We start from the raw sequence: 228,682 nt of genomic DNA on the forward strand, positions 1-228,682 counted from the left end.
TGCCATGGGCGCGCCCTTGACGCCGTTGCCGTCGCTGTCGGCCGCGCCGATCTCGACCATGTCCGGGGACGGCGAGCGGTCCACGACCGGCAGGACGTTCCCGGCGTCGTCGGTCACCCGGATGTTGGAGGTGCCCGCGTACAGGACGAGCCGCAGGAACGCGTCCGTGCTCGGCGGCGCGGCCACCGTCAGATCGATATCCCCGGCAGCCCCGTACATGTCGATGCTCTGACTGTGGCTGACCGTCACCGACGGCACGACCGGGGCATCGGCACCGTCCGCACGCGCGGACGCGACGGGCACCAGGCCGATCAGCGGAGCCAGAACCGCGGCGGCCAGCGCAACGCGACGAGAACGGCGAAGGCGAATACGCAACGTACGTCCTTTCAGTGCCGATGCCGGTCGGGAGACCGTGGTGGGTGCGGGACGCCAGGGAGCCGAATCGCCCTCGGCGAGACGGTTGTGGATCGAGCCGGGGCCGAGACCGCCCGTGGACCGAGGACGTCTCCTTGTTCCCTGCACCGAGATCGGACCGCACCGTCGAATTCGACGCCGTCGCGCCGTGCCCCGCCGCACCGTAGAAGCAGAAGACGCGGAACCCGCGCCAATGCCCGCGTCAAAGGAGTCCCCCCACGAAACGCCCCGCCCACACATGCGTGCGAAGAAGATCACACCTTACACGGGCCCGGAACCCCGTTGCTGGAGTCATGCAGGAGCAACGGGGGGGCCGGGCCGGGGGCGCGGTGGGTCAGGCGGGGGTCAGGTCGAATTCTTCCCAGGGGCCCACTGCTGTGCGGTTGGCGATCAAGGGGGAAGCGCCGGCGGATTCGGCGGTGACGAGGTGTTGGTTGTTGTAGGCGCGGAGGCTGACGCTGCCGTCGGGGTTGTGGAGGAGGTAGAAGGTCTCCCAGGGGCCGGGGCCGCCGCGGTTGGCGATCAGGGGGGAATCGCCCTTGTTCTCGGCGGTGACCCATTGGTTGTCGGAGTGGGCCTTGAGATTCACGGTGCCGTTGTTGTTGGCGACCATGGTGAAGGTCTCGTTCGTGCCGACGGAGGTGGCGTCGGCGATGAGTGAGGTGGTGCTGTTGGGGGCGTCGACGTATTTGCCGTTGGCGTGCGCCTTGAGGCTGATGACCGAGGTGGTGGGGGGCGGGAAGGTGGTGGTGTTGTCGGCGTATCCGGCCGCGGTGATGTTGGCCTGGACGGCGTTCTCGGTCGCGTCGGACGGGAAGCCGCGGGTGACGGCGCCCTCGAAGAACTCCCCCGTGCCCATGGGGCTGTTGTCGCCGCCGGTGCCCAACTCGATGGAGGGCTGCACCTTCATCGGGTTGTAGCCGTTGGGGAGGGCGCCGGAATACGACTGGGTGAGCCCGCCCGACTGCCCGTTGCCGTATTTCAGGGTGAAGTTCGTCGTGCCGTTGTTCTTCTCCCAGGCGCTGACGAACGAGCCGGTCTCACTGGGGATGGTGGGCGGGTTGGGGCCCGCGGCGCTGAAGTACATGCCGTTCTCGAGGTCGCCGCCGACCCAGGGGCCAGGGCCGGTGCAGCCACCGGTCCAGCAGGCGGAGCCGTAATAGATCGCGTTCATGGTCGCGTTGCCGTCGTCGGAGTCGTCCGTCTCGGCCGAGCCGAAGTCGAAGCAGCAACTGCTGCTGACGAGATTCGACGACGTGAGCATGTAGATGCCCTCGGGCTGCGAGCCGGTGGGGACGTTCTTGGCGGCGTTGTTGCGGTAGCCCGTACCGATGTTGTTGAACAGCACGCCGTACGCGTGCCGGCCGCCGATGGTGACCGGCAGGGCCATCGCGTCGGCGCCGATGTCCGAGCCGTTCGGGCCGGGACCGGAGAGGCTGCCCGAGCAGCCGGGGCAGGAACTCCCGGGCGAGATCGGCAGGTTGTTGGCGTTCGGCGTCTGGTCGTACAGCTCGGTGATGGTGCAGGTCGTGCCCGCGCAGAAGGAGTCCTGCGGCGCCGCGTCGACGGGGCCGCCGGCGGACGCGAGGCCGATGTTCCGTGCGCCGTGGTCCGAGTCGCGCTGGATCTGGTACAGCGGGCCGTTGTACGAGGCGAACATCGCGCGGGTGGTGCTGTACGCCGCGGCGCACGGCGTACCGCCCGACGCGTAAATGTCGCACGGCCCCGGTGCGGCCGCCGCGGCGCGCGTCGCCGTCGTGCCGAGGACCGGCACCGCGATCGCCACCGCCAGCAGGAACGCCAGCAGCAGCCGCGTTCTGCGGCGGAGCGGGGATCGGAGTAAGGACAGGGATGTGGCCAGCACAAATGCCTCCCGGAAAGTGTGATGGTGCCCTTCCGCCCGTGGCATGAGCCGGATCGCGGCTGCGCTTGTCGCCGGGCGCGGTCTGAGATCGCCGGTTGTGCTCAGCACGCACCGAATCGGCGGCGTCCCGTGTGGCGCAGCACACATGTTCAGCCGACACTAGGCACAAGTCAAGGGAGCGAGCGCACAACACCGCACAGTTCTGGGGAAGTTCAGGACAAAGCCGAGATGGATCATCGACTCTTATGCGCAATCCGAGCACAAGGGGCGGCGTCCACGGCGGCGGCGGTGAACGGACGACCCGCGCGTGTGGCGTACAGAGGCGCCGGCGCGCCGGTCGGTAGGGTCGCGGTGCCGCCGTACGGAATGGGCGGGAAAAGGGTGTTCGTCCGCCCAGCCCCCTTGTGTGTTCCGCGGCACCGTCACGAGGAGCGCCGCCATCGCCGAGTCAGCTGAACCAGCCGAATCCGCCGGTTCAGTCGCAGCCGCCGGGTCCGACCGGTCCGCCGGACCCGGCCGGCCACGTACGCAGCAAGCCGTCCTGCGGGACACGCTGCTACGGCCGGGCTACCTCACCACACTGCTGCTCTGCGGCCTGATCGGCATCCCCGTCTCACTGCTCGCGTTCTGGTTCCTGGCCGCCCTGCACGAGATCGAGCACATCGTGTGGGTCACCTGGCCGCACGCACTCGGGCACAGCGCGCCGCCGTGGTGGTGGCCGCTGCCGATGGCGGTGGTGCCCGCGGTGGGCGGGGCGCTGGCGGTGCGGTATCTGCCCGGGCGCGGCGGCCACGTACCGGCCGCCGGACTGCACCCCGGCGGGGCGTCGGTGGCCGCGCTGCCCAGCGTCGTCCTGGCCGCGGTCTGCTGCCTGCCGTGGGGCGTGGTGCTCGGCCCCGAGGCACCACTGATCGCCCTCGGCGGCGGGCTGGCGCTGCTCTTCCGCGATCTGCTGCGGGCGCCGGGCGGGCGTACGGGCACCTCGCCGGCGGGCAGCTCACCGGCGGGCACTTCGCCGGCTGGCACGACATCGACGGTCACGGCATCGGCGGGCACCGCGCTGGTAGGCGCCGCCGGTTCGGCCGCCGCCGTCTCGGCGATCTTCGGCAATCCGCTGGTCGGCGCGATCCTGCTGATGGAGGTCGCCGGGGCGGGCGGCCCGCGGCTGTTCGCGGTGATGCTGCCCGTCCTGCTGGCCAGCGGGGTCGGCTCGGTCGTCTTCACGGGCTTCGGCCGCTGGACCGGGCTCCAGGTCGGCGGGCTGAAGCTGGGGCTGCCCGCGCCGCCGCGGCTGGACACCGGCGATGTGGTCTGGTCGGTGCTGACGGCCGTCGTCATCGGCGCGGCCGTGCACGGACTGCTGGTGCTCGGGCGGCGGGTCGCCGTACCGGCAGCGGCCCGGCCGCTGCCGGTGATCGCGGCGTGCGCGGCCGGCATGGCGCTGTGCGTCGCGCTGTACGCGGCGACGACCGGCCGCTCGCCCGCCGAGGCGGCGCTGTCCGGGCAGGCCGCGCTCGCCGGACTCGCGCGGGACCCGCACTCCTGGCCCGTCGGCGCGCTGATCGCGGTGCTGGCCTTCAAGGGCGCCGCGTACGCCCTGTGCCTGGGCAGTCTGCGCGGCGGCCCGATCTTCCCCGCACTCTTCCTGGGCGGCGCCGCCGGCGTCCTGCTCGCGCCGCTGCCCGGTTACGGGGTGGTGCCCGCGATGGCCGCGGGCATGGCGGCCGCGGCCACCGCGGCCCTGCGCCTGCCAGTCAGTTCGGTCGTCCTGGTCGCGCTCTTGGTGGGCCGTACGGACGCGCTGCCCGTGATCATCCTCGCCGCGGTCGTCTCCTTCACCGTCACCACCCTCGCGCCGCAGGGCCCGGACGTGGCGCCGGAACGGTAGGGGGCGCCGGAACGGTAGGGGTGCTGCGGCAGGGGGTCGTCCCGCGGGAGAGGGCGGGAACGGGGGCGAAGACGCCGCGGGTTCCATCAGGGCGGGGAGCAGGTCGGGTCCGTACCGCTGGTGCGCGTGGACGGGGAGGGCGAACCGCCCTACGGGAACGGTCGGTTCGCACGCGGGACGCGGATCTGAACCGCGGAAGCGGGGCGCACGGCCGGCGCTCGCCGGATTGCTCTACGCGCTCTACGCGCCTCCGCAGCCGGTCCTCGGGACGGTCAGAACGGTCAGAGGGGAAGAACGGGCCGCGTGGAAAAGTCCTCGCAGAGCCCTTCGCCTTCCGGGCCGTACACGAATTCGGCCATGCCCGGATTCCGGTTGGCCGTGGCCAGGGGCAGCCAGCCGAGCAGATTCCCGTAGCCGCCGCACACGGACTCGCCGCCGTCTCCGCCGTGAACGCCGGTGGCGTCGCTCGTGACTTCCGCGCGGTAGGTGTCGTAGGCGATGCGCAGGCCGAAGGCGTTCGGACGGTGCTGGGGTCCGGCGATGTCGTCGTAGGGAATGCGGTCGAGGGGGCAGTCGGCGCCCCACCGGAAGAGGGTGTCCGCGCCGGCGCCGCAGGCGTGCTCCCACTCGTCGGACGTCGGCATCCGCAGGCCGCGCGCGGCGAGCACGCCGGGCATGTCGGCCGGGGGTTCGGTCAGGTCCTCGTCCTCGACGGCCATGAGCACGGCGGGCAGGGTGACCGTCCGCCGTGGGCTGAGGAATTGGGCGAGGTGGGACCGCAGGTCGGGGCCGTGACCGAAGCCCTGGTCGAGGCTTGCCGCGTAGTCGGCGGTCTGGGCCGCGGTGGGCTGCCAGCGCTCCGGGTCGAACCCGAGCGTGAGGGTGCCGCCGGGTATGAGGGCGAAAAGCTGCGGCTCGGGCCCGTCGGGTCCCGGCCCGGCCGGCTCCCGCTCGATCCGGACGCGGTGCAGCGGCGCGCCCAAGTGCTCGACGGTGTCGACGCCGACGACGCGGCCCTGCGCCAGGGCCGCCGCCTCCTGGGCGACACGGCGGGCGGCCGGCAGGTCGAAGGACCGCCATTGGGCGAGGGTGAGATCGGCGAGAGTCACGTACCGCAGTGTTCCACCGGGGTACGACACCGTCCCGGTCAGCCCTCGTCCGCCGCCGAGCGGCGGCGTCGGTGGCGGAGGATCGCGCGGGTGATCAGGGCCGCGGCCAGGAGGGCGGCCGCGAGGAGGAAGTAGAGGGAGTAGCGGTTGATCTGGGTGTAGATGGTGGTGATGTGGTTGCCGGCCGTGTAGCCGACGGCGGTCCACAGGCCGACCCAGAGGGCGGCGCCCAGGGCGTTGAAGGCGAGGAAGCGGCGCCAGTGCATGCGGGTGACGCCGGCGATGATGCCGTTGGCCTGGCGCAGGCCCTCGATGAAGCGGGCGATCGTGACGACCTTGCCGCCGTGCCGGGTGAAGAAGCCCTCGGCCTTGTCGAAGCGTTCCGGGGTGAGAAAGACGTACTTGCCGTAGCGCAGGACGAGGGGGCGGCCGCCGGTGCGGCCGATCAGATAGCCGATGTTGTCGCCGATCAGGGCGGCGAGGAAGCCGATCACGGCGACGGCGACGATGTTGAGCTGCCCGGCGCCCGCGTACAGCGCCGCGGCGATCAGGATCGTCTCGCCGGGGGCCGGGACCCCGAAGTCCTCGACGAGGACGAGGCCGCCCACGGCCCAATAGCCCCAGTGGTTCAGCACCGGCGCGAGGCCGCCCAGCACGCCCGGCAGGGGTGATGCGCTCATCCGGCGGCCCCTTTCGTACGTCCGACCGCTCCCCCCGTTGTACAACGCGTCTTTCCGCCGCGCGTTCCCGGTGGGGCCACGGTGCGGCGGGTCTACGGCGGGGCTACGGCGCCGCCCGCCGCGAAGGCGCCGGGCCGAGGCGGGCGAAGGAGCGGGTGAGGCCGCGCTTGAGGAGGCGGGACAGCGGGCGCTCGACGAAGCGGTGGACGAGGTAGCTGAGGGCGAGCATGAGGGCGATGACGGCGGCGACCAGCAGCCGCGGGTCGGCCGCGTCGCGGAAGTAGTGGATGATGTCGGTCCCCACCGCGTAGTGCAGCAGGTAGAAGGGGTACGTGAGGGAGCCGGCGGTCGCCAGCCACTTCCACTGGAGGCGGTCGGTGAGGCCGACCGCGACGCCGACCATGAAGAGCAGGAAGACGGTGTAGAGCAGCAGCGCGCCGCGCCAGCTCGACACGTGCTCCACGGTGTCGATGCGCTTGGCGAGTTCGCTCTGCGCCATCAGCCAGGACATCCCGAGGATGCCCCACAGCAGCATGTCCTGCCCGAAGCGGTGCATCAGGTACAGGGCGAGGCCGGCGATGAAGTACCAGGCGGCGTCCGGGTCGGCGAGCAGCGTCAGGGCGGGCAGCCCGGCCACGGGCGCGAGGGCGGCGGCCACGCCCCACGCGCAGCAGAAGACGACGACCTTGCGGTAGGTGAGGCCGCCCGCCACGACCAGCAGGAAGACCAGGTAGAAGCGCAGCTCCGACCAGAGCGTCCAGTAGACGCCGTCGACGTCCGCGATGTGCGAACCCTGTTGCAGCATCGAGAGGTTGAAGAGCATGTCGCGCCCGGAGACCGGCGGCTTGAACACCGCGGGCCACAGCGTCAGCACGGCGCCGGTGAACAGCACACCGAACCAGTACGCCGGATACAGCCGGATCACCCGCGAGACGAAGAAGTCCCGCGGCCCGCGCCCCCAGCACGACATGCAGATCACGAAGCCGCTGATGACGAAGAAGATCTCGACGCCGATCCAGCCGTACGACGTCACCCGGAACACATTCGGGAAGATGTCGGAGGACGGGCGGCCCCAGATGAGGTTGTGCGGCTGGTTCACCCGCCAGGTGCCGACGTAGTGGTGGAGCGCCACCAGCAGCGCCGCGCACAGCCGCAGCGCGTCGATCACGTACAGCCGCGGCCGGGCGGCACCCGGAGCGGGGGCCGCGCCCTGTACGGGGACGGGTACGGGTGCCGCGGCGGATTCGGGTTCCGGCAGAGGAGCGGGTTCCTGCGCCGTCGCCGATTGCGTCATGTGCTGTGTCCGCCAGTTCCGTTCCGTGGGCCGGGGCCGCCGCCTGCGCCTTCCGGGCACGCGGCCGTTCCTCAACGTAGGCGGGCCGCGCGGCGCGAAACCAGACCGGAAGGTTGAGAATCGGAACGGTTCAGCAGGATGTCATCCGACGCTCGGCAGCCCGCAAGGAAACGACCGCGAGAAGTTCACCCCCGCCGCATCAGGGCCGTGTGCCCGGCGCCCGGAAGCGGCGCGCGCGGTCAGGCGGCGGTGAGGGCGCGCAGCCGGGCCAGCGCCGTATGGATCACGTCCCGCAGATCGGCGTCGGCGCCGTCACCCGCGGCGAGCCACCGCTCGTACGCGACGCGGTGGACGGCGACGCCCGTCTCGGCGGCGATGTCCGCCTCCAGGGCGTCGGTGCCGCGCTGCCGCAGCGCGTCGGCCAACGCGGCCGACAGCGCCGCGAATTTGGCCAGCTCGCGCTCGCGCAGCTCGGTGTCGGCCATGATCACGGCCTGCCGCCGCCGCGCGAACTCCCGGTCGTCGCCGAGGAGTTCGGCCACCACGTCCAGGGCGGCGGCGACCGCGTCCAGCGCGCCCGTCCCCGGCGGTACGGCGGCGAGCGCGGCGAGCGCCCGCTCCTGGAGTTCGGCGGCGCCGTCGAAGAGCACCTCGCGCTTGTCGGCGTAGTGCCGGAAGAAGGTGCGGGCGGTGACGCCGGCGCGCGCGGCGATGTCGGCGACCATCGTCTGCTCGAAACCGCGTTCCACGAAGAGCGCGAGCGCGGCCTCGCGCAGTCGGCCGCCGGCGCCGGGCTCCCACCGTCCCATGGGCACGAGTATAGGTGATGTCATCAGGTGACATCACCGTGCTAGTCTGATGTCACCTGATGACATCACTGGGAGGTTTCCCATGCCCACGACGACACCGGCCACCGCCAAGCGCGTCCAGTACCACCGCTACGGCGGCCCCGACGTGCTGCGCTTCGAGGACTTCGAGCCCCCGGCGCCCGGTCCAGGCGAGGTCCTGGTCCGGGTGCGCGCGGCGGGCGCCAACCCCATGGACCGCAAGATCCGCGAGGGCGAGATGAAGATGATCACCGGCCGGGATTTCCCGATGGGCGTCGGCTACGACTTCGCGGGCGTCGTCGCCGCCGTCGGCCCGGGCGTCACCCGGCTCGCGGCCGGCGACGAGGTGCTCGGCGGCGCGCCGCTCAAGCGGGGCGGCGCCTTCGCCGAGCTGGTGCTCGCCGAGGAGACCGGCGTTGTGCGCAAGCCCGCGGGGCTGTCCTTCGAGGACGCCGCCGTCCTGCCGACCGTCGGACTGACCGCGTACCAGGCGCTGTTCACCAAGGCCCGGCTCGGGCCGGGGCAGGCCGTCTTCGTGCACGGCTGCCTCGGCGGGGTCGGCCGCGCCGCGCTCCAGCTCGCCGCCGCGCACGGGATCTCCCTGGCGGGCAGCTGCCGCCCCACCGCCGCCGACGAGGCGCGCGCGCTGGGCGCCGATCCCGTCGTCGGCTTCACCTTCGACCCGGCGCCGCTGCGCGGCCGGTTCGACCTCGTCCTCGACACCGCGGGCACCCTGCCGTACAAGGCCGCCCGTACGCTCCTCAGGCCCGGCGGCCGGATCGTCGACATCAACCCGACCCCCGCCAAACTCGCGCGCGGCGCGCTGCCCGGCCCGTATCAGGTGCTGATCGCCAAGGCCGTCACCGAGGACCTCGACGCGGTCGCGCGGGCCGCGGGCGAGGGGGCCCTGCGGCTGCCGATCGGCGGCCGGGTGGCGCTGCCCGAGGCGGTCGCGGCGCTCACCGCGCGCGAGCGCGACACCGCGCCGGGCAGCGGCAAGTTCGTGGTGACGGTGGAGTAGGGCCGCTCCCCCGCGGCCGCGCCGGGCGGCGTCTGTCACGGCTGTCACGGCGGCCCCCGGACGCCGGGCCGGACGCGGGCCCGGACGCCGGGCCGGACGCGGATCCGGAAACGGGTCCGCACGCGGATACGGAAGCCGGACCGAACGCGGATACGGATACGGAAGCCGGTCCGGACGCGGCCCCGGAAGCCGCGCCCGAACCCGCGCCGGAATCAAGACCGCGTCAAGGTGCGCGCCCCCGGTGCCAGGAAGCCGTCAAGGCGGTGGGCCGCGGGACGCGGCGCGCGGTTGCCTGGGGACCGTACGGGTCGGCCGTACGGAAGCCGGAGACGTAAGAGACGTACGACGTGACGCACGATGCCGCGGCGCCGCCGCCCGGCCGCCCCGGGCGGCTGAAGGTCTTCCTCGGGGCAGCCCCCGGCGTGGGCAAGACCTACCGGATGCTGGACGAGGCGCGGCGTAGGCTCGACCGCGGCACGGACGTGGTCGTCGCCTTCGTGGAGTGCCACCGGCGCCCGCACACCCTGGCGATGCTCGAAGGGCTGGAGACCGTACCGCCGGTCCACCGCCCTTACCGCGGCGGCGACTTCGCCGAACTGGACCTCGACGCGGTGCTCGCGCGGCGGCCCGAGGTCGCGCTGGTGGACGAGCTGGCGCACACCAATGTGCCCGGCGGGCGCCACGCCAAGCGCTGGCAGGACGTGGAGGCGCTGCTGGCCGCCGGGATCGACGTGATCACGGCGGTGAACATCCAGCACCTGGAGTCCGTCAAGGACGTGGTCGAGAAGATCACCGAGGTGCCGCAGCGCGAGACCGTACCGGACGAAATGGTGCGCAGGGCGCAGCAGATCGAGCTGGTGGACCTGCCCGCGGAGGCGCTGCGCCGCCGGATGGCGCACGGCAACATCTACGCGCCGGAGAAGGTCGACGCGGCGCTGTCGAACTACTTCAGGGTCGGCAATCTCACCGCGCTGCGCGAGCTGGCCCTGCTGTGGGTGGCGGGCCGGGTGGACGAGGCGCTGCGGCACTACCGCAGCGAACACGGCATCGGCGGCGTGTGGGAGACCAGGGAGCGCGTCGTCGTGGCGCTGACCGGCGGCCCCGAGGGCGCCACGCTGATCCGGCGGGCGGCCAGGATCGCGGCCCGTTCTGCGGGCGCCGACGTGGCGGGCGGGGATCTCGCGGGCGGCGACCTGATGGCGGTGCACGTGGCCCGCAGCGACGGGCTCGCCACCGGCGCGTCGCCCGCCGCGCTCGCCGAGCAGCGGCAGTTGGTGGAGAGCCTGGGCGGCAGCTACCACTCGGTGGTCGGCGACGATGTGCCGGCCGCGCTGCTGGACTTCGCCCGCGCGGTGAGCGCGACGCAGCTCGTGCTCGGCAGCAGCAGGCGCGGCCGGATCGAGCGGCTGCTGACCGGGCGCGGCATCGGCGAGACGACGGTCGGCAGGTCCGCCGACATCGATGTGCACATGGTCGCGCACGAACGGGCCGGGCGCGGGCGGCTGTTGCCGTCGCGGCGCCGCACGCTCACCCCCGCGCGGCTGGTCGCGGGCCCGGTCGCCGGACTCGTGCTGCCCGTCGTCCTCACCGCGGTGCTCACGGGCCACCGCGGCAGCCTCAACCTCACCAGCGAGGCGCTGCTGTTCCTGCTGGCGGTGGTGGGTGTGGCGTGCGTGGGCGGTGTGGTCTCGGCGGTCGTCGCGTCGCTGACGGCGTCGCTGCTGCTGAACTACTACTTCATCCCGCCTATCGGGAAGTTCACCATCGCCGAGCCCAACAACATCCTGGCGCTGGCGGTGTTCGCGGTCGTCGCCGGTACGGTCGCGGCCGTCGTGGACCGTTCGCTGCGGCTGTCGCGGCGCGCCGCGCGGGCCACCGCCGAGGCGGAGACGCTGTCGTCGCTGGCGGGCAGCATCGTCCGGGGCGGCGACGCGCTGCCGTCGCTGCTGGAACGGGCCCGCGAGACCTTCGGCATGGACAGCGCGGAACTCATGACGGAGGCCGAGTCGTCGACTCCCCTCGACGGCCCGGGAGTCGAGGTCGCGGCCGGGGACGGCGCGGTCCTCGTCCTGCGCGGCCGTACGCTGTCGGCCGCCGACCAGCGGGTGCTGACCGCCTTCGCCGCGCATGTCTCGGCGGCCGTGGAGCGGGCCAGGCTCGCCGAGGCCGCCGCCGAGGTGGAGCCGGTGAAGGCTGCGGACCGGATGCGTACGGCGCTGCTGGCCGCCGTCAGCCACGACCTGCGCACCCCGCTGGCCGCGAGCCGGGCCGCGGTCGGCTCGCTGCGCAGCCACGAGGTGCGCTTCTCCGCCGAGGACCGGGACGAACTCCTCGCCACCGCCGAGGAGTCGCTGCTGCGGCTGAACCGGCTGGTCGACAATCTGCTGGACATGAGCCGCCTCCAGGCCGGCGCGCTCTCCCTGCGTCTGCGGGCCACCGCGCTGGAGGAAGTGCTGCCCGCGGCCCTGGAGTCGCTGCCCGCCGGCGCCCCGGCCGTCGAGGTCCGCGACCTGGAACAGGCGCCCGCCGTACGGGCCGACCCGCCGCTGCTGGAACGGGTATTGGCCAATCTGATCGCCAACGCCGTACGGCACTCGCCGCCCGGCAGCCCCGTCGTCCTCACCGCGAGCGCGCACGGCGACCGGGTCGAGATCCGGGTCGTGGACCGCGGCCCCGGGCTGCCGGCGAGCGAACGGGAGCGCGCCTTCGAGCCGTTCCAGCGGATGGGCGACACCGACAACAGCACCGGGCTCGGCCTCGGCCTGGCCCTGGCGCGCGGGCTCACCGAGGCGATGGACGGCGGGCTGACACCCGAGGACACCCCGGGCGGCGGGCTCACGATGACCGTGTCGCTGCCCGCGGCCCGGCTCGGCGACGACGCCCGACTCCCCCTGCGGAAAGGCGAGTTGTGAGGCACATCCTCGTCGTGGACGACGACCCGCCGATGCTGCGCGCCCTCGGTACGGGGCTGCGCGCGCACGACTTCGACGTGACCGGAGCGGCGGACGCGGGCACCGCGCTCGATCTGGCGGCCCGCCGCCCGCCCGAGGCGGTGCTGCTCGACCTGGGCCTGCCCGACCTCGACGGCCTCGACGTCCTGCGCGCGCTGCGCGCCTGGAGCAGCGTGCCGGTGCTCGTCGTCTCCGGCCGTACGGGGGTGTCCGCGCATGTCGCGGCGCTCGACGCGGGCGCGGACGACTACATCACCAAGCCCTTCGCGGTCGACGAACTGGCCGCCCGGCTGCGGGCGGTGCTCCGCCGCCCCGCCCAACTGCGGCCGCGCGAACAGGTGGAGCTGGGCGCGTACACGGTCGACCTCGCCCGCTGTACGGTGCTGCCGCGTACGGACCCGGCGGCGGGTGACGGTGCCGGTGCCACTTCCACGCCGAGTGAAGGCGTCCATCTGACGCCCACCGAATGGCGATTGCTGACGGTGCTGCTGCGCAATCCCGAGCGGGTGGTCACCGGGCGCGACCTGCTCACCGAGGTGTGGGGGCCCGAGCACGTCACGCACACGAACTACCTGCGGATCTATCTGGCGGGGCTGCGCCGCAAGCTGGAGCCGGAGCCGTCCGCGCCGCGCCATCTGATCACCGAGCCGGGGCTCGGCTACCGCTTCCAGCCCTGAGGGAGGCGGGAGGGCTCAGCCCAGCCCGGACGCGTGCAGGATCTCCGCGGCGCGGGCGTCGACGCGGGCGGCCGCGGCGGCGGCCACCCGGCGCCCGGTCAGCAGGGTGCCGCGCTCGCGGGAGCGGCGGATGCCGCTCTCCACGGCCTGCCACAGCACCGGGTCGGCCTCCAGCACCGCCATGGGCAGCCGGAGGCGGTGCCCGCGGACGTCACGCAGCTCCAGGACGGCCGCGACCAGGCCGTACCGCTGGACGCAGACCAGCGCGTCGACCCGGACCCGGCGGGCGCCGAGCGGGCCGCGCACGGTCAGCCACCGCTCGTCCGCGGTGACCCGCGGCGGCCACAGCATCACCAGCACCAGGACCGCGCCGCCCGTCCACAGCCCGGCCCGCACCACCGTCAGCGTGCCCGCGCACCCGTCGAGCGTCACCATCAGCCCGAGGAACAGCGCCGCGCAGCCGCCCGCCAGCCGCCGGCCGGCCCGCGCCTCGCGCGCCGTCGCCGTCACCCTCGCTCTTGCTCCTGCTTTTGTTCTTGCTCTCGCGCGCCGCACCGCCCGGCCGGTCCTGCCGGTGATCCCCGTGTACCCGAGCGTGATCCGTGGCTCCATGGGGCCGACGCTAGGAGCGCCGGGAGCCGCCGCACCGGTCACTGACGGTTTGCGTACGCGGTGATGCCGAACCCTGACGGATTCTTGGCACCGGGGAGAAGGTGGCGCCCTCGCGGGCGGGCGTCAGGCTTCGGTCGATTCCGTGCTGCCGGTCGTGCTGTCGGTCGTGCTGTCGGTCGTGTCCAGGTGTTCCGCGAGGCGGAAGAGGGCGGGGACGGCGGCCAGGACGATGTCGCGGTCGGGGGCGGCGAGGGCCGCCAGGGCCGCGTCGAGGCGGTGCTCGTGGGCGCGGGACCAGGCGGTGAGCTGTTCGCGTCCCGCGGGGGTGAGGGCGACGACCGAGCGGCGGCGGTTGGCGGCGTCGACGTCACGGGTGACCAGGCCCGCCTCGATCATCTGGCCGATCAGACCGCTGACGGTGCTGGTCGCCAGGCGCTGGCGGGCGGCGAGGTCGGTGACGCGGGCGGGCGACGCCTCCGCGAGGACCTGGAGGAGTTCGACCTGCGCCATGGGGAGCGTCTCCCACGGGTAGTCGGTGCGGATCGACGAGCGCAGCGCCCGGCGCAGCCGGGTGACCGCCTCGGTGAGCTGATGCGCGTCCGCCACGCCGGCGGTCCGGGCGGCGGTGCCGGACGGTACGGGGCGGGGCTGCTGCGGCATGGCGCAAGGGTAGAGCACCGCGCGCCGCCCACCGCCGGCCTTCCACGGTCCGGACGGCCCGCGAGGCGCCGGGGTGACGCGGCCGCGGGTCAGCTCGTACGGCCGGGCCGGCCGCCGCGGTTCCGGCCGTACGACCAGGGCCGCCGTCATCGGGAATCGCGCGCCCTTACGTGTGCCGCGCCGACGACCGGTTGCCCGCACCGGGGTTGAGCCGTAGCGACGCGAGGGCGCCGACCGCCGCGAGCAGCAGGACCAGGACCGCCCAGCGCGGGCCGGGGAAGGGGCCGTGGGCGGGGGCGAGGTGGAGGGCGAGGGCGACCAGGGCCACGCCGAGGGCGGTGCCCATGCCGCGCGCCATGTTCACCAGGCCGCCGCCGGTCCCCGCCGACCTGGCCGGGATCGCGCCCATGACCAGGGCGTTGTTGGCCGGGGTGAAGGTGCCCAGGCCCATGCCGAGGGCGGCGAGCAGCACGGTCAGCCAGCCGACGGTCAGCGGCAGCACGAGCGTCGCGGAGAGCGCGGCGACGCAGACAAGAGCGCCGACCGTACAGCGGCCCCGGTTGCCGAGGCGCGCGGGCAGCATCCGGTCGGCGCCGGTCGCGGCCACCGCGAAGCCCGCGGGCAGCGCGGTGAGCACCGCGCCCGCGGTGACCTCGGAAGAGCCGGACGCGGTCAGCACGATCGGTACGAGGGTGAGCGGCCCGAACAGCACGAGGTAGCCGCACAGCGCGCCGGCCAGGCCGGAGGAGACGGCGCGGACGCGCAGCAGCGCCGGGTCGAGCAGCGGCACCGCGACCCGCGCCTGCCGCCGTACGAAGGCCCACCCGGTCACGGCCGCGGCGGCGAACAGGGCCGCGACGCCCCAGCCGGGCACCGGCAGGCCCGAGGCCGCGGACACCCCGAGCAGCAGCGCCGTGGTGGCCACGGCCAGCAGGGCGACGCCCGCCCGGTCGAAGCCGTCGACCCGCTGCCGCTCCCGGGTGCGCGGCAGCAGATAGTGGCCCGCGACCAGCGCGACCGCGCCGATCGGCACATTGATGCCGAACACCCAGCGCCAGCCCAGCGTGGACACCAGCAGCCCGCCGACCGTCGGACCCAGCGCGAGCCCCAGCGCCTGGGCGGCCGCCTGCACCCCGAGCGCCGCCCGCATCCGCTCGCGCGGCGCGCTGCCGGTCACCAGCGCCACACTGTTGGCCTGCATCATCGCGGCGCCCACCGCCTGCACGACGCGTACGGCCACCAGGACGCCGAGCGTCGGCGCCAGTCCGCACGCGGCGGAGGCGACGGTGAACACCACGAACCCGTACAGGTAGAACAGCTTGCGGCCATAACCGTCGGACAGCCGCCCCACCGGCACCAGCAGCGCCACCAGGGCCAGCAGATACGCCAGCGACACCCACTCCACGGCGGCCAGCGACGCGTGGAATTCGGTGCGCAGACTGCCGTACGTCAGCGTCACGATGCTGGCGTCGAGCTGCCCCATGAAGGCCCCGAAGCACACGGTGCCCACGGCCAGCCACCACGCCCCGGGCCGCTCCCGGATCCACTCCGGCCGCGCCCGCTCCCGCCCCAGCGCCCCGCGCCACCCGGCGACCGCTTCCGCGCCCCCGCCGGCCCCCACCCGCGCCGGCGGCGCACCCGTCGACCGCTGCGATCCCATACCGCCCACGGTACATCGGTCACCGAACAGTTCGGTAACCGATGAATGAAGAACGGCCGCGGCCGTTCCCGAGCGGATCCCCGGGGTCCTGCGTGACGCATGGTGCCGACACGGCCACCTTGCGCGGTCGCGGGCGGACCCGGGAAGCGGCGGGATGCGTGAACCGGGGTGGTGGACAACCGAATTGGGCCGGCCGGGTGCTCGGGGGGCGGCGCCGGCGGTCGCCCTCGGCCTGGCGGTGCGTACGGTCTCCCGGCGGCGCGCCGGCTGAGCCGGCACCCGCGGGAAGACCGGAACCCCCGGCCGTGCGCGAGGCGCGCGGCCGGGGGTTCGTGTGTGCGCGGGAAGGCCGCTCAGAAGCCGGAGTTCCCCGCGCCCCGGTTGATCGTGTAGCCGCCGGGGTTGTTGAGGGCGGCCGAGGAGGTGCCGCTGACGGAGGTGTTGCTGACCGTCATGCTGCCGGTGACGTTGTTGATGTCGAAGCCGAAGGTGCCGGCGCCGCTGATGGTGTCGTGGTCGAGGGTCAGATTGCTGATCTGGTGGGCGTAGCTGAGCAGCACCGCCTGGTAGGAGCTGTCCTTGATGGTGTTGCCGGTGACATTGACCGGCTGGGTGATGTCGCCCTTGGCGTCGGCGAAGATCCACAGGGCGCCGATGTCGGAGTTCCAGTTCCAGTTGTGCGACCCGGCGCGGGTCAGCAGATTGTCGCGGATCGTGGTCGGGCCGGTGAAGTTGGAGCCGAAGGCGGTGCTGACGTTGATGCCGGAGCCGAAGGCGACGGTGTCGCTGACCGCGTTGTTCTCCACGACGTTGTCACCGCCGCCGTAGACGCCGATGCCGCCCGCCTGGATCGGGGACTGCGCGGTGTTGTGCGAGACGGTGCAGTGCGTGACGTTGCCGTCCTCGGTGTCCAGGGCGATGTTGTCGTCGCCGGTGTTGCGGACGTTGGACTGCTCGACGCGGCTGCCGGAGGAGTTGCCGTGCAGGTGGATGCCGTCGGCGTAGATGTCGCGGGCGCGTACCCCGGCGACGTCGAGGCCGACGCCGGGCACCGCCCACAGGCCGACCTTGGCGTGCTCCATCCACACGTTGAGGACGAGCGAGCCGGAGGTGAAGGCGCCTTCGATGGCGGGCGCGCCCTGGTCGTTGTTGCGGAAGGTGTGGTCGCCGAAGACCGACAGGTCGGCGATCTGGTTGCGGCCGCCCGTGGTGTAGAGGCCGCCGGCGCCGTTCTCGGCGGTGGACTGGATCGTGGTGTACCAGGGCCCGGCGCCGCGCAGCGACACATTGGCGAGGCTGACGCGGCCGGAGATGCTGTACGTGCCGGCCGGCAGCCACAGGCCCTGGCCGGTGCCGGACAGCTGGCTGAGCGCGCTGTTCAGGGCCGATGTGACGTCGCCGCCACCGGGGTTGACGCCGTACGTGGCCGCCGAGACGTAACCGGCGGGCATCGCGTAGGCCGCGTCGACGAGTTCGGTGTCGACGGTGTCGATCGTGAAGGTGCCGCCCGCGGTGCTGTCCTTCTGGAACTTCAGGACCGTGCCGGCCTGCCAGGTGGTCGGACTCTTGTAGCGGACGTCGTCGTAGAAGTGGTGGCCGGTGCCGTCACCGGGGTTGTTGGTGTCGTAGTAGCCGGCGCCGTACAGCCACGCGTACTTGTTGGTGAGGGTGAGGTCGGTGACCTTGCTGCCGCCGGCGTACAGCGCGAGCGGGGCGGTGGTCGGCGAGCCGTCGCCGGTGTCGGGGATGGAGTAGCGCACGACCACCGAATTGGCCGGCTTGGTGAGGGTGATCTGCACGTACTTGCCGGTGCCGGTGAGCTGGACGGCGCTGCGCCCGGTGGCCTCGGCGCTCAGCGACGGGTAGGCGCGGCTGACCGGCAGCACACTGCCGTTGGTGGACGCGTCGGCGGCGCGGTATTCGGTGTACGGCAGGGTCGCGCCCTGGGTGGCGAGCGCGGTGCCGCCGTCGACGGTGACGCCGTCGATCGCGACATTGCCGGTGTCGCCGGAGTCGTGCTGGAGGCCGATCAGATTGAGGCCGGAGCGCAGCGCGACGGTCTTGGACACCGTCAGCCAGCCGTTGCCCGCGGGCAGGCTCAGCTGCGAGTTCTTGATGCCGTTGAGGTAGAGCGAGAGGGTCTGCGCGGAGCCGGAGGAGTTGGCGTACGCGACGGAGACGGCGTGGCTGCCGGCCGACGGCAGGAAGGTGTCGATCTGCGTCTGGGCGCCCTGCGCGGTGAAGCCGGTGAGGTAACCGGCGCCCGCGTAGCCGGAGAGGGAGGTGGCGACGGTGGGGCCGCCGGTCGCGAAGGCGGTCGCCGCGTCGTACGTCTGGCCGTCGCCGTTGTCCGGCGGGGTGGTGGGCGGCGTGGTCGGCGGGGTCGTCGGCGGGGTCGTGGTGACGCTGCCGACGGTGATGCTGTCGAGGTTGGCGTTGCCGTTGTCGGTGCTGTCGAAGCGGTACGCGATGGTGTTGGCGCCGGACTTCAGGGTGAGGTTCTCGGTGGCGGTGCCCCAGGTGTCCCACGTGGCGGTCGCGGGCAGCGAGGTCTGGACGGCCTTGGCGCCGTTGACGTAGACGGACAGGGTGCGGGCCGTGCCGGTGCCGTTGGCGTAGCGCAGGGCGACGGGCGCGCTGCCGGCGCTCGCGGCGGACACGGTGAAGGTGGTGGCGGCGCTGCCCTTGTTGCCGTCGGTGTAGCCGCCGACGAAACCGCCGCCGGTGTACCCGGTGTGGTCGGTGGCGACGACGGCGCCGCCGGACAGGGCCGCGGACTCCGCCTCGTACTGGCCGTCGGCCGGGGCCGGGGCGCCGGCCAGGGTGATGTTGTCGAGGTTGACGTTGCCGCTGTCGGAGCTGTCGAAGCGGTACGCGACGGTGTCGTGGCCCGACGCCAGGGTCAGGGAGGTGGCGACGGTGCCCCAGGTGTTCCAGTCGGCGGTCGCGGGCAGTGAGAGCTGCCCGACCTTGCCGCCGTTGACGTAGACCGACAGGGTCTGCGGGGCGGTGGTGCCGTTGGCGTAGCGCAGGGTGGAGACATAGCCGCCGGCGTTGGCGGCGGTCACCGAGAAGGTGGTGGCGGCGCCGCCTTTGTTGCCGTCGGTGTAGCCGCCGACGAAACCGCCGCCGCTGTAGCCGGTGTGGTCGGTGGCGGTCGCCGCGCCGCCGGACAGGGCGGCGGACTCGGCTTCGTAGACGGTGCCGGCGCCGGCCGCGGAGGCGCGCAGCGCGGTCCAGCTGACGAGGGCGGCCAGCAGGGCGAGCAGCGCGACCAGCGCGGCGGGCGCCGATCTGGGCAGACGTGTGCCCCGGGAGGTTTCGGGCATGGGTGGGCTCCGCAGCAGAAGTGGGGGTGCTTGAGTGAGCGGCACCGTAGCCCCGGGTTAACCCCTGTGCAATGGATCGGGGCGATTCCGCGAAAGGGCGGCGGCCGGGCGCGGAATCGCGCCGCTGTCCCCGACAAGTGCGGTGACCTGCGCCGATGGTGTCCCGGGCGGGAATACGCGGCGGCGGCCGGTGAATGCGGTGAAGCTTTTCCGTCGGTTTCTTGCTCGGAATTCCGCGGGCGGGACGGGCGGCCGCCCGGCTACTTTCCGGCGGGTGCGGGCGCCGTGGACAGCCGCACCACCAATTCCGGCTCGTGCAGCAGCTCCTTGGGCGTGGGATTGGTGCCGCTGATCTGGTTGGCGAGCAGGGTGACCGCGGCCCGCGACATCGACTCGATGGGCTGGCGGAGCGTGGTGAGCGGCGGGTCGGTGTAGTTCATGAAGGCGGAGTCGTCGTAGCCGACGACGGAGAAGTCCTCCGGGACGGACAGCCCTTGCCTGCGGGCGGCGCGGACGGCGCCGAGGGCGAGGATGTCGCTGCCGCAGATCAGGGCGGTGATGCCGGTCTCCAGGAGTTCGCCGGCCACCGCCTGGCCGCCCTCGAAGGAGAACAGGGCGTGCCCGACCGGATGGCCGCCCTTCCCCGCGCTGCCGCGTTCGGCGAGCTTGGCGAAGGCGGCGGCCTTGCGCCGGGAGGGGGTGTGGTCGGCGGGGCCGACCATCAGGCCGATCCGGGTGTGCCCGAGCGAGGACAGGTGCGCGTACGCCTGCTGCACCGCCGCCGCGTCGTCCGTGGACACCTGCGGGAAGCCGGTGTGGTCGATGGCCGCGTTGAGCAGCACCACGGGCATCCCGCGCTCCTTGAGGGACGCGCTCTCCTCCGCGCTGAGGCCGCCGCAGAAGATGACGCCGGACACCTGCTGGTCCAGCAGCATCGTCACGTACTCCGCCTCGGTGAGGCCGCCCGCCGACCGGGTGCACAGCACGGGGGTGAAGCCGAGCTGGACCAGCGCGCCGCCCGCGACCTCGGCGAGCGCCGGGAAGATCGGGTTCTGGAGTTCGGGCAGGACGACGCCGACGAGCCGGGCCCGGACGCCCTTGAGGTGGGTGGGGCGTTCGTAGCCGAGGACGTCGAGGGCGGTGAGCACCGCCTGGCGGGTGCTGTCGGAGACACCGGGCTTGCCGTTGAGCACCCGGCTCACCGTCGCCTCGCTGACCCCGACTTTCTGGGCCACCTGTACGAGTTTGCGTACCATGAGCGCACTATATCCGCGGTCGGCTGTTGATTTTATGCGCCGGTCTTGCGTCTCTTGCGCTACCCCGCAGCACAGCGGTGAGCTTTTTGCGTAAGCGTGCTTTCGTATTGCGTGCCTGATGCGGTGGACGTAACTTGTGCGTCACCTCGGGGGACGGCCGCCCCCTCCCACACCCTCATGACCAGGGACGACTCATGACCGGTTTCCCGGCGGGCAGCAGAGCCCGCATCGCCCTCGCCGTCACCGCGGCGGCGGGGCTGACCCTCGTAGTGAGCGGCTGCGGCGGCTCCTCCGGCTCGTCGAAATCCGCCGACGGCACCGTCACCATCACGGTGAACGACATGCCCGCCAAGACCGACCCGGTCAACCGGAAGATCTTCCTGGACGACGTGGCGGCCTTCGAGAAGCTCAACCCGAAGATCAAGGTCACGCCGCACGAGGGCCAGATGGACCCGCAGACCTTCTCCACCAAGCTGGCCGGCGGCCAGCTGGAGAACGCCTTCTACGTCTACTACACCGACCCGGCCGGCCTGATCGCCAAGCACCAGGCCGCCGACATCACCCCGTACCTGTCGAAGTTCCCGGCCGTGAACCAGGTCAAGCCGGAGCTGCGCAAGGTCTTCCAGGACGACAAGGGCCACACCTACGGGCTGCCCGAGGGCAACTACTCGATGGGCCTGGTCTACAACCGCGCCCTGTTCAAGCAGGCCGGGCTCGACCCGGACCGGCCGCCGACGACCTGGGACGAGGTCCGCGCCGACGCCAAGAAGATCGCCGCGCTCGGCAAGGGCTACGTCGGCTACGGCGACTACAGCAAGTCCAACACCGGCGGCTGGCACTTCACCGCCGAGATGTACTCGCGCGGCGGCGACGTCGCCAAGCAGCAGTCGGACGGCACCTGGAAGGCCGACTTCGACAACGCCACGGGCCGCGCCGTCCTCCAGCAGCTGCACGACATGCGGTGGACCGACGGCTCCATGGGCCAGCGCCAGCTGCTGGAGTGGGCCGACCTCCTCCAGATGATGGGCGCCGGCAAGCTCGGCATGTACCTCGCCACCTCCGACAACATCCCGACCATCGCCGCCCAGTACAAGGGCGACCCCAAGGACTACGGGCTCGGCCCGATCCCCGGCGGCAAGGGCACGCTGGCCGGCGGCGGCGGCTTCATGTTCAACCCGAAGGACACCCCGGAGCAGATCAAGGCCGCGATGGCCTGGATCACCTTCAAGTACGAGAACCCGGACCGGATCGAGCTGGGCGCGCAGCGCGCCGCCCAGGCCAAGCAGCCGGTCGGCCTGCCGGAGCCGAACATCTGGACCGGCGCCGCCGCGCAGGCCAAGACCGCCGCCGACACCAAGTACGCCAATGTGCCGGTCGCCAACTACGCGCCGTTCCAGAAGACCATCGCCGGTATCCCGCTGGTGCTGGAGCCGCCGAAGGCCCAGCAGATCTACGCGGTGCTCGACACCGTGATGGCCAAGGTGCTCACCGACAAGAACGCCGACGCCGGCTCCCTGCTGTCGAACGCCTCCAAGCAGGTCGACTCCCTGCTCGCGGCCCAGTAAGCCCGAAGGCCGCGAGACCGGAACCCGACCCCTGGATGCCCGCGGGCCCGCCGAGCCCTGACGACCGGCGCGGCCCGCGGGCGCCGACGAAGGAGAACCCCCATGGCCACCTCCCTGGCCCCCCACCGCCCCGGCTCCCCGGCCGCCCCGCCCCGCGGCGGCCGTACCGGGACCGCTGACGCGCGGCGGGCCCGGCTGCGCCGGCGGATCGCCGACAACGCCCTGGCGTACGCCTTCATGGCGGCCGGCATCCTCTGCTTCGCGGTGTTCTCGTGGTACCCGCTGGTGCGGGGCGTGATCCTGAGCTTCCAGCAGGACAACCTCATCAACGATCCGCAGTGGGTCGGACTGACCAACTACCGCCATCTGTTCGCCGATCCGCTGTTCTGGACGGCCTGGAAGAACACCGCCGAATTCACCGGCCTCGCGCTCGTCCTCGGCTACGCGGTGCCGTTCGTGATCGCGGTGCTGCTCAACGAACTGCGGCACTTCAAGGGCTTCTTCCGGATCGCGGTCTACCTGCCGGTGATGCTGCCGCCGATCGTCAGCGTGATGCTCTGGCAGTTCTTCTACGACCCGGGCGACGGCCTGTTCAACACCGCGCTGCGCGGCGCGCACCTGCCCACCTCGCAGTGGATCCAGTCGCCGCACACCGCGATGATCTCGCTGGTGCTGGTCTCCACCTGGGCCAACATGGGCGGCGCGACCCTGATGTACCTGGCCGCGCTCCAGTCCATCCCCGGCGAGCTGTTCGAGGCCGCCGAGCTGGACGGCGCCGGGATCTGGGCGCGGCTGCGGTATGTGACGCTGCCTCAGATGCGGTTCATCATGCTCGTCCTGCTGCTGCTCCAGATCATCGCCACGATGCAGGTCTTCATCGAGCCCTTCCAGCTCACCGGCTTCACCGATCCGTCGACCATCACCGTGATGACGCTGATCTACCGCTACGCCTTCGCCGTCAACAACGACTTCGGGCTCGCCGCGTCGATGAGCGTGCTGCTCTTCGTCGTGCTCGGCGTCTTCGCCGCGCTGTACCTGCGGCTGACACGGGAACAGGACTGAGCCATGACCGCACCTTCCTCCGCGTCCGCCCCGGCCGCGACCTCCACCGCGACCCGCAGCCTGATCTCCGACCAGGAGCTGGCCAGGCCGCGCTACCGCGCCGTCTACTTCACGGTGCTGACCGTCACCGTCGTGCTGTTCACCGCCGCCTTCCTCTTCCCCCTGTACTGGATGGCGAGTTCGGCCCTGGAGACGCCGCGCGAATTCGCCGCCCAGACCCCGACGCTGCTGCCGAAGTCCGTCCACCTGACCGCGTACAAGGACGCGTGGAGCCAGATGGACATCGCGCACTTCTTCCTCAACACCGTCTGGTACGCGGCCGGCGGCTGGCTGATCCAGATCTCGGTGGACGTGTGCGCGGCCTACGCGCTGTCCAAGCTGCGGCCCGCCTTCGGCAAGGCGATCTTCGCCGGGATGCTCGCCAGCCTGATGCTGCCGGCCGCCGCGCTGCTGGTGCCCGCCTATCTGACCGTCTCCGACCTGCCGCTGGTCCACCTCAATCTGCTCAACACGCCCTGGGCGCTGTGGCTGCCGGGCGCCGCCAACGCCTTCAACATCTATGTGCTGCGCCGCTTCTTCGACCAGATCCCCGGTGAACTCCTCGACGCCGCCGCGATCGACGGGGCCTCCCGGCTCCAGACGCTGCTGCGGGTGGTGCTGCCGCTGTCGCGGCCGGTGCTCGCGGTGATCTCGATCTTCGCGGTGGTCGGGATGTGGAAGGACTTCCTCTGGCCGCTGCTGGTGCTCCAGGACCCGGACAAGCAGACGCTGTCGGTCGCGCTGCACCGGCTGTCGACGTCCACCACCCAGGTGCCGCCGACCGAGATGATCGCCGGTCTGTCGATCGCGGCGGTGCCGATGATCGTGCTCTTCCTCTTCTTCCAACGGCACATCCTCGGCGGTCTGTCGGCGGGAGCACTCAAGGGGTGAGACCGGTGCGGTGAGCCGCGGCCCGCTCTCCCCGGTGCGCCGCGGTCACGGCACCCCCTGCCCTACTCCCGCCCGCTTCATCCGCTTCATCCGGATATTCCCGCACCCCCTCGCTCAAAGGAGCCCGCCCCCGTGGCCGTTCAGCCGTCCGCCGAGACCGCCGAGACCTACCGGACCGAAGCCGTCCCGTCCGCCGACCGGTGGTGGCGCGACGCCGTCATCTACCAGGTCTACCCGCGTTCCTTCGCCGACGGCGACGGCGACGGCATCGGCGACCTGACCGGTGTCCGCGACCGTCTGCCGTATCTGGCCGAACTCGGCGTGGACGCGCTGTGGTTCAGCCCCTGGTACGCCTCGCCGCAGGCCGACGCGGGCTACGACGTCGCCGACTACCGGCGGATCGACCCCGCCTTCGGCACCCTGGAGCAGGCCGAGGCGCTGATCGCCGAGGCGCACGCGCTCGGCCTGAAGATCATCGTGGACGTGGTGCCCAACCACGTCTCGGACCGGCACGCCTGGTTCCAGGAGGCCGTCGCGGCCGGTCCCGGCGCCGAGGCCCGCGGCCTGTTCTGGTTCCGGCCCGGCCGCGGCGAGGACGGCGAACTGCCGCCCAACGACTGGCAGTCGGTCTTCGGCGGCCCCGCCTGGACCAGGACCGCCAACCCCGACGGCACCCCCGGCGAGTGGTACCTGCACCTGTTCGCACCCGAGCAGCCCGACCTCAACTGGAACAACAGCAAGGTCCGCGAGGAGCACGAGAGCGTGCTGCGCTTCTGGTTCGACCGCGGCGCCGACGGGGTGCGGATCGACTCCGCGACGATGCCCGCCAAGGACCCGGAGCTGCCCGACTTCGACCCGGCCGCGCCGCCGGTGCCGCACCCGTACATCGACCGTGACGACGTGCACGGCATCTACCGCGCCTGGCGGGCGCTGGCCGAGGGCTACGAGCGGCCGCGCGCGCTGATCGGCGAGGTGTGGCTGGCCGACCCGGTGCGCTTCGCGCACTATCTGCGGCCCGACGAGATGCACAGCGCCTTCAACTTCGACTACCTCAACTGCCCCTGGGACGCGGCCGATCTGCGCCGCGTCATCGACGCGACGCTCGCCGCGCACGCCTCGGTCGGCGCGCCCGCCAGCTGGGTGCTGTCCAACCACGACGTGACCCGGCACGTCACCCGCTACGGCCGCGCCGACACCTCCTTCGGGCTCGCGCTGCGCCAGCACCAGGTGCCCACCGACCTGGCGCTCGGCACCCGCAGGGCGCGCGCCGCGCTGCTGCTCGACCTCGCGCTGCCCGGCGGCTGCTACCTCTACCAGGGCGAGGAGCTGGGCCTGTGGGAGGTCGAGGACATCCCGGACGCGCTGCGCCAGGACCCGATATTCCACCGCACCGGCGGCCTGGACATCGGCCGCGACGGCTGCCGCGTCCCGCTGCCCTGGTCGGGCTCGCGCCCGCCGTTCGGCTTCAGCCCCGAGGGCGCCGCGGCCGAGCCGTGGCTGCCGCAGCCTGCCGCCTGGGCCGCGTACACCGCGCAGGCGCAGGACGGGGTGCCCGGCTCGATGCTCACCTTCTACCGCACCGCGCTCGGGCTGCGCCGCGCAGAACCGGGCCTGCGCGGCGACGCGTTCGGCTGGCTGGACGGCCACCCGGCCGGTGTCCTGGCCTTCGCGCGCGGCGACGGCTTCGCGTGCCTGGCGAACCTCTCCGGTACGGCGGTGCCGCTGCCGGCCGGCGCGGAGGTCGTGCTCGCCAGCGACCCCGGCTTCGACCCGGCGGCGGGCCGGGTGCCCGACGACACGACCGTATGGCTGCGCACGCGCTGAGTCGCGGGCACCGTACATCCCTCACGGCTATGGAAGAGAAGGCAGCGTCATGACGCGGAGACTGGCGGAAGTCGCCAAGCGGGTCGGGGTCAGCGAGGCGACGGTGAGCCGGGTGCTCAACGGCAAGCCCGGTGTCTCCGACGGCACCCGGCAGGCCGTGCTCACGGCCCTCGACGTCCTCGGCTACGAACGCCCCACCCAACTGCGGGGCGTCCGGGCCCGATTGGTCGGCCTGGTGCTGCCCGAACTCCAGAATCCGATCTTCCCCGCGCTCGCCGAGGTGGCCGGCGGCGCGCTCGTGCAGCTCGGCTTCACACCCGTGCTGTGCACGCGCACCGCCGGCGGCCTCACCGAGGCGGAGTACGTGACGATGCTGCTGGACCAGCAGGTCTCCGGCGTCATCTTCTGCGGCGGGCTGAGCGCCGACGAGTACGGGGCGCTGCTCCAGCGCGGTGTGCCGGTGGTGCTGCTGAACGCGGCCGTCGACTACGCCGCGATCCAGGCGGAGCAGCGCCAGCCGGACCGGGCGCCGGCGCGGAGCGCGGACCGGCCGCCGTCGCTGCTGGAGCGCGGCGGGCAGCGGCCCGCCGAGCGGGCGTACGAGAGGGATCACGGCCGGCAGGACAGACACGACAGGCACGACCGGCTCGACCGCAAGGCCGTCCGTACGATCGGCTTCCCGCAGGTGTCCACGGACGACGTGGCCGCCGTGCAGCAGGCGTACGCGCATCTCGCCTCGCTCGGCCACACCCGGATCGGCCTGATGGTCGGCCCCGCCGACCACACCCCCTCGCGGCGCAAGGCCGCCGCCTTCACCGCGCTCGCCGCCCGTACCTCCGGCGGCAACCACCCGGTCGGGCACGCCCTGTTCTCCTTCGAGGGCGGCCAGGCCGTCGCCACCGAACTGCTCGCGACCGGCATCACCGCCCTGATCTGCGGCAGCGACATCCTCGCCCTCGGCGCCATCCGTGCCGCCCGGCGCCAGGGCCTGTCCGTCCCCGCCGACCTGTCCGTGGTCGGCTACGACGACTCCGCGTTCATGAACTACACCGACCCGCCGCTCACCACGCTCCGCCAGCCCATCGAAGCGATGTCCCGGGCGGCCGTCACGCTGCTCGCCAACCAGATCAACGGCACCAATCCCACCCCGAAGGAGCTGCTGCACGAGCCGGAGCTGGTGGTGCGGCACTCGACCGCGCCCGCGCACCAGGGCGGGCGGCACGCGCAGCCGGGTCTGCGGGCGGTGGGCACGGACTGACCGGCGTCCGGGGGCGGCCCCGACGGTCCGACGGCGGTACGTGCGGGCGCCATTGACACCCCGCGTGCCCCGTCAGCATCATGACAACGTCATACGTGATCGGGCATGTCGCTGAAGCCTTCCCGGCGCGCATCATCGCGCAGACGTGTCCGCTGCACGGGCCGCACCCCCCACCGGACCGTCAGGAGAAGCCGCCGTGCCCAACGTCGACCGCCGCAGGTTCCTTCAGCTCGCCGGAGCCGGCGCCGCCGCGTCCGTGCTCACCGGCGGCATCGCCAAGGCCGCCGCGATCCCGGCCGCCGCCGGGACCGGCACCCTCAAGGACGTCGAGCACATCGTCGTCCTGATGCAGGAGAACCGCTCCTTCGACCACTACTTCGGCACCCTGCGCGGGGTGCGCGGCTTCGGCGACCCGCGCCCGGCGGCGCTGCCCAGCGGCAAGTCCGTCTTCCACCAGGCGGATTCGAGCGGCCACGAGACGCTGCCCTTCCGGCCGGCCGCCGACAATCTGGGACTCCAGTTCATCCAGGACCTCGACCACAGCTGGTCCGGTACGCACGCGGCCTTCGACGGCGGCAACTACGACCGCTGGATCCCGGCGAAGACGACGACCTCGATGGCGTATCTGACCCGGCAGGACATCCCGTACCACTACGCGCTCGCCGACGCCTTCACGATCTGCGACGCCTACCACTGCTCGATGCTGTCCTCCACCGACCCCAACCGCTACTACATGTACACCGGTTGGTCGGGCAACGACGGCAAGGGCGGCGGGCCCGTGCTCGGCAACGAGGAGGCCGGCTACGGCTGGACGACGCTGCCGGAGATCCTCCAGCAGGCGGGCGTGTCCTGGAAGGTCTACCAGGACGTCGGCATCGGCCTGGACTCCGCCGGTTCCTGGGGCTGGACCAGCGACCCCTTCATCGGCAACTACGGCGACAATTCGCTGCTGTACTTCAAGCAGTACCAGAACGCGACGGCCGGTAATCCGCTGTACGACCGGGCCCGCACCGGCACCAACGCCCATGGCGGCGAAGGCTACTTCGACCGGCTCCGCTCCGACGTGCTGGGCGGCAGGCTGCCGCAGGTGTCCTGGATCGCGGCGCCCGAGGCCTTCTGCGAGCACCCGAACTGGCCCGCCAATTACGGTGCTTGGTACGTCTCGCAGGTGCTGGACGCGCTCACCGCGGACCCCGACGTGTGGAGCCGCACCGCGCTGTTCCTCACCTACGACGAGAACGACGGCTTCTTCGACCATGTCGTGCCGCCCTTCCCGCCGGCCTCGGCCGCGCGCGGCCTGTCCACCGCCGACGTCACCCGCGACCTCTACACCGGCAATGTGTCCGGCTACGCGGCCGGTCCTTACGGGCTCGGGCCGCGGGTGCCGATGCTGGTGCTCTCGCCCTGGTCCACCGGCGGCTGGGTCTGCTCGCAGACCTTCGACCACACCTCGATCGTGCAGTTCATCGAGAAGCGGTTCGGTGTGCACGACCCGAATGTGACGCCCTGGCGGCGGGCCGTCTGCGGCGACCTGACCTCGGCCTTCGACTTCACCCGCTCCGACGCGAGCGCGCCGTCGCTGCCGGGCACGGGCGCGTACCAGCCGCCGAACCACACCAACCCGGGCAGCTACGTCCCGTCCCCGCCCGCGACCGGCTCCCTCCCCAAGCAGGAGCGCGGCCTGCGCGGCGCCCGGCCGCTGCCGTACGACCTCGCCGTCGACACCGCACCGGTCAACGGCCGGATGCGGTTCACCTTCAGCAGCTTCGGCACGGCGGGCGCCGCCTTCCTCGTCACCGCCACGCACCGCTCGGACGGCCCCTGGCCGTACACCGTCGAGGCCGGCAAATCCCTCGCCGACACCTGGGCGATGCCCGCCGCCGCCTCCCGCTACGACTTCTCGGTCCACGGCCCCAACGGCTTCCTGCGCCGCATGGCCGGCACCGCGGGCACGGTCGGCCCGGAGGTCGTCGCCCGCCACACCCCCGCGACGGCCCAGGTCACCCTCACCTTCACCAACCCGACCTCGGCCGCCTTCACCTTCACGGCCACCGACGCGTACGCCCCGAACGACCACTACACCTACACGGTGCAGCCGGGCGCGTCCCGTACCGTGCCCGCCTGGGGTGTCCCGGCGGGCAACCACTGGTACGACATCACGGTCACCTCCCCCACCGACGCCAGTTACGTCCGCCGCCTGGCCGCGCATGTGGAGAACGGCGCGGCGAGCACCAACGACCCGGCGACGGCGACAAACTGACGGTCCATCGGTGCGGTCGGTCGGGCGGGCGGGCGGTCAGTTGTTGATCGTCTGCACTTCCTGCACCGTCACCGGGCGGGGGTCGTCGACCTGGCCGTTGGGCAGCTGGTGGGGGCCGCCGTCCGAGCCGGTCCAGGAGATCTTCCAGGTGACGGAGGCGTCGAAGGGGAAGGGCGGGATGTTCTGGGTGGAGCGGCGGTAGGTGACACCGCACGGCGGGTCCGCTTTGGGGTCGCCGTTGTAGGCGGCGCCGACCGTGCCGTCGGGGGCGATCGCGCAGTCGCCCGACGACGGGAAGAGGGTGGCGTCGCGGGTGCCGGCGTCGATGTGGACGCCGGACGGCTCCGCCGTGGTCTCGGCCCAGATCTCCCGGCCGCCGCCGAGGTCGACGGAGGCGCGCACCTTCACCGGGGTGTACGCCTCCCTGAGCGTCACCCAGGTGGGGATGTTGACGGTCTGCCGCCCCGCCGGATTGGTGACGACCTGCACACCGGGCACACGGGTGTGGGCGAAGGCCAGCTTGGAGAGCATCTCCGCGGTGATCACGTGGTCGGCGGTCGGCGGCGGCAGTTGGCCGTTGGGCACCCAGGTGGGCCTGTTGTTGTTGCAGGACATCTGCGCCATCGGATCGGCGTCCGGATTCTCGGTCACCACCCACCACATGCCCTTGCCGGCCTCGGCGGTGTTGAAGTCCTTGTAGCCCTTGTCGCCGGGGTAGTCCAGGCCGTTCTGGTAATGGTCGAGGTCCTGGCCCATGGCGGTGCGGAACGACCCGTGCACCTGCGGCAGTTCGTCGTTGAAATTCTTCGTGTACTCGGCCTTGAACTGTTCCGGGGTGTACTTCGGCCCGAACCAGCACGGCGGCGGCGTCCAGTTGGCGTCGACCGAGACCAGCGGCTTGCCGCCGCCCTTGGGCGCGCCGGTCGGGTAGGTGATCCGGTAGCCCTGGGCGGCGGCGCTCAGATTGCCGCCGGGGTCGGTTGACCCCTTGCCGTCGCCGTCGGCCTTCGGCTTCCCCGTGTCGTCGAAGGCGTAGCCGGTGCCCGCCGTGAGCAGCACGACGAGCACGGCGAGGGGCAGTGCCCCGCGCAGTGTTCTTCCCCCGGTCACTGCTTGCATTCCAGCGCCCTCTCCTTCACGGTGATCGCCTGCGCCCGCCACAGCTGCGTGCCGGGCCTGAACAGGCTGAGAACCAGTTGGTACGAGACGTAGTTGCGGTCGTCGGCCCCGGTGACATGCGCCTTCCCGGTGGCGACCTCCTTGCTGTACAGCTTCGACTGGTCCTCGCAGAAGGTCACCTGCGCCGCCGAGTTCTTGGCGAGGAGTTTGACGACCGGCCGGTAGAAGTGGTCGGTTCCGGTGAGGGTCTTCTTCGCGTCGATGTGCAGCTGCACGTACTGCTTGGCGTAGGTGTACGCGGCACCCTGCGCGTAGGTGTTGAGCGTGGCGTCCTTGACGTTCTGCCTGACCACGCCGTGCACCATCGACTGCATGAAGTCGGCCGACGCGGTCAGCACCCCGGCCTGCGCGGCGTCCGCGGGCAGCGTCCAGTCGAAGTCGAGCCTGAGGTCGGCGGGGAGCGCGAGCGCCGGGTCGACGGTGAGCGGCGCCCCGGCCGCGCTCGGCGCCGCCGAGGTCGCGGTCGGCGCCGCGGAGGTGGTGGCCGTCGCGACCGGGGAGATCGTGCTGTCCCCGTCACCGCCCGAGCCGCCGCCGCAGGCGGACAGCGTCAGGGCGGCGGTCGCCACGAGGGCGGCGACGGGCAGTGCTGAGCGGGCTCGCATGGTCGAAGTCTCCCGATCGGTCGTACGTGGGCACCGTCGGGCGTCGGCGGGCGGCGCGCGCCGGCCCGTCCGTATGACCCCCGTGTTTTCCGGCGTCCACGGTAGCGGACCGGGGCGGCGGGCTACTCGAAGAATTTCAGGCCCCACCCGGTGTCGCTGGTCGCGCCGGGGACGTTGGCGCGGGTGTAGGTGGTGTTGCCCCACCAGCAGAAGGAGCCGGTGAACCAGTAGCGGTTGGCCCAGGAGTAGGCGGTGCCCTTGGGGACGGCGGTGAACATCAGCGGGAAGGTGGGGCCGGCCGGTGGGCTCGTGGCGATGTCGCCGTTGAGTAGGACGAAGCTGTGGCTGCCGGGGCCGTTGACGTAGAGGGTGGGGTCCCAGCCGGACATCATCGTGGCGGCGTGCGAGCCGAACAGGCAGCCGTTGGACTTGTACCAGTCCCACACGTACGTGGGGTCGCCGCCGGCCCGCAGCCGCAGATCGGCCATGCAGTACTGGTCGCTCCAGCTGCCGTTGGCCGAATAGACGATGTGCAGCTGCCCGTTGGGATCCTTGATCGCGGCCGGCGCCTCGTTGATGTACGGATTGCCGACCACACGCTCCCAGCTCTCACGCGGCTGGGAAATGATGAAGCGGGCACCGGTCGGCGTGGTGGGACTGCTCATCCGGGCGAGATAGAGATTCTGCTCGACATTGGTGTCACCCGCCCAGCCGGACCACACGAACCAGCGCTGCCCGTTGAAAGTGAAGAGATTACCGTCGATGGCCCACTTGTCGTCCGGCAGCGCCAGCTTGACGGCGGCACCGTAACCACTGTCGGCGCTGGCCGAACTGATCACATACATACGGTGGGCCGCACCGGTACCGGCCGTGAAGTAGATGTAGTAACGGCCGCCGTCGACCACGATCTCCGGCGCCCACACCTCCCCCCGCCCCGCCGTGTCCGACCAGACCTTGCGGGCGGTCGCGGAGCCGAGCGCGGCGGTGGAGGACGCCTCCCGTACGGCGATGCCGCCGCCGGAGGACTCCGCCGAGATGTACGTGCCGCCGACCCGGATGACGCTGGGGTCGGCATTGTGCACGGTGGTCTGGGAGGCGTCGGCGGTCACGGGGCAGAGCACCGAGGCGGCGGCGGCCAGCGCGGCGCAGAAGGTGACGGCCAGGGTGGTGCGGAGTCGGCGCAGCGGCGTCATGGTCCCGTCCCGTTGGTCCGGCGAACGTTCAGGAATGCGGTGCCGGTTCAGCATCCCGACCCGGTGATGGACATGTCAATAATGCGTCGGCGGTGCCGTCGTGTCGTCGAGGAAGCCGCCCGACTGGTGCTGCCAGAGCTTGGCGTAGGCCCCGTCGGCGGCCAACAGCTCCTGGTGGCTGCCCTGTTCGAGGACCCGGCCGCGGTCCAGGACGACGAGCCGGTCCATCGTCGCCACCGTGCTCAGCCGGTGCGCGACGACCAGCGCGGTACGGCCCGCCATCAGGCTCCACAGCGCTTCCTGGACCAGGACTTCGGACTCCGAGTCCAGCGCGCTGGTCGCCTCGTCGAGCAGCAGGACCGGCGCGTCGCGCAGCACCGCGCGGGCCAGCGCGACCCGCTGCCGCTGCCCGCCGGAGAGTTTGACGCCCCGCTCGCCGACCATCGTGTCGAAGCCGTCGGGCAGCGTGTCGGCGAATTCGGTGACGTGCGCGACCTCGGCGGCCCTGCGGATCTCGGCGGGGGTGGCGTCCGGCCGGGCGAAGGCGATGTTCTCGCGCAGCGTGCGGTGGAACATCGCCGGGTCCTGCGGCACGTACGCGATCAGGGCGCGCAGATCGGCCTGCCGCAGCCGGCTGATGTCCTGGCCGCCGATCGTGATGCGGCCCGCGTCCACGTCCGTCATCCGCAGCAGCAGCCGGGTCAGCGTGGTCTTGCCGCCGCCGGACCGGCCGACGAAACCGACCTTCGCGCCGCTGGGCACCGCCAGGTCGAGCCCCTGGAAGAGGGGTTCCGTGCCGCCGCCGTGGGTGAAGGTGACCCGGTCGAAGCGGACGCCGGAGCCGCGCTGCGCGAGGGGTTCCGGCCGTTCCGGATCGAGCACGGTCGGCGGTTCCAGCAGCAGTTCGGTGAACTGCGCGGCCTCCGTCATCGAGCTCTCCAGCCGCCGGTAGATCTGGTTGAACTCGAACATGATCCGCGTCGCGTTCGAGTAGTACGTGAAGGCGACCACGACCTCCTCCACGCCGTGCCGGCCGCCGCCGAGCGCGATCGCGAGCAGCAGGCCGAGTCCGTTGGTGAGCACCGACATCGGCGCGACCAAGGTGTCGATCCGCAGATTGCCGTAGTCCCACGAGCGCAGCGTCCGGCGCCGCGACTCGGCGACGCGGGACCGGTGTTCGGCCGCTTCGCGGTCCTCGGCGGCGAAGGCCCGTACGGTGTCGATGTTCATCAGGCTGTCCGCGACGTGCCCCGCCACCCGGGCGATGGCCTCCTCCCGCTCGCCGACGAGGCGCTGGCGGCGCCGGATCAGCGGGGCCACGCCGAGGCCGGTCAGCGCGATCATCGCCAACAGGCCGACGACCAGCAGCGGTTCGTACCGCCACAGCACCACCGAGCCGAACGCCAACGGGACGAGGCTGCCGATCACCGAGAAGGTCAGGGTGTCGATGAACTCCTCGAAGCGGGAGGCGAAGCTCAGCACGCGTTTGGTCAGCGACCCGGCGAAATTGTCGTGGAAGAAGGCAGCGTCCTTGGCGAACAGCTCGTCCAGGCCCACCACATAGAGGTGCTCGATGCCGAGCGCGTCCACCCGGTTGAGGCAGTGCAGCCCGATCCGCCACAGCGCCTCGGACAGCAGCAGCACCCCGGCGAAGACCAGGATGTACGGCAGCGCGCCGCCGACGGTCACGGCCGTCCGGCCGGCGGAGGAGTCGTCGGAGATCCGCCCGACGAGTTTGGCGACGGCCAGCGGTGCCACATAGCCGATGCCGGTGCTGCCGAGCGCAGGCAGCAGCATCGCCGGCAGCGTCAGCCGGCGTAATCGGGCCAACTCCCGTGCGTAGTAGCGCAGTGCGAGCAGCACCGGACCACGGCCCGGACGCTCGGTGTCGGTGTGCGGCTTGCGGGAGATCGGCGGCGCTTGCGTTTTTTGCTGCGTCTGCTGATTTTGCTGCGTCTGTGACGTGCCCATTTCGTACCGTCCCTCACATCACGGACCGGCGGGGGAACCGGAAGTGTCCCGTGGGTGCGGGGGCGGCGTCCAAGCGTTTTCGCCGCGCGGGCGCTGGGGGTACTCGGCCCGGACCGGCCGGACGACGCCTTCCGCAGGGGAATCCCGTCCGTCGTCCTCGGCACCGCTCATGGTCCGTGCCCGGGGGCCGGCCCTGGGGCGGGCCCCGGGCCGGAGGCCATGTCCTCGCGGCGCGCGAGGACCGCGCCCAGGAGGAGGCCGGCGGCGATGGCCGTCACGATCGTGACCATCTTCGTGAGGTCCTGGAAGCCGCGGACGGGGTAGCCGCCGGCGAGCGCGGTGAGGCCGCGCATGCCGAGGGAGCCGACGGTGAGGGTGAAGAAGCCGGGCAGCAGCAGGACGATCCGGGGCGGGCGGTCCGGGTGGGCGGCCAGCCATGTGGTGGCCAGGCCCAGCGCGACGGCGGCGACGAAGGTGCCGCCGACCTCCCCGATCAGCTTGGTGACACCGCTCTGCACACCGACCGTGGCGTACACCAGGAGCAGCAGCGGCCACAGCAGCCGCATCGGGACGGCGAAGGCGAGCACGGTGCCGGCCGTGAAGACGATCCAGGCCAGGAAGAGCGCCCAGCGCGGCAGGTCGCCGTCGGCGGCGACGTCGAAGAGGGCGTGCCGGGAGCGGCCGGTGATCACCAGGCCGAGCATCACGCCGAGGTAGAGCTGGACGAGCAGGAAGACCGCGTAGACCAGCCGGATCGCACCCGTGGTGAGGAAACCGGCCGCCAACTCGGCGGTCGCGGCGCTCAGATAGTCGCCGGGCACGAAGAAGAACAGCGCGGGCAGCATCAGCAGTACGGGACCGCCGTGCGCGGGTGTGCGCGCGAAGACCTCCAGGGTGACCAGCGAGACGACGGTCGCGGCCACCACCGGCAGCACCGTGGCCAGCCGCGGCGCCCGCTCGGCGGCGACGGCCAGCGTCGCGGTGATCGCGCCGAGCACCGCGCTGGTCCACACCTCGTACCAGGTGGGCTGCATCAGCGGCGCGAAGCCGACCGCGAAGAGGGTGATGCCGATCAGCCGCAGCCACCACGCGTACGGCGGCCTGGCCGAGGTGATCGCGGCCAGTTCGCGGCCGGCCGCCGCCGCGCCGACCGAGCCCGCCGAGACCCGCCCGAGCAGCGGCTTGAGCGCGACGACCTGGTCCATCCTGAAGACCTCGGGGAAGCCGCGGACGGCCACCGTCGTGGTCCGCCCGTGCGAGCCGACCGTCACGGTGGCGCCGTCCGGCACCACCACCAGGTCGGCGGTGGCGCCCAGGCCCCGCGCCGCCGACCGTACCGACGTCTCGATCTGCTCCGCGCCCTCCCCGCTGGTGCGCAGCAGCAGCCCGGTCAGCTCCTTGAGGAAGCCGACCTCTTCCTCGTGGGCTTCCTCCTGGTGGGGGCCAGTTGCCCCGGTTCTCCCGGTGTCCGCCGCGGTCACATCGGCCTCCCGCCACGGAGCTTCCGCTCGGTGCGACAGCTCGGTACCCCCAGGCTTGGTCACCCCCACCGGGTCCGCATGCCGCGTCGGCCGTCGGAGTGACGGCCGTGGGCCCGCACGTGCGGGAGCGTCGAACAGGAAAACTGCACAGGTAAACTGGACAATCCCGGCTGACGAATCTACCGTGGGCCGTATGAGCGGGATCAAAGAGCCCTCGGCGTCGGCCGTACGGGCGTCGGGCGAGGTCAGGGCCGTGATCGGGCGGCTGCGGCGGCGGATCAGGGCCGCCTCGGGCGCGGCGGACATGAGCCTGACGCAGGACTCGGTGCTGGCCAGGCTGCTGGACAACGACGGGCTGACGACCAGCGATCTGGCCGTCATGGAGGAGATGCGGCACCAGTCGATGGCGGCGACGGTCGCCGCGCTGGCCGACCGCGGGCTGGTCGAGCGGCGCCGCGACCCCGGCGACGGGCGGCGGCTGCTGATCGCGCTGACCGCCGAGGGGCGCGGGCGGGCCGCCGAGGGCCGGCAGGCGCGCGGCGAATGGCTGGCGGCCGAGCTGGACCGCAAGTGCACGGAGGAGGAGCGGCAGACGGTGATCGAGGCGATGGCGGTGCTGGGGCGACTGATCCGTGACTGAGCGGACGGCCCTGGTGCGCAAGGACAAGGACAAGGACGGCGGGCCCGCCGGGTTCGACCGGCGGCTCGTGCCGCCGATGATGCTCGGCTCGGTCCTCAACCCGATCAATTCGACGATCATCGCGGTCGCGCTCGTCCCGATCGGCCGGGCCTTCGGGGCGCCGCCGTCGCAGACCGCGTGGCTGGTGTCGGCGCTGTATCTGGCGACCGCGCTCGGCCAGCCGGTCGTCGGCCGGCTGATCGACATCTTCGGGCCGCGCCGGCTGTTCCTGCTCAGCACCGGCCTGGTCGGCGTCGCCGGGGTGGTCGGCACCCTCGCGCCGAACCTGGGCGTGCTGGTCGCGGCCCGCGTGCTGCTCGGCTTCGGCACCTGCGCCGGCTACCCGGCCGCGATGGCACTGCTGCGCAGCGAGGCCGCGCGCACCGGCAAGGACAGCCCGGCGGGCGTGCTGACCGCGCTGGCCGTCGCCAACCAGACCATCGCCGTGGTCGGCCCGCTGCTGGGCGGCCTGGTGATCGGCCTCGGCGGCTGGCGCTTCACCTTCGCGCTCAACATCCCGCTGGCCGCGGCGGCCGTCGCCCTCGGCGCGCTGCGGCTGCCGAAGCAGGGCGGGCTCGACACGGCGGCCGAGGCAGGGATCGGGTCCGGACCGGAAACCGGGTCCGCATCGGAGTCCGGGTCCGCGCCGGAGTCCGGGTCCGGGTCCGCGTCGAAGTCCGGGTCCCGGGCCGGCCGGCAACTGGCCCGGCAGATCGACCTGCCCGGCATGGCGCTCTTCGCCGCCATGCTCTTCTCCCTCCTCCTCTTCCTGATGAATCTGCACGCGAGCACCTGGTACCTGCCGGTGATCACGCTCGCCGCGGGCGCGGCCTTCGCCGTACGGGAACTGCGCGCGGCCACCCCCTTCATCGACCTGCGCGTCCTCGGCGGCAACGCGCCACTGCTGGCCACGTACGGCCGCTCGCTGGTCGCGTACGTCGTGTCGTACGCCTTCCTGTACGGCTTCACGCAGTGGACGGAGGAGGGCTACGGGCTCTCGCCGTTCCACGCGGGCCTGGTGCAGATACCGATGTTCCTGGTCGGGATCGGCGTCTCGGTCACCGTCGGACGGCGCGACGGCGTCCTCGGCAAGCTGCTGCTCGGCGCCGTCGGCCAGATCGCCGCGTGCGCGCTGATGCTCACGCTCGGCGCGGGCAGCCCGCTGTGGGCCCTCGTCCTGCTCGCCGTCGTCTTCGGCGTCCCGCAGGGCTCCAACAGCCTGGCCCTGCAGAATTCCGTCTACTTCCAGTCCGACCCGGAACGCACCGGCTCCTCCGCCGGCCTGCTGCGGACCTTCGCCTACGTCGGCTCGATGATCGCCTCGTCCGCGACCGCCGCGTCCTTCGGCGACCACGCGAGCACCGCCGGAATGCACCGCCTCGCCTGGATCATGCTCGCCGCGGGCGTGCTCTACCTCCTGATCACCGTCCTCGACCGCAGCCTCCCCCGCCTCGCGCACCGCGGCCGTACGCCGTAGGGCGCCACCGGCGTACCGACGACCTGTGCGGCGGCTCGTACGTCTCCGGCGCCCCAGCCGTCCCGGGGGCGGTCATCGGACACCGGCCCGGCCGGAAACGGACCAAGTACCGGGGTGTTGTGAACCGGTGGTTCATCCGTGGTGAACCGGGAATTCACCGCGGGCGGCCAGGTTCGGGTCCATGACTTCACGCTCCCTCTCCCGCGCGCGCAAGCGCACGCGACTCGTCATCGCGATCACCGCCACGCTCGCCGTGGCCGGCGCGGGCACGGCCGCCGCGCACTCCGCCGGATGGCTGTCGGCGCCCACCCACGACTTCGGCGCCACCGCCGACACGTATTCCGGCCACGGCAAGGTGACCGGCAATGTGCTGCGCAACGACCACGGCGCCACCGCGGTCGTCCGGCACACCGACCCGTCCCACGGCACCGCGACGGTGACCGCGGACGGCTCCTTCACGTACACCCCGACGGCCGGCTTCAAGGGCACGGACACCTTCACGTACACCACGACCGACGCCGTCCAGCTCTTCCAGGACGCGCGCTCCAACGGGCAGCCGCTGCCGCCGCTGGGCACCGTGCGGGGCCCGAACGGGACGAAGACCGAGCTGTCCGGCGAGGGTTACGGCTCCTCGCTCGCGCCGGTCCCCGGGAAGTCCGGCTGGTTCTACGGGCTGACCGACCGCGGCCCGAACGCCGACGCCCCCGACGGCAACAAGTCCGAGATGAAGCTCGACTTCACCCCGCAGATCGGTGAATTCCGGCTGGTGAACGGCAAGGCCGAGCTGGTGAAGGCCATCACCCTCAAGGCGCCGAAGCGGCTCGGCGGCACCGCGTACAACGGTCTGCCGCCGCACGACACCAAAGAGGTCATCGACGACGTCAACGCCACCAACGCCAACGGCGGCACCCCTGTGCCGCTGCCGCGCTCGGCGTACGGCTACGACTCCGAGGGCCTGGTCGCGCTGCGCGACGGCACCTTCTGGGTGTCCGACGAATACGGCCCGTACGTCACGCACTTCGACGCCAGCGGCTACGAGCTGGGCCGGCTGACCCCGTACAAGGACAGCCCGGACAACGCCTCGCACACGATCCTCGGCCATCTACCCGCCGAACTGGCCAACCGCCTGACGAACAAGGGCATGGAGGGCCTGACCGTTACCCCCGACGGCAGCACACTGGTCGGCATCATGCAGTCCGCGCTCCAGCAGCCCGACCTCGGCAGCACCAAGGCGTCCAAGGTCGCCCCGGCCCGCATCGTCACGATCGACCTGCGGACGTACAGGACCAAGCAGTATCTGTACCTGCTGGACGACCCCGCCACCACCGGTGACGCCAACAGCGAGATCACCGCGCTGTCCGGCACGAAATTCCTGGTCGACGAGCGGGACGGCAACTTCGCGCCCTTCGCGAAGAAGACGCTCTACGCCGTGGACATCAACGGCGCCACCGACGTCAGCGGCCTCACGCTCGACGGCAAGTCGCCCGAGGCGTACGTCGGCACCGCCGGCACCAACGCGACGCTCGCCGCCCTGACGAAGGCCGGCGTCAACGTCGCCCAGAAGCAGGCGCAGGTGGACGTCGGCGCGCTGGTCAGCCAACTCGACCCGACCGGCACCTTCTTCGGCCACGACAAGGTCGAGGGCGTCGCGACGGCGGACGGCGGACGCACCCTGTACCTGTCCAACGACGACGACTTCGGCATCGACTCCATCGCCGTCGACCCGGACGGCACGTGGACGGTCCACCAGAAGACCCTCCCGGCGACCGGCGCGACCGACAACGGCGAGATCCTCAAGGTCGACACGGCGAAGCTGCCCGCGGTCCTGAAGACCGTGACGGTGACGGTCCGCGTGCGCTGATCCCCCGCTGTACGCAACCGCCGCCGCCCGTCCACAGCTTGTGGACGGACGGCGGCGCGTCGGCGTACGGAACGCGCCGGCTGGAGGGCCAGGGCCTGCCGTCGACGGTCCACGCGCTGGACCGGGTCGGCGTATTTTCCGGCTCTTTTCCCGACCGGCCCGAACCGGGCGCCGCGCTGCCCGCACCGGGCAGCCGGAAAGGGCCGCGGCGCCCGTGTCGTGCGGCGGGTGCGACAGGAACGGGCAGGCGTCGGGCGGGCCGCGGGCAGGAGCGGTCAGGGAGGGGGACGGGGGCGCCGACCGGCGGAAACGCGGACCGTGGAGAGGTGTTGACGCGCCGTAGGGTGCCGTTGCGACAATGCGGCGCACGGGGAGACCGAGACGAAAGTCGCCGCGTGGTCAGCGCGTGGCGACGGGCAACGGCGCCCAGGGGGTTCCGTGATGGACGACGGCCGCCTGCGGGTGGAAACGCTCGGACCGCTGCGCGCGTACGCGGCGGACCGCGAGATCGCGCTCGGACCGCCGAAGCAGCGCGCGGTCTTCGCGATGCTGGCGCTGCGCGACGGCCGCGAGGTGTCGCGCGACCGGCTGGTGGACGGCATCTGGGGCGAGGCGGCGCCGACGACGGCGGTCGGCAGCCTGCACACGTATGTGTCCGGGCTGCGCCGGGCCCTGGCCGGTCTCGGCGAGCCGCTGGTCAGCTCGGGCACCGGCTACGCGCTGCGGCTTCCCCCGGGCGGCCTCGACGTCGCGGAGGCCGAACGGCTCGCGGCGCGGGCCCGGACGGACGCCGCGGCGGGTGACCGGGAGGCGGCGCTCGCCGCCTTCGACGCGGCGCTGGCACTGTGGCGGCCCGGCCCGGACGGCACCGCGGGCACGGTGCTCGGCGGGCTGCCGGGCGCCTTCGCCGCGGAACACCGTACGTGGGCGGCCGGTCTGCGGCTGCGGCTGGTCCGTGAGCACGCCGAACTGCTGCTGGACGCCGGCCGGCCGGCCGCCGCGGCGGACCGGCTGCGGGCGCACGCGGCGGCCCACCCGTACGACGAGGGGCTGCGGGCGCTGCTGATCACCGCGCTGAGCCGCAGCGGCAGGACCGCCGACGCGCTCACGCAGTACCACGACCTGCGCACCCGCCTCGCGGACGACCTCGGCCTCGACCCGTCGGCCGAACTGCGGGCGCTGTTCGCGTCCTTGCTGTCCGCCGGAGCGGAGCACCCCCGAGAAGCCGAGCAGCGCCGGGAAGCCGATCGCCCCCGAGAGGCCGGTCACCCCCGGGACGCGGCACCGGAATCCGCGCCCGCCGCGGCCCCGGCCGCCCCCGTACGCCCCGCCCAACTCCCGCGCGGCGTCCCCGACTTCGTCGGCCGCGAGGACGCGGTCCGGCAGGTGCTGGAGACGGCACGCGCGGCCGGCAGCGGCACAGACGGCGGCACGGGTGGCGAGGCGGACGACGGCTCACCGCGCATCGTGATGGCCGTCGGCGTCGGCGGCGTCGGCAAGACCGCGCTCGCCGTGCGCTGCGCGCACCTGCTCGCACCGGCCTACCCGGACGGCCAGGTGTACGTGAATCTGCGCGGCTTCGACCCCAAGCGCCCGGCCCGCTCCCCCGCCGACGCCCTGCACCATTTACTGACCTCCGCGCACCCGGGCGCGGTCCCGGCCGACCACGAGCAGCGGGTCGCGCTGTGGCGCAGCATCGTCCGCGACAAGCGCATGCTGATCGTGCTGGACAACGCCGAATCCGCCGACCAGGTCGAGGACCTGCTGCCGGGCGACGGCCCGTCCTTCGTGATCGTGACCAGCCGCAACCGGCTCAGCGGCCTCGCGGTGCGCTACGGCGCGCGGCGCGTGACGCTGTCCCCGCTGACGGCCGACGAGTCGCTGACGATGCTGCGCGCCGCGATCGGCGACACCCGGGTGGGCGCCGAACTCCCCGCCGCCCGGCGGATCGCCGAGCTGTGCGACCGGCTGCCGTTGGCACTGCGCATCGCCTCGGAGCAGGTCACAGCGGGCTCGCAGGCCCGGATCGCCGATCTGGCCGCCGAGTTGGAGGACGTCCGCTACCGGCTGGACGCCCTCCAGATCCCCGACGACGAGCTGTACTCCGTACGCGGCGTGCTGTCCTGGTCCTACGCCCGGCTCGACGACCGCACCGCGCACGCCTTCCGCACGCTCGGGCTGTTCCCCGGCGTCAACATCCGGGCGGAGGCGGCCATCGCGCTGCTGGACGTGCCCCCGCAGGCGGCAACGGCCGCGCTGCGCAATCTCGCCGCGCAGCACCTGATGGAGGCCACCGGCACCGGCTACTGGATGCACGACCTGACCCGGATCTACGCCGAGGAGGTCGCCCGGGACGGCGAACCGCCGCAGGTGCGCAAGGCCGCGCTGCGCCGGGTGCTGCACTGGTACGTCCGCACCCTCACCCAGGACTACAAGTCCACCAAGGTCAAACTCCCCTTCACCCTGGAGGAGCCCGCGCCGCACGCGCCGCTGCGCTTCGCCGACCAGAAGGAGCTGGTGGCCTGGTGCGTCCAGGAGTGGGACAACCTCGCGCCGCTGCTGCGCACCGCGCAGCGCGTCGGCTGCCACGACGAGGCGTGGCAGCTGGCGTATCTGCTCTTCGACTACTTCTACGCGGCCGGGCAGACCCGCGACTGGGTGGAGGTGCTGCGGCTGGGGATGCGCAGCGCCGAGATGACCGGCGACCGGCAGGCGCAGGCCGTGCTCCTCAACCACCTGGGCGTGGCGTATTCGCGGCTCGGCGACAATGACGCGGCGGTACGCGAACTGCGGCGCGGGCTGCGGCTGTTGGAGGATCTCGGCGACGATGTGCTGCGCACCAGCCTGCTCGGCAATCTGGCGTCGGTGCTCCGCGAGGCCAAGGACTACCGGGCCGCGCTGCCGTACGCCGGCCAGGCACTGGACCTCGCCCGGCGCAGCGGCCTGGACTACTACGAGGCCGGCGTCCTGGACGTGCTGTGCGAACTCCACGCGGAGCTGGGCGAGTTCGAGGACGCGCTCTGGTACGGGACGTACGGCCTGACCGCCGCCAGGCGCTGCGGGAATGTGCTGCTCGAGGCGAACATCCTGCTCAATCTGGGCGGCGCCGAGCACGGCCTCGCGCACGCCGAGAAGGCGTCGCGGTACTTCCAGGACGCCCTGGCGCTGTGCGAGTCGGGCGGCGACCACTACCACGAGGCGCTGACGCTGTTCGGCCTGGCGAAGGTCGCGCGCGCCGGGTCCGACGTCCCGGCCGCGCGCGGGCTGGCGACCCGGGCGCTGCGGCGGCTGAAGGCGCTGGGCGCCGAGGAGACCGCCGACGTCACGCTGTTCCTGCGGTCGCTGGACGAGGACGGTGCCGACGGTACGCGGCACCAGGCGGTACGGGAGCGGCCGGTACGGGGGCGAGCGCTGCCGGAGCAGGCCGTACCGGCGCGGGTGACGGCAGGCCCGCGCCGTAGCGGGCCGTATCGTCCCGCCGACCCCGTTGCCAGATGAGCACCGCCTCGACGCGGCTGCCAGCGCCGAGGGTCCGGAAGATCCGGTTGATGTGGTTCTTGACCGTCTTCTCGCTGACGTGCAGCCGCGCGGCGATCTCCGCGTTGCGCGCGCCCCGGGAGACCAGCGCCATCACCTCGTGCTGCCGCCGGGACAGCCCGGGTACGTCCCCGACGGGCTGTTCCGCGACGGCCGTCGAGGACGGACCGTGCGGCGGGACGACCGGGGCCGACGGCGGCGGCACCGTCGGAGCCGACCCGTCCACCGCGACGGCGCTGAGCCGGTATTCGGCGCACAGCCGGCGCGGCAGCGGCGCCGCCGCGTCCTCGGGCGACGGCCCGGCCACCGGCCCGTCGCCGGGCCCGACGACCACCTCGACGTACGGCAGCCGGACGAATTCGACGGCCAGGTTCTTCCGCGCGAACACCTGCCGGATCTGCGCCAGGATGTCCGGGCTCACGATGGCGATCCGCACCCGGGCGGTCTCGGCCGTCCCGGCCGTCCCGGCCGTCTCCATGGGGCCGGCCGCGGCGAGCGGTGCGAAGGCGGTGGTGGCGACTGTCATACGTCCAGCGTGGCCGTGCCCTCTTCAGGAATTCTTCGCGTCCGGTCCAGACCCGGGACCGGCCGCGGCGGCCGTCTGAAGCGGCTCCTGCTCGGCGAGTTGGGCCAGCACCTCCTCCTCGGTCGGCACGTCGACCCGGTTCGACCAGCGCAGCGTCGTGACGATCATGTCGAAGAGCAGCATCACCGCCTGCACGGGCTCGGCGTCGACATCGCCGTCGGTGAGCACGGTGAAGGTCAGCAGCCCCCAGGTGCCGGGCGCGTCCGGGTTGGAGACGTAGTACGACACCCGCCAGGACGGCGCCTTGCGCTCGATGCGGCCGCTGCTCACGACGGACGCGACCCGTACGGCGGGGGCGCCGCCGATCTCCAGATAGCTGCCGTCGTCGCCCGCGTCGGCGAGGATCGAGGCGAGCAGCCGCTCCGCGTCCTCGGCCTCGTCGTCGCCCTCGATCACCGTCACCAGCATCGATCCGGGCAGCCGCACCCCGCTGAACTCCTGGAGCGGCAGCAGCACCGAGCGGGCGTTCTGCCGCGCGGCCTCCTCAGTCGCGGCCGTCAGCTCCTTGTGCAGCATCCGGCGCCAGGGGCCCGCCGAGTCGCGCGGCAGCGAATCCGGCACGTGGTGCCTGATCACCTCGTCGACCACTTTGCGGCGCAGCGTCGCCGTACCGGGGGCGGTGGGGATCTGCACCCAGCCGTCGGGCACGACCAGTTCGAAGTCGATCACCGTTCGCTCCCCTCGTGCGACGGCAGCAGACCGAGCCGGGCCGGGCCCGAACCCGCCTGCGGGGCACAGTCGTTGGCGATCTGCTGCATCAACTGCTCCACTCCCGCGCCGATCAGCGCCATCAGCCCCATGTCGAGCACGATCGTGGTCAGCAGCACGTCGGAGCTGACGCTCGGGGCGCCGTCGGCCGGCGGCACGTCGAGCCGCATCGCCGCGTCGGCCCGGCCGAAGGCGGCGCCCTCGGGGGTGCGGCCGAGCGCGAAGACCTGCACACCGTCGCCGATCGGCGTGGTGACGTAGTCGACGGTCGGCGGCCGGGTGTCGCTGTCCCGTCCCGCCGCACCGACCACGTCCATCAGATAGTTGGGGTCCTCGCCGCGGGGCCGCCGGAATTCCACCACGACCGGGACCGGCGCCCAGCGGGGCCGGCCCTCGACGAAGGCCGCGCCCCACGCCAGCCGTGCCCACGCGGGCAGTTGGCCGGCGCGCCGCATCAGCCACTCGGCGGCGCCCCGCCCCACCATGTCGGCGGTGAAGGGGAACGCGACGCCCGCCTCGGCGGGCCAGGACTGCCGGGCGGCGGCCAGGCCCTCGGCGGTCCAGTCCGCGAAGAGGTCCACCATGTGCGCGGTCCAGGCCGCGTGGTCGGGGTCGTCGGGGCCGATCTTCGGCACCCACTCCCAGTGCCAGGGCAGTTCCCGCGTCCCGTCGGCCGTCCCAGCACCTGCGGCGGACGATCCGGTCACGGGCCCGGGCCCGGATTCAGTGGCGGACTCGCTCATCAGGCCGTCACCCCCGGCGGGTTGACCGCGGGGATCCAGCCCATCAGGCGCCCGCCGGTGTAGATCAGGCCGCCCATGCCGAAGGCGCCGTTGAGGCCGCCCCACACGTACCAGAGCGGCGAGATCTTCCCGCCGACCGCCGCCATGATCGCGGACAGGTCGCGGAAGCCGCTGAGGCCGCCGATGACGCCCGCCCAGTCCTTGACGAAGTTCAGCGGGTCGGTGAAGAGCTTCCCCCACATCGCGCCCGCGCCCTTGAACTGCATGCCGGCCGACTCCCAGAAGCCGATCTCCGGGGTGATCGCGCCGAATTTGCCCAGCAGCCAGTTGGTGGCGGGGTTGTTGAACCAGTCGGACATGTTGGTCCAGCCGGTCGCCGGGTTGACGGGGATGACGAAGTCGCCGGGGACGGTGTTGACGCCGGAGACGACGCTCGGCCCGGTGCGTACGCCGCCGGCCGCCGGTCCCATCGGCTGGAGTTCGATGGGGGCGCCAGGACCCCAGTGCAGCTGCGGCGGGTTGGTGGTCACCGGGCGCGGGCGGCCCGCCAGATTGCCCAGTGTCTTGGCCGCGTTGGCCAGGCCCTTGGCGGCCAGCGACGCGATGGCGCCGAGGCCGGCCAGGCCCAGGCCCACCGCGCCCAGGATGACGTCGACGACGCTGCCCTTGCCGTCCGCGTACAGCACGATGTTGGCGACAAGGGTGATCGCCCCCGCGACGACCCCCGCGATGATCAGCGCGTTCACCCCCGGGATCAGGATCGCGAGGACGCCGAGGATCATGCCGATGATGGCGAAGATCTGGCTGATCTTGGCCATGACGGCGTCCAGCTTGTCCTTCCAGGAGTCGGTCAGGCCGTCGTCGTACTTCTTGCAGTTGACGGCGTCGCCGAAGCGCTTGCCCGCCACATTCAGGGCGTTCAGGGCGTTGTTCAGCCGGTTCTTGGCCGCCGTGAGCTTGCCGTCGGCGGCGTCGGTGGCCTTGGTCTTGTCGGTGCCCTTCTGCTGCTCCTCGGGGGTGACCGTGCCGTCGTCCTTCTTCTGCGGGTCCGGCATGGCCTTCGCCTTGGTCTGGTCGTTCCTGGCCTCCTCGGCGTCGTCGCGCGCCGCCGCGGTCTCGGTCAGGCCCTGTTCCAGGTCCGGCTGGTACTTCTTGATCTCCTCGGCGACGTCGTGGTAGCGCACGGCGGCCTTGGTGAGGCTGTCCTTGACGGTGCCCGCCTCGGACTTGAGGCCCTCGACGTACTGGCCCGCCAGGCTGTCGCTGTTGGTGTCGACGATCCGCTGGAGCTTGGTGATCGCGTCGTCGATGGTGTCGGCGATGTGCTGGTAGCGGGTCTGCGCGCCGCTGACCACGTCGAGGTCGGCGTGGACGGGGTCCGAGTCCAGGTCCAGCGGCGACCAGTCGAGATGTCTGACGGACATGCGTGCTTCCTCCTCCTCGAACTCCTCGGACGTCCCGGTGCTCAGGCGTCCTTGAACGTGTCCAGCAGCTGCTGGTCCGCCTGCGCCCACGCCTCGTCGACCTTGGACACCTTGTCCCGCAGGCTCTTCATGCTCTTGACCATGTCGTCGCGGTGGACGGTCCAGTTGTCGGCGAAGTCGCCCATCGAGAGGTTGGCGTTGAGCTGGCCCCACAGGCCCTTGTCGTCGTTCTGGAAGTCCAGCGCGCCCTCGAACTGGCCGATCAGCTCGCCGAGGTCGTTCGCCAGGGCCTGGAGGTCCTGCACCACGAGGTCTGCCATCACCGCTCCGGGGTGTCGGGGGCGGGCGCGGGCCCGCCGGTCTGGTCACCGGCCGGTGCCGGTGAGGGGATCTGGGCGGGCAGCACACTGCCGCTGCCCAGGTGGACCAGGGCCGCGCCGGGCACGACGCGGGAGGCGAGCTGCGAGCGGGACAGCCGTACGCCCACCAGGTCGCCGTCGTTGAGGGTGGGCGGCGACAGCAGGGCGCCGCGCCGGTTGCGCTTGACCTCCGACTGCCAGCCGGAGAAGCCCATCGCGACGGAGGCGACGTCGCCGCCGAGGATCACCCCGCGCTTCGCGCCGGCCGCCTTCTTCACGAACGCCTTCAGCCAGTCCCGGCAGGGCAGGTCGCGCCAGGTCTCGGCGTCGTCCACGACCAGGACGACCGGGCCCTCGCCGGGGTCGAGCAGATCGGCGAACTCCCTTTCCGCGGGCGCGTCCGCGGTGATGACACCGCGCACGCCCGTCCGGCCCGCGAACGCCCGCAGCGGGGAGTTGAGCGGGGCGCCGATCACGACCTCGGTGCCGCCGCGCAGCAGCGACTCCGTCATCACGCTCAGCGCCGTACTGCGGCCCGAGCGCGAGGGGCCCGCGACCAGGAACGTCGGCTGATCCCCCATCAGATCGGCGCCGACCGGCTCCAGATCGTCGCCCGCGACGCCCAGCAGCGCCCACATCGGGCCGGGTTCGGCCTCCAGCATGTCCCACGCCTGCGCGAAGGACAGCTGCGTGGGCAGTACCGCGATCCGGTTGGGGCGGGCCGACTTGGGGACGTCGGCCTCGCGTGCGGTGAGCCGGGCGCCGAGCGCGTGGACGGCGGCGGCCTGCGCGGGGCCCGCCGGGTCGTCGGCGATCAGGCCGACCTGTGTCTCGACGGCGCTGCCCGCGCGGTAGCCGCGGCCGGGCGGCAGATTCTCCGGGATCTTGCGGGAGTTGAGGCCCGCGAGGCCCGCGTCGCTGCGGTCGGAAAGGCGCAGCACGAGCTTGTCGTCGCACAGCGAACTCATCCGGCCGCTGAGCAGCATGTTGTCGCCCGCGACCACCAGGTGCACACCGGCGCTGGCGCCCTCGCGGTGCAGGGTCTGCACCAGATTGGTGAGCGCGCCGCCGTCGTATTCGCTGAGGGTGCCCATGAAGCCCTCCCAGCGGTCGAGCAGCAGCACGATGTGCGGGAGGCGTTCGCCGGTCGGGCGGGCCGCGCGCTGTTCGGTGATGTCGGCGAACCCGCCCTCGCCGAGCAGGCGTTGCCGGGACTGCACCTCGGCGTGCAGCCGCTTGAGCAGCCGGGCGGCCCGGTCGGTCTCGGTGCGCTGCACCACCGCGCCGCAGTGCGGCAGCCGGGTCAGCGGCAGCAGTGCGCCGTTGCCGCAGTCGAGCCCGTACAGGTGCAGGTCCGCGACGGTGGACTGGCTGGCCGCGGCGGCGGCGAAGGTGCGCAGCGCCATGGACCGGCCCGAGCGCGGGGCGCCGATGATGTGCAGATGGCCGAAGGTCGCCAGGTCCACGGTGACCGTCTCCTGGCGCTGCCGCATCGGCAGGTCCTGGATGGCCCAGGAGAAGGACGGGTCCTTGCCCGAGCCGCGTTCGGGGTCGGCGGACAGGTCGACCACCGCGGACAGCGGCAGCGGCGGCAGCCAGGGGCGGCGCTGCGCGGGGACGCCCACCATGTCGTTGGCCTGGCCGATCGCGGAGACCAGCACGGTCAGGTCGGTGATCTCGTCGGTCTCGGCGACGGTGTGCGGGCGCTGCGGCGCGGGCAGCCCGAGGTCCAGCCAGGACACCGGCCGCAGGAAGGGCACGGCGGTCGCCGCGCCCCGGTCGGCGACCGGCCGCCTGCCGCCCACCCGCCCGGTCTGGAACGGGATCAGCGAGGAGTGCCCGAGGCGGGCGTAGGCGCGGCCCGGGGTGGCGGCGGTGATGCCGGCGGCCTCGCGCGCGTCGATGACGTCGGTCGACTCGCCCGCGTCGGTGACGCGCAGCGCCACCCGCAGATTGGTGTTGGCGCGGATCTCCGCCGACACCACACCGGACGGGCGCTGCGTGGCCAGGATCAGGTGGATGCCCAGCGAGCGGCCGCGCTGGGCGATGTTCACCAACCCGGTGACGAAGTCGGGCAGTTCACGGGCCATGGAGGCGAATTCGTCGATGACGATGAGCAGCCGCGGGATCGGGGTGAGGCCGGGGCGGCGGGCCGCGTAGTCGAGGTAGTCCTCCAGGTCCTTGGCGCCGGCCGCCGCCAACAGGTGCTCGCGGTGGGTGAGTTCGGCGCTCAGCGAGGTCAGGGCGCGCTCGACGAGATGCGGGTCGAGGTCGGTGACCAGGCCGACGGTGTGCGGCAGGTCGACGCAGTCCTTGAACGCGGCGCCGCCCTTGTAGTCGACCAGTACGAACGTCATGGCGTCCGGGCGGTTCGCGACGGCGAGCGAGGCGACCAGCGTCTGGAGGAATTCCGACTTGCCGGAACCGGTGGTGCCCGCCACCAGGCCGTGCGGGCCGTGGTTGACCAGGTCGAGGGCGAAGGGGCCGTTCAGCGAGTAGCCGACGACCGCCTTCGTACCGCGGCCGGACGAGCGCCAGCGGGCCGCGATCGCGGCGGGCGACGGGTCCTCCAGGCCCAGGATCTCCAGCAGCCGGGCGGATCCGGGCAGCGCCGCGTCGCCCTGGCTCTCGCTGACGTCGCGCAGCGGCGCGAGCCGGCGTCCGGCCGCCGCGTACCAGCTGTCGGGGACCTCGTCGGCGACGATGCCGTCGATCCGCGCGGCGCGCTGCCGCCGTACCGACGCCGGGCGTCCGGCGCCGCCGACCACGACGGTCGCGCACTCCTCGGGCAGGGTGCGCTCGTCGGCGTCCACGCAGATGCTGTAGACGCCGACCGCCGGGCCCTCCTGGAGGATCGCCACCACACCGGGCAGCGCGCGCAGCCGCCGCGCCCCGTCCATCAGCACCACGACGTCGGGGTCGGCGAAGGCCGCGCCGGCGCCCGCGTTGAGCCGGGCCTGCTGGCGTACGTGGATGAGTTCGGTGAGTTCCGCGACGCGGCGGCCGAGGGTCTCGGCGTCGGCGCCCATCAGGGACAGGGCCTGCTGGCCGAGCATCGGCCGGGAATGCGGCAGCCACGCCGCCCACTCCCACAGCGCCTCACCCGCCGGGTCGGTCAGCACGTACAGCTGTACGTCACGCGGGCTCTGGAGGACGGCGAGCTGGCCGGTGAGCCAGCGCGCCATGTGCCGGGGCCAGCCGTCGGGGCCGACGACGCCGACGACACCGGCCTCCGCGACGGAGAAGGCCGCGGGCACGTCGGGGGCGGCGCGCAGGTCGCGAGCCCGGCGCTGGCCGTCGCCCTGTTCGACGGCGATCGCGGTCGGCAGGTCGGCGATGCCGACCCTGACCAGCAGATGGTCGGGGTCGGTCCTGCGGCGCTCCCACAGCCGGGCGCGCGGCCCGGTGGCGATCACCAGCAGCTCGGCGGGGTCGGGGCTCGCCGACCTGCGGTCGAGGCGTTCCTGGTCGAGCGCGGCGGCGATGTCCGCCTCGGTCGCCGCCAACTGGGCGTTGTACTCGGCGACTTGGCGGCGGTGACTGATCCGGCCCTGGCGCCGCCCGCTGTACCAGCTGCCGAGCATCATCACCGGTGACATCGCCGCGAACATCAGGAACATCACATTGTGGAAGAGCATCGCGATGACGGCGCCGAGCACGGCGGGCAGCGCCGCCGTCAGCCACGGCATCGCGTTCAGCGCGGGCGGCCGGGGCTGGGCCGGCAGCCGGAAAGCGGTGTGCTGCACCGGGGGCAGCAGGCGCGGCGGCCGGTTGTAGTCCAGATACTCGCCGTCCGGCGAGGGTTCCACGACGGCGTCCGGGCGCAGCAGCGGGTGCGCCTCCAAGAAGGTGTCGCCGAGGAGGAGTTGGGCCGTCTCCGGCCACGGCACGTCGTGGTCGGGCAGCGCGGCGCGGTCCAGCCGCGCGGAGTGCCCGACGGCCCGCAGCCGTACGGCCGCGCCGAGCGAGATCCGTACGACGGCGGCCGTCGACGGCTGTTCGCCGCCCACGTCCACCTGGCAGTCGGGGCCCGAGCCGACGCGGTACTCGCCCGCGCCGAGGTACCAGACCCGTCCGGCGCCCGTGCCCGCCACCGCCCGGACGGTCACCAGGCCCTCGGGCGCGGCCTCGGCGGGCCCCGGCGCGTCCAGCCACAGCACGGTGCCGTCGTGGATGCCGCTGCCGGCCAGCGGCAGCGACAGGTCGAGCGGCCGGTCGGCCAGGTAGACGGCGGGGGCTCCGACACCGGGGCCGCCGTTCGGGATCACGGCCGCCGGGGGCCGGTCGCCGTCGAGGCTGTCCAGCAGATTCTTGACGACGTCGCGCAGCGGTGTGGTGGGATCGGCGTCCACCGCGACGTCGGCCGACCAGTCGGGGTGCCGGGCAATGGTGATCATCATGGGCATGTGCCCACCCCCTCCTGGGTCGGCCGCACGCGCGGCGGCTCGGCTGCTGCGGGTGCCGCTACTTCTGGTTGAGCGAACCGGCGAGCTGGGTGTCCATGTCCTGCATCGCGTCCACGGCCTTGTCGAGCCAGGACGAGAGCTGGTCCAGCGTCTCCATGGCCTGGTTCGCCGACGTGACGAACTCGGTGTGCACCTCGTCGAAGCGGCCCGACGCCTGGTCCGTGACGAACCCGGAACCGGTGAGGGTGTCGACGATGTTCTTGCACTCGGTGAGCTTCTGGTCGATGTCGGCCTTGTTGTTGCGCATCTTGCTCGCGCTGTCCGACATCTCCTGGTACGTGATGTTCAGATTCGTCATGGTGCGTCCCTTCTGACGTTGCCGGGCCTGCCGGTACGCGGCGGCACGCTTGGCACGGACGCCGCCGATGCTAGGAACGCCGCCGAGCGCCGGTCCAGGGCCCGCGCCCGCACTTGGGCCCAGGGGCCCAACGGGCCGCCGCCTGCGGGGAGTCGGCGTTGACACCCCCGGGCGCGGGCGACGACGGTGCTCAGCGGGCCGACGCGTGCGGGCCGGCGACGGTGCTCAGCGGGCCGACACGCGCGGGCCGACACGCGGGCCGCGCGGCCCGGCTTCCGTACGTGCCGGCCCTGACGGCTCTGACGGCCACGACGGCCGTGCCGACGGTGACGACGCGTCGGTGCAGACGATGCGAGCGAAGGAGTTCCTGGTGACCCCGCCGACCCGAACCGCCGATCGTCCTGCCCGCCGCGCCAACTGGGCCGCGCGGCTGCGCCGTTCGCGGCGGACCGGGCCGGGCCCGGCCGCCGACCGGCGCGCCGACCACGGTCTGTGGACGGTCGACCGGGTGATCCGCGTCCTGGCCACCGCGTGCGACCGGGAGAACCGGCCGGTGCCGGTGGCCCATGTGGTGGTCGTCGGCGCCGAGTCGGTCCGCTTCCATCTGCGCACCCCCGACCAGCGCCCGCCGGCCGGATGGACCGCCGACCAGGACGGGCGCGTCTGGCAGGCGCCGTTGCGCCGGCTGCAGAGCGCGGGCGTCGCCGAGTCGCTGGCCGACCCGTACCCGCGTCTTGTGCCGCTCGGCCGCACCAGCGAGGGCTTCGTGCTGCTCAACCTCGGGCAGGCGGGCGGCCTGATCGGCCTGGAGGGCGACGCGCGCACGGCCAGGGCGCTGGCCCAGGACTGGGCGCACGAACTGGCCACGAGCCCGTGGTCGCGGGACGTACGGGTGGTGAAGGTCGGCTTCAAGTCCGCGGCGGAGGCGGGTGGTTCGGCGGGACCGGAGGCCACGTCCGAGAGTGCTCCCGAGGAACCGGCGGACGCCGCCGCCGAGTTGGACGAAGGGCCCGGCGGGGTGCTGGTGCTGGCCGCGCCGCCCGGCGGGCGGGACCGCGAGCGCTACCAGCGGCTGGCCGACGAGGCGGGCGGCCGCTGGGCGGTCGTCGTCGTGGGCCGCACCGACCAGCCGCGCTGGCGGTTCACCGTCGACGCCGCCGGATACGTGGACACCGGTCTGCTGGACGAGCGGGTGGCGCACCACCCGGACGCGCCCGTGGAGCCGCCGCCCGTGCCCGTCGAGGCCGCCGCCGCGCCGGACGCCACCGTGGGCGGCCGCACCGCCCGTACGGGCCGCGCCGTCACCCGGCGCCGGGCCGTCATCGCGGGCATCGTCGCCGTGGTGTGCCTCGGGGGCGCGGGCATGGGCATCGCGCTCGGCACCTCCGGCTCGTCCTCCGAGCCGGTCGCGCACGCCGCCGGCACCACGGCGGCGGAGACGCCGTCGGCGGGCGGGACCGCCGACTCGCCCTCGGCGCAGGCCCCTTCGGCGACGGCACCGACCACGGCGGCGGGTGCGTCCGTACCGCCGTCCGCGGGGAACGGGCCCGGGAACGGCACCGGAACCGGGACGGCGGGCGGCTCGGGCAAGACGCCGGGCGCCCCCTTCAAGAACCCCGCCTCGGGCAAGTGCCTGAGCGCGACGGCGGGTACGGACGGTACGCCGCTGGTGCTCGCCGCCTGCGACGGCAGTGATGTGCAGCGCTGGCACATCGCCCCGGACGGCACGATCCAGGTCAAGGGCCTGTGCATGGACGCCGCGTGGGGCGCCACGACGCCCGGCACGGTCGTCCAGGTCGCCAACTGCAGCGGCAATGTCGCGCAGAAGTTCGCGATGCGCGGCGACACCGTCTACTCCAAGAACGCCTCCCTGTGCGTGAGCGTGCTGGGCGGCGGCACCGGGATCCGCCTGGAGCCGTGCGGCTCCGGCGGACCCCAGACCTTCAAGCGGCGCTGAGTTCCTTCGCCTCGGGGCTCAGCCCACCGCCTTCCAGTGCGTGTACGGCGTGACCATCTGATAGCTGCGGGTCGGGCAGTAGAACGCGCCCGCGCCCGAGTCGTAGTGCGTGTCGGAGTTGGCCGAAGTGGCCGCCGACCAGGTGCCGTTGACCCGTACGGAGATGCCGGACGACTCGAAGGTCAGGCCCGCCATGTCGGTGCAGGACGACGCCTGGCCGTTGGACCCGACGGTCGAGTACAGCTCCTCGATGTCCCAGCCGTCGGTGCGGCCCGACTGATTGGTGCCGGACTGCGTGAACAGCGTGTCCCAGCGGCCGGTGGAGTAGTTCCACAGCGCCGCGGACCACGTGTTGTTCGCCGCGTTCGTCCTGATCACCCGGCCGGTGTAGGCGCCACTGCCGCCGGTGTACGTGGTCAGGAAATTGCTGTCGATCGGTACGGACGCGGCGAAGTTGACGCTGCGGCACCAGTCCCAGGCGGAGACGGAGCGCACCGACCGCGTGTACACCGTCACCAGCTCCACGCAGGAGCCGCCCGGCGGGTACATCGTCGGCGTGTAGATCGTCGTGCCGCTGTCGTGCACGGTCAGCGTCGTGGACACCGACTGTGTCGCGCACGAACCGTCCGCTCCGGACAGCGACTTGAAGGACGTGCCCTGCGCCGGATGGATGTCCAGCAGCGGCTTGACCGCCGTGGCCCGCACACCGAGCGGCCCCTTGCCGGCGATGCCGCTTCCGCTTCCGCCGTACTGCGCCCGGTGCTGCGCGGTGAGCCCGCCCAGCTCCTCCCGCACCTGCGCCGCGGGCAGCGCCCCGCTCACCGTCCGCCCGGACACCGCGGCCGAGTTGCAGGCCGCGGCCGCCGGCGCGGCCACCCCGTCCTCCCCCGCCCCCGCCGCGGCGGCCGTCCCCAGCCCCGCACCACCCAGCACCAGCGCCGCACTCGCGGCGAACACAGCCGCCGTTGACCTCAGACTTCGCACGCTCATCCGATCCTCTCGGGGCTCATGGGACGCCTGTGACACCAGGCGCATCGTGTCCATGACAATCCATGAGTGTGCGAATGGGAAGACTTCCGCCTGAAGTTGACGCCTTCCCGACCCTCCGAAGGGGAGGGCCGGGAAGTCGCCCGGCTCAGGCGGGTGCCTGTTCGGGGGTCGGTGCGGTGGGGGTGGGGGTCGGCGCCGGGGTGTGGCGGAGGGCGGTCAGGGCGACCGTGACCGCGGCGAGGAGGAGGGCGGCGCCGAGGGTGAGGCCGAGGGCGTAGCCGGAGTTGAGGGAGTGGAGGGTGACGGGGTGGCCCGTACGGCGCTGGGCCGCGGTGCCCAGGGCCGCGAGGCCGAGGGAGGCGCCGATCTGGCGGGAGCTGTTCAGCAGGCCCGAGGCGGTGCCGGTCTCGTGGGGCGCGACGCCGGCCGTCGCGATGGAGACGACCGGGCCGAGGCAGAGCCCGAAGCCGACGCTGGCGACGATCGACGGCCCGAGGATGTCGGCGGCGAAACTGCCGTCCGCGCTGATCATCCCGAACCACGCGAAGCCGACCGTACCGAGCAGCCCGCCCGCGACGAGCAGGATGCGCGGCGGCACGCGGTAGCCGAGCTTCACCGCCAGGACGGACCCGGCGATCAGCCCGAAGGTGAAGGGCAGGAACATCACCCCGGTCATCGCCGGACCGTGCCCGAGGATCTCCTGGAGGTAGAGCGAGGCGAAGTAGAAGGACGGCGTCATCGCCATGCCGACCAGCAGGTTGAAGGCGTTGGCGCCGCTGACCGAGCGGTTCGCGAACAGCCCGAGCCGGATCAGCGGATCACGCGCCGTCGTGCGTTCCACCGCCACGAAGGCCGCCAGCAGGACGACGGCCGCCGCGAGCGTGCCGAGCGTGGCCGCCGAGGTCCACCCGTGCCGGTCGGTACGGACCACGCCGAAGACCAGCAGCGTCATCCCGGCGGTGGCCAGTACGGCGCCGAGCACATCGGGCCGGGAGCCGCGCGCGGCGGGCGGCGCCGCGCGCACCCCGCGCCAGGCCAGCGCCATCGCGCCGAGCGCCATCGGCACGTTCACCAGCATCACCCAGCGCCAACTGGCGTACTGCGTCAGCACACCCCCGATGACGACGCCGAAGGCGCCGCCCGCCGCGTTCGTCGCGCTCCACACACCGAAGGCCCGCACCCGCTCCCGCCCCGAGGGGAAGGTCGCGGTGAGCAGCGACAGCGCGGCCGGCGCGAGCGCGGCGGCGCCGATGCCCTGGACGGTGCGGGCCGCGACGAGCTGGCCGGGCGCCTGGGCGAGGCCGCCGGCCAGTGAGGCCAGCCCGAACAGGCCGAGGCCGAGCAGCAGCATCCGCTTGCGGCCGTAGCGGTCGGCCGCCTTGCCGCCGAGCAGCAGCAGACCGCCGAAGGTGAGCGCGTACGCGTGGATCACCCAGGTCAGGCCGACCGCGTCGAAGCCGAGGCCGGTCGCGATCTGCGGCAGTCCGACGTTCACGACCGAGATGTCCAGCGACACCATGAACTGGACGACGGCGACCACGGCGAGCGTGAGGCCGGGCCGTACGCCGGCCGCTTCCGCCTTCCCGTCCGGCGGCGTGCGCGGAGTGCCGCCCCGCGCCCTCGGAACACCCGCGTCATTCGTTGTGCCGGTCATCGCCGACCCCCATTTCTCGACTTCCCGCTGACTTTAGGAACGTGTTCCGAAAGTAGCATCGGAAGCGGCTGCCGTAAATCGGACGAGGTCAGCGGGGGTTTTGGCGCGCGGCCCGGGACCTGCGGGCGCGGCCCCGCCCGGCTTGGCGGCATGATGGAGTCCATGTCCTCCTCCGCCGCGCCCACCGGCCGCACCGGCCGCCCGCCCGTGACCTCCCGCGCGGAGATCCTCACGGCGGCCCGGCGCCTCATCGACCGCGACGGCTGGGACAAGCTCACGATCCGCCGCCTCGCGTCCGAGCTGGGCGTCGGCGCGACGACGCTCTACCACCACATTCGCGACAAGGAGGATCTGCTGGTCCAGCTGCTGGAGTACCACGTCGGCCGGCTCGACCGTCCGCCGCTGCCGGACGGGCCGCGCGACCGCATCGTCGTCGCCGCCGCCGCGATGCACGACGCGCTCGCGTCCTGGCCGTGGGCGGCCGAGGTGCTGACCACGGACGGCTTCGTCGGCCTGCTCGACGAGTCCGCGCTGTGGATGGTCGAGGGCATCCTGGCCGGCGCCGACGAGCACGGCTGCACGCCCGAGCAGTCCGTACGCCTCTTCCGCAGCATCTGGTACTACACCGTCGGCGAGATCCTGGTCCGCGCGCACACCGCGCGCCGCGTCGAGGAGGGCCGACTCCCCGAATTCCGCACGGTGTTCGACGCGGACCGCGTCCCCCACCTGGCCGCCCTCGGCGCACGCTGGCGCACGCTGGCCGTACGGGACACGTATCCGGTCGGCCTCCAGGCGTTCGTGGACGGCCTGTTGGCCCAGGCCGACGCCGAACGCGCCTGACGGCGGGGCGAGCGGGGCCGGTTCAGGCCGCGTTCTCCGGGCGGGTGAGCAGCGCCAGGTAGCGGTCGATGCCCGAGACCCGTCCGGGCAGCGGCGCGGTCAGGTCCCACCAGCGCGCCGCCGCGATCTCGTCGTAGGACCGGACGGCGGGGAAGGCGCGCCGCCACGCGGCGGGACCGGTGAACAGAGCGCCGTACTCGGCCCGTCGCCCGGGTCCGAGCAGGAATCCCGCCCACCCGACGAACCGCAGCGGCCTGCCGGGCACCTGCCCGGTCTCCTCCGCGAGTTCGCGGACCGCCGCCTGGCGCGGACTCTCCCCCGGCTCCAACTGCGCCCCGGGCAGCTCCCATTGGTCCCGCTCGCGGTCACGGACGACGACGACCTCACCGCCGTGCCACAGCGCGGTCAGCGCCATGGGCATCGGCGCGCCGTCGGGGAGCACGTGCTCGACGCCGAAGGTGAACGACACGAGCCGGTTGCCGTGCTCGTCGACGGCGAGGGGTACGGCGGGCACGGACGACGAGGGCGAGGGCGAGGGCGAGGGCGGCGGCGACGATGACGGCGAGGGCGAAACGGCCATGGGGCAGTCTGCCCCGGCGCACAGCGCGGTGCACGCCGTCCCGCCCCATCCGATGAACGGCCACCGACAAGGTCTAGACATTTAACGGTCTCCGCCCCCGCCGGGACCGGCTGCTCGCGTACATTCATGGCTGTACGGACGCCCCAACTCGCAACGCCCTGTTCAGAGTTGACCAACTGACCAGACGCAGAGGAGAGGTAAGTGCGCATCCCCCCACGTACGGGCCGGACCGGCCGACACATACAGACCGGCCGACGGATACGGATCGGCCGACGGGCAGGTATCGGCCGACGGATACGGCACTGGATCGGCGGCGGCATCGCGGGCGCGGCGGCACTGCTGCTGTTCGTCAGCGGCAGCGCGTCGGCCGCGATCCCGATCGGCCAGCCGATGACCGGCGAAGCGACCTACTACAACGATGTCGGCTACGGAGCGTGCGGGACGCAGATCGACGCGTCCACGCAGTATCTGGTCGCGGTGTCGTACCAGTGGTGGACGTCGGCCAATCCCAACAACGACCCGCTGTGCCAGGGCATTTCGGTCCAGGTCACCTACAACGGCCACACCATCACCGTCCCGGTGGCCGACAAGTGCCCGACGTGCGACGCGACGCACATCGACCTCAGCCAGCCCGCGTTCACCGAATACGCGCCGACCGGCACCGGGGTGATCACCGGTATCACCTGGCAGTTCGTCTCCTCCGGCGGCACTCCCCCGCCGCCCCCGCCGCTCGGCGCGCCCACCGGCGTGCACGTCACGGCGACCACCGGCAGCTCCGTCTCGCTGTCCTGGACGGGCGTGAGCGGCGCGTCCTCGTACGTCGTCCGGCGCGGCGCCACCCAGGTCGGCACCACCTCGGGCACCGGCTTCACCGACACCGGTCTCACGGCGGGCACCACGTACAGCTACACCGTCGCCGCGGTCACCTCCTCCGGCGCCCTCGGCACCGCGTCACCGGCGGTCACCGCCACGACCGCGGGTGACGGCGGCGGGCCCGCCAACGGCTGCCCGACCGCCTGGAGTTCGTCCACCTCATACGTGCCCGGCGACGTCGTCTCGTACAACGGCCACAAGTACACCTCGACGTACTACTCGACCAGCGCCGTACCGAGCGACCCGTCGTCCTGGGCGGTGTGGACCGACAACGGCCCCTGCTGACACGGGAGTTCACCGCCGCTGCCCCGCCCTCGCCCCTCAGTCCTCCGCGATCTCCGGAGTCTCCCGGGGGGCGAGGCGGGGCAGCAGCGCGAGCAGGGAACGGCGTTCGGCCGGGTCGAGGCCGGCGAGGAAGCCGTCCTCCATGGCGCGGATCGCGGCGCGGACCCGGGCGTGGAGCGCGCGCCCGGCGTCGGTGAGCGAGACCGTGTACGAGCGGCGGTCGGCCGCGCCCGGGCGGCGTACGACGAGGCCGCGCCGCTGCAAGTCGTCCAGCAGCTTGATCAGCCGCGTCTTGTCGTGCCGGATCTCGCGGGCGAGCGTCAGCTGATTGGGCGCGGCGCCCAGGGCGAGCCGGGACAGGACGACGTACTCCCACATCGTCAGCCCGTTCTCGGCCAGCAGCGGCGCCTCGGCGTCCACGAGCCGTCGGGTGACGCGGGCGAACATCGCCCCCAGGTCCTCGCGCCCCGTCCCGTCGTCCCGCCCCGCCCCGTCGTCCCGCCCCGTTCCGTCCTCGCGATCGGCTTCCGACATGCGCCGCAGTGTATCCGTGCGTCCGTGGCGATCAGCCCCGGCGGATGATCCGTTGACAGACGATACGCACATGCTTACCGTCTACATATGCATACTATCGCTGTCTTCGGGGCCACCGGACGCGTCGGCGCCGCCACCGTCCGCCGTCTCGGCCGGGCAGGCGCGTCCGTCCGGGCCGTCGTCCGCACCGATCCGGCGGGCGTCCGGATCGAGGGCGCGGCCTCGGTCGTACGGGCCGACCTGCTCGATCCCGCATCCATCGCGGCGGCCGTCGCGGGATGCGACAAGGCGCAGGTGATCTGCCCGCTGCCGCCGCGCGCGGACGACCCGGCCGCGCGGATGGCGGCCGTCACCGACGCGCTGGTGGCGGGCCTGCACGCCGCCCCGGCCGTCGAGATCCTGGCCGTCTCCGACTACGGCGCCGAACTCCCGTCCGGCACCGGCATCACCGGCCCCTTCCACCGACTGGAGGCCCGCCTTGGCGAACTGCCGAATCCGCTGACCTTCGTCCGCTCCGCCGAGCACATGCACAACTGGGCCCGGCAGGTGCCGGAAGCCGTCCGCACCGGCCGCCTCGCGAGCATGCACCAGCCGCTGACCAAGCGCTTCCCGACCGTGCACGCCCCCGATGTCGGCGTCCTCACCGCCGACCTGCTGCTGGCGCCCGCCGCCGACTCCCCGCGCGTCGTCCACGTCGAGGGCCCGGACCGCCCCACCGCCCTGGACGTCGCCGCCGCCCTCACCGCGATCACCGGCACGGACATCGCACCCTTCGAACCCCCGCGCCCCGCCTGGGAATCCGCCCTCACCACGGCCGGCGCCACCCTCGCCATGGCCGGCCTGATCACCGAACTCTTCGACGCCCACAACGCCGGCCGCATCGGCACCCCGCCGGGCGCCGACGTCCGCTACGGCACCACGTCCTTGGCGGACGGCCTCGCCGCGGCCCTGTCCCGTGAGCGCCTGTCCCGTTAGCCCTCCGGGAGAAGCGTCCGGATGTCACCGGTGAACGCGGCGGTGTCGGTGAGGCCGAAGGCGACGCGCTGGAGCAGGAATCCGTGCAGCAGGCCCATCACCACGCGGGCGCCGCGTTCGGGGTCCACGGCGGGCGCCACCGTACCCGCCGCCTGGCCGCGGCGGAGCGCGTCGGCGATGCTGCCGCGTACGGACTCGAAGCCGTCGAGCGCGTGGGCCTGCGCGGTGTCGTTGCGCAGCAGCTCCGACCAGGTCTGCACGGCGCAGCGCAGGAGTTCCTCGACCGGTACGTCGTGTCCCGCGGCGTCGGTGACGGTCTCCGCGCTGAGGGCCTGGAGTGACGCGGTGACGAGGTCGGCGACCGAGGGCGCCGCGCTGGCGGCGGCCAGTTCCTGGATCGGCGCGAAGACCAGCCGGAACGCGTCCCCGGCGATGGCGAGGATGATCTCGTCCTTGCCCGCGAAGTAGCGGTAGGGCGCCCCGGCCGAGACGCCGGCCTCGGCGGCGATGTCGGGCATCGAGGTCTGGTGGAAGCCGTCGCGCGAGAAGCAGCGGCGCGCCGCCGCCACGATCTCGGCGCGCTTGGCCTCGCGGCGCTCGGGGGTGAGGCGTGGCACGGCCGTCCCTCCTCCAACGTGAATGACTGTTCACCTTGACCGGTGTGACGCACGAGCCTACCGTAAAAGTGAATGCTCATTCACGGAAGCGAGGGCTTCGTCATGCCCGCACACCTGCGCATCGCCACCTACGCCTACGAGCACACCGCGGCGCTGCTCGACGGCCGCGTCCCGATCGACGGGGTCGACGCCACCTTCGAGACGGCACCGCTGGTCTCGGACATCTTCCGGCGCACTGTCGAACGGCGCTACGACGTCGCCGAATACGGCCTGACCTACTTCCTGCGCACCTTCGACCTCGACGACTCGCCGTTCCTCGCGCTGCCGGTCTTCCCGAACCGCAACTTCCGCCACTCGGCCGTCTTCGTGAACACGGCGGCGGGGATCGAGCAGCCGCGGGACCTCGCGGGAAGGACCATCGGGGAGTTCGCGATGTTCGGGCACGACCCCGGTGTGTGGATGAAGGGGATCTTCTCCGACGAGTACGGTCTGACCCCTGATCAGTCCCGCTGGGTCGTCGGCGGCACCGACCACCCCATCCCGGCTTTCGACTGGATTCCGCAGCCCGTGCCGGCGGGCGTGGACGTACGGCACGCCGCCGACGACCAGACGCTCGGCGCGATGCTGGAAGCCGGCGAGATCGACGCGCTCATCTCCGTCGACGTCCCCCAGGCCCTGCTCGCCGGCTCCACCAAAATCGCCCGGCTCTTCCCCGACTACGAGACCGTCGAGCGCGCCTACTACCGGCGCACCGGGATCTTCCCCGCCATGCACATCATCGCCGTCCCCCGCGAACTGGCCACCCGCGCCGACCTGATGCTCGCCCTCTACCGCGCCTTCGACCAGGCCAAGCAACTCGCCCAGGACACCTACCGGCGCGGCGCCCTCAAGCAGCACATGGGCGTGATCACCCCCTGGTTCAGCCGCCACTTCGAGGAGAATCTGGAACTCCTGGGCGACGACTGGTGGCCCTACGGCCTCGCCGCGAACCGCACCGTCCTCGACACCTTCCTCCGCTACCACTACGAACAGGGCCTCTCGCGGCGCCTGTTGACCAGCGAGGACATCATCGTCCCGGCCCTCCTGGACACCTGAGCCCGCGCGAACGCCAGGACCCCGACCGCGTCACGCGATCGGGGCCCCGGGTTGCTCCCTGCTCCCTAGGCGGCGAAGCCGCCGGCCTTCACGTCGGCCACGAAGGCGGACCAGGCGTCAGCCGTGAAGACCAGCGCCGGACCCTGCGGGTCCTTGCTGTCGCGCACGGGCACCACCGACGTGTGCCCGTCCGCGACCTCGATGCAACTGCCGTTATCCCCACCGCTGTAGCTGCTCTTGCGCCACGTGGTGAGCACGGACGCGTCGGGGAGGTGGTGCCGAGTCGTCATGGTGCGCGGTACTCCTTTACGCGGTCGCGAATACGCCGGCCTTCACGTCGGCCACGAAGGCGGACCAGGCGTCAGCCGTGAAGACCAGCGCCGGACCCTGCGGGTCCTTGCTGTCGCGCACGGGCACCACCGACGTGTGCCCGTCCGCGACCTCGATGCAACTGTCGTTGTTCGTCCCGCTGTAGCTGCTCTTGCGCCACGTGGTGAGCGCCGAGGCATCAGGGAGGTGCGTCATGGTGCGTCGTACTCCTTAGCCACCTGCTCGATCATGTCCAAGGACGGACCCGGCGGGAGCCCCAGTGCCCTGGCCATATCGAACGCTTCCTTGAACCCCTGAACCTTAGCCGGGTCGTCCACGAAGCTGCCCGTATATAGGGCCTCGACGTAGGCGGCCTCCGGCTCCTCGGTGAACCGCATCAGGGACACCATGCTGCCCATGGCGGGATGGGCGCCCGCGGCGAACGGGACGACCTGCACCATGAGCCGCCCCGACCTGCCCAGTTGTGCGATGTGCCGCAGTTGGACAGCCATCACGCGGCGGCTGCCGACCACTGTGCGGAGCACCGCCTCACCCAGCACGACCCACACCACGGGCCCGTCCGGCTTGCTGAGGATTCGTGAGCGCACGAGCCTGTTGACAACGTGCTTGTCAACCTCGTCGGCCTCGAAGTTCGGAGCCGCCTTCTCCAGGGCCGCGCGGGCGTAGTCCTCGACCTGGAGGATGCCGGGAACGAACACGGCCGCGAATTCGGAGATCGCGACAGCCCGGGTCTCGGCGTCGGCAGCCGCGCTGAAGTAGTCGACGTAGCGATGGACGATGAGCGTCGGCAGGAACCGCTCGAAGAAGCCGTCGGTGCCCAACGCCTGGTCAAGACGCTTGGCGTCATCGAGTCGTGGACGCCTGCGACCTGCTTCGACGTGCGCGATCATCGACGGCGACAGCACCACCCGTCTGCCCAGTTCTGCCTGCGACAGGCCGGCCGTCTCGCGGCGGCGCTTCAGCTCGTTGCCGTAGACCCTCCGCGGGTCGGTCTGCTCATCGCCCAGCACCGGCGAGTCGGTCATGGTGCGCAACCCCACTTCTTGACGGGACCGCTGGAGATTCGGCACCCCTTCCGAGGCTAGCCGTATCCCCGTCACTGTGTGAGCGATCGAGCACAGACAGTGCGCGAACTCGGCGTCGAGGGACCTCATATGGGAACGACCGCACCCCCCACGGAAGTGGCCACGCAGTGGCCCTGCACCCCGCTCTCCGCCCGGCGCACCCGCCGCCAGCTCGCGGCGCTGCTCGACGACTGGGAGCTCGGCGCCCTCGCCGACAGCGCCCTCCTCGTCCTGTCGGAACTGATCGCCAACGCGGTGCGGCACGCACGCACCACCGAGGGCATGGCCCGCGACATCGGCACCGTCTTCGTCCGCGACGGCGACGGCGTCCGCATCGAGGTCCACGACACCCGCGCCGACCGCCGCCCGACCCTCACCGACCCCCGCCCCCTCGACGAATCCGGCCGCGGCCTCCACCTCGTCGACGCCCTCACCGAGGGCAAGTGGGGCGTCAACTCCCGTACGGGCCCAGGCAAGGCCGTCTGGGCACACGTCACGCCGGACGCAGCCGGATGAGATAGCCCACCACGGCACCTGCCGCCCCGTCCTGACGTTCCCTCACCGCAGCGCACAGGTCCGGCCCGCGCGCGGACGGGCGCGTTTAACCGTTCGGCACGCGGCCGGGCCGCTGCCTACGCTCATTCCATGGACGGGGAACGGGAGTTGCTGAATGTCGTTGATGTCGAGGCGACGTGCTGGGAGGGGCAGGCGCCGGCCGGGGAGGTGAGCGAGATCGTCGAGATCGGGCTGACCGTGGTGGATCTGGGGGCGCGGGAGCGGGTGGGGCGGCATCGGGTGGTGGTGCGGCCGGCGCGGTCGCGGGTGGGCGGGTTCTGTACGGAGCTGACGGGGCTGACGCAGGCCGAGGTGGACGGCGGGGTGCCGTTCGCCGAGGCGTGCCGGATGCTGGCCCGGGACCACGCGGCCGGGGCGCGGGCGTGGGCGAGTTGGGGCGACTACGACCGGCACCAGTTCACCCGCCAGTGCCGGGCCGCGGCCGTCCCGTACCCCTTCGGCGCCGTCCACACCAACGCGAAAGCCGTCTTCACCGAGGCGTACGGACTGCGCAAACGCCCCGGCATGGCCGAGGCGTTGCGCGTCGCCGGCCTCCCTCTGGAGGGCCGCCACCACCGCGGCGAGGACGACGCCTGGAACATCGCGGCGCTGGTCCTCGCCGTGGCGGCCCGAGATGGGTGGCCCGGGTAACCGGCCTACGAAGCCGGTCAGTTGGCCTCGCCGTAGCGGCGGACGATCGCCGTGCGGAGGGTGCGGGGGGAGGCGCCGAGGGCGGTCAGGACGGAGCGGGCCGGGTCGCTGGTGACGGTGATCAGGGCCAGGGCGAGGTGGTCGAGGCCGATGCGGGGGGCGTGCTGGGACTGTGCCTCGCGCAGGGTGTCGGCGAGGCTCTCCTTGGCGCGCGGCGTGAAGGGGATGTGGCCGACGGGACGGGCGGCGAAGGCCGCTTCGTAGCGGCCGGTGACGCCCGCGGGCAGGGCGGGCACCCGGGCGGCGGTGCGGTCCGTACGGCGGCGGCGCCAGTGCGGGAGGCGTACGGAGCCGCGGCGCCGCCTCGGCCCGACCGGGTGCGCGCCCAAGTGGGCGGCGCGGTCGGCCCGTACGAGGGCGTCCGGCCCGAACGACTCCTCCAGGCGGGCGCGTACGGCGTCGAGGTCGATGCCGATCGACGCGAGCGCGTCACGGTTGCGGGTGCCGAACACGTCGGAGCCCGCGCCGAGTCCGACCTGCCGGACGATCTCCCGCTCGACGCCTTCCGGCGTCACGCCGTGCTCGCGCAGGACGGCCGCGGCCGGCTGGTCGGCGGCGACGAGCGCGAGCAGCAGGTGCTCGCAGCCGATGGAGGTGTGCCCGAGCCGGCGGGCGTGCTCCTGGGCGTGCACGACGACCGTGCGGGTCTCCGGCGTGAACCGTTCGAACATCATCGCCTCCCCATCATCCGGCCGTACTTGCGGTGCACGGTCTGCTTCGTCACGCCCAGCCGCTCGGCGATGTCCTGCCAGGACCAGCCCAGCTTCCTGGCGTTCTCGACCTGGAGGATCTCCAGGCGCTCGGTGAGTTCCCGCAGGGCGGCCACCGCACGGAGCCCGACGTCCGGGTCGTTGCTGGCGGCACCCTCGGCGATCGCGAGTGTGCTTTCCATGGGCGTCAGCATATGCTGACGATCCGCGCCGCGTCAACATATGCTGACGGCTACAGGGTGCGGCCGCACGCTCACCAGGGCACGACGCCGTTCTCGTCCTGGAAGGTCCCCGTCGGCCCGTCGGGGCCGAGCGTCGCCAGCCGTACGACGACCCGGGCGCTCTCCTCGGCCGGCCGGCCGATCCCGAAGGCGGCCGTCAGGTCGGTCGCCGTCGTACCGGGCTCGACCGCGTTGAACCTGATGCCCGGCTCGGACTTGGCGTACTGCACCGTGAGCATCGTGGCGGCGGCCTTGGACGCGGAGTAGAGCGCCAACGGCAGGCCGTACTCCGGGCGTTCCGGATTGGTCACCGCCCAGAAGGACCCGGCGCTGCTGGAGACGGTGACCACGACCGGGTTCGCGGAGCGGCGCAGCAGCGGGAGGGCCGCTTCGGTGACGCGTACGACGCCGACCGCGTTGGTGTCGAAGGCCCGCAGCGCCGTGGGGCCGTCGACGGCGCCGTCAGCGAGGATGCCCGCGTTGTTCACCAGGACGTCGAGCCGGCCCTCGGCCGCGTCGATCTCCGCCAGTGCGGCGGCCACCGAGGCGTCGTCGGTCACGTCGAGCCGCACGAAGCGCGCGCCGAGCGCCGCCGCGGCCTTCTCGCCTCGCTCGGCGTCGCGCGCCCCGACGTAGACGACGTGGCCCAGGGCCAGCAGCTGCCTGGCCGTCTCGTGGCCGATGCCCTTGTTGGCCCCGGTGATCAGTGTGATGGTCATGCCCGTCCGTCCTCACGCGTGATGCCGCTCTCGACTTCTGCAACGGTCGCTACAGAATTCGAACCGTAGCACTTCCGCAGCGATCGCTACAGAAGAGGTAGGGTGCGGGCGTGGAGACGAAGGGGAAGCAGCAGACGAGGCAGACCAAGGAGAGCGGCGCCAAGGGCCGCCCCCGGGGCTTCGACGCCGACGAGGCGCTCGAGCGCGCCATGCTGGTCTTCTGGCGGCACGGCTACGAGGGCGCGAGCACCGCCGCCCTGACGCGTGCGATGGGCATCTCCACGACCAGCATGTACGCGGCCTTCGGCAACAAGGAGGAACTGTTCCGCAAGGTCCTGGACCGCTACACCGAGGGCCCGAGCGCGTACATGGCCCGGGCCATGGCCGAGCCGACCGCCCTCGCCGTCGCCACCGCGATCCTCACCGGCACCGTCCGCACCACCACGCGCCCCGCCCACCCCCACGGCTGCCTGGGCGTCCAGGGCGCCCTGAGCGCCGGCGACGCCGCACAAGAGGTCCGCGACCTCCTCGCCGCCTGGCGGGACAACGGCTACACCAGCGTCCGCGAACGCTTCGAACGCGCCGTCGCGGACGGCGATCTCCCCGCCACCACCGACCCGGCCCTGCTGGCCCGCTACGTCACCACCATCGGCTACGGCATCGCCGTCCAGGCCGCCGGCGGCGTCCCCCGCGCCGACCTCCAAGAACTGGCCGACGCCGCCCTCCTCAATTGGCCGCCGTTCTGACGGGCCCGTCCACGGCGCCCGCGTCACCGCCGGGACCCGTGTCACCGCCGGGGTTCACGTCACCGCCGGGACCCGCGTCAGCGCCGAGGAGGAGCCGGCGCCGCGCCCGGTCCACCTTGATGACGACGACCGTCAGTTCGTCGCCGGGCTCGGCGCCGTCGAAGAGCCAGGCAGCGCCGTCCTCCTGACGGTGCATCAGTCCCTCGACCCCTTCGGCGACCTCCACGAAGACGCCGAACGGGACCACCTTGGTCACCCGGCCCCGCAGCCGCCGGCCGACGCGGCACGCCTCGGCGAAGGCCGCGAAGGGGTCGGGTCGCAGCGCCTTCAGGGACAGCCGGGCCTCACCGTTCCAGGTGTCGAACTGGAGGAATTCGCACGCCACGCGCTGCCCGACGCGTACGACGTCCGACGCCGACTCGAAGCGCCGCCAGGACAGTTCGGGGTGGGCGATGAACCCGACGCCGGGGAAGACCGGATGGGCGGGGCCGTCGTCGAGCGCGACGAAGACGCCGAAGGTCTCGATCGACGCGATCGTGCCGGACAGGATCTCGCCCGGGCGCCGCGCACCGAGGAACGCCCACAACTCCCGGTGCTCCGTGGCGGTCATCGCCAACCGGACCCGGCCGTGGTCGGCCTCCACAGCGACCACCTCGCCGGTGACGCGCTGCCCCACCTCCACGGCGGCAGCCGAACTCCCCAGCCAGGACACGTCCGTGGCGAACACCGTCCCCAACGGCCGCGCGGGAAAACCGTCCAGGAGCACCGCCAGGTCGCGCCGCCGCGATATCCCGGCAACGCTCCCGCCGAGGACGTCCCCCACCCGGATACCGGTGAGGAAGTCCCGCACCTCCTGGGAGTCGGCCGCCTCGTTCATGGGCGTGAGCCTCTCACGGCGCGAAGCGGGCCGCGTCCGAGGCGTCGTCGGTGAGGAAGGCGGTCAGGGCGCGGGCCTCGGCCAGGACGGCGGCGCGTTCCGGGCGGGAGAAGGGGCGCAGGGGGGTGATGAGACAGGTGGAACCGGTCAGGGTCCAAGTGGCCGAGACCTGGCCGTCGGTGAGGACGACGCGGGCGCCGGAGACGGAGAGGGGGCGGTGGGCGGGGGCGACGATACGGGCGCGGTCGTCGTAGCCGAGCAGGGCGTTGTCGAAGGCGGGCAGGAAACGGACCGGGGCCGGGGTGTCCGGGTCCGGGCGCGGGGCGTCCGGGAGGTCGAGGAGTTCGCGGCCGCGCTCGTCACGGAAGGCGACGAGTTCGGGGCGTACGGCACGGACGGCGGCGGGCAGCCCCGCGAGACCGCACCAGGCGCGCAGGTCGGCGGTGGCGGCGGGCCCGTACGCGGCGAGGTAGCGGCGGACGAGGGTTCGGCCCACCGCATCGTCGTCCCCGACCGGGAGCGGGTCGATGTCGCGGCCGAGCCAGTCGGCCAGCAGCGCGTTGCGGACACCGCCCTTCGTACGCCACAGGCCGCGCGGCGGCACCTGCGCCATCGGGAGCAGGGCGGCGACGAGGAGCTCGCCGAGGGCGCGGGCCGGCGGGCCCGGCCACCGGTCGGCGAGCGCCGCGGTGAGCTGCGCCATGCTGCGCGGCTCCCCGTCGGCCATGACGGCGCGCCCCGCTGCCGCGAGCGCGGCCAGGTCGAGCCCGGCCAACTCGCGGCGGTAGGTGCCGAGTACGCGCTGCCGCAGCATCGCGTCGTGCCGGGACCGCCAGGCCAGGGCGTCCGCGGCCGTGACGAGGTGGACCGTACGCCGCATCAGATGCGTACGGACCACCTGACGGCCGGTCAGCAAGCCGTCCAGATCAGCCGGTTGGAAGCCGTGCAGCCGCGACCACAGCCCGGTGAACGGCTCCTGCGGCTCCTGCGCCTGGAGCCCGCCGAGGTGCGCGACGGCCTCCAGGGCGGGCACATCGCCCCGGTCGAGCAGGAGTTGACGGGCGAGCGTCGCGCGGTTCAGCGCGCGCAGGCTCAGCACGGGCCCGGGACGCCCAGGACGGGACGACTTTGTCACGCGACGACGTCCAGCACCCACACCACGCCGAAGCGGTCGGCGAGCATCCCGTAGAGCGCCGCCCAGGGCGCGGGCCCGAGCGGCCGGACGACGGTCGCGCCGTCCGCCAGCCGCTCCCAGAGCCCGGTGATCTCCGCCGCGTCGGCGCCGCGCAGCGAGACGAAGAAGGCGTTCTCGCCGGGCTGCCACGGCAGTGCGGACGGCACGTCGTAGGCCATGACGTGGAAGCCGTCGGCACCCGCGACCTCGCCCCACATCACCCAGTCCGCCTCGGCCTCGGCCCCGGGCCGTACGGCGCCGGCGTCCTTGTACGTGACGGCGGTGAGCCGGCCGCCGGTGACCGAGCGGTAGAAGTCCAGGGCCGCGCGGGCGTCGCCGCGGAAGTTCAGGTGGGTGGTGGTCGTGACGGACATGTGCGGGTGCTCCTTGCCTGCGGGGCTGGGCTTTCCGGCGGTACGTCCGCCACGCTCGCACCCGTACAGGACAGGACGTGTCCGCTACCCGCGGCAGAATCGGCCGTATGCAGAAGACGTCCGCCCGCCTGCTCACCCTCCTCTCCCTGCTCCAGGCGCGCCGCGACTGGCCGGGCGCGGAGCTGGCGGCCCGCCTCGGCGTCAGCGACCGCACGGTCCGCCGCGACGTGGACCGGCTGCGCGAGCTGGGCTATCCGATCGCCGCCGTGAAGGGCCCGGACGGCGGCTACCGGCTCGGCGCCGGCGCCCGGCTGCCGCCGCTGCTCTTCGACGACGACCAGGCCGTCGCCCTCGCGATCGCCCTGCGGATGGCCGCGGCCACGGGCGCCGGCATCGAGGAGGCGGCGGCACGGGCGCTGGCGACCGTACGGCAGGTGCTGCCCGCGCGGCTGCGGCACCGCGTCGACACCCTCGCCGTCACCGCGCTGCCGCGCCCGGGCGCGCGGGCCGACAGCGAAGTGCTCACCGCCCTGAGCGCGGCCGTCCACGCGGCGGAGGTGCTGCGGTTCGACTACGTCCGTCCGGGAGAGGCGGCGCCCAAGGCGGCCGGAGCCACGGCGCCGCGCCCCGCCGACGCCCACCTCCGTACGGACGAGGCCGCACCCGGAGCGGGAGACGACACCGTCCCGCGCCATGTCCGTACGCCCGAGGTGCGGGACGACACGCCCCCGCGCCGCGCCCACGCCCGTACGGACGAGGCCGCACGCACGGCCGGCGAAGCCACGGCGCCGCGCCGGGTCGAGCCCTACCACCTGGTCGCGCGCGGCGGGCGCTGGTATCTGCTGGCCTGGGACCTGGACCGGGCCGACTGGCGCACCTTCCGGGCCGACCGGATCCGCGACCCCCGCACGCCCACGGGCCCGCGCTTCACCCCGCGTCCCGTGCCCGGCGGCGACGCGGCGGCCTTCGTCGCCGCCCGCTTCCGAGGCGCCGCGAACACCGGGGACACGGCGGACTGGCCGTGCCGCGGCGAGGTCGTGCTGCACCTCCCGGCCGCGACCGTCACCGCGTACGCCCCCGACGACACGACCGTCGAACCCGTCGCCACCGACCGCTGCCGCGTCACCGCCGCCTCCTGGTCGTGGCCCGCGCTGGCCGCGTCCTTCGCCCGCTACGACGCGCCGCTCGACGTCGTCGGCCCGCCGGCGCTCGCGGACGCCTTCGCGGCCCTCGCGCGCCGCTTCACCGAAGCGGCGGCCGGGAGGGCCGGGAGGGAAAACCCGGGGAGCGGCCCGGCCCCGCCCCCGTAACGTGTCGGCATGGCCGCCGACCAGCCGTACGCCGCCGTCCGCCTCCCCGAAGGGTCCTGGTGGGACTGGGACGTCCTGGCCTGGAACGGCGGGGAGCCGCGCCTCGCGGCCGGGTACGACCTGAGCCACCACCACGAGCTGGAGCTGACCTTCGCCTCGCCGCTCTACGTGAGCTGCCCGGCCGCCTTCCACGACACCGAATTCCACGCGCCCACACCCGAGGAGTCACGCAGGGTCACCGAACTGCTCGGTGAACGGCCGCCCGTACTCGCCGCCTTCGAGGCGGACGCGGGCGGCACGCGGCCGGCGCGCTGCCTGATCGCGGCGGAACGCCTCGATGTCGTCGCCGAGTTGGTGCCGCGCCACTGGCGCGAGGACGCGGCGCCCGGCCAGCGTTTCGCCCCCTGGGTGCGGCGGCCGGCCCGCTGAGGCGGGCGCGGGGACGGCGCGCACGGCTCCAACGGCCCCGCCCGCGGGCCCGTATCGCCGCCTCCCGGTGTGTGGTGCGGCACGTTTCCGTCCCCTGACGAAGCGTCAGAAGAGTGTGCGGAAGACAGCCATCCCTCGCAGGTCAGAGGACCCAGGAGAGGGTTCCGGAACACCCCGGAAACATGAGCATGCCGAAAACGCCCGGGAGGCGGGGCCGGCGGCGCGCCCGTACGATTGGTCGGCTTGTCGGCTTTGGGCGGTGCGGGCGGGGCCTCGGAAGGGGGCCGCGACGCGCGGCCCGGAGCCGGGTGCCGGGCCCCGTACGGGGGACGAGGGACGAGGAGCGCATGAATCTGAGGGTGCAGAGCGACCCGCTGCGGGACGTGGACGTGGACCTGCTGATGGGCGGACTCGACACGGCCGGTCCGGCGACGGACAGTGACGGCCTCGTCGTGCTCGACGCGGCGGTGACCGAGGCCACGGCCGACGCCGTCATGAGCGACACCATGGTGAAGGACGCCGCCCCGCGCGCCCACTTCCCCGGCCGCGCCGCCGCCCCGCCCCGCACCCTCCTCGACGTCCTCGACGCCACCGTCCTCGCGCACCCGCACGAACCCGCGCTGGACGACGGCCGCACCGCGCTGACGTACCGCGCGCTGGCCGCCGAGGTCGAGACGCTGCGCCGCTCGCTGGCCGCGGCCGGCATCGGGCCCGGCGACCGCGTCGGCGTCCGCGTGCCGTCCGGCACCAACGACCTCTACGTGAGCATCCTCGCGGTGCTGGCGGCGGGCGCCGCGTACGTACCGGTGGACGCCGAGGACCCCGACGAGCGCGCGGAGCTGGTGTTCGGGGAGGCGGAGGTCGCGGCCGTGCTGGGCGCGGACCGGACGATCACCGCGGCCCGGGCCGGTACGGCGGCGGCGAACCGGCGCCCCGCACCCGACGACGACGCCTGGATCATCTTCACCTCCGGCTCCACCGGCCGCCCCAAGGGCGTGGCCGTGACGCACCGCAACGCGGCGGCGTTCGTGGACGCCGAGGCCGCGCTGTTCCTCCAGGAGGAGCCGATCGGGCCGGGCGACCGCGTGATGGCGAGCCTGTCGGTGGCCTTCGACGCGTCCTGCGAGGAGATGTGGCTGGCGTGGCGCGGCGGCGCCTGCCTGGTGCCGGTGCCGCGCTCGCAGGTGCGCGGCGGCAGCGACCTGGGCCCGTGGCTGGCCGAGCAGGAGATCACCGTGGTCTCCACGGTGCCGACGCTCGCCGCGCTGTGGCCCGCCGACGCCCTCAACGAGGTGCGGCTGCTGATCTTCGGCGGCGAGGCGTGCCCGCCCGAGCTGGTGGAACGCCTGGTCACTGAGGGCCGCGAGGTCTGGAACACCTACGGCCCGACCGAGGCCACCGTCGTCGCCTGCGCCGCGCCGCTGACCGGCGACGGTCCCGTACGGATCGGGCTGCCGCTGGACGGCTGGGAGCTGGCCGTCGTGGACGAGGCGGGCGAGCCCGTCCCGATGGGCGGCAGCGGCGAGCTGATCATCGGCGGCGCGGGCCTGGCCCGCTACCTGGACGCCGAGAAGGACGCGGAGAAGTACGCGCCGCTGGAATCCCTGGGCTGGCGCCGCGCCTACCGCAGCGGCGACCTCGTCCGGGCCGAGCCCGAGGGCCTGCTCTTCCTCGGCCGCGCCGACGAACAGATCAAGCTCGGCGGGCGCCGTATCGAACTCGGCGAGGTCGACGCGGCGCTCCAGGCCCTCCCCGGCGTCGCGGGCGCCGCGGCCGCCGTCCGTACGACGCGCCGCGGCAATCAGCTCCTGGTCGGCTACGTCGTCCTGGCGGACGGCACCCAGGGCGCCCAGGGCGCCGAAGACGCCGAGGCCACGGAAGTCGTTCCGGGCACGACCGACGCGCAGGCCAGCGCGGCAGCCGGACACCCGGACACCGTGCCCGACGCGGGCAGCGCCGCGCCGGGCGCGACCGACCCGCGGCCCGCCCGGGACCCCGAGCAGCCGCCCGCCACCGACATCGCCCCCGCCCCCGCCTGGGACCGGGCCGCCGCCGTCGCGGCGCTGACCGCGAAACTGCCCGCCGCGCTCGTACCGCTCCTCGCCGTCGTCGAGACGCTGCCGACCCGGACGTCGGGCAAGGTGGACAGGGCCGCCCTGCCGTGGCCGCTGCCGGAGTCGGCGGCGCCCGTGCCCGAGGAGGGCGCGGAGCCCATGAGCGGCACCGAGGCGTGGGTCGCCGAGCAGTGGACCGAGGTGCTGGGCGTGCCCGTCACCGGGCCGCGCGACGACTTCTTCGCGATCGGCGGCGGCAGCCTGGCCGCCGCGCAGCTCACGACGCTGCTGCGCACCCGTTTCCCGTCCGTCGCGGTCGTCGACATCTACCAGGCGCCCACCGTCCGCAAGCTGGCCCGGACGCTCGACCGTACGGTCCGCACCGAGCGGGCCGCGCGCGCGATCGCGCCGGTGCCGGTACGCGCCCAGGCCGTCCAGTTGCTCGCGCTGCTGCCGCTGTACGCGCTGGTCGGCCTGCGCTGGACGACGGGCCTGCTGGCGCTCGGCAATCTGCTGGCCCGCACCGGGCACTACCCGTGGGCGCCGACCGCGTCCTGGTGGCTGGTCGGCGGACTCGCCCTCGTCCTGTTCACCCCGCCGGGACGCCTCGCGCTGGCCGCGGGCGGGGCGCGGCTGCTGCTGCGCGGCGTGCGTCCGGGCAGCCATCCGCGCGGCGGCCATGTCCACCTGCGGCTGTGGGCGGCCGAACGGCTCTCGGAGGTCACCGGCGCGACCGGCCTGTCCGGCACATGGCTGATCCGGTACGGGCGCGCGCTCGGCGCCCGGATCGGCCCGGACGTGGACCTGCACTCGCTGCCGCCGGTCACCGGCCTGCTCAAGCTCGGCCGGGGCTGCGCCGTCGAGGCCGAGGTCGACCTGTGCGGCTACTGGCTCGACGGCGACCGGCTGGAGATCGGCCAGGTCAAGGTCGGCTCGGGCGCCGTCGTCGGCACCCGCAGCACCCTGCTCCCGGGCGCCCGGATCGGCAAGCGCGCCCAGATCGTCGCCGGGTCCAGCGTCACCGGGCAGGTGCCGACCGGGCAGCGCTGGGCGGGCGCGCCCGCCGTGAAGACCGGCCGCGCCGAGCGCCGCTGGCCCAAGCAGCGGCCCGCCCGCCGGGCCCGCTGGGCGGCGGCGTACGGCGCGAGCGGCCTCGGTGTCACGCTGCTGCCGGCGGTCGCCGCGCTCGCGGCGCTGGCCGTGGCGTACGCGCTGATCCCGGCCGGCGGCGGCCTCGGCGCCGCCCTGCGCGGCGCGCTGATCGCGCTGGTGCCCGCCACCCTCTCCTTCGGTCTGGCCTACGCGGCGCTGCTGCTGGCCGCCGTCCGGCTGCTCAGCCTCGGCCTGCGGCCCGGCTGGCACCCGCTGCACAGCAGGACCGGCTGGCAGTCCTGGACGGTCATCCAACTCATGGACGCCGCCCGCGACAAGCTCTTCCCGCTGTACGCGGGGCTGATCACCCCGGTGTGGCTGCGCGCGCTCGGCATGAAGGTCGGGGCCGGGGCCGAGGTGTCCACGGTGCTGGCCATGCCCAGCCTCACCACCGTCGGCGACGGCGCCTTCCTCGCCGACGACGTGCTCGTCGCCCCGTACCAGCTCGGCGGCGGCTGGCTGCGGATCGGCGCCGCCGAGATCGGCGAGCGCGCCTTCCTCGGCAATTCGGGGATGACGGCGCCCGGGCGCGCCGTCCCGGACCGCGGCCTGGTCGGGGTGCTGTCGGCGACGCCGAAGAAGGCCAAGGAGGGCCGCTCCTACCTGGGCATGCCGCCGGTCCGGCTGCCGCGTACGGCCGACGCCGCCGACCAGAGCCTGACGTACGAGCCGCCCGCCCGGCTGGTGTGGGCGCGCGGCCTGGTCGAGGTCTGCCGGCTGGTGCCGGTGCTCGCCTCGGCGGCGCTCGCGGTGCTGGTGCTCGCGGTGCTGGCGTGGCTGACCGAGTCCTCGGGCCCGCTCGCGACGACCCTGCTGGCCGGTCCTGTGCTGCTCGCCGCGGGCGGCGGCGCGGCGCTGGTCTCGATCGCGGCGAAGTGGCTGCTCGTCGGGCGCTTCCGCGCGGTCGAACGGCCGCTGTGGAGCGGCTTCGTCTGGCGCAACGAACTGGCCGACACCTTCGTGGAGGTGCTCGCCGTGCCGTGGCTGGTCGGCGCGGTGCCGGGCACGGCCGTGATGAACGCGTGGCTGCGCGGCCTCGGCGCCCGCATCGGGCGCGGGGTGTGGTGCGAGAGCTACTGGCTGCCCGAGGCCGACCTCGTCACGCTCGCGGACGGCGCGACCGTCAACCGGGGCTGCGTCCTCCAGACGCACCTCTTCCACGACCGCATCATGCGGATGGACACGGTGACGCTGGGCGCGGGCGCGACGCTCGGGCCGGGCGGCATCGTCCTGCCGGGCAGCACCGTCGGCGCCCGCAGCACCCTCGGTCCGGCCTCGCTCGTCATGGCCGCCGAGTCCATCCCCGCCGACACGCGCTGGCTCGGCAACCCGGCCGAGGCGTGGGCGGACCCGAGGCCGGCGAGCCCCGGGAACCCGGCGGACCCGGCGGCCCCGGCGTCATGACGCGCGTCTCGGGTGCCTCCGGCGGGGAAGGGGTACGGAATCCGGCGGACGGTACGGGCCCGGGCCCGGCGGGCGGGCCGGGTGCGCGTACGGTGGGCGGCTCCGGAGCCCGGGTGACCAGCGGTTCCGGAGCCGGTACGGTGCAGCGCGACGGCCGCGAGGAGGCCGCGGGGCGGACCGCGGGACAGGCCGCCGGACCGGTCGCGGGACAGGTGGCCGGCGGGAGCGAAGGGAGCGGGGACGGTTTGGGGCACAAGCGAGCGGCGGCGCCGGCGGCGGACCCGTACTTCCCGGCGCACGGCGACGTCCGTTACGGCGTCCACCGTTACGAACTGGCCCTGGACTACCGCCCGTCGGCGAACCGGCTGCGCGGCACGGCACGGCTGAGCGCGGTCGCGGGTCCGGCCCCGCTGCGCGAATTCGCCCTGGACCTGGCCGACTTCAGGCTCCAGCGGGTGGTGGTCGACGGCCGCCCCGCGCATTACGCGCACCGCGCGGGCAAGCTGCGGGTGCGGCCCGCGAAAACGGTGGAGGCGGGCGCGGCCTTCACCGTCGAGGTGCACTACACGGGCAATCCGCGGCCGGTGAAGAGCCAGTGGGGCGGCCTCGGTTGGGAGGAGCTGACCGACGGGGCGCTGGTGGCGAGCCAGCCGGTCGGGGCGCCGTCCTGGTTCCCCTGCAACGACCGCCCGGCGGACAAGGCGTCGTACCAGGTCTCGGTGACGACGCCCTCCCCGTACACCGTGGTCGTCGGCGGCAAGCTGCTGTCCCGGACGACCCGCGCGAGCAGCACCACCTGGGTGTACGAGCAGGCCGCGCCGACCTCCACGTATCTCGTCACCGTCTCGATCGGCCGCTACGAGGCGGTGCGGCTGGCGGGCGGCGGCTCGGCGTTCGCACCGCGCCGCCCGGTGCCGCAGACCGGCTGGGTGCCGGCCCGGCTGCGAGACGACTTCGCCGTCGACTTCGGGCGGCAGACGCGGATGATGGACTTCTTCGAGGACGTCTTCGGGCCCTACCCCTTCGGTGAATACGCCGTCGTCGTCGCCGACGAGGAACTGGACGTGCCCGTCGAGGCGCAGGGCATGGCGACCTTCGGCGCCAACCACCTCGGGGGCCGCCGCCATTCGGAACGGCTGGTCGCGCACGAGCTGGCCCACCAGTGGTTCGGCAACAGCCTCTCCATCGCCGACTGGCGGCACATCTGGCTCAACGAGGGCTTCGCCAAATACGCCGAGTGGCTGTGGTCGGAGCACACCGGCGGCCCGCTCGCCGCCGCGCACGCCGCCACCGCGCACTCCCTGCTCTCCCGGCTCCCGCAGAATCTCGTCCTCGGCGACCCCGGCCGCCGCCTGATGTTCGACGACCGCCTCTACCAGCGCGGCGGCCTCGCCGTCCACGCCCTGCGCCGCGCCCTCGGCGACGGCCCCTTCTTCCGCATGCTCAAGTCCTGGACCGCCGTCCACCGCAACGGCGTCGTCACCACCGCCGCCCTCGCCGCCCACGCCGCCCGCTTCACCCCCCGCCCCCTCGCCCCGGTCTTCGACACCTGGGTCCACAGCGCGGCCCTCCCACCCCTGGACGCCGCCGACGGCGCGTAGCCGTACGCCGTCGCCCCCGGAAACAGCGGCTTGTGTCCCGGAACGGACCCGTCTGTCACAGGCGTGGAACAGCGGGCGTGTGAGGGACAACCCGGGGCCCGGATCGCCGGTCAAGCCTGGTGAGAAGCGCGGACCGCTTCTCGGCAGCGGGCGCGGGTGACCACCGCGCCGGGGACGTGACACAGGGGGAACCGCATCATGGGGGAAGAGTTGACGCGCGGCGGCACGCGGAACGGGGCGCGACGGCGGTCGGCGGGCAGGAGGGCGGCGGCCGGGGCGCTGGGGGTGCTGCTGGCCGCCGGGGGGTTCGGCCTCGCGCCGGCGGCGCTCGCGGACAGCGGTCCGGGTCCGCTCGCCGTGACGCTGTCGGCGCCCGCGCCCGCGGAGATCGGGCTGGCGGGGCAGCCGGTGGAGTACGCAGACACCGTGACCAACACCGGCACCACGACCACCGACGAACTGACGCTGCGCTTCACGCTGGACGGCGGCGTCGGACTGCCGTCGAACGCCGCGAGCCTGGAGTACCGCGCGGACGACGGCAGTTGGCGGCCGGTGCCGCTGGAGTACGGGCACGGCGTCTTCGCCGGGACGCTGCCCGGCGGCTTCACGCTGGAGCCGGGCGCCTCCCGTACGGTGCGCCTGCGGATCGGCCTGCCGATGGGCACGCCGCACAACGGTGACAGCAACGGCGGTACGCAGGCGCTGAAGGTGCGCACGGCCGTCGGCCGGTCGGCGGGCGGGGTGGCCGCCGCGACGGACGACCACACGATCGCGGTGGACGGCCTGTCCGCCTCGCTGTCGGGCGTGCCCTCCTCGGTGACCGCGGGCGGCCCCGGCGTCACCTTCGAGGCCAGGGCGGCCAATCCGACGGCCTCGGCGTACACCAATGTCTCGCACGTCCTGGTCACCGCCGCCGGCGCCGTCGTGGAGACGCGCCACGCGGGCGCCGGCTGGACGCGGCTCACGCCGGGCAGTGAGGCGGACGAGCCGGGAGTGTCCGTCTTCACGCTGGACGGCAAGGACGCCTCGATGGGCGCGCACACCACCGCGGTCACCGACGTACGGCTGTCCTACCCGAAGAGCGCGGGCGGCACGAAGACCACGGTCGGCGACTGCGTCCTGGTGAACGCGGCCCCCGGCCGGCCGCTCAGCGGGACGACCTCCTGCGGCCCGCAGTCGACGATCACCGTCAAGGCCGCGGTCACCGGGGGCGGTTCGACCTCCCCGACGGCCACGCCGACCACGACCGCGACCAGCACTGTCACGACCGGTTCCGGCACCACCACCGGCACCACCTCGGGCGCCGCCCCCACCGCGCCCCCTTCCGCCGACACCGGTCAGCTCGCCAGCACCGGGAGCAGCGGCGCCTCGAAGCTCGCCGCGGGAGCCGGCGTGCTCTTCCTGGCGGGTGCCGCGGCCGTCGGCGCCGCCGCCCTGCGCCGCCGCGCCACGCGCTGACGCACCCTCAGCCCCCGTTGGCCGCACGTGAGTTGGCGGCCGACGGGGGCCTGCGTATGTCCGCGGACGACCTTCCGCTGCCCTGCTACGGCCCGGAGGGGCTGACGCGGTGCGCGCCGTGAGCCGTCGCGGGACCCCGTTCCGCCGCGCCCGTCACGGCCGCACCCGTCACGGCCGCGTGCGCCAGTGCCGCAAGTGACCTGCGGTCGTGGCCCGCGGGGTCGAGCGCCGGGTGCGCGGTGATCCGTACGGTCAGGCCGCGGGCGGCGGCGACCCGGTGGAAGGACGCCAGGAAGGTGCCCTCGCCGACGAAGGCGGGCAGCGGGGTGGGCACGCCCCGGCGGGCGTAGGAGAGGGTGACCGGGCGGACGGGGGCGCCCGCGTCCAGCGCCGCCTGGAAGGTGGCCCGGCGGAAGGGCCCGCCCGGCACCGAGCACCAGGTGGTGCCCTCGGGGAAGACGATCACCGACTCCCCCGATCGCAGCAGATCCGCCAATTCCCGTACGGTGCCGGGCAGTTGACGGACGCTGTCGCGGTCGATGAAGCGGGTGCCCGCGCGCCGTACGAGCCCGCCAACCACCGGCCAGTGGCCGACCTCCCGCTTGGCGAGCAGCGTCACCGGCTCGACGGCGAGCAGCGCGAGGGCGTCCAGCCAGGAGATGTGATTGGCGACGACGAGGGTGCCGACGCCTTGGGCGCCCCCGGGCACGGTGAGCGTCGGCGCACCGGCCCGGACGACGCCGACGCCGAGGTCGGCGACCAACCGCGCGGCGGTGCGCCGGAGTTCGGCGCCGTCCGCGAGACGGCGGCCGGCCGCCGCCGCACCGGCCAGCGTCGCGGCGAAGGCCGCGTACCGCCGTACGGCCGCGACCCGGCCGACCCCCGCACCCGTACCGGCTCCCGTACCCGTACCCGTACCGGCGACGCACTCGTCCGAGCAGGGCGAATACGCCGCCCAGGGGCCGCCGTTCACCCCTCCTCGCCCAGGTAGTAGCGCCGGTAGCGGTCGTTCATCCGCTCCAGGTCGAGCAGGACGAAGAAGTCGGCGTCGCCGAAGTCCCGGTCGTGCGCGGGCGCCCCGCACATCCAGGCGCCGACCCGCAGATAGCCGCGCAGCAGCGGCGGCAGCGAGGCGGGCGCGGCCCGGCCGGTCAACTCCCGTGCGGGCACCCAGGGTTCGCGGGGCCGGACGGTGAGCGCCGGCGGGCAGGCGTACGTGGTGGCGCCGAGCAGCATGGCGTTCGCCGCGTTCTGGCCACCGTCGTCCAGCGGGACGGAGGCGCAACCCGCGAGGTAGCGGTGCCCGGACAGCAGGACGTAGCGGGCGAGTCCGGACCACATGAGATTGATGACGGTGCCGTCGCGGTGGTCGGGGTGCACGCACGCCCGGCCGGTCTCCACCAGATTCCCGCGCAGCCCGTCCAGCGCCGTCAGGTCGAACTCCCCGTCCGAGTACAGCCGTCGCGACCGCCCGGGCGGCAGCAGCCGGTACGTGCCCACCACCTCGCCGGTCGTCCGCTCGGTGACGATCAGGTGGTCGACGTACGCGTCGAACTCGTCGATGTCGTGCCCCGCGAGCGGCGTGTGCAGCACGGCGCCCTTCTCCTCGGCGAAGACGCGGTGGCGCAGCCGCTGGGCGGCCCTGACCTCCTCGGGCGTCGAGGCGATGGAGGTGACGTACGAACGAACAGAAAGTGGCGTGGTCATGTCAATCTCATTTCCCTGTGCCGGGGACGGCATGGCCGGACGGGCCCGCCCGGACCCGCGCCCATTGATGCCCGCCACCGGTGCCGGCCCGCCGACCTCCCGATGTCCACCCGATGAACCCCACAAGGTCCCTCGCCGCCCCAACCCCCACCCTTCCCGCACGTCACGCGGGCCGCAGCGGGAACGGGCGGGACGCCGAGGGGAGGCGTAGCACCTGGTGGCACCTCGTGCCGCAGGCCCGTAGCATGGGCACCATGAGTGCACAGCCGGAGATCACCCAGCGCGATCTGCGCAACCGCTCCAAAGAGATCATGGACGCGGTCCAGAACGGCCAGTCCTTCACCGTCACCCGCGACGGACACCGGATCGGAGAGCTGGTCCCCCTGCGGGGCCGCCGACGCTTCGTCCCCCGCTCCGAATTCGCGGCCCTTTCCCGCAGCGCGTCGGGGGTCTCCCTCGACGCCTTCCGCGCCGACCAGGACGTCACGGCCGAGCAGGAGACGGGCGATCCGTATGCCCGCTGACAACGCGTACGCGCAGGGCCTGCTCGACACCAACATCGTGATCCTGCGCCGCTGGATCGAGCCCGCGGAGTTGCCCGCGGAAGTCGCGATCAGCGCCGTCACCCTGGCCGAACTGTCCGCGGGGCCGCATGAAGTGCGCCGCAACGAGGAGCAGGACGACTACGACGAGCACGCCGAGCGGGCGCGCCGACTGGACATCCTGCAGCGCGCCGAGAACGAGTTCGACCCCCTCCCCTTCGACGCCGAAGCCGCTCGCGCGTACGGCCGGGTCTGCGCCGCCGTCGTCGGCGTGGGCCGCAAACCGCGCCGCCGCGTCGCGGACCTGATGATCGCCGCCATCGCCGTCTCCGCCGAGCTCCCGCTCTTCACCACCAATCCCGACGATTACCACGGCCTCGACGGTCTCCTCACTGTCGTTCCGGTCACCCGCCCGGTCGTCCTCCACGACCGGTAGGCGGGCCGCGGCGCGGTGACGCGGGTGTGGGCCGACGGGCCGCTCGGTCGCAGATGCCAGGAAATCCGGCGCTTTCCCTCGCTTCTGAGGTTCCGTCGGGCGCCCGGCGGGCATCACTTGAGGGCACGCGCCAAGGGCCGGGCCAGGGCAGGGGGCAGCCGATGAGTGACCTCGCATCCCGTACCGCACACCTCAGCACCGCAGACCTCGCGACCGCGCGCCCCGCGGCCGAGGACCGTGCGGCCGCGGGCCTCGTCCTGCACGGCGAGCTGCGCCGGCCCATGACGCTGAGCGTCGCGCGGCTGCGCGAGGGCTGGGAGCAGCGCCGCGCCTGGGTCGTCTTCGACTGCGCCACGAGCGGTCCGCGCCGCCACACCTTCGAGGGGCCACTGCTGCGGCAGGTGGTGCTCGACGCGGAACCGGCCTTCGACCCGGCGCGCCGCAAGGACCGTTCGCGCTTCCTGCTCGCCGTGCGCGGCGGGGACGGGCACCACACCGTGCTGTCCTGGGCCGAGATCGACGCCGACTTCGGCGACGCGCCCGTCCTGCTGGCCGCGGCCATGGACGGCCGGCCGCTGGACGCCGAGGGCAGCCAGCTCGTGGTGCCCTCCGACCGGTGCGGGGCGCGCTATGTCAGCGCGATCACCAGCGTCTGGATCGGCGCGGCCCCGTATCCGCCGACGCCCTGAACCGGCGCCCTACCCGTCGAGCGCCGCCTTGATCGTGTCGCGCAGCCAGCGCTGCGCCGGGTCCGCGTCCAGGCGGGCGTGCCACTGGAGCCGTACGTCCATGTCCGGCAGGTCCGCCGGGATCGGGAACCAGCGCAGGCCGAGCGCGGCGCCGTGCCGCTCGGCCAGGCGCCGGGGGACGAGGCCGACGTAGTCGCTGGAGGCGACCAGCAGCACGGCGACGGCGAAGGTGGGGACGACGGCGGCGACCGTACGGTGCAGGCCCGCGGCCGCCAGGGCGTCGTCCAGCGGCCCGCGCGCCCGGCCCCGGCGGGAGGCCGAGACGTGCGGGTGGCGGCAGAGTTCGGCGAGGGTGGGGCGCGCCCGGCCGAGGGGCCCGTCCGCGCGGGCGACGCCGACGATCTGCTCGCGGTAGAGGACCGCCGTACGGATGTCGGGCGCCGCGCTGTCCCCGACGCCGATGTCGAGGTCGAGCGAGCCGTCGCGCAGCGCCTCCACGCTCTCGTTGCCCTCGGCGACGAAGCGCAGCACCACGCCGGGCGCGACCGCGGCCGTCGCCTCGACCGCCGCGGTCGCCAGTGTCGCGGCGACACCGTCGTTGATCCGGATGGTGAAGGTGCGGTTCAGGTCGGCGGGCGCGACCGCGCGGTCCGCGCTGATCAGCGCCGCCGCCTCGTCCAGCAGCGACCGCACCCGGGGCGCGGTGCGCAGCGCGAAGGGCGTCGGCGCCATGCCGCGCCCGGCCCGGACGAGAACGGGGTCGCCCATCGCCCGTCGCAGCCGGCCCAGCGCCCGGCTGGTCGCCGGGATCGACAGGTGCAGGCGTTCGGCGGCGCCGGTGACGCTGCCGTCCTGGAGCAGGGCGTCGAAGACGCGGAGGAGGTTGAGGTCCATGTGCTCGGGCGCGGGCGGCGGCGCTGGCACGGGCTGCGGGACGGGTTCCGTCATGGTTGCATCGTACGCAAGGCTGCCTTGTCAAAGTTGCGTGGCACGACAGGCCCGGTCCTTCCTACCGTCGAGGACATGGAACGCAACGTCCTGCCCCACGGCTCCGCGAAGGCCATACCGGCCTCGGCTCCCGTACCGACTCCGGCCCCGGCTCCCGTACCGGCTCCCGCGCCGCACCACCGCGCGCTGCCCGCCGCGATGTACGCGTGCGTCGTCCTCGTCGTCGGGACGGTCGCCGCCATCAATCTCGCCGTGCCGATGCTCGCGGCCGGCGCCCTGCACCCGTCGGCGTCCGCGCTCGTCTGGATCGTCGACACGTACGTGATCTTCTTCGCGTGCCTGGTGATCCCCGGCGGCGCGGCGGGCGACCGCTTCGGCCGCAAGGGCGTCCTGCTGTCCGGGCTGCTGCTCTTCGCCGCGGGCACCGCGCTGTCGGCCGCCGCGCCGAACGTGCCGCTGCTGCTGGCCGGCCGCGCCGTCACCGGGGTCGGCGCCGCCGCCGTCCTGCCCAACACCCTCGCGGTACTGCTGCACGCGGTGCCCGCCGAGCGGCGCGGCCGCTCGATCGCGGCCTGGGCGGCCATGACCGGCATCGGCGGCGTCATCGGCAATGTCGGCGGCGGCGCGGTGCTGTCCGGCGGCTCCTGGCGCTGGCTGTTCCTGGCCGCCGTGCCGATCGCGCTGCTGCTCGCCGCGTTCGTGGCGCGCGTCGCGCCCGTCTCGGCGCGGCACGACCGGCGGCTCGACCCGCTCGGCGCGCTGCTGCTCGTCGGCGCCTGTATCGCCCTGCTCGTCGGCATCGTCCAGGGCCCGGAGGCGGGCTGGGGCAGCGCCCTGGTGATCGGCGGATTCGCCGGGTCCGCCGCGCTGTTCACCGCCTGGACGCTGGTCGAACTGCGCGCCGAGCACCCGCTGCTCGACCCGCGACTGTTCCGCGTGCCCGCCCTGCGCAGCGCCTGCCTCGGCATGACGGCCGTCTTCTTCGGGATGTTCGCGCTGTTCTACGTCAACGCGTCCTTCCTCCAGTACGGCAAGGGCTTCGGCGTGCTGCGGACCGGTCTCGGGATCATCCCGCTGACCGTCCCGATCATCCTCGGCGCCCAGCGGGTCGCACCGCTGGCCCGGCGGATCGGCCTCGACGCCACCCTGGCGCTCGCCTTCGCCTTCGTCGGCGGCGGCCTGCTCGGCCTGTCCACGGTGAACTCCGGTACGGCGTACACCGGTTACGCGGGCTGGCTGGTCGTCACCGGGATCGGGGTGACGCTCGCGCTGCCGACGCTCTCCGGTGCCATCTCGGGCTCGCTGCCCCCGGCGCAGGCCGGGGTCGGGGCCGGACTCCAGGCCACCACACGGGAGTTCGGCAGCGCGCTGGGCGTCGCCGTGATCGGCACCGTACTCACGGCACGCTTCGTGTCGGCGCTGCCCGCCGACATCCGCGACGGGCACGGACCCGGCCACGGGCACGGGCACGGCCACCCGCACACCGTGGCGCAGGCGCTGGCCACCGCCGGGCCAGGGCGCAGGCACGACATCGTCACCGCCTTCGTCTCCGGCGCGGACAGCGGGCTGCGGGTGATCGGCGCGGCCGTGCTCGTCCTCGGCGCGCTCGTCGTCCTCCAGTCCCTGATCTCCGGGCGGACCGCCGCCTCCTGACGTTCCGTCAGCGCTTCTCGCACTCACTCACCCCTTTCGCACATGAAGTCCGCACACGAAGTCCGCACACGAAGGAAGAACAGCCATGCGCGTATTCGTCACCGGAGCCACCGGATGGATCGGCTCCGCCACCGTCGACCACCTCCTCGCCGCCGGGCACGAGGTCACCGGGCTCGCCCGGTCCGACGCCTCCGCCGCCGCGCTCACCGCCAAGGGCGCGGGCGTACGGCGCGGCGACCTGGACGACCTTGCGGGGCTGCGGGCGGGCGCCGCCGGGGCCGACGCCGTCGTCCACCTCGCCAACAAGCACGACTTCGCCGACCCGGCCGCCACCAACAAGGCCGAGCGCGGCGCCGTCGAGGCGATCGGCGAGGAACTGGCGGGCTCCGGGCGGCCGTTCGTCGTCGCCGCAGGACTCGCCTTCCTCACCCCCGGCGAACTCGCCACCGAGCAGGACCGGTCGCCCTTCCACGGCCCGGACACCATGCGCGGCGGCAGCGAGAATCTCGCGCTGGAGTACGCCGGGCGCGGCGTCGGCACCGTCATCACCCGCTTCGCGCCCACCACGCACGGCGCCGGCGACACCGGCTTCATGGCGGGCCTGGTCGCCACCGCCCGCGCCAAGGGCGTCTCCGGCTACATCGGCGACGGCGCCCACCGCTGGGCCGCCGTGCACCGCGAGGACGCCGGCCGCCTCGTCCGACTCGCCCTCGACAAGGGCGTGCCGGGCGGCACCGTGCTGCACGCCGCCGCCGAGTCCGGCATCCCCACCCGCGCCATCGCCGAGGCGATCGGCGCCGGCCTCGGCCTGCCCGTCGTCTCCGTCCCCGCCGACGAGGCCCCGGCCCACTTCGGCTGGCTGCACCGCTTCTTCGCCACCGACATGGCCGCCGCGTCCGACGCGACCCGCGCCCTCACCGGCTGGACCCCGCAGGGCCCGACCCTGACGGAGGACCTCGCGTCCGGCGCGTACTACCGGTGACGCGCGGCTGAGGCCGTACGCGGCGGTGACGCGGCCGGGCACGGCCCGCACCCCGATGACGCGCGCGCACCGAACCGATGACGCGGGCGCACCGGACCGTCGGTGCGGACGCCTACGTACCGGACCGGCCGCTCACCCGACCACCGCGGGTGCCCCTCCCGAAGGGGCACCCGCGCCCTGGACAGACCGGACCGGCTCGGCCAGGGTGCCGGTCATGAGCGTCCCCCGCCCCCGCCGTACGACGGCCGCCGCCCTGGCCTGCGGCCACATCACCGCCCGGGGCCGCCGCCCCTGGCTCGCGGCACGCTTCCCGGCCCTCTTCGTGGCGCCCTGACCTTCGTCATTCCTGGTCGCGGACCGCCGCGACCGCTTCCCGTACGTCCGGGTCCGGGTCGGCCGCCAGCCGGTCGAGCAGATCTGCGACGCCCGGCGTGGTCCAGGGGGCCACCGCCCACACCAGGTCCTCGCGCACCCCGGGATCGGGGTGGTCCGCGAGGACGGCCAGCCGGTCGAGCGGGCCGCGCCGCCGCATGCCGAACCAGTACAGGGCCGCGCGCAGCGCCACCGGGTCCCCGGGGTCACCGGCCGCCGCGATCCGGTCGAGCAGCACCCGTGCGGGCGGCGGCGGACCGTCCGACGGGTGCGGCAGCCGCTCGCGCAGCCGCCGCGCACCGTAACCGCCGCGGTCCCGGCAGCCGAAGCACGTACAGGGCCGCGTCCCGTGCGCGCCGGGCGCGTACCGCCACCCGGCCACCTGCGGCACCCCGCGCACCCGGTGCACCTCCCGCGGCCCGATCGCCCGCGGCACGAACACCTCCCACCCGCGCGGATCCGCCACCTCCCGGACCCGCCGCACCGCCTCGGCCGCACTCACCGCGGCCTGCCCGCCCCCGGCCCGGTCCCCGTACCGCCCGACCAGCACCTCCTGCCGGTCGTCCAGCCGCACATGCACCGCCACCAGCCCGCCCCGGCTCCCGAACCGCGCCAGCTCCCGCACCCACTGATGCGTCAGCGCGTACGACGGCAGCACGGGAAAGCAGTACACCCCCCGCACCCCGCCCTGCCCACGACTCCCCGCCCGTATCCCGGACCGCCGGATCCGCGCCGCGTTCGCGGCGGAGGTGAGGTGCACGAACATCGCCATGGCGAGGCATCGTACGGCGGCGCCGCGGCCGACGGCCGGGCGGGACGACGGGGTGGTCGTCGGGCCGCCCGGCCGTCGGGGAGTGGTCGGGGTCAGCCGGTGAAGGTCTCGCAGCGGGCGCCCGTGTTGGTGTTGTTGCCGCCGCCCGGGTGGGCGGTGTCGGTGCCGGGGCCGCAGTCGAGGGTGTCGTTGCCGTAGGCGGTGGTGATCGTGTCGGCGCCGGCGCCCGTGGAGACGGTGTTGTTGCCGCCGCCCGCGTCGATGGTGTCGTTGCCGTCGCCGGTGGTGACGGTGTTGGTGCCGGCGCCCGCCGTGACCGTGTTGTTGCCGCCGCCCGCGTCGATGGTGTCGTTGCCGTCGCCCGTGGTGATGCGGTCGTTGCCGTAGGCGGTGGTGACGGTGTTGGTGCCGGAGCCGGTCGTCACGGTGTTGTTGCCGCCGCCCGCGTCGATCCAGGTGGTGCCGTCGCCGGTGGTGGTGATGCGGTCGTTGCCGCTCGCGGTGATGACGCAGTCGCTGCCGCCGTTGCCGGTGACGGTGTCGTTGCCGCCGCGGCCGAGGATGAGGTCGTTGGCGGGGGTGCCGGTGATGGTGTCGTTGCCGGTGCCGGCGACGATGACGTTCTGGATGTCGATGCCCGAACAGGCCGTGGGGGCGAGGCCGTTGGCGTGCACGGTGACGTCGCCGGTGTGCGAGATCGCGGTCAGGCCCGCGAGCTTTCCGCCGCTGCCGGGGACCTCGGTGTACGTGACGGAGCCGCCGCGGCCGACGGTCAGGGTGACCGGGGTGCCGTTCACGGTCGCGGCGACGACGGCCGGTTCGCCGTCGGCGACGCGCAGCGTGGTGGTACGGCCGGCGCCGGTGACCTCGTACGAGCCCTGACCGAGCGTCAGACTCGCGCTGGAGCCCGCGAGTTGGAGGACGGCCGGGAAGGTGCCCGCGCCGGAGGCGACCAGGACGCCGGCCGGGTCGTGGGCGTCGGAGACGGTCAGGGCGCGTCCGCCGCGGTCGAGGACGCGGCCGGAGGTGCTGCCGCCGAGGGCCGCGTCGGAGAAGGTGCCGTTGGCCGGGTCGGCCGCCCGGACGTCGACGTCGTCATTGATGCCGTCGCCGTCCGCGTCGAGGACGGGCGCGGTGCAGTCGACGGTGCCGCCGCGCAGCGCGTGCCCGTCGTCGTCGTTGTCGTCGGACCAGAAGACCGGCTTCCGGCCTGCGACGCACTCGGACTGCGGGGCGAGCGCGAAGCCTTCGTTGTTGAGGTTGGGCATCCCGGCGGGCCGCTCGTAGACGTCGCTGACGGCGAACTTCCCGTCGGCGCCGATGTCGAGCGTGGCCGTACGGCCGTCGCACGTGTCGTCGCACGCCGCCCACAAGTGGCCGGTGCCCGGCTCGAATTCGAGGTCCATCACCCCGGTGAAGCCGCTGGCGATCGTCGCGACGCGGGTGTAACCGCCGCCGGACTGGTCCAGCGCGTACGCGAAGACGGTGCCGCCCGCCTCCAGGCCGACGAAGAACAGGCCGTCGCCGTGGCCGGGGTAGGCGGCCGGGTCGTACGCGGCGCCCGTGTGCTCGTCGCGGAAGCCGTGCGCGGTCAGGTAGGAGTCGGGGATCCAAGTAATCCCCTCCAGACCGGAGTTGGCGCCGACCACCGGCAGATCGGCGGTGAGATCCCACTCGCCGGTCGCGGCCAGCGAACTGCCCGACGCGGACGGGTCGAAGCGCAGCACCTCGGGGCGGCTGACACCGCTGTCGTCGTTGTTCCGCTCGGTGGAGACGAAGACGCCGCCGGACGGCCCCGCCGCCGTCAGCGTCACGCCCTCGGAGTCGGGGTCGCCGCTGCCGTCGGGGTAGTGCAGGGCCTTGCCCGCGCCCCAGCCGTCGGCGGTGTCGGGCACCCAGCCGGTGCCGTTCCACTCCAGCCGGTAGAGGGTGCCGGGGCCGTTCCGCACGGCCCACAGCACGCCGGGCGTCGCGCCGCCGGACGCCTCGTACGCCAGACCACTGAGATTGGTACCGAAGGTGCCGGCGTCGTCCAGGGTGCGCACCTGGGTGCCGCCGGGCCACGGCGCCGCCGTCACCTGGCCCGCGCACGCGTTGGCCGCGCCCTTGGTGGAGGCGGTCGTCGTGGTGAAGTCACCGGTGCCGTCGGGGCAGCGGCCGTACGTGGTCGCCGCGTGCGCGGTCCAGCTGTAGGAGTCCACGAGCGTCGTGCCGTCGGGCAGGAACAGCCGCGCGGAATCGGCGCCGCCGAGCCCGAAGACCGGGTCCACGTCGAGCGCCAGGAAACCGCCGGCGCCAATGGTCGTACCTGCGGCGACGGTGAACACATGCGAATCGTCGTTGTCCTTGACGATCCAGCCGGATATGTCGGCCGCGACACCACCGGTGTTGGTCAGTTCGACCCAGTCGCCGGGCGTTCCGCCATTGGACTCGACCTCATTGATTTTCACCGTCGAGGCGGCGCCGCCGCAGTTGTTCGCGGCGCCCTTCGTCGGTGCGGTCGTGGTGACGAATTCACCGGTTCCGTCGGGGCAGCGGCCATATGTGGTGGCCGCGTGCGCGGACCAGCTGTACGAATCCACGAGCGTCGTGCCGTCGGGCAGATAGAGGCGCGCGGAATCCGCGCCGCCGAGCCCGAAGACGGGGTCGACGTCGAGCGCGAGAAAACCGTTCGCGCCAATGGTTGAACCAGTGGCGATCGTGAAGACATGGGAATCGTCATTGTCCTTGACGATCCAGCCGGACACATCCACGGGGTTCGCCCCGGTATTGGCCAGCTCGACCCAGTCGCCGGGCGTTCCGCCACTGGACTCGACCTCATTGATTTTCACGGTTGTCGGTACCGGATCCGCCGCGGTCGCGGTCGAGGCGGCGGCGAAGAACGGAATAGCGGTCAGGACCGCGGTGATCAGGGTGATTGACGCACGCCATCTCTTGTGCAAGGCCGATGTCCTCTTCGGTCGACGTGGCGGAAACGGGCGGTAAGCCTCGCGAAGCTTCCGGCAGCCCGGCGAAGGATGTGCGAACTCCGGGCGAACGGCGGGTGAGTTGTCGCTGATCAGAGGCCCGCCGAGCTGGTACGGGCGGGCCGCGGCGCCCCAGCCGCCCCACCGGGCGCGGCCGTACCCGAGGCGGCACCGGGGCCGTACCGGTGGACGTACGCGGGCCGCATCCGGGCCGTACCGGCGGCCGGCGGCCGGAACTTCCGCGGGAATTCGCATCACGATCCAGAAAATAATCTGGCCTCGGAAGAGCGTCCTGAATAGTCTCCGGGGGCACGGCAGTCAGCCGAGACTGCCACGTTCCCGTTCGGAGCATGCATTGGCCATACATGAGCACGAGGTCGACCGCCGCACCCTGTTCAAAGTCGGTCTGGGCGGAGCGGTCGCCGCCGTCGTCGGGACCGAACTGGCCTTTCCCGGGGCGGCGGAGGCCGCGCCGTCCGCGCAATTCCCGTGGATCATCGACTGCGACACCTGGGGCGCCAGGCCGCCGTCCAGCCCCGTGCAGATCACGGGCAACACCACCAACAAGATCATCCTGCACCACATGGCGTTCCCCAACGTCACGGACTACTCGCGCGACCACGCGATCCAGCTGGCGAAGGACTGCCAGGACCTGCACATGGACACCAACGGCTGGGCGGACACCGGCCAGCACTTCACCGTCAGCCGCGGCGGCTACGTCATGGAGGGCCGGCACCGCAGCCTGGAGACCCTGGACGCCGGCGAGCACCAGGTCGTCGCCGCGCACTGCCCCGGTGAGAACGGCAACGCGATCGGCATCGAGAACGAGGGCACGTACATCACCGAGACGCCGCCGCACGCGCTGGTCGACTCGCTGGTCAAGCTCTGTACGGCCGTCTGCACGCAGTTCGACCTCAAGGCGTGGGACATCTTCGGGCACTGGGACTTCCGGCTGGGCACCGAGTGTCCCGGCGTCGCCTTCTACGCCGAGTTCCCGATGATCAGGGCGCGCGTGCTGAACCAACTGCGCACCCCCAAGCGGGACATCCCCGCGCGGCGCTGGCCCGACATCTGGCGCTTCGTCGACAGCCCGGTCGTCGGTGTCGCCCAGTACCTGCTCAACAACGCCGGCTACGACCTCACGCCCGACGGCGTCTTCGGCACCGACATGAACACCGTCGTCGCCGACTTCCAGACCGCCCACGGCATCCCCGTCACCGCCGACGCCACCTTCGACCTCGCCACCTGGGAAGCGCTCGTGCCCGACCTGGGCAAGGACGCGGAGGGACTGCCCGTCCAGGCGCTCCAGACGATGCTCGTCCAGAAGGGATACGCCGACACCGTCGCCGTCACCGGGGAGTACGACCACGGCACGATGAAGGCCGTGCAGGCCATGCAGCGCCTCCACGGCCTGCGGCCCAACGGCAAAGTCGACCACAGCACGTGGTGTGCTGTAGTCGGTGGCTCGGTCCGTGAGGCGTTCACGGCTCACTGCTGAGGGCACGCCTCCGGCGGAGAAGGATGCCCCGATAGGGGCGCGGGGAACTGCGCGGCTGGGGGCACCCCCGGCCGAAGGTTGGGGGACCCCACCGGGCCGGTGGTCGCAGAACAAACAGCGTCTGCCCCGCTGGGGGCGGTCTTCTGTCTGAAGGCGCGCTGCGGCTGAGCGCGCAGTTCCCCGCGCCCCTAAGAGCACCGCACTCCGCAGGAGGAGCCTCAGTTGAGGCAGAGGACCAGGATGCAGAGGCCCTGCTGGTCGGGCGGGGTGGAGGGCGAGGTGCTGGCCGGCGGCGGAGTGGCCGGGGCCGTGGTGGCGGCGGGCGGCGGAGTGGTGGTCGTGGTCACGGGCGAGCTGGTGACAGGAGCCGAATCACTCACCGTTTGGTGAGAGGGCGCCGTCGAGGCGCTGGGCGCGGGCTGCGAAGTGGTCTGCGCCGCCGGGGAGTTGCCCCCGAGCGGAGCGGCCCCGGCATCGGTGGTGACCGGATGCGTCGCCGTCGGCGCGGGCACACCCTGGTGGTGGGAAGAGGGCGCCGCGTGCCGCCCGGAAGAAGCAGGCACCGAGGAAGCCGGAGCGGCAGGCGCGGCCTTGTCCGTGGTCAGCGTCACCGTGTCGTGCGAGGCCGACGCCGTCGTGCCCCGTCCGGAGGACGACCCGTGCTGCATGGAGGCGACGGTCACGCCGCCGCCGAAGAGCGCCACCGCGGTGGCGACCCCGGCCCGCCGCCGGTTCTTCCGCCACCGCTCCATCTGCCGCCGCCGCGCGGCCCGTCCGCCGGCGAGCCGCGGCGCGAGCGCCGCCTCGACCGGCTCGTCCGCCGCGAAGGGCTCGGGCTCAGGAGCCGCGGGGAACGCCGCCTCGGGTATCGGCGGCGGCGCGATGTCCGGCGCGTAGGCACCGCAACCCGGGCACACCAGCGCCCCGTTGAGGGTGCGTCGGCACGTGTAGCAGTAGTCCATGAGCGGTCGTCCCGCTTCCTGTGAGGCAGCCCTGAAAGTAACAGCCGCAACGGCAGGGACTGCAAGCAACGTGTGTGGTTTTTGAAAAGCCTCACCGGCCCCGCGCGCACGGAAAACGGACGCCCCGCCCCAAGGCGGACGTTCCCCGCCCGACCCGGCGCATTCCGGCCCACCCCGATGAAAACGCCGCGCATTCCGGGACAATTGCGGGACAACACGACCCGGCACCCGGCATTCGATGTCCGCTCTCACCTTTTCGTTCATCCCGGCGTCGGCAAAAGCCAATAGCGTGACGGCCCATGGAGAATGAGAAGAGGGATCAGAAGAGCGATCGGAACAGCGACCGGTACGGGGCCGCCCCCGGCATAACGCGGCGCGGCCTCATCGTCGGCGCGGTCGCCGCCGGAATCACCGCCACCGCGGGCACCGCGAGCGCGGAAGCGGCGGGACCGGCCGGCCCGGAAGGAGCCGGGAACACCCCGGCATTCGCGCCCGCGACGGCCCAGGAAACCGGCGAATTCAGACCGCCGCGTTATCAGTTGACGGTCCCCGGCGAATCCCTCGTGGCGGACCGCACCGACCACCCGGTCGCCCCGGGCATCGTCCTCACGTCGTTCGACACCTTCGGCCGCACCGGATGGACCCGGGTGCACGTCCTCAACGCCGACCTCGGCGACTCCTCGGTGGGCGTGGAGCTGATCGCGGACACCGTCAGCGACCCGCGCCCGCTGGCGCAGGCGGCGAACGGCGTGCACGCGGTGGCCGCCGTCAACGGCGACTACTTCGACATCACCGAGACCTACGCGGCCGAGGGCCCGGAGATCCAGGACGGCAGGCTCCGCAAGGGCACCAGCGCGCACGCCACTGTCGCCGCGATCGGCGCGGACCGCGTCGCCCGCCTCGCCGACCTCGTACTGACCGGCACGGTCACCGTCGCGGGCGTACAGCGCCCGCTCGCCGCCCTCAACTCCCCCTCGGTGCCCGCCGACGGCGTCGCCGCGTACACCCCGCTGTGGGGCGGCGGGCACCGCACGCTGATCCAGGACCCGGGCCCGTACACCGAACTCGTCGTCGCGGACGGGAAGATCACCGCCGTCAACGGCCAACTCACCGACACCGCCGTGCCGGTGGGCGGTCTGATCGTGCTCGGCCGCGGCGCCGCCGCCGCTCAACTGGCCGCCGCCAAGCCCGGCGACGCCGTCACCGTCGACTTCGCGCCGCGGACGGACGCGCCGGTCGCGCTGCGTACGGCGCTGGGCAGCGGTGAGGTGCTGGTGCGCGGCGGCACGGCCGTCGACTTCCCGCCGAGCACCGGCAATGACGCGCCCAAGCCGCGTACGGCCATCGCCTGGACGGACGGCGGCCACCGGCTGCTGCTGGTCGCGATCGACGGTTCCGCGAACTTCTCCGCCGGGCTGAGCTTCGACGACACCGCGAAGCTGCTGGTCCGGCTGGGCGCCACCGAGGCGTTCATGCTCGACGGCGGCGGCTCCACCGAGATCGTCGCCCGCACCCCCGGCGACACGGGCGCCGGGGTGATCAACACGCCCTCGGACGGCAACGAGCGGCCGGTGCCCAACGCCGTGGGCCTGTTCGCGAACCGCAAGGGCTCGGGGCGGCTGCGCGGCCTGGACGTGCGCCCGCGCGCCGACCGTGTCGTGCCCGGCCTCACCGTGGACATCGACGCCGCCGGTTACGACGAGACGTGGGCGCCGGTGCCGGTCGACGCGGAGCACCCGGTGCGCTGGTCGACCTCGCCCGGCTCGCTCGGCAAGGCCGCCGACGGCGTCTTCCGTGCCAAGAAGCCCGGCGCGGGCACGCTGCGCGCCAGGACCGGCGACGCGCGCGGCGAGCACGCGATGCGGGTCGTCGGCGACCTGCACCGGCTGGAGTTCAGCGAGCGGACCGTCACCATCGACCCGGGCGCGACGGCGACCGTCGGCCTCGTCGGACACGACGCGGACGGCTTCGGCGCGCCCGTCGCGCCGCGCGACGTCACCCTCGCCTACGACAAGGCCGTGATCGACGTGGCGGCCGACGACGACGGGAACCTTCGGATCACCGGCGCGGCGGGCGCGGGCGGCAAGGCCACCGCGCTGACCGCCACCGTGCAGGGCGTGAGCAACCGACTCCCCGTCACCGTGGGCCTGACGGACGTGTCACTGGCCGAGTTCGAGCCCGGCGAGAACTGGACGGCGCTGGCCGCGCGCGGCACCGCGTCCGTCGCCTTCGTGCCCGCCGCCGACCGGCCCGGCGCCGCCGCCGGCAACCAAGCCCTGCGCCTGACCTACGACTTCACAGGACAGACCAGTACGTCGGCCGCGTACGCGGTGGCGGGCGACGGTCCGCTGACGCTGCCGACCGGTACGAAGCGGCTCGCGCTGTGGGTCAACGGCGACGGCCGGAACCACTGGCTGCGCGCCATGATCTCCTCGCAGGGCACCACCAATGTGCCGTTCACCTTCGCCACCGTTGTGGACTGGACGGGCTGGCGGCGCGTGGTCGGCGACATCCCCGCCGGCTACTCGGAGCCGCTCACCCTGCTGCGCGTCTACCTCGCGGAGACCTCGCAGACCAACAAGAACGCCGGGCGGCTCGACCTCGACGGCCTCGCCGCCCAGGTCGGCCAGCAGCCGGACACCTCGCGGGCGCCGCAGCCTGACCCGTACGTCGTCGAGCAGGGCGGGGTGCCCGACAAGCGGTGGACCTTCGCGGTCCTGTCCGACCTGCACATCAGCGCGGCGGCCGGGCTCGACTCCTTCTCCGGGCGGCAGGCGGTCACCGCGCTCGGCCAGGCGGTCGCGAGCGGCCCCGACTTCCTGCTGATCAACGGCGACTTCGTGGACAACAACACCCCCGACGACTTCGCGCTCGCCAACGGCCTGCTGCACGACCACGTACCGGCGGACCTGCCGGTGTACTGGACGCCCGGCAACCACGAGGCGGGCCTGTCCGCGACCGGCGGCCTGGACAATTTCCTCGCCCTCACCGGCCGCCCCAACAAGCAGGTCTTCGACCACAACGGCACCCGTTTCGTGCTGCTCGACTCGCACACCGGCGACATGCGCACCTCGGACTGGGACCAAGTGCTGCTGCTCCAGCGGGAGTTGGCGAAGGCCGCCACCGACAGGTCGGTGACCGGTGTGGTCGTCTCCTTCCACCACCCGCTCCAGGACCCCTCGGGCGCGGGCGCCTCGCAGCTGTCCGACAAGCTCGAAGCGGGCCTGCTCCAGCGGTGGCTGGCCGACTTCCGGGAGACCTCGGGCAAGCCCGTCGCCCTCTTCACCGGCCACGCGCACACCGCGTCGGTGACCCGCGCCGACGGCGTACTCGACGTCACCACCCCGGCCGTCGGCAAGACCCCCTACAGCTCGCCCGACCAGGGCGGCTTCTTCGGCTGGATGCACGTCGGCGTCGACCCGCGCCCGGCCCGCATCCGGGCCGGCGAGCCCAGCCCGCGGACCCGCGACTGGCTCCGGGCCGAGAGCCGCCCGCTGATCGACGGCATCGAACTGACCGCCCCCGCCGACCTCCCCGTCGGCTCCGCCACCACCCTGGCCGCCACCGGCATCACCAGCGAATTCGGCCTCCGCTTCCCGCTGCGCTTCCCGGCCACGGTCACCTGGTCCGGCGACCCGTCCCTCGCGATCGTCGCCTCCCCCGCCGACGCGAAGACCGCCGGCCGCAAGAGCCGCACCCTCGCCGTCCTCGACCTCTCCACCACCACCCTCACCGCGGTCCGCCGCGGCACCGTCACAGTGACGGTCACCTCGGGCGGCCTGACGAAGTCGGCGGAGATCACGCTGACGTCGTAGCCGTACGGCTCCCTCGGGGCCTCCTGACCGACCGAACGGGTGTGGTCAGGAGGTCTCGTTGCCGTTCGCGTCCAGGGTGTGCTTCTGCCAGTATTTGTCCCACTTGTCGTCCACGTGCTTCGGGACCTTGCCCTTGGGGTAGCGGACGAAGCCCTTCGAGGGCTCCTCGTCGTCGGAGAAGCAGGCGCCGCCGGAGGACGAGCCGACCGAGGCGGCCGGGTATTCGCCGTCCGAGCACTGGGCGTCCTGGAAGGAGCAGGCCGAGGTCAGGCCGACGAGGGCGGCGCCCGCCAGCGTGAGCGCGAGCAGGGTGGGCCGCGCGGCGGCGGGAATCCGGGGCCGGCGGGAGTGGTTGCGGTTCATGGCGGGCTGCCTCTCTCGTGGGTGGGGCCAGTGTTTCCGCCGGGACGGGCCGGGCTCATCCGCGCGCGTACTCAGTTCGTGCTGGGTACGGGGTGCGGGAGCGGCGGGCGCGGGTGAGTAGGGACGGACGTACGGGAACGTGGGAGGCGCGCTGTGCCGGTGGAATCCGAGCCGTTGCGGAAACTGGGCTTTCTGACCATCGGGCTGTTCGACGGGGACGATCCGCGGCGCGGGCACGAGTCGACGCTGGAGATCATCGAGCTGGGCGAACGGCTCGGCTTCGACAGCGCGTGGGTGCGGCACCGGCACCTGCAGTACGGGATCTCCTCGCCGGTCGCCGTACTGGCCGCGGCCACCCAGCGCACGAGCAGGATCGAGCTGGGCACGGCCGTGATCCCGCTGGGCTGGGAGAATCCGCTGCGGCTCGCGGAGGACCTGGCGACGGTCGACATCCTGTCCGGCGGGCGGCTCAATCCGGGCGTCAGCGTCGGCCCGCCGACGCACTTCGAGCAGGTCGCGCCCGCGCTCTACCCGGACACCGCGGAGGCCGAGGACTTCAGCCACACCCGGGTGCGGCGGCTGCTGGACCTCGTCCGCGGGGAGCCGGCCACCGACTTCAGCGGCGTCAAGGGCATCGAGGTCTTCTCCGACCGGGTCCAGCCGCACTCACCGGGCCTCGGCGGACGCCTCTGGTACGGCGGGGCGAGCCTGCGCTCGGCGCGGTGGGCGGGCGAGAACGGCATGAATTTCCTGACCAGCAGCGTCGTCAAGGCCGAGGATCCGGCGGAGGGCGCCGCGCGGGACTTCGCGGAGATCCAGCTCTCCCACATCAGGACCTTCCGCGCCCACCACCCCGACGGCGGGCGCGCCCGCGTCTCCCAGGGCCTGGTCGTCATCCCCACCGACAGCGCCACCGCCGAGCAGCGCGCCAAGTACGAGGCGTACGCCCGCGCCCGCCTCCCCCGTACCACCGCCCCCCAGGGCCCGGCCCGGATGCTGTTCTCCCCCGACCTCGTCGGCCCCTCCCCCGAGCTGGCCGCCCGCCTCCACGCGCACGCCGCCTTCCGCGAGGTCGACGAGGTCGCCTTCGCGCTCCCCTTCACCTTCGACCACGCCGACTACGTCCAGATCCTCACCGACCTGGCCACCCACCTCGGCCCGACCCTGGGCTGGCGGCCGGCGGGCTGACGCGGTCGGGCCGGGTGCGACCGGTCAGGCCCCGTAGCCCTGCTCGGCGAGGAGGGCGGCGATGCGGGTGGCGTGGGCGAGCTGCCAGTCGTCGAGGGACTGGGCGGCCTCCTTGGCGAGGACGGCGCGGGCCGCGGTGAGGGTTTCGGGGGCGCGGGCGGCGGGGGTGACGACGATGCCCTCCTCGTCGGCGACGACGATGTCGCCGGGGTGGACGGTGGCGCCGCCGCAGGTGACGGGGGTGTTGAGGGGGTGGACTGCGGCCTTGGTGCCGGGGATGGGGAGGACGCCGCGGGCGAAGACGGGGAAGCGCATCGCGCGGATCTCGGCGAGGTCGCGGACGACGCCGTCGAGGACGAAGGCGGCGATGCCGCGGCGCTGGGCGACGGCGCAGACGTTGCCGCCGGCGAGGGCGTGATCGAGGTCGCCGGACTGGACGACGACCACCGCGCCGGGCTCGGCCCGGTGGATGGCGGCGTGCAGCATCAGATTGTCGCCGGGGGCGCAGCGGACGGTGAAAGCCGGGCCCGCGACGCGCGGCATGCCGGACCACAGCGGGCGGATGCCGATGTCCATGACCTGCTCGCGGCCGAGCAGGTCGGCGAGGGTGGTGGGCGGGATGTCGGCGAAGCCGTCGGCGGTGACCGTGGGATCCGGCATGGTGCTCCTTGCGTCGGGCGCCCCCGGGGTGCGGGGCGGACCTCCGACCCTACGTGCCGTTCCCGGCCCGCACCCCGCGCCCCTCCTGGCCCCTCCCGGCACGTCCCGCCTCCCGCGTCACATCCGCGCGGCCACGTCCTTCCGCAGCTGCGGCAGCATCGCGTACAGCTTGTCGCCGGGGCACTCGGTGTCGTTGAAGTCCCGGTGCCCGTAGATCTGGCTGGTGGCGATCCCGTACTGGTAGCAGACGTACGAGCAGAGGCTGACCAGGCTGGCGTAGAGGATCGCCGGCGGCGCGACGGAGATGTACGTGCCGTTGTTCTCGATGCCGATGCTCTGGGTGTTCTGGTTGACGGTGTGGGCGCCGACCACCATGTCGCTGCCCGCGAGCAGCCGCTCCAGGCTGCGGTGCCGGCCCTCCATGATGATGCCGGTGCGGCTGATGGTGAAGTGGTTGCCGGTGTCGATCCAGCCGTTGGTGTCCATGTGCAGGTCCTGGATCTCGTGCGCGATGGCGAACGAGCCGGACGTCCCGGTGTCGGCGGTGTTCGGGAACGCCGTGTGGTGCACGACGATCTTGTTCGGGTTGCGGCCGGCCAGGCTGACCGGCGAGGACGGCGGGCGGGCGCTCCACGCGGAGGTGCTGAAGATGTTCGGCTCGGGCACGGCGGCCGGGCTCGCGGCCCGCGCGCCCGGGGCCGCGCCGATGATCACCGCGCCCGCGCCCGCGCCGATCACGGCGGCGGAGGAGGCGAGGAAGCGGCGGCGGGACAGGGAGGAGTGCTCAGAAGCGTGCAAGGGGTGCTCCCGTGACGTGGGGGGTGTGTGGGGAGTGCGTCAATTCCCGTGCAAGTAGCTGGCGTTGGAACTTAATGCCAGCAACCTCCCTTTGACCAGAGCCTCGGTGAAACTTTTTGCCAGCCGCTGACGCGGACGGGCTCGGATGCGTCACCCGCAGCGGTACGTGAAGGTTCCCGACGCCGACCGCCGCTGCGGGCCCAGCACTTCGAGGGTGGCCGTCGCCGCGAACGAGCCGCGCCCGTCGAAGGCCCACAGCAGCGTCACCTCGGTGCTGCGGCGCCCCTTCCCGACGTGCTGCGTCAGCTCGTCGGAGACGGTGCCGTCGCTGCGCCGCCACCGGTAGCGCACCGTGCCCGCGCCGCCGCCGGTCCGCAGCGTGCCGGTCACCTTCGCCGTACTGTGGCAGCCCTGCACGGCGGCGCCGCTCCGCACCGACACGGCGTCCACCCGTACCGACGGGCCCGGCCACCGCTGCCACAGCAGGAACGCGAGCGCACCGAGCAGCACCAGCACGGGCAGCGCCCAGCCGCCCAGGGCGCGGCGCCGCCGTACGGGACCGGGCGGCGCGGTGCCGTGCGGGACGGTGCCGTGCCAGACGGCGGCGGTCTGGCCGGTGTCGGGTCCCGGCTCGGCAGCGGCGGCCGGTACGCCGGGGCCGAAGCGGCGCAGGCCGCTCACGAAGGCGGGCGGCGGCGCCGGTACGGACACCGGCTCGGCCTCGGTCACCGTGCCGGCCGGGACCGGGACCTCGCTCGACCACGAGGCCGGGTCCAGCACCGTCGCCTGCATCGGATCGTCGTCGGGTACGTCCTCGGCGGCCGTGCCCCGCGGACCGCCGCGGAAGCCGAGGTCGCCCAGCCGGAAGGTGCCGTCCTGCGGCTCCGGCCGCTCGCCGCCGAAGAAGCGGCGCGGGTCGTGATCGTTCGCCATGACGTCCTCCCGGACGGAGAGCGGGAGTCGGGGTTCAACCGGCGCAACTGGAGGACATCAGCGTTTGTGACGACCCCTGGCCCTTGCCCGCCGCCGGATCGGTGGAGACGGTCAGGCCCCACGTCGGGTAACGGGCGCTCATCTCCTGCTTGAAGCCTTGCGTGAAAGAGGACTGCCCGGCCGGCACGGTCGCCGATTGCGTGGCCACCACCCGGGTCGTCCCCTTGGCGTCGGCGTAGAACCAGCTCACCGTCAGCGTCCCGTCGGCCGCGCCGTCGCCGCGTACCGTCACCGATGCCGCCGCCGCGGAGGGCCCGTCGCAGGTCAGCGAGCCGATGGTGACCAGGGAGATGTGCAGGACGGGTGCCGCCGTGGTGGTCGGGGGCGTGGTCGGCGGCGTCGTGGGTGTGGCGGCGGAGGTCGCGGTGTCCGTGTCCGTGGGCGAGGCCGTGGTCGGCGGATCGGCCGGCGGCGCGGTCGTCGTCACCGTCGCCGTGCCCGACGGAGAGGCCGACGCGGAGGCCGAATCCGACGCCGAGGCCGAGGCGGACGGCGAACCCGTCGCCGTATCCGTGGACGCGGCCGTCGCCGAGGGCGTCGCCGGCGTGCCCGAGGCCAGTGAGGTCAGGGCGGACGGTGTCGCCCCGGTGGAGGCCACGTTCTCGGCGGGCCCGCCGCCCGTGGCGACGGCCGTCACGACGAGGCCGGCGGAGATCACCAGCGCCGCCGTCGTACCGGCCACCAGCCGTGCCCGCCGCCCGAACCGTATCCGCCGCCGCGCCCGGGCGTGACCGCCGTGCCGGGACAGCGCGACCAGCGGCTCGCCCGGCACCGCCCCGCCGCCCGACGGCCGGCCCGCGGCGCCGCGCGCGCCCGCGCCGTCGCCCAGCCGCGTGTGCGCGAACGCCGTCGTCCCGGAGGCGCCGGAGGAGCCGGAGGAGCCGCCGAACGGCAGCAGCAGCGGCAACAGGGCAACGAGCGCGGCCAGTTTGCGCTGCCCGCGCTCCTCCCACGCCGGGCCGTACGCGGCGTCGGCCACGGCCTGGAGTTCGGCGACGAACTCGGCGGCGCTCTGCGGGCGTTCGCGCGGGGTCTTGCCGAGGCCGCGACTGACCAACAGGCGCACGGGCTCCGGCACTTGATCGTCGGGGATGGGCGCTTCCGCGTGCTGCACGGCCAGTTCGAACATCGTCGTGCCCGTGTACGGCTTGCTGCCGGTCAGGCACTCGTAGAAGGTCGCGGTCGCCGCGTACACATCGGTCGCCGGGGTCGCGGGCCCGCCCGCCCACTGCTCGGGCGCCATGTACGAGGGCGTGCCCGCCACCGGGCCGCTCTCGCCGCTGCGCACGGCGACGCCGAAGTCCACCAGCTTGGACACCCCGGCCGTGTCGACCAGGACGTTCGCGGGCTTGTAGTCGCGGTGCACCACGCCCGCGGCGTGCGCGGCGGCCAGGCCGAGCAGCGAGCCCTTGAGGACGGCGAGCGCCGGCTCCGGGTCGGTCGCGCCCTCCTGCCGCAGCAGGGTGTGCAGCGCGATGCCGTCGACCAGCTCCATCACGATGGCGGCGTCCGGGCCGTCCTCGACGTATTCGTAGAAGCGGGCGATGTACGGCGAGTGCAGGCCGCCGAGCAGCTCCGCCTCGCCGCGGAAGGCGGTACGGAAACGGGCGTCCCGGCCGAGCGGCTCGGCCAGGTACTTCACGGCCACCGCCGTGCCCGTGGCGTCGTGCCTGGCCAGCATCACCCGCCCGGACGCGCCCGCGCCGAGCTGCCGCTCGTCGGTGTAGCCGGGCACGGCCCACGGCCGTCCGCCGCCGGGCCCTCCGCCGGATCCGCCGGGTCTGCCGGCGCTGTCGTGTGCGTTCATCGCGTGCCGTCCCCCCGGCCGAGCCGTCGCGCCTGCGCGCGCTCAACGGCGTCGACGCACCCTACTGCGGCCCGGGTTCCCCGGCACGTGTCCCGCGTCCGTCCCGTATCGGTCTCGTACTCGTCACGTACGCGACGGCTACGCCCCCGGCGCGGTCAGAGCACGTTCCGCACCAGCCACTCGTCCTCGTTGTACGTGTCCTTCGCCGGATCCGGCGCGCTCGCCGGCACCTCCTGCACCATGTCCTCGGCCCGCACCCGCCCGGGCAGCACCCCGAACCGCGCCCGCCGCACCTCGGCCTCGGCCTGCCGCGCCACCTGCTCGTCCATGCCCACCCCTCTCTCCACTCCGTCCACCGCGCCCACCGCGGTCACCCCGTCCAACCCGCCCCACGGAACCCCTGTTCCCGCGGAACGGGCCGGCGGGACCCCCGTAAGAACTCCGTAATCCGCCGGTCGGCGGGCGCCGCGGAGAACCGCGCCGCCTGGCTGCGGGCCGGGCCGGAACAGTACGCTGAACAGCGTCGTCTCCGCCGAGCCGGTGCAGGGAGGTACGCCATGAGTGCCGAGATGGGCGCGCCCGCGTGGATGCATGCCCCGATCACCGCGGATCAGTACGACTCCTGGACCGAGGAGCAGTGCGCGGGGATCGAGATCGTGGACGGGATGGTCGTCGTGAGCCCCAGCGCATCCAAACGGCACAACCGCCTGGCGAGGATTCTGGCGAATGCCCTGGACACCGCCGCGGGGGCGGAGTGGAACGCCGACACGGATTTCGACGTCCGGCTCCAGGACGTGCCGCTGAGCAACCGCCGGCCCGACGTCGTCGTGTACCGGGCGGACACGATCGACATCACGCCCACCCGGCCCGAGCATGTGCTGCTCGTGGTCGAAGTGGTCTCGCCGGGTTCGGAGACCACCGACCGCATTGTGAAGGTCGATCAGTACGCCAAGGCCGGTATCCCGTTCTATTGGCGGGTCGAGCAGGCCGCCACGGGAGTCCCGCTGGTCTACACGTACGTCCTCGACCCGGCGAACGGGCACTACCGCGACGGTGAGGTCTTCACCGGCGCTGTGAAGGCCGTGGTCCCCTTCTCCGTGGACGTCGACCTCGGAGCGGTCTGAACCGCACCCGGCACAGCGCCGGTTGTGAAGCCTCGTGTCTACGACAGGCGGCCCGATGCGAGGTCGCGTTCGAGGTGGTCGCCCTCGATGTCGGCGTCCGGGACGTACTTCTCGAACCAGCGGGGGTGGTACCAGATGCGGGAGCCGACGATGGCCATCACGGCGGGGACGAGGGTGAGGCGGACGACGAAGGCGTCGAGGAAGACGCCGACGGCGAAGCTGAAGCCGATGGCCTTGATGGTCGGGTCGTCGGTGAACATGAAGGCGACGAAGATGAAGAACATGATCAGGGCGGCGGCGGTGACGACGCGGGCGGACAGGCCGGTGCCGCGCTGGACGGCGCGGCGGGCGTCGCCGTTCTTGGTGTGCTCCTCCTTGATGCGGGAGACGACGAAGACCTCGTAGTCGCTGGACAGGCCGAAGATGATGGCCAGCATGATGATCGGCAGGAAGCTGATCGTCTCGGTCGGTGTGATGCCGAAGACGTGCTCGCCCCAGCCCCACTGGAAGATCGCGACCTGCGCGCCGAGGGCGGCGGCCATCGAGAGCAGGAAGCCGAGGATCGACTTGATCGGCACCAGGATGGTGCGGAAGGCGAAGGTCAGCAGGACGAAGGCCAGGCCGACGACGACGATCAGGAAGACCGGCAGGGCGCTGGAGAGCTTGGACGAGACGTCGATGTTGGACGCGGTGGTGCCGCCGACGAGGATGTCCGTGCCGGTCCGCCCCTCGATCCGGGAGCGGTCGTCGCGAAGCTTGTGGACGAGGTCGGCGGTGGCCGAGTCGTTGGGGCCGGTGGTGGGGATGACACGGGTCAGCGAGACACCGTTCTTGGCGGCCAGCGGCGTCACGCTGGCGACGCCCGGCTCCTTGGTGAGGGCGCCGGCGATCTGCTGGGTGTCGTCGGGGCTGTCGACGTTCTGGGCGACGACGAGCAGCGCGCCGTTGAAGCCGGCGCCGAAGCCCTTGGTGGTGAGGTCGTACGCCTTGCGCTGCGTGGTGCTCTTGGCCTGCGAGGCGGCGCTGGGCAGGCCGACCTGGATGTCGAGCGCGGGGATCGCGAGCGCGCCGAGCAGCACGACGCCGGTGATCAGCACCAGGATCCGGTGCCGTACGACGAACCGGGCCCAGCGGGCGCCGGCCGGGCTGTCGGGGTCGGCGGCCGAGCGCCGGGCGACCTTCTCGGCGCGGGCGCCGAGCCCCGGCAGCCGGGTGAATTTGGCGACCTTCTCCCCGGCGAAGCCGAGGACGGCGGGCAGCAGGGTCAGCGCGATGAGCAGCGCCACGGCCACCGACGCGGCGGCGGACAGGCCCATGACGGTCAGGAAGGGGATACCGACGACGGTCAGCCCGCACAGCGCGATGATCACGGTGAGGGCGGCGAAGACGACGGAGCTGCCGGCGGTGCCCATGGCGCGCGGCACGGATTCCTCCGGTGTCATGCCGTTGAGCAGATTGGTGCGGTGCCGGGACAGGATGAACAGGCCGTAGTCGATGCCGCAGGACAGGCCGAGCATCAGCGCGACGGTGGTGGACGCCGAGGCGACGTTGATGACGGAGGCGACGGCGGTGACACCCATGAGGGTGGTGATGACGCCGACGATCGCGCTGAGGATCGGCATGCCGGCCGCGGCGAACGCCCCGAAGGTGACCATGAGGACGCCGAAGGCGATGACCAGGCCGATGAGTTCGGGGATCTCGGAGATCTCCACGCGCCAGCCGGGATAGACGCTGCCGTTGTACTCGACCTGGACGCCGTCGGCCCGTACCGGCTTCATCGCGTCGTCCATCGCGTCGAGGTGGGAGTCCTTGACGTCGGCCGCGGCGGCCGACCACTGCACCTGGCCGAGCGCGATCCTCTGGTCCTTGGCGATCAGCTTGCCCTGGAACGGGTCGACGACGTTGGAGACCTGCGGGATCGACTTCAGCTTCGTCATCGCCGACTCGATGGCCGCCTTGTTCGCCGGGTCGGTGACCTTGGCGGTGCCGCCGCCCTTGGTGGTGGCGAAGACGATGGTGCTCTGGCCGCCGCTGAAGGCAGGCAGTTTGGCGGACAGGACGTCGGACGCCTTCTGCGCCTCGGTGCCGGGAATCGTGAAGTTGTCGTTGGTCTTGCCGCCGCTGATCTGGGCGAGTGCGATGGCGGCGACCGCCGCCGCGAGCCACAGGACCAGGACCAGGCGCCGGCGCCGGAAGGCGAACCGGGCAAGTCGGTACAAATAGCGTGACATGTGCTGATTTCTCCACGGCCGGAACGGGTAACGATCGCCGAGCCCGACGTTAGGCATTCACTAGCCGCAGGTCAAGCAAATCACTAGCCAACGTAAGGTGAGTCACCGGACATTGGCAGGTGAGTGACTGGACATCGACAGGTGAATGACTAGCCTGGAGAAGGTGAGCAACCGGTCTTTTCGACCACCCGCCGCCTTGTATGCTGCGGTGCGGTCCAGGAGGTCCACGGGGGCGGTCCACGAAGGCTGCGGTCCATGAAGGAGGAGCAGATCCCATGCCGACGCCTGCCAAGGGCATGACCACCCGTGCGGCGCAGGCCGAGCAGACCAGGCAGCAGATCCTGGACACCGCTCAGCGGCTGTTCATCGAGCGCGGCTACGTCGCCACCTCGCTCCAGATGATCGCCGACGAACTCGGCCTCACGAAGGCCGCCGTCTACTACCACTTCCGGGCCAAGGGCGACATCCTGCACGCGGCGATGGAGCCGGGCGTCCGCCGGATGGAGATGCTGCTCGACGAGGCGGGCGCGATGCGCTCGCGGCGGGCCAGGATCGAGCACGTCGTGGACGGCTTCGCGGAATTCCTCGTGCAGAACCGGCACTACGCGGTGATGGCGTCCACCGATCCGGACGCGCGGCGCAACAAGGTCAAGGACGAGGCGTCCGCGCTGCACGACCGCGGCCTCGTCCTCTTCTTCGGCGACACCCCGACCCCGGCGGAACGCATCGCCTACAGCGCGGCCCTCTACCTCCCCGAGGCCCTCCCCCACCTCGTCGACCTCCCCGACGACGACCTGCGCGAGGCGCTGCGCTCCACGATGCTGCGGCTGCTGCGGGTGCCGCGCGCGTAGCCGGAGGGGTGGCCTGGCGTCCGACCAGGCATGATCGTGGGCATGGCCCACCCGCACCTGCCGACGACCGAAGCCGCCGTCACCGCGATCCGCGAGGTCGCGGACGCCTACGGCCTGGAGCTGACCGTCACCGACGACATCGGCGCGGACCAGACCTCCCGCCGTACGTCCGCGGGCGCCTTCACCGTCCTCGACCCCGACGGCTCGCTGCCGCACGAGGCGTTCGCCGAACTCGGCGGGTCGCCCGCCGTCACCGTCCAGCTCTACCCGGAGGACGACGCGCGGATCACCGTGGACGGGGTGGAGTTCGCCGACGTCCCGCGCGACGCGGTCCCGGCCTTCCTCCGCTCCGTCCACGGCGGTCTGGCATACGTCAAGGGCAGGCTCTTCCCGCCCGGGTACTGGCTGATCGTGCCGCTGCCCGGGGACGAGACGTACAAGGAGCTGGTGCTCGGCACCATGCTGAGCCCCTGGCTGGCGCGCGGCGTCCGCGGCTGACGTCCCCCTACTCGGACTCGGGCGCCGCCTTGGGCTCGGGCTCGGGCGCCGTCTCGGGTGCCGTCTCCGGAGCGGGGGCGGCCTCGGGCGCGGGCGCGGAAACCGCCTCGGGGGCCGGGATCGCGGCTTCGATGGCGGCCTTGATGCGGGCCGCGAAGGCGGGCGCGTCCTTGCGGGCGGCGCTCAGGCCGAAGCCGACGAGGAGTTTGCCGAGGCCGTGGCCCTCCAGGACGTTGAAGATACGGACACGGGTGCCGCCGGAAGGCGTCGCCTCCAGGTCGTAGCCGCCGTCCTTGGACGTGACGAGGTTCTTGGACAGCTCGGTCCAGCGGATCGTGGTCGGCGCCTCGAAAGCGCTGATCCGGATCTCCCGCTTGGTGGTCATCCCGGCGTCCTTGACCGTGCTCGCGTACACGGTGCCGACGCCGGTCGGGCCTTCCGTGGTCTTCCTGATCTCCTGGACCCGCGGGCTGAAAGAGCGGTCGTTCTCGCCGTCGGCGAGGAAGGCGAAGACCTCCTCGATCGGGCGGTCGACCTCGGCGATGCCCTCGAACTGACCGGCCATGGTGTCTCCTTAGGGAAGTGGTACCCCCGTGATGTGAGGCCCCAGTGTGCTGCCCGGCGGGGCCCGTGTCAGCGATCCGCGCGGTTTCCCGTCACGCGCCGCCCCGCGCGTCGCGCCGTACGTCACGCCAGGCGCCGCACCGCGCCGTACCCCGCCCGCCGTCCCCGGCCGGTCAGGCGGCGGCCGCGACGTACACCGTGTTGGTCGACGTACCGCCCCGCAGCGGGTTGTCGAACGTCACCACCTCGGCCCGCGCCCGGACGAAGACGCCGCTCAGGGCGGCGGTGAAGGCGTCGTCCGGCGGCTCGTTGGACCATAGCGCGAAGACGCCGCCGGGGTGCAGCGCCGCGGCCAGCCGGCGCAGGCCGTCGGGCCGGTAGAGGGCGGCGTGCCGCGGGTGGAGCACGTGCGCTGGCGAGTGGTCGACGTCCAGCAGGACGGCGTGGAAGCGGCGGCCCGGCTCCGCCGGGTCGAGCCCGTCCCCGCCCGCGGCCAGCGCGAAGAAGTCGCCGTGCGCGAGCCGGCAGCGCGGGTCGCCGGTCAGCTCCGCGCCCAGCGGCACCAGATGCCGCTCGTGCCAGCCGATGACCTCGGCGAGCGTGTCGACCACGACCAGGGACCGCACCCGCGGGTCGTCGAGCGCGGCCCGCGCGGTGTAGCCGAGGCCGAGGCCGCCCACGACGACGTCGAAGTCCCCTCCGTCCTGCGGGAGTTCGGCGAGCCCGAGGCGGGCGAGGGCGATCTCCCCGGCCGTGAAAAGGCTCGACATCAGGAATTCGTCGCCGAGCTTGACCTCGTGGACGTCCTCCCCGGCGGCCGGGTCCCAGCGCCGCCGCAGGCTGATCTCGCCCATCGGCGTCGGCTGCCAGTCGATCTCCTCGAAACGCCGGCTCATCGCCCCGTCCTCCGCACCGCTGTGTCCCGCTCCCGCACCGCCACGACCGGCGGATCCCCGCCGACCGACGGATTCCGGACACCGTAGCGGTTTCCAGGAGGGGCGCGACGGCACGGCGCCGGGGCGGTTCGGGCCGCCCCGGCACCGGCCGGACCCGCGGGCCCGGGCCTGCGGGCTCCTCCCCGCGGGCTACTGGATGCCTGCCTGCTTGCAGAGCGCCGCGAACTGCGCGGTGCACAACTGGGCGACGGTGTACGCCTGATCCTTCATCACCGTGTCCTTGATGGTGTCCTTGGTGACCGGCACCGCGGGCAGCAGCTCGGCCGGCACGGACTGGCCCGTACTGGACGTGACGGTGGTGGTGGCGACGTCCGTGAAGGGCTTGCCGTTCAGCAGCGCGACGGCGATCTCGGCGGCCGGATCCGTCTCCGGGGACGCGGGCTTGTACACGGTACTCGACTGAGTACCCGACAGAATCCGCTGGAGCGCGGCGAGTTCGGCGTCCTGACCGGTCAGCGGCGGATTGATGTTCTGGCCCTTGAGGGCGGTCGCGATGCCGCCCGCCATCGAGTCGTTGGCGGAGTAGACGCCCGCGATGCTGTGCGCGCCGAGCAGGGTGATCGCCGCCGTCATCTTCTGGTTGGCGACGGTGTCCTTCCACAGGCCGGACTGCTCGAAGGCGACGGTGACCCTGCCGTCCAGGATCTTGTGGGCGCCCTTCTTGAAGTCGGCCGCGTTCGGGTCGGCCGGGTCGCCGTCGATCATCACGATCTTGGCGGAGGGCACCGCCTTGGCGCCCATCGCGTCGAGCAGCGCCTGCCCCTGCAACTCGCCGACCTTCTCGTTGTCGTACGAGACGTACGCCGACACCGGGCCCTGCGCGAGCCGGTCGTACGCCACCACCTTGATGCCCTTGTCGACGGCCGCCTCCACCGACGTCTTGACGGCCTTGGCGTCGGCCGCGTCGAGGATCAGCACCTTGACGCCCTTGGCGATCATGCTGCTGATCTGCTGCGCCTGGGTGGCGGGCTGGCCCGCCGCGTTGGCGTAGTCGACCGTGCAGTCCGGACACAGCTCCTTGACCTTGGCGGTGATCCGCGGCCGGTCGAACTTCTCGTAGCGGGTCGTCGCATTCTCCGGCAGCAGCAGGCCGATGACCTTGCTCTTGCCGCCGCCGGAACCGCCGGAGCCGTCCGAACCCTTGTCGTGGTCACCGGTCTTGCCGCAGCCGGCGGTCAGTCCGGCCGCGAGCGACAACAGGGCGGTGGAAACCACTATTCGACGCGTCAACGCGGTCATGGCGGTGCCTCCCGGCATGGAGAGCGGCCCGGTCGGCCGCACGGCAGCGGTACGGGGGCGGCCCGTCCGCACGGCCGCCCACCGTCCTGCATTGTGACAATGTACCCGTGCATTGTCACAATGCAACAGGGGCTGTCAGCGCGAAGGCACGTGCGGCACAGCGGAGTTGGGGTCATGGCCCGCGAAGACCAGGCCGATGACAAAGCCCGCCGCCTCCTCCAGCTGGCGGGCGCGGTCGAGGCCGCCGAGGACCGCGGGCCGCGCGCCGACATCACGGACGAGGGTGCCGACGGTGTCGAGCGCGGCCGGGGCGTCGCCGCAGATCACGACGGTCACCGGCGACGCGTCCCCGCGCTCGGCCGCGTCCCCGTCCGCTTCCCCGTTCGTGGCCCCGTCCCCGGACCCGGCCCCGCCCCCGGCGCCCTGCGTCCACTGGGTGGCCGGAAAGAGGTGGAACGCCTTCACCACGTCGGCGCCCGGCGCCCGGGCGGCGATCCGCGCGGCCATCGACCCGTCGCCGGTGAGCAGCACCCCGACGCCGTGCTCGACGGCGTTCGTCGGGTCGATCAGCACCGTCCCGGCCAGCGCGCCCTCGTCCGCGCCGGCCGCCGCGAGCATCTCCTCGGCGCCGTCCCAGTCCACCGCGAGCAGCACCGCGTCCCGTCCGGCCGCCGCCGTACGCGGCCCGGCGGCGGTGACACCGCGGCCCACCGCCTCGGCGAGCTCGCGCGCCCGCTCGGCCGACCGGCCGCCGACCACCACCTCGTGCCCGGCGCGCGCCCATCCCTCGGCCAGCGCCCGCGCCAGCACACCCGTCCCCAGAATCCCGATCCGCATCCTCGGCTCCCTCGCGTACGTCTCCGCGCCGTCCGGTGATGTCCCGAGGCGGCTCTCACGTGGGCAAACGTAAGGAAACCGATACGCACCGATCGGTGCGCGCGGACGCGTCATGATGGAGGGGGACCAGCGGCCGGAGCAGCGAGGAGCGTGACGTGACGATCGCCGAGGAGCCGCCCTGCTACGACCTCGTCGCCGACTGCCGGCTGCGGGCGGCGACCGATCTGTTCGCCCACACCTGGGACCCGGTCGTGCTCGCGGCGCTGCGCGCGGGCCCGCGCCGCCGCCGTACGCTGCGCGTCTCGATCGGCGGCATCAGCGACAAGGTGCTCACCGAGACCCTGCACCGCCTGCTCGGCAACGGCCTGGTCGAGCGGCGCGCCTACGCCGAGGCGCCGCCCCGCGTCGAGTACGCCCTCACCACGCTCGGCGAGAGCCTGATGGACGGGCCGATGCTGGCGCTGGGCAACTGGGTGCTCGAACACGGCGAGGCGCTGCTGGAGGCGCAGGAGGCCGCCGCCGGCAACCCGGCGGCGGCCTCGGACGCCTGACGTACCGTCAAGCGGACCTCTACCGACCTCTACTGGTAGAAGTTGCGCTGCCAGCGGTGCTTGGCGAGCGCCGCGAGCCGGTCCTCGGTCAGTGAAGTACTGTCGCTGATCGCGGTGTTGCGCTCGACATTGCGGACGGTGCGCATGCCGGGGATGACGGTGGAGACCGCGGGCGAGGCGAGGACGAAGCGCAGGGCGGTCTCGGCGACGGCGTCCTGGGCGATGCCGAGGTCGGCGACCAGGGCCGCGACGCGCTGCTCGACCTGGGCGGGGCGGTCACCGCGGAAGTAGCGGTTGCGGAAGTCGCCCTCGGGGAAGGTCGTACCGGCGGTGATCGCGCCGGTCAGCCCGCCCTCGTCCAGCGCGACGCGGACGATGACGCCGACGCCGTGCTCCAGGCAGGCCGGGAACAGCGATTCGGCGGGCGCCTGGTCGAAGACGTTGTAGATCACCTGGACGGTGTCCACGACGCCGCTGCGGACCAGCGCGAGCGCGTTGTCCGGCTCGTGGTCGTTGATGGAGACGCCGAACAGCCGGATCTTGCCCTGCGCCTTGAGGTCGGCGACGGTCTCCAGCCAGTCGCCGTGGCCCACCCATTCGTCGCTCCAGACGTGGAACTGGAGCACGTCGAAGTGGTCGAGGCCGCTGGCCGCCAGGCTGGTGTCCAGGCTGGCGCGGATGTGCTCGCCGGGGAAGGCGGCCGACGCGGCGACGCCCTGCGGCGCGGGCCATGTCCCGTTCTTCGGCGGGACCTTGGTGGCGACCAGGATCTCGTCGCCCGCCGCGGCCCGCTCGCGCACCACCCGGCCGACGATGCGCTCGCTCTCGCCGTAGCCGCGGGCGGTGTCGACGAGATTGACGCCGAGGTCGATCGCGCGGTGCAGGGCGCGTACGGACTCGTCCTCGGTGGCACCCACCCACGCGGACTCGCCGATGCCCCAGGCGCCGTAGCCGATCTCCGACACCGACAGGCCGCTGCGGCCCAGTTCGCGGTAACGCACAGGTTTCCCCTTCTCGGGACGTGCTCGGGACGTGCTCAGGAGGTTCGCGGGAGATTCTCGTGAGCCTCGCGGGACGTACTCGGACGGCCGCGCTCACACGGCCGCGCTCAGACGGTCGCGCTCAGCAGCGCGATCTCCTCGGCGTCCAGGGCGAGTTCGGCCGCGGCCACCGAGTCGCGGATGGTCTCGGGCCGGGAGGAGCCGGGGATCGGGACGACGACCGGGGACAGCGCGAGCATCCAGGCCAGCGCGACCCGCTGCGGGCTGACGCCGTGCGCGGCGGCGACCTTGGCGAAGGGGGCGTTCACCGCGCCGAGGTCGCCGGCCCGGGTGATGCCGCCGAGCGGGCTCCAGGGCAGGAAGGCGATGCCCAGCTCGTCGCAGAGCGCCAACTCCGGCTCGCTGGAGCGATAGGCGGGGGAGAACTGGTTCTGCACCGAGACCAGCCGGCCGCCCAGGATGTCGGCCGCCAGCCGGATCCGCTCCGGATTCGCGTTGGAGATGCCGGCCATCCGGATCTTGCCCGCGTCCAGCAGTTCGGCGACGGCGCCGACGGACTCCTCGTACGGCACGGCGGGGTCGGGCCGGTGGAACTGGTAGAGGCCGATCGCCTCGACGCCGAGCCGCCGCAGCGACGCCTCGCAGGCCGCCTTGATGTGCTCGGGCCTGCCGTCCAGCGTCCACGAGCCGTCGCCGGGCCGCAGGTGGCCGCCCTTGGTGGCGACCAGCACGTCGTCGGTGCCGCCGCCGTACGAGGCGAGGGCCTTGGCGATCAGCGCCTCGTTGTGACCGACCTCGTCGGCGTGCAGGTGGTAGGCGTCCGCGGTGTCGATCAGGGTCACGCCCGCGTCGAGCGCCGCGTGCACGGTGGCGATGGAGCGCGACTCCTCCGGGCGCCCCTCGATCGACATGGGCATACCGCCCAGCCCGATCGCGCCGACGTCGACGGTTCCGATACGGCGGGTCTGCATGGCCATGGCCTTCCTGTCCCTCTCCCGCGATGCCGCGGGCCCCGCGCGGGTGCGCCGGCCTCCCCAGCCTCGCCCGCCGGGCCAGGCGCGTCCAATAGAAGAAAGCGAACGAATTCAGAAGCGGAATCGCTGAGTGGCCGGGAAGCGCCGCAGGCCGGGAGCGTGACGCGGGCGTCACTCGTACGAGTGAACGCTTCTCGGTCATCTTCGCGCGTGTCCGCAACCGGCCCCCTGCAAGGGGCGTCCCTCAGTGCGCAACAGATGTGACCCTAGAGGCGGGAAGGGGGTCGAGGCGTGGACACGGTGATTGTGCAGCTACCGGAGGAATGCGGTGGCTCGCGGTGGGAGGGGACGGCGCCGCGGCGCCCGCGGCTGCTGCGTCTCGGGCCCGGCGAGACCGCCGACTTCGGGCGGGGCGCGCCGGGCAGCCCGGTGCCGGTGCGGCTGTGCGACCCCGGGGTGTCGCGGTGCGCCGGGCAGATCACGGCCGCCGAGGACTACTGGCGGCTGTCGAACTTCAGCCGCAGCGCCACCTATGTGGTGGAGAATCTGGAGGGCGCGGGCGAGCACATCAAGGTCGCGCCCGGCCGGCTCGGCGCCCCCGTACCGTTCGAGTTCTCGCAGGTCGTGCTGCCCTCACAGGGTGCGGAGGCGCGCTTCAAGGTGTTCGCGCCGCAGCACGCGTACCAGGACGACGACGGCAGCGGTGCCGACGGCGGCGAGCGGACGACGATGCCCTTCGCGCTCGACCCGACGTCCAAGTACTTCCTGGTGCTGCTCGCGCTGTGCGAGCCGCGGCTGCGCAATGCCTCGACCGGCGCGGTGCCGGGCGTCGGCGACGTGCTCAAGCGGCTGCGGCCGCTGGACGCCTGCCGCGATCTGACCAGGTCGGCGGTCAACTACCACGTGGATTACCTGGCCACGGTGAAACTGCGGCTGCGCGACGACGCGGCCGAGGCCGAGAGCGACGCGCTGGCGGGCGGCAAGCGCGACGAACTGGTCGCCTTCGCGCTGCGCTTCGACCTCGTCAGGGAGGAGCACCTCGCGCTCCTTCCGCCCCGGCCGCGCCCCGGCGGCGGCACCGGCGCCCACGGGCCCGGCGGCGGGAACGGAAAGGCACGGGCGTGACGCACGAACGCGGCTCCGACGACGAGGCCGACGCGCCCGCCGACCGGGGCGAGGGCCACGACGACGGTCACGACGAGGGCCGGGGCGAGGGCCACGACGACGGAAGCGGGGACGGTACGGGCGGCGGCCGGACCCGGGCCGCCAAGGCCCCGCTCGACGTGCCCACCGGCTACCGCGTCGGCGACTGGACCGTCACCGGCCTGATCGGCAGCGGCAGTTGGGGCAGCGTCTACACCGCCGAGGGCGCGCCCGGCACCCCGCGCGCCGGGCAGCGGGCCGCGCTGAAATTCCTCGGCACCGCGCCGCTCGCCCCCGGCCAGCGCGCCGAGGTGGACGAACTGGTCGGCAAGGAAGTGCGGTTCAGCCTCGCCGCCCGCCACCCGCACCTGATCCGTACGTACGAGGCGCTGCCCGTCAGCGACCCGGGGTCGCCCGCGCTGGACGGCTCGGTCGTGCTCGCGATGGACCGCGCGGAACGCAGCGTGCAGGACGTACTGGCCGCCGCCGAGCCGGGCGCGCCCGTACCGGACGCGGTGCGCGTGCTGCGCGGCACCGCCTCGGGCCTGGCCCATCTGCACGGCGAGGGCTGGCTGCACGGCGACCTCAAACCGGCCAACATCCTGCTCGGCCCGGACGGCGAGGCCCGGCTCGCGGACTTCGGCCTGACCACGGAGCTGGACGGCACCCACGCCTACGTCCCGCCGATGGGCACCCTGGACCACCTGCCGCCGGAGTGGTGGTCCGAGCGCACCGGGAGCCTGGGCACGGCGGTGCGCCCCACCGCCGACGTGTGGGCCTTCGGCGTGGTCGCCCACCAGGTGCTCAGCGGCGGCCTGCACCCCTTCCCCGGCGCCACCGCCCGGGCCAGGGCGCTGGCCGCGCAGGCGTACGCGCGCGGCCGGGCGCCGCTGCGGCTCGACGCCTCGCTCCCCGAGGGCTGGCGGCGGCTGATCACCGACTGCCTGGCGCCCGACCACGCGGCCCGCGCCGGCCTGACCGCGGCGAAGCTCGCCGAGCGGGTGGAGGAGTGCGCCGCCGCAGGGTCCGACACGCCCGCGAAGGGCCGCGCGTCCCGAACGCCCCTCCTGGTCACGGCCGTTGTCGTCCTGCTGGCCGCCGCGGGCACCGCCACCGGCCTGCTGCTGACGGGCGGCTCCGACGGTTCCGTCGGTTCCGCCAAGAACCCCGGCGCGGGCGGCCCGTCCTCCGCCGCGCGCACCGGCGTGACCGCCAGTCCCGTCAACGACACGCTGCCCGCCGGCTCCGACGTACCGCAGCCGCTGCGCCCCTTCATCGGCGCGGCGGCCCGGCTGTGCGTGCAGCCCGAGGTGACCCCGGCGCTGATCGCCGCCATGCTCAAGGCCGAGTCCGGCTTCGACGCCCACGCGCGCCGCCCCAGCACCGACGAGTACGGCATCGCCATGTGGACACCGCGGGTGTTCAAGGCGTGGGCGGTGGACGGCGACCACGACGGCACCAAGGACTACATGTCCGCGCCCGACGCCATCGCCACCATGGGCGCCTACCTGTGCTGGGTCGACGAACAGCTCAAGCAGCACGGACTGCACACCGACCTCCCGCAGCTGACCGCCGCCGCGTACCGCACGAGCACCCGCACCATCGAGGAGGCCGGCGGCGTTCCGGCGCGCGTGCGGCCGTACGTCGACAAGGTCACTCGGTACCTGGCCGACTACACGCCGCGGCGGTAGCCGCCGGCCTCGCGCCCGGGCGTCGCGCCGGTCTCCCCCGTACGGACCGGTGCGACCGGACGGACCCACCGTAGGCGCGCCCGCCCCGCGCCCGCTCCTGACAGATGACAGGGGTGCCCGTACGCCCCGCGGACGGCGTCCGCATCCGGTCCGTATGTGACCGCCCCGGGGTCGCCGGGTGAGCGATGTGTGGCCGGTACGTGACCGGTGAGCGGTGACCGATGACCGGAAACGCACGGTGACCGGACGTACCGGCGCGATCGCGCCGGTCCTTGTCCGGCATACGCGCCCATGCCGGGCCAAATCTCCACCCGGTGGTTAAAGGACGTGCCAAGGGCGGCTGATCGGCATTCCCAGCGTCCGGAAGCGACGTGCACACTACAGCCGTCGCGGGCCAGGAGCGTGCAACGCACAGCTACTCGCGCGGCCACCACCCGCACTGTCAGCACACGTTGTCCGTCCAGTTCCCGAGCTCACGTTGGAGTCGTCATCAACGACATAAGAAAGCCCCGTGCCACACGGGCCCGGATAGCGGTGGTCGCCGCGGCCTCGCTGGCCATGGTGTCCGGGTCGCTGATCCTCGCCGTGCCGTCGCAGGCCAGCGGGCCCGCGCCGGCCGCGAAGACGATCGCGGAAAGCCACCCCGACTGGGCCACCGCCGCGGCCGACCAGGGCGCGGTCCCCGCGTCCGCCGAGATCACCGGCACCGTCTACCTGGCGGGCCAGGACGCCGCGGGCCTGACCGCGTACGCGACGGCGGTCTCCGACCCCAGCAACGCCGCCTACGGCAAATTCCTCAGCCCCGCCGCGTACAAGGCGCGCTTCGGCGCCACGCAGGCGCAGGCCGACGCCGTCACCAAGTGGGCGAAGGACGCCGGTCTGAAGGTCGTGAGCACCACCGACCACGCGATCACCGTCAAGGGCACCAACGCGGCCGTCACCAAGGCGTTCGGCACCGCGATCCACCAGTACAAGGTGGACGGCGCGGTCCGGCACGCCCCCACGCACGACGTGGTGGTCCCCGCCTCGGTCTCCTCCGCGATCCTCGGCGTCACGGGCTTCACCACGCCCGGCAGCAATGTCGTGAAGCCGGACTCCCGCAAGGTCAGCGGCGACGCGACGGCCTCGGCGAAGGCCGCGAAGGGCGACAAGAAGCCCGACGCGGGCCTGCCGACCACCGCGACCTGCTCCGACTACTGGGGCCAGAAGCTGGCCAAGGGCGCGCCCGACGGATACGTCAAGGGCGCGGTGCCGTTCGACCAGTGCTCGTTCTACCCCTCGCAGATCCGCAAGGCGTACGGCATCACCGCCTCCGGCCTGACCGGCAAGGGCGCGACGATCGCGATCGTGGACGCGTACGGCAGCTCCACCATGGAGTCCGACGCCAACACCTACGCGACCAACCACGGTGACAAGGCGTTCAAGCCTGGCCAGTACCGCGAGGTCGTCGACCCGTCGCAGTGGACCAACCAGGACCTGTGCGGCGGCCCCGAGGGCTGGGCGCCCGAGGAGGCGCTCGACGTCGAGATGGCGCACGGCCTCGCGCCGGACGCCAACGTCGTCTACGTCGGCGCCAACTCGTGCGACGACAACGACCTGCTCGCCGCGATCACGAACATCGTCGACAACCACCTGGCCGATGTCGTCTCCAACTCGTGGGGCGAGATCATGCACACCACGGACGACGCCGATGTGACGAAGTCCGAGATCGCCGCCTACGAGCAGGTCTTCAAGCAGGCCGCCGTCGAGGGCATCGGCATCGGCTTCTCCGCCGGCGACTGCGGTGACAGCAGCCCGCTGGCCGCCGCGACCGGCGTCAACTGCCAGGCCGACACCTCCCGCGCCCAGGCCAACTGGCCGGACTCCGACCCGTGGGTGACCTCGGTCGGCGGCACCGCGCTCGGCCTGAGCAACAAGAGCGGCTCGTACGGCTTCGAGACCGACATGGGCACCCTGCGCTCCAACCTGTCGGCCGACGGCAAGAGCTGGACGCCCGCTCCCCCGGCGCCGTTCTACTTCGGCGGTGGCGGCGGCACCAGCGAGGACTTCGCGCAGCCCGCGTACCAGCGCGGTGTCGTGCCCAGCTCGCTGTCGCACACCCTGATGACGGGCGCCAAGAGCCGTACGGCCCAGCGCGTCACGCCCGACGTCTCGATGGTCGGCGACCTCTACACCTCGGTGCTCGTCGGCATCTCCGACGGCGCCGACTACAGCGAGGCCGGCTACGGCGGCACCAGCGTGTCGTCGCCCGAATTCGCCGCCGTCCAGGCCGACGCCATCCAGGCCAACCGGCACGCGATCGGCTTCGCCAACCCGTCGATCTACGCCCGCTCCTGGCTGTTCAAGGACGTCGTGGACCAGAACGCCGCCCACCACGCCAAGGCCCCGCTCAGCAACGTCGCGGACTTCGGCCTGGTGAACGGCACCCTCGCGGTCCGGCTCGCCGCCTTCGGCGAGGACACCTCGCTCAACGCGGTGCGCGGCTTCGACAACGCGACGGGCGTCGGCTCGCCGACCCTGTCGTACCTGCTCTCCTTCAAGATCTGGCACGAGCGCTGACGCTCACGCTCCCACCCGTACGACACCGGCCGGGGCCCGGTGGAGGACCTTCCTCCACCGGGCCCCGGCCCTGTCATCGGTCCTGCCGGGGGCGGGGGTGGAGGCGGGCGGCGAGGGCCGCCACGTCGTCCTCGGCGCGGGTGGCGTCGAGGCGGGTGAGGACTTCGTCCAGGACGTGCTGGACGGCGGCGGCCGGGGGGAGGCGGAGGCCGGCGAGGCGGGCGAGGGAGACGTCGATGTCCTCCTCGCGCCGCTCGACCAGGCCGTCGGTGAACATCACCAGGGTCTGGTCCGCGGTGATCGTGCGGGTGGTGAGTTCGTAGCCGCCGACGCCGGTGCCGAGCGGCGGGCCGACCGGCAGCCGCAGCAGTTCGCCTGAGCCGTCGGCGGAGAACAGCACCGGCGGCAGATGGCCCGCGCTGACCATCGCGACGCTGCCGCGCGCCGGATCGACGCGGACCAGCAAGCAGGTGGCGGGCCGGCGGGTGCCGTCCTCGGAGACGGCCGCGTCGAGCCGGCGCAGGACGCGGTGCGGCGGCAGGTCGGCGGAGGCGACGTACCGCAGCATCGAGCGGTAGGCGTTCATGTCGACGGCCGCGTCCAGGCCGTGGCCCATCACGTCGCCGATCACCAGCAGGGTGCGGCCGTAGCTGAGCCGTACCGTCTCGAACCAGTCGCCGCCGACGAGGCTGCCGCCGCCCGCGGGCAGGTAGCGGGTGGCGATGTCGAGGTTGGGGTGCGGGCGGCTCGGCTCGGCGAGCAGGGCGCGCTGGAGGTTGAGCGCGGTGCTGTGCGCGGCGGTGTGCTGCCGGGCGTGGCTGAGGTGGACGGCGGCGAGCCGGGCCGCGTAGTGCACGGCGGCGGTCTCGGCGGCGCTGAAGCCCGGCCGGCCGGAGCGTACGGCGAGCAGCGCCCCGTACAGCCGGCCGTGGGCGAGCAGCGGCATCGACATCGCGGTGCGCGGGTCGGCGCCCGCGGTGTCGGTGCGGGCGGTGATCGGATGGCCCTCGTCCAGCGCCTGGACGGACAGCGCCTGGACGCTGAGCGGGGTGCGCGGGGCCAGCAGGTCCGGGCGGCCCGCCGCGGCGATCCGGTCGAGCGTCATCTCCTGGGGGTGGTGGCGCGCGGGCACGTCCTCCGGCAGCAGGTCGACGGCCGCCGCGTCGCACACCCGGCGGCACAGGAAGCCGGTCAGCTCGGCGCAGGTCGTCTCCTCGTCCAGGGTGCTGCCGATCGCCTCGACGGCCTCCTCGGCCAGGCCGAACGGATCCCCGGGCGCGGGCCGTCCCCCGTCGTCACCGTGCCGCCCCACGCCGTGCCGCCTCAACGCGTCACCTCCGCCTTCCATCGACCGCCTTCCGTCGACGGCCTTCCATCGACGCACGCTCGGTGCCATCCCACCAGCTCAGGCGGGTGATCACCGCGAGGGCGCGGCGGGGACGACGGCTCGAACGCGCGAACGTACGGGGGCCACGGGGATCGCACGCGGGCGTCGTACGGACCTCATGCGGGCCTCGTACGGACCTCGTACGGGCGTCGTACGGGTCACGCGGGTGATCGAACCGTGCGCACGGTCGTAGTCGCGCGCGGTCCCGTGGAGATAGTTTTGGGGGGACGGTGTGCGTGGCGAGAACGCCGGAACGGCCTGTTGGGAGGCATGGGTTGACCCCGACGCAGTTGCGGGCCTTCACCGCGACCGTACGTCTCGGCTCGGTCAAGGCGGCGGCGGCCGACCTGTCCGTGTCCGAGGCCGCCGTGTCCATGCACATCGCGCACCTGCGCAAGGAGCTGGGCGACAAGCTCTTCACCCGGGCCGCCAGCGGCCTCGCCTTCACGCCGGGCGGGCTGCGGCTGGCCAGCCGCGCCGCCGAGATGCTGGGGCTCCAGGACCAGACGGTGCTGGAGGTCAGCCAGGCGGGCGCCGGGCGGCGGCTGCTGCGGGTGGCCGCGTCCAGCCTCTTCGCCGAGCACGCGGCGCCCGGCCTGATCGAGCTGTTCGCGAGCCGCGCGGACGATCTGAACGTCGAGCTGAGCGTGCACAATCCGCAGAGGTTCGGGGCGATGCTGGTCAGCCGTACGGTCGATGTCGCGATCGGGCCGCGGCCCGCGACCGTCGACGACTCGATGAGCTGCACGCCCTTCCTGAACTACCAGGTGATCGCGGTCGTCGGTACCGGGCACCCGCTGGCGACGGCGCGGGCCGGTGCCGCCGAGCTGCGCGAGCAGACCTGGCTGCTCGGGCCGTCCGCGGCCGGGCGGGTCGGCATGGTGCCCTCCGTGCTGCGGCGGCTGAACATCGCCGAGCGCGACCAGCGGATCTTCCAGAGCCACGCGGCGGCCGTGGAGGAGGCCAAGCACGGCAAGGGCGTGGCGCTCGTGGTGGCCTTCGCCGTCGCCAAGGACCTCGCGGCGGGCGATCTGCACCAGGTCACCGGGGCCTTCCAGCCGTCCCGCGGCTCCTGGCACCTGCTCACCCTGCCCGAGCGCGACGCCCCGCCCGCCGCGGCCGAGCTGCGCCGCTTCGTGACCACCCCGCGGGCGACGCAGGCGATGCTGCGCGGCGCGGGCGTCACGGCGGGCCGCTTCCGCCCCGCCGTGCACGTCACGCTCTGGTCCTGACCGCGGGGCCGGCGCCGATCGGGGCTCCGGGCGTGACGCGTGACCGGTCGTCGTCGCGGGGCCAGCCTTCGACGCGAGGGCGGACCTCATCGCGTGACCGGCCGTCGTCGCGGGGCCGGCCGTCGTCGCGGGGCCGGTCGTCGTCGCGGGGCCGGACCTGATCGCGGGGCCGGCCCGCGCGGCTCACGGCCTGCGGGCCCAGAACAGGGCGTGCCCGGTGTCCCCCTCGGGCACGAACTCCTCGCGTTCGACGGTGAGTCCCGACGCCTCGATCCATGAGCGGTTGGTGGCCGCGTCGGCCTGGCTCCACCACATCGGGGCGCCGCCGCCGAGCCAGTCGTCCTCCGTACCGGTCCACTCCCGGTGCCCCGTCGTCGCCACGAAGCAGCCGCCGGGACGCAGCCAGGCCGCGATGTTCCGCAGCAGGGGCGGCTGCTGCGCCAGCGGGATGTGGATCAGCGCGAAGAGGGAGACGACGGCGTCGAAGGAGGCGGGCCCGTACGAGACCGCCGTGATGTCGGCGCACCGGAATTCCGCGCCCGGCACCCGCTCCCGGGCCCTGCGGACCTGCACCTCGCTGATGTCGACGCCCGTGACCGCGAAACCGGCGGCCGTGAGCGTACGGGCGACCGGTACGCCGCTGCCGCAGCCGACGTCCAGGACGCGGCCGCCCGCCGCGACCCGGGCGCACAGTTCGGCGAGCAGCGCCTCGTACTTCGTGTCGGCGCCGTACGCCTCGTCGTAGCGTTCCGAGACGGCGTCGTAGCCGCGCCGGACGACGTTCTTGACATCGTCGGGGTCGTCGGGGGTGCCGGGTTCGGCCCGGGGATCGGTGAAGTCCACGGCCGGGACGCTAACCAGCCGTCGCCGCCGGGGCGAACGAATTACGCGGGCGCGGGCGGCGCGGGCCCGCCTCCGTGAGGGCGGCCGGCACCCGGAGGAGGGAGGCGAAGGTCGCGGCCGGGAGGAGGGCGTCGCAGAAGGGGAGCGCGGCGGCCATCGTGGAGGTGCGCGGCTCGAAACCGGCCGCCCCCGCGCGGGGGTTGAGCCAGACGACGCGGTACGCGCGGCGCCGCAGCCGGGCCATGGCGGCGGCCAGTTCCCGCGGCGGGTCGCCGTCCCAGCCGTCGGAGCCGATCACGACGACGGCGCCGCGCAGGGCGCCGCCGTGGTGCGAGGACAACAGCGTCCGCAGGCAGGTCGCGATCCGGGTGCCGCCGAAGCGGTCGGCGACGCGGGCCGACGCCAGGTCGATCGCCGCCTGCGCGGAACGCTGACCGATGACGGTGGTCAGCCGGGTCAGCGACGTGCCGAAGGCGAAGACCTCGGCGTCGGCGGTGAGGGCGAGGGCGCGCATCAGGTGGAGGTACGCGACGGCGTACGGGCGCATCGACTGGCTCACGTCGCACAGCACGACGACGCGACGCGGGCGGTACGCCGGGCCCTCCCGTACCAGCGTCACCGGCTCCCAGCCGGTGCGGCGGGCGCGGGCGACCGTCGCGCGCAGGGCGACGCGCGGGCCGCCGGGCCGGGCCTCGTGGCGGCGGGTACGGCGCACCGGCCAGTCCCGCAGGGCGGCTTCGAGGCGGCGGCCGAGGAGGGCGGTCTCCTCGGGGCCGAGCTGGTCGAAGGGGGTGTCCGCGAGGGCGGCCAGGGCGGTCGGGAGCCGGTCCGGCACGGTGAGGGGGTACGCGGCGGAGTGCTCGGCGTCCGCGACGGCCGGAGGTAGCGTCGCCCAGGGCAGGCCGCCGCCCTCGGTCTCGCCCTTCGCGGCGCCGGGCGCCCGGGCGTAGCCGTCCTCGCTGCCCGGCGCCGGGCCGCCGACGCCCGTACGGCGGGCGTGCGGGTCCACCGGGAGGACGGCGTCGCCGAACACCGCGTCGAAGACGGCGTCGAACGCCACCAGTTGGGACCGGTCCTTGACGAGGCAGACGCGGGCCGTCCAGTACAGCTCGGTCCGCCCGCGCGGCGGCCCCGCCTCCCACGCCCGTACGAGGTCCCGCACCGCCGTCAGCCCCACCGGCACCCCGTGCTCGCGCAGCCGCGCGGCCAGCCCCACCCCGAACGCGGCGCGGTCGGCTCCCGCCAGGACCACCGCCCGTCCGGCTCCCGCCGGGGTCACCGCACGATCAGCCACACCACCACTCCCACCACGACCAGCACCCCCACCACCAGCGGCACCACCCGCTTGTACACCGCCCCGCCGGCCAACCCGAGCAAATCCAAAGCTTCCGGCTCCGCCTGCTCCCCCACGCCCCCGGTGGCGCCCGCACTCACGCCGTGACCGGCCCCGTTCACAGCAGGCGAACCCGTGCCATCACCCACCGAACCGGCAGCAGGCCACGCCGCACCCGCCCCGCTAGGCGAGACCCCGGCGCCGGCCGCAGGCGAACCCTCGGCAGCCGAACCCCCGCCGCCGGAAACGCCGTTCACCGCAGGCGCACCCGAATCGACGCCCCCCGAACCAGCCGCAGGCGCTCCGGACGAACCCGCGGATCGTGAGGCGACATCCGCGGCCGCACCGGCGTCGCCGCCCGCCCGTGTCCCGCTGCCGGCCGCGTCGAGACCCGCACCGTCACGCGCACCGCCCGCCGCAGAGGAACCCTCAACCTCGGACCGCGCACGCACCTCGGCGGACGAACCCGCAGCCGCTCCCGCGTCGACCCCCGGGGAACCTGTCGCAGCGGCCGCCTCCGGCCCCACCGACCCCGCACCGCCAGCCGCACCGTTCACCGCGGACGCGGCCCCCGAAGCACCGGCCGCAGGCCGCACCGCGCCCGCTCCATCGGGAGAAGCCCCGGCACCGCCGCCCGCCGAACCGGCCACAGGCCGCACCGCACCGCCGGGCGAAGCCCCGGCATCAACGCCCGCCGCAGGCGCACCCGAGTCCCCACTCACCGAACCGGCCGCAGGCCGCACCGCACCCGCCGCCGCAGGCGCGGACCCCGCACCCACCCCGCCGGGCGAAGCCCCGGCGCCAACGCCCGCCGCAGGCGCACCCGAGCCCTCACTCACCGAGCCGGGCGCAGCCCCACCCTCACTCACCGAGCCGGGCGCAGCCCCACCCTCACTCACCGAGCCGGGCGCAGCCCCCACATCAGTCGGCGAGCCCGCCGCAGGCGAGGTGTGGAGCTGGGCCTCCAGGTTGTGGACGAACTGCGTCAGCAGCTTCTCGGAGATCTCCTTGATCATGCCCGCCCCGAATTGGGCGAGTTTGCCGCTGATGGTGAGGTCGGTATGGACGGTGACGGCGGTGCCGTCGGGAGTGTCCGGGCGGAGGCGGAGATCGATGGTGGCGGAGGCGTTGCCGCCGCCGCGGGTGTCCTTGCCCGCGGCGGCGACGACGGCGTGCCGGCCCGCGTCGTCCTTCTCCGTGAAGCGGGCCGTGCCCGTGAACTGGCTGATGACAGGCCCGACCTTGACCTTCACGCGCCCGCGGTGGACGTCGCCCTCGATACCGGTCAGCTGGGCCCCCGGCATGCAGGGCGCGAGCCCTTCGAGGTCGGTGAGCGCCTCCCAGGCGCGGTCCACGGGCACACCGACCCGGAATTCGTTGTCGATCTTCATGACTTCCTCGCTTCTTCGGAGGCGGGGGCCGCCGCCGGGACCAGTACGTCGAGCGCCCCGCTGACGGCGACCCGGTCGTCCGGGCTCTTGGCGATCGTGCTGAGCGTGCGCAGGACGTCCTCCCGGACCAGCCGGGTGACGCCGAGCGCGGTGAGAGCGGCGACCCAGTCGATGGCCTCGGCCATGCCCGGCGCCTTGTCGAGGTCGAGTTCCCGCACCCGGCCGACGAATTGCGCGGCGGAGCCGATGAGCGGCGCGGCCGCGCCCGGCACCGACCGCCGCAGGATCTCGGCGGCGCGCTCGGGCGCCGGGAAGTCGATCCAGTGGTAGAGGCAGCGCCGCCGCAACGCGTCGTGCAGCTCGCGGCTGCGGTTGGAGGTGAGGACGACCAGCGGCGGCGTCACGGCGGTGAAGGTGCCCAGCTCCGGCACGGTGATCGCGGCCTCGCCGAGGAATTCCAGCAGCAGTGCCTCGAACTCGTCGTCGGCCCGGTCGATCTCGTCGATCAACAGCACCGGCGGCAGCGGCCCTTCGTGCCGTACGGCCCGCAACAGCGGCCGGTCCTGGAGGAATTCGGCGGTGAACAGATCCGCGTCGGCCAACTGCCGCCCGCGCGCCTCGGTGAGCCGGATGGCCAGCAACTGCCGCTGGTAGTTCCACTCGTAGAGCGCTTCCGCGGCGGTCAGCCCCTCGTAGCACTGCAACCGGATCAAGGGGGTGCCGAGCGCCTGGGCGAGCGCCTTGGCCGTACTGGTCTTGCCGACGCCCGGCTCGCCCTCGATGAGCAGCGGGCGGCGCAGCACGCACGCGAGGTAGAGGGCGGTGGCGGTGCCGTCGTCGACGAGGTGGCCGACGGTGTCGAGCCGGGCGCGTACGTCGTCGGAATGGGTGAAGAGGCCGTCGCCGAGGGGAGGCGGCGGCCCGTCGAGGTCGCCGGACACGGCTCAGACCACCTGCCCTTCCGCGTGCTGCGCCGCGTAGGTGTCCCGGCAGTGCGCGCAGCAGAACCACACGTCGGCGCCGCCGACCGTCAGCCGCGGGGTGTCCGGCATGACGGTCACCGTCATGCCGCACACCGGGTCCTTGGCCTCGGCGGGAAGCGCGGAAGGCCCGCCCGGTACGGTCACGGCCGGCCGCGCCCGTACCGTCTCGATCAGCTCCGCGAGGATCGACAGCGCGACCTCCGGCGCCGTGCGGGCGCCGATGTCGAGCCCGGCCGGGGTGCTGATCCGCGCCTTCTCGCCCTCGTCCAGGCCGAGTTCGTCGAGGACGGCGGCGCCCCTGCGGCGGCTGGCGACCAGCGCGATCCGGTCCACGCCCGCGTCGAGCGCGGCCCGGATCGACGCGTTCTCGTCGCGCCCGTGCCCGGCGACCACCACCGCCGCGGTGCCGTCGGGCAGCGAACCGCCGGGCAGCGTACGGGAGACGGCCCAGCCGAGGACGCCGGCGAGCGCGACGACGGCCTCGGCGACGGGGGTGCGCCCGACGACCTCGACCAGCGGCGGCGGCAGCACCGGTTCGAGGAAGATCTCCAACGCCCCTCCCGACAGGCAGGTGTTGACCACGACCTGGGCGCCCGGCGCCTCCGGGAAGTCCTGCTCGCCCTCCGGCAGCACCCGCAGCAGCAGCGGCCCGCCGTCCCGCAGCACGCCGAGCGCCGCGGTGCGCACCGAGCCCTCGGCGCACACCCCGCCGACGAAGCCGTCGATCGTGCCGTCGCCGTGCACGATCGCCTCGTCACCGGCGCGCGCCGACGCGGGCGCCTGGGCGCGTACGACCCGGGCGTGCACGAACGGCACCCGCCGTACGGCCAGTTCACGCGCCCGTTCGTCGACGGACCCGCCCACGGCCTCGTCCACCGTCACCGTTACCGTCACTCCCTCTCCTCGTACGTCCTCGCGCTTCTCTGAAAGCGTCGCCGGGAAGCATCAGATCGGCGGCGTCGGCCGCCCCTGCATCGCCTCCCACACCCGGGACGGGGTGAGCGGCATGTCGGCGTGCCGGATGCCGAACGGCTTCAGCGCGTCCACCACGGCGTTGACGATCGCGGGCGGCGAGCCGACCGTCGCGGACTCGCCGACGCCCTTGGCGCCGATCGGGTGGTGCGGCGACGGTGTGACGGTGAACCCCGTTTCCCAGTCCGGGACTTCGAGCGCCGTCGGGATCAGGTAGTCCATCAGCGAGCCGCCGAGGCAGTTGCCGTCCTCGTCGAAGGAGATCATCTCCATCAGGGCCATGCCGACGCCGTCGGTGAGCCCGCCGTGCACCTGGCCCTCGATGATCATCGGGTTGATGCGGGTGCCGCAGTCGTCCACGGCCACGAACCGCCGCACGGTCACCTTCGCCGTGCCGGGGTCGATGTCCACGACGCAGATGTACGCGCCGTGCGGATACGTCAGATTCTCCGGGTTGTAGCAGATCTGCGCCTCGAGGCCCCCCTCGACGCCGTCCGGCAGGTCGCCGGCGCCGTGCGCGCGCATCGCGATGTCCTGGATGGTGACGGACGCCGACGGGTCGCCCTTGACGTGGAAGGCGCCCTTGGTCCACTCCAGGTCGGCGACCGACACCTCCAGCATCGCGGAGGCGATCAGCCGCGCCTTGTCGCGGACCTTGCGCGCCACGAGGGCCGCCGCCGCGCCGGACACCGGGGTCGAGCGGCTGCCGTACGTGCCGAGGCCGAACGGCGTCTGGTCGGTGTCGCCGTGCACGACCTCGATGTCCTGCGGCGGGATGCCGATCTCCTCGGCGACGATCTGCGCGAAGGTCGTCTCGTGGCCCTGCCCCTGGGTCTGCACCGACAGCCGCACGACGGCCTTCCCCGTGGGGTGGACGCGCAGTTCGCAGCCGTCGGCCATGCCCAGGCCCAGGATGTCCATGTCCTTGCGCGGCCCGGCGCCGACCGCCTCGGTGAAGAACGAGATGCCGATGCCCATGAGTTCGCCGCGCGCCCTCTTCTCCGCCTGCTCGGCGCGCAGTTGGTCGTATCCGGCCAGCTCCATCGACAGCCGCATCGTCGGCTCGTAGTTCCCCGAGTCGTACGTCCAGCCGGTCTTGGTCGCGTACGGGAACTGCTCGGGCCTGATGAAGTTCTTCAGCCGCAGCGCCGCCGGGTCCATTTTCAGCTCGTACGCCAGGCAGTCCACGATCCGCTCGACGAGGTAGACGGCCTCGGTGATGCGGAAGGAGCAGGCGTACGCGACGCCGCCCGGCGCCTTGTTGGTGTAGACGGCCGTCATCTTGCAGTAGGCGGCCTCGATGTCGTAGCTGCCGGTGAAGACGCCGAAGAAGCCCGCCGGGTACTTCACGGGCGCGGCCGTGCCGTTGAACGCGCCGTGGTCGGCCAGCACATGGGTGCGGATGGCCAGGATGCGGCCGTCGGAGGTCGCCGCGATCTCGCCGCGCATGATGTAGTCGCGGGCGAACCCGGTGCTGATCAGGTTCTCGGAGCGGTCCTCCATCCACTTCACCGGTTTGCCGGTGAGCAGCGAACCGACGATCGCGCACACGTAACCGGGGTAGATCGGCACCTTGTTGCCGAAGCCGCCGCCGATGTCGGGCGCGATGACGCGGATCTTGTGCTCGGGCAGGCCGGCGACGATCGCGTAGAGGGTGCGGTGCGCGTGCGGCGCCTGCGTGGTGGACCACAGCGTCAGCTTGCCGTCGATGTCGTCGTAGTCGGCGACCGCGCCGCAGGTCTCCATCGGCGCCGGGTGCACCCGCGGATAGACGATGTCCTCGCTGACCACCACATCCGCGCGGGCGAAGACGGCGTCGGTGGCCGCCGCGTCGCCGGTCTCCCAGTCGAAGCAGTGGTTGTCGGCCTTGCCCTCCAAGTCGTCCCGGATCACCGGGGCTTCGGGCGCGAGCGCGGTCCGCACGTCCACCACCGGGTCCAGCGGCTCGTAGTCGACGTCGATCAACTCCAGGGCGTCGCGCGCCGCGTAGCGGTCCTCGGCGACGACGAAGGCGACCTCCTGGCCCTGGAAGCGGACCTTGTCGGTGGCGAGCACGGCCTGCACGTCGTTGGAGAGGGTCGGCATCCACGCCAGGCCCTTCTCGGCGAGCATCGCGCCGGTCACCACGAGCCGCACCTTGGGGTGCGCCTCGGCCAGGCTGGTGTCGACCGACAGGATGCGGGCGTGCGCCATCGGCGAGCGCAGGATAGCCAGATGGAGCATGCCGGGGAGCTGCACGTCGTCCACGTAGCGCCCGCGCCCGCGTACGAACCGCGGGTCCTCCTTGCGGAGCATGCGGCCGTGGCCGACCGGCTTGTGGTCGTTGTCCTCGAAGGCGGTGACGCGGCTGTCGTCGTGGACGCGTTCTGGTGTGGTGGTCATGACGCGCTCCCGCCGGCCGGTACGGACTCGGCCTCCGCCGTCACAGCCCCGTAATCGGCATCGGCATCGTCATCGTCATCGGCGGCCAGCGTCGTGCGCGTACCGGCCTCCTCGGCCGCCGCCCACTGGATCGACCGCACGATCGTCGCGTAGCCGGTGCAGCGGCAGATCTGGCCGGAGATCGCCTCGCGGATCTCGCCCGCCGACGGGTCCGGATTGCGGTCGAGCAGCGCCCGCGCCGTCATCATCATGCCGGGGGTGCAGAAGCCGCACTGCAAGCCGTGGCACTCCATGAACCCGCGCTGCACGGGGTCGAGTTCGCCGCCGCGCGCCAGGCCCTCGACAGTGGTGACGTCGTGCCCGCCCGCCATCGCGGCCAGCACCGTACAGGACTTGACGGGTTCGCCGTCCAGCCAGACCACGCACGTACCGCAGTTGCTGGTGTCGCACCCCCAGTGGGTGCCGGTCAGGGCGAGGTGGTCGCGCAGGAAGTGGACGAGCAGCAGCCGTCCCTCGATCTCCCGGGTGACCTCTTCGCCGTTGACGGTCATGGTGACCTGCATGATCACGCTCCCTGTCGGTGCTGCTCGCGGATACGGGCGACGGATTCGCGCAGCACGCGTACGGTCAGCTCCTTGGCCAGGTGCCGCTTGTACTCGGCGCTGCCCCTGCGGTCGGTGACCGGGTCGGCCGCGTTCGCGGCGATCGCGCCGGCCCGCGCGTACAGCTCCTCGGACGGCGCGTGGCCGCGCATCGCGTCCGCGATGCCGGGGATGCCCGCGGTGTTGGGGCCGACCGCGGCCAGGCCGACGCGCGCGTCGGCGACCGTGCCGTCCTCGGCCAGCCAGACCGCGGCGCCCGCCGAGACCACCGCCCAGTCCCCGGCCCGCCGTTCGACCTTCTCGTACGCGCTCGACCCGTTCGGCCGGATCGGGAAGCGCACCTCGGTGAGGATCTCCGCGTCGCCGACGGCCGTTTCGTACGGGCCGCGGTGGAACTCCTCCATGGACACGACGCGTTCGCCGTCCAGGCCGCGGATCACGCACTGCGCGTCGAGCGTCGTGCACACCGCCGACAGGTCCTCGGACGGGTCCGCCTGGCACAGCGAGCCGCCGAGGGTGCCGCGGTTGCGGACCACGGGGTCGGCGATGACGCGCTCGGCGTCGCGGAAGATCGGGAAGGCGTCGGCCAGCGCCCGCGACTCCAGCAGTTCGCGGTGCCGGGTCATCGCGCCGATCCTTATCGTCCGCGGTTCCTCGGTGATGTACCCCAGTTCCTCGTGAAGGTCGTTGATGTCGATCAGATACTCGAAATTGGCCAGCCTGAGCTTCATCATCGGGATGAGGCTGTGACCGCCGGCCACCAGCCGCGCCGTGTCGCCCAGCCGGTCCAGCAACCCGATCGCCTGGTCGACACTGCTCACGCGCTGGTACTCGAACGGCGCGGGAACCTGCATGCGTGACTCCCTGTTCTCGGCGCGTTCCACGCTTTCCACGTGGGTCGTCGCGCACATTGGGCGCCCGCGCCGCGGGGATGTCAACAGCGAATTAAGCGAGTGCTTAACTCATGCTCCGGGGCTGCCGCGCCGACTTAAGCAAAGGGTTAAGCAGCCGTTGACACGCAGGTCACCGCGTTCGCATCCTCACGGCAACGGCCCTGGGTGTTCTGGAGAGGAGCACGCGTGCGGGACATCGCGGAGGGCATCGCCGCCTGGCAGGCGGCCGGGACGCGCTACGCCGTCGCCACCGTCGTCGGCACCTGGAAGTCGGCGCCGCGGCAGCCCGGCGCGGCCATGGCCGTCGCCGAGAACGGCGACGTCATCGGCAGCGTCTCCGGCGGCTGCGTCGAGGGCGCGGTCTACGAGGCCGCCACCGAGGTCATCGCCACCGGCGCCCCCGTCCTCACCACGTACGGCGTCAGCGACGACGACGCCTTCCAGGCCGGGCTGACCTGCGGCGGCATCATCGACATCTACGTCCGCCCGGCCGGCCCCGGGCACTTCCCGCTGCTGCCCGGCGTGCTCGACGCGGTCGCCGCCGGACGGCCGGTCGCCGTCGCCTCCCTGCTGTCCGGGCCGCCGGGCCCCGGCGAAACCCCGCTCGCCGAGCACGATCTCGTCGTCACACCGGAGACCGTCGCCGGCACCCTCGGCGACGCCCGGCTCGACGCGGGCCTGGTCGAGCGGGCCCGCGGCATGCTCGCCCGCGGCGCGACCGGGACGGTACGGGTCGGCGCCGAGGGCGAGCAGCGCGGGGACGACGTGGCGGTCTTCGTGCAGTCCTTCGCGCCGCCGCCGCGGATGCTGGTCTTCGGGGCGATCGACTTCGCCGGGGCCGTCGCCCGGATGGGCAAATTCCTCGGCTACCACGTGACCGTCTGCGACGCCCGGCCCGTCTTCGCCACCCGCAAGCGGTTCCCCGACGCCGACGAGCTGGTGGTGTCCTGGCCGCACCGCTTCCTCGACCGCACGGCCGTCGACGAGAACACGGTGATCTGTGTGCTCACGCACGACCCGAAGTTCGACGTGCCGCTGCTGGAGCGGGCGCTGCGCACTCCGGCGCGGTACGTCGGTGCCATGGGGAGTCGCCGCACCCATGAGGATCGCCTGCGGCGGCTGCGGGAACTCGGGGTGCCCGAGTCCTCGCTGGCGCGGCTCGCCTCGCCGATAGGGCTTGATCTCGGGGCCCGGACCCCGGAGGAGACCGCTGTCGCGATCATGGCCGAGGTCATTGCTCTCGCCTGGGGCGGCACCGGCCGCCGCCTCCTCAACGCTCCCCCGGGCCCCATCCACCATTGAGGACGGAGTCCTCACCCTCTGCGGAGGAGGGGTGCCCCTTTTAGGGGCGCGGGGACGCGGCGCTGCGCCGGCGGAAGTGGGTGCCCGACAGGGGCGCGGGGAACTGCGCGAGCAACCCGCCACCGGCCCGGTGGTCGCGAAACAAACAGCGTCTGCCCCGCTGGGGGCGGTTTTTTGTCTGAAGGCGCGCTGCGGCTGGGCGCGCAGTTCCCCGCGCCCCTAAAGGCGCATCCCTTCTCCGCAGCCCCTGAAGGGGCACCCTCCTCCGCAGAGGCGCGGGTACAGGGGGCGCGGCCCTGATCGGGCACCCTCCCTCCGAAGGAGATCAGGCTTCCCCCAGGTGTTCCGCTACGCGGAACAGGGCGGGGAGGGCGGCGCGGACGGCGGATCGGTCACCCTCTTCCAGGGAAGCGAGAGCCGCGGACATGCGGCGCTCGTGGACGCGGGTCCAGGCGTCGAGCCGGGAGCGCCCGGCGGGGGTGAGGGTCACGACGGAGGCCCGGCGGTCGGCCGGATCGGTGGCCCGGGCGACAAGCCCGGCAGCGATCATCGGCCCGATGAGCCCACTGACCGTACTCGCGGCAAGCCCGCGCCGAGCGGCCAGATCACCGACCCGTACGGGCGAATGCTCACCGAGCACCTGGAGCAGCTCGGCCTGCGCCATGGGCAGCGCCTCGGCGGAGTCGTCGCCGGCGGCGGCACGCAGCGCCCGCCGCAGCCGCGTGACGGCATCGGTGAGCAGCCGCGCGTCCACGGCGTTGCCGAGCGGGCCGAGCGGGCGCGGCGGGGAAACCGCAGGGTGGTGCGGGGACATATGCCGAGCCTAGAGCGTGCGATGTCACGCCCGGGCTTCCCATGGACTCCCGGATACGGGGCAGGCGCCCCCAAAAGGGCGAGAGCGGCGACGGTGGCTCTTCACATCATCGCCACCCGGACGACGGAAACTTCGGTGTCCGATGTAATCTCGTCCGAGTCCGCCGGCCCCGGCCGGACCGTACGGCGAGAGTGATCCTTTCATGCTGCTGGCGTACCTCACCGGTCCCGCAGAAGGTGCCCGGCACCCGGGACGGGTCCTGCCCGCAGCGGCCTGCCGTACGCCGGAGGCGCGCCGATGACGTCCACGACGCGCAACGCGTCCCGCGTCACGCGCCCGGACGACGACGAGAGCGAACCGTCGCGAGCCGGCGGCTCGACCCGTACGGACGTCACCCCCGCCGCGCCGAAGACCGCCGGGACCAGCGCGGCGACCGGGACCACCGGGACCGCGGAAGCGACCGAAGCCGCCGGGGCGACCCCCGAGGCCGTCCCCGCCGCGCCGCGCCGCCGCCTCGGCCCGCTGCTGCCCGCGCGGCTGCGCCGGCTGGGCAGGCCGCACCTGCTGGTCGAGCTGATCTTCAGCGTCGTCCTGTACAAGACGTACTCGCTGACCCGCCGCGCCGCCCCCGAGCACCACGAGGCGGCGCTGCACCGGGCCACGGACATCCTGAACATCGAGCGGACGCTGCACGTCGACATCGAGCTGACGATCAACCACGCGCTCGACAAGGTCACCTGGCTGATCGTCGGCATGAACTACTACTACGCGACGCTGCACTTCATCGTGACGCTCGGCGTGCTGATCTGGCTCTACGCCCGGCACCCCGCCAGCTACCGCAGCGCCCGCACCGCGCTGTACGCGGCGACCTTCCTGGCCCTGATCGGCTTCACCTTCTTCGCGCTGGCGCCGCCGCGCCTGATGGAGGGCCAGAACTTCATCGACACCGTGGTCACCCACCACACCTGGGGCTCGTGGGACAGCAAGGACGTGTCGTCGCTGTCCAACCAGTACGCGGCGATGCCGTCCGTGCACATCGTGTGGTCCGCCTGGAGCGGTCTGACGGTCGCGGCGCTGGCCCGCCGCACCTGGGTACGGGTGCTGGGCATCCTCTACCCGTTCTTCACCTTCACCGTCATCCTCGCCACCGGCAACCACTTCCTCGCGGACGCGGTGGCCGGCGCGGTCACCCTGTCCCTGGGCTTCCTGATCCAGCGGCTGCTGCTCGGCCGCCCGGCCTACGTCTACCCGGCCCCCGACCCGCTCCCCGCGGGCGCCGCCGCCCCGGGCCCGCACCCGGCCCGCGTACGGACCGGCGACCGGGCCGACCGCTGAGGGCCGGCGGTCAGCCGCTGAGGACGGACCGCAGGTCGGCGCGGCTGCGGGCCAGCACCTCGCCGTAGTCGGCGCCGTCCTCCCGTACCCAGCGTTCGTTCGCGAGGCGGGCGATGGCCATGGCGGCGTCGGCGGCCAGCCGCGCGGTCCTGGCGTCGTGGCCGCGGCCGACGAGCGCGTCGCTCATCGTCCCGGCCAGTGACGCGATCTTGACCAGTTCCCGTTCCTGGAGCGGCGGGTTGGCGGCGATGACGGCCGCCCGTTCGCGCAGGAAGTCCCGGGGGCGGAAGATCCCGGCGGCGGCGGTGAGCGCGGCCATGAGGGTGTCGAGCGGCGGCGTGCCGTCGGGCACGGCTCCGATCGCGGTCAGATAGCACTCCCGGAGCTGCTCGCCGCCCCCGAACAGCACTTCGCGCTTGTCGCTGAACCACCGGTAGAAGGACCGCTCGGTCAGATTCGCGCGCCGGGCGATCTGCGCGGCGGTCGACGCGCTCGGCGGGGCGCTGGCCGGCAGCGGAAAGCCGCTGGTCGTCACCTCGGGGACCTTCACCATGGCCGCGGGGCGCGAGAGCGTCGAGACGGACCCGGCCGACACCGGCTCGCTCGCCCACTTCCGTATCCCCGGCGAGCGGGCCTGCCTGTCCTTCGCGGAGCACGGCGTGCGCGCGTCCGTGGTCCGGCTGGCGCCGACCGTGCACGGGCCCGGCGACATCGGCTTCGTCCCGATGATGGTCCAGGCGGCGCGTACGGCGGGCTTCTCCGGTTACGTCGGCGACGGCGTGAACCGCTGGCCCGCCGTCCACCGCGCGGACGCCGCCGTCCTCTTCCGCCTCGCCCTCGAACACGCCCCCACGGGCAGCGCCCTGCACGGTGTGGCCGAGAATCTCACCCTGAAGTCGATAGCGGAGAAGATCGCGGAAAAGCTCGCCCTGCCGGTCCGCTCCCTCGGCCCCGAGGAGGCCGTCGCGCACTTCGGCAGCCCGTTCTTCGCCACCGCGTACGCCACCGACGCCCCCGCCTCCGGCCGCCTCACCCGCGACCTCCTGGACTGGAGCCCGCGCCACCCGACGCTCCTCCAGGACCTCGACGAGGGCGACTACTTCGACGCGCCCACCGGCGCCACGGCCGACCGCTGGGCCTGAGGGGCCCGCGCCTGCTTACAAGAGGTCGTCCGTACGGGAGAGCGGGGCGTGCAGCGCCGCGCGCAGGGCGGTCACCGTGGCCGGGGGCAGGCCGAAACGGGCGCGGCGCAGCGTCGGGGCGTGGGTCGCGATCAGGTCGAGGTCGCGGAGCTGGCGGCGGACCTCCTCGGCGAGCGCCTCCTCCGGGTCGTCCGCGTACGCGTCGCGCTCGGCGCCGTCCCACGCGTCCGCCGCCTCCACCGCGCGGCCGCCCGCCCGTACGGCGAAGTCCGCGCAGCCGTGCAGATACGTCTCGGCCGCCGCGATCACGGCCGCCGCCGCATTTTCGTCGGCGTCGTCGGGGCCGTCCTGGCCGAGGTTGTGGAAGTAGTCGCTCAAGTAGTGGGTCCCGAGGGCCCGTTTGACGTCCGTGAAGGCCGCGGTGTCGCCGAGGGCGCCGGCCCACACCGCGTCCAGCAGAGGGCGCGTTCCCACGGTGAAGGGGCGCCGTTCGGCGGGCGGCAGCGCTTCGTGCGCCCGCAGCAGCCGTTCGGCGACCCCGGCCGCGAAGACCGCGCGCTCGCCCTCGGAGGCGGCGGCGAGCCGGGCGGCGACCGATGCGTCCAGTTCCTTCCACACGTGCATCACGATCGTGACCGTATCGCGGTCCGCGGGGCGGTTACGGCTGTCGCCGACACAGGTTCATCGGCCATACTGCGCGCCGTGGAGCAGAAAACTGGGCAGAGCACCCCGCCGATACCGCCCGCCGGGTTCGACCCGGCGTTCATCCCCGGCCTGACGCCTCCCGCGAGGTCCGCGGCCGAGGTGCCGCCCGGGTCCACGTTCGCCGCGGGCGCGGCGGACAAAGAGCCGGCCGGGACGCCGGAGGACGAGCCGGAGACGGCACCCGAGGCCGAGGTCGCGTCCGAGGCCGAGGACGCCGAGTCCGCCGAGTCCGCCGACGCTTCCGAGGAGGCGGCGGAGGGCGAGGACACCGGGCCGGTGTTCACCGTCTCCGACCGCCGCGGCTCGATCACCGCCGACCGCACCGGCATCACCTTCAAGCTCGACGAGGAATCCGCCGAATTCGGCTGGGACGAGATCGGCGCCGTCGAGATCGACACCCCGCGCTTCGGCCGCCGCTTCTCCGTGACCGTCTACACCTCCAGCCGCCGCTGGTTCGACACCGACGTCGAGGCCCCCTCCAAGGCCGACCTCAAGACGTGGACGGCCGAACTCGAGTCGGTGCTCGACACGTACTTCGAGGACGACGAGGAGAAGGCTGCCGCCGAGGAGAAGGCCACCGAGGAAGTGGCGGAGGCCGCCGCCGGGACCGAGGCTTCGGACGCCGACACGTCGGAAGAGAAGGCCGAGAAGCCCGAGGACGCCGACGCGTAACCGGCTCAGACGGCGGCGGCCCGCCCGGAGCCGGAGCCGGAGCCGTTGACGATCGCCCGGATCGCGTGGACCGTACCGCCGTCGGTGCCGAAGTAGACGAGCCCGCCCGCCACCGCGGGTGTCGCCTGAATGGCGTTCCCGGTGGGCAGGTGATCGATTCCGACTCCGGTGGCGGCGTCGAAGGCGAAGAGCTTGCCGTCCATGCCTCCGACGTAGAGGATGCCGTCCGCCACGGCCGGGGACGCGTTGAGCGCGGTGCCGGCGGAGACGCACCAGCGCAGGGCTCCGGTGGCCTCGTCGATCGCGTACAGATTGCCGTCACCGTCACCCGCGTACACCCGCCCGTCCGCGACGACCGGGGAGAATCGCACGGGGCTCAGGGTGGCGCAGCGCCAGACCTGTGTTCCGGTACCGGCTTCGAAGCGGTAGACCGCGCCGTCGTGCTCACCGACGATGTGGATTCCGAGTCCGTCCTCCGTGACGGCCCGCGGCGAGGACCAGGAATTGCGCAGGGCCAGTCGGGGTCCCTTCTTCCCGGTCACGGCGTCGGTCGCGTACGCGTTGCGGCCGGTGTTGCCGCACCACACCTGGTCGGCGGTCACGGCCACCCACTGCAGGTCGGACATGCCCACGCCGCGGTGCCAGCGCTCGTGCGGGTCGGTGACATAGAAGCAGCGGAGATAGAACCCGCCGACGAAGTACACCCATGGGCCACGGGCGGCGACCGCCGCGGCGGCCTTTTGCCTGTTCGCGTTCTTGTACGTCCACATGACGGTCCCGGACAGGGTGTCGACCGCGTACAACTGGCCGCCGACGGTGGCGGCGAAGACCAGGCCGCCCGCCACGACCGGCGTGGACCGCACGGGTTGGTCGGTGGTGAGCCGCCACCGCTGCTCGCCGGTGGCGGCGTCGAACGCGTACAGGTGATGGCCGTCGGAATCGGAGCCGCCGTCGCCGCAGACGTACAGCACTCCGTCCGCCACGATCAACGGCGCGCGCACAGCGCCGTCGACGCGAGTGGTCCAACCGGGGGCGGCCGCCGGAGCGGGCTGCTCGGGCACGACGACGGGCTGCTCGGGCGCCGTCACCGGCGCCGTCACCGAGGCGGGGGTGTCCACCGAGGGCTCCGCCGGCTCCGGCCCCTCTTCCGCCACGTGCGGTACTTCCGTGTCCGGCGGTTCGGCGTCCCTCGGCTCCCGGATCTGCGAGCGCAGCACCTCGTTCGCCGCCGCCGACACGCGGCGCGAGTCGTCCTCCGCGAGCCGTTCCAACTCCGCCGTCGCGCGCTCGCGCACCAGAGGGTTGCCGATGCGGAGCAGGCGGGCGAGGGCGTCGACGGCGCCGAGGCGGTCCGTGGCGATGGGGCTGTCGAGGGAGTTGGCCAGGTGCGCGGGCAGCGTCCAGTGGACGTTGCGGGCGATGACGATCTGGCCCTCGACGTCGGCCTGCTTCTTCGGCCGCTGCTGCGGCATCTCGTCGACGACCTTCTCGTGCACGTACGCGTACAGCTCGTCGAGCGTGATGTCACCGTCGCCGTCGAGGTCGGCGGTGCCGTCGCGCAGACCGTTGACGAGGTGGTGGGTGAAGACCGAGCGGGCGGTGCCGCCGCGCAGCTCGCCGTCGCTCTCGAAGGAGAACTGGCTGGCGTCGGCGGCGGTGAGGACGGTACGGCCGCGGCCGCCGAAGGGTTCGAGGGCGTGCGTCTCGCCGTCGGACTTGGTGAGGCCGCCCGCTGCCGGGAAGGCGCCGCCGTAGCAGCAGTCGAGGATCAGCACCTGGCGGCGTGACATGCAGTCGGCCAGCGCCCGGTCGACGAGTTCGGCGGGGAGCGAGGTGAACGCGAGGTTGTCGCGGCGGGTGTTGGTCATCGCCAGGTGCAGCCGGCCGGCGTCGTCCTTGAGGCCGTGGCCGGTGAAGTAGAGCAGTACGAGGTCGTCGCGGCGCCGGTCGCGGCAGAGTTCGCCGATGGCCCGGCCGACCTCGTAATGCGGCTGGTTGACGAGCGTGGTGACCTCGAAGCCCGCGATGTCCGGGTCGCGCAGCGTCTCGCCGAGCGCCTCCGCGTCGTGCGCGGGCGCGGTCAACTGCCGTAGCCCCGCGTCCTCGTGCGCGTACGTCGCGATCAGCAGAGCCAGCCGTCGCCCCACTCGTCCCACTCTCCCCGCGTCGAGGTCCACGACCGCGGTTCCTTGCCATGGTCCCGGTCCGCCCCCCGATTCTGCCCCCTGCCGGGCCGGGGCCGAACCGACTTGCCCGAGTTCGCCGAGCGGCCCGCGGGCGGCGGCCCGCCCGGCGGGTCACGATGCAACGACTGATGCGGGAGTGTGCAAGAAGACAACTGCAAGCCGTACTTCATCGCCAAAGTTGCGAAATCATTTCGCACGAGCCTTGTGGTGCGCGATCCGCGCGACCTACTGTCACCTCACCCTCTCGGCAGATCTCGGGCAGATCTCGACAGAAACGAGCTTTCGATGTCTCGGAGCAGCACAGCCGCCGCGGCGGAGCCGGCGGGCAGACCGCGGCGAAGAGCCGCGGCCGTCGTGGCGTCGGCGACCGCGGTCGCCGTCGGGTTCGGCATCCTGGCCGGTGGCACGACGGCCATGGCCGGTACGGGGAAGGCCGCGGCCGGCGGCGGGCCGGTGGTGACCCGGGCCGCGCTCGACCCCGCCCTGGTGGCCGGCCGCGGCGCGACCGTCGGCTTCAGCGAGCAGGAGGCGGAGAACGCCGCCACCAACGGCACGGTCATCGGCCCGGGCCGGGACGCGTACACGCTGCCCGCGGAGGCGTCGGGCCGCAAGGCGGTGTCGCTGACGCCGGGCCAGTACGTGGAGTTCACGCTGCCGAGCGCCGCCAACGCGATCACCGTGCGCTACAGCATTCCTGACGCTCCGTCAGGCGGCGGCATCACCTCGCCGCTCGACGTGACCGTCAACGGCGGCCACCGGCAGTCGATGTCGCTCACCTCGCAGTACGCGTGGCTCTACAACCTGTATCCGTTCTCGAACGACCCGAACGCCGACATCCTGCACCCCGACTACTGGGTGACCGAGTGCTCCTGTGTCCCCCAGGACACCACCCCGGCACCGGTGTTCGCCAAGCCCTTCCGGCCCAACCACTTCTACGACGAGCAGCGGCTGTCGCTCGGCCGTACGTACCGCGCGGGCGACAAGGTGCGGCTGAAGGTGCCCGCGGGCGCCGCCGCCGCGACCACCACCATCGACCTGCTCGACTCGCAGCTCGTGGCGCCGCCGAAGGTCGACATCATCGCGGCCAACGTCCTTGCCTTCGGGGCCGATCCGACCGGCCGCCGCGACTCGGCGAACGCCATCGACAAGGCCATCGCCTTCGCCAGGCTCACCCACCTGAAGGTCTACATCCCGCCGGGCACGTACCAGGTCAACCGGCACATCGTCGTCGACAATGTGACGATCGAGGGCGCGGGCAGCTGGTACACCACCATCAAGGGCCACCAGGTCGACCTGGCCAAGCCCGCGCCGGACGGGTCCGTCCACACGGGCGTCGGCTTCTACGGCAAGGACGCGGCGGACGGCGGCAGTTCGAACGTCCACCTGTCCGGTTTCGCCATCCAGGGCGACGTCCGCGAGCGGATCGACACCGACCAGGTCAACGGCATCGGCGGCTCGCTCAGCAACTCCACCATCGACGGCCTGTACATCCAGCACACCAAGGTCGGCATGTGGTTCGACGGGCCGATGCACAACCTCAAGATCACCAACAATGTGATCGTCGACCAGATCGCGGACGGCATCAACTTCCACACCGGCGTGACCGATTCGTCGATCTCCGACAACTTCCTGCGCAACACCGGTGACGACGCGCTCGCGATGTGGTCGGAGAAGACCGAGGACGCGCGCAACACCATCGACCACAACACCGTGCAGACCCCGGTGCTCGCCAACGGCATCGCCGTCTACGGCGGCACCGACAACACTGTCTCGGCCAACCTGATCGCGGACCCGATCCGCGAGGGCAGCGCCATCCAGGTCGGCTCGCGCTTCGGCTCCGAGGCGTTCACCGGCCACCTGTGGATCACCGACAACACCACGGTGCGGGCGGGCACGTACGAGCTGAACTGGAACATCGGGCTCGGCGCGATCTGGTTCTACGCGCTGGAGAAGAACATCGACGCGGACATCCGGGTGACCGGGGACAACTTCCTCGACAGCACCTACAACGCGATCATGCTCGTCTCGGACTTCCCGGTGAAGGACCTGTACTCCATCACCAACGTCCACTTCAAGGACATCAAGGTCGACGGCACCGGCACCTCGGTGGTCAGCGGCCGGACGGCGGGCTCCGCGAGCTTCGAGAACGTGGACGCGCGCAATGTCGGCGCCGTCGGCGTCAACAACTGCGGCTCCTTCCACTTCACGCCCGCGGGCTCGGAGTTCTCCCTCACCGACCTCGGCGGCAACGACGGCGGCGGTACGACCGGGGCGTGGCTCGCCCCGTGGGAGCTGCCCAACACGATCACCTGCGACGACCGCCCGCCGGTCGTGGCGCCGCCGGCCCCGTCGGCGTGGTGACCCGTACGGCGGCCGGCGGTACGTGAGGCCGGACCCGGACCGGAACGGCCGTACGGCCGCGAGGCGCTAAGAAAGCGTTAAGACTCGCGGGGCGCGGTGACCGCGCCGGGGGCCCGCACCCCGGCAAAGTCCCCGCCGGAACGACAAAATGGCTGGTCGGCCGCCCGGAACACCCCGGGCGGCCGATCGCGTGTCCGGGGTACGCGATGCGTACGCTGGCCGGGCCGTCATCCGCGATGGCCCGACCGATCCGCCGCACCCCAGGAGCCCCCCGGATGACCACGACCGTCCCGCCCGAGCGGTCCGCCACGCCGCCGCACGGCAGCCGTCTGCGCGCCTGGCTGCTGGAGGGCCTGTCCGACATGGGCAAGCACCAGACGGCCGGCGCGGACGCGGCGGCCGAGACCGCCCCGCACAAGGGGCAGCGCTGGTGGCGGGTGATGTGCCTGACCGGCGTCGACTACTTCTCCACCCTCGGCTACCAGCCCGGCATCGCGGCGCTCGCCGCCGGACTGCTGTCGCCGGTCGCCACGATCGTGCTGGTGGTCGTCACGCTCGCGGGCGCGCTGCCGGTCTACCGGCGGGTCGCCGAGGAGAGTCCGCACGGCGCGGGCTCCATCGCGATGCTGGAACGGCTGCTGTCCTTCTGGAAGGGCAAGCTGTTCGTCCTGACCCTGCTGGGCTTCGCCGCCACCGACTTCCTGATCACGATGACGCTGTCGGCCGCCGACGCCTCCACCCACCTGGTGGAGAACCCGCACTTCTCCGGCGCCCTGCACAGCCACCAGATGATCATCACGCTGATCCTGCTCGCGCTGCTCGGCGCGGTCTTCCTCAAGGGTTTCCTGGAGGCCATCGGGATCGCGGTGGTGCTGGTCGGCGTCTATCTGGCGCTCAATGTCGCTGTCGTGGTGGCCGGCTTCTGGCACGTCGCGACCGCCGGGCACGTCGTCACCGACTGGTCGCACGGGCTCACCGCGGAACGCGGCAACGTCTTCGTCATGATCGGCGTCTCGCTGCTGATCTTCCCCAAGCTGGCGCTCGGCATGTCCGGTTTCGAGACCGGCGTCGCCGTCATGCCCAATGTCTCCGGCGACCCCGACGACACCGAGGAGCACCCGGCCGGGCGGATCCGCGACACCAAGAAGCTGCTGACGACGGCCGCGCTCATCATGAGCGCCTTCCTGATCTGCACCAGCTTCATCACCACGGTGCTCATCCCGAAGAAGGAGTTCGAGACCGGCGGCCAGGCCAACGGCCGCGCGCTCGCGTACCTCGCGCACGAATACCTCGGCTCCGCCTTCGGCACCGTCTACGACTTCTCCACCATCGCCATCCTCTGGTTCGCGGGCGCCTCCGCGATGGCCGGCCTGCTCAATCTGATGCCGCGCTACCTGCCGCGCTACGGGATGGCCCCGCACTGGGCCCGCGCGGTCCGGCCCATGGTGCTGGTCTTCATCCTCGTCGCCTTCCTCGTCACCTGGATCTTCGACGCAAGCGTCGACAAGCAGGGCGGCGCGTACGCCACCGGCGTGCTGGTGCTGATGAGTTCGGCCGCGCTCGCCGTCACCATCGCCGCCCGCGAGGCCCGGCAGCGACGCTGGGCGGTCGGCTTCGCGGTGATCTCGGTGGTGTTCCTCTACACCACCGTCGTCAACGTCGTCGAGCGGCCCGACGGCGTCAAGATCGGTGCCTGCTTCATCGCCGGGATCATCCTCGTCTCGCTGCTGTCCCGGCTCGCCCGCGCCTTCGAACTGCGCGTCACCGGCGTCGAGTTGGACCCCATGGCACAGCGCTTCGTCCGCGACATCGCCAGCCGCCGCATCCGCTTCATCGCCAACGAGCCGGGGCTGCGGGACGCGGCGGAATACCGCGACAAGGTCCAGCAGATCCGGGCCGACAACGACATCCCGGCCGAGGACGACCTGGTCTTCGTCGAGGTCACCGTCACCGACGCGTCCGACTTCGAGTCGGCGCTCCAGGTCACCGGGCACGTCCTGCACGGGCGTTACCGCGTGCTGTCCCTGGAAAGCTCCTCCGTCCCCAACGCGCTGGCCGCCCTCCTGCTCCACGTCCGCGACACCACCGGCTGCAAGCCGCACATCTACTTCGAGTGGACCGAGGGCGGCCCCTTCGCCAACTTCCTCCGCTTCTTCCTCTTCGGCCACGGCGAGGTCGCCCCGGTCACCCGCGAGGTCCTCCGCGAGGCCGAGCCCGACCGCGCCCGCCGCCCCCGCGTCCACGTGGGCTGAACCCTTGGCAGGGGGTGCCCGACAGGGGCGAAGGGCACGCATTCCGTAAGGGGAACGTGTGGGAACGCGCCGTAGGCGTCAAGCAGGCGTCAGGGGGTCGGGGCCCGGGCCCGGGCGGGGTGAAGGTGGAGGAGAAGCCGCAGGATCCCGCACCGAAGGAGCACCCCCGTGGAGACAGCCGACCCTCTTGATGCCCCGCTCTTCGTCCCCGTCCGACCGGGTCCGGCGGGCTGCTGGACGGCGCGGCTGTTCCGCTCGCCGCTCGGCACCCGCACCGCGGTGGCCTTCACCGGCGAGGACCGGCTGGTCCGCACGCTCGGTCCGGCGCAGCCGTGGATCCGGCTGTCCGAGCGGGCGCTGCGCGCGCTCACCGCGCCGCTCGGGGTGACGGCGCTGCGGATCGACCCGAGGCTGACGGCGCCGGCGCCCGCACCCGTGGCGGCGCCGGCCCCCGTACTGGCCGCGTAGCGAGAGGCAGGAGGAGGCAGGAGATGTCGATCTCCCTGAACACCCCGCCGGAGGCGGTCCCGTTGAGCGACGACGGCCTGTCGGTGTGGCCGGCGTCGGCCCGCCCCGGCCCGGACGGGGACGTGAGCGTCGGCGGGGTGTCGATGGCGGAGGCGGCGGACCGCTTCGGGACACCGCTGTACGTCCTGGACGAGGACGAGGTACGGGCCAGGGCCCGGATGTACCGCGCGGCCTTCCCCGACGCGGACGTCGTGTACGCGGCGAAGGCGTATCTGTGCCGGGCGGTGGCGCGCTGGATGTGCGAGGAGGGCCTGGGCCTGGACGTGTGCTCGGCGGGCGAGCTGGAGCTGGCCGTGACGACCGGCTTCCCGCCGGACCGCGTCGTCGTGCACGGCAACGCCAAGAGCCCGGGTGACCTGCGGGCGGCGGTCCGCCTCGGCGCGGGCCGGATCGTCATCGACAACGGCACCGAGATCGCCCGGCTGGCGTCGCTGCTGCCGCGCGGCAGCCGGCAGAAGGTGCTGCTGCGGGTGGTGCCCGGAGTGGTGGCCGGCGGCCACCCGGCGGTCCGCACGGGCACCGACGACCAGAAGTTCGGCCTGTCCATCGGCGACGGCTCGGCGCAGCACGCCGTCGACCGCATCCTCGGCCAGCCCGGCCTCGAACTCACCGGCCTGCACTGCCACATCGGCTCGCAGATCACCACGGTCAAGCCGTACGTGGCGGCGGTACGGCGGTTGGTCGGGCTGCTGGCCAGGATCCGCGACCAGCACGGAGTGGCCCTGCCCGAGCTGGACCTCGGCGGCGGCCACGCCGTCGCCTACCGCCCGGGCGAACCCGCCCTGGACATCACGGCGTTGGCCGCCCGCGTCCGCACCGAACTCGCCGACGGCTGCGCCCGCGCCGACCTGCCCGTACCGCGCCTGACGATCGAGCCCGGCCGCGCCGTCATCGGCCCGGCGGGCGTCGCCCTCTACCGCGTGCTGGCCGTCAAGCACACCCCGGACCGCCTCCTGGTCGCCGTCGACGGCGGCATGAGCGACAACCCGCGCCCCGCCCTCTACGGCGTCCGCTACGCCCCGCGCCTGATCGGCCGTACGGCCACCCGTACGACCGCCGCCGCCACGGTCGTCGGCCGGCACTGCGAGGCGGGCGACATCCTCGCCGCCGACGTCGAACTCCCCGCCGACATCCACCCCGGCGACCTCCTCGCCGTCCCCGTCGCCGGCGCCTACCACCTGGCGATGGCCTCCACCTACAACATGGTCGGCCGCCCCCCGGTCGTCGCCGTCACCTCCGGCACCTCCCGCCTCCTCGTCCGCCGCGAGTCCCTGGCGGACCTGCGCGCCCGGGACGTGGGCGAGTAGGACGTCGGGCGAACGGCACGAAGGCGCCCCCGGGAGAGGGCGCCTTCGTGGGTTCCGGGACCGCCGCGGTCAGCGTTCCTCGCGGAAGTCGACGTGCCGGCCGGCGACCGGGTCGTACTTGCGCAGGGTCATCCGGTCGGGGTCGTTGCGGCGGTTCTTGCGCGTGACGTACGTGAAGCCGGTGCCGGCGGTGGAACGGAGCTTGATGACGGGGCGGGTCTCGTTGCGTGCCATGCCTTCACTGTACGAAAACGATTTCCATTGTCAAGAGGTGGAGAGGCCCGGCCTCGGAGGAACCGGCCCCGACCGGTCCGCGTCCCTTGCCGCATGGGGGTCGTCGTGCTGTTCGTGGTCGGGGTGTTCGTCGCCGCGCTGCCGCTGCTCGCCTGGGCGTGCCTGGCGCGGACCAGGGCGATCGGGTTCGGCGTCGGCGCGGTGCTGCTCGCGGGCGCGGGCCTGCTGGTCGCGGTGCAGAACGAGTGGGTGGCGGCGCCCCGCCCCGACGTGCACGCCCTCTACACGGCGGTGACGCTGCTGGTAGTGCTCTTCGGCGTCGCCCTCGAACGCCAGCAGGAGGGCCGCCCCGACACGGCCTGGGGCCACCGCAGGAACACCGCCGTCGGGATCCTGATCCTCCAGTCCTCCGTCACCCTCGTGACGTCGCTGTTCTTCCTCGGCCTGTCCGGCGAGGGCGAGACACCCCCGGCGAGCGCCGTCCCCGACCTGCCGCCGGGCCTGACCGTCACCGCCCGGTCCACCGGCTGCGGCTCCGGCAGCTGCTACCGCGTCCTCGACATCGGCACCACCACCCACCTGACCCGCACCCAGATCATCGCCGCCCTGGACCGCCCCACCCCCACCTGCCACCCCAACGGCTGGTTCCTCGACCGCCGCCCCCTGTGCACCGAGGTCGACACCCAATTCCCGACCGTCCGCCTCGTGATCAGCCTCGGCTCGTCCCTGGACTGACACCAGGCCCGGTGGCCGCGGTGAGGCGGCGGAGGAGGGCGGTCGTGGTGGCGAGGATCGCGGGGCGGGTGACGGTGGGCGGGTCGGTGGATTCGAAGGCGTGGTGGGCCTCGGGGGCGTCGACCAGGTCGAGGGGGGTCGCGGCGGTGCGGGCCGCGGTGAGGAAGGCGGTGACCGTGGTGGCGATGGCCGGGTGTTCACGGCCGGCGCGGGTGAGGACAACCGGGAGGGGGCCGGGGGCGGGGTGGAAACGGGTCGCCGACAGGCCCCAGTTGGGGAGCGGGTCGAGGACGGGGTAGGTCAGGGCGACGCAGCGCAGCCATGGGGGCGGGGCCGCGAGCCAGTCCGAGGAGAGCAGGCCGCCCGCGGAGAAGAACCACAGGGCGACGCGGTCGGGGTCGACGCGCGGGTCGGCGCGCAGCAGGGCGACGGCGGCCGCGACGTCGTCGGCGGCGCGCGCGAAGTCCGTGATGTCGTGCAGGCGGTGGTCGACGACCGCGCCCACCACACCCCGGGAGGCGAGGAGTTGGGCGTAACCGCGGAAGGACGGCCAGTCGCGGGGCGTCGGGCGGACGCCCGCGGGGACGGGGCCGCCATGTACCAACAGGACAGCGGGCGCGGGGTGTTGGGTGTCGGCGGGCAGGTGGAGGTCGACATCGCCGTGCCGTTCGCGGGCGTGCTCCGGTACGGGTACGGGGAACGGCCGCTGCGGGGCGGGCTGTTGACCGGGCTTCCGGGGGGCGAGCTGGTGCCCCTCCCCCGCCGCCGCCCGCAGCAGGACGTCCGCGAGTCCGGCCGGGTCGGACAGCATCGGCCAGTGCCCGGTGGCCAGGTCGAGGAAGTCGACGTGCGGCGCGGCGAGGACGGCGAACCGGGGGTCGCCGAGCCCGACCAGCGACTCGACCAGGGCGATGGAAGAGCCGTTCTCGGTGCAGAAGACGCCCGTGGTCGGCAGCGGCGGGGCGGAGCCGGTGAGCCGCAGCGGCTGCGTCAGGGTGGCGCGCGGCTGCGGCACCGCCCGTTCGGCCAGCCGCGCCAGCGCCTCCGGCGGGACGCCGGCCGTACTGCCGTACCGCGGCCAGTCGTCGGCGGACGGCGGCGGCAGGAGCGGGCCGGCGGACGACGTGACGCTCTCGCGGAGCCCGGCGTCCTGGATCAGGGCGAGCGGCGGGTCGCCGTCCCTCGGGATGCCGGTGTCCAGGTGGACGACGCGCGCGACCCGCTCCGGGCGGCGGCCGGCGGCGCCGAGCACGGGGTGGATGCCGTAGTCGTGGCCGACGAGGACGAGGTCCCGGGACTCGATGGACGGGTCCGCGTCGTCGATCAGCGCCAGCACATCGGCGATGTGCGTCTCCAGATCGGTGCCGGGCGGCGCCCCGCCACCGCCCGGGCCGCCGTCGAGACCGGTGAGCGCGGCCGGAAGGGCCGCCGCCCCGGCCGCCCGCAGCCGTTCCGCGGTCTCCTGCCAGATCCAGCCGCCGGTATGAGCACCTGCCACCAGGATGAAGGTCGTCACGCCGCACTCTCCTCGGTCGGTTACGTCCGGCCGGTACCGTAGGAACTCCCCCTGAGGGAGGTTCAAGCCGTGCCGCCCGACCGCATGTGGACCATCGGCGAACTCGCCGAGCAGGCACACGTCACCGTCAAGACGGTCCGCTTCTACTCCGACCGCGGCCTGCTCCCCGAGGCGGCCCGCAGCAGCGGCGGCCACCGCAGGTACGGGCCCGGCGCGCTCGAACGGCTGCGGACGATCCGCGCGCTGCGCGCCCTCGGCCTCGCGGTCCCGGAGGTCGTCCGGGTGCTGGACGGGGAGCAGGAGGCGGACGACGGCCTCACCGACGTCATGGCCGAGGTGATCGACGGCCGGCTGCGCGAGATCGGCTCGGGCCTGGCCGCGCTGCGCTGGCGCGAGGCGGCGCTGCGCACCCTCCAGGACTGCCCGCCGGGCGAGCGGGCCGAGCGGCTGCTGCTGGTGGGCGCGGTGCCGGCGCCGCCGAGTACGGCCGCGCTGGCGCGTTTCTGGCGGCGCTGGCTGCCACCGCGGCTGCCCGCCCGCCTGGTCACGGCCGTCCTGAACGGGACGATCCCGCCGCTGCCCGAAGCGCCGACCCCGGACCAGGCACTGACCTTCGCGCGGCTGCACGCCCTGGTCACCGGCGGCTGCGACGGCTCGGCACGGGAGCGTACGCAGCCCGCCGCGCACAGCACCTCCGACGGCTACCGGCCCGATGTCCTCTACGACGGACTGATCGAGGCGTACGGCCTGGCGGGCGTACGGATGCGGGCCGGGCGGGCGCCGCGCGAGGGCGAGGCGCTGGACTGCTTCGTCGCCGCGTACGCCGACGCGCGCGGGGTACGGGACACGCCCGCCTTCCGCCGCGGCCTCGGCGGGGTCCTCGGCGCCGACCCGCGGATCGACCGCTACTGGCAGCTCGCGGGCGAGCTGTTCGGGCCCGGCGAGCCGACCCCGGGCAGCACGCACGACTGGCTGCTGGCGGCGCTCGCCGAAGGGAACGCGCGGGCCGCCTGATCGTCCGGTACGGGATCGTCGGCTTCCTGGAGACCGGCCCGACCCGTATGGATACGCCCGGAATGCGGAATCCGGCGGGTGCGGCGATGCTGGGAGGGCAACGGGGAGAGCAAGGCGTTCCCCCAAGGAGGGCAGCCATGTCCATGCTCGACAAGATCAAAGGCATGCTGAAGGGCCACGAGGACCAGGCCCGCAAGGGTGTCGACAAGGCCGGCGACATGGTCGACCAGAAGACGCAGGGCAAGTACAGCGGCCAGGTCGACCAGGTCCAGGACAAGCTCAACGACCAGATCGGCCGTTCCGACCAGCAGTAGTCGGACACCGTAGCCCCACGGAGCGCCGTACCTCCACGGGCGGGGCGTGTGCTCACCGGCCGCCGCCGGTGAGCACACAGCCGCGTCCGGGCCCGGGCTCGGGCCACTGCGCGGCGGTGGACGTCACACCCAGCCGTACAGCTCCTTGAGCCGGTTCACGACGAGATTGAACCGGCCCCGGTCCAGCGCGCACGCCTCGCGCCGCATGCCGCGCTCGTGCAGCCGCAGCACCCGGTCCACCGACACCCACGACTCGCGGCCCTCGCGGTCCCACGGCCCGGTGCCGATCGGCACCCACTCGCGGTCGTGGTCGTGCCGCTTGCTGGACAGCTGCACGGCCAGCAGCGTGCCGGCCGCCTCGCGGGCCACGACCAGCACCGGCCGGTCCTTGCCGCGCCCGTCGTTCTCCTCGAACGGCACCCAGGTCCAGACGATTTCGCCGGGGTCGGGGTCGCCGTCGTGGTCGGGCGCGTAGGACGTCCGCACCCGGCCCACGTCGCGGGGTTCGGCCTCGGTGGTGGCGTACGGGCCGGTGGCGCCGGGGAATTCGCCGTGCGATTCAACGTTGGCAGTCATCCCGCAGACGGTAGGCCCTCCGGGCGTCCGGCGGACGCCCGGGTCACCACCGGCCGGGCCACGGGGTCACGAACGACCGGCCGCCCGGGTCACCAACGGCCGTGCACCTGGGCCCTGATGCGGCGGTCGTACAGGTCGCGCACCGCCTTCAGCGTGTCGTCGTCCAGCGCCGGCAGCGCGGCGGCAGCGGCATTGGCCCGCGCCTGGGCGACATTGCGGGCGCCGGGGATGACGCTGGTCACGCCCGGCTGCTGGATGATCCAGCGCAGCGCCGTCTGCGCGGGCGTGGCGCCCCCGGACGCGAGCGCGGCGAATTCGGCGGCGGCCTCGAGACCCGTCTCGAAGTCGACGCCGGAGAAGGTCTCGCCCTGGTCGAACGCCTCGCCGTGCCGGTTGTACGTGCGGTGGTCGTCGGCGGCGAAGACGGTGTCACGCGTGTACTTGCCGGTGAGCAGGCCGGAGGCCAGCGGCACCCGGGCGATGATGCCGACGCCCGCCCCGGCGGCGGCCGGCAGCACCTCCTCCAGCGGCTTGAGCCGGAACGGGTTGAGGATGATCTGCACGCTCGCCACGCCCGGCCGGGCGATCGCGGTCAGCGCCTCCGCGCAGGTCTCGACGCTCACCGCGTACGCGGCGATCCGCCGCTCCTCGACCAGCGTGTCCAGCGCGTCGTACACCTCGTCGGAGGAGTAGACGGCGGTCGGCGGGCAGTGCAGCTGCACCAGGTCGAGGGTGTCGACGCCGAGATTCGCCCGCGAACGGTCGTTCCAGGCACGGAAGTTGGCCAGGACGTAGTTCTCCGGGGTCTGTTCGGCGCGGCGGCCCATCTTCGTCGCGACGAAGAGGTCCGCGTCCGGGCGCTCGCGGCGGTAGCGGCCGATGAGCTGCTCGCTGCGGCCGTCGCCGTACACGTCGGCGGTGTCGAAGAAGGTGACGCCGCCCTCGACGGCTGCGTCCAGCACCGCGAAGGCGTCCTCCTCGCGCACCTCGCCCCAGTCGGCGCCCAACTGCCACGTACCGAGCCCGACGACCGACACCGGGCGGCCGGTCCTGCCAAGAATCCGCTGTTCCATGCGGCCGATCGTACGTCGCGGGCGGCGCGTGACCCGCTGCGTGCGCCGCCGCGCGCGCAGCCGAACGGGCCGCCGAACGGGCCGCTAGCGGGCGAAGGCCGCGGCCGCGTCCCGCAGTTGGCGGTGCAGGCCGCGGTGCGGGGTGCCCGGCGGGAGCCAGTCCTTGCGGATCTTGGCGACGGCCGTGTAGTTGGTGTCGCAGACATTGGCCAGCGGCGCCTCGCCCGCCTGCGTGAGGAACTGGTAGGCGTCCAACTCCTCCAGGCCGTAGTCGCGTTGGAGCCAGCGGACCATGTCGAGCTGGGCGATGCGGAAGGCGTCCTCCAGCGGGCGGGCCGAGCCGGTGGAGATGATGTGCGTGTCGGACTCCAGGCGCGGCCAGGGCGTGGCGACGCCCTTGAGCAGTTCCACGACCACCACGGTGTTCATCGCGCACTCCACCGCGACCCCGCACGTCTCGCCCTCGCCCTGCCGGGCGTGCCCGTCGCCGAGGCTGAGCAGCGCGCCCTCGACATTGACGCCCAGGTAGCAGGTGGTGCCGACGCGCATTTCCGGGGTGTCCATGTTGCCGCCGTGCGCGTCGGGCACGAGCGCGGAGCGCACCTCCAGATTGGCCGGCGCGACCCCGACCGTGCCGTGCATCGGGTCCATCGGCAGTTCGAGCCGCATGCCGCCGTCGCGGGTGGTGAAGGCGCAGGTCCGCCGCTCGCGGTCCAGCTCCCACATCCACACCACCTCGGGCAGCGGCGGCTGGAGGGTGGCCGTGGTGTGCGTCGAGGTCAGCGCGCCGAACAGCGGCACCGTCGTGGACGCCGCCCAGTCCCTGGCGGGCTCGATCGACACGAAGTGCACGGCCAGCGTGTCGCCGGGCTCCGCGCCCTCCACGTGGAAGGGCCCGGTCTGCGGATTCAGGTACGGGAATTCGCAGACCTGCGAGACCAGGTCCTTCGCGGACCGCACCCGCCCCGCGAAGCAGTCCTCGGTGAACACGTCCAGGACGTCCCCCGGCCGCACCCGCGCCACGGGCGCCGCCCCGCCGAACGTCCAGGCGTAGGAACCTGCTTCGGGCCGTACGGTCACGATTCTCGGGTCACCCATGGCCGTTCAGCCTAGGGGTTCCGTGGTGCGTACGGCAGGGGCCGCCGGTTCGCCCACCGGTAGCGGGACGGTCACGGAGAGCAAGGCGTTTGCGGGGTGCGGGGACGGGCGTACGCTCGGCGGAGTGAGGGCGGAAATGCCCTGAATACGGAGAAGCGGGCGAGGTGGGTGGGTTATGACGATCATCGGATCGCGGCACCACGGGGCCTCGGACGAACCGGAGGGCCCGGAGGGGCCCGCCGACCGGGAGGCCAGTCACCGGCGGGCCAGGGTGCTCAGCGAGGTCGCGGCGGAGGGCCCGGTCGGGCTGTCGCGGGTGCTGCGCCGGGCGGCGGCGGGCGACGCGGACGCGGCCGGCATCCGGGTCGAGGCGCTGGTACGTGCCCTGCCGGGGATGGGGGTGCTCGACAGCCACGACCTGCTGCTGAGCGCGCGCATCCGGGAGACCGGGCTCGCCGGTGAGCTGAGCCCGGGGCAGCGGGTGGCGCTGGTGGAATTCGTGGACCGCGCCCGGCATCTGCGCGAATCGGGGCTTCCGTGGGCGGCCTCGGCCTGATCCCGACGCCTGCGGACGCCCCGCGACGCTCCCGTCCCGACGCCGGTACGGAAGTGCTTGCCATGGAGTCCACTCCAGGGTGTTGGCTGGGGACCCATGGAGTACACGCAGCTCGGACGCACCGGTCTCAAGGCCAGCCGCCTCGTGCTCGGCACGATGAACTTCGGCGCGCAGACCGGCGAGGCCGACAGCCACGCGATCATGGACGCCGCGCTGGACGCGGGCATCAACTTCTTCGACACCGCCAACATCTACGGCGAGGACGACCACAAGGGCCTCACCGAGGAGATCATCGGCAGCTGGTTCGCCAAGGGCGGTGACCGGCGCGACAAGGTGGTGCTGGCCACCAAGCTCTACGGCAACATGACGCAGGGCAACGCCTGGCAGGAGTCGCCCTGGCCCAACCACCAGCGGCTCAGCGCCCTCAACATCCGGCGCGAGGTCGAGGCGAGCCTGCGGCGGCTCGGCACCGACCACATCGACGTCTACCAGTTCCACCACATCGACCGGGCCACGCCCTGGGACGAGATCTGGCAGGCGGTCGACGTCCTGGTCCAGCAGGGCAAGGTGCTCTACGCCGCCTCCAGCAACTTCGCCGGCTGGCACATCGCGCAGGCCAACGAGGCCGCCGCGCGGCGCGGCACCCTCGGACTCGTCAGCGAGCAGTGCCTGTTCAATCTCTTCGAGCGGCGCGCCGAGATGGACGTCCTGCCGGCCGCCCGGGCGTACGGGCTCGGCGTCGTGCCCTGGTCCCCGCTGCACCAGGGGCTGCTCGGAGGTGCGCTCCGCAAGGAGCGGGACGGTTCCGGTGCCCGCACCAAGGCCGGGCGCTCGGCGCGCGGCCTCGCCGATCCTGTCGTGCGTGCGCAGGTTCAGTCCTACGAGGACCTTTGCGACGCGCACGGGCTCGCTCCCGGCGAGGTCGCCCTCGCCTGGCTCCTCGCCCAGCCCGGTGTCACCGGGCCCATCATCGGGCCCCGCACCCCCGAGCAGCTGGGCTCCGCCCTCCGCGCTCTCGACCTCGGCCTCTCCGTCGACCTCCTCGACTCCCTCGACAAAATCTTCCCGGGCCCCGGCCCCTCCCCAGAAGCCTTCGCCTGGTAGCCGGCCCCCCGCCGAGGGGGCGGTGCCCGATGTCTTTTAGGGGCGCGGGAACGCGGCGCCGCGCCGGCGGAGGACGGTCACCCTCAGGGGCGCGGGGAACTGCGCGCCCAGCCACAGCGCGCCTTCAGACAAAAAACCGCCTCCAGCGGGGCAGACGCTGTTTGTTTCGCGACCACCGGGCCGGTGGGGGCTGAGCGCGCAGTTCCCCGCGCCCCTAAAAGACCTGACTCACCGCACTCCGCAGAAGACCTCACGGGCCCCCATCCCCGGAGGGGCACCGCCCTCCGCAGGAGACCTCACGCACCCCACCCCCGGAGGGGCACCGCCCTCCGCAGGAGATCAGGCGCCCCCGGCCAGGGGATCACTCGGCGCCCCCCGCAGGGGGACCGTCCGCCGACGGGAGGCGGATGCGGAAGAGGGCGCCGCGGCCCGGAGCGGTGTCGAGCTCGACATAGCCCCTGTGCGCGGCCACGAGAGAAGCACAGATCGAGAGGCCGAGGCCGGCGCCCCCACCGGCGTGCCGACTACGGGAAGCGTCCACGCGATAGAAGCGTTCGAAGACCCGCGCGGCCTGTTCGGGGGCGAGCCCCGCCCCGGAGTCGGCTACTTCGAGCACCCCGTGCCCCCCGACCGTGCCGACCCCGATCCGTATCGGCGTACCGGCGGGAGTGTGTGCGACGGCGTTGCCGACGAGATTGGCGACGACCTGCCGCAGGCGCGCCTCGTCGCCGAGGACGGGCGCGGGCCCGGGCGGGGTGCCGGGCCCGCCGGGCCCGGTGAGGGAGACCGCCCGGGACGGGTCGAGCGCGGTCGTGTCGTGCAGCGCGTCCACGGCGAGGGTCCGCAGGTCCATCGGCGCGAGCTGGAGCGGCCGCTGCTCGTCGGCCCGTACGAGGGTGAGCAGGTCCTCGACGAGCCCGCCGAGCCGTACGGCCTCGCTCTCGATCCGCGCCATCGTCCGCTTGACGTCGGCCTCGTCGGGCAGCGCGCCCATCCGGTACAGCTCGGCGAAGCCGCGGATCCCGGCGAGCGGTGTGCGCAGCTCGTGCCCGGCGTCGGCGACGAAGCGCCGCATCTGCTGCTCGGACTCGGCGCGGGCGGCGAAGGCCGACTCGATCTGGGCGAGCATGCCGTTGAGCGCGGTGGACAGCCGCCCGGCCTCGGTGCGCGGCGACGCGGCGGGCATGCGGTGCGACAGCGGGCGCCCGGCCGCGATCTCGGCGGCGGTCGTCTCGATCCGCCGCAGCGGCCGCAGCCCGGCGCGTACGGCGAACCAGCCGGCGATCCCGAGGAGCGCCACGACGGCCCCGCCGATCAGCAGGAACGCGGTCCGCAGATGCTCGGCGGTGGACGACACGTCGTCCAGGGAGGCCGCGACGACGACCCCGGCGGGCAGCGCGCCGCCGCTCGTACGGGTGGTACGGGTACTGCCGGTGGTCGCGCCGGCGGCGGTGACGGGTTCGATCAGCACCCGCCACCGGCCGCCGCCGTGGTCGCTGGCCACGTCGAAGGGCTTGCCGAGCCGGGCCCGCAGGGTCGCCGCGTCCATGTCCGGCCACAGCGGCCGCGGATCCCCGGCGGAGACCGGCAGCCGGAACTGGTCGGAGACGGTGCCGTCGGCCGCCGCGAAGGCCACCACGAACTGGCTCGGCAGCCACGGCCGCGGCGACCCGGTGCCGGGCCGTACGTAGCGGGGCGCGGGCACCCCGTCGGTGCCCAGCCGGCGGGCGAGCGGTTCGCCGTACCGCTGGAGCTGCTGGTCGACGCGCTGCACCTGCTGGCCGCGTACGGTGCCGAGCACCACGGTGTCGCTGACGACCAGCGCCAGCAGCACCAGCACGAGGGAGAGCAGGACGAGCCGGGAGCGCAGCGACAGCGCGGACGGCCGCACGGACACCCGGGGCGGGCGCCTCACGGCGGTCAGCCCTGCGGGCGGCGCAGCACGTAGCCGACGCCCCGCACGGTGTGGATCAGCTTGGGCGCGCCGTCCGCGCCGGAGTCGACCTTGCGCCGCACGTACGAGATGTAGGACTCGACGATGCTGAGGTCGCCGCCGAAGTCGTACGCCCACACGTGGTCGAGGATCTGCAGCTTGGACACGACGCGGTCGGCGTTGGCCATCAGGTAGGCCAGCAGCTTGAACTCGGTCGGCGACAGCGAGACCGGGCGTCCGGCGCGCAGCACCTGGTGGCCGGTCTGGTCCAGTTCGAGGTCGCCCGCGACCAGCCGGCCCTCGTCGGCGGGGCCGCCGGTGCGGCGCAGGATCGCCCGGATGCGGGCGATCAGCTCCTCCAGGCTGAACGGTTTGGTGACGTAGTCGTCGCCGCCCGCCGTCAGGCCGCTGATCTTGTCGTCCACACCGTCCTTGGCGGTGAGGAAGAGGACCGGCAGCCGGTCGCGGTCGGCGGCGCCGGCCGCCCCGCGCCCGTGCGGCCCGGCCTCCTCGCGCAGCCGCCGCACCACCGCGAAACCGGTCATGTCGGGCAGCATCACATCGAGGACGACCAGGTCGGGGCGCTCACGGGCGACGGCGGCCAGCGCGTCCGCCCCCGAGGCGGCCGAGGCCACTTTGAAGCCGACGAAGCGCAGGGACGCCGAGAGCAGCTCCCTGATGTTGGGCTCGTCGTCGACGACCAGCAGGCTCGCCTCGGGCGTCGTGTCCATGGAGTCCTCCCGGGCCCCGTCCGGGCCCCGTCCTGCGCGGTGCGGGTGCCGCCGCGACACCGCGGCGGTCTCGCACCGTACGCTCCCGACCTGTGAGAACGGGGCCGGCCGGTCAGTTGCCGCCGCCGGATCCGCCCGCCGTACCCGTACCGCCGCCGGTGCCGCCGCCAGAGCCGCCCCGGCCGCCGAAGCCCCCGAAACCGCCGCCGAAGCCGCTCGCCGTGCCGCCCTCGGTGACGGTCGTGGCGGCGATGTCGCCGGAGGAGTTCGCGCTGCCGCGTACGGTCACGCTCTGGCCGGGCTGGAGGTCGGACGCCTTGCCGTCCTTGGAGACGGTGACCTTGGTGGACTTGCCGGTGGTGACCTTGACGATGCCGCCCTGGGCGTCGGTGACGTAGATCGTGTCGCCGTCGACGAGTTTGACCGTGCCGATAGTGACGCCGGAGCCGTTGCCGCCGCCCGTACCGGCCGTGCCGCCGGCGCCGGGGAAGCCGCCCGCACCCGGTGTCGTACCGGAGCCCGTACCCGTACCGGAACCCGTGCCGGAGCCCGTTCCCGTACGGCCGCCCGCGCCCGCGAAGGCCGAGGCGAAATTGCGGGCCGCGGCCGAACCGCCGCCGCCGGACGTCCCGTTGAGGTGGTGCTTCTCCACCAGGGCGCCGCCCGCGAAGGCCGCCGCGGCGACCACGCCCGCCGACAGCAGCAGCGTCAGCCACGGCAGTTTGCGGCGCGGCGGCGCGCTCAGCTCGGCGGAGATGTCCCGCGCGTCCGGCGGCTCGGCGAGGATGTCCTCAGGACCGGCGGCGGGCACCAACTCACCCTGTTCACGGACGAGTTCGACCTCACCGATGCCGGACTCCGGCTCCGGGACGGACGGCAGCACCTCCGTGTCGGCGTCGGCCCTCACCAGCTCACTACGGCGTCGTGCCATGTCCGTGTCTCCCTGTTTCCTTCGTTCCTTCGTCCTGGGCCGGGCCGACGTGCTGTGCGGGGGCCGGCTACTCATGGCGCAGCGCCTCGATCGGGCGCAGCGCCGCCGCCCGGTTGGCGGGGTAGCCGCCGAAGAACAGGCCGATGGCGACCGCGATGGCGAAGGCGCCCCACACCGACTCCGGGATGATCACCGGTTTGATGCCGACGATCGTGAAGCGCGAGCCGATCAGCCCGGCCACCACCCCGAGTCCGCCGCCGATCAGCGACAGCAGCGTCGACTCGGCGAGGAACTGCCCGAGGATCACGCCCCGGGGCGCGCCGATCGCCTTGCGGATGCCGATCTCCCGGGTCCGCTCAGTGACGGTGACCAGCATGATGTTGGTGATGCCGATCCCGCCGACCAGCAGCGAGATCGCGGCGACCGCGCCGAGCAGCACCGTGAACGTCTTGTTGGTGTCGGACTGCGTGCTCAGCAGCGACTGCTGGCTGCTGATCCGGAAGTCCAGCGCGTTGGCGTCCTTGATGCCGTGCGTGCCCATCAGCACCGTGGTGATCTCGTTCTGCGCCTGCGTGGTGGCGCCCGCCGATGTCGCCTCGACCAGGATCTGGCTGACCGAGCCGAAGCCGGTGAACGCGTTCTGCACGGTCGGCAGCGGCGCCACCACCACGTCGTCCGGGTCCTGGAAGCCGGTGCCGCCCTTGGCCTCCAGCACCCCGACCACCGTGAACGGCGTGCCGCCCAGCACGATCTTCTTTCCGACCGGATTCGCCGTGCCGAACAGGTCGGTGGCCGTGGTCGAGCCGATCACCGCCACCTTGCGGGAGTTGAGCACATCGTCGGCGCTGAAGTAATCGCCCTTGCCCACCTTGCTGTTGGACGTCTTGAAATACGCCGGGTAGGTGCCGACGACCTGCGACACGTCGTGCGAGGCGCCGTCGTAGAGGGCGGTCTGCGAGGACGAGGTGACCTCGGGGGCGACCGACTCGATGTGCGGAGCGCTGCTCGGGTCGGCCAGCGCCCGCGCGTCGTCCACGGTCAGCGGTTTGACGGTGGTCGCCGCCGACGAGGACTGGCCGCCGCCCGCGCCGCCCCCGCCGAAGCCCGTGCCGGAGGAGACGGTCAGGGCGTTGGTGCCGAGCTTCTCGATGGAGTCCTTGACCGACTGCGAGGAGCCGTTGCCGACCGCGAGCAGGATGATCACGGCGGCGACGCCGATGAGGACGCCGAGCATGGTCAGCGCGGAGCGCACCTTGTTGGCGGCCAGGCCGCCGACGGCGAAGCGCAGCGTTTCCAGCGGGTTCATACGGCGCCTCCGCGCGTCAGGGCGTGCGGCGCCGCGGACAGGAAACCGGCCGGGTCGCGCAGCGCGGGCGGCGGGCCGTCGGCCGGCGCCTGCCGTACGTCGCGCACCACTTGGCCGTCGACCAGGGTGATCACCCGCTTGGCGTGCCGGGCGACCTCGTCCTCGTGGGTGATCAGGACGACGGTGCGGCCGGAGGCGTTGAGCCGGTCGACGACGGCGAGGACCTCCTCGGTGCTGTGGCTGTCGAGGTTTCCGGTCGGCTCGTCGGCCAGCAGCATCGCCGGGGCGGTGACCAACGCCCTTGCCACGGCGACGCGTTGCTGCTGCCCGCCGGACAGTTCATTGGGCCGGTGGCCGACCCGGTCGGCCAGCCCGACCAGTTCGAGCGCGGCCAGCGCGCGCCGCCTGCGCTCGGCGGACTTCACGCCCGCGTAGGCGAGGGGGAGTTCGACCTGCGCGAGGGCGGGCGTGCGCGGCACGAGGTTGAACGACTGGAAGACGAAGCCGATCTTGCGGTTGCGGACGAGGGAGAGCTGGTGCTCGTCCAGGCCGCCGACGTCGATGCCGTCCAGCAGATAGCGGCCCTCGGTGGGCACGTCGAGGCAGCCGAGGATGTTCATCAGCGTCGACTTGCCGGAGCCGGAACTGCCCATCACGGCCACCATGTCGCCCTGTTCGACCAGCAGGTCGACGCCGGGCGAGACACCGGTCACCGGGTCGGGCGCGCCGCCGAGCGCGCGGACGGCGGCGTCGCCGTGGCCGTACGTCTTCAGCAGCGAGCGGACCTCGATGACCGGGGGGCGGCCCCAGGGGCCGTCGTCGGTCCCCGGGATCTCCTCCTGCTCCTCGGCGCGGGCCGTGCCGCCGGTGGCGCGGTGGCCGCCGGGCTTTCCGCCGCCGGTGAGCCGCTGCCGCAGGCCGGGCCTCATCCGCGGCCACCCCCGCCGCCGGCGCCGCGGAAGGTCCCGCCGCCACCGCCGCCGAGCCGGTTCGCGCCGCCGCCGAGGCCGCCGGGGAAGGCGCCGCTCGGGAAACCGCCGTTGCCCGCGGAGGCCACGGTGGCGATCTGCACCTGCTGGCCCTCCTTCAGGCCGCTGGTGATCTGGTCGGCGGTGTCGCCCTCGACGCCGACGGTGACGGCCGTACGGGTCGTGCTGCCGTCCGAATTGACCACCGTGACCGTACGGTTAGCGCCCGTGCCGGACACCGCGGCGGTCGGTACGTTCAGCGCGCCGGACGCCGATCCGGTGATCACCTGGATGCTGGCGCTCAGCCCCGTGCGCAGCCCGTCGGTGGGGCTGGTGATGGCGAGCGTCGCCGCGTACTGCACCGCGCTGCTGCTCCCGCCGCCGCCCGTACCGCTGCCGCTGCTGACCGGCAGCGAACTCACCGACAGCACCTTGGCGTTGAGCACCGTGCCGGACTGCGCGTTGAGCGTCACGGTGGCCGCCTGGCCCGCCTTGACCTTCAGCGAGTCGGCCTCGGAGAAGTCCGCGGTCACCTGCATACCGGTGGGGTTGGTCAACACGATGAAGCCGGACGGCGTCGAGCTGCTCGAACTGCTGCTGCTGGAGGAGGAGTTGGCGCTCGATCCCTGGCCGGAGCCGGAGCTGGTGCCGTTGCCGCCGGTGCCCGAGACGGTCTGGCCCTTGGCCGCCGACACCGAGGCGACGGTGCCGTCCACCGGAGCCTTCAGCGTCGTGCCGTCCACCGCGCGCTGGTCGGCGTCCACGGCGTTCTGCGCCTGCGTCACCTGGGCCTGCGCCTGGGCGACCTGGGAGGCGTCCACGGTGTAGGTGGGGGACGGGGTCGCGGTCGGGGTCGATACGGCGTCGCGTCCGCCGCTGCTCCCGGAACTCCCTGTGGTCGAGCCTGAGTTGACGAGCGTGCCCTGTTCGGCCTTGTCCAGATTGGCCTGGGCCGCCGTCAGCGTCGCCTGGTCCTGCGCGAGCGTCTCCTTGGCGTCGGTCGGATCGACCTTCGCCAGCACCTGGCCCTTGGTGACCTTGTCGCCCGGTTTCACGTCGACCTCGGTGAGCGTGCCGCCGGTCGTGAAGTCCACGCCCGCGTCACTGGGCGAGGCGAGCGTCCCGGACCCGGAGACCGTCGCCAGCACCGTCCCCTTGGACACCGTCGCGGTACGCGTACCGCCCGCGCCCCGGGAGGAGTTGCCGTCGTCGTGGTTGACCGCGGCCCAGGCGCCGCCGGCGCCCGCGAGGACCACCACGCCGAGCACCGAGTTGATCAGGGCGGCCCTGCGCCGCCGTGGAAGCACCTTCATGGCGCGCATCCTGGCCGCCGACGCCTTTGAAGCCCTGGGAGAAGGCTGGGAGTTTCCTGGGAATGGGGGCGCCTGCCGCTGGGCCTCTCCGGGGTATGGATCCGGCTTTTCGTTACGAACGGGACCGTTTTCCGGCGCGAGCCGGGCTTTTCCGGCCGCTTTGCGGGCCGTGACTCCCCGGAAACTCACAGCTCGCGCCCGGGTGGCCCCTAAGTCGCGGCGATTCACTCATGCGCCGCCACTCATGAGTACGCGTGTCCCGCGTGTACGCGTGGGTCGGCGGCGCCATCCGTTCTCGCCGTCCCTTCCCGAGGAGACCACGGTCATGTCCTTGCCGACCTCTTCCCGCTCGGCGCGGTCCGCGCTGCGGGCGGGCGCTTGCGTCGCCGTCCTCGCCTCGGGCGCGCTTCTGGTGACGGCGTGCTCGTCGTCCTCCGGCTCCGGTTCCTCCGGCGGCTCCGCCGCCAAGCCGGCCGGCTCCGTCTCGGCTTCCGGCTCCGCCTCGGGCTCGGGCGGGGCCAAGGACATGGCGGCCTACCGGGACTGCCTGTCGCAGCACGGGGTGAAGATGCCCTCCTTCTCGGGGCGGCCGTCGGGCGGCGCCCGTCCGTCGGGGCGTCCTTCCGGCCGGCCGAGCGGAGGTTTTCCGGGCGGCTTCGGGGGCGGCTTCGGCGGGGAGTCCGCCGATCCGGCCACGCAGAAGGCGCTCGACGCGTGCAAGTCGCTGCGGCCGCAGTTCAACGGTCGGGGCGGCGGTCCCGGTGGCGGCGACAGTTCCGCCTTCCAGGCTTTCACCAGTTGCCTCAAGGACCACGGGGTCACTCTTCCCACCCCCTCCCCCGGCGCCACCAACCGCCGCGCCGGCGCCTTCGGCTCCCTCGACACCTCCGACCCGAAGACGGCCAAGGCCTACACCACCTGCAAACCCCTCCTCCCCACCCGCTCCCCTTCCCCCTCCACAACCTGACGCCCCTCGTCCGGAAGAGGGCGCCCCTTTAGGGGCGCGGGGAACTGCGCGAGCAACCCACCACCGGGCCGGTGGTCGCAAAAACAAACAGCGTCTGCCCCGCTGGGGGCGGTTTGTCAGCAGCAGCCCCACGCGGGCTGAGCCCCTGACGAACCGCCCTCCGCAGGAGGTCTCAGCCCACCTGCAAGGTGAGAAGAGGCTCGGCGAAGGTCGGAGAGGGCGAATCGGGATCGGCGGCAACCGCCGCCTCCAGACGGGCGAGCCCGACCTCGGCCTCGGAAGCCGAAAGCTGCCCGAAGAGGGAAAGTGTGCCCAGGCGCAGCCGCCCGAGCATGGCCGCCCGCGTCCCGCCCGAAGGCTCCGTGACCGTACGGAAGTCGTGCACCCGCCACCCGCGGGAGGTGAAGGTCTCCACGACTTCGTGCAGCGGCTGAAAGATCGCCGCGTCGGCCTCGTACCCCCGGGGGAAGTGTTCGAGCCACCACGGCCGCGGATGGTGGTCGCGGAAATTGCCGCGCAGCAGAAGCCGCCCCCCGGGCCGCAGGACGCGCCCCAACTCCCGTACCGCCGCGGCCTTGTCGGGTACGTGGTGCCAGGACAGGAACATCAGGGCGTAGTCCACACTGCCCAACGCCAACGGAATCGCCTCGGCGGCCCCGGCCACGTACCGCACCCCGGGATGCGGCGGCCCGCCAAGGGCGACCTCACGCATCCGGACGGAGGGCTCGACCCCCGTGACGGGCCCGAAAGCGTCGGCCAGCGCGGGCGTGAAACGACCGGTCCCGGAGCCGAGATCGAGCCCGTCAAGAGGACGCCCCTCGGGCAGTACGGCCGCGAAGGCATCGACCCAGACCCGCAGTTGCTCCGCGTTGACGGCCCGACCGCGCGCGTAGTCCTTGTACTGCACCTTGTCGTAGTCGATCGGTTTCATCGCATCTCCCCGATATATCAACCTGATATATCGCGACGATAGTTGGGCTACCACCCCACCACAAGACCGCGCCACCGCGCGGGACTTCACCCGGTTGCCTCACCCTCGCCCGCCGGGGCACATGTGCTCCTTAATGCGCTCACATCAGCAAAGGGCCGGTCGAACGGGGCCACGAGGAGGAATTGCGGCGCTATCGTGCTGGCACGCACGGACGATGTGCGCTGCGTCACAGCCTGTGGGGGGCCGCATGCACGAAATGGTCAAGGGTGGGAACGTCGGGCTCGCGGCGTTGAGCGAGGACGCGGGGGCGGTGGTCGTCAGCCTCGCGTGGAGCAGCGCCGGCGGTGACGGGGACGCCGATGTGTCGGTGCTGCTGCTCGACGCGGACGGCAAGGTCCGCGGGGACGGCGACTTCTACTTCTACAACAACCCCGCCGCCCCGGACGGCAGCGTCCAGCTCCTCGGCAAGACGCCGACCGAGTCCGGCAGCGAGGACCGCATCAGCCTGGACCTCACCGCCGTCCCGCCGGAGGTGTCCCGCATCGTCCTGGCGGCCAGCCGCTACGCCGGCGCCCGCTTCGGCGACCTGGACGACCTGTGCCTGACCCTCGCCGACCGCGTCGGCGACGCCCTCCTGCGCTTCGCCATCGAGGACGCGGGCGCGATCAGCGCGGTGATCTTCGGTGAGCTGTACCGGCGCGACGGAGGCTGGAAATTCCGCGCCGTCGGCCAGGGCTACGACTCCGGACTCGCGGGCCTGGCAACGGACTTCGGCATCGACGTCGACGACGAGGACGAGACGGTCGACGGGGAGGAACCGGCCGCAGCCCTGGAAGCGGCGCCCGACGCACCGGAAGCCGCACTCGGCGCGGCGGCCGAGCCGCCGAAGACGCTCACCCCGCCCGCCGCGCAACCGACCGCACCCGCCAAGCGTCGCCCCCGTACGGCCCGCAAGAAGGTCACGCTCCCGGCCGTCACCCGCAAGTCCCTGGCCGAGAACGACTCCTGGCGCATGGCACGGCTCTTCCCCGTCGGCACCCTCAAGAGCGACCACGAGCGCGAGACGCGGGCGACCTCCGTGCTGCTCTCCGTGATGGCACAAGTCCCGGAGTTCGGGCGGCGGTTGACGGCCGGTTTCGGCGCGCCCGCCGGGCGGATGGAGACCTACACCGAGGTGGCACTGCCGCACGGCGGGGAGAGTCCGAAGCGGCCGGACGGACTGATCCGGGTGGAGCGGGCCGGGAAATTGTGGACGGCGCTGGTCGAGACGAAGACCAACGGCAATCCGCTGAAGGCCGCCCAGGTGCAGGACTACGTGGACATCGCGGGCCGCCGCGCGTACGAAGCGGTGATCACGCTGTCGAACGACGTGGCCCTGGACGGCAGTCCACTGGTGGACGTGAAGATGGACGGCAGGCGCAAGCACAAGGTGGCGCTGTGGCACCTGTCGTGGGCGGAGGTCACGCATCAGGCGCAGATGCTGATCCGGCACGAGGGCGTGGGGAACGCGGCGCACGCGTGGCTGCTCCAGGAGTTGCTGTACTACCTCCAGCACGAGAATTCGGGCTGCCACGGCTTCCAGAACATGGGCCCGGCATGGGTGCCGGTGCGCCGCGGCATCGACGAGGAGACGCTGTGCGAGGGCGACCCCCGCGCGGTGGACGTGGTCGCCAACTGGGAGCGGCTGATCCGCCAGGTGTGCCTGCGTCTCGGCGGCGAGCTGGGCCAGAAGGTGCTGCCCGTGCAGCGGGTCAAGCGCGGTACGGACCCGGCCGAGCGGCGGGCCGCGCTCGCGGACCGGCTGTGCCGGGAGGGGCGGCTCCAGGCGGAGTTGCGGATCGAGGACAGCCCGGGCGTACTCGGCCTGACCGCGGACCTGCGCACCAGCAAGCTGCGGACGTCGCTGGAGATCCCGGCGCCCGCGGCGGGCTCACCGCTGACCTGGGCGAAGCGTCTGGTACGCCAACTCCCCGAGGCCCCGGCCGACTTGCACGTGGAAACCCTGGTCGACGGCCGCGGCGGCGGCCCGCGCGGCACCCTGGAGCGGCTCCGCCCGGAGCCCGCTGACCTGCTCCCGAAGGACGGCGCCACCATCACCGGCTTCCGCCTCTCCCTCTTCAAGGGCATGGGCAGCACCCGCGGCACCGCGGAGACCGGCTTCATCCGCAGCGTGGACGAAGCGGTCGACCGCTTCCACGACACCGTCGTCACCGCGCTGCGCCGCGCCCGGCCCTAGGAACCGCAGGCGCGGCGGGGCGCGGGCGTCACGAACCGGAGCCGATGCCGCCCATCGGCGGGATCGAGGTCCGCGAGTGGTTGTACGGCAGCAGCGCGTCGCGGTCCGGCGCCATCCTGCGGTGGGCCTCCGGGTCCGTGTACTTCGCGATGCGGCGCCGCTCCGACATCATGTCGAGCAGCCTGCCGCCCTTGCGTGCGAGCCATGCCTTCATGTCGTTCACCCCCGTCTCGGCAGAGACTTCCGCCTCGTACTCGCAGTGTGCTCCCGCGCCGGCGGCCTCAACCGTCATCTGAGCCGAACTTGAGGTCGCCCGCCGTCGCGGGGAACAGGGCGGCGGCCACGATCGCCTGCCGCACAGCGGACGTACGCGAAGAGGTGGGGTGACGGGCGTCACACGTACGCCGGTCACATCGGCGGGGCCGCCCGCGTCAAGGAGGTGGATCCGCGGATGAGACAGCACCCGACAGCGAACGCGGCCGGTCCTGCGGGAGCAGGCACGGCGGCACGGCAAGGAGTACGCGATGGAAGCCCGTTTGAACCTTTTCGCCGACCAGCTCGCCATGAAGTCCCTGAAGCACCTCACCTCGGCGGGCCGGGTGAACGCGGAATCGACCGTTCCGGAGGCGACGCAGGAGCTGGTGCGGCTGCGCGCCAGCCAGATCAACGGCTGCGGCTTCTGCACCGACATGCACACCAAGGACGCGCTGGCGGCCGGCGAGACGCAGCAGCGGCTCCATCTGGTCGCCGCCTGGCGCGAGGCCACCGTCTTCACCGACGCCGAGCGCGCCGCGCTGGAGCTGGCGGAGGAGGGGACCCGGATCGCCGACGCGGCGACCGGCGTGTCCGACGAGGTGTGGGCGAACGCCGCCAAGCACTTCGACGAGGAGCAGCTGGCCTCGCTGGTCACGACGATCGCCCTGATCAACGCCTTCAACCGGCTGAATGTGCTGGTCCGGCAGCCGGCCGGCGACTACACCCCGGGACAGTTCGGCTGAGCCGGACCCATGAGCGGGGGGGACGCGGGGGAGGGCCGGGGCCGCGGCACGGCGGTCCCGGCTCCGGCGGCCCCCACGCGCGGGCCGTTCCGGGGCGGCCCGAAACGTCCCGGAACGGCCTACCAGGGCAGCGTGCCCTCGGCCGTGAAGTAGCCGCCGGTCGGACCGTCCGGCGCGACCTGCGCCATCCGGACGATGATCTCGGCGCCCTGCTCGACGGTCTGCACCCCGGTGTTGCCGTTGAGGTCGGTCTTGGTGAAGCCCGGCTCGACGGCGTTGATCCGCATCTCGGGGAACGCCTTCGCGTACTGCACCGTGATCATGTTGACCGCGGTCTTGGACGCCGGATACGCGACGCCCGGGTAGGCGTACGCGGGCGTGCCCGGGGTGCTGAGCCCGGTCAGCGAGGCCAGCCCGCTGCTGAGGTTGACGACGACCGGCGCGGCCGAGCGGCGCAGCAGCGGCAGGAAGGCGTGGGTGACGCGCACCAGGCCGAAGACGTTCGTCTCGAACGTCTCGCGCATGTGCTCGGCGGTCAGGTCGGCGGCGCCGACGATGCCGTTGCCCGCGGTGCGGCTCTCGATGCCCGCGTTGTTGACCAGGACGTCGAGGCCGCCGTCGGCCTCGATCGCCTTGGCGGCGGCCTGTACGGACGCCTCGTCCGTCACGTCGATGACGACGGGCCGCGCCCCGAGCCGTTCGGCGGCGGCGCGGCCGCGCCCGGCGTCGCGGCTGCCCAGGTAGACGGTGTGGCCCGCGGCCAGCAGGCGGCGGGCGGTCTCATAGCCGAGACCCTTGTTCGCTCCGGTGATCAATGTGGTGGTCATGCCTCCACCGTGCGGCGGCGGCGCCGGGGCAGCCAGTGGGCCCGTCTTCCTGGGACTGCCGGTACCAGGTACACCGGGCGCGCGCGGTGCACAGTGGAAGCATGGCGACCACCGAGTTCGGGCACACCGTACGGCGCTGGCGGGACCGCGTCTCCCCCGAGGCGGCCGGGCTGCCGGCCGGCGGGCACCGGCGCGCGGCCGGGCTGCGCCGCGAGGAGCTGGCACTGCTCGCCGGGATCTCCGTCGACTACGTCACCCGGCTCGAACAGGGCCGCGCCGCCAACCCCTCCGAGCAGGTCGTCGAGGCACTCGGGCGCGCGCTGCGGCTGACCAGCGCGGAGCGCGAGCACCTCTTCCACGTCGCCGGGCTCGTGCCGCCGGGACAGGGCACCGTCCCCGCGTACATCACGCCGAGCGTGCAGCGGATGCTGGACCGGCTGACCGGGACGCCGGTCGCGGTCAGCGACGCGACATGGACGCTGCTGCTGGCCAATCCGCTGTACGTGGCGCTGATGGGGCACCACCAGGGCAACGAGCGCAACGCGATCTGGCGCAATTTCCTCGGCTCCGGCTCACGCGTCCGGCACACCCCGGAGTCGCTGCGGCTGCTGGAGATCTCGCAGGTCGCGCAGTTGCGCGCCACCGCCAACCGCTATCCGGCCGACCAGCGGCTGCGCAGGCTGATCGCCGAACTGCGCTCGCGCAGCCCGCGCTTCGCCCAGCTGTGGGAGTCCGGCGAGGTCACCCCGCACGTGGCGTCGCGCAAGACGATCGACCACCCGGTGGTCGGGCCGCTGACCCTGGACTGCGACATCCTGAGCGTCGCCGGGAGCGATCTGCGGATCATGGTCTACACCGCGGAGCCGGACAGCGAGGACGCGGAGAAGCTGGCGCTGCTCGGGGTGGTCGGCACCCAGAGCCTCACCTCGTAGAACCCCTTCGACGGGGGCATCCGTGCTCCGCATAATGAGCGGATGCGAGCGACGAGGACCGGGGCCGGATGGGCCCTGCGGGCCGCCACGGCCGAGGACGTGGAGACCATCGCCGAATTGCGGGCCGTGGTGATGCGGCCCGATCTGGAGCGCCTCGGGCGGTACGACGAGGTCCGCGTACGGCAGCGCTTCCGCGACTCCTTCTCCGGCGCGCACACGTCCGTGATCACGGTGGAGGGTGACACGGCCGACGGCTTGGCCGATGGTGTGGCCGATGACGTGGCCGATGACGTGGCCGGGTGCGTCACGCTGCGACCCGCGCCGGGCGGCGGGCTGCTGCTCGAACACTTCTACCTGGCGCCCGCCCTGCACGGGCGCGGCCTGGGCTCCGCCGTGCTGGCCGAACTCCTGCGCCGCGCCGACGAGCGCGGCGAGACCGTCCGCCTCATCGTCCTCCAGGGCAGCCCGGCCCGCCGGCTGTACGAGCGCTGGGGCTTCGTCCGGGAGGCGGAGGACCCGGTCGACGTCTTCATGGTCCGTACGCCGAGGTGAAGGCCGTTCACCTCACGGTGAACGGGAGTAACCTGGCCGGCATGACGACGCCGCCCGTCGAGCCCGCCAAGACCGTCGAGTCCGCTGAAGCCGCTGATTCCGGCCAGCCCGCCAAGACCGCCAAGACCGTTCCGCCGCCCCGCTCCACCCGGCCGACCGGGCGCCACCACGGCGATCTGCGCAACGCGCTGGAGCGGGCGGCCCTCGGCCTCGTCGCGGAGCGCGGTGCCCACGGCTTCACGCTCGCGGAGGCCAGCCGGCGGGCGGGGGTGAGCGCGGCGGCTCCGTACAAGCACTTCGCCGACCGGGACGCGCTGCTGGCGTCGCTGGCCGAGCGCGGCTACCGCGAGCAGCACCACCGTTTCTCGGCCGCGGTGCGCCGCTCCCCCGATCCCGTCGAGCAGTTGGCGGACTTCGCCGCCGCCTATGTGCGCTTCGCGGTGGAGGAACGGGCCCTGTTCGACATCACGTTCAGCGCCGGGATCGACAAGTCCCGCTATCCGGCGCTGGCTTCGGCCGGCGACCAGGTGCTGACCGCCCTGCTGCCGACCGCCCGCAGGCTCGCCTCGGGCGAGCACGCCGTCGACCTGATACTGGACGTCGCCTCGGCCGCCCACGGCCTGGCCCTCTACCACCGCGAGGGCCTGCTCGGCCCGCCCGACCAGGCACTCGCCCGCGCCGAATCCCGCGCCCGCAGCACCGCCCGCGCCCTCGCCTGCGCCCTGCCGCCCCGCTGACCGACCGGCCCGCTGACCGACCGACCCGGGCCGTCATCACCGGTCGGCGTCGCCGCGCACCCCGATGGTGAGCAGCAGATTCGCGTACGTACGGCGGTCGCCGGTGGCCACGACGAGGGCGGTGTCGGGGCCGCGGGCGGCGTCGTAGAAGGCGAAGCGGTCGAGGCCGTCGAGGGTGATACCGGGCAGGGCCGTACGGAATTCGGCGAAGATCTCCGGCTCGGCGGCCGTGGCGGAGCCGGCGGAAACATCGGAGGGCGGGGTCATCACGGCCGCCGCCTCGATGGGGATCGCGTCGGTCAGGGCGGCCAGCACCTCGGTGACCAGCAGGCGGTCGGGGCTGAGGTTGAGGTAGACGCGTTCCGCGGCCGGATGGGCGCCGGTGGTGTGCGGATAGTGGCCGTCGCTGATCAGTACGCGGGAGCCGTGACCGGCCGCGGCGAGCGCGGCGAGCATCGTGGGGTGGGTCAGTCCGTAACGCAGCACGGCGGCGGCTCCTCCTCGGTCACGGCGGCGCGAACACGACGAACACCGCGGATACATCCGATCTCTGCCTCTGGCCCCGGCAGCGTACCGGCCCGCCGACGCGAGGTCGACGGGCCGGTACGTACGAATGTCGCCGACTACGGGAGCGTGAGGATCTGGTAGGAGTCCCCGTACGTCTTCCACTTCAGCGGCGGGTCGAGGTTGAGGTTGCCCGCGTTGAGGAAGACCCGCTGCTCGGTGTCGACGCGGCTGGTGTCGTCGTGGGCGTCCTCCGTCTTCATCGCGGCCTTGCGGGCGTCGAGGAAGGCGTTGAGGTAGGTGGTCTCGTTGCCGCCCTGGGCCGGGGTCTTGGCCTTCTTCATCGCGGTCTTGCGGATGCCGCCGAAGCTGACCGGGTCGCTGCCGGGGCCGTGCATGACGATGGCGTCGTAGTAGATGAACTGGCCGAGGGTGCCCAGGCCGTCCGTCTTGGCCTGGTTGACCGACGGGTTGAAGTACACCCGGTCCCGCTCGTCGTTCTGCGCGGTCTGGAAGACGGTGTCCTTGGCGGCGGTCTTCCACGCGCTGACGAAGGCCGAGCCGAGACCGGCGTGCGAGTCGGAGCCGTTGACGTCCTCCAGCGCCGGCAGGTACTTGGCGAGCACATTGCCGGGCTTGAGGTCGGTGTAGTGCTGGACCAGTTCCAGCATGTCGCCGGTGCCGGAACAGAAGCCGATGATGCCCGCGGTGTAGCCGCGGCCGTCACCGATGTCCTCGATGTACTTGTACTGTGCCTTCCAGTCCAGCGAGGAGTTCTCGGCGCTGGAGACCAACTCCATCGCGATCTCCTTCTTGTGCGGGTCCGCGAGGCCCGCGCCCGCCGCCTTCGGGGCGACGGCCGCGGGGTGCGACCCCGCGGTGGTCGCCGCGTTGCCCGCGGTGGCCAGCGCGAGCGAGGCGCCGCCGCCGGCCAGGACGCCGACCGCCGCGATCATGGCTATCCGGCGGCTGCGGCGCGCCGAACGGTGGGAGTGGGGGGATTGCTGCACGTGCGTCTCCGTTTCCGGCCGCCTGAGGGGACGGCCAACTGCGGGGGCCTGCTGTGCAGTTAGGAAAGCTTCCTAACCAATGCAGAGCATTGAAGCACTGCGACGGCCCCGCGCCAAGGGGTCACCGCCCCCGACTTCAGGACGCACTGTCGTACCCCCGCGTCACACTGGAGACATGTGCCGAAGCATCAAGACCCTCCGCCCGCCGATGACGCCCGACGCGGACCAGGACGACATCAATGCGGCCGCCCTCCAGTACGTCCGCAAGATCTCCGGCTTCCGCGCGCCCGCGGCCCACAACCGCGAGGTGTTCGACGCCGCCGTCGCGGCCGTCGCCACCGCCACCGCCCAGCTCCTGGACGGCCTGGAGATCCGCGGCGCCGGCCAGGCCCACGCCCACTCCCACCCGCACAGTTCCTGACCCTGGCCTCTGGCCCCCTGACCTCCTTGGCCCCCGGTCCCTGCCGCCCGCTCCCGGCCACGCCATAAAGTGCTGCCTTGTGGACCGGCTCGAGATATCCGACCTGATCGTGGCCTTCGACCCGCACGACGGCCGGCGGCTGCCGGTACGGCGCGCCGAGGTCGTCGAGCAGCTGCGCGCGGCCGGCGACGCGCGCGCCGCGCGGATCGTCGCGGGGCTGCCGGCCGGCCCGGACGGCGTCCTGGAGCCGGCCGCCGTGGACCGCCTGCTGATCGGCGTGCACACCGAACTCCAGCGGCTGAGCGAGGAGTTGCGCATCGGCCGGCGCCTGGTCCACCTGCTCGGCCCGCTGCTGACCGCGATCCGTACCACCGGCGTGCGCGGCCCGTACCGGCTGGTCGACGTCGGCTGCGGGCTGGGGTATCTGATCCGCTGGCTGGCGGCCACCGGCGCGCTCGGCCCCGATGTGGAGCTGGTCGGGGTGGACCTGGACGCCGCGTTGGTCGGCGAGGCGGACCGGCTGGCCCGCGCCGAGGGGCTCTCCTGCCGCTTCGTCCACGGCGACGCCTTCGCCCTGCCGGAGGCGGCCACCGTCTACGTCTCCACCGGCGTACTGCACCACTTCTCCGAGCCCGCGCTCGCGGACTTCTTCCGGGCCCAGGGCGCCTCGCCCGCGCTGGCGTTCTGCCACTACGACATCGCGGCGACCGGGCTCGCGCCGGTCGGCGCGTGGGTCTTCCACCGCGCGCGGATGCGCCACCCGCTCGGCCGCCACGACGGCGTCGCCTCCGCCCGGCGCGCGCACAGCGACGAAGCGCTGCTGCGGGCCGCGGCGGCCGCGGGCATGCGGGCGCTGCTGTACGAGCCGCGGCGCGCCGCCAATCCGTTCTGCACCACGCTGCGCCCGGTGCTCGCCGTACGCCCGCCGCTGGAGGCGCCGCTGCGCGCGGCGCTCGGCCGCGCCTCGCGGCGGCTGCTGGGCGACGAGCACTTCACCCCGGCCGCGGCGTGACGCCCGCCCTGCCGCTGGCGCTGCTCGGCCTGACCGACGCCGCGTTCAGCGGTTTCCGCGCCTACGCCGGCCGTGACGCCCGGATCCGCAAGGGCCGCGCCAACGTACGGGCGGCCCTGCGCGGCCTGGCGGTCGGGGCCGTACTGCTGCTGGTCCCGGCACTGGCCGCCGTCCTGTGGCTGGCCGCCGCGGCCGACCGGGACCGCGCGTACGACACCCTCGCCGCCGGCGGCCGGGGCTTCCTCCTGCCCCTGACCTGCTACGCCGTCGCCGTCGCGCTCTCGCTCGCCGCGTATTTCCTGCTGCCCTTCAGGGCCGGGACCCTCGCCATGGTGATCGGGCTCGGCCCGCTCACCCTGCTGCGGCCGCTCGCCGTCGCCGCCGGATGCCTGGCCGCGCTGCTCAACGGCGGCGGCCGGCCGTCGCTGCTGGTCGCCGGACTGGCGGGCGCCGCCGTCCTGTGCGTCGAACCCGCCGTGCACCGCCGCTGGTACCGCGAGGTCCGGTAGCGCCGCCGTACGCGGACGGCGGGGCGGCCCGGCCACGGGGCGCGTACGGCCTAGCCTGGGGCTCATGCAGCACATGACCGAGGCCGAATGGCGCTCCTTCGCATCGGCCGGGACACGCACCGGCAAGCTCGCCGTCACGCGCAAGGACGGCGGGCCGCACGTGACGCCCGTGTGGTTCGTCCTGGACGACAGTGATCCGGCGGATGTCGCGGTGGTGTTCAACACCGGGGTGGACGGGCTGAAGGGGAAGGCGCTGCGGCGCGACCCGCGGTTCGCGCTGTGCGTGGACGACGAGCAGCCGCCGTACTCCTTCGTGCTGCTGGAGTGCACCGCCGAGCTGATCGAGGATCTGGAGCCGATGCGGATCTGGTCGACGCGGATCGCCGCCCGCTACATGGGGCAGGACAAGGCCGAGGAGTTCGGCGCGCGCAATGCCGTGGCCGGCGAGTATCTGGTGCGCGGCCGGATCACCCGGGTGACCGCGCACGGCGCCGTCGCCGACTGACAGGGCGGACTCCGCCGAGGCCCGGCCGCGGCCCCGACCCCGTCAGCCGTCACCCGTCACCCGTCACCCGTCACCCGTAGGAGAGCTTCTCGCAGGGGTTGGTCGCCGCCGAGCGGGCCTGCTGGGTGAGGGTGGTCGGCAGCGGCTTGGGCGGCGCCTTGGTGTCGGCGGCGGACGTGGCGAAGTCCTGGCCGACGACGAGATTGACGCCGGCGATGTTGAGCGGGACCAGATCGGCGCCCGGGAAGAGCTTGGCCAGTGTGGTGGCGTGCGCCTTGTCGGCGGGGCCGTACTCGATCCGGGTCGTCACGTGGTCCTGCGACCTGGCCGTACTGGTCCCGGTGACGGTGAAGCCCGCCGCCTTGATCCTGTCGGCCGCCTTGCCGGCCAGGCCGTCGGTGGTGGTGCCGTTGAAGACGCCGACCTGGATGCCGGTGCCGTCCACGGTGGCGGTCGGGCTCGGCGACGCGGTGGACGTCGACTTCGCGTCGACCTTGCCGGAGGCGTCCACGCCCTCCAGGGTGCGGTTGGCGCGCAGCTCGCCGAAGAGGTCGTCCACGTCGGGGTGGACGAGGTCGATGCGCGGGCCGTCGTAGCGCCAGGGCGCGGTGATGAACTGGATGTTCTTCAGGTCGATGTTCTTCAGCGACAGACCGAAGGACATCAGCTTGCTGGCGCTGCCGAGCCCCGGGTCGACGGTGAGCGACTTGGTCGCCGCGTCCGCCAGCGGCAGCAGCGTCGTCGGGTTCATGCCCTGGCCCTTGACCTTGCCGATCAGCGCGGACAGGAACGCCTGCTGCCGCATCATGCGGCCGACGTCGGAGTTGTCGCCGACGCCGTGGCGCACGCGGACGTAGTCCAGCGCCTTCTGCCCGGACAGATTCTGCATGCCCGACTCCAGGACGACCTTCCCCTTGTAGCCGAGGTTGGGGTTCATGTCGCCCTGGTAGATGTCGTTCGGCACGCAGACCTCGACACCGTGCACGGCGGAGGTCATCGCAGCGAAGCCGGCGAAGTCCACCACCATGGTGTGGTCCACGCGCAGACCCGACAGCTTCTCGATGGTGTTCTGCGTGCAGGCCGGATTGCCCTTGGCGGTGTTGCCCATGGAGAAGGCCGAGTTGAACTGGGCCTTGGGCTGGTCCGGTGACCACTTCCCGTCGGGGAGCAGGCACGGCGGGATGTCGACCAGCGAGTCGCGCGGGATCGAGATGCCCACCGCGTGTTTGTGGTCGGGGTAGACGTGCAGCAGGATCGTGGTGTCGGAGCGGCCGATCGGGCCGGCGGCGGAGCCGCCGAGCTTGCCGTTCTCGCCGGAGCGCGTGTCGGAGCCGATCAGCAGCACGTTCACCGCGGTGTGACCGTTGGCGTCGGCGGGCGCGGCCTTGGGCCGGTCCTTGCTGAGGCCCGCGGAATCGAACGTCGAGATGTTGGCGTTCAGCTTCAGATAGATGGCGCCGGCGCCGCCCGCGAGAAGCACCACGAATGCGACCGCTATCGAGATGATCCAGCGCTTGCGGCTGCGCTTGCGCTCTCGCTTGCGCCCACGAACGCCCATTCCCACACCTTCAGTCCGGTGGCGCGCACGCACACGACGAAGCCCCAACGTTTACCACGTGAGCCAGAGCACTCGTATGACGCGCGTCACACCGGCCCGGCGATGGGCGAATTGCCCGGGGAGCCACTGTACGGCGTGCGTATTTCGGTAATCAGCGGTGCGAGGAGCGTGACCGTTTCACGCCTTCACGTCTTCACGCCTTCACACGTTCGCGGCTTCGCACCTTCACAGCTTCGCCGCTTCACAGCTCCCGCTGGAATGCGGTGAGCCAGTCGAGGGAGTCGGCGGGCGTCAGCGCGATGTCGCTCAGCGCGTTCATCGCCTTCTGGTATTCCACCACTTCGTCATGTTTGTCGATGTAGAGGGCGCCGGTGAGCTGCTCCAGATAGACCAGGTCGGGCAGGTCCGACTCGGGGAAGCTCAGCAGCGTGAAGGCGCCGCCGCCCGCGGCGTGACCGCCGGTGGCGAACGGCAGGATGCGGACGTCCACATTGGGGCGCTCGGCGGCCTCCAGGACGTGCCGCACCTGGTCGGCCATCACCTGCCGGCCGCCGAAGGGCCGGCGCAGCGCGCCCTCGTCCATCACCGCGACGAAATGCGGCGCCTGCTCGGAGACGAGCAGCTTCTGCCGCTCCAGGCGCAGACCGACCCGTCGTTCCACCCACGGCACCGCCGCCTCGGGGTGACCGAGCCGGATCACCGACCTTATGTAGTCCTCGGTCTGCAACAGGCCGTGCACGAACTGCACTTCGAAGGTACGGATGAGGGCGGCGGACTCCTCCAGGCCCACGTACGTCTGGAACCAGGTGGGCATGACCTCGCCGTAACCGTGCCACCAGCCCGCCGCGTTGGCCTCGCGGACCAGGCCGAGCATGGCCGACCGCTCGGCGTCGTCGGTGACCTGATAGAGCGTCAGCAGATCCGCGACGTCGCGCTCCTTGAAGCTGACCCTGCCCAGCTCCATGCGGCTGATCTTCGATTCGGAGGCCCGGATCGAGTAGCCCGCGTCCTCCCGGCTGATGCCCTTGGACTCACGCAGCCGCCGCAGCTGCGCTCCGAGCAGCATTCGTCGCACGATGGACCCGCCTCCCGGCTGCCCTGCGCTCATAGGTCACGCTCCGCCCTTGGTTCATCAGCAGTCTGCCACTAACGGACTGCGCCGTGTACCCATTCGGTCACTCTCCATCGACACGTGCATCAATTCCTTGCAGATGCACGTGCAGACGCTCTTGCATCGAGGGGTCCTGATCCATGAGCATGGGGGGGTGCAGATACCCCGGGGGCACGTATGAAGGCAGAGGCAGTCGCCGTGCTGGAGCCGTTATGGCAGGGAGTGCTCGCACCCGAGCGCGTCGCCGCCGGCAACGGGGCCACCTGCGAGCTGCCCGCCGTCCTGGAGTCGGTGGGTGAGGCACGTCACTTCACCCGCGCCACGCTCCAGCGCTGGGACCTGTCCACGCTGCGCGACTCGGTGGAACTGGTCGCCTCGGAACTGGTGACCAACGCGCTGCGGTACGCGGTGCCCATCGGCACCCCCGGCGTTCCCGTACGGCTGAGTCTGGTGCGCTGGACCTCGCGCGTGGTGTGTGCGGTGCGCGACCCCAGCGGGGTGGCGCCGATCGCGAAGGACCCCGATTTCGTCGCCGAGACCGGCCGCGGCCTGCATCTGGTCGACTCGTTCAGCGAGAACTGGGGATGGCATCCCCTCAGTGGTGCGGGAAAGGTCGTCTGGGCGCTCTTCCTGACACCCAGTGGAGCCCTCTAGTCCGCTTCCGGTCCGCTCGCTTCCCCGCCTGCTTTCCGCCCTCGTAAGCCTTTTCCCGACATTACGGGACCAGGTGGTCGAATTCTCCGGCTTTCACGCCGATGATCATCGATTCGATCTCGGCCCGCGTGTATATCAGCGCGGGGCCGTCCGGAAAGCGCGAATTGCGTACGGCGACCTCACCGTCGGGCAGGGCGGCGAACTCCACGCACGTTCCATTGGCATTGCTGTGACGGCTCTTCTGCCAGACAACTCCCGTTAGGTCGTCCGCCGCCATTCCGTTGTGCGTCCGGCGCATCAGCCACTCCCCATAAGTGCCATGTCTGGTACCGCAGATCATAACTCGTTGGGCAGGCACGTGCATGTGCACGTGCATGTGCACGTGCAGTCACTCGCTGTGATCTTCTGGCCCGACTCTCACGGGCTGTTCATGGCCTCTTCACAGGCCCCATCGGCCCGGCTACCCGGAAATGTGGCGACGGATACCCCCCGGTCGTCAGATACGATATTGACGGTCCGTAGAAGAGGAATAACTCACTCCGCGCAACGAATTGGGAGCAGCCTGCAATGGCTCGTCACCTCATCACCTCAGCCCTCCCCTATATCAACGGGATCAAGCACCTGGGCAACATGGTGGGGTCCATGCTCCCGGCGGACGTCTACGCCCGCTATCTGCGGCAGCGCGGCCACGAGGTCCTCTACATCTGCGCCACCGACGAACACGGCACCCCCGCGGAACTGGCCGCCAAGGAGGCCGGGCTGCCGGTCGACACCTTCTGCGGCCAGGCGCACCTCGCGCAGAAGGCGATCTACGACGGCTTCGAGCTGTCTTTCGACCACTTCGGCCGCAGCTCCTCCGCGCAGAACCGCGACATCACCCAGCACTTCGCCCGGAAGCTCCACGAGAACGGCTTCATCGAGGAGCGGGCCATCCGCCAGGTGTACTCGCTGGCCGACGAGCGCTTCCTGCCCGACCGCTACATCGTCGGCACCTGCCCGCACTGCGGCTACGACAAGGCCCGCGGCGACCAGTGCGAGAACTGCACCCGGGTGCTGGACCCCACCGACCTCATCGACGCGCGCTCCGCGATCAGCGGCAGCAGCGCGCTGGAGGTCCGCGAGACCAAGCACCTCTTCCTCCTCCAGTCGAAGCTGGCCGACGAGGTCGAGCGGTGGATCGACGCCAACGGCGCCGACTGGCCGACCCTGGCCTCCTCGATCGCCAGGAAATGGCTCACCGAGGGCCTCCAGGACCGGGCCATCACCCGGGACCTCGAATGGGGCGTTCCCGTACCGGCCGACACCTGGCCGGAGTTGGCCGCGGACGGAAAGGTGTTCTACGTCTGGTTCGACGCGCCGATCGAGTACATCGGTTCCACCAAGGAGTGGGCGGACGCCGCGGAAGACGGTGAAGTGCGGGACTGGAAGTCGTGGTGGTACGAGGCCGACGACACCGTCCGCTACACGGAGTTCATGGCCAAGGACAATGTGCCCTTCCACACCGTGATGTTCCCGGCGACCCAACTGGGCACCCGTGAGCCGTGGAAGAAGGTCGACTACGTCAAGGCCTTCAACTGGCTGAACTACTACGGCGGGAAATTCTCCACCTCCCAGCGCCGCGGGGTCTTCACCGACGCCGCCCTGGAGACGCTGCCCGCCGACTACTGGCGCTACTTCCTGATGGCGAACGCGCCCGAGTCCGACGACACCTCCTTCACCTGGGAGCTGTTCGCGGCCGGCGTCAACAAGGACCTCGCCGACACCCTCGGCAATTTCGTCAACCGGGTGCTGTCCTTCTCCCGCAAGCGGTTCGGCGACCAGGTGCCCGCGGGCGCCGCGGCCGGCGCCGCCGAGGCCAAGCTCGGCGAACAGATCGCCGCCCTGCTCGCCGAGTACGAGGGCCACATGGAGACCCTGCAGTTCCGCAAGGCCGCGCAGTCGCTGCGCGCGCTGTGGAGCGCGGGCAACTCCTACCTGGAGGAGAAGGCGCCCTGGATGGAGATCAAGACCGACCAGGACGGCGCCGCGCTCACGCTGCGGACGGCGATGAATCTCATCCACCTCTACGCGGTGGTCTCCGAGCCCTTCATCCCCGCCTCGGCCGCCGCCATGCGGGCCGCCTTCGCGCTGCCCGGCGACGACGCGCGCTGGGTCACCGCGGACGAGGCCCGCGCCCTGGACGCGGTCCCGGCGGGCACGCCCTTCACGGTGCCGCCGGTGCTCTTCGCGAAGATCTCCGACGAGGACCTGGCCGCGTACATCGAGCGCTTCGGCGGCGACCCGGACGCGACCGCCGCCTGACCCGTACGGCCCCCGGGGGCGGCGCGGGCTCAGCGCGCGAGCGCGGCCGCGTCGCCCATCACCACCACCGGGCGCAGCTTCGGGTCCAGGGTGCGCAGCAGCGTCCGCATGGCCTGCTGCGGCAGCGACACACAACCCTGGGTGGGGCCGCCGTGGTCCACGTGCAGCCAGATCCCGCCGCCGCGGGAGGCACCCAGCGGCCGGGTCCAGTCGCGCGGCGACGTCCCCGGCACATGGTTGTAGTCGATGGCGATCACATAGTCGAAGGCGCCCCTGAGCGGCTCGCCGCGGAAGCCCGTGCCGTGCACGGTGAAACCGATCGGCGCGTGGTCGTACGGGAGCTTCGCGCCCGGGTCGGCGAGCCTGCCGCCGGCGTCGGAGAGGCCGAACACACCGATCGGTGACCGCAGATCGCCCTCGTGGTGGGTGTCGGTCCAGCCCTTGAGGGCGTTGTGCGCGGTCCACACCGGGCCCGCCGGCCGCCAGCCCGCGGTCGCGTCGCGGGTGTAGAGGGTGACCTTCGCGTCCGGGGAGTCGGCGCCCGCGCCGGTGACCAGCACCGCCTGCCGGGCGGTGGCCGGCACCTGGGCGAGCGTCCTCGGGCCGAGTCCCGGCAGCCGGGCCGGCGCGGGTTCGGGCGCCGACCGTCCGGCGCGGCCCGCGGGTCCGGTGACGACCGTGCTCAGCGGCCCCACCTCGCTCACGTGCGAAGGACGCGCCCCGCTGTCGGAGGCCGAACAGCCGGACAGCAGCGGGGACACGGCCAGGACGGCCAGCAGGGCGGCGGTCGCGGCGGCGGCGGAGCGTGCGGCGGTGGGGGCGGCAGCGGTACGCATGGCGGGGCGGGGGCCTTTCACGAGTGTCACGAGGTCGGTCGTCTCGACGGGGGGCGCGGGCGCCTTCACAGGCGCACGGGCTTCACGGGATGTCCGGGCGTCTCCACGGGTGTCACGGGTGCCCTCACGAGAAGGCGGCATTCGTCAACGCGTCGTCCAACTGCTCCTGCTGCCCCTTGGCGGGGCGGGCCAGGCAGACCGAGACCTGCACGATCACATCGGTGGCCGCGGTGTCGGTGATCGCCGCGGTGGTCTGCGCGGTGCCGCCGACGGTGCGGCAGGCGCCGACCACCTCGCTCGGCGTGGCCGGGCGGGCGCTGCTCCGGAATTTGTCGGCCATCGGCTTGTTGTGCTGCAGCGTCATCATGATCAGCACGCCACCGGGCTCCAGGGTGCGGGCCAGCGGGGTGCAGAAGCCGTCGAGCGGTGTGACGCAGCCGTCCGTCGGCAGCCCGAGGTCCTGCGAGGACGTGAAGACCGCCCCGGTCTTGGGCGCGGTGAGGGTGCCCCAGTCCGCGGGCAGCATCAGGTCGAGACCCGACAGCTCCGGGTAGTGGTGCCGGACGACCGCCGTGGCCGCGGCCGGCGGACCGGTCGCGGGCCCGGTCACCTGACCCGTCACGGGCCCGGTCGCCGTCGGGGTCGGCTCCCGCCGGTCCGTCGCCGCGCCGGAGGCCGTCGAACTGCCGGACGCGGGCGGCGCGAGGCGGCTGACGGCGGGCGGGGCCGGCGAGCCGGTCGTACCGCCGTCGCGCAGGCCCGGCAGTACGAGACCGGCCGCCGCGACCGCGACCACCGCGGTCGCCGACACCCCGGCCACCCGGCGCCTGCGGCGGCGCGCCGCCTTCTCCTTGACCCGCTCCAACCGCTGCGCGGGCGCGGGCAGTTGGGGCACCGCGCGCTCCAGCAGGGCGCGCAGTTCGTCCTCCGACAGATCGGCGGGCTCCGGGAATTCCGGGAACCGCTCAGCGGTCATGACGCTCACCTCCGCTCCCCCCGCCGCGCCGGGCCCCCGCGGCCGCGCCGCTCACCCCGGCGCCCCCGATGCCCACCGCGCTCGGCAGCCGTCCGCGCAGCGCGCGCAGCGCCTTGGACGCCTGGCTCTTGACGGTGCCCTCGGTACAGCCGAGCACCTCCGCGGTGTCCGCGACGCTCAGATCCTCGAAGTAGCGCAGCACGACCACCGCGCGCTGGCGCACCGGCAGTTCGCGTATCGCGGCGGCCAGCACCTGCTCCAGGTCGACGTCCCCGTACGGGTCGGCCGACTGCGGGCGGTCCGGCAGTTCGCCGTGCGGCACCTCGCCGCGCCAGCGGCGCCGCCACCACGAGGCGTGCGTGTGCACCAGCGCCTTGCGGACGTACGCCTCCGGGCTGTCGTCCGCGATCCGGTGCCACTTCGGCCACACCCGGGCCAGCACCGTCTGCAGCAGATCCTCGGCCAGATGGGGGTCGCCCGTGAGCAGCCAGGCGACCCGCAGCAGTCTCGGGCCGCGGGCCGCCACGAATTCCTCGAAACCGGGGTGCGACACCGTTGTTCCTCTCCACACCGTCCTAACACGGTGGGCGGCCCGCCGGGTTGCCTCCCGTACTCCCCGGTTCCGGGGTGCGGGCTACTTCTTGCGCAGCTGGATGTGCAGCTCGCGCAGCCGGGTCTCCTCCACCTCCGAAGGGGCGCCCATCAGCAGGTCCTGCGCGTTCTGGTTGAGCGGGAAGGCGATGGTCTCGCGGATGTTGGGCTCGTCCGCGAGCAGCATGACCATGCGGTCCACACCCGGGGCGATGCCGCCGTGCGGCGGGGCGCCGAAGTGGAAGGCCCGCAGCATGCCGCCGAATTCGGCCTCGACGGTCTCCCGCGAGTAGCCGGCGATCTCGAACGCCTTGTACATCACGGCGGGTTCGTGGTTACGGATCGCGCCGGACGACAGCTCGATGCCGTTGCAGACGATGTCGTACTGCCAGGCCAGGATGTCCAGCGGGTCCTTGGTCTCCAGCGCCTCCAGGCCGCCCTGCGGCATGGAGAACGGGTTGTGCGAGAACTCGACCGCGCCGGTGTCCTCGTTCCGCTCGAACATCGGGAAGTCGACGATCCAGCAGAAGCGGAAGACGTTCTCCTCGAACTGGCCGGTGCGCTTGGCGGCCTCGACCCGGACCGGGCCCATGATCTTGGAGACCTCGTCGAACTCGCCCGCGCCGAAGAAGATCGCGGTGCCGGGCTTGGCGCCGACGGCCGCGAGCAGCGCGGTGACGTCGTCGGGGGTGAGGAATTTGGCGATCGGGCCGGTCAGCGTGCTGTCGTCGCCGACCCGCACCCACGCCAGGCCCTTCGCGCCGAGCGAGATCGCGTACTCGCCCATCTGGTCGAAGAACTTGCGCGGCTGGTCCGCGGTGTCCGGCACGGCCAGCGCCCGTACGTGCTTGTCCGCGAACGCCTTGAAGCCGGAGCCGGCGAAGATGCCGGAGACGTCGACGAGTTCGAGCGAGGTGCGCAGGTCCGGCTTGTCGTTGCCGTACTTGAGCATCGACTCGCGGAACGGGATCCGCGGGAAGGGCGAGGTGACGGTGCGGCCGCCGCCCAGCTCGGTGAACAGGTCGGTCATCACCTTCTCGATGACGCCGAAGACGTCCTCCTGCTCGACGAAGCTCATCTCGACGTCGAGCTGGTAGAACTCGCCGGGCGAGCGGTCGGCGCGCGAGTCCTCGTCGCGGAAGCAGGGCGCGATCTGGAAGTAGCGGTCGAAGCCGGAGATCATCAGCAGCTGCTTGAACTGCTGCGGGGCCTGCGGCAGCGCGTAGAACTTGCCGGCGTGCACCCGCGAGGGCACCAGGAAGTCGCGGGCGCCCTCGGGGGAGGTCGCCGACAGGATCGGGGTGGCCATCTCGTTGAAGCCGAGCGCGGTCATCTCGCGGCGCAGGAAGGAGATCACCTGGGTGCGCAGCATGATGTTGCGGTGCATGCGCTGGCGGCGCAGGTCGAGGAAGCGGTTGGTGAGCCGCATCTCCTCGTTGGCGTTGTCCTCGGGGAAGACCGGGAAGGGCAGCGGGTCGGCGGCGCCGAGCACCTCAAGGGCCGTGACGTCGACCTCGATCTCGCCGGTCGGCAGCTCCGGGTTGACGTTCTCCGCCGAGCGGGCCAGGACCCGGCCGTCGACGCGGACCACGGACTCCTTGGACTGGCCGCTGAGCCGGTCGTAGACCGGGGAGCCGGGGCGGACGACGAGCTGGGTGAAGCCGTAGTGGTCGCGCAGGTCGACGAAGAGGATGCCGCCCAGATCGCGGCGATTGTGCAGCCAGCCGGACAGGCGGACGTCGGTGTCGACGTCGGTGGCGCGCAGCTCGCCGCAGGTGTGGGAGCGGTACCGGTGCATCATTCGTCCTCGGTCTGGTCGTCTGGAGTGGTGGCGTCGTCCGGGATGGCGGCCGGGCCGACGGCCTAGCACAGCCTACCGGCGGTCGCGCGCCGAGCCGTCTTCGGAGGTATGAGCTGTATTGGCCGTATTGGCTGATAGCGCGTATATCCTCATAAACTGAAGAAATGCGCACCGAGGACGTGCTGGCAGCGGTTGGCACCGGGCTGTGGCAGTGGGACTGGTCGACCGGCTCCCTGACCGCCGACGCCCGGACCGCGGCGCTGCTGGAACTGCCCCGGACCGCCACCACCCACTCCTACGCGGCCGTCCGCGCCCGCTTCCACGCCACCGACTACATGGCCTTCGCCACCGACCTCGCCGTCGCCCGCTCCGAGAACACCGTCGCCGAGTCCCGGCTGCGCGTGGTGGACCGCAACGGCGAGGTGCTGCGGATGGTACGGATCCAGGTCCGGCTGCAGGGCCAGGTGCTGCGCGGCACCGTCCACGAGGTGCACGGCCTGCCGCCGGTCACCTCCCCGGCGGCCCCCGCGCCGGAACGGGACTGGCGCCGCTCCCGCGAGGCGTTCCTGCTGGACGCGGGGCGGGCGCTGGCCGAGGCGGACTCGACGGCCGAGGTGCTGCGGGTGGCCGCCACCTTGTCGATGCCGGGCTTCGCGCTCGACGGCCTGGCCGTCTACGGGGTGGACGGCGACCGGCTGTCGATGATCGGCCACTACGGGCAGGCGCTGGAGGCCGCGACGCCCTTTCTGGAGATGCCGCTGAGCACCGACTATCCGGCCGCCCTGGTGACCAGGACGGGACAGGCGGTCTATCTGCCGACGCCGGCCGCGTACGAGGAGCGCTTCCCGGTCACCTGGCCGCTGGTCGAACCCTTCGGGCGGAGCTCCTGGGCCTATCTGCCGCTGGTCGTGGCGGGCTCCCCGATCGGCGCCTGGATGGCGGCCTTCCGGGAGCCGGTGCGCTTCACGCCCGACGAGCGCTCGGTGCTCACCACCGTCGCCCGGATGCTCGCCCAGGCGCTGTCCCGCGCCCATCTGCACGAGTCGGAGCGCGCCCTGTCGGAGGGCCTGCAGCGCACGATGCTGCCGGTGCGCGAGCCGGGCATCGAGGGCATGGCGGTGGCCGCCCGCTACGTACCGACCGGTGGCGGCCTCCAGGTGGGCGGCGACTGGTACGACGTGATCGGGCTGCCGTCGGGGCGCACCGCGATCGTGATCGGCGACGTCCAGGGCCATGACGTACGGGCCGCCGGGATCATGGGACAGCTGCGGATCGCGCTGCGCGCCTACGCCGCCGAGGGGCACCACCCGGACGCGGTGCTCTCGCGCACCTCGCGCTTCCTGGCCGGGCTGCACGACGGGATGCCGGACGGCCTGTCGGACGGTTTCCCCGACCGGTCCGCGGAGGGCCTGCCCGCCCCGCGCGGCGGCGGCCCGTACGCGGACCAGTCCACCGATGTGCGCTTCGCGACCTGCCTGTATCTGGAGGTCGACCCGCTGACCGGCACCCTGGACGTGGTGCGGGCGGGGCATCCGGAGCCGGCGATCCGGCTCGGCGACGGCACCACGATCGTCCGCCGCACGGCCGGCGGCCTGCCGCTGGGCATCGAACCGGACACCGACTACCCGACCACCCGGCTGGTGCTGGAGCCAGGCGAGGTGCTGCTGCTGTGCACCGACGGCCTGATCGAGACCGGCGGGCACGATCTGGAGACCGGCTGGCGGCGGCTGCGCGATGTGCTGGAGAGCGGGCCGGCCGACGATCTGGAGGGGCTCGCGGACTCGCTGGTACGGGCGGTGCACGGGCCCGCCTCGCACCACACCACCGGGCCGCTGGCCGACCGGCGCGAGGACGACATCGCGTTGGTGCTGCTGCGCCGCGACCCGGACGGCCCGACCTGCGCGGTGCCGGTGCGGCGCACCGTGCTGACCGTCTCGCAGACCGATCCGGGCGGCATCCGCGCCACCCGTGAGGACATCCGGGCGCTGCTGCACGACTGGACCTCGGCCGACCAGGTGGAATCCGCGGTGCTGCTGGTCTCCGAGCTGGTCACCAATGTGCTGGTGCACACCGACGAGGACGCCGTGCTGACCGCGATGGTCACCGGCATGCCCGGCACCCGCCGCCTCCATGTCGAGGTCGGCGACCGCTCCGACGACATGCCGCACCGCCGCACCCCGGGCGAGATGGCGTCCTCCGGCCGCGGGCTGCTGCTGATGGAGGAACTGGCGGACGCCTGGGGCGTGGACCCGCGCGGCGACGGCAAGTCCATCTGGTTCGAGCTGTACGAGGCGACCGCGCCGACACCCGTATGAACTCGCCGTTAAGCGGCGGCGAACACTGCCCGCTGATCCCCCGTAGGACTCGGCCGGACCTCCCGTTGCCCGCGTGCGATGGCTAGGGTTCCCTTTACGGCCGCAGGTGGATTCGCACCCTTTTCGACCAAGTCAGCGGCCTGCGCACCTTGTTGACGGATCGTCGCGACCACAGGTGCGCCTCCACCTGACGCCGGCGAGAAGGCAGCCAATGGGATGAGTCTGAAACTCCCCGCCCCCGACGACATGGCCTCCCCCGGCCCGGAGTCCGGTGCCCCGGGGTCCGGTGCGCCGGATGCCGCCGCACCGGAAGGGGCCGCCGCGCCCGCTTCCACGCCCGCGCCCGCCGCCAAGGCCGCCGTGCCGGGCGCGAAGGTACGGCTGCGCGCGCTGGACGGCCTGCGGCTGGTCGCCGCCCTGATGGTGTGCTTCTACCATCTGTCCTTCCGCGGCTCCGCGGGCTGGCAGCGCTCGCCCCTGCACGTCTTCCCGCACCTGTCCCACGTCTCGGCGTACGGGCCGCTCGGCGTGCAGTTCTTCTTCATCATCAGCGGTTTCGTGATCTGCATGAGCGGCTGGGGCCGTACCGTGCGGGTGTTCGCGATCTCCCGGATCAGCCGGCTGTACCCGGCGTACTGGGCCGCACTCGTCGTGGTCACCGCGGTGCTCTACTTCCTCGGCGAGCGGACCGTCTCGCGCACCGACTTCCTCACCAACTTCACGATGCTCCAGACCCCGGCGGGCGCCGAGCGCGTACTCGGCGTCTCCTGGACGCTGTGGGCCGAGGCGCGCTTCTACGTGCTGTTCGCCGTCGCGGTGCTGTGGCGCGGCGCCACCCGCAAGCGGGTGCTGGGCTTCTGCGCGCTGTGGACGGTCGCCGCGCTCTACGCCGACTCCTCGGACCAGGAATTCCTGAAGGTCGCGCTCATGCCGGAGTACGCGCCCTTCTTCATCGGCGGCATCGGCCTGTACATGCTCCGCCGCTACGGCCACGACCTGCTCACCTGGGGCGTGGTGGCGTCCGGCTTCCTGCTGGGCCAGCACTACGCGGTCAAGGGCCTGGTCGCGCCGCCCGGCGCGCACGCCGCCTTCGAGCGCTCGGCGACGGTGGTGATCGCCGCCGTCGCCGCGGGCTTCGCCGGGGTGGCGCTGGTGACGCTGTTCCGGCCGGTCGCGGACGTCGACTGGCGCTGGCTGACGACCGCGGGCGCGCTGACGTACCCCTTCTACCTCGTGCACGAGATCCTCGGCACGCTCATGATCGGCAAGCTCCGCGCCCACACCGGCCTGTCCGACTACGAGGTGCTCGCCGTCACGGTACTGGCGATGCTGCTGCTCGCCTATCTGATCCACCGGCTGGTGGAGCGCCCGCTGACGCCGCTGCTGCGCCGGCTGCTCACCAAGCAGGCGAACGGGCTGGGCGCGGCGCGCCCGGCCCGTGAGTCCGCCTGAGACCGGCCGGCCGGCCGACGAAACGCCGGGGCCCCGGGAACGGTGTTCCCGGGGCCCGGTGGTCCGGCTTCGCGTCAGCGGCCCAGATCGGTGTCGGCCGGGATCGTGCCGAGCCGGCCTGCCTGGAAGTCGTCGAAGGCCTGGGCCAGTTCGGCGTGGGTGTTCATCACGAAGGGGCCGTACTGCATCATCGGCTCGCGGATCGGACGGCCGCCGAGCAGCACCACCTCGAAGTTGGGCGAGCGCGACTCCTGCGTCTCGTCGGCACGGATGGTGAGCGATTCTCCCTTGCCGAACACCACCGCCTGGCCCATCCGGAACGGGCGGGACTCCGGGCCCGCGAAGCCGCGGCCGGCCAGACCGTAAGCGAGGGCGTTGAAGTCCGCCCGCCAGGGCAGCGTCACCGAGGCGCCCGGGTTCACCGAGACGTGGATCATCGTGATCGGCGTGTGGGTGGCGCCGGGGCCCTCGTGGCCCGCCAGGTCGCCGGCGATCAGCCGGATCAGGGCGCCGCCGTCGCCGGAGGTGAGCAGCTTCAGGCCGCCCGCCCGGATGTCCTGGTACTTCGGCGGCATCATCTTGTCCGCCTTGGGGAGGTTCACCCACAGCTGGAGGCCGTGGAAGAGGCCGCCGCTCATCACCAGCGACTCCGGCGGCGTCTCGATGTGCAGCAGCCCGGAGCCGGCCGTCATCCACTGGGTGTCGCCGTTGGTGATGGTGCCGCCACCGCCGTGCGAGTCCTGGTGGATGAAGGTGCCGTCCATGATGTACGTGACGGTCTCGAAGCCGCGGTGCGGGTGCCAGGGCGTGCCCTTGGGCTCCCCGGGCGCGTACTCCACCTCACCCATCTGGTCCATCATGATGAACGGGTCGAGGTTGCGGTAGTCGATGCCCGCGAAGGCGCGGCGGACGGGGAAGCCCTCCCCCTCGAATCCGCTCGGCGCGGTGGACACCTGGAGTGCCTTGCGCGGCTGGGCGTCGTCGGCCGCGCTCACACGCGGCAGGGTCAGCGGGTTCTCTACGGTCACGGCGGGCATGACTGCCTCCTTCGGGATGCCGGTTCCAATTTAGTTGAACTCTGAACATCTCGCAAGGCGTGACTATTCCGGTACGCCCCGCAGGGGGCCGCCGGCCCGTGGCCGTGCGGATCGCAAGGTTTCAGCCGTACATCCGGCGCATCGTGAAGTCGACCATCTGCTCCACCGCCTTGGCGTCGAAGACCATGCGATGCTGGCCGTCGATATCCAGGACGAAGCCGTAGCCGGTGGGCAGCAGGTCCAGCACCTCGGCGCCGGTGATCACGAAGTACTTCGACTCCTTGCCCGCGTACCGCCGCAGCTCCTTCAGGGAGGTGAACATCGGGATGACCGGCTGCTGGGTGTCGTGCAGCGCCAGGAAACCCGGATTCTCGCCGCGCGGGCAGTACACCTTCGACGTGGCGAAGATCGCCTGGAAGTCCTCGGCCGCCATCGATCCCGTGGTGAAGGCGCGGACCGCGTCGGCCAGCGACGGCGGGGAGGGCTCCGGATAGCCACCGGGCATGGGTGCGGCACCCGGGCCGGGGCCGGGGCCGGGGCCGGTATTCACGCTCTGCTCGTAGCCGTACACGGCCCCAAGCGTAACGGCCCCCGGAACGAGGAAACGGTCACATCGGGCCGATCCGGGGTTGCTTCTTATTACCGACGGGTAGCATTATTTTCTACGACCACCACACTTGCGATACGGAGCCGTCGTCATGGGCCACTACAAGTCGAACCTCCGCGACATCGAGTTCAACCTCTTCGAGGTGCTCGGCCGCGACCAGCTCTACGGCACGGGTCCGTTCGCCGAGATGGACGTGGAGACCGCGAAGGACATCCTCGGCGAACTGGCGCGCCTGTCCGAGAACGAGCTGGCGGAGTCCTTCGCGGACGCCGACCGCAACCCCCCGGTCTTCGACCCCGAGACCAATACCGCACCGGTGCCGGACAGCTTCAAGAAGAGCTACCAGGCCTTCATGGACGCCGAGTACTGGCGGCTGGGCCTGCCCGAGGAGATCGGCGGCACCACCGCGCCGCGCTCCCTGATCTGGTCCTACGCCGAGCTGGTGCTGGGCGCCAACCCGGCGGTGTGGATGTACTCCTCGGGCCCCGCCTTCGCGGGCATCCTCTACGAGGAGGGCACCGAGGAGCAGAAGAAGATCGCCGCGCTGATGGTCGACAAGCAGTGGGGCTCCACCATGGTGCTCACCGAGCCCGACGCGGGCTCCGACGTCGGCGCCGGCCGCACCAAGGCCGTCAAGCAGGACGACGGCACCTGGCACATCGAGGGCGTCAAGCGCTTCATCACCTCGGGCGAGCACGACATGTCCGAGAACATCATCCACTACGTGCTGGCCCGCCCCGAGGGCGCCGGACCCGGCACCAAGGGCCTGTCGCTGTTCATGGTCCCCAAGTACGAGTTCGACTTCGAGACCGGTGAGCTGGGCGAGCGCAACGGCGTCTACGCCACCAACGTCGAGCACAAGATGGGCCTGAAGGCGTCCAACACCTGCGAGATGACCTTCGGCGACGGCCGGCCCGCCAAGGGCTGGCTGATCGGCGAGAAGCACGACGGCATCCGGCAGATGTTCCGGATCATCGAATTCGCCCGCATGATGGTCGGCACCAAGGCCATCGCGACGCTCTCCACCGGCTACCTCAACGCCCTGGAGTACGCCAAGGAGCGCGTGCAGGGCCCGGACCTCGCGCAGTTCATGGACAAGACCGCGCCCAAGGTCACCATCACCCACCACCCCGACGTGCGCCGCTCGCTGATGACGCAGAAGGCGTACGCCGAGGGCATGCGCGCCCTCGTCCTGTACACGGCCACCGTCCAGGACGCCATCCAGGTCGCCGAGGCCACCGGTGAGGACGCCTCCCGGCTGCACGGCCTCAACGACCTGCTGCTGCCCATCGTCAAGGGCTACGGCTCGGAGAAGTCCTACGAGCAGCTCGCCCAGTCCCTGCAGACCTTCGGCGGCTCCGGATACCTCCAGGAGTACCCGATCGAGCAGTACATCCGGGACGCCAAGATCGACACCCTCTACGAGGGCACCACCGCCATCCAGGGCCAGGACTACTTCTTCCGGAAGATCGTCCGGGACCAGGGCCAGGCGATGACGGCGCTCAGCGAGGAGATCAAGAAGTTCCTCGCCGAGGCCACCGGCGGCGAGGAACTGGCCGCCGCCCGCGACCAGCTTGCCAAGGCCGCCGTCGACCTCGAAGGCATCGTCGGCGCCATGCTCACCGACCTGTCCGCCACCGAGCAGGACGTCCGCAACATCTACAAGGTCGGCCTGAACACCACCCGGCTGCTGCTCGCCTCCGGCGACGTCGTCATCGGCTACCTGCTGCTGCGCGGCGCCGGGGTCGCCACGGAGAAGCTCGCCGACGCCTCCCCGAAGGACACCGCCTTCTACACCGGCAAGATCGCCGCCGCGAAGTTCTTCGCCGCGAACGTCCTGCCCGGCGTCGGCACCGCCCGCGCCCTGGCCGAGGCCGTCGACCTGGACGTGATGGACCTCGCGGAGGAGTCCTTCTGAGGCCGCCCTCGTGAGGCCACTCTTTTGAGCCACCCGACCTGGTGGCCGGGCCGGAGGGGGCGCGGGGAATGTCACGTTCCCCGCGCCCCCTCCGGCCTTTTCCGTGGCTGAAACTAAGCTGAGCGCATGAGCCCTCAGCCCCGCGCGTTCGACCGGAAGCACACCGAAGACCTGGCCCGATTCGTCGAGGCGAGCCCGACGCCGTACCACGCGGTGGCGACCGTGGCGGAGCGCCTGACGGCGGCCGGTTTCCGGCAGGTGGCCGAGACGGACGAGTGGGACGCAGGGGCCGGCGGCCGCTTCGTCCTGCGCGGCGGCGCGATCATCGCCTGGTACGTACCGGACGGTGCCCAGCCGCACACGCCGTTCCGGATCGTCGGCGCGCACACCGACTCCCCGAACCTGCGGGTCAAGCCCCGCCCCGACCTCGGCTCCCACGGCTGGCGCCAGGTGGCGGTGGAGATCTACGGCGGCCCGCTGCTCAACAGCTGGCTCGACCGCGACCTGGGCCTGGCCGGACGGCTCACCCTGCGCGACGGCACCACCCGCCTGGTCGCCACCGACCGCCCGCTGCTGCGCGTCCCGCAGCTCGCCATCCACCTCGACCGCGGCGTCAACGACAACGGCCTCAAGCTGGACAAGCAGCACCACCTCCAGCCGGTGTGGGGCCTGGGCGAGGCCGAGGACGGCGACCTGCTCGCCCACCTCGCCGGGCGGGCCGGCCTGGACCCGGACGACGTCGTCGGCTGGGACCTGATGACGCACGACACGCAGCCGCCCGCCTTCCTCGGCCGCGACGAGGAGCTGTTCGCCTGCCCCCGTCTGGACAATCTGCTGTCCGTGCACGCCGGCACCGCCGCCCTCACCGCCGCCGTCGCCCGCGACGACCTGCCGTACATCCCCGTGCTCGCCGCCTTCGACCACGAGGAGAACGGCAGCGAGTCCGACACCGGCGCCCAGGGCCCCCTGCTCGGCAACGTCCTCGGCCGTTCGGTGCACGCCCGCGGCGGCGGCTACGAGGAGCGGCAGCGCGCCCTGGCCGGCTCCGTCTGCGTCTCCTCCGACTCCGGGCACGCCGTCCACCCCAACTACGCCGAGCGGCACGACCCCACCCACCACCCGCGCGCCAACGGCGGCCCCATCCTGAAGACCAACGTCAACCAGCGGTACGCCACCGACGGCACCGGACGCGGCATCTTCGCGGCGGCCTGCGACACCGCCGGTGTGCCCTTCCAGCACTTCGTGTCCAACAACGCCATGCCGTGCGGCACCACCATCGGCCCGATCACCTCGGCCCGGCACGGCATCACCACCGTCGACGTCGGTGTGCCGATCCTGTCGATGCACTCCGCCCGCGAGATGTCCGGCTCCGACGACCCGCACCTGCTGGCGAGCGCCCTGAAGGCGTTCCTGGAGGGCTGAGCCCCTCCTCCGGGTCGACCCTCGGCGGGCGCCGCGCCGCAATCGCTACGGCGCGGCGTCCACCGCCGGGTCGGCCTTCAGGTCAGCTGCCTATGAGCACCACCGGCACCGGGTCGTTCGCGTCCGGCGGCACCGAACCGCCCGCCACCACCAGTCCGCGGGCGGCCGAATACGCCAGGCCCTCCACGTAGTCCTCGGCGGGGACTCCGAGGTCCTTCCAGGTCTTCCCCGTCAGCCGCATCACCAGCGGGCCCTCGTCGCCCGCGGTCACCCCGGCCACGGTGACACCACCGGGCGTGACGGCCAGACCCGTCAGCTTGCCGCCGGTCGCGGGCACCGCGACCTGCCGCCAGACCCCGCCGGACCTCCGCAGCACCAGCGAGTGCCCGCGGTCCTCCTCGTCCAGCAGGGTGCGCCCGGCCGCCCACAGCGTGCCGTCGGGCGCCGCACCCAGCGCGTACACCTCGCCGTACAGCCCGGCCTTCGGCAGCGCGGACACCGTCCAGCGGTGACCGTCGTAGGCCCGCACGACCGGCTGATCGGTGTCGCTGTAACCGCCCGCCCAGACCTTGCCGCCGGGCAGCGCCAGGATCGTGTTCGGGGTGAACGCCGCCGCGTGCGGCACCGCCACCCGGCGCCACGCCTTGCCGTCCCAGTGCTCGACCAGCGCCTCGAAGTGCGACTCGACCTGCGTCGAGCCGTCCGGATCCTGCGTCGTGCTGTCGACGATGTCCGCCCAGCCCGCGGCCCACACATCGAGCGGCGACACCTCGGAGACCGACAGCAGGCCGCCGTAGTCCGCCGCCTTCGGCAGCGGGGCGGTGACCATGTGCCACGCCTTGCCGTCCCAGTGCTCGGTGTAGACACCGCCGATCGAGTCGTCGCTGTCGCCGACCACCCAGGCGTCCCGCACGCCCTTCGCCCCGGCGGGCGCGGCGGCGGCGCCGTTGATCCGGCTGGAACCGTCGAAGGGCGCGAGCTTCACCTTGTGCCAGCCCCGGCCGTCCCGGCTGTCCTTGGCCAGCAACAGCGGTGTGATCCGGTCGTCCTCACCGTCCGACTCGAAATTCATGCCGTACGCCCAGGACGTGTGCGTGTCCGGCTGGAGCGCCCCGAGCAGCGTCCCGTTGCCCGCCGGCAGCTTCGCGGGCGTCAGCGCGGGGCGCGCCGCCGCCGGTGTCCCCGTCGTGTCCCGCGCCCCCGCCGTGTCGGCCGCCGCACTGCCCGCGGCCGGTCCCGCCAGCAGCAGCGCGGCCACCGCCACCGGCCACCACGCCGTCCTGGCCCGGTTGTTCCCCGTGTTCATGTCGTATCCCCCGTTCCCGGCCCGTCCTGGCACCGGCTTGATGAAACCCCGTCATACATACAGACGCGCCAGCCCCCTTGGGATGCTGCACGCCCCGATCCGCCTGCCGTACGCCCTGGTTGTTCACCGCGACCCGGGGTAGGCGAGCCGCAGAGCAGCACAGGAAGCACCCGGGGACCAAGCGGCTCCGGCGACACACCGGCCTGAGGAGGCGGGAATTGTGGGCATCGGAGGCTGCATCATCCTGATCGCGCTGGGTGCGATCATCACCTTCGCCACCAACTGGCACGCGAAGGGCGTCAACGTCGATCTGCTGGGTCTGATCATGATGGCCGTCGGCATGATCGGACTCGCCGCCTACGTGAGCATCTTCAAGCGGCGCCGTATCCCTCCGACCGCCGACGGCGATGTCCCGCCGGTCGTCGAGGAGCGCTACTACCCCGGCGACCGGCGCTACTGACCCGCACCCGCACCGGGCGCGGCAGCGGGCCCGGCGGCCCCAGGACGTGTCCTAGGCGTCCATGCCGGCCAGCACCAGCGCGAGCCGGGAGTCGCCGTCCGGGACGATCCGGACCGGCACTCCCCAGTCCTGCTGGTGCACATGGCAGGCCGGGTACTCCGCCTCGTCCCCCGACGAGGCGGCGTCCCCGGCCGGGGCGTCGCAGGACGCTGCCATCGCCGACACGTGCAGCACGCCCTCCGGCACCGCCGGATCCAGCACGAGATCCCGGAAGAGGTCCGTGCCCTTGCCCGCACCCTCGACGAGCAGCTCCGGCGGGGTCGCGCTGACCAGCAGCCGCGTCGCCGGCCCGTACCGCTCGTCGAGCTTCTGCCCGGCCGGCGCCGAGAACACCACGTCCAGCCGGAACGCCCCGGCCGCCACCTCGGTCGCCGCCCGCTGCGTACGGTGCGCGACCGCTTCCACGCGGACGGCCTCCTCCGGCAGGTGCAGCCGGGTCAGGCGGTGCCCGGCCGACTCCACCACCACGATGTCGCCGTCCACGACCACCGCGGCCGAGGGTTCGCGCAGCTCCGTGGCCAGCGTGCTGACCTCGCCCGTCACGGGGTCGTAGCGGCGCAGCGCGTTGTTGTAGGTGTCGCTCACCGCGACCGAGCCGTCCGGCAGCGCGGTCACGCCCAGGGGGTGCTGGAGGAGCGCTTGGCCCGCGGCGCCGTCCCGGTGCCCGAAGTCGAAGAGCCCGGTGCCGACCGCCGTCCGGATGACATATCGCCCGTCCTCACCGCGCTCGGCCCAGCGCAGCGCGGACGTCTCGGAATCGGCGATCCACAGCCTTCCCCAGCCTTCGGCCGTGGGTGCGCCCGTCTCGCTCCGCTGGCCCGCCGCCGCCAGCCCCGACGGCTGAGCGAACCACGCCTCCCGCGCGTGCCCGTCCACCAGGCCCTCATTGGTGGTACCTGCCGCGACCTCGACCGTCCCCGCCTCCGGGTCGTACGTCCACAGCTGGTGGACGCCCGCCATCGCGATCCACACCCGGTCCTCGAACCACGCCACGTCCCACGGCGACGACAGGTCCACCTCCCGGGCCGGCCCCGACGTCGGTGACCCCTGCCACCACTGCTTGCCGGTGCCCGCGACTGTGGTCACCCGGCCGGTGTCCAGGTCCACCCGGCGCAGCGCATGATTGACGGTGTCGGCGACGATCACACCGCCGTCCGGCAGCAGCGCCAGCCCCTGCGGCTCGCTGAAACGCGCCGTGTCCGCGTCGCCGTCGGTCAGCCCGCGCTCCCCGGTGCCGATCCGCCGCACCACTGTCTCCGCGTCGGCCGCCAGCTCCACCAGCGCGTGCCGCGTCGAGTCCGACACCAGATAGTGCCCGGACCCCGGCAGCGCCAGCGCCTTCCCGGGGAAGCGCAGATCCGTCGCCACCGGCTCCGGCGGCACGTAGGGGCCGTCCCCGCGCCGCAGCGTCCCCTTCGCCGCGTGCTCCTCCTCCAGCTCCGTCACCAGCTGTTCCAGCGCGTGCGCGTGCCCCTCGCCCGCGTGCTGCGCGACCACGTACCCCTCGGGGTCGATCACCACCAGCGTCGGCCACGCCCGCACCGCGTACTGCTTCCACGTCGCCAGCTCCGGGTCGTCCAGCACGGGGTGGTGCACCTCGTACCGCTCCACCGCGTCCACCACCGCCTGGTGCTCCGCCTCGTGCACGAACTTCGGCGAGTGCACCCCGACGATCACCACCGTGTCCCGGTGCCGCTCCTCCAGCTCCCGCAGCTCGTCCAGGACATGCAGACAGTTCACGCAGCAGAACGTCCAGAAATCCAGGATGACGATGCTGCCCCGCAGGTCAGCAAGGGTCGGATGCTTGTCGCCGGTGTTCAGCCAGCCGCCCTTGCCGATCAGCTCGGGCGCCCGGACGCGTGCACGTGCAGTCATATCCCCATCCAACAGCATGTCCCGGGGTAGGCATTCCTTCATGAAATTCGTGGTGCGGGAGAAGATGTTCGCCATCGGCGACGACTACTGGATCGAGGACGAGCACGGGCGGCGTGCCTTCTACGTCGACGGCAAGGTCCTCACCGTCCGTGACGCCCTGGAACTGCGGGACGCCGACGGCAATGAGATGGCCGTCATCAAGAAGAAGCTGGTGTCCCTGCGGGACGCCATGTACATCGAGCGCGACGGGCAGACGCTCGTGACGGTCAAGAAGAAGCGGCTGCACCTGGTGCGGGATGTCTTCCGCGCCGAACTCGCCTCCGGCGAGGAACTGGAGATCCGCGGCGACATCATCGACAAGGAATTCGACATCGAGTACGAGGGCGAACGCCTAGCCCGTATCTCCCGCAAGTGGTTCACCCTGCGGGACGCGTACGCCATCGACGTCGAACGGGAGGACGCCGACGCCGCGATGCTGATCGCCATCGCGGTGTGCGTGGACCGGATGGTGGACAAGGAGCACGAGGAACACGACGAGGACCACTGACCCTCCGGGTGAACCGGCCCGTCAGTGACGCGGGCCCCCTCGCAGGCGCGGGTCCCGTCAGGGGCGCGGGTCCGGGAGGCCGAGGACCCGGTCCCGCAGGACCGGGAACGCGGTCCGGGTGTCCTCGACACGCGACGGGTCCAGGTCGGCGGTGAGCGGCTGCTCCCCGGGCCCGGCCTCGGCGACGATCTCTCCCCAGGGATCGACGATGAGGCTGTGCCCGGCCTGCTCGACCCCCGAGTGGGTACCCGCCGTGCCGCAGGCCAGCACGTAGGACTGGGACTCGACGGCCCGGGCGCGGACGAGCAGCCGCCAGTGCGCGAGCCGGCGCATCGGCCAGCCCGCCGGGACGACCAGCGTCTGCGCCCCCGCGTCGAGCAGCAGCCGGAACTGCTCGGGGAAGCGGAGGTCGTAACAGGTGGCGAGCCCGACCACGGTCTGCGGCAGCCGGGCGGTGACGATGTGCCGCCCGGCCGCCATGAGTGCCGCCTCTCCCTGGTCGAAGCCGAACCGGTGGATCTTGCGGTAGGCGGCGGCCAGAACTCCCTCGGGCGAGAACAGCAGCGAGGTGTTGAACAGTTCGCCGTCCGGGTCGCGTTCGACGACGGAACCGGCGTGCAGCCACACCCTCGCGTCGCGCGCCGCCGCCGCCATCGCCTCGGCGGTCGGGCCGTCGTCCGCCGGCTCCGCCTCGGCGGCGAAATCCTCGGCTGCGAAGGCACCGACCGTCCACAATTCGGGCAGCACGACAAGATCGGCGCCGGTCTGCGCCCGCACCATTGCGGCGACACGGTCGCGCCGCGCGGCGACCGATTCCTTCTGGTCCACGTCGATCTGAAGCAGCGTTGCGCGCACTTCCACACCGCCCATACGTTGGGTCGTCAAGCCGGGCCTACCATCGTCACTCGAAAGCACTGCGTGGGCGCCCGCGCGCAGCGTAACTTAGGCGCCAACCGCCACGACCGCGCACCGACCGTCGAGGGGTCCCGTGACCGTCCACAGCAAGCTCCAGCCGTACATCGACGCCTGGACCCACTCCATAGAATCCATCAACGAACTGGTGTCCCCGCTGCCCGACGGAGCGTGGAACCACCCCACGGACTGCCCGTACTGGTCGGTCCGCGACGTCGTGTCCCACATCATCGGTTTCGAGTGCGAACTGCTCGGCGACCCGCGCCCGATCCACACCCTCCCCAGCGATCTGCGGCACATCACCACCGAGTCGGCCCGCTACACCGAGGTCCCGGTCGACATCCGCCGCCACCACACGGCGCCGGAGATGACGTCCGAGCTGGAGTACACCATCATCCGCCGCTCGCGGCAGCTCAGGAACGAGTCGCGGCAGCCCGATGCCGAGGTCCGGTCGATCGGCGGCGGCGAGATCGTCCTCGAAGAGCAGCTCTGGAGCCGGGTCTTCGACGTCTGGGTGCACGAGCAGGATCTGCGCCGGGCCCTCGACACCCCCGGCAACCTCGCGTCCCCCGGCGCCGTCCTGGCCCGTGACTACCTGCTGCGGTCGCTGCCGAAGCTGGTCGCCGAGGACGCGGGTGCCAAGCCCGGTTCCGCCGTGGTGTTCGACGTGCACGGCCCGCTGGAATTCATGCGGACCGTCCGGGTGAACCCGGAGGGCCGCGGCACCATCGACTCCGCCGTCTCCCTCGGCCCCGCCGTCACCTTCGTCGTGGACTGGGAGACCTTCCTGCGCCTCCTGACCGGCCGCGTGCGCCCGGCCGCCGTCGCGGACCACGTGAAGATCGAGGGCGACCGCGAACTGGCCGACGCGATCCTGGCGAACATCGCGGTCACGAAGTAGCGCGCCGGCCGGGCCCCGCCCCATCCTGCTCGGCTGGCTGAGGCGGGGTCAGAATCCGATTGCCTCGCGGAGCAGCAGGACGGTGCCGCGCCCGGGGCGGGGCTCGGCGTTGAGGACGAGAAGGCGGCTGACGGCGCTGGGCCAGCCGTGGGCCGCCACGGTGCGTGCGGTCTCCAGCGGCAGACAGTGCTCCTCGACCCGTCGCAGTGCTGTCGCAAGGTCGGGCACCACCTTCTGCGCCCCGACGATCCATATCGCGCGCGCGGCTCCGCCCGCGTAGCCGGGCAGTTGGCTCCCGCTGCCCGAGGCGATCACGAGTGAACCGGTCTCGGTGACCGCGGCGACGCTTCCCACGCTGATGTCGGGCACGGACGTCAGCCGGCGGATCAGATCGGCCTCGGTGGCTCGGTCCATGGCCAGGACGCGCGGCCTGACGGCGTCGTACCGGCCGCTGCCGTTGAGGTCCTCCTCTATCCCCGAGAGCCGCAGGGTCTCACTCGCACCGGTGAAGACGGTGGCCCCTTCGGGTATCAGCTCCTTCACACGCGCCCGCGCCGTCGCGGTGTCGTCGAGAATCTCCACGGCGAATCCGTGAGCGGTCAGCGCTTTCGCGGCGTGTTCGAGGCGCGGTGCGGGCGCGGGGTCGGTGTACCGCGTGGTCGGATTCGCGGACGCGGTCGGGTCGGTCGGTCCGGTCGGAGTGTTCGGCGTTGAAGTAGTCATGAGGTCGGCGTGCTCTCTGCTCGGTGGGCGGTGTGTCCGTCTCATCTGTCCGACCACGCAGCCCGCCGAAATGTCAGGTCGAAAATTGGATGCGAGTTCCGCCTCACATTTCGGGCCGCTGGTTGGTCGTAGTCGTGAGAGCAACCGCAACCGGGGGAGCCGGGGGATCATGACCGATCGATCAACGCCAACATCGTCACAGGAATCAGCGGAATCACCACGGGAGGAGGACAGCGTCGTCTCGCGCCAGGACAGGATCGCGGGTGAGAGAGGACATCTGATCAACATCGCTTACCGCCTGCTGGGTTCGCGGTCCGAGGCCGAGGATGCCGTCCAGGAGGCGTATGCCCGCTGGTACGCGATGTCCCAGGAGAAACAGGACGCCATCGAGTCGCCCGGCGCCTGGCTGACGACTGCCACAAGCCGGGTCTGCCTCAGCCAGCTCAAGTCCGCGCGGGCGCGACGCGAGTCCTATGTGGGTCCATGGATTCCCGAGCCGCTGCCCGACAACTCGGCATGGCTCACAGGCCGTGCCAACGGAATAGCGGTTGACCCCGCCGACCGGATCACGCTGGACGAGTCCGTCGCCATGGCCTTTCTGGTCCTGCTGGATTCGATGACTCCGGCCGAGCGCGTGGCGTTCATACTGCACGACATCTTCTGCCTGACCTTCGCCGAAGTGTCCGAGATCATCGGCCGGACGCCGGCGGCCTGCCGTCAGCTGGCCTCGTCGGCGCGGCGACGTGTGCGCACGGCGCGGGCGCCCTCGGCAACGCCGGCCCGGCACGCGCAAGTGGTCAGGGAGTTCAAGCGGGCGTGGGAGGCCAAGGACATCGCCACCCTGGTCGATCTGCTGGATCCGGAGGCCACGGCGTGCGCCGACAGCGGCGGTCTCGCGGAGACGTTCCCCGAGCCCATCCAGGGGGCGGAGTCGATCGCACGCGCCTGGGCCGATCTCGCCGGGCGGGTGTCGGAGGACATATCGCTTCTGGAGCGCCTGATCAATGGTCAGCTCGCGGTGGTGGCCGAGCGAAAGGGGCAACCGGTGTCGGTGTTCACGTTCGATGTCGCCGACGACCGGGTCCGGCACATCTGGGTCACGGCCAATCCCAGGAAGATCCAGTTCTTCTACTCGCCGAACTGACCAGTGGCGGACGGCCTCCGTCCCACCCACGCGGGCCACGTCACCCGCGTGGGCCCGGGCCCGCACGCGCCCGGTGCTCCCCGCGTCCTCCCGGGGTGGCTAGTCGGAGGTGACCGTCGCCGTCAGGCGGTGAACGCTTTCGATGCGGCTGACCGCGATCCGCTCCCGTTCCAGCCGTTCGGCACGGCGGCGGAGCCGGAGGATCTGGAAGGTGCCGACAGCCTGGAGGACGAAGACACTGCTCCACGCGACCCGGTAGTTGTCGCCGGTGCCGTCGAGGAGCAGGCCGATGGCCAGGAGGGTGAGGACGGAGGCGGTGAAGCCGCCGATGTTGACGATGCCGGAGGCGGTGCCGAAGCGCTCCGGCGGGTTGGCGGGACGGGCGAAGTCGAAGCCGATCATCGAGGCGGGGCCGCATGCGCCGAGCACCACGCACAGGGTGATCAGCAGCCAGAGCGGGTCGTCGCCGCCGGGCCAGCCGATCGTCGCGGCCCAGGCGCCGGCGGTGGCCGCAATGACCCCGAGGGTCAGGGGCATCCGGGCGCCGTGGTGCCGGGAGATGAGCTGCCCGAAGACCATGCCGAAGACCATGTTGGCGACGACGACCAGGGTGAGCAGGCCGCCCGCGGCGCCGCGCGACATGCCTTGGTCCTCGACCAGGAAGGGCAGGCCCCACAGCAGCAGGAACACCATGCCGGAGAACTGGGTGGTGAAGTGGGTCCACATGCCGAGCCGGGTGCCGGGCTCGCGCCAGGCGTCGGCGATCTGCCGGCGGACGTACTGCAGGCCCGCGTGCTCGGCCGGAGCGGGCTCGTAGCCTTCGGGGTGGTCCTTGAGGAAGAGCGCGACCAGGACGAGGACGGCGGCGCCGCCGATCGCGGTGCCGAGGAAGGTGGGGGTCCAGCCCGCCGAGTGCAGCAGCCGCGACAGGGCGACGGTCGACACGAGGTTGCCGGCGACACCGAAGAGGGCGGCGCCCTGGGCGATCATCGGGCCGCGTCTGGCGGGGAACCAGCGGGAGCCGAGCCGCAGCACACTCACGAAGGTCATCGCGTCGCCGCAGCCCAGCACAGCACGGGCGGCGAGTGCCATGCCGTAGGAGTGGGAGAGGGCGAACGCGCCCTGTCCGAGGGTGAAAAGGGTGGCCCCGAGCAGCAGCACCTTCTTGGTGCCGAGCCGGTCGACCATCAGGCCGACGGGTATCTGCATGCCCGCATAGACCAGGACCTGGAGGATGGAGAAGCTGGACAGCGCGGAGGCACCGATGTGGAAGCGGTCGGCGGCGTCGATGCCCGCGACGCCGAGGCTGGTGCGGTGGACGACGGCGACCAGATAGACGGAGGTGCCGACGCCCCACACCAGGGCGGCATGCCGGCCGCCGGGTGGGTCGCCGGGCAGGGGCCGCCCCGCGGAGGAGGCGAGGCCGCGGGTCACGACCGGCTCCAGGGTTCGCCGGTGGCGAGCACCTTCACCCACGAGACATGGCGCTGGACGATGTCGGCGGCCGTGTCGGCGGCACCGTCCCTGAGCGCTTCGAGGATCTCGGTGTGCTCGGCGATGTTCTTCGCCACCCGGCCCGGTTCGGCGTGCATGGTGGCCACGCCCATCCGCAGCTGGCGGTCCCTGAGCTGGTCGTAGAGGTGCGCGAGGATGCGGTTGCCGGCGGCGCGGACGATTTCGGCGTGGAAGCAGCGGTCGGCGACGGCGAAGGCGGCGAGGTCACCGGCGGCGGCGTGGCCGCGCTGCTCGGCGAGCGACTCCTCCAGGCTGGTGATGAGTTGCGGCGGCACGGCGCCGACGACCTTGGCCACGGAGTGCTGTTCCACCAGCAGCCGGGTCTCCACGACGTCGGCGATCTCCTGGGCGGACACCGGGAGCACCAGGGCGCCCTTCTTCGGGTAGAGCTTGATCAGCCCTTCCGCCTCCAGCCGCAGCAGCGCCTCGCGGACGGGGGTGCGCGAGACGCCGACGGTGTCGGCGAGGTCGCCTTCGGTGAGAAGGGTGCCACCTTCGTAACTGCGGTCCAGGACACCGGCCTTGACATGGAGATAGACGCGCTCGGCCGCGGGCGGTGACTTGACGGCGGTAGTGGTGGGAGGCGTGGGGAGGGTGGTGGCATCCATGATGCACGCATCATAGATACAACAGACGGACCGCCGGTACGGGCGTCCGGATGGTGGACCATCGAGGACCCGAAATGCCCTTTTTGGTCAGGGAATCGACGGGAGGACGTCGCCGGGTACGGCTCGGACCCAGACCCGGTCGGGGGTGAGATAGGCGTCGAGGGCCAAGTCCGCGTCGCGGAGGGCCTGCTCGAAGTCCTCGGTGGTGAGGGGCCGGGAGAGGAAGGTCTGGGTCCAGCGGGCCAGCATCGCGGCGGACTCGTCGACGGCGGTGACGTCGAAGCCCCGAGCGATCAGTGGATGCGTCACCCGCCCGGCGCCGGAACCGAGTTCGAGGATCCGCGCCCCTGCGGGGACGGCCGCGGCGATGACGTCGGGTTCCGTGCCGACCGGCAGCCGCCCGTACAGTTCCACCGCGCACCCGTCGGGCGTGAACTCGCCCGGCCCCGTGCCCTGATGCCCCGCCCGCAGCTCCTGGCCCATACCGGCCATCGGAACACGGCCCATCCGATGGATCAAGCGGTTCCGCCGCCGAGATGCCAGGCCGCGAAGCCCGCGCGGGCCGCGAGCGCCGTCAGCTCCCCGGCCAGCCGGGCCGGGAGGCACACCACCGGATAGCAGTCCGACTCGATGTCGAGGACGGCCAGTGCCTTGCCGACCTCGCCGTAGTGCCGACCGCAGAGCTCCAGGAATTCATGGGTCGGCAGCTCCGCCCCTGCGGTCCCGAGGAGCGCCAAGGGGTCGACGGAGGGCCGGGACTCCAGACGGCCGAGCTGCCAATGGATCTCGTCGGGGTCTTCTTTCCAGTCGAATTCGGCGAGCAGCCTCCGGTCGTCGAGCGCGTTCACCAGGGCGATCCAGGGGAGGCCGGGAAACGGCCCGTCGATCCCCCGGTCGTCAAGTCGGTCCGCGTGCGCGCGGACGAAGCCGGCGGGGTCGTCATGGGCGTGCAGCACCTGCTCGGCGACGCCCGGTATGCCGGGGGCGAGCAGCGCCGCCACGGCTTCGAGTGCGGAGCGTACGGTCCCGGCGTCGGGCGCGGGCGCCGGCTCGGGTGCGGATTCGGTCACGGTGGCTCCTGGCGGGAGGAAGGTGCCGGGGCAGGGAGAAGGGGCGGGGGCAGGTTACCCGTCGGCGGTGGCGAGGAGATCGTGGGCGGCGGTCGAGGCGGACGACGTCGCCGCGATACGCCTGACGTACGCTAGACGCAACGTGGCGTCTAGCGTACGGCGCCCGGACACCGGAGGTACCCGCATGACCGGCACCGACCACATCCACCACGACCACCAGACCCGCCAGGCCCTGATCATCGGCGCGTCCCGGGGGCTCGGCCTCGTCCTCGCCGGGGAGCTGGCCGGGCGCGGCTGGCAGGTCATCGCCACGGCACGCCAGGATCCCGGAGGCGGCGGTGAATTGCGGGGCGCAGCCGATGCCTCGGGTGGGCGGCTGACCGTGGAGTCGCTGGAGATGACCGACTCCGACGACCTGGCCGCACTCCGGAAGCGGCTCGACGGGCGCCGCCTCGATCTGCTCTTCGTCAACGCCGCCATCGACCGGGGCGGCGAGCTGCCCATCGACCGGGTCCCGGACGAGATGTTCACCGAGGTGATGATCACCAACGCGCTGAGTCCGCTGCGGGCCCTCGAAGCGCTGCGCGACCTGGTGCCGGCCGGCGGCACCGTCGCCGTCATGTCGTCGGAGCAGGGCAGCGTCTCGCTCAACACCGAAGGGGGCTACGAGCTGTACAAGGCCAGCAAGGCCGCGCTCAACCAGTTGATGCGCAGCTACGCCACCCGGCACGCCGACGACGGTCACACCAAGCTGCTCATCGACCCCGGCCACAACCGCACCCGGCTCGGCGGCCCCGACGCGCCGCTCGACCCCCACGACACCGTCCCCGCCGTCGTGGACGTCCTCGAATCCCGCTCCGGCGCCCCGGGCCTGCACTTCCTGGACCGGCACGGCGAGCCCGTGCCCTGGTAGCTCCGGCCGTCAGATCCGCCCATAGCGCCGGGCCCGGGCCCGGCGCTATGGGCGGATGGTGCTGACCAGGGACGCGGTGGAGTTCATCGTGGACTGGATCGTCGGGGCCAGACTGGAGGAGGCGAGGCAGAAGCCGAGGAGCACGCAGGTCACGGCGTGGCTGGGCTTGAGGGACTTGTTGCGCATCATCAGGGCGGTCAGGACGAGCAGCAGCAGGACGACGGAAACGGAGACGACCATACGGCGATGGCAGCACAAAAGGGGACGGACCGGGAGTAAAAACGCATGACGGAGGGCCCGGACGTTTGTGCGTCCGGGCCCTCCCTACGGGTGATGCCGAGCCGGTGGCTCCGCTGGGTGTCAGGCCCAGGTGAGCAGCCGCTTGGGCTGTTCGAGGATCGCCGCTACATCGGCGAGGACCTTGGAGCCCAGCTCTCCGTCGATCAGGCGGTGGTCGAAGGAGAGCGCCAGGGTGGTGACCTGGCGCGGCTTGACCTTGCCCTTGTGGACCCACGGCTGGAGCTTGACCGCGCCGAAGGCGAGGATCGCGGACTCGCCCGGGTTGAGGATCGGCGTACCGGTGTCGACGCCGAAGACGCCGACATTGGTGATGGTCACCGTGCCGCCCTGCATCGCGGCGGGCGAGGTCTTGCCGTCGCGGGCGGTGCTGACCAGTTCGCCGAGGGCGGCGGCCAGTTCGGGGAGCGTCTTGTCGTGGGCGTCCTTGATGTTGGGGACGATCAGGCCGCGCGGGGTGGCGGCCGCGATCCCCAGGTTGACGTACGCCTTCTGGACGATCTCCTGCGCCGCCTCGTCCCACGCGGCGTTCGCCTCGGGGTGCCGCTTGAGCGCGACCAGCAGCGCCTTGGCGACCAGCAGCAGCGGGCTGACCCGCAGGCCGGCGAAGGCGCGGTCCTCCTTCAGCTCCTGGACCAGCTTCATCGACCGCGTGATGTCGAGTGTCACGAATTCCGTGACGTGCGGCGCGGTGAAGGCGCTGGTGACCATCGCCTGGGCGGTGGCCTTGCGGACGCCCTTGATCGGGATGCGGGTCTCGCGCGCACCGGCCGGCACCGCGTCGGCGGGTGCCTGCTCGGCGGCCGGGAGCGTCGCGGGCGGGGCCGCCGCCGCGCGGATGTCGTCGCGGGTCACGACGCCGCCCGGGCCGGTCGGCACCACCGTGGCCAGGTCGATGCCCAGGTCCTTGGCCAGCTTGCGGACCGGCGGCTTGGCCAGCGGCCGTTCCCCGGCGGGAGCGGTGCCGGTGGCGGGAGCGGAGGCCGGGGCGGCACCCGGAACAGCGGCGGCGGCCGTACGGGCGTGCCCGTTCAGCTCGGCGCCCTGCGCCGGTACGGCCGGGGCGGCGGCCGGTGCGGACGAAGCCGTCGCCTTGCGCGGCCGTCGCGTCGTCGAGGACGGCGCGACGCCGTATCCGACGAGCACGGCCTGCCGCTTCGGCTCACCGTTCGCGGCGGGCTCGTCCCCGGCGGGCGCGACGGCGCCGGCCGACGGGTCGGCGGGCGGTTCGGCCGGGGCGTCCCCGCCGGCGGCGGGCCCGGCGTCCACCACGATGATCGGCGTCCCGACGTCCACCGTCGTGCCCTCGTCGAAGCGGATCTCGCTGATCACCCCGTCGTACGGGATGGGCAGTTCGACGGCGGCCTTGGCCGTCTCGACCTCGCAGATCACCTGTCCGTCGGTGACGGTGTCACCGACGGAGACGTACCACTTGAGGATCTCCGCCTCGGTCAGTCCCTCGCCGACGTCCGGCATCCGGAATTCGCGGAAGCGCTGTGCCTGCCCCCGCGGCCCTGCCTGTGGTGCGGTCATGGTCGTCACAACCCTCTCCTCAGAACGCCAGCGCGCGGTCGACGGCGTCGAGTACGCGGTCCAGGCCGGGCAGGTACTCCTCCTCCAGGCGGGCCGGCGGGTAGGGCGCGTGGAAGCCGCCCACCCGGAGCACCGGGGCCTCGAGGTGGTAGAAGCAGCGCTCGGTGATCCGGGCCGCGATCTCCGCGCCGGAACCGTAGAAGACCGGGGCCTCGTGCACGACGACCAGCCGGCCGGTCTTCTCGACGGACGCCTGGAGGGTGTCGAAGTCGATCGGGGAGAGCGAGCGCAGGTCCACGACCTCCAGGCTGCGCCCCTCGTTGGCGGCAGCGGCGGCGGCCTCGAGGCAGACCTTCACCATCGGGCCGTACGCGGCGAGCGTGAGGTCGGTGCCCTGCTGGGCGACGACCGCCTGGTGCGGGGAGCCGGGCAGCGCCGAGGTGTCGACCTCGCCCTTGTCCCAGTAGCGCCGCTTCGGCTCGAGGAAGATCACCGGGTCGTCGCACTCGATGGCCTGCTGGAGCATCCAGTAGGCGTCGGAGGCGTTCGACGGGGTGATCACCTTCAGGCCCGGGACGTGCGCGAACAGCGCCTCGGGGGACTCGCTGTGGTGCTCGACCGCGCCGATGCCGCCCGCGTACGGGATGCGGATGACGACCGGCAGCTTGACCTTGCCGAGCGCGCGGGCGTGCATCTTGGCGAGCTGGGTGACGATCTGGTCGTACGCCGGGAAGACGAAGCCGTCGAACTGGATCTCGACGACCGGGCGGTAACCGCGCAGCGCGAGGCCGATCGCGGTGCCGACGATGCCGGACTCGGCCAGCGGCGTGTCGATCACCCGCCCCTCGCCGAAGTCCTTCTGCAGACCGTCGGTGATCCGGAAGACGCCGCCGAGCTTGCCGACGTCCTCGCCCATGACGAGGACCTTCGGGTCGCTCTCGAGCGCCTTGCGCAGCGACTCGTTGAGGGCCTTGGCAATGGCCATCTGGGTCATGTCAGTGCCCCTCTCCGGAAGCTCCCGCGGTGGCCGTGTCCTCGAAGGAGGCCAGGTACTCGGCGAACTGCGCCCGCTCCTCGTCGACGAGCGCGTGCCCGTCGGCGTAGACGTTCTCGAAGATCGCCATGGTGTCCGGACTCTCCATGGTCCGTACGCCGTCGCGCACCCGCTTGGCGAGCGCGTCGCTCTCCTGGTCGATCGCGGCGTAGAACGCCTCGTCGGCCAGGCCCTGCTTGTCCAGGTACGCCTTCAGCCGGGCGATCGGGTCCTTGCCCTCCCACTGCTCGCGCTCCTCGTCGGCGCGGTAGCGGGTCGGGTCGTCGGTCGTGGTGTGGGCGCCCATCCGGTAGGTGAACGCCTCCACCAGCATCGGGCCCTGACCGCTGCGCGCGTGCTCCAGGGCCGCACGGGTGACGGCGAGCACCGCGAGGACGTCGTTGCCGTCCACCCGGACGCCGGGGAAGCCGAAGCCGGCGGCGCGCTGGTAGATCGGCACCCGGGACTGCTTCTCGGTCGGCTCGGAGATCGCCCACTGGTTGTTCTGACAGAAGAAGACCACCGGCGCGTTGTAGACGGCCGCGAAGGTGAACGCCTCCGCCACGTCGCCCTGGCTGGAGGCGCCGTCGCCGAAGTAGGCGATCACGGCGGAGTCCGCGCCGTCCTTGGCCACACCCATGGCGTAACCGGTGGCGTGCAGCGTCTGGGAGCCGATGACGATCGTGTAGAGGTGGAAATTGTTCTCGTTGGGGTCCCAGCCGCCGTGGTTGACGCCGCGGAACATGCCCAGCAGATTCAGCGGGTCCACGTCGCGGGTCCAGGCGACGCCGTGCTCGCGGTAAGTCGGGAAGACGTAGTCGTCCGGACGGGTGGCCCGGCCGGAACCGATCTGGGCGGCCTCCTGGCCCAGCAGCGAGGCCCACAGGCCCAGCTCGCCCTGACGCTGCAGGGTGATCGCCTCGGCGTCGAAACGGCGGGTCAGCACCATGTCGCGGTACAGGCCACGCAGCTCGTCCGGCGTCAGGTCGATGGAGTATTCGCCGTGCTCGACGCGCTCCCCCTCGGGGGTCAGCAGCTGTACGAGCTCCGGCTCCGTCCCACGGCGCTTCGCGCCTGCTGCGCGGGTGGTCCGGCCCCTGCTCTTGGCGGGCGGGCCCCCAGCGGCAGTGCTCTTCACGCTCACGTTCGCTCCTCCGTCTGTCCGGCCCCCGGGATCCGCCGGGCAGCCAGTGTGCGGCTCACCTGGTCCGACGCGTCGCACGGGGTGTGTGCGGCATGGCCGAGCCAGGCGTGACAGTGCCCCGGCTAGTGGCCTGCAACTCAGACGTTACCCATAACCCACGCAATAGCGCGAAGCCGTCCGACCTGCGGTTTTGCTTGGATTTCCTAGTAAATACGCGTTCTCGCAGGCCACCGGGACAACCGCACCGTATCCCGGATGCGGAAAGCGCGTAAGAGGCAAGGAGATCCCAACGGTGCGAGGCTTGGCAGGTGCCGTAAGGAGGCTGGGCAGGTGGCAGAAGAAGGAAACAGCCGCACGGACCCCGCGGACGAACCCGCGGTCCCCACGGGCGAACCGGCGACCGCGGCGGGCGATCCGGTGATCCGGGTGTTCCTGCTCGACGACCACGAGGTGGTCCGCCGCGGGGTGCACGAATTGCTCTCCGCCGAGCCCGGTATCGAAATCGTCGGCGAGGCCGGGGACGCCGCCGAGGCGATGACGCGCATTCCGGCGACACGGCCGGACGTGGCGGTGCTCGACGTACGGCTGCCGGACGGCAGCGGCGTCGAGGTGTGCCGGGAGGTGCGCTCGCACGACCCGTCGATCAAATGCCTGATGCTGACGTCGTTCGCCGACGACGAGGCGCTGTTCGACGCGATCATGGCGGGCGCGGCCGGATATGTGCTCAAGGTGATCCGCGGCAACGACCTGATCGAGGCGATCCGGGACGTGGCGGCCGGGAAGTCGCTGCTCGACCCGGTGGCGACGGCCAAGGTGCTGGACCGGCTGCGGCACGGTGGCGCGCGGTCCGAGGGCGACGAGCGGCTGGCCGAGCTGACCGGCCAGGAACGGCGCATCCTCGACCTGATCGGCGAAGGGCTCACCAACCGGCAGATCGGCGAGCGGCTGCATCTGGCGGAGAAGACGGTGAAGAACTACGTGTCCTCGCTGCTCGCCAAACTCGGCATGGAGCGGCGCACCCAGGCGGCGGCATATGTGGCGCGCATGCAGGCGGCGGGCGGGCGGCCGCAGCGGTCGTAGCGCCGCATTAGCAGGTCACCGGGGCGTGCCGCCACTTCGTGCGGGCGGGGTGTCGCGGTGATCTACGCTGTGCCGCGTGACGGGCACGGCGAAGGCGCCGCCGGCGCGGCCTCCCCTGACCGCTCTGCTGCGCCGCTACGAGGACGCGGGTACCCCGCTGACCTGCGAACCCGTTCCCCGCGGCCTGCTCAACCGGGGGTACGAGGTGACCACCACCCGCGGCCGGTTCTTCCTCAAGCAGTACGTGGCCCCGGACACCGCCGATCCCGCTGTGATCGCCCGCCAGCACCATGCCACCAGGGGCCTGGCCGGGCTCGGGCTGCCCGCCGCGGCGCCGCTGCCCGACCGCCGGGGGCGCACCGTCGCACGGCTCGGCGGCCACGGCTACGCCCTCTTCCCCTGGATCGAGGGCCGGCACCGCGAGGGGACGGAGCTGAGCGCGGCGCAGTCGCGGCGGCTCGGCACCCTGCTGGGCATGGTGCACGCCGGTCTCGCCCGGGTGCAGCCGCCCCCGCCCGCCGACCGGCGGCACCACCCGAGCGCCGATCCGGCGCGTACGCACGAGCAGATCGACGAGTTGCTCGACCTGGTGCGCGGGCACCGGCCGCGGGACACCTTCGACGAGCTGGCCGAGCACCGGCTGCTGGAGCGCCGCGCCCTGCTGCGGCGGCACGCCCACCGCCGGCCGCCGGACGCCGACGGGCCGGTCAGCGGCTGGGTGCACGGCGATTTCCATCCGCTCAACCTGCTCTACCGCGGCGAGGAGCCCGCCGCGATCGTCGACTGGGACCGGCTCGGGGTCCAGCCGCGTGCCGAGGAGGCGGTACGGGCCGCCGCCATCTTCTTCGTCCACCCGGTGGACGGGCGCCTCGATCTTCCGAAGGTACGGTCGTACGCCCGCGCCTACCGCTCCGCCGCGGGCGTCTCGGCCCCCGAGGTCGGGGCCGCGGTCCACCGCGTGTGGTGGGAGCGGCTCAACGATTTCTGGATGCTTCACTGGCGCTATCAGCGCCGTGACCGGCGCTCTGATCCTCTTTTCCCGGCCGCGTCGGCCCTCGCGGTCTGGTGGACCGCGGAATACGCGGCTGTCATGGACAGCTTCACGGACTGACCCGCACCCGTGCGACGGCCCTTCCAGGGCGCGGCCCCTGTACCCGCGCGTGCGGAGGACGGTGCCCCTCAGGGGCGGGGCGTCTGTAGCCGCGCGTGCGGAGGACGGCAGCCCTCAAGGGGCGCGGGGAACTGCGCGGCCCGCCCCCACCGGCCGGTGGTCGCAAGAACAACAGCGTCTGCCCCGCTGGGGGCGGTTTTTTGTCCGAAGGCGCGCTGCGGCTGGGCGCGCAGTTCCCCGCGCCCCTATCGGGCACCCTCTCTCCCTGGCGGAGCCGTTACTCGTCCGGGGTGTCCGTGCTCGACGGGGTCGGCTCCGTGGTGGGCGGCGTCGTCGGCGGCGTCGTGGGAGGAGTGGTCGGCGCCGTCGTGGGAGGAGTGGTCGGCGGCGTCGTGGGCGGCGTCGTGGGTGCCGTTGTGGGAGGGGTGGTCGGCGCCGTTGTGGGGGGCTCCGTCGTGGGACCGCCGGTCTCCGTCGAGGTGCCCGTGCCGACGTCGCCGGTATTGGTCGGCTCGTTCGTGGGCTCCTGCGAGGGAGCACCGGTGTCCTGCGTCACCGAGGAGGACGGGGTGTGGGCCGGCTTGTCGCCGCCGTTGCTGTTGTCGCCCTGCGTGGCGAAGTAGACGCCGAGGGCGATGGCGAGCACCGCCGCGACGGCGAAGAGCACCGGCTTGAGCCAGGGGTTGCCGCCGCCGGGCGGCGGGGCGCCGTAGCCCTGGCCGCCGTCGTCCGCTCCGGTGCCGGAGATCCCGGCGAGCAGCGGGGCACCGAATTCCGCGGTGGTGGAGCCGTTACCGGGCCGGCCCTGGGCGACGACGGTCGGCGCCGTACCGCCGGGGGCGCCCGGGGTGACGACGCCGGTGTTCCACAGTCCGCCGGTCCAGCCGCCCTGGGCGAGCAGCGCCTGGTGGGCGTACTGCACGACGCCGCGCATCTCCTCGGCGCTCTGGAAGCGGTCGTCAGGCTGCTTGGCGAGCGCCCGCAGCACCAGGCCGTCCAGCTCGGGCGGCACCCGGTCACTGATCTGCGACGGGATCTGCGGCTCGTCCTGGACGTGCTGGTAGACCACGGACAGCGGCGTCTCGCCGGTGAAGGGCGGACGCAGCGCGAGCAGCTCGTAGAGCAGGCAGCCGGTCGCGTACAGGTCGCTGCGGTGGTCGACGGCCTTGCCGAGCGCCTGCTCGGGCGAGAGGTACTGCGGCGTGCCCATGACCATGCCGGTCTGCGTCATCGTGCTCTGGGCGCCGTGCAGCGCCCGCGCGATGCCGAAGTCCATGACCTTGACCGCGCCATTGGTGGTGATGATGACGTTGGCGGGCTTGATGTCGCGGTGCACGATGCCGTGCTGGTGGCTGTAGGCCAGCGCTTCCAGGACGCCGGAGACGATCAGCAGCGCCTGGTCGACGGGCGGCGGCTCCGCGCTGGAGAGCAGGTCACGGATGGTGTGGCCCTCGACCAGCTCCATCACGATGTACGGGGCGGCGCCGGCGGCCGTACGGTCCTCGCCGGAGTCGTAGACCGCGACCACCGCGTGGTGGTTCAGACCGGCGACGGCCTGCGCCTCCCGGGTGAAGCGGGCCTTGGAGACCGGGTCCTCCGCCAGATCGGTGCGCAGCAGCTTCACCGCGACGATCCGGCCGAGCCGTACGTCCTCCGCCGCGAACACCTCGGCCATGCCGCCGCGGCCCAGCCGCCGGGTCAGCCGGTACCGGCCCTCGCCGACGACGGCGCCCACACCCCACTGGCCGGAAGTCTCCGACGCTCCGGGTCCTGGGGCCGTCTCTTTGGGGTCGACCATCAGTCCTCGCCGTCGTCTGTACGTCTGTACGTCGTCTGTGCGCGGTCGCTCGCGCGCGGTCATCGTCCGGGCGGGCGGGCGCGCGGACGCCCGTACCATGCGGATGCCCCGGAGCGGCCACCGTACCGCTTTCGGGCCTGCCACCGGGCACACGTCCGCCGTACCGGACACCGGAACGGCACCGGAGCGGCGCCGGAACCGGGCGTTCGGCCGGTGTCCGCGCTCTGTGCGTGCACGATGCGCATCAGGTGACGAGATGGTCAACGAACTTGACGTGTCCGTGCGATGGGCCAGACTTACCGGGCAGGCACGGGGACATGTATCAGGACAGAAATCTCCCCGGTGGACTTTCCCAGGGGGACCGGTAGAGATGAGCGGCGACGCCACGCAGGGCGGCGGGTACACGGGACGCTCGGTCGGCGGCGGCCGGTACCAGCTGCGCGACCTGCTCGGGCAGGGCGGCATGGCGTCCGTGCACCTGGCACATGACACCGTGCTTGACCGGCCGGTGGCCGTCAAGACCCTCCACACCAATCTCGGCAACGAGCAGTCCTTCCGCGAGCGTTTCCGCCGCGAGGCGCAGTCCGTCGCCAAGCTGAACCACACCAACATCGTCTCGGTCTTCGACTCCGGCGAGGACATGATCGACGGCCAGCTCGTGCCGTACATCGTCATGGAGTACGTCGAGGGCAAGCCGCTCGGCGACGTGCTGGCCGCCGATGTGGCGCAGCACGGCGCGATGCCCGCCGACAAGGCGCTGAAGATCACCGGTGACGTGCTGGCGGCCCTCGCGGTCAGCCACGAGATGGGCCTGGTCCACCGGGACATCAAGCCCGGCAATGTGATGATCACCAAGCGCGGCGTGGTCAAGGTCATGGACTTCGGCATCGCGCGCGCCATGCAGTCCGGTGTGACGTCGATGACGCAGACCGGCATGGTCGTCGGCACCCCGCAGTATCTGTCGCCCGAGCAGGCACTGGGCCGCGGTGTGGACGAGCGCTCCGACCTGTACTCGGTCGGCTGCATGCTCTTCGAACTGCTCACCGGGCGGCTGCCGTTCGACGCGGACTCGCCGCTGGCGATGGCGTACCAGCATGTGCAGGAGATCCCGCCGGCGCCGTCCACCTACAACCGGGCGCTGAGCCCGGCCGTCGACGCCCTGGTGGCGCGCGCGCTGCGGAAGAATCCGGCCGAGCGCTTCCCGACCGCCGACGCGATGCACGACGAGTCGGACCGGGTGTACGCGGCCACGCGGCAGAACACGATGCCGCAGATGTCGGCGGGGACCGCGACCGGCAGCCGCGGCGAGGGCGTCGCGGCGTCCGTCTTCCCGTACGCGCAGGGCCCGGTGCAGACCCCGCCGCCGCAGATGCAGACGCCGTACGCGCCGACGCCGCAGCCGCAGCAGGCCCAGCCGCAGAGCGGGTACGGGCAGACCGCGCCGCCGTCCGCGTACGGCTACCCGCAGCAGGCCCAGACCCCGCCGCCGACCCCGGCGTACAACCTGGCGCCGCAGCACCAGCAGCACCAGTCCCAGCAGCAGCACCAGATGCCCGGTCAGCGGACCGGCGGCGGGGCGCCCGGCGGCGGGATCGGCAACGGCGGCGGCCACGGCACCGGCGGTGGTGGCGGCAAGAACAACATGCCGATGATCATCGGCGCCTCGGTCGTCGTGGTGGCCATCGCGGTGATCGTCGCCATCGTGATCGCGATGAACGGCGGCGGCGACAAGAACGACAACGCGGGCGACGACCACAACACCGGCGGCCCGACCACCTCGGCGCCGACGACCCCGTCGACCACCGCCTCGACTTCGGGGACCGGCGGCACGGGCGCCAATGACGTCGTCAAGGGCGACCAGAGCCGCACCATCGACCCGGACAAGTGCACCAACGCGCACAACGACCTGATCTCCGACGACCCGGACATCATGACGATGCCCGACTTCACGTCGATCTACGTGGACTCCGTCGTGGCCTGCATGCAGCAGGCGGGCTGGCAGTACACGATCAAGCAGACCGACGAGCAGCAGTGGGGCAAGGGCGCGGTGACCAGCCAGTCGCCGAAGTACCTGGACGACTACAACCCGAAGAAGGACGGCAAGGTCACCATCTGGGTGTCCACCGGCAAGAGCGCGAACTGACCGTGCCGTCCGCGCCCCCGGTCGGGGGCGCGGACGGCACGGGCGCGGCGACGGTCAGAGGTACGGGCCGGAGCGGGCGCCGCCGCCCTGGCCGCCACCCTCGTCCTCCTCGTGGCCGCCCACGCCGGGCGGCAGCGCGCGCCGCATCTGTTCGAGCTGCGCGCGGGCCGCCATCTGCTGGGCGAACAGCGCGGTCTGGATGCCGTGGAAGAGCCCTTCAAGCCAGCCCACCAGCTGGGCCTGCGCGATCCGCAGCTCGGCCTCGCTCGGCACGCTGTCATTGGTGAAGGGCAGCGAGAGCCGGTCCAGCTCCTCCACCAGCTCCGGCGCGAGCCCGGCCTCCAGCTCCTTCACCGAACTGGCGTGGATCTCCTTCAGCCGCACCCGGCTGGCCTCGTCGAGCGGAGCCTGCCGGACCTCCTCCAGCAACTGCTTGATCATGCTGCCGATGCGCATGACCTTCGCCGGCTGCTCGACCATCTCCGTCACCGGGATCTCGCCGTGCTCCCCGCCCTCGCCGGCCGCGCCGCCGAGCGACATCCCGTCCGGGCCGACGATCAGGACCTGCTGGTTCGGCGCGGGGGACGCGTTCTGCTGATCCTGCGGATTGTGCGGACTCTGCGAGCTTTCCGGCGAGCGTTCGTTCATCGGCATCTCCATACCGCCATTGTCCCCGAGGACGCGCGACGGCGTCGGCCAGGTCCCGTACCGCACGGGCCCCGGCCGACGCCGCCTCCTCACGGCCGACGCCGTCCCCTCAGGGAGCCGGTCCCCTCAGGGAGCCGGTTCCCTCGGGGAGCCGGCCACCGCGAGCCGCTCTACGGCTCCGCGCGGCGGGCCAGCTGGCTGCGCGAGCGGGTGACCAGCGCCGCGAGCAGCGTCGCGCCGAGCGGCACGGCGATGATCAGCGCCAGCAGGGTGCCCCACGGGACGACGATCGGGATGTGCGGCACCTGGCTCTGGTTGGCCCAGCCCGAGTCCAGCATCTGGTGGTAGTAGCGCCACTCGTGCCGCCGCTCGGTGTGCCGCAACCCCACCGCGGGCAGGATGCCCGCCGCCGAGCCGAGCACCACACCCATCACGGCGATCACCCCGCACTGGAAGCCGGACAGTGTGCGCCGCACGCGGGGCGCCGCGCCGATCGCCGCGAGCGTCTTCAGGTCGGGCTCCGCGTCGGCCTGCGCGAGCCCGGTGGCGATGCCCGCGGCGCCGATGGTGACCAGGCCGGCGAAGATCGTCAGCGCGAGCAGGATGAGATTGTTGTCCGCGGTGTAGCCGCGCTCCAGATAGACGTCGGCGTCCGTGCCGATCTTGGCGAGGTCACTGTCCAGGGCCTGCCGCTGCCGGCTGTCGGGCATCCGGGAGTTGGTGTAGAAGGAGCCGAGCGGCACCGTCCTGACCCCGGCCGCCTTCACCGTCTCCGCCGCCTCCTTCGGCATCACGGCCAGCACCCCGAACGACTGGGTGCGGTTCTCCGCGGCCATGTGCACGGGCACCGTCCTGACCGGACCGACCGGTTCCTGGCCCTCCGGGACGGTCTTGGACGTGTCCAGGATGACCTTCAGCCTGAGCGCGCCGTGGTCGAGGTACGCCTTGTCGAACAGCACCGTCTCACCGTGGGCCAGCGCCTGCTCGGCGGCGCCGTCCCTGATGCCGAGGGCGTGCAGTACGGCCGGGCCGCCGATCAGGATGCCGCTGCTGGTGGGCATGGCGTCCATCGCGTCGACCCTGCGGCAGCGCCAGTCGTCGGCCAGCGCGCGCCGCTGCGCCAGGCTGAGCCCCTCGGTGCCCTCCGGCCGGTCGTTCGGGCACACATTGGCGGGCGGGCGCATGGCCTCGACATCGCCGCAGCCCTTTCCGTCGCCATAGGTGAGCTGGCACTTCACATCGCCGACGATCATGGTGGAGACGTCGGCGCGGCCGGAGACCGGGTAGTGCTTCTCGATCGCCGCGCGGACGGCGGGCAGGTCGCGGACGTTGTCGTACGAGGTCATCACCGTGAGCACGCTGCGCGGCAGCCGGGCCTGGTAGGCGTCCCGGTCGCCCTGGTCGGAGCTGGCCGCGTAGGTGGCGACGGCCACGGAACCGGCGACGGCGGCCAGGACGGCCGCGACCGCGGGCGCCGTACGGCCCCGGTTGCGCACCGCGTCGCGCAGCGCGAGCCGCGGGGTCAACGGCAGCCATTTGCCCGCCCGGCCGAACAGCCCGACCAGGGTGGGCGCGAGGGCCACGATGCCCAGCTCCGCGATGCCGGAGCCGCCGCCGACGGCGAGCGTGCTGTCGGTGCGCATCGAGCCGAAGACGGCGATGCCGACGCCCAGGCAGACCGCGCCGAGTCCGATCACCGGCAGCACCCGGTTGGCGTGCCGTACGCCGCGGCGGCCGGTCAGCGAGGACAGCACGCTCTGCCGGGACGCGGTGATCGCGGGCACGACGGCGGCCAGCAGGCCGGTGAGCACCGCGAGGGCCGCGATGCCCAGCAGTTCCGCGGGCCGCAGCGTCAGGCCGCCGAAGCGCTTGCCGACGTAGTTCTCCAGCGGGGAGCGCAGCAGCCAGGTGAGCAGCAGACCGAGCAGGGTGCCGCTGACGGCCGCGGCGACGCCGATCACCAGGCCGCCGGAGAGCACGATGGCCCTGATGTGCCGGCGGTCGCCGCCGTTGGCGCCGACCAGGCCGAGCTGGCGGCGCGAGCGGCGCGCGCCGACGGCGAAGGCCGGCCCCGCGAGCAGGCAGATCTCCAGCATCGCCAGGCCCACGATGGTCGCGGCCACGGTGACCGCCTCGGCCCTCCCCGAGCTGCTGCCGCCGTAGTTGCCCGCGTACTTGCCCTGCCGGGTCCGGTACAACGGCACGTCGGAGTCGGCGGGATTGTGCAGCTGCACCGCGCGCGACTTCACCGTCACGCCCTTGGCGTTGGACTGCTGCACCATCTTCCAGGTGAAGTCGCCGGGCACCGACACCAGATAGGTGGTGTAGTCGTCCTGCACCGAGGCGTTCGCGGCCTTGCGCGCGGCGCGGTAGGGAGCGATGAACGCGCCGGGCCGGGCGATGACCTGCTCGGTCTTCAGCTCGCTCGGCAGGTCGTACGCGCCGACGATCCGGTACGTACGGTCCAGGTCGCGGACGGTCAGCTTCGAACCGACGTGCAGGCCGCTGGACTTGAGGAACGCGTTGGTCGCGATCACCTCGTCGTCGGCGGCCGGGTAGTGGCCCCGGTCGAGCCGGGTGATGCCGCGCGCGATCGGGTCGTCGGCCTTCAACTCCCGTACCGGGTCCTGGAGCAGGCCGTATTTGGTCTTGAACTGCGCGTAGACCTGGGTGTCGGACAGCCAGCGCGCGCCGGCCGGCATCCCGGCCCGCGCGTCGATCGGCTTCGACGAGTCCGTGTCCGTGTCCGCCGTGTCGGACGGGGGCGCGTCCGGGTCGGTGTTGGCGTACGCGACCGAGAGCGAGGTGTTGGCCTTCGGGTCCTGGTAGAGCGGCTTCCCGCCGGTGAAGCCGTCCGACAGCCGCGCGTCGGCGGCGCCCATGTCGCGGGTGATCTGCTCCTGCGGGCTCAACTGCGAGCTGCGGATGGTGATGTCGGCGGCGCTCACGCCCACGATCGGCAGCGCGATCATCGCCAGCACCATCGCGCTGCGGCCCTTGGAGCGCCAGGCGTCACGGCGGGCGATACGGATGGCGGCGCGCCAGGAGCTGAGTCCCGCGGCCCACCCGGTGGCGCGGGGTTCGGTGCTTTCCGGGTCCCGGGGGCCGGTGCCGCGGGGTTCGGCGTTTCCCGTATCCCGGGGGCCGCCGCTTTCGGGGGTGCCGCGTTCGGGGGTGCCGCTCACTGGGCCGCACCGCCGGTCAGCAGCGACTCGGCGGAGGAGCGCAGCGTCATGTCGACCACGGAGCCGTCCCGCAGGAAGACCACCCGGTCCGCCCACGCGGCGAAGCGCGGCTCGTGCGTGACCAGGATGCCGGCGGCGCCCGCGTCGCAGCGCGAGCGCAGCAGCGCCAGGACGGTGTCGCCGGTCTCGGAGTCCAGTGCGCCGGTCGGCTCGTCGGCCAGCACCAGGCGGCGGTCGCCGACCAGCGCGCGGGCGATCGCCACCCGCTGCTGCTGGCCGCCGGACATCTCGTCGGGGAAACGGTCCGCCAGTTCGGCCAGGCCCGTCTCCTCCAGCGCGGCCAGCGCCTCGCGCCGGGCCTTGCGGGCGCCGATGCCGTCCAGCTCGCGGGGGAGTGCCACGTTCTCGGCGGCGGTGAGCGCCGGAATCAGGTTGTAGTCCTGGAAGACGTAGCCGATGCTGCGGCGGCGCAGCGCGGCGATCTCCTTGCGGGTGGCCGTCGTCAGATCGGTGCCCTCCACGATCACCCGGCCGGACGTCGGCAGGTCGAGTCCGCCCGCGATCGTCAGCAGCGTGGACTTGCCGGAGCCGGACGGGCCCATCACGGCCACCAGTTCCCCGGGCCGTACGTCCAGGTCGATGCCGCGCAGCGCGTGCACTTCGGTCGCCCCGCTGCCGTGCACACGGGTGAGGGATTCCAGCCGCAGGACGGGAGCGTCGGGCGGTGCGGATGCGGATGCCGGTGCCGCCGGTGACGCCGACGGCTGCTGAGCGGACTGTCCTGACATGGGCGGTGCTTCCCCCTGGGTCGTGGTGTGCGGGGTCGTGGGGTGTTCTCGGTGATCGGGGTGATCCGAGCGGTCCGGGTGTTCCGGGTGATCGGGGTGTTCCCGGTGATCGGGCGCGGGTGCTGCCGCGGGTCCGGCCGCTGGTCGGACGGCCGTACGCCGCGGCCGGCTAGCGGCGGGCCCGGGTGCGTCGCAGAGCGCCGCGCAGCCCGCCGTCCTCCTCGGCCGCGCTCTCCGCCTCTTCGTCGGCCGGTACGGGGGCCGGGGCGTCGTCCGCCTCGGGTCGCGGGCTCAGCGCGTTCAGCCGTACGAGCCGGGTCTCGCAGTGGTCGAGCCAGCGGGCCTCGGCCTCGGCCTGGAAGATGAGCTGGTCCAGGACGAGCTGCCAGGCCACGTCGTCCCGGTCGGGCGTCCCGGGCTCACCGGCCGCCGCTTCCAGGGCCTGCCCCTTGAGCCGGGTGTAGTCCTGCATCGCCCGGATCGTGTGCACGCGCTGCGCCTGGATGACCGCCCGCACGTCCACATCGGGAGAACCCACCGCCATCGCCAGCTTGATCGCCAGCTCATTGCGCGGCGGATTCGCCCGGTCCACCGGGCTCGCGAACCACTGGCGCAGCTCGTCCCTGCCGCCCTCGGTGATGGCGTACAACGCGTGGCCCGCGTCGTCCTCCCCGGCCGGCACCACCAGGCCGTCCCGCTCCAGCCGGGACAGCGTCGTGTACACCTGGCCCACGTTCAGCGGCCAGGTGGAGCCGGTTCGGGACTCGAACTCGGTGCGGAGCTGGAAGCCGTAGCGTGGGCCTCGCTCCAGGAGGGCCAGCAGGCCGTGACGGATCGACATACTCGGTATGTATACCGAGTATGTCGCCCCGCCGCAAGGCCCGCCTTCCCTCCTGCGGAGTGCGGTTCGTTAGGGGCGCGGGGAACTGCGCGCTCAGCCCGCGCGGGGCTGCGGGTCAAAAACCGCCCCCAGCGGGGCAGACGCTGTTGTTTTTGCGACCACCGGCCGGTGGGGGCGGGCCGCGCAGTTCCCCGCGCCCCTTGAGGGTTGCCGTCCTCCGCACGCGCGGGTACAGGGCCGCGCCCCTGACGGGGCACCCTCCTCCGCAGAGGTGCGGGTTCCGGGGGCGGCCCGGAAAGGACCGGCGTGCCCGGGGGCGAGAGGTCAGGCTCTGCGCAGGCGCAAGCCGAAAAAGCCGAGCCCGAGCCCGATGAGGGAGAGCCCCGCGCCGAGCGGAAGGATGCGCAGGACGCGCCGGGCCGGCTCGTAGACGGCCACAGGCCCCTCCTCGGCCGGAGCGGCCCGCACGAGGTCGGTGCCCCCGGCCCCGGGAGCGGGCAGGGACGCGGCAGGCGACGGCGGGACGAGGGAGGGCGCCGAGCCACCGGTGCCGTACGCGGACCGCCCGGAGAAGGAGAGCCGGGCCCCGGCAGCGGGCGAGGGCAGGACGGTGACGACCGGCGACGGCGGCCGCAACGGCCCGGCCGGCGGCCGCACTCCGGCGGCGCCCGGCGGCGCGACCTTGCCCGAAGCCGTCGAAGCCGAAGTGGACGTCGGACTCGGAGTCGCCGTAGGACTCGCCGTCGGAGGAGGAGTCGGAGAAGCCGGAGAAGCCGTGGCACTGGGAGTGCCCGAAGGCGTCGGCGCGGCCGAAGGAGACCCCGCGCCCGGCGGCACAGAAGGCCCCGGACGGACCCCGTGCCCGACAAGCCCCGTCAGCCCCGGCACCACCTGCGTGAGCACGTCGTGCACGATGTCCGAACCCGCCGCCCCCGGCGGCGACGGCGCGGGCACCGGCCCGGCGCCCCACGCCTCCCCCGCCGCCGGAACCACCATCGCTCCCGCCAGCAGCACGGGCGCCGCCGCCCGTACCGCGCCTCGTCTGCCGGGTGCCCGCCGCACGCGTTCCGCCTCTCCGCCGAACCCAGTGGGGATTCCGAACCCTGTGTGGAATCAGCGTCACACGCGGCAACATTTCCGGCATCCCGGGCGGCCGGACCCGTATCGGACCGTTATCCGGGAAAGCGCCCGTTCACGCGGTGGTCAGCAGCACCTTGCCGATGTGGGTGCTGCCGTCCACCACGCGGTGGGCCTCGGCGGCCTCGGTGAGCGGCAGCGTACGGTCGACCACCGGCCGTACGCCGCCCGCCTCGATCAGCGGCCAGACGTGCTCGCGGACGGCGGCCACGATGGTCGCCTTCTCGTCCAGCGGCCGGGGCCGCAGCGAGGTGGCGACGACGGCGGCCCGCTTGCTCAGCAGCGTGGCCAGATTCAGCTCGCCGCTGACGCCGCCCTGGAGGCCGATGATGACCAGCCGTCCGTTGACGGCGAGGGTGTCCACATTCCGGCCGAGGTACTTCGCGCCCATGATGTCGAGGATGACGTCGGCGGTGACGAGCTTGTCGAATTCCTGCTCGCGGTAGTTGATCAGGATGTCGGCGCCCAACTCCCGGCAGGCGGCGAGCTTTTCCGCGCTGCCCGCCGTGACGGCGACGGTCGCGCCGATCGCCTTGCCGAGCTGGACGGCCATGGTGCCGATGCCGCTGGACCCGCCGTGCACGAGCAGCATCTCGCCGGGGCGCAGGTGGGCGGTGAGGAAGACGTTGGACCAGACGGTGGCGGTGACCTCGGGCAGCGCGGCTGCCGTGACGAGGTCGATCCCCTTGGGCACGGGCAGCAGTTGGCCGCTGGGCACCGCCACCTTCTGTGCGTAGCCGCCGCCCGCGAGCAGCGCGCACACCTCGTCGCCCACCTCCCAGCCGGACACCCCGGGACCCACCTCGGCGATCCGCCCCGAACACTCGAGCCCCGGGTACGGCGCCGCGCCCGGCGGCGGATCGTAGAAACCCTGCCGCTGGAGCAGGTCGGCCCTGTTCACCGCGGTCGCCGCCACCTCGACGACGACCTCTCCGTCCCCGGCCACCGGGTCCGGCACCTCTGCCCAGGTCAGCGCTTCGGGGCCGCCCGGCTGCGGAATAGTGATCGCGTACATGCCGCCGAGGCTACCTCCGTGGCCCCGTTCCCCCGGATGTCCCGGCTCCCTGAAGGTGTCACGTCCGCGGGGCGGCGGGGCCCGCCCGGTGGATGGCGATCAGCCGGTCGGTGAGCTGCAGCGGCGTCACCTCGGGGTCGTCGTGGTCGAGCAGCCGGTGGCCGCGCTTGACGGAGACGACGAGGTCGTGGAGGTCGCGCGGGGCCCGGCCCGCCTCGTCCTTGGTGACCGGCCGCTCGATGAGGTCGAGGCCGCTGCCGTACGTGATCAGGTCGTCCATCACCACGCCGACGCTGGGGCTGAGCATCGACAGGCCCAGCAGCCGGCCGGCCGCGCTGGAACTGGTGATGACGGCGTTCGCGCCGGACTGCCGCAGCAGCGGCGCGTTCTCCTCCTCACGCACCGAGGCGACGATGTGCGCGCGCCGGTTGAGCTGACGGGCCGTCAGGGTGACCAGTACGGCGGTGTCGTCGCGCTGCGCCGCGATCACGATCTCCTTGGCGTCCCGCACTTCGGCGCGGATCAGCACATCGTTGCGGGTGGCGTCGCCGACGACGGCCACGTATCCCTCGTCGGTCGCCGCCTGCACGACCTTCGGGCTCGGGTCGACGATCACGATCCGGCTCTGCGGGATGCCGCGCCCGATCAGCGTCTGGGCGGCGGACCGGCCCTTGGTGCCGTATCCGACGATGACGACGTGGTCGCGCAAGGTTCTCCTCCAGCGCTTGAGGCGGAACTGCTCACGGGTCCGCTCGGTCAGCACCTCCAGCGTCGTACCGACCAGGATGATCAGGAAGATCACCCGCAGCGGTGTCACCAGGAAGGTGTTCGCGAGCCGCGCGCCCGTGCTGTACGGGACGATGTCGCCGTAGCCGGTCGTCGACAGCGTCACCGTCGAGTAGTACAGCGAATCCAGGAACGACACCGAGCCGTTGGCATTGTCGTGGTAGCCGCCGCGGTCGAGGTAGACGACCAGGACGGTGATCACCAGGACCAGCAGCGCGAGCAGCAGGCGGCGCGAGACCTGGAGCAGCGGGCCGGCGGCGGGGCGCGGGAAGGCGACACGGTAGGCGCTGCCGCTGACGGCCGGCGTCCCGCCGTCGGCCGCTGCCTCCGCCTCCGCGAGGCTCCCGGGCTCAGGACCGGGAAGAGGGCCACCGCGGCCGGCCGCCGCGTCGTGACGTGGCAGCTTCATGGACGGGTCCCCCGTGTGACGTCGTGTGCGGTGGCCGTGTGGGAGGTGGTGCCGCGCACGGCGGCGAGTGGTGCGGTCATGTCCCGCTCCCCCAGGCCAGGGCGAGCGCCCCGGTGTCCAGGACAGCGGTGTCGTCGCCCGCGCGGGCGCCGCCGGGCGGGATGACGGCCATGCCGTCGGCCTCGGCGAGGCCGCGCAGCATGGCGGGTCCCGAGAAACGCAGCGGGCGGGCCGCCGAATCGTCGTCGAAGACGACCGGGACGAGCCGGGTGTCCACCGGGTGCCCGGTCACGTCGGCGGTGAGCGGCGCCGCGTACGGGGCGGGCGCGGGGCGGCCGGCGAGGGTGCGCAGCAGCGGCGCGGCGAGCGTCAGCACCCCGGACACGGCGGCCAGCGGATTGCCCGGCAGCCCGATCAGGTGCGTGCCGGACGGGAGTTCGGCGAGCACCATGGGGTGGCCAGGGCGGACGGCGACGCCGTCGACCAGCAACTTCGCCCCGATCCTGGCCAGTACGGGGTGGAGGTGGTCGACGGGACCGCCCGCGGTGCCTCCGGTGGTGACGATCACGTCGGCCGTACTGTCGCTCACCGCCCGGCGCAGCGCCTCCTCGTCGTCCACCAGCCGCCGCACGGACGTCACTTCGGCGCCGAGGGCGCGCAGCGACGACGGCAGCATCGGGCCGAGCGCGTCCCGTACCCTGCCCGACCTGGGCAGGCCGTGGTCCAGCAACTCGTCGCCCAGCACGAGGACATCGACGCGCGGGCGGACGGTGACGGTCAGTTCGTCGTAGCCCGCCGCGGCGGCCAGGCCCAGCACGGCGGGCGTCACCAGCGTGCCCGCGGGCAGCAGTTCGTCGCCGCCGCGGCACTCCTGGCCGCGCGCCCTGACCTCCTGGCCGGGCGTCGGCGCGGGGTGCGGCGAACGCACCTGCAGCCATTCGCCGTCCGTACGGCGCTGCGTCCAGCCGTGTTCGCTGCGCAGCACCGCGGTGGTGCCGGTCGGCACGGCGGCGCCGGTCGCGATCGCGATGGCGTGGCCGCCGTGCAACGGCTCGGCGGGGCGCTGCTGTCCGGCCAGTACGGAGTGGCCGCGCAGCCGCCAGGGGCCGGGGCCCGCGACCGCCCAGCCGTCCATCGCGGAGGAGTCGAAGGACGGCAGGTCGGTGAGGGCGGTCAGGGGGCCCGCCAGCGTCATGCCGAGCGCGTCCTCGCCCAGGTCGCGCACCTCCGTACCGAGCCGGCGGCCGACGCGGCGCGCGATCCGCCGCGCCTCGGCCCAGGGGACGGTCCCGACGGGGGAGTGGGCGTGGGGGAGCGGGGGCTGGACGGGCTGCCGCACCGGCTGCGCGGGCGCGGAGGGGCCGGGCGGGGTTGTGGTGGTATCGGCGCGGTACGGCTCCGCCGCCGGGTCGCGGTCAGCGTTCGGTACCGGGTCCGGGGCCGAGTCCGCGTCCGGGGCCGGGCCTGCCTGGGGTCGCGTACGGGGTTCCGTGTGCGGCGGCCGGGCGTCGGCGTCCTCCCGGCCGAGGCCGAGCGCGACCGCCAACGGGTCGTTGCGGTCCGGGCGTACGGCGTTCCCGGCGCCGCCTGCCGCGGCCCGGCGCGGCTCGTTGGCCAGGGCGAGGGCGTCGTCAAGGGCGCGGTCGTCGGCGTCGGTTCCGGCACCGGCACCGGCGCCGGAGGGGGTACGGCCGGGGCGGGGGCCGCTCATCCCGCGGACCCCGTCGCCCCCGTTGGGCCCGCGGACCCCGCGCCGCCGTCGCTGTCGCCGCCCGCGCCGGGCCCGGGCCCGGCGGACTCCGCGTCGGCGGCCCAGCGTGCGGCCAGGGCGGCGGCCTTGGCCGCAGCCTCCCGTACGGCCTCGGGTCCGCCGCCGGCGCTCGCTGCCGCGTACCCCACCAGGAAAGTGGTCAGCGGCGCGGCCGGACGGGCGACACCGTGCGCCGCGTCACGGGCCAGGTCGAGCAGGACGCCGGTGTCCACGTCCAGTTCGATGCCCAGTTCGGTCTTGGCTGCTGCGATCCATTCGTCCACCACAGGCCCCATGGTCCCTGATCCCGCGCCCGGTGTGGGACAGGCTCACCCCTCGGACTTCCCCTCCAGCCGCGCCCGCGCCGCCGCCACGTCCTCCCAGGTGTCGCAGTCGAAGGACGCGTCGCCGGTCGGATCGGGCCGGGTGCGCAGCGCCAACTCCCGGGTGAGCAGCCGCAGCGGCAGTCCGGTCAGGCCGCCGTGCTCCGTACTGAGCAGGGCCAGTTCGCGCCGCAGCGGCTCCGTCCGGTACGCCGCTGCCAGCGACTGTTCCCGTCCCCCGGCGTCGGTGAGCAGCACTCCCTCGGTCTCCTGACCGGCCGCTGCCAGCGCCGCCACCAGCCCTTCCACCGCCCGCGCGGTCAGGAAGGGCAGGTCCGCGGCGAGCACCAGCACCGACTCGCGCGGCTCCGGCCCCAGCGCGGCCACGCCCGCCGCCAGCGCGGGCAACGGCCCGCCGCCCGGCGGCTCCTCCCGTGCCCACACCACGTCGCGCGCCGTCGCCCGCCGGGGCCCGACGACCACGGTTCGCCCGGCCCCGGAGCCGGCCGCCAGCACCCGGTCGAGCAAGCTCCTCCCGCCGACCGCCAGCCCCGGTTTGTCCACTCCGCCCAGCCGTTTCCCCGCTCCTCCGGCCAGCACCACGGCGTCATACCCACTCGTCACACCAGCGAGTATCCCCTCCGGGCCGCGAGCCGGACTCCGCCCTTCGGGCCGGGGTGTGCCGGGTCTGCCGGGCGTGCGGGGTGAGCCGGGTCAGACCGCCGTGAGGAGGACGGCCGGGGACTCGACGCAGTCGGCGACGAAGCGGAGGAAGCCGCCCGCGGTGCCGCCGTCGCAGACCCGGTGGTCGAAGGTGAAGGAGAGCTGGACGACGTGGCGGACGGCGAGTTCGCCGTCCTTCACCCATGGCTTGGGCGCTATCCGGCCGATGCCGAGCATCGCGGCCTCGGGGTGGTTGATGATCGGCGTGGAGCCGTCGACGCCGAACACCCCGTAGTTGTTCAGGGTGAAGGTGCCGCCGGTCAGCTCCGCGGGCGTCAGCGATCCGGTCCTGGCCGCCTCCGTGAGGCGGCCGATCTCGGCGGAGAGCGCCGCCGTGGTCCGGGTGTGCGCGTCCCGCACGACGGGCACGACCAGGCCGCGTTCGGTCTGCGCAGCGAAGCCGAGGTGCACGGCCGGCAGCCGTACGATCTCGTGCCGCTCGGTGTCGACCGTGGCGTTCAGCTCGGGATACCGGGCGAGACCCGCCGTCACGATGCGCGCGAAGAGCGCCAGTACCGATATCCGTTCGCCGCCCGCGGCGTTCATCGCGGCCCGCGCCGCGAGCAGTTCGGTGGCGTCGGCGTCCACCCAGCAGGTGGCGTCGGGGATTTCCCGCCGGCTGCGGGCCAGCTTGTCCGCGACCATGCCGCGCACCCCGCGCAGCGGCACCCGCTCGCCGCCCTCGACCGGACTCCCCTGCACCGCCGCGGCCGCACCCGCACTCGGCTCCGGGGCCGGGGCCGTGTCCGGCGCCGCCAGCGCGCGCTCGACGTCGGCCCGCAGGATCAGCCCGTCGGGTCCCGTACCTGCCAAGGCCCGCAAGTCCAGGCCGTGTTCCCTGGCCAACCGCCGTACCAGGGGCGATATGACGGCGACGGGTCCGTCCTGGACGTCCGGGGTTCCGCCCCCGGGCGCCGGGGAGTTGCCGGGGGCGAGGGCCACGGCGCCCGTGCCGTCCGCGGCCCGCGCGGTCACGGGTGCGGGTGCGGTCTCGGCGGTGCCCACGGCCGAGACCATCGCGCGCACCCGGCCGCGGCGGCGCGCCACGGCAGTACCGGTGCCGTAGCCGACCAGCACATTGCCCGAGCCCTCGTCGGCGGCCGCGCCCGTCCCGCCGGGGCCAGCGCCGGTGGTGGAGCTGGTCTCAGAGTTGGTCGTAGAGCCGGTGTCGAGGTCGGTGTCGGGGCCGGAGCCCGCCCCGGAGCCGACCGCCACCGTGACCAGCGGCTTGCCGACGTCGAGGGTGTCACCCTCCGCCCCGAAGCGGGCGGTGACCACGCCGCCGTAGGGGCAGGGCACCTCCACCACGGCCTTGGCGGTCTCCACCTCGACCACCGGCTGGTCGACGGCGACCACCTCGCCGACCTCCACCAGCCAGCGCACGATCTCCGCCTCGGTGAGCCCTTCTCCCAGGTCGGGGAGGGTGAATTCGCGGACGACGGCCATCACCCCTCCTCCCACTGCAGCCGGCCCACCGCGTCGAGGATGCGGTCGACGCCGGGCAGATGGTGCCGCTCCAGCATCGGCGGCGGGTACGGGATGTCGAATCCTGCGACCCGCAGCACCGGCGCCTCCAGGTGGTGGAAGCAGCGTTCGGTGATCCGGGCCGCGATCTCGGCGCCCATGCCGCCGAAGCCGGACGACTCGTGCACGACGACCGCGCGTCCGGTGCCGCGCACGGCCGCGGCGACCGTCTCCTCGTCGAAGGGCACCAGGCTGCGCAGGTCCACCACGCCCAGGTCCCAGCCCTCTTCCTTGGCGGCCTCGGCCGCCTCCAGGCAGACCGGCAGCGACGGCCCGTAGGTGATCAGCGTCGCGCTGCGGCCGGTCCTGCGCACCACCGCCCGCCCGATCGGCTCGACCTTTGCGGGTGTCTCCGGCGACCAGTCGGACTTGGACCAGTAGAGCCGCTTCGGCTCCAGGAAGACCACCGGGTCGTCGGAGGCGATGGCCGCGCGCAGCAGCCCGTAGGCGTCCTCGACGGTGGCGGGCGTGACGACGTGCAGCCCGGGGGTGTGCGCGTAGTACGCCTCGGAGGAGTCGCTGTGGTGCTCGACGCCGCCGATGCCGCCGCCGTAGGGGATGCGGATGGTGATCGGCAGCGGCATGGCGCCGCGCGTGCGGTTGCGCATCTTGGCTACGTGGCTGACGAGTTGCTCGAACGACGGGTAGGCGAAGGCGTCGAACTGCATCTCGACCACGGGCCGCAGCCCGTACATCGCCATGCCGACCGCGGTGCCGAGGATGCCCGCCTCGGCGAGCGGGGTGTCCGTGCAGCGGCTGTCGCCGAATTCGGCCGCCAGGCCGTCGGTGATCCGGAAGACGCCGCCGAGGGTGCCGATGTCCTCGCCGAGCACGTGCACAGAGTCGTCGGCGGCGAGCGCGTCGTGCAGCGCCCGGTTGAGCGCCTGCGCCATGGTGGCGGGTTTGCGGGCGGGCGCCGCGGTGCGGCCGGCGGCCGGGGTGGCGGTGGTCATGACTGCCGCTCCGCTTCCAGTTCGGCCCGCAACTGGGCCTCCTGCTGCCGCAGTTGCTGTGTCGGCTCGGCGTAGACGTGCGCGAACAGGTCCATCGGGTCGAGCGTCGCGTCGGTGTGCATCCGCTCGCGCAGCGCCGAGGCCATCGTCTCGGCGTCGTCGGCCACGCTGTCGCGGACCTCGTCGTCCAGCAGACCGCGGCCGGTCAACTCCCGTTCCAGCAGCGCGATCGGGTCGTGCGCGCGCCAGGCGGCGACCTCGCTGTCCTCGCGGTAGCGGGTGGCGTCGTCGGCGTTGGTGTGCGCGTCCATCCGGTAGGTGACGGCCTCGACGAGGGTCGGGCCGCCGCCGTCCCTGGCCCGGCCGACGGCCTCGGCCAGCACCTGGTGGACTGCCGCCACGTCATTGCCGTCGACCAGACGTCCCGGCATGCCGTAGCCGACCGCCTTGTGGGCGAAGGTCGGGGCCGCGGTCTGCTTGTCGAGCGGTACGGAGATGGCGAAGCCGTTGTTCTGCACGAGGAAGACCACCGGCACCTGCCAGACGGCCGCGAAATTCAGCGCCTCATGGAAGTCGCCCTCGCTCGTCCCGCCGTCGCCGACCATGGCGAGCGCCACCACGTCGTCGCCGGTCAGCCGCGCCGCCCTGGCCAGGCCGACCGCGTGCGGGAGCTGGGTGGCCAGCGGGGTGCTCAGCGGCGCCACCCGGTGCTCGTGCGGGTCGTAGCCGGTGTGCCAGTCGCCGCGCAGCAGCGTGAGCGCCTCCACCGGGTCCACCCCGCGGGCGACGACGGCGAGCGTGTCGCGGTAGCTGGGGAACAGCCAGTCCCTCGGCCGCAGCGCGAGAGCGGCGGCGATCTCGCAGGCCTCCTGACCGGTGCTCGCCGGGTAGACGGCGAGCCTGCCCTGCTTGGTGAGAGCGGTGGCCTGCTGGTTGTAGCGCCGGCCGCGGACGAGGTGGCCGTAGAGCGTGCGCAGCAGCGCGGGATCGAGTTCCGCAGCGGCGGGGGTGCCGAGCAGCCGGTACGGCTCCGGGTCGGGCAGCAGCGGCGCGGCGTCGGTGCGGGGGCGCCAGGCAGGGGTGTCCAGCACGGTCATCGCGAGCACCTCCTCGTGGTCGGTGACCGAAAAGCGATCGGGCGTGAGCGGGTGTCGCTCCCTACCGATTGTTCGGTCGCCAGAGGCATTTTGGCTACAGGGTGGTTTCGCCTGTGGACAAACGGTTCTGCACAGCTTGAGATGGAGCCAGTACGTCCATGGTAAGGAGGCATGGGGGGATGGCGAGAGAACAGATGGCCGAACAGGACCCGGAGGTCC

At 72.8% G+C, this 228,682-nt stretch carries 196 protein-coding genes and 3 pseudogenes (1 of these 199 cut by a window edge); 81 read left to right on the forward strand and 118 right to left on the reverse strand.

Translation table 11 applies throughout. The annotated features are described in order from the left end of the window. Together BM076_RS02875 and BM076_RS02880 are read right to left on the reverse strand one after the other, a co-directional pair. On the reverse strand, window positions 1–303 hold a 303-nt coding region (locus tag BM076_RS02875; protein WP_143120510.1), incomplete at its 3' end, for a hypothetical protein. Window positions 304–748: 445 nt separating this feature from the next. Continuing rightward, window positions 749–2,278, reverse strand: coding sequence for an arabinofuranosidase catalytic domain-containing protein (locus BM076_RS02880; RefSeq protein ID WP_245795681.1), 1,530 nt, complete (start codon window positions 2,276–2,278; stop codon window positions 749–751). Between the two features lie 406 nt (window positions 2,279–2,684). On the opposite strand from BM076_RS02880, the gene BM076_RS02885 reads away from it, so the two are divergent. Further along, entirely contained in the window at window positions 2,685–4,166 is a 1,482-nt protein-coding gene (locus tag BM076_RS02885; RefSeq protein WP_407640609.1) for a chloride channel protein, read from the forward strand. Window positions 4,167–4,447: 281 nt separating this feature from the next. Here BM076_RS02885 and BM076_RS02890 read toward each other — a convergent pair whose 3' ends face one another. The 4 genes from BM076_RS02890 to BM076_RS02905 form a co-directional block, all read right to left on the reverse strand. Then, the gene (locus tag BM076_RS02890; protein WP_093711758.1) at window positions 4,448–5,275 is read right to left on the reverse strand and encodes a hypothetical protein; all 828 of its coding nucleotides are present in this window, start codon (window positions 5,273–5,275) and stop codon (window positions 4,448–4,450) included. A 38-nt stretch (window positions 5,276–5,313) separates the two neighbouring features. Beyond that, window positions 5,314–5,955: a DedA family protein gene (locus BM076_RS02895; RefSeq protein ID WP_093711759.1), complete on the reverse strand. Its 642-nt coding sequence runs from the start codon at window positions 5,953–5,955 to the stop codon at window positions 5,314–5,316. 103 nt (window positions 5,956–6,058) lie between these two features. Continuing rightward, complete coding sequence (locus tag BM076_RS02900; RefSeq protein ID WP_093711760.1) at window positions 6,059–7,249, reverse strand: acyltransferase family protein; 1,191 nt, start codon at window positions 7,247–7,249, stop codon at window positions 6,059–6,061. 239 nt (window positions 7,250–7,488) lie between these two features. Continuing rightward, window positions 7,489–8,058: a TetR family transcriptional regulator gene (locus BM076_RS02905; protein ID WP_093711761.1), complete on the reverse strand. Its 570-nt coding sequence runs from the start codon at window positions 8,056–8,058 to the stop codon at window positions 7,489–7,491. Window positions 8,059–8,140: 82 nt separating this feature from the next. Between BM076_RS02905 and BM076_RS02910 the strand changes: the two genes are divergently transcribed. The 3 genes from BM076_RS02910 to BM076_RS02920 all read left to right on the forward strand — a co-directional run bounded on the left by BM076_RS02910 (window position 8,141) and on the right by BM076_RS02920 (window position 12,725). Further along, window positions 8,141–9,097, forward strand: coding sequence for an NADP-dependent oxidoreductase (locus tag BM076_RS02910; RefSeq protein ID WP_093711762.1), 957 nt, complete (start codon window positions 8,141–8,143; stop codon window positions 9,095–9,097). A 347-nt stretch (window positions 9,098–9,444) separates the two neighbouring features. After that, window positions 9,445–12,009, forward strand: a complete 2,565-nt coding sequence (locus BM076_RS02915; RefSeq protein WP_245795682.1) for a sensor histidine kinase — start codon at window positions 9,445–9,447, stop codon at window positions 12,007–12,009. Then, the gene (locus BM076_RS02920) at window positions 12,006–12,725 is read left to right on the forward strand and encodes a response regulator (RefSeq protein ID WP_093711763.1); all 720 of its coding nucleotides are present in this window, start codon (window positions 12,006–12,008) and stop codon (window positions 12,723–12,725) included. The genes BM076_RS02915 and BM076_RS02920 overlap by 4 nt, the downstream gene beginning before the upstream one ends. 15 nt (window positions 12,726–12,740) lie before the next feature. On the opposite strand, the gene BM076_RS02925 is transcribed toward BM076_RS02920, so the two are convergent. From BM076_RS02925 to BM076_RS02945, 5 genes are all read right to left on the reverse strand, one after another. Then, window positions 12,741–13,235, reverse strand: a complete 495-nt coding sequence (locus BM076_RS02925; RefSeq protein WP_093711764.1) for a hypothetical protein — start codon at window positions 13,233–13,235, stop codon at window positions 12,741–12,743. Window positions 13,236–13,460: 225 nt separating this feature from the next. Next, window positions 13,461–13,997 (reverse strand): MarR family winged helix-turn-helix transcriptional regulator, encoded by a 537-nt coding sequence (locus BM076_RS02930; protein ID WP_093712189.1) that lies wholly within the window; start codon window positions 13,995–13,997, stop codon window positions 13,461–13,463. A 166-nt stretch (window positions 13,998–14,163) separates the two neighbouring features. Next, window positions 14,164–15,657 carry an MFS transporter gene (locus BM076_RS02935; RefSeq protein WP_093711765.1) on the reverse strand — a complete coding sequence of 498 codons (1,494 nt, stop codon included), beginning with the start codon at window positions 15,655–15,657 and terminating at the stop codon, window positions 14,164–14,166. 353 nt (window positions 15,658–16,010) lie between these two features. Continuing rightward, window positions 16,011–18,986: a carbohydrate-binding protein gene (locus BM076_RS02940; protein WP_245795683.1), complete on the reverse strand. Its 2,976-nt coding sequence runs from the start codon at window positions 18,984–18,986 to the stop codon at window positions 16,011–16,013. Window positions 18,987–19,246: 260 nt separating this feature from the next. After that, a complete protein-coding gene (locus BM076_RS02945) occupies window positions 19,247–20,242 on the reverse strand; it encodes a LacI family DNA-binding transcriptional regulator (RefSeq protein ID WP_093711766.1) in 996 nt (331 codons plus the stop codon). A gap of 194 nt (window positions 20,243–20,436) precedes the next feature. Here BM076_RS02945 and BM076_RS02950 point away from each other — a divergent pair, with 194 nt between their 5' ends. The 6 genes from BM076_RS02950 to BM076_RS02980 all read left to right on the forward strand — a co-directional run bounded on the left by BM076_RS02950 (window position 20,437) and on the right by BM076_RS02980 (window position 29,141). After that, window positions 20,437–21,807: an ABC transporter substrate-binding protein gene (locus tag BM076_RS02950; RefSeq protein WP_093711767.1), complete on the forward strand. Its 1,371-nt coding sequence runs from the start codon at window positions 20,437–20,439 to the stop codon at window positions 21,805–21,807. Window positions 21,808–21,909: 102 nt separating this feature from the next. Beyond that, window positions 21,910–22,869 (forward strand): carbohydrate ABC transporter permease, encoded by a 960-nt coding sequence (locus BM076_RS02955; RefSeq protein ID WP_093711768.1) that lies wholly within the window; start codon window positions 21,910–21,912, stop codon window positions 22,867–22,869. Window positions 22,870–22,872: 3 nt separating this feature from the next. Continuing rightward, window positions 22,873–23,799: a carbohydrate ABC transporter permease gene (locus tag BM076_RS02960; RefSeq protein WP_093711769.1), complete on the forward strand. Its 927-nt coding sequence runs from the start codon at window positions 22,873–22,875 to the stop codon at window positions 23,797–23,799. A 132-nt stretch (window positions 23,800–23,931) separates the two neighbouring features. Beyond that, window positions 23,932–25,623: a glycoside hydrolase family 13 protein gene (locus BM076_RS02965; RefSeq protein ID WP_407640610.1), complete on the forward strand. Its 1,692-nt coding sequence runs from the start codon at window positions 23,932–23,934 to the stop codon at window positions 25,621–25,623. Window positions 25,624–25,672: 49 nt separating this feature from the next. Then, a complete protein-coding gene (locus BM076_RS37220; protein ID WP_245795684.1) occupies window positions 25,673–26,881 on the forward strand; it encodes a LacI family DNA-binding transcriptional regulator in 1,209 nt (402 codons plus the stop codon). 196 nt (window positions 26,882–27,077) lie between these two features. Next, window positions 27,078–29,141: a phosphocholine-specific phospholipase C gene (locus tag BM076_RS02980; protein WP_093711771.1), complete on the forward strand. Its 2,064-nt coding sequence runs from the start codon at window positions 27,078–27,080 to the stop codon at window positions 29,139–29,141. 36 nt (window positions 29,142–29,177) lie between these two features. On the opposite strand, the gene BM076_RS02985 is transcribed toward BM076_RS02980, so the two are convergent. The 5 genes from BM076_RS02985 to BM076_RS03005 form a co-directional block, all read right to left on the reverse strand. After that, window positions 29,178–30,260 (reverse strand): hypothetical protein, encoded by a 1,083-nt coding sequence (locus BM076_RS02985; RefSeq protein ID WP_143120511.1) that lies wholly within the window; start codon window positions 30,258–30,260, stop codon window positions 29,178–29,180. Next, on the reverse strand, window positions 30,248–30,925 hold the full coding sequence (locus BM076_RS02990; protein ID WP_093711773.1) for a hypothetical protein: 678 nt from the start codon (window positions 30,923–30,925) through the stop codon (window positions 30,248–30,250). Before BM076_RS02990 ends, BM076_RS02985 begins: the two co-directional genes overlap by 13 nt. Window positions 30,926–31,047: 122 nt before the next feature. Next, window positions 31,048–32,118, reverse strand: coding sequence for a glycoside hydrolase family 43 protein (locus BM076_RS02995; protein WP_093711774.1), 1,071 nt, complete (start codon window positions 32,116–32,118; stop codon window positions 31,048–31,050). A gap of 75 nt (window positions 32,119–32,193) precedes the next feature. Beyond that, the gene (locus BM076_RS03000) at window positions 32,194–33,981 is read right to left on the reverse strand and encodes an ABC transporter ATP-binding protein (protein WP_245795740.1); all 1,788 of its coding nucleotides are present in this window, start codon (window positions 33,979–33,981) and stop codon (window positions 32,194–32,196) included. A 275-nt stretch (window positions 33,982–34,256) separates the two neighbouring features. Then, the gene (locus BM076_RS03005) at window positions 34,257–35,570 is read right to left on the reverse strand and encodes a threonine/serine exporter family protein (RefSeq protein ID WP_245795685.1); all 1,314 of its coding nucleotides are present in this window, start codon (window positions 35,568–35,570) and stop codon (window positions 34,257–34,259) included. A 193-nt stretch (window positions 35,571–35,763) separates the two neighbouring features. Here BM076_RS03005 and BM076_RS03010 point away from each other — a divergent pair, with 193 nt between their 5' ends. From BM076_RS03010 to BM076_RS03025, 4 genes are all read left to right on the forward strand, one after another. Continuing rightward, window positions 35,764–36,210, forward strand: coding sequence for a MarR family winged helix-turn-helix transcriptional regulator (locus BM076_RS03010; RefSeq protein WP_093711777.1), 447 nt, complete (start codon window positions 35,764–35,766; stop codon window positions 36,208–36,210). Between the two features lie 76 nt (window positions 36,211–36,286). Beyond that, the gene (locus BM076_RS03015; RefSeq protein WP_093712191.1) at window positions 36,287–37,726 is read left to right on the forward strand and encodes an MFS transporter; all 1,440 of its coding nucleotides are present in this window, start codon (window positions 36,287–36,289) and stop codon (window positions 37,724–37,726) included. 181 nt (window positions 37,727–37,907) lie between these two features. Further along, window positions 37,908–39,587 carry an esterase-like activity of phytase family protein gene (locus BM076_RS03020; protein WP_093711778.1) on the forward strand — a complete coding sequence of 560 codons (1,680 nt, stop codon included), beginning with the start codon at window positions 37,908–37,910 and terminating at the stop codon, window positions 39,585–39,587. Window positions 39,588–40,028: 441 nt separating this feature from the next. Beyond that, window positions 40,029–43,085 carry an AfsR/SARP family transcriptional regulator gene (locus BM076_RS03025; RefSeq protein WP_093711779.1) on the forward strand — a complete coding sequence of 1,019 codons (3,057 nt, stop codon included), beginning with the start codon at window positions 40,029–40,031 and terminating at the stop codon, window positions 43,083–43,085. A 10-nt stretch (window positions 43,086–43,095) separates the two neighbouring features. Here the strand turns inward: BM076_RS03025 and BM076_RS37225 are convergent. The 7 genes and pseudogenes from BM076_RS37225 to BM076_RS03060 form a co-directional block, all read right to left on the reverse strand. Then, a pseudogene (locus BM076_RS37225) lies at window positions 43,096–43,650 on the reverse strand (helix-turn-helix transcriptional regulator); the annotation flags it as partial. A 24-nt stretch (window positions 43,651–43,674) separates the two neighbouring features. After that, the gene (locus BM076_RS03035) at window positions 43,675–44,379 is read right to left on the reverse strand and encodes a hypothetical protein (RefSeq protein WP_093711781.1); all 705 of its coding nucleotides are present in this window, start codon (window positions 44,377–44,379) and stop codon (window positions 43,675–43,677) included. Continuing rightward, entirely contained in the window at window positions 44,376–45,161 is a 786-nt protein-coding gene (locus tag BM076_RS03040) for a hypothetical protein (RefSeq protein ID WP_143120512.1), read from the reverse strand. Before BM076_RS03040 ends, BM076_RS03035 begins: the two co-directional genes overlap by 4 nt. Next, window positions 45,161–46,585: a hypothetical protein gene (locus BM076_RS03045; protein ID WP_093711783.1), complete on the reverse strand. Its 1,425-nt coding sequence runs from the start codon at window positions 46,583–46,585 to the stop codon at window positions 45,161–45,163. The genes BM076_RS03040 and BM076_RS03045 overlap by 1 nt, the downstream gene beginning before the upstream one ends. A gap of 41 nt (window positions 46,586–46,626) precedes the next feature. After that, entirely contained in the window at window positions 46,627–46,905 is a 279-nt protein-coding gene (locus tag BM076_RS03050; protein ID WP_093711784.1) for a hypothetical protein, read from the reverse strand. Continuing rightward, a complete protein-coding gene (locus BM076_RS03055; RefSeq protein WP_093711785.1) occupies window positions 46,905–51,350 on the reverse strand; it encodes an FtsK/SpoIIIE domain-containing protein in 4,446 nt (1,481 codons plus the stop codon). The genes BM076_RS03050 and BM076_RS03055 overlap by 1 nt, the downstream gene beginning before the upstream one ends. A gap of 58 nt (window positions 51,351–51,408) precedes the next feature. Beyond that, window positions 51,409–51,708, reverse strand: a complete 300-nt coding sequence (locus BM076_RS03060; RefSeq protein WP_093711786.1) for a WXG100 family type VII secretion target — start codon at window positions 51,706–51,708, stop codon at window positions 51,409–51,411. A 370-nt stretch (window positions 51,709–52,078) separates the two neighbouring features. Here BM076_RS03060 and BM076_RS03065 point away from each other — a divergent pair, with 370 nt between their 5' ends. After that, a complete protein-coding gene (locus tag BM076_RS03065) occupies window positions 52,079–53,665 on the forward strand; it encodes an RICIN domain-containing protein (protein ID WP_093711787.1) in 1,587 nt (528 codons plus the stop codon). Window positions 53,666–53,683: 18 nt separating this feature from the next. Here the strand turns inward: BM076_RS03065 and BM076_RS03070 are convergent, their stop codons facing one another. Together BM076_RS03070 and BM076_RS03075 are read right to left on the reverse strand one after the other, a co-directional pair. Next, entirely contained in the window at window positions 53,684–54,622 is a 939-nt protein-coding gene (locus tag BM076_RS03070) for a hypothetical protein (protein ID WP_093711788.1), read from the reverse strand. 178 nt (window positions 54,623–54,800) lie between these two features. Continuing rightward, window positions 54,801–56,309 (reverse strand): MFS transporter, encoded by a 1,509-nt coding sequence (locus BM076_RS03075; RefSeq protein ID WP_093711789.1) that lies wholly within the window; start codon window positions 56,307–56,309, stop codon window positions 54,801–54,803. Between the two features lie 162 nt (window positions 56,310–56,471). Here BM076_RS03075 and BM076_RS03080 point away from each other — a divergent pair, with 162 nt between their 5' ends. Continuing rightward, window positions 56,472–57,149 (forward strand): TetR/AcrR family transcriptional regulator, encoded by a 678-nt coding sequence (locus tag BM076_RS03080; protein ID WP_177246302.1) that lies wholly within the window; start codon window positions 56,472–56,474, stop codon window positions 57,147–57,149. A gap of 22 nt (window positions 57,150–57,171) precedes the next feature. Here the strand turns inward: BM076_RS03080 and BM076_RS03085 are convergent, their stop codons facing one another. Continuing rightward, window positions 57,172–57,663, reverse strand: a complete 492-nt coding sequence (locus BM076_RS03085) for an NUDIX domain-containing protein (protein WP_245795686.1) — start codon at window positions 57,661–57,663, stop codon at window positions 57,172–57,174. Between the two features lie 267 nt (window positions 57,664–57,930). Here BM076_RS03085 and BM076_RS37230 point away from each other — a divergent pair, with 267 nt between their 5' ends. Then, window positions 57,931–58,887, forward strand: a complete 957-nt coding sequence (locus BM076_RS37230) for a cysteine/serine endopeptidase inhibitor (protein ID WP_245795687.1) — start codon at window positions 57,931–57,933, stop codon at window positions 58,885–58,887. A gap of 36 nt (window positions 58,888–58,923) precedes the next feature. On the opposite strand, the gene BM076_RS03095 is transcribed toward BM076_RS37230, so the two are convergent. Beyond that, window positions 58,924–59,421: a MarR family winged helix-turn-helix transcriptional regulator gene (locus tag BM076_RS03095; protein WP_093711790.1), complete on the reverse strand. Its 498-nt coding sequence runs from the start codon at window positions 59,419–59,421 to the stop codon at window positions 58,924–58,926. Between the two features lie 87 nt (window positions 59,422–59,508). Between BM076_RS03095 and BM076_RS03100 the strand changes: the two genes are divergently transcribed. Further along, complete coding sequence (locus BM076_RS03100) at window positions 59,509–60,396, forward strand: NAD(P)H-binding protein (RefSeq protein WP_093711791.1); 888 nt, start codon at window positions 59,509–59,511, stop codon at window positions 60,394–60,396. Here the strand turns inward: BM076_RS03100 and BM076_RS03105 are convergent. After that, window positions 60,393–61,013: a TetR/AcrR family transcriptional regulator gene (locus BM076_RS03105; RefSeq protein ID WP_093711792.1), complete on the reverse strand. Its 621-nt coding sequence runs from the start codon at window positions 61,011–61,013 to the stop codon at window positions 60,393–60,395. The two genes, BM076_RS03100 and BM076_RS03105, sit on opposite strands and share 4 nt — an antisense overlap. Window positions 61,014–61,085: 72 nt before the next feature. Between BM076_RS03105 and BM076_RS03110 the strand changes: the two genes are divergently transcribed. Then, window positions 61,086–62,108, forward strand: a complete 1,023-nt coding sequence (locus BM076_RS03110; protein ID WP_245795688.1) for a substrate-binding domain-containing protein — start codon at window positions 61,086–61,088, stop codon at window positions 62,106–62,108. Between the two features lie 65 nt (window positions 62,109–62,173). Here BM076_RS03110 and BM076_RS03115 read toward each other — a convergent pair whose 3' ends face one another. Genes BM076_RS03115 through BM076_RS03125 form a run of 3 tightly spaced genes read right to left on the reverse strand, consistent with a single transcriptional unit; the run spans window position 62,174 to window position 63,463 of the window. Next, window positions 62,174–62,398 carry a DUF397 domain-containing protein gene (locus BM076_RS03115; RefSeq protein WP_093711793.1) on the reverse strand — a complete coding sequence of 75 codons (225 nt, stop codon included), beginning with the start codon at window positions 62,396–62,398 and terminating at the stop codon, window positions 62,174–62,176. Window positions 62,399–62,414: 16 nt separating this feature from the next. Beyond that, window positions 62,415–62,633 (reverse strand): DUF397 domain-containing protein, encoded by a 219-nt coding sequence (locus tag BM076_RS03120; RefSeq protein WP_093711794.1) that lies wholly within the window; start codon window positions 62,631–62,633, stop codon window positions 62,415–62,417. Beyond that, the gene (locus BM076_RS03125) at window positions 62,630–63,463 is read right to left on the reverse strand and encodes a helix-turn-helix domain-containing protein (RefSeq protein WP_177246303.1); all 834 of its coding nucleotides are present in this window, start codon (window positions 63,461–63,463) and stop codon (window positions 62,630–62,632) included. The genes BM076_RS03120 and BM076_RS03125 overlap by 4 nt, the downstream gene beginning before the upstream one ends. A gap of 129 nt (window positions 63,464–63,592) precedes the next feature. Here BM076_RS03125 and BM076_RS03130 point away from each other — a divergent pair, with 129 nt between their 5' ends. Next, the gene (locus BM076_RS03130; RefSeq protein ID WP_093711796.1) at window positions 63,593–64,018 is read left to right on the forward strand and encodes an ATP-binding protein; all 426 of its coding nucleotides are present in this window, start codon (window positions 63,593–63,595) and stop codon (window positions 64,016–64,018) included. Window positions 64,019–64,147: 129 nt separating this feature from the next. Continuing rightward, window positions 64,148–64,708 (forward strand): 3'-5' exonuclease, encoded by a 561-nt coding sequence (locus tag BM076_RS03135; protein ID WP_093711797.1) that lies wholly within the window; start codon window positions 64,148–64,150, stop codon window positions 64,706–64,708. Between the two features lie 17 nt (window positions 64,709–64,725). On the opposite strand, the gene BM076_RS03140 is transcribed toward BM076_RS03135, so the two are convergent. The 3 genes from BM076_RS03140 to BM076_RS03150 form a co-directional block, all read right to left on the reverse strand. Then, complete coding sequence (locus BM076_RS03140) at window positions 64,726–65,439, reverse strand: Clp protease N-terminal domain-containing protein (protein WP_177246304.1); 714 nt, start codon at window positions 65,437–65,439, stop codon at window positions 64,726–64,728. Continuing rightward, the gene (locus tag BM076_RS03145; RefSeq protein ID WP_093712195.1) at window positions 65,439–65,660 is read right to left on the reverse strand and encodes a helix-turn-helix domain-containing protein; all 222 of its coding nucleotides are present in this window, start codon (window positions 65,658–65,660) and stop codon (window positions 65,439–65,441) included. The genes BM076_RS03140 and BM076_RS03145 overlap by 1 nt, the downstream gene beginning before the upstream one ends. Window positions 65,661–65,731: 71 nt before the next feature. After that, window positions 65,732–66,418, reverse strand: coding sequence for an SDR family NAD(P)-dependent oxidoreductase (locus tag BM076_RS03150; protein WP_093711799.1), 687 nt, complete (start codon window positions 66,416–66,418; stop codon window positions 65,732–65,734). A gap of 110 nt (window positions 66,419–66,528) precedes the next feature. On the opposite strand from BM076_RS03150, the gene BM076_RS03155 reads away from it, so the two are divergent. Further along, a complete protein-coding gene (locus tag BM076_RS03155; RefSeq protein ID WP_245795689.1) occupies window positions 66,529–67,164 on the forward strand; it encodes a TetR/AcrR family transcriptional regulator in 636 nt (211 codons plus the stop codon). On the opposite strand, the gene BM076_RS03160 is transcribed toward BM076_RS03155, so the two are convergent. From BM076_RS03160 to BM076_RS03170, 3 genes are read right to left on the reverse strand one after another with little or no spacing between them, the layout of a single operon-like run. Beyond that, window positions 67,145–68,041, reverse strand: a complete 897-nt coding sequence (locus tag BM076_RS03160; protein ID WP_093711800.1) for a S1 RNA-binding domain-containing protein — start codon at window positions 68,039–68,041, stop codon at window positions 67,145–67,147. The two genes, BM076_RS03155 and BM076_RS03160, sit on opposite strands and share 20 nt — an antisense overlap. A gap of 13 nt (window positions 68,042–68,054) precedes the next feature. After that, window positions 68,055–69,140: a winged helix DNA-binding domain-containing protein gene (locus BM076_RS03165; RefSeq protein ID WP_093711801.1), complete on the reverse strand. Its 1,086-nt coding sequence runs from the start codon at window positions 69,138–69,140 to the stop codon at window positions 68,055–68,057. A gap of 32 nt (window positions 69,141–69,172) precedes the next feature. Beyond that, window positions 69,173–69,589: a VOC family protein gene (locus BM076_RS03170; protein WP_093711802.1), complete on the reverse strand. Its 417-nt coding sequence runs from the start codon at window positions 69,587–69,589 to the stop codon at window positions 69,173–69,175. Window positions 69,590–69,696: 107 nt separating this feature from the next. On the opposite strand from BM076_RS03170, the gene BM076_RS03175 reads away from it, so the two are divergent. The 5 genes from BM076_RS03175 (at window position 69,697) to BM076_RS03195 (ending at window position 78,997) form a co-directional block, all read left to right on the forward strand. Next, window positions 69,697–70,899 carry a helix-turn-helix transcriptional regulator gene (locus BM076_RS03175; RefSeq protein ID WP_093711803.1) on the forward strand — a complete coding sequence of 401 codons (1,203 nt, stop codon included), beginning with the start codon at window positions 69,697–69,699 and terminating at the stop codon, window positions 70,897–70,899. Between the two features lie 9 nt (window positions 70,900–70,908). After that, complete coding sequence (locus BM076_RS03180) at window positions 70,909–71,328, forward strand: hypothetical protein (RefSeq protein ID WP_093711804.1); 420 nt, start codon at window positions 70,909–70,911, stop codon at window positions 71,326–71,328. 494 nt (window positions 71,329–71,822) lie between these two features. Beyond that, window positions 71,823–75,938, forward strand: coding sequence for a Pls/PosA family non-ribosomal peptide synthetase (locus tag BM076_RS37020; RefSeq protein ID WP_407640620.1), 4,116 nt, complete (start codon window positions 71,823–71,825; stop codon window positions 75,936–75,938). A gap of 212 nt (window positions 75,939–76,150) precedes the next feature. Beyond that, window positions 76,151–77,539, forward strand: a complete 1,389-nt coding sequence (locus BM076_RS03190; RefSeq protein WP_407640621.1) for a M1 family metallopeptidase — start codon at window positions 76,151–76,153, stop codon at window positions 77,537–77,539. Between the two features lie 198 nt (window positions 77,540–77,737). Continuing rightward, the gene (locus BM076_RS03195) at window positions 77,738–78,997 is read left to right on the forward strand and encodes a hypothetical protein (protein ID WP_245795690.1); all 1,260 of its coding nucleotides are present in this window, start codon (window positions 77,738–77,740) and stop codon (window positions 78,995–78,997) included. An 85-nt stretch (window positions 78,998–79,082) separates the two neighbouring features. Here BM076_RS03195 and BM076_RS03200 read toward each other — a convergent pair whose 3' ends face one another. Together BM076_RS03200 and BM076_RS03205 are read right to left on the reverse strand one after the other, a co-directional pair. Beyond that, window positions 79,083–79,970 (reverse strand): lysophospholipid acyltransferase family protein, encoded by an 888-nt coding sequence (locus BM076_RS03200; RefSeq protein WP_093711805.1) that lies wholly within the window; start codon window positions 79,968–79,970, stop codon window positions 79,083–79,085. Continuing rightward, window positions 79,967–80,704, reverse strand: coding sequence for a GNAT family N-acetyltransferase (locus BM076_RS03205; protein WP_093711806.1), 738 nt, complete (start codon window positions 80,702–80,704; stop codon window positions 79,967–79,969). The genes BM076_RS03200 and BM076_RS03205 overlap by 4 nt, the downstream gene beginning before the upstream one ends. A 254-nt stretch (window positions 80,705–80,958) precedes the next feature. Between BM076_RS03205 and BM076_RS03210 the strand changes: the two genes are divergently transcribed. The 3 genes from BM076_RS03210 to BM076_RS03220 all read left to right on the forward strand — a co-directional run bounded on the left by BM076_RS03210 (window position 80,959) and on the right by BM076_RS03220 (window position 82,371). After that, a complete protein-coding gene (locus BM076_RS03210; protein ID WP_093712200.1) occupies window positions 80,959–81,228 on the forward strand; it encodes a type II toxin-antitoxin system Phd/YefM family antitoxin in 270 nt (89 codons plus the stop codon). After that, window positions 81,218–81,682, forward strand: coding sequence for a type II toxin-antitoxin system VapC family toxin (locus tag BM076_RS03215; protein WP_093711807.1), 465 nt, complete (start codon window positions 81,218–81,220; stop codon window positions 81,680–81,682). Before BM076_RS03210 ends, BM076_RS03215 begins: the two co-directional genes overlap by 11 nt. 161 nt (window positions 81,683–81,843) lie before the next feature. Next, window positions 81,844–82,371 carry a molybdopterin-dependent oxidoreductase gene (locus BM076_RS03220; protein WP_245795691.1) on the forward strand — a complete coding sequence of 176 codons (528 nt, stop codon included), beginning with the start codon at window positions 81,844–81,846 and terminating at the stop codon, window positions 82,369–82,371. A gap of 9 nt (window positions 82,372–82,380) precedes the next feature. On the opposite strand, the gene BM076_RS03225 is transcribed toward BM076_RS03220, so the two are convergent. After that, window positions 82,381–83,319, reverse strand: a complete 939-nt coding sequence (locus BM076_RS03225; protein ID WP_093711808.1) for a LysR family transcriptional regulator — start codon at window positions 83,317–83,319, stop codon at window positions 82,381–82,383. Window positions 83,320–83,394: 75 nt separating this feature from the next. On the opposite strand from BM076_RS03225, the gene BM076_RS03230 reads away from it, so the two are divergent. Beyond that, complete coding sequence (locus BM076_RS03230; RefSeq protein ID WP_245795692.1) at window positions 83,395–84,972, forward strand: MFS transporter; 1,578 nt, start codon at window positions 83,395–83,397, stop codon at window positions 84,970–84,972. Between the two features lie 85 nt (window positions 84,973–85,057). After that, window positions 85,058–85,954, forward strand: coding sequence for an SDR family oxidoreductase (locus tag BM076_RS03235; RefSeq protein WP_093711809.1), 897 nt, complete (start codon window positions 85,058–85,060; stop codon window positions 85,952–85,954). A gap of 340 nt (window positions 85,955–86,294) precedes the next feature. Here the strand turns inward: BM076_RS03235 and BM076_RS03240 are convergent, their stop codons facing one another. Further along, window positions 86,295–87,098 (reverse strand): HEAT repeat domain-containing protein, encoded by an 804-nt coding sequence (locus BM076_RS03240; RefSeq protein ID WP_177246305.1) that lies wholly within the window; start codon window positions 87,096–87,098, stop codon window positions 86,295–86,297. A 92-nt stretch (window positions 87,099–87,190) separates the two neighbouring features. Continuing rightward, window positions 87,191–90,040, reverse strand: coding sequence for a lamin tail domain-containing protein (locus BM076_RS37240; RefSeq protein ID WP_245795693.1), 2,850 nt, complete (start codon window positions 90,038–90,040; stop codon window positions 87,191–87,193). Window positions 90,041–90,419: 379 nt separating this feature from the next. On the opposite strand from BM076_RS37240, the gene BM076_RS03255 reads away from it, so the two are divergent. Further along, a complete protein-coding gene (locus tag BM076_RS03255) occupies window positions 90,420–91,562 on the forward strand; it encodes a peptidoglycan recognition protein family protein (protein WP_093711810.1) in 1,143 nt (380 codons plus the stop codon). 218 nt (window positions 91,563–91,780) lie between these two features. Here BM076_RS03255 and BM076_RS03260 read toward each other — a convergent pair whose 3' ends face one another. Beyond that, a complete protein-coding gene (locus BM076_RS03260; RefSeq protein ID WP_093711811.1) occupies window positions 91,781–92,524 on the reverse strand; it encodes an SCO2400 family protein in 744 nt (247 codons plus the stop codon). Window positions 92,525–92,823: 299 nt separating this feature from the next. On the opposite strand from BM076_RS03260, the gene BM076_RS03265 reads away from it, so the two are divergent. After that, window positions 92,824–96,339, forward strand: coding sequence for a phosphodiester glycosidase family protein (locus BM076_RS03265; protein WP_093711812.1), 3,516 nt, complete (start codon window positions 92,824–92,826; stop codon window positions 96,337–96,339). Between the two features lie 45 nt (window positions 96,340–96,384). Here BM076_RS03265 and BM076_RS03270 read toward each other — a convergent pair whose 3' ends face one another. Beyond that, window positions 96,385–96,702: an SCO0607 family lipoprotein gene (locus BM076_RS03270; protein ID WP_093711813.1), complete on the reverse strand. Its 318-nt coding sequence runs from the start codon at window positions 96,700–96,702 to the stop codon at window positions 96,385–96,387. Window positions 96,703–96,855: 153 nt separating this feature from the next. Here BM076_RS03270 and BM076_RS03275 point away from each other — a divergent pair, with 153 nt between their 5' ends. Further along, window positions 96,856–97,890 (forward strand): LLM class flavin-dependent oxidoreductase, encoded by a 1,035-nt coding sequence (locus tag BM076_RS03275; protein WP_093711814.1) that lies wholly within the window; start codon window positions 96,856–96,858, stop codon window positions 97,888–97,890. Window positions 97,891–97,914: 24 nt separating this feature from the next. Here the strand turns inward: BM076_RS03275 and BM076_RS03280 are convergent, their stop codons facing one another. The 5 genes from BM076_RS03280 to BM076_RS36430 form a co-directional block, all read right to left on the reverse strand. After that, window positions 97,915–98,550, reverse strand: a complete 636-nt coding sequence (locus BM076_RS03280; protein WP_093711815.1) for an RraA family protein — start codon at window positions 98,548–98,550, stop codon at window positions 97,915–97,917. Window positions 98,551–98,667: 117 nt separating this feature from the next. Next, complete coding sequence (locus BM076_RS03285) at window positions 98,668–99,348, reverse strand: peptidoglycan recognition protein family protein (protein WP_245795694.1); 681 nt, start codon at window positions 99,346–99,348, stop codon at window positions 98,668–98,670. A 150-nt stretch (window positions 99,349–99,498) separates the two neighbouring features. Further along, window positions 99,499–100,281, reverse strand: a complete 783-nt coding sequence (locus BM076_RS03290; protein ID WP_093711816.1) for a hypothetical protein — start codon at window positions 100,279–100,281, stop codon at window positions 99,499–99,501. Between the two features lie 34 nt (window positions 100,282–100,315). Further along, complete coding sequence (locus tag BM076_RS03295; RefSeq protein WP_093711817.1) at window positions 100,316–102,148, reverse strand: serine/threonine-protein kinase; 1,833 nt, start codon at window positions 102,146–102,148, stop codon at window positions 100,316–100,318. A gap of 155 nt (window positions 102,149–102,303) precedes the next feature. Beyond that, window positions 102,304–102,477: a hypothetical protein gene (locus BM076_RS36430; protein ID WP_177246306.1), complete on the reverse strand. Its 174-nt coding sequence runs from the start codon at window positions 102,475–102,477 to the stop codon at window positions 102,304–102,306. Between the two features lie 228 nt (window positions 102,478–102,705). Between BM076_RS36430 and BM076_RS03305 the strand changes: the two genes are divergently transcribed. Continuing rightward, window positions 102,706–103,272: a Uma2 family endonuclease gene (locus tag BM076_RS03305; protein ID WP_093711819.1), complete on the forward strand. Its 567-nt coding sequence runs from the start codon at window positions 102,706–102,708 to the stop codon at window positions 103,270–103,272. Between the two features lie 38 nt (window positions 103,273–103,310). Here the strand turns inward: BM076_RS03305 and BM076_RS03310 are convergent, their stop codons facing one another. After that, the gene (locus tag BM076_RS03310; protein WP_093711820.1) at window positions 103,311–105,503 is read right to left on the reverse strand and encodes an MMPL family transporter; all 2,193 of its coding nucleotides are present in this window, start codon (window positions 105,501–105,503) and stop codon (window positions 103,311–103,313) included. Window positions 105,504–105,778: 275 nt separating this feature from the next. Between BM076_RS03310 and BM076_RS03315 the strand changes: the two genes are divergently transcribed. Both BM076_RS03315 and BM076_RS03320 read left to right on the forward strand, forming a co-directional pair. Further along, window positions 105,779–106,354: a TetR/AcrR family transcriptional regulator gene (locus tag BM076_RS03315; protein ID WP_177246307.1), complete on the forward strand. Its 576-nt coding sequence runs from the start codon at window positions 105,779–105,781 to the stop codon at window positions 106,352–106,354. 42 nt (window positions 106,355–106,396) lie between these two features. After that, a complete protein-coding gene (locus BM076_RS03320; RefSeq protein WP_093712206.1) occupies window positions 106,397–106,852 on the forward strand; it encodes a hypothetical protein in 456 nt (151 codons plus the stop codon). A gap of 121 nt (window positions 106,853–106,973) precedes the next feature. Here BM076_RS03320 and BM076_RS03325 read toward each other — a convergent pair. From BM076_RS03325 to BM076_RS03340, 4 genes and pseudogenes are all read right to left on the reverse strand, one after another. Then, a pseudogene (locus BM076_RS03325) lies at window positions 106,974–107,417 on the reverse strand (SRPBCC family protein); the annotation flags it as partial. 172 nt (window positions 107,418–107,589) lie between these two features. Beyond that, window positions 107,590–108,312 carry a polyamine aminopropyltransferase gene (locus BM076_RS03330; protein WP_093711823.1) on the reverse strand — a complete coding sequence of 241 codons (723 nt, stop codon included), beginning with the start codon at window positions 108,310–108,312 and terminating at the stop codon, window positions 107,590–107,592. A 189-nt stretch (window positions 108,313–108,501) separates the two neighbouring features. Beyond that, window positions 108,502–109,611: a sugar ABC transporter substrate-binding protein gene (locus tag BM076_RS03335; RefSeq protein ID WP_093711824.1), complete on the reverse strand. Its 1,110-nt coding sequence runs from the start codon at window positions 109,609–109,611 to the stop codon at window positions 108,502–108,504. Between the two features lie 135 nt (window positions 109,612–109,746). Beyond that, window positions 109,747–110,448 (reverse strand): NADPH-dependent F420 reductase, encoded by a 702-nt coding sequence (locus BM076_RS03340; protein ID WP_093711825.1) that lies wholly within the window; start codon window positions 110,446–110,448, stop codon window positions 109,747–109,749. A 155-nt stretch (window positions 110,449–110,603) separates the two neighbouring features. Between BM076_RS03340 and BM076_RS03345 the strand changes: the two genes are divergently transcribed. Further along, the gene (locus BM076_RS03345) at window positions 110,604–110,999 is read left to right on the forward strand and encodes a winged helix-turn-helix transcriptional regulator (protein ID WP_093711826.1); all 396 of its coding nucleotides are present in this window, start codon (window positions 110,604–110,606) and stop codon (window positions 110,997–110,999) included. A 29-nt stretch (window positions 111,000–111,028) separates the two neighbouring features. On the opposite strand, the gene BM076_RS03350 is transcribed toward BM076_RS03345, so the two are convergent. Further along, window positions 111,029–112,000, reverse strand: coding sequence for an aldo/keto reductase (locus tag BM076_RS03350; protein WP_093711827.1), 972 nt, complete (start codon window positions 111,998–112,000; stop codon window positions 111,029–111,031). 107 nt (window positions 112,001–112,107) lie between these two features. Continuing rightward, a complete protein-coding gene (locus BM076_RS03355; RefSeq protein ID WP_093712207.1) occupies window positions 112,108–112,971 on the reverse strand; it encodes an aldo/keto reductase in 864 nt (287 codons plus the stop codon). Window positions 112,972–113,265: 294 nt separating this feature from the next. On the opposite strand from BM076_RS03355, the gene BM076_RS03360 reads away from it, so the two are divergent. The 3 genes from BM076_RS03360 to BM076_RS03370 all read left to right on the forward strand — a co-directional run bounded on the left by BM076_RS03360 (window position 113,266) and on the right by BM076_RS03370 (window position 118,367). After that, complete coding sequence (locus BM076_RS03360) at window positions 113,266–114,099, forward strand: serine/threonine protein kinase (RefSeq protein WP_093711828.1); 834 nt, start codon at window positions 113,266–113,268, stop codon at window positions 114,097–114,099. Next, window positions 114,096–115,808 (forward strand): serine/threonine-protein kinase, encoded by a 1,713-nt coding sequence (locus BM076_RS03365; RefSeq protein WP_245795695.1) that lies wholly within the window; start codon window positions 114,096–114,098, stop codon window positions 115,806–115,808. The genes BM076_RS03360 and BM076_RS03365 overlap by 4 nt, the downstream gene beginning before the upstream one ends. A 534-nt stretch (window positions 115,809–116,342) precedes the next feature. After that, window positions 116,343–118,367 (forward strand): S53 family peptidase, encoded by a 2,025-nt coding sequence (locus tag BM076_RS03370; protein ID WP_177246308.1) that lies wholly within the window; start codon window positions 116,343–116,345, stop codon window positions 118,365–118,367. Between the two features lie 73 nt (window positions 118,368–118,440). Here BM076_RS03370 and BM076_RS03375 read toward each other — a convergent pair whose 3' ends face one another. After that, window positions 118,441–119,715 (reverse strand): PP2C family protein-serine/threonine phosphatase, encoded by a 1,275-nt coding sequence (locus BM076_RS03375; protein WP_093711830.1) that lies wholly within the window; start codon window positions 119,713–119,715, stop codon window positions 118,441–118,443. Between the two features lie 314 nt (window positions 119,716–120,029). On the opposite strand from BM076_RS03375, the gene BM076_RS03380 reads away from it, so the two are divergent. Continuing rightward, a complete protein-coding gene (locus tag BM076_RS03380; protein ID WP_093711831.1) occupies window positions 120,030–120,986 on the forward strand; it encodes a LysR family transcriptional regulator in 957 nt (318 codons plus the stop codon). A gap of 183 nt (window positions 120,987–121,169) precedes the next feature. Here the strand turns inward: BM076_RS03380 and BM076_RS03385 are convergent, their stop codons facing one another. Genes BM076_RS03385 through BM076_RS03420 form a run of 8 tightly spaced genes read right to left on the reverse strand, consistent with a single transcriptional unit; the run spans window position 121,170 to window position 130,346 of the window. Beyond that, a complete protein-coding gene (locus tag BM076_RS03385; RefSeq protein WP_093711832.1) occupies window positions 121,170–121,829 on the reverse strand; it encodes a class I SAM-dependent methyltransferase in 660 nt (219 codons plus the stop codon). Window positions 121,830–121,839: 10 nt separating this feature from the next. Next, the gene (locus tag BM076_RS03390; RefSeq protein WP_265737078.1) at window positions 121,840–123,123 is read right to left on the reverse strand and encodes a vWA domain-containing protein; all 1,284 of its coding nucleotides are present in this window, start codon (window positions 123,121–123,123) and stop codon (window positions 121,840–121,842) included. Further along, on the reverse strand, window positions 123,105–124,553 hold the full coding sequence (locus BM076_RS37030; protein ID WP_107416924.1) for an SRPBCC family protein: 1,449 nt from the start codon (window positions 124,551–124,553) through the stop codon (window positions 123,105–123,107). The genes BM076_RS03390 and BM076_RS37030 overlap by 19 nt, the downstream gene beginning before the upstream one ends. After that, window positions 124,550–125,494: an AAA family ATPase gene (locus tag BM076_RS03400; RefSeq protein WP_093711834.1), complete on the reverse strand. Its 945-nt coding sequence runs from the start codon at window positions 125,492–125,494 to the stop codon at window positions 124,550–124,552. Before BM076_RS03400 ends, BM076_RS37030 begins: the two co-directional genes overlap by 4 nt. A gap of 3 nt (window positions 125,495–125,497) precedes the next feature. After that, window positions 125,498–126,430 carry an XdhC family protein gene (locus tag BM076_RS03405; RefSeq protein ID WP_245795696.1) on the reverse strand — a complete coding sequence of 311 codons (933 nt, stop codon included), beginning with the start codon at window positions 126,428–126,430 and terminating at the stop codon, window positions 125,498–125,500. Between the two features lie 51 nt (window positions 126,431–126,481). Further along, window positions 126,482–128,890 carry an aerobic carbon-monoxide dehydrogenase large subunit gene (locus BM076_RS03410; RefSeq protein ID WP_093711835.1) on the reverse strand — a complete coding sequence of 803 codons (2,409 nt, stop codon included), beginning with the start codon at window positions 128,888–128,890 and terminating at the stop codon, window positions 126,482–126,484. Continuing rightward, complete coding sequence (locus BM076_RS03415) at window positions 128,887–129,453, reverse strand: (2Fe-2S)-binding protein (RefSeq protein ID WP_093711836.1); 567 nt, start codon at window positions 129,451–129,453, stop codon at window positions 128,887–128,889. The genes BM076_RS03410 and BM076_RS03415 overlap by 4 nt, the downstream gene beginning before the upstream one ends. A gap of 2 nt (window positions 129,454–129,455) precedes the next feature. Beyond that, a complete protein-coding gene (locus tag BM076_RS03420; RefSeq protein WP_093711837.1) occupies window positions 129,456–130,346 on the reverse strand; it encodes an FAD binding domain-containing protein in 891 nt (296 codons plus the stop codon). Window positions 130,347–130,571: 225 nt separating this feature from the next. Between BM076_RS03420 and BM076_RS03425 the strand changes: the two genes are divergently transcribed. Then, window positions 130,572–131,687, forward strand: a complete 1,116-nt coding sequence (locus BM076_RS03425; RefSeq protein ID WP_093711838.1) for an XdhC family protein — start codon at window positions 130,572–130,574, stop codon at window positions 131,685–131,687. 325 nt (window positions 131,688–132,012) lie between these two features. Here BM076_RS03425 and BM076_RS03430 read toward each other — a convergent pair whose 3' ends face one another. Then, entirely contained in the window at window positions 132,013–132,501 is a 489-nt protein-coding gene (locus BM076_RS03430) for a MarR family winged helix-turn-helix transcriptional regulator (protein ID WP_093711839.1), read from the reverse strand. A gap of 297 nt (window positions 132,502–132,798) precedes the next feature. Here BM076_RS03430 and BM076_RS03435 point away from each other — a divergent pair, with 297 nt between their 5' ends. After that, entirely contained in the window at window positions 132,799–133,836 is a 1,038-nt protein-coding gene (locus BM076_RS03435) for a phosphatase PAP2 family protein (protein WP_093711840.1), read from the forward strand. Between the two features lie 10 nt (window positions 133,837–133,846). Here BM076_RS03435 and BM076_RS35540 read toward each other — a convergent pair whose 3' ends face one another. Continuing rightward, entirely contained in the window at window positions 133,847–134,371 is a 525-nt protein-coding gene (locus BM076_RS35540) for a TetR/AcrR family transcriptional regulator (protein WP_245795697.1), read from the reverse strand. Between the two features lie 16 nt (window positions 134,372–134,387). Here BM076_RS35540 and BM076_RS03440 point away from each other — a divergent pair, with 16 nt between their 5' ends. Continuing rightward, on the forward strand, window positions 134,388–134,978 hold the full coding sequence (locus tag BM076_RS03440; RefSeq protein WP_177246309.1) for a Rossmann-fold NAD(P)-binding domain-containing protein: 591 nt from the start codon (window positions 134,388–134,390) through the stop codon (window positions 134,976–134,978). Window positions 134,979–134,993: 15 nt separating this feature from the next. Here BM076_RS03440 and BM076_RS03445 read toward each other — a convergent pair whose 3' ends face one another. Next, on the reverse strand, window positions 134,994–135,605 hold the full coding sequence (locus BM076_RS03445) for a hypothetical protein (protein WP_143120514.1): 612 nt from the start codon (window positions 135,603–135,605) through the stop codon (window positions 134,994–134,996). A gap of 75 nt (window positions 135,606–135,680) precedes the next feature. On the opposite strand from BM076_RS03445, the gene BM076_RS03450 reads away from it, so the two are divergent. Continuing rightward, window positions 135,681–136,355 carry a hypothetical protein gene (locus tag BM076_RS03450; RefSeq protein WP_093711842.1) on the forward strand — a complete coding sequence of 225 codons (675 nt, stop codon included), beginning with the start codon at window positions 135,681–135,683 and terminating at the stop codon, window positions 136,353–136,355. A gap of 5 nt (window positions 136,356–136,360) precedes the next feature. Here BM076_RS03450 and BM076_RS03455 read toward each other — a convergent pair whose 3' ends face one another. Further along, the gene (locus tag BM076_RS03455) at window positions 136,361–138,502 is read right to left on the reverse strand and encodes a caspase, EACC1-associated type (RefSeq protein WP_093711843.1); all 2,142 of its coding nucleotides are present in this window, start codon (window positions 138,500–138,502) and stop codon (window positions 136,361–136,363) included. A gap of 324 nt (window positions 138,503–138,826) precedes the next feature. On the opposite strand from BM076_RS03455, the gene BM076_RS03460 reads away from it, so the two are divergent. The 4 genes from BM076_RS03460 (at window position 138,827) to lysA (ending at window position 144,989) form a co-directional block, all read left to right on the forward strand. Continuing rightward, window positions 138,827–140,902, forward strand: a complete 2,076-nt coding sequence (locus tag BM076_RS03460) for a glycosyl hydrolase family 28-related protein (protein ID WP_093711844.1) — start codon at window positions 138,827–138,829, stop codon at window positions 140,900–140,902. Between the two features lie 275 nt (window positions 140,903–141,177). Further along, the gene (locus tag BM076_RS03465) at window positions 141,178–143,154 is read left to right on the forward strand and encodes an APC family permease (RefSeq protein WP_093711845.1); all 1,977 of its coding nucleotides are present in this window, start codon (window positions 141,178–141,180) and stop codon (window positions 143,152–143,154) included. Between the two features lie 168 nt (window positions 143,155–143,322). Next, window positions 143,323–143,622, forward strand: coding sequence for an SAV_915 family protein (locus tag BM076_RS03470; RefSeq protein ID WP_322934418.1), 300 nt, complete (start codon window positions 143,323–143,325; stop codon window positions 143,620–143,622). A 23-nt stretch (window positions 143,623–143,645) separates the two neighbouring features. Further along, complete coding sequence (gene lysA / locus BM076_RS03475; RefSeq protein ID WP_093711847.1) at window positions 143,646–144,989, forward strand: diaminopimelate decarboxylase; 1,344 nt, start codon at window positions 143,646–143,648, stop codon at window positions 144,987–144,989. 69 nt (window positions 144,990–145,058) lie between these two features. On the opposite strand, the gene rpmG is transcribed toward lysA, so the two are convergent. Next, window positions 145,059–145,223 carry a 50S ribosomal protein L33 gene (gene rpmG / locus BM076_RS03480; RefSeq protein WP_093711848.1) on the reverse strand — a complete coding sequence of 55 codons (165 nt, stop codon included), beginning with the start codon at window positions 145,221–145,223 and terminating at the stop codon, window positions 145,059–145,061. Between the two features lie 93 nt (window positions 145,224–145,316). Here rpmG and BM076_RS03485 point away from each other — a divergent pair, with 93 nt between their 5' ends. Then, window positions 145,317–145,958: a hypothetical protein gene (locus tag BM076_RS03485; RefSeq protein WP_093711849.1), complete on the forward strand. Its 642-nt coding sequence runs from the start codon at window positions 145,317–145,319 to the stop codon at window positions 145,956–145,958. Here BM076_RS03485 and BM076_RS03490 read toward each other — a convergent pair. Then, window positions 145,933–147,474, reverse strand: coding sequence for an alpha/beta hydrolase (locus BM076_RS03490; RefSeq protein ID WP_107416925.1), 1,542 nt, complete (start codon window positions 147,472–147,474; stop codon window positions 145,933–145,935). The two genes, BM076_RS03485 and BM076_RS03490, sit on opposite strands and share 26 nt — an antisense overlap. A 69-nt stretch (window positions 147,475–147,543) precedes the next feature. Here BM076_RS03490 and BM076_RS03495 point away from each other — a divergent pair, with 69 nt between their 5' ends. Further along, window positions 147,544–148,488: a MerR family transcriptional regulator gene (locus tag BM076_RS03495; RefSeq protein ID WP_407640611.1), complete on the forward strand. Its 945-nt coding sequence runs from the start codon at window positions 147,544–147,546 to the stop codon at window positions 148,486–148,488. A 137-nt stretch (window positions 148,489–148,625) separates the two neighbouring features. Next, window positions 148,626–148,802 carry an antitoxin gene (locus BM076_RS03500; protein WP_093711850.1) on the forward strand — a complete coding sequence of 59 codons (177 nt, stop codon included), beginning with the start codon at window positions 148,626–148,628 and terminating at the stop codon, window positions 148,800–148,802. Between the two features lie 123 nt (window positions 148,803–148,925). Here the strand turns inward: BM076_RS03500 and BM076_RS03505 are convergent, their stop codons facing one another. From BM076_RS03505 to BM076_RS03515, 3 genes are all read right to left on the reverse strand, one after another. Then, window positions 148,926–149,378, reverse strand: coding sequence for a type II toxin-antitoxin system PemK/MazF family toxin (locus BM076_RS03505; RefSeq protein ID WP_093711851.1), 453 nt, complete (start codon window positions 149,376–149,378; stop codon window positions 148,926–148,928). An 89-nt stretch (window positions 149,379–149,467) separates the two neighbouring features. Further along, a complete protein-coding gene (locus tag BM076_RS03510; RefSeq protein ID WP_093711852.1) occupies window positions 149,468–150,451 on the reverse strand; it encodes an aldo/keto reductase in 984 nt (327 codons plus the stop codon). Window positions 150,452–150,535: 84 nt separating this feature from the next. Next, entirely contained in the window at window positions 150,536–151,549 is a 1,014-nt protein-coding gene (locus tag BM076_RS03515) for an acetamidase/formamidase family protein (protein WP_093711853.1), read from the reverse strand. A 175-nt stretch (window positions 151,550–151,724) separates the two neighbouring features. Here BM076_RS03515 and BM076_RS03520 point away from each other — a divergent pair, with 175 nt between their 5' ends. Continuing rightward, window positions 151,725–152,105 (forward strand): hypothetical protein, encoded by a 381-nt coding sequence (locus BM076_RS03520; RefSeq protein WP_093711854.1) that lies wholly within the window; start codon window positions 151,725–151,727, stop codon window positions 152,103–152,105. A 96-nt stretch (window positions 152,106–152,201) separates the two neighbouring features. Further along, a complete protein-coding gene (locus BM076_RS03525; RefSeq protein ID WP_093711855.1) occupies window positions 152,202–153,209 on the forward strand; it encodes an aldo/keto reductase in 1,008 nt (335 codons plus the stop codon). Window positions 153,210–153,570: 361 nt separating this feature from the next. Here the strand turns inward: BM076_RS03525 and BM076_RS03530 are convergent, their stop codons facing one another. The 6 genes from BM076_RS03530 to BM076_RS03555 all read right to left on the reverse strand — a co-directional run bounded on the left by BM076_RS03530 (window position 153,571) and on the right by BM076_RS03555 (window position 160,391). Further along, entirely contained in the window at window positions 153,571–155,106 is a 1,536-nt protein-coding gene (locus tag BM076_RS03530) for a sensor histidine kinase (protein ID WP_245795698.1), read from the reverse strand. Between the two features lie 23 nt (window positions 155,107–155,129). Continuing rightward, window positions 155,130–155,873 carry a response regulator transcription factor gene (locus BM076_RS03535; RefSeq protein WP_093711856.1) on the reverse strand — a complete coding sequence of 248 codons (744 nt, stop codon included), beginning with the start codon at window positions 155,871–155,873 and terminating at the stop codon, window positions 155,130–155,132. 112 nt (window positions 155,874–155,985) lie between these two features. Then, the gene (locus BM076_RS03540; protein WP_143120515.1) at window positions 155,986–156,804 is read right to left on the reverse strand and encodes a hypothetical protein; all 819 of its coding nucleotides are present in this window, start codon (window positions 156,802–156,804) and stop codon (window positions 155,986–155,988) included. A 67-nt stretch (window positions 156,805–156,871) separates the two neighbouring features. Further along, window positions 156,872–158,110: an ABC transporter permease gene (locus BM076_RS03545; protein ID WP_093711858.1), complete on the reverse strand. Its 1,239-nt coding sequence runs from the start codon at window positions 158,108–158,110 to the stop codon at window positions 156,872–156,874. Continuing rightward, window positions 158,107–159,039, reverse strand: coding sequence for an ABC transporter ATP-binding protein (locus tag BM076_RS03550; RefSeq protein WP_093711859.1), 933 nt, complete (start codon window positions 159,037–159,039; stop codon window positions 158,107–158,109). The genes BM076_RS03545 and BM076_RS03550 overlap by 4 nt, the downstream gene beginning before the upstream one ends. Then, on the reverse strand, window positions 159,036–160,391 hold the full coding sequence (locus BM076_RS03555) for an efflux RND transporter periplasmic adaptor subunit (protein WP_177246310.1): 1,356 nt from the start codon (window positions 160,389–160,391) through the stop codon (window positions 159,036–159,038). Before BM076_RS03555 ends, BM076_RS03550 begins: the two co-directional genes overlap by 4 nt. A gap of 325 nt (window positions 160,392–160,716) precedes the next feature. On the opposite strand from BM076_RS03555, the gene BM076_RS03560 reads away from it, so the two are divergent. Then, window positions 160,717–161,358 (forward strand): hypothetical protein, encoded by a 642-nt coding sequence (locus tag BM076_RS03560; RefSeq protein ID WP_093711861.1) that lies wholly within the window; start codon window positions 160,717–160,719, stop codon window positions 161,356–161,358. Window positions 161,359–161,530: 172 nt separating this feature from the next. On the opposite strand, the gene BM076_RS03565 is transcribed toward BM076_RS03560, so the two are convergent. After that, window positions 161,531–162,289, reverse strand: coding sequence for a class I SAM-dependent methyltransferase (locus BM076_RS03565; protein WP_093711862.1), 759 nt, complete (start codon window positions 162,287–162,289; stop codon window positions 161,531–161,533). 247 nt (window positions 162,290–162,536) lie between these two features. Between BM076_RS03565 and BM076_RS03570 the strand changes: the two genes are divergently transcribed. After that, window positions 162,537–164,525, forward strand: coding sequence for a TerD family protein (locus BM076_RS03570; RefSeq protein ID WP_093711863.1), 1,989 nt, complete (start codon window positions 162,537–162,539; stop codon window positions 164,523–164,525). A gap of 28 nt (window positions 164,526–164,553) precedes the next feature. On the opposite strand, the gene BM076_RS03575 is transcribed toward BM076_RS03570, so the two are convergent. Beyond that, window positions 164,554–164,739: a hypothetical protein gene (locus BM076_RS03575; RefSeq protein ID WP_143120516.1), complete on the reverse strand. Its 186-nt coding sequence runs from the start codon at window positions 164,737–164,739 to the stop codon at window positions 164,554–164,556. 310 nt (window positions 164,740–165,049) lie between these two features. Between BM076_RS03575 and BM076_RS03580 the strand changes: the two genes are divergently transcribed. Continuing rightward, the gene (locus BM076_RS03580) at window positions 165,050–165,523 is read left to right on the forward strand and encodes a carboxymuconolactone decarboxylase family protein (protein WP_093711865.1); all 474 of its coding nucleotides are present in this window, start codon (window positions 165,050–165,052) and stop codon (window positions 165,521–165,523) included. 119 nt (window positions 165,524–165,642) lie between these two features. On the opposite strand, the gene BM076_RS03585 is transcribed toward BM076_RS03580, so the two are convergent. Further along, window positions 165,643–166,350 (reverse strand): SDR family NAD(P)-dependent oxidoreductase, encoded by a 708-nt coding sequence (locus BM076_RS03585; protein ID WP_093711866.1) that lies wholly within the window; start codon window positions 166,348–166,350, stop codon window positions 165,643–165,645. A gap of 101 nt (window positions 166,351–166,451) precedes the next feature. Between BM076_RS03585 and BM076_RS03590 the strand changes: the two genes are divergently transcribed. From BM076_RS03590 to BM076_RS03600, 3 genes are read left to right on the forward strand one after another with little or no spacing between them, the layout of a single operon-like run. After that, the gene (locus tag BM076_RS03590) at window positions 166,452–167,282 is read left to right on the forward strand and encodes a helix-turn-helix transcriptional regulator (RefSeq protein ID WP_093711867.1); all 831 of its coding nucleotides are present in this window, start codon (window positions 166,452–166,454) and stop codon (window positions 167,280–167,282) included. A gap of 42 nt (window positions 167,283–167,324) precedes the next feature. Next, on the forward strand, window positions 167,325–167,834 hold the full coding sequence (locus BM076_RS03595) for a GNAT family N-acetyltransferase (RefSeq protein ID WP_093711868.1): 510 nt from the start codon (window positions 167,325–167,327) through the stop codon (window positions 167,832–167,834). 41 nt (window positions 167,835–167,875) lie between these two features. After that, entirely contained in the window at window positions 167,876–168,571 is a 696-nt protein-coding gene (locus BM076_RS03600) for a TetR/AcrR family transcriptional regulator (RefSeq protein ID WP_093712212.1), read from the forward strand. 36 nt (window positions 168,572–168,607) lie between these two features. On the opposite strand, the gene BM076_RS03605 is transcribed toward BM076_RS03600, so the two are convergent. Together BM076_RS03605 and BM076_RS03610 are read right to left on the reverse strand one after the other, a co-directional pair. Continuing rightward, window positions 168,608–169,057 (reverse strand): RbsD/FucU domain-containing protein, encoded by a 450-nt coding sequence (locus tag BM076_RS03605; RefSeq protein ID WP_093711869.1) that lies wholly within the window; start codon window positions 169,055–169,057, stop codon window positions 168,608–168,610. A 137-nt stretch (window positions 169,058–169,194) separates the two neighbouring features. Continuing rightward, on the reverse strand, window positions 169,195–170,031 hold the full coding sequence (locus tag BM076_RS03610; protein WP_093711870.1) for a chitosanase: 837 nt from the start codon (window positions 170,029–170,031) through the stop codon (window positions 169,195–169,197). A gap of 229 nt (window positions 170,032–170,260) precedes the next feature. Here BM076_RS03610 and BM076_RS03615 point away from each other — a divergent pair, with 229 nt between their 5' ends. The 4 genes from BM076_RS03615 to BM076_RS03630 all read left to right on the forward strand — a co-directional run bounded on the left by BM076_RS03615 (window position 170,261) and on the right by BM076_RS03630 (window position 172,532). Then, on the forward strand, window positions 170,261–170,506 hold the full coding sequence (locus tag BM076_RS03615) for a DUF2277 domain-containing protein (protein WP_093711871.1): 246 nt from the start codon (window positions 170,261–170,263) through the stop codon (window positions 170,504–170,506). A 79-nt stretch (window positions 170,507–170,585) separates the two neighbouring features. Beyond that, entirely contained in the window at window positions 170,586–171,518 is a 933-nt protein-coding gene (locus BM076_RS03620) for a class I SAM-dependent methyltransferase (RefSeq protein WP_093711872.1), read from the forward strand. After that, the gene (locus tag BM076_RS03625) at window positions 171,515–172,027 is read left to right on the forward strand and encodes a hypothetical protein (RefSeq protein WP_093711873.1); all 513 of its coding nucleotides are present in this window, start codon (window positions 171,515–171,517) and stop codon (window positions 172,025–172,027) included. The genes BM076_RS03620 and BM076_RS03625 overlap by 4 nt, the downstream gene beginning before the upstream one ends. Window positions 172,028–172,091: 64 nt before the next feature. Further along, window positions 172,092–172,532 carry a PPOX class F420-dependent oxidoreductase gene (locus BM076_RS03630; RefSeq protein WP_093711874.1) on the forward strand — a complete coding sequence of 147 codons (441 nt, stop codon included), beginning with the start codon at window positions 172,092–172,094 and terminating at the stop codon, window positions 172,530–172,532. A gap of 70 nt (window positions 172,533–172,602) precedes the next feature. On the opposite strand, the gene BM076_RS03635 is transcribed toward BM076_RS03630, so the two are convergent. Beyond that, the gene (locus tag BM076_RS03635; RefSeq protein ID WP_093711875.1) at window positions 172,603–174,090 is read right to left on the reverse strand and encodes an LCP family protein; all 1,488 of its coding nucleotides are present in this window, start codon (window positions 174,088–174,090) and stop codon (window positions 172,603–172,605) included. Window positions 174,091–174,331: 241 nt separating this feature from the next. Next, window positions 174,332–175,198: a helix-turn-helix domain-containing protein gene (locus tag BM076_RS03640; protein ID WP_093711876.1), complete on the reverse strand. Its 867-nt coding sequence runs from the start codon at window positions 175,196–175,198 to the stop codon at window positions 174,332–174,334. A 180-nt stretch (window positions 175,199–175,378) separates the two neighbouring features. Between BM076_RS03640 and BM076_RS03645 the strand changes: the two genes are divergently transcribed. Next, window positions 175,379–175,855, forward strand: coding sequence for an ATP-binding protein (locus BM076_RS03645; protein ID WP_093711877.1), 477 nt, complete (start codon window positions 175,379–175,381; stop codon window positions 175,853–175,855). A 61-nt stretch (window positions 175,856–175,916) separates the two neighbouring features. Here BM076_RS03645 and BM076_RS03650 read toward each other — a convergent pair whose 3' ends face one another. Further along, window positions 175,917–176,153, reverse strand: coding sequence for a DUF397 domain-containing protein (locus BM076_RS03650; protein ID WP_093711878.1), 237 nt, complete (start codon window positions 176,151–176,153; stop codon window positions 175,917–175,919). Window positions 176,154–176,422: 269 nt separating this feature from the next. Between BM076_RS03650 and metG the strand changes: the two genes are divergently transcribed. After that, window positions 176,423–178,156 carry a methionine--tRNA ligase gene (gene metG, locus BM076_RS03655; protein WP_093711879.1) on the forward strand — a complete coding sequence of 578 codons (1,734 nt, stop codon included), beginning with the start codon at window positions 176,423–176,425 and terminating at the stop codon, window positions 178,154–178,156. A gap of 29 nt (window positions 178,157–178,185) precedes the next feature. Here metG and BM076_RS03660 read toward each other — a convergent pair whose 3' ends face one another. The 4 genes from BM076_RS03660 to aspS all read right to left on the reverse strand — a co-directional run bounded on the left by BM076_RS03660 (window position 178,186) and on the right by aspS (window position 182,357). Beyond that, window positions 178,186–178,992, reverse strand: a complete 807-nt coding sequence (locus BM076_RS03660) for a L,D-transpeptidase family protein (RefSeq protein WP_093712213.1) — start codon at window positions 178,990–178,992, stop codon at window positions 178,186–178,188. Window positions 178,993–179,116: 124 nt separating this feature from the next. Further along, complete coding sequence (locus BM076_RS03665) at window positions 179,117–179,968, reverse strand: hypothetical protein (protein WP_093711880.1); 852 nt, start codon at window positions 179,966–179,968, stop codon at window positions 179,117–179,119. Beyond that, window positions 179,958–180,521, reverse strand: a complete 564-nt coding sequence (locus BM076_RS03670) for a SigE family RNA polymerase sigma factor (RefSeq protein WP_245795699.1) — start codon at window positions 180,519–180,521, stop codon at window positions 179,958–179,960. Before BM076_RS03670 ends, BM076_RS03665 begins: the two co-directional genes overlap by 11 nt. Before the next feature lie 81 nt (window positions 180,522–180,602). Further along, window positions 180,603–182,357, reverse strand: a complete 1,755-nt coding sequence (gene aspS / locus BM076_RS03675; RefSeq protein ID WP_093711882.1) for an aspartate--tRNA ligase — start codon at window positions 182,355–182,357, stop codon at window positions 180,603–180,605. A 167-nt stretch (window positions 182,358–182,524) separates the two neighbouring features. Between aspS and BM076_RS03680 the strand changes: the two genes are divergently transcribed. Beyond that, window positions 182,525–184,675: an ATP-binding SpoIIE family protein phosphatase gene (locus tag BM076_RS03680; protein WP_093711883.1), complete on the forward strand. Its 2,151-nt coding sequence runs from the start codon at window positions 182,525–182,527 to the stop codon at window positions 184,673–184,675. Window positions 184,676–184,891: 216 nt separating this feature from the next. Next, a complete protein-coding gene (locus tag BM076_RS03685) occupies window positions 184,892–186,127 on the forward strand; it encodes an acyltransferase family protein (protein ID WP_245795700.1) in 1,236 nt (411 codons plus the stop codon). Between the two features lie 74 nt (window positions 186,128–186,201). Here BM076_RS03685 and BM076_RS03690 read toward each other — a convergent pair whose 3' ends face one another. Next, on the reverse strand, window positions 186,202–187,164 hold the full coding sequence (locus BM076_RS03690; RefSeq protein WP_093711885.1) for a pirin family protein: 963 nt from the start codon (window positions 187,162–187,164) through the stop codon (window positions 186,202–186,204). Window positions 187,165–187,285: 121 nt separating this feature from the next. Next, window positions 187,286–187,735, reverse strand: coding sequence for an SseB family protein (locus tag BM076_RS03695; protein ID WP_093711886.1), 450 nt, complete (start codon window positions 187,733–187,735; stop codon window positions 187,286–187,288). A 127-nt stretch (window positions 187,736–187,862) separates the two neighbouring features. Here BM076_RS03695 and BM076_RS03700 point away from each other — a divergent pair, with 127 nt between their 5' ends. Together BM076_RS03700 and BM076_RS03705 are read left to right on the forward strand one after the other, a co-directional pair. After that, window positions 187,863–189,689: an acyl-CoA dehydrogenase gene (locus tag BM076_RS03700; RefSeq protein ID WP_093711887.1), complete on the forward strand. Its 1,827-nt coding sequence runs from the start codon at window positions 187,863–187,865 to the stop codon at window positions 189,687–189,689. A 126-nt stretch (window positions 189,690–189,815) separates the two neighbouring features. Next, window positions 189,816–191,111, forward strand: coding sequence for a M18 family aminopeptidase (locus tag BM076_RS03705; protein WP_093711888.1), 1,296 nt, complete (start codon window positions 189,816–189,818; stop codon window positions 191,109–191,111). Window positions 191,112–191,193: 82 nt separating this feature from the next. On the opposite strand, the gene BM076_RS03710 is transcribed toward BM076_RS03705, so the two are convergent. Then, entirely contained in the window at window positions 191,194–192,417 is a 1,224-nt protein-coding gene (locus BM076_RS03710) for a hypothetical protein (RefSeq protein ID WP_093711889.1), read from the reverse strand. A gap of 220 nt (window positions 192,418–192,637) precedes the next feature. Here BM076_RS03710 and BM076_RS03715 point away from each other — a divergent pair, with 220 nt between their 5' ends. Next, window positions 192,638–192,877, forward strand: coding sequence for a hypothetical protein (locus tag BM076_RS03715; RefSeq protein ID WP_093711890.1), 240 nt, complete (start codon window positions 192,638–192,640; stop codon window positions 192,875–192,877). Between the two features lie 51 nt (window positions 192,878–192,928). Here BM076_RS03715 and BM076_RS03720 read toward each other — a convergent pair whose 3' ends face one another. Then, on the reverse strand, window positions 192,929–194,812 hold the full coding sequence (locus tag BM076_RS03720) for an NHL domain-containing thioredoxin family protein (protein WP_093711891.1): 1,884 nt from the start codon (window positions 194,810–194,812) through the stop codon (window positions 192,929–192,931). A gap of 40 nt (window positions 194,813–194,852) precedes the next feature. Here BM076_RS03720 and BM076_RS03725 point away from each other — a divergent pair, with 40 nt between their 5' ends. Beyond that, entirely contained in the window at window positions 194,853–195,359 is a 507-nt protein-coding gene (locus tag BM076_RS03725; protein ID WP_093711892.1) for an LURP-one-related/scramblase family protein, read from the forward strand. 57 nt (window positions 195,360–195,416) lie between these two features. On the opposite strand, the gene BM076_RS03730 is transcribed toward BM076_RS03725, so the two are convergent. Further along, complete coding sequence (locus tag BM076_RS03730) at window positions 195,417–196,214, reverse strand: carbon-nitrogen family hydrolase (RefSeq protein ID WP_093712214.1); 798 nt, start codon at window positions 196,212–196,214, stop codon at window positions 195,417–195,419. A 133-nt stretch (window positions 196,215–196,347) separates the two neighbouring features. On the opposite strand from BM076_RS03730, the gene BM076_RS03735 reads away from it, so the two are divergent. Further along, the gene (locus tag BM076_RS03735) at window positions 196,348–197,172 is read left to right on the forward strand and encodes a maleylpyruvate isomerase family mycothiol-dependent enzyme (protein WP_093711893.1); all 825 of its coding nucleotides are present in this window, start codon (window positions 196,348–196,350) and stop codon (window positions 197,170–197,172) included. A 48-nt stretch (window positions 197,173–197,220) separates the two neighbouring features. On the opposite strand, the gene BM076_RS03740 is transcribed toward BM076_RS03735, so the two are convergent. Next, window positions 197,221–197,895 carry an LUD domain-containing protein gene (locus BM076_RS03740; RefSeq protein ID WP_093711894.1) on the reverse strand — a complete coding sequence of 225 codons (675 nt, stop codon included), beginning with the start codon at window positions 197,893–197,895 and terminating at the stop codon, window positions 197,221–197,223. 169 nt (window positions 197,896–198,064) lie between these two features. Between BM076_RS03740 and sigJ the strand changes: the two genes are divergently transcribed. Then, complete coding sequence (gene sigJ, locus BM076_RS03745; protein ID WP_093711895.1) at window positions 198,065–199,039, forward strand: RNA polymerase sigma factor SigJ; 975 nt, start codon at window positions 198,065–198,067, stop codon at window positions 199,037–199,039. A 99-nt stretch (window positions 199,040–199,138) separates the two neighbouring features. On the opposite strand, the gene BM076_RS03750 is transcribed toward sigJ, so the two are convergent. The 4 genes from BM076_RS03750 to BM076_RS03765 form a co-directional block, all read right to left on the reverse strand. Then, a complete protein-coding gene (locus BM076_RS03750; RefSeq protein WP_093711896.1) occupies window positions 199,139–200,473 on the reverse strand; it encodes an MFS transporter in 1,335 nt (444 codons plus the stop codon). Then, complete coding sequence (locus tag BM076_RS03755) at window positions 200,470–201,162, reverse strand: GntR family transcriptional regulator (protein WP_093711897.1); 693 nt, start codon at window positions 201,160–201,162, stop codon at window positions 200,470–200,472. The genes BM076_RS03750 and BM076_RS03755 overlap by 4 nt, the downstream gene beginning before the upstream one ends. A gap of 87 nt (window positions 201,163–201,249) precedes the next feature. Further along, window positions 201,250–201,645, reverse strand: a complete 396-nt coding sequence (locus BM076_RS03760) for a methyltransferase domain-containing protein (RefSeq protein WP_177246337.1) — start codon at window positions 201,643–201,645, stop codon at window positions 201,250–201,252. Window positions 201,646–201,677: 32 nt separating this feature from the next. Then, a complete protein-coding gene (locus tag BM076_RS03765; protein ID WP_093711898.1) occupies window positions 201,678–202,232 on the reverse strand; it encodes a DUF6630 family protein in 555 nt (184 codons plus the stop codon). A 184-nt stretch (window positions 202,233–202,416) separates the two neighbouring features. Between BM076_RS03765 and BM076_RS03770 the strand changes: the two genes are divergently transcribed. Next, window positions 202,417–203,145 (forward strand): SDR family NAD(P)-dependent oxidoreductase, encoded by a 729-nt coding sequence (locus BM076_RS03770; RefSeq protein ID WP_093711899.1) that lies wholly within the window; start codon window positions 202,417–202,419, stop codon window positions 203,143–203,145. A 45-nt stretch (window positions 203,146–203,190) separates the two neighbouring features. Here the strand turns inward: BM076_RS03770 and BM076_RS03775 are convergent, their stop codons facing one another. The 4 genes from BM076_RS03775 to pdhA (BM076_RS03790) form a co-directional block, all read right to left on the reverse strand. After that, a complete protein-coding gene (locus tag BM076_RS03775) occupies window positions 203,191–203,385 on the reverse strand; it encodes a hypothetical protein (RefSeq protein ID WP_093711900.1) in 195 nt (64 codons plus the stop codon). Between the two features lie 120 nt (window positions 203,386–203,505). Beyond that, complete coding sequence (locus BM076_RS03780; protein ID WP_407640612.1) at window positions 203,506–204,984, reverse strand: dihydrolipoamide acetyltransferase family protein; 1,479 nt, start codon at window positions 204,982–204,984, stop codon at window positions 203,506–203,508. 10 nt (window positions 204,985–204,994) lie between these two features. Next, a complete protein-coding gene (locus BM076_RS03785; RefSeq protein WP_093711901.1) occupies window positions 204,995–205,969 on the reverse strand; it encodes an alpha-ketoacid dehydrogenase subunit beta in 975 nt (324 codons plus the stop codon). Between the two features lies 1 nt (window position 205,970). Then, window positions 205,971–207,152, reverse strand: a complete 1,182-nt coding sequence (gene pdhA, locus BM076_RS03790) for a pyruvate dehydrogenase (acetyl-transferring) E1 component subunit alpha (protein WP_093711902.1) — start codon at window positions 207,150–207,152, stop codon at window positions 205,971–205,973. Between the two features lie 417 nt (window positions 207,153–207,569). Between pdhA (BM076_RS03790) and BM076_RS03795 the strand changes: the two genes are divergently transcribed. Together BM076_RS03795 and BM076_RS03800 are read left to right on the forward strand one after the other, a co-directional pair. Further along, window positions 207,570–208,232, forward strand: coding sequence for a response regulator (locus tag BM076_RS03795; protein ID WP_177246338.1), 663 nt, complete (start codon window positions 207,570–207,572; stop codon window positions 208,230–208,232). Between the two features lie 67 nt (window positions 208,233–208,299). Further along, window positions 208,300–209,343 carry a phosphotransferase gene (locus BM076_RS03800; protein WP_407640622.1) on the forward strand — a complete coding sequence of 348 codons (1,044 nt, stop codon included), beginning with the start codon at window positions 208,300–208,302 and terminating at the stop codon, window positions 209,341–209,343. Window positions 209,344–209,620: 277 nt separating this feature from the next. Here BM076_RS03800 and BM076_RS03805 read toward each other — a convergent pair whose 3' ends face one another. Further along, window positions 209,621–211,141: a protein kinase domain-containing protein gene (locus BM076_RS03805; RefSeq protein ID WP_245795702.1), complete on the reverse strand. Its 1,521-nt coding sequence runs from the start codon at window positions 211,139–211,141 to the stop codon at window positions 209,621–209,623. A gap of 370 nt (window positions 211,142–211,511) precedes the next feature. Here BM076_RS03805 and BM076_RS03810 point away from each other — a divergent pair, with 370 nt between their 5' ends. Continuing rightward, on the forward strand, window positions 211,512–213,284 hold the full coding sequence (locus BM076_RS03810) for a protein kinase domain-containing protein (RefSeq protein ID WP_093711905.1): 1,773 nt from the start codon (window positions 211,512–211,514) through the stop codon (window positions 213,282–213,284). Window positions 213,285–213,338: 54 nt separating this feature from the next. On the opposite strand, the gene BM076_RS03815 is transcribed toward BM076_RS03810, so the two are convergent. The 11 genes and pseudogenes from BM076_RS03815 to pdhA (BM076_RS03870) all read right to left on the reverse strand — a co-directional run bounded on the left by BM076_RS03815 (window position 213,339) and on the right by pdhA (BM076_RS03870) (window position 228,463). Continuing rightward, window positions 213,339–213,944, reverse strand: coding sequence for a bacterial proteasome activator family protein (locus BM076_RS03815; RefSeq protein ID WP_093712218.1), 606 nt, complete (start codon window positions 213,942–213,944; stop codon window positions 213,339–213,341). A gap of 158 nt (window positions 213,945–214,102) precedes the next feature. Beyond that, a complete protein-coding gene (locus tag BM076_RS03820; RefSeq protein WP_093712219.1) occupies window positions 214,103–216,904 on the reverse strand; it encodes an FtsX-like permease family protein in 2,802 nt (933 codons plus the stop codon). A 209-nt stretch (window positions 216,905–217,113) separates the two neighbouring features. After that, the gene (locus tag BM076_RS03825) at window positions 217,114–217,905 is read right to left on the reverse strand and encodes an ABC transporter ATP-binding protein (protein WP_093711906.1); all 792 of its coding nucleotides are present in this window, start codon (window positions 217,903–217,905) and stop codon (window positions 217,114–217,116) included. Between the two features lie 169 nt (window positions 217,906–218,074). Then, window positions 218,075–218,746: a PadR family transcriptional regulator gene (locus BM076_RS03830; protein ID WP_093711907.1), complete on the reverse strand. Its 672-nt coding sequence runs from the start codon at window positions 218,744–218,746 to the stop codon at window positions 218,075–218,077. A 1,192-nt stretch (window positions 218,747–219,938) separates the two neighbouring features. Beyond that, a complete protein-coding gene (locus tag BM076_RS03840; RefSeq protein WP_093711909.1) occupies window positions 219,939–220,898 on the reverse strand; it encodes an NAD(P)H-quinone oxidoreductase in 960 nt (319 codons plus the stop codon). A gap of 58 nt (window positions 220,899–220,956) precedes the next feature. Then, window positions 220,957–222,093 (reverse strand): potassium channel family protein, encoded by a 1,137-nt coding sequence (locus BM076_RS03845; RefSeq protein WP_093711910.1) that lies wholly within the window; start codon window positions 222,091–222,093, stop codon window positions 220,957–220,959. Window positions 222,094–222,169: 76 nt separating this feature from the next. Further along, window positions 222,170–223,804 carry a molybdopterin molybdotransferase MoeA gene (locus BM076_RS03850; RefSeq protein ID WP_093711911.1) on the reverse strand — a complete coding sequence of 545 codons (1,635 nt, stop codon included), beginning with the start codon at window positions 223,802–223,804 and terminating at the stop codon, window positions 222,170–222,172. After that, window positions 223,801–224,802, reverse strand: a pseudogene (locus BM076_RS03855) (NTP transferase domain-containing protein). Before BM076_RS03855 ends, BM076_RS03850 begins: the two are co-directional and overlap by 4 nt. 78 nt (window positions 224,803–224,880) lie before the next feature. Then, window positions 224,881–226,335 (reverse strand): dihydrolipoamide acetyltransferase family protein, encoded by a 1,455-nt coding sequence (locus BM076_RS03860; protein ID WP_093711912.1) that lies wholly within the window; start codon window positions 226,333–226,335, stop codon window positions 224,881–224,883. Further along, window positions 226,335–227,366 (reverse strand): alpha-ketoacid dehydrogenase subunit beta, encoded by a 1,032-nt coding sequence (locus BM076_RS03865; RefSeq protein WP_093711913.1) that lies wholly within the window; start codon window positions 227,364–227,366, stop codon window positions 226,335–226,337. Before BM076_RS03865 ends, BM076_RS03860 begins: the two co-directional genes overlap by 1 nt. Next, window positions 227,363–228,463 (reverse strand): pyruvate dehydrogenase (acetyl-transferring) E1 component subunit alpha, encoded by a 1,101-nt coding sequence (gene pdhA, locus BM076_RS03870; RefSeq protein ID WP_093711914.1) that lies wholly within the window; start codon window positions 228,461–228,463, stop codon window positions 227,363–227,365. The genes BM076_RS03865 and pdhA (BM076_RS03870) overlap by 4 nt, the downstream gene beginning before the upstream one ends. A gap of 179 nt (window positions 228,464–228,642) precedes the next feature. Here pdhA (BM076_RS03870) and BM076_RS03875 point away from each other — a divergent pair, with 179 nt between their 5' ends. After that, window positions 228,643–228,682, forward strand: partial view of an Lrp/AsnC family transcriptional regulator gene (locus tag BM076_RS03875; RefSeq protein WP_093711915.1) — the 5' end (the start) only. 482 nt of this gene lie beyond the right edge of the window; 40 of the gene's 522 nt are visible here — the first part of the coding sequence; the start codon lies at window positions 228,643–228,645; its stop codon lies beyond the right edge, outside the window.

It is taken from the genome of Actinacidiphila alni (assembly GCF_900112845.1).
GTDB lineage: Bacteria > Actinomycetota > Actinomycetes > Streptomycetales > Streptomycetaceae > Actinacidiphila > Actinacidiphila alni.

Excerpts from the sequence above, each read along its gene's own strand:
- BM076_RS03110 (WP_245795688.1), top strand. The coding sequence starts at position 61,086 with ATGCTCATTCACGGAAGCGAGGGCTTCGTCATGCCCGCACACCTGCGC.
- BM076_RS03225 (WP_093711808.1), bottom strand. The coding sequence starts at position 83,319 with ATGACGGAACCCGTCCCGCAGCCCGTGCCAGCGCCGCCGCCCGCGCCC.
- BM076_RS03555 (WP_177246310.1), bottom strand. The coding sequence starts at position 160,391 with ATGAAGGTGCTTCCACGGCGGCGCAGGGCCGCCCTGATCAACTCGGTG.
- BM076_RS02990 (WP_093711773.1), bottom strand. The coding sequence starts at position 30,925 with ATGCGAGCCCGCTCAGCACTGCCCGTCGCCGCCCTCGTGGCGACCGCC.
- BM076_RS03650 (WP_093711878.1), bottom strand. The coding sequence starts at position 176,153 with ATGCGCCGGACGCACAACGGAATGGCGGCGGACGACCTAACGGGAGTT.
- BM076_RS03050 (WP_093711784.1), bottom strand. The coding sequence starts at position 46,905 with ATGGCAGACCTCGTGGTGCAGGACCTCCAGGCCCTGGCGAACGACCTC.
- BM076_RS03080 (WP_177246302.1), top strand. The coding sequence starts at position 56,472 with ATGTCCTCCTCCGCCGCGCCCACCGGCCGCACCGGCCGCCCGCCCGTG.
- BM076_RS02985 (WP_143120511.1), bottom strand. The coding sequence starts at position 30,260 with ATGCAAGCAGTGACCGGGGGAAGAACACTGCGCGGGGCACTGCCCCTC.
- BM076_RS03665 (WP_093711880.1), bottom strand. The coding sequence starts at position 179,968 with ATGACCGCTGAGCGGTTCCCGGAATTCCCGGAGCCCGCCGATCTGTCG.
- BM076_RS03140 (WP_177246304.1), bottom strand. The coding sequence starts at position 65,439 with ATGTTCGAACGGTTCACGCCGGAGACCCGCACGGTCGTCGTGCACGCC.
- pdhA (WP_093711914.1), bottom strand. The coding sequence starts at position 228,463 with ATGACCGTGCTGGACACCCCTGCCTGGCGCCCCCGCACCGACGCCGCG.
- BM076_RS03355 (WP_093712207.1), bottom strand. The coding sequence starts at position 112,971 with ATGCAGACCCGCCGTATCGGAACCGTCGACGTCGGCGCGATCGGGCTG.
- BM076_RS03755 (WP_093711897.1), bottom strand. The coding sequence starts at position 201,162 with ATGGATGCCACCACCCTCCCCACGCCTCCCACCACTACCGCCGTCAAG.
- BM076_RS03615 (WP_093711871.1), top strand. The coding sequence starts at position 170,261 with ATGTGCCGAAGCATCAAGACCCTCCGCCCGCCGATGACGCCCGACGCG.
- BM076_RS03690 (WP_093711885.1), bottom strand. The coding sequence starts at position 187,164 with ATGCCCGCCGTGACCGTAGAGAACCCGCTGACCCTGCCGCGTGTGAGC.
- BM076_RS03440 (WP_177246309.1), top strand. The coding sequence starts at position 134,388 with ATGGCCGCGGGGCGCGAGAGCGTCGAGACGGACCCGGCCGACACCGGC.
- BM076_RS03340 (WP_093711825.1), bottom strand. The coding sequence starts at position 110,448 with ATGCGGATCGGGATTCTGGGGACGGGTGTGCTGGCGCGGGCGCTGGCC.
- BM076_RS03595 (WP_093711868.1), top strand. The coding sequence starts at position 167,325 with ATGCGAGCGACGAGGACCGGGGCCGGATGGGCCCTGCGGGCCGCCACG.
- BM076_RS02995 (WP_093711774.1), bottom strand. The coding sequence starts at position 32,118 with ATGACGCCGCTGCGCCGACTCCGCACCACCCTGGCCGTCACCTTCTGC.
- BM076_RS03465 (WP_093711845.1), top strand. The coding sequence starts at position 141,178 with ATGACCACGACCGTCCCGCCCGAGCGGTCCGCCACGCCGCCGCACGGC.
- BM076_RS03210 (WP_093712200.1), top strand. The coding sequence starts at position 80,959 with ATGAGTGCACAGCCGGAGATCACCCAGCGCGATCTGCGCAACCGCTCC.
- BM076_RS03860 (WP_093711912.1), bottom strand. The coding sequence starts at position 226,335 with ATGGCCGTCGTCCGCGAATTCACCCTCCCCGACCTGGGAGAAGGGCTC.
- BM076_RS03660 (WP_093712213.1), bottom strand. The coding sequence starts at position 178,992 with ATGCGTACCGCTGCCGCCCCCACCGCCGCACGCTCCGCCGCCGCCGCG.
- BM076_RS03600 (WP_093712212.1), top strand. The coding sequence starts at position 167,876 with ATGACGACGCCGCCCGTCGAGCCCGCCAAGACCGTCGAGTCCGCTGAA.
- BM076_RS03785 (WP_093711901.1), bottom strand. The coding sequence starts at position 205,969 with ATGACCCAGATGGCCATTGCCAAGGCCCTCAACGAGTCGCTGCGCAAG.
- BM076_RS03135 (WP_093711797.1), top strand. The coding sequence starts at position 64,148 with ATGGACGGGGAACGGGAGTTGCTGAATGTCGTTGATGTCGAGGCGACG.
- BM076_RS03540 (WP_143120515.1), bottom strand. The coding sequence starts at position 156,804 with ATGGCACGACGCCGTAGTGAGCTGGTGAGGGCCGACGCCGACACGGAG.
- BM076_RS03725 (WP_093711892.1), top strand. The coding sequence starts at position 194,853 with ATGAAATTCGTGGTGCGGGAGAAGATGTTCGCCATCGGCGACGACTAC.
- BM076_RS03865 (WP_093711913.1), bottom strand. The coding sequence starts at position 227,366 with ATGACCACCGCCACCCCGGCCGCCGGCCGCACCGCGGCGCCCGCCCGC.
- BM076_RS03025 (WP_093711779.1), top strand. The coding sequence starts at position 40,029 with ATGGACGACGGCCGCCTGCGGGTGGAAACGCTCGGACCGCTGCGCGCG.
- BM076_RS03640 (WP_093711876.1), bottom strand. The coding sequence starts at position 175,198 with ATGAGCGCAGGGCAGCCGGGAGGCGGGTCCATCGTGCGACGAATGCTG.
- BM076_RS03505 (WP_093711851.1), bottom strand. The coding sequence starts at position 149,378 with ATGACTGCCAACGTTGAATCGCACGGCGAATTCCCCGGCGCCACCGGC.
- BM076_RS03460 (WP_093711844.1), top strand. The coding sequence starts at position 138,827 with ATGTCTCGGAGCAGCACAGCCGCCGCGGCGGAGCCGGCGGGCAGACCG.
- BM076_RS03820 (WP_093712219.1), bottom strand. The coding sequence starts at position 216,904 with ATGATCGCGCTGCCGATCGTGGGCGTGAGCGCCGCCGACATCACCATC.
- BM076_RS03720 (WP_093711891.1), bottom strand. The coding sequence starts at position 194,812 with ATGACTGCACGTGCACGCGTCCGGGCGCCCGAGCTGATCGGCAAGGGC.
- BM076_RS03235 (WP_093711809.1), top strand. The coding sequence starts at position 85,058 with ATGCGCGTATTCGTCACCGGAGCCACCGGATGGATCGGCTCCGCCACC.
- BM076_RS03260 (WP_093711811.1), bottom strand. The coding sequence starts at position 92,524 with ATGGACTACTGCTACACGTGCCGACGCACCCTCAACGGGGCGCTGGTG.
- BM076_RS03825 (WP_093711906.1), bottom strand. The coding sequence starts at position 217,905 with ATGTCAGGACAGTCCGCTCAGCAGCCGTCGGCGTCACCGGCGGCACCG.
- BM076_RS03810 (WP_093711905.1), top strand. The coding sequence starts at position 211,512 with ATGAGCGGCGACGCCACGCAGGGCGGCGGGTACACGGGACGCTCGGTC.
- BM076_RS03590 (WP_093711867.1), top strand. The coding sequence starts at position 166,452 with ATGGCGACCACCGAGTTCGGGCACACCGTACGGCGCTGGCGGGACCGC.
- BM076_RS03630 (WP_093711874.1), top strand. The coding sequence starts at position 172,092 with ATGCAGCACATGACCGAGGCCGAATGGCGCTCCTTCGCATCGGCCGGG.
- BM076_RS03095 (WP_093711790.1), bottom strand. The coding sequence starts at position 59,421 with ATGTCGGAAGCCGATCGCGAGGACGGAACGGGGCGGGACGACGGGGCG.
- BM076_RS36430 (WP_177246306.1), bottom strand. The coding sequence starts at position 102,477 with ATGGACGAGCAGGTGGCGCGGCAGGCCGAGGCCGAGGTGCGGCGGGCG.
- BM076_RS03375 (WP_093711830.1), bottom strand. The coding sequence starts at position 119,715 with ATGGAAGGCGGAGGTGACGCGTTGAGGCGGCACGGCGTGGGGCGGCAC.
- BM076_RS03510 (WP_093711852.1), bottom strand. The coding sequence starts at position 150,451 with ATGGAACAGCGGATTCTTGGCAGGACCGGCCGCCCGGTGTCGGTCGTC.
- BM076_RS03115 (WP_093711793.1), bottom strand. The coding sequence starts at position 62,398 with ATGACGACTCGGCACCACCTCCCCGACGCGTCCGTGCTCACCACGTGG.
- BM076_RS03710 (WP_093711889.1), bottom strand. The coding sequence starts at position 192,417 with ATGAACACGGGGAACAACCGGGCCAGGACGGCGTGGTGGCCGGTGGCG.
- BM076_RS02935 (WP_093711765.1), bottom strand. The coding sequence starts at position 15,657 with ATGGGATCGCAGCGGTCGACGGGTGCGCCGCCGGCGCGGGTGGGGGCC.
- BM076_RS03770 (WP_093711899.1), top strand. The coding sequence starts at position 202,417 with ATGACCGGCACCGACCACATCCACCACGACCACCAGACCCGCCAGGCC.
- BM076_RS03535 (WP_093711856.1), bottom strand. The coding sequence starts at position 155,873 with ATGGACACGACGCCCGAGGCGAGCCTGCTGGTCGTCGACGACGAGCCC.
- rpmG (WP_093711848.1), bottom strand. The coding sequence starts at position 145,223 with ATGGCACGCAACGAGACCCGCCCCGTCATCAAGCTCCGTTCCACCGCC.
- BM076_RS03265 (WP_093711812.1), top strand. The coding sequence starts at position 92,824 with ATGGAGAATGAGAAGAGGGATCAGAAGAGCGATCGGAACAGCGACCGG.
- BM076_RS02910 (WP_093711762.1), top strand. The coding sequence starts at position 8,141 with ATGCCCACGACGACACCGGCCACCGCCAAGCGCGTCCAGTACCACCGC.
- BM076_RS03305 (WP_093711819.1), top strand. The coding sequence starts at position 102,706 with ATGAGTGCCGAGATGGGCGCGCCCGCGTGGATGCATGCCCCGATCACC.
- BM076_RS03020 (WP_093711778.1), top strand. The coding sequence starts at position 37,908 with ATGACTTCACGCTCCCTCTCCCGCGCGCGCAAGCGCACGCGACTCGTC.
- BM076_RS02940 (WP_245795683.1), bottom strand. The coding sequence starts at position 18,986 with ATGCCCGAAACCTCCCGGGGCACACGTCTGCCCAGATCGGCGCCCGCC.
- BM076_RS03515 (WP_093711853.1), bottom strand. The coding sequence starts at position 151,549 with ATGGGTGACCCGAGAATCGTGACCGTACGGCCCGAAGCAGGTTCCTAC.
- BM076_RS37220 (WP_245795684.1), top strand. The coding sequence starts at position 25,673 with ATGACGCGGAGACTGGCGGAAGTCGCCAAGCGGGTCGGGGTCAGCGAG.
- BM076_RS03075 (WP_093711789.1), bottom strand. The coding sequence starts at position 56,309 with ATGACCGGCACAACGAATGACGCGGGTGTTCCGAGGGCGCGGGGCGGC.
- BM076_RS03120 (WP_093711794.1), bottom strand. The coding sequence starts at position 62,633 with ATGACGCACCTCCCTGATGCCTCGGCGCTCACCACGTGGCGCAAGAGC.
- BM076_RS03485 (WP_093711849.1), top strand. The coding sequence starts at position 145,317 with ATGGGGGTCGTCGTGCTGTTCGTGGTCGGGGTGTTCGTCGCCGCGCTG.
- BM076_RS03570 (WP_093711863.1), top strand. The coding sequence starts at position 162,537 with ATGCACGAAATGGTCAAGGGTGGGAACGTCGGGCTCGCGGCGTTGAGC.
- BM076_RS03525 (WP_093711855.1), top strand. The coding sequence starts at position 152,202 with ATGGAGTACACGCAGCTCGGACGCACCGGTCTCAAGGCCAGCCGCCTC.
- BM076_RS02895 (WP_093711759.1), bottom strand. The coding sequence starts at position 5,955 with ATGAGCGCATCACCCCTGCCGGGCGTGCTGGGCGGCCTCGCGCCGGTG.
- BM076_RS03705 (WP_093711888.1), top strand. The coding sequence starts at position 189,816 with ATGAGCCCTCAGCCCCGCGCGTTCGACCGGAAGCACACCGAAGACCTG.
- BM076_RS03145 (WP_093712195.1), bottom strand. The coding sequence starts at position 65,660 with ATGGAAAGCACACTCGCGATCGCCGAGGGTGCCGCCAGCAACGACCCG.
- BM076_RS03815 (WP_093712218.1), bottom strand. The coding sequence starts at position 213,944 with ATGGAGATGCCGATGAACGAACGCTCGCCGGAAAGCTCGCAGAGTCCG.
- BM076_RS03055 (WP_093711785.1), bottom strand. The coding sequence starts at position 51,350 with ATGCCCATGATGATCACCATTGCCCGGCACCCCGACTGGTCGGCCGAC.
- BM076_RS03840 (WP_093711909.1), bottom strand. The coding sequence starts at position 220,898 with ATGTACGCGATCACTATTCCGCAGCCGGGCGGCCCCGAAGCGCTGACC.
- BM076_RS03635 (WP_093711875.1), bottom strand. The coding sequence starts at position 174,090 with ATGGGCGTTCGTGGGCGCAAGCGAGAGCGCAAGCGCAGCCGCAAGCGC.
- BM076_RS02905 (WP_093711761.1), bottom strand. The coding sequence starts at position 8,058 with ATGGGACGGTGGGAGCCCGGCGCCGGCGGCCGACTGCGCGAGGCCGCG.
- BM076_RS02950 (WP_093711767.1), top strand. The coding sequence starts at position 20,437 with ATGACCGGTTTCCCGGCGGGCAGCAGAGCCCGCATCGCCCTCGCCGTC.
- lysA (WP_093711847.1), top strand. The coding sequence starts at position 143,646 with ATGTCGATCTCCCTGAACACCCCGCCGGAGGCGGTCCCGTTGAGCGAC.
- BM076_RS03170 (WP_093711802.1), bottom strand. The coding sequence starts at position 69,589 with ATGTCCGTCACGACCACCACCCACCTGAACTTCCGCGGCGACGCCCGC.
- BM076_RS03435 (WP_093711840.1), top strand. The coding sequence starts at position 132,799 with ATGACGTCCACGACGCGCAACGCGTCCCGCGTCACGCGCCCGGACGAC.
- BM076_RS03310 (WP_093711820.1), bottom strand. The coding sequence starts at position 105,503 with ATGTCACGCTATTTGTACCGACTTGCCCGGTTCGCCTTCCGGCGCCGG.
- BM076_RS02945 (WP_093711766.1), bottom strand. The coding sequence starts at position 20,242 with ATGGTACGCAAACTCGTACAGGTGGCCCAGAAAGTCGGGGTCAGCGAG.
- BM076_RS03290 (WP_093711816.1), bottom strand. The coding sequence starts at position 100,281 with ATGGCGAACGATCACGACCCGCGCCGCTTCTTCGGCGGCGAGCGGCCG.
- BM076_RS03195 (WP_245795690.1), top strand. The coding sequence starts at position 77,738 with ATGGGGGAAGAGTTGACGCGCGGCGGCACGCGGAACGGGGCGCGACGG.
- BM076_RS03545 (WP_093711858.1), bottom strand. The coding sequence starts at position 158,110 with ATGAACCCGCTGGAAACGCTGCGCTTCGCCGTCGGCGGCCTGGCCGCC.
- BM076_RS03240 (WP_177246305.1), bottom strand. The coding sequence starts at position 87,098 with ATGGCGATGTTCGTGCACCTCACCTCCGCCGCGAACGCGGCGCGGATC.
- BM076_RS03430 (WP_093711839.1), bottom strand. The coding sequence starts at position 132,501 with ATGTCCCCGCACCACCCTGCGGTTTCCCCGCCGCGCCCGCTCGGCCCG.
- BM076_RS03270 (WP_093711813.1), bottom strand. The coding sequence starts at position 96,702 with ATGAACCGCAACCACTCCCGCCGGCCCCGGATTCCCGCCGCCGCGCGG.
- BM076_RS03775 (WP_093711900.1), bottom strand. The coding sequence starts at position 203,385 with ATGGTCGTCTCCGTTTCCGTCGTCCTGCTGCTGCTCGTCCTGACCGCC.
- BM076_RS37030 (WP_107416924.1), bottom strand. The coding sequence starts at position 124,553 with ATGAAGATCGACAACGAATTCCGGGTCGGTGTGCCCGTGGACCGCGCC.
- BM076_RS03560 (WP_093711861.1), top strand. The coding sequence starts at position 160,717 with ATGTCCTTGCCGACCTCTTCCCGCTCGGCGCGGTCCGCGCTGCGGGCG.
- BM076_RS03215 (WP_093711807.1), top strand. The coding sequence starts at position 81,218 with ATGCCCGCTGACAACGCGTACGCGCAGGGCCTGCTCGACACCAACATC.
- BM076_RS37020 (WP_407640620.1), top strand. The coding sequence starts at position 71,823 with ATGAGCGACACCATGGTGAAGGACGCCGCCCCGCGCGCCCACTTCCCC.
- BM076_RS03180 (WP_093711804.1), top strand. The coding sequence starts at position 70,909 with ATGGCCGCCGACCAGCCGTACGCCGCCGTCCGCCTCCCCGAAGGGTCC.
- BM076_RS03645 (WP_093711877.1), top strand. The coding sequence starts at position 175,379 with ATGAAGGCAGAGGCAGTCGCCGTGCTGGAGCCGTTATGGCAGGGAGTG.
- BM076_RS03330 (WP_093711823.1), bottom strand. The coding sequence starts at position 108,312 with ATGAGCCGGCGTTTCGAGGAGATCGACTGGCAGCCGACGCCGATGGGC.
- BM076_RS03805 (WP_245795702.1), bottom strand. The coding sequence starts at position 211,141 with ATGGTCGACCCCAAAGAGACGGCCCCAGGACCCGGAGCGTCGGAGACT.
- BM076_RS03280 (WP_093711815.1), bottom strand. The coding sequence starts at position 98,550 with ATGCCGGATCCCACGGTCACCGCCGACGGCTTCGCCGACATCCCGCCC.
- BM076_RS03175 (WP_093711803.1), top strand. The coding sequence starts at position 69,697 with ATGCAGAAGACGTCCGCCCGCCTGCTCACCCTCCTCTCCCTGCTCCAG.
- BM076_RS03315 (WP_177246307.1), top strand. The coding sequence starts at position 105,779 with ATGCCGACGCCTGCCAAGGGCATGACCACCCGTGCGGCGCAGGCCGAG.
- BM076_RS03845 (WP_093711910.1), bottom strand. The coding sequence starts at position 222,093 with ATGAAGCTGCCACGTCACGACGCGGCGGCCGGCCGCGGTGGCCCTCTT.
- aspS (WP_093711882.1), bottom strand. The coding sequence starts at position 182,357 with ATGCACCGGTACCGCTCCCACACCTGCGGCGAGCTGCGCGCCACCGAC.
- BM076_RS03335 (WP_093711824.1), bottom strand. The coding sequence starts at position 109,611 with ATGACCGCGTTGACGCGTCGAATAGTGGTTTCCACCGCCCTGTTGTCG.
- BM076_RS03850 (WP_093711911.1), bottom strand. The coding sequence starts at position 223,804 with ATGAGCGGCCCCCGCCCCGGCCGTACCCCCTCCGGCGCCGGTGCCGGT.
- BM076_RS03500 (WP_093711850.1), top strand. The coding sequence starts at position 148,626 with ATGTCCATGCTCGACAAGATCAAAGGCATGCTGAAGGGCCACGAGGAC.
- BM076_RS02955 (WP_093711768.1), top strand. The coding sequence starts at position 21,910 with ATGGCCACCTCCCTGGCCCCCCACCGCCCCGGCTCCCCGGCCGCCCCG.
- BM076_RS03230 (WP_245795692.1), top strand. The coding sequence starts at position 83,395 with ATGGAACGCAACGTCCTGCCCCACGGCTCCGCGAAGGCCATACCGGCC.
- BM076_RS03700 (WP_093711887.1), top strand. The coding sequence starts at position 187,863 with ATGGGCCACTACAAGTCGAACCTCCGCGACATCGAGTTCAACCTCTTC.
- BM076_RS03760 (WP_177246337.1), bottom strand. The coding sequence starts at position 201,645 with ATGGGCCAGGAGCTGCGGGCGGGGCATCAGGGCACGGGGCCGGGCGAG.
- BM076_RS03585 (WP_093711866.1), bottom strand. The coding sequence starts at position 166,350 with ATGACCACCACATTGATCACCGGAGCGAACAAGGGTCTCGGCTATGAG.
- BM076_RS03685 (WP_245795700.1), top strand. The coding sequence starts at position 184,892 with ATGAGTCTGAAACTCCCCGCCCCCGACGACATGGCCTCCCCCGGCCCG.
- BM076_RS03220 (WP_245795691.1), top strand. The coding sequence starts at position 81,844 with ATGAGTGACCTCGCATCCCGTACCGCACACCTCAGCACCGCAGACCTC.
- BM076_RS03015 (WP_093712191.1), top strand. The coding sequence starts at position 36,287 with ATGATGCTCGGCTCGGTCCTCAACCCGATCAATTCGACGATCATCGCG.
- BM076_RS03150 (WP_093711799.1), bottom strand. The coding sequence starts at position 66,418 with ATGACCATCACACTGATCACCGGGGCCAACAAGGGCATCGGCCACGAG.
- BM076_RS03740 (WP_093711894.1), bottom strand. The coding sequence starts at position 197,895 with ATGACTACTTCAACGCCGAACACTCCGACCGGACCGACCGACCCGACC.
- BM076_RS03580 (WP_093711865.1), top strand. The coding sequence starts at position 165,050 with ATGGAAGCCCGTTTGAACCTTTTCGCCGACCAGCTCGCCATGAAGTCC.
- BM076_RS02960 (WP_093711769.1), top strand. The coding sequence starts at position 22,873 with ATGACCGCACCTTCCTCCGCGTCCGCCCCGGCCGCGACCTCCACCGCG.
- BM076_RS03575 (WP_143120516.1), bottom strand. The coding sequence starts at position 164,739 with ATGAAGGCATGGCTCGCACGCAAGGGCGGCAGGCTGCTCGACATGATG.
- BM076_RS03160 (WP_093711800.1), bottom strand. The coding sequence starts at position 68,041 with ATGAACGAGGCGGCCGACTCCCAGGAGGTGCGGGACTTCCTCACCGGT.
- BM076_RS03410 (WP_093711835.1), bottom strand. The coding sequence starts at position 128,890 with ATGACCACCACACCAGAACGCGTCCACGACGACAGCCGCGTCACCGCC.
- BM076_RS03320 (WP_093712206.1), top strand. The coding sequence starts at position 106,397 with ATGGCCCACCCGCACCTGCCGACGACCGAAGCCGCCGTCACCGCGATC.
- BM076_RS03010 (WP_093711777.1), top strand. The coding sequence starts at position 35,764 with ATGAGCGGGATCAAAGAGCCCTCGGCGTCGGCCGTACGGGCGTCGGGC.
- BM076_RS03610 (WP_093711870.1), bottom strand. The coding sequence starts at position 170,031 with ATGATCGCGGCGGTCGGCGTCCTGGCCGGCGGCGGCGCCTCGCTCGCG.
- BM076_RS03100 (WP_093711791.1), top strand. The coding sequence starts at position 59,509 with ATGCATACTATCGCTGTCTTCGGGGCCACCGGACGCGTCGGCGCCGCC.
- BM076_RS03060 (WP_093711786.1), bottom strand. The coding sequence starts at position 51,708 with ATGACGAATCTGAACATCACGTACCAGGAGATGTCGGACAGCGCGAGC.
- BM076_RS03550 (WP_093711859.1), bottom strand. The coding sequence starts at position 159,039 with ATGAGGCCCGGCCTGCGGCAGCGGCTCACCGGCGGCGGAAAGCCCGGC.
- BM076_RS03295 (WP_093711817.1), bottom strand. The coding sequence starts at position 102,148 with ATGAACGCACACGACAGCGCCGGCAGACCCGGCGGATCCGGCGGAGGG.
- BM076_RS03420 (WP_093711837.1), bottom strand. The coding sequence starts at position 130,346 with ATGCAGGTTCCCGCGCCGTTCGAGTACCAGCGCGTGAGCAGTGTCGAC.
- BM076_RS02900 (WP_093711760.1), bottom strand. The coding sequence starts at position 7,249 with ATGACGCAATCGGCGACGGCGCAGGAACCCGCTCCTCTGCCGGAACCC.
- metG (WP_093711879.1), top strand. The coding sequence starts at position 176,423 with ATGGCTCGTCACCTCATCACCTCAGCCCTCCCCTATATCAACGGGATC.
- BM076_RS03680 (WP_093711883.1), top strand. The coding sequence starts at position 182,525 with ATGCGCACCGAGGACGTGCTGGCAGCGGTTGGCACCGGGCTGTGGCAG.
- BM076_RS03415 (WP_093711836.1), bottom strand. The coding sequence starts at position 129,453 with ATGCAGGTCACCATGACCGTCAACGGCGAAGAGGTCACCCGGGAGATC.
- BM076_RS03040 (WP_143120512.1), bottom strand. The coding sequence starts at position 45,161 with ATGAGCGAGTCCGCCACTGAATCCGGGCCCGGGCCCGTGACCGGATCG.
- BM076_RS03125 (WP_177246303.1), bottom strand. The coding sequence starts at position 63,463 with ATGACCGACTCGCCGGTGCTGGGCGATGAGCAGACCGACCCGCGGAGG.
- BM076_RS03045 (WP_093711783.1), bottom strand. The coding sequence starts at position 46,585 with ATGTCCGTCAGACATCTCGACTGGTCGCCGCTGGACCTGGACTCGGAC.
- BM076_RS03520 (WP_093711854.1), top strand. The coding sequence starts at position 151,725 with ATGACGATCATCGGATCGCGGCACCACGGGGCCTCGGACGAACCGGAG.
- BM076_RS02930 (WP_093712189.1), bottom strand. The coding sequence starts at position 13,997 with ATGCCGCAGCAGCCCCGCCCCGTACCGTCCGGCACCGCCGCCCGGACC.
- BM076_RS03565 (WP_093711862.1), bottom strand. The coding sequence starts at position 162,289 with ATGAAACCGATCGACTACGACAAGGTGCAGTACAAGGACTACGCGCGC.
- BM076_RS03130 (WP_093711796.1), top strand. The coding sequence starts at position 63,593 with ATGGGAACGACCGCACCCCCCACGGAAGTGGCCACGCAGTGGCCCTGC.
- sigJ (WP_093711895.1), top strand. The coding sequence starts at position 198,065 with ATGACCGATCGATCAACGCCAACATCGTCACAGGAATCAGCGGAATCA.
- BM076_RS03205 (WP_093711806.1), bottom strand. The coding sequence starts at position 80,704 with ATGACCACGCCACTTTCTGTTCGTTCGTACGTCACCTCCATCGCCTCG.
- BM076_RS03830 (WP_093711907.1), bottom strand. The coding sequence starts at position 218,746 with ATGTCGATCCGTCACGGCCTGCTGGCCCTCCTGGAGCGAGGCCCACGC.